This is a genomic window from Paenibacillus sp. SN-8-1, assembly GCF_050995535.1.
Taxonomy (GTDB): domain Bacteria; phylum Bacillota; class Bacilli; order Paenibacillales; family Paenibacillaceae; genus Fontibacillus.
Window position 1 is genome coordinate 2334950 of record NZ_CP194782.1, and the last position, 230686, is coordinate 2565635.

The 230686-nt window shown below is 45.8% G+C and carries 228 protein-coding genes, 2 pseudogenes and 1 riboswitch (2 of these 231 cut by a window edge); of the genes and pseudogenes, 70 read left to right on the forward strand and 160 right to left on the reverse strand.

Annotation, left to right across the window (positions count from 1 at the left end; translation table 11 throughout):
* The 5 genes from abc-f to ACRRNK_RS11155 form a co-directional block, all read right to left on the reverse strand.
* Positions 1–569 carry the 5' end (the start) of a ribosomal protection-like ABC-F family protein gene (abc-f, locus tag ACRRNK_RS11135; RefSeq protein WP_433942824.1) on the reverse strand. Its footprint begins 910 nt before the window's first position, so 569 of the gene's 1479 nt are visible here — the first part of the coding sequence; the start codon lies at positions 567–569; its stop codon lies off the left edge, out of view.
* A 342-nt stretch (positions 570–911) separates the two neighbouring features.
* Positions 912–3509, reverse strand: coding sequence for a phosphoenolpyruvate synthase (gene ppsA / locus ACRRNK_RS11140; protein WP_433942825.1), 2598 nt, complete (start codon positions 3507–3509; stop codon positions 912–914).
* A gap of 417 nt (positions 3510–3926) precedes the next feature.
* On the reverse strand, positions 3927–5429 hold the full coding sequence (locus ACRRNK_RS11145; protein ID WP_433942826.1) for a malate:quinone oxidoreductase: 1503 nt from the start codon (positions 5427–5429) through the stop codon (positions 3927–3929).
* 264 nt (positions 5430–5693) lie between these two features.
* Positions 5694–6362 (reverse strand): response regulator transcription factor, encoded by a 669-nt coding sequence (locus tag ACRRNK_RS11150; protein ID WP_433946869.1) that lies wholly within the window; start codon positions 6360–6362, stop codon positions 5694–5696.
* Positions 6363–6400: 38 nt separating this feature from the next.
* Positions 6401–7570: a sensor histidine kinase gene (locus tag ACRRNK_RS11155; protein WP_433942827.1), complete on the reverse strand. Its 1170-nt coding sequence runs from the start codon at positions 7568–7570 to the stop codon at positions 6401–6403.
* Between the two features lie 202 nt (positions 7571–7772).
* Here ACRRNK_RS11155 and ACRRNK_RS11160 point away from each other — a divergent pair, with 202 nt between their 5' ends.
* The 4 genes from ACRRNK_RS11160 to ACRRNK_RS11175 are packed head-to-tail and all read left to right on the forward strand — an operon-like array spanning position 7773 to position 10871.
* Positions 7773–8705, forward strand: a complete 933-nt coding sequence (locus ACRRNK_RS11160; RefSeq protein WP_433942828.1) for an ABC transporter ATP-binding protein — start codon at positions 7773–7775, stop codon at positions 8703–8705.
* A gap of 14 nt (positions 8706–8719) precedes the next feature.
* On the forward strand, positions 8720–9553 hold the full coding sequence (locus ACRRNK_RS11165) for an ABC transporter permease (protein ID WP_433942829.1): 834 nt from the start codon (positions 8720–8722) through the stop codon (positions 9551–9553).
* A 5-nt stretch (positions 9554–9558) separates the two neighbouring features.
* Positions 9559–10665: an ABC transporter permease gene (locus ACRRNK_RS11170; RefSeq protein ID WP_433942830.1), complete on the forward strand. Its 1107-nt coding sequence runs from the start codon at positions 9559–9561 to the stop codon at positions 10663–10665.
* Positions 10666–10694: 29 nt separating this feature from the next.
* Positions 10695–10871 (forward strand): hypothetical protein, encoded by a 177-nt coding sequence (locus ACRRNK_RS11175; protein ID WP_433942831.1) that lies wholly within the window; start codon positions 10695–10697, stop codon positions 10869–10871.
* A 141-nt stretch (positions 10872–11012) separates the two neighbouring features.
* On the opposite strand, the gene ACRRNK_RS11180 is transcribed toward ACRRNK_RS11175, so the two are convergent.
* The 5 genes from ACRRNK_RS11180 to ACRRNK_RS11200 all read right to left on the reverse strand — a co-directional run bounded on the left by ACRRNK_RS11180 (position 11013) and on the right by ACRRNK_RS11200 (position 15925).
* Positions 11013–12044 carry a serine hydrolase domain-containing protein gene (locus ACRRNK_RS11180; RefSeq protein WP_433942832.1) on the reverse strand — a complete coding sequence of 344 codons (1032 nt, stop codon included), beginning with the start codon at positions 12042–12044 and terminating at the stop codon, positions 11013–11015.
* A 30-nt stretch (positions 12045–12074) separates the two neighbouring features.
* The gene (locus ACRRNK_RS11185) at positions 12075–12899 is read right to left on the reverse strand and encodes a MerR family transcriptional regulator (RefSeq protein WP_433942833.1); all 825 of its coding nucleotides are present in this window, start codon (positions 12897–12899) and stop codon (positions 12075–12077) included.
* 88 nt (positions 12900–12987) lie between these two features.
* Positions 12988–13746, reverse strand: a complete 759-nt coding sequence (locus tag ACRRNK_RS11190; protein WP_433942834.1) for a polysaccharide deacetylase family protein — start codon at positions 13744–13746, stop codon at positions 12988–12990.
* 282 nt (positions 13747–14028) lie between these two features.
* Positions 14029–14355, reverse strand: coding sequence for a hypothetical protein (locus tag ACRRNK_RS11195; protein ID WP_433942835.1), 327 nt, complete (start codon positions 14353–14355; stop codon positions 14029–14031).
* A 127-nt stretch (positions 14356–14482) separates the two neighbouring features.
* Positions 14483–15925 (reverse strand): glycoside hydrolase family 1 protein, encoded by a 1443-nt coding sequence (locus ACRRNK_RS11200; protein ID WP_433942836.1) that lies wholly within the window; start codon positions 15923–15925, stop codon positions 14483–14485.
* 210 nt (positions 15926–16135) lie between these two features.
* On the opposite strand from ACRRNK_RS11200, the gene ACRRNK_RS11205 reads away from it, so the two are divergent.
* On the forward strand, positions 16136–17344 hold the full coding sequence (locus ACRRNK_RS11205) for a COG4705 family protein (RefSeq protein WP_433942837.1): 1209 nt from the start codon (positions 16136–16138) through the stop codon (positions 17342–17344).
* Positions 17345–17415: 71 nt separating this feature from the next.
* Here the strand turns inward: ACRRNK_RS11205 and ACRRNK_RS11210 are convergent, their stop codons facing one another.
* The 3 genes from ACRRNK_RS11210 to ACRRNK_RS11220 all read right to left on the reverse strand — a co-directional run bounded on the left by ACRRNK_RS11210 (position 17416) and on the right by ACRRNK_RS11220 (position 20527).
* Complete coding sequence (locus tag ACRRNK_RS11210) at positions 17416–18318, reverse strand: SDR family oxidoreductase (protein ID WP_433942838.1); 903 nt, start codon at positions 18316–18318, stop codon at positions 17416–17418.
* 89 nt (positions 18319–18407) lie between these two features.
* Positions 18408–19181, reverse strand: a complete 774-nt coding sequence (locus ACRRNK_RS11215; protein WP_433942839.1) for a hypothetical protein — start codon at positions 19179–19181, stop codon at positions 18408–18410.
* A 140-nt stretch (positions 19182–19321) separates the two neighbouring features.
* Positions 19322–20527, reverse strand: coding sequence for an MFS transporter (locus ACRRNK_RS11220; protein WP_433942840.1), 1206 nt, complete (start codon positions 20525–20527; stop codon positions 19322–19324).
* A 165-nt stretch (positions 20528–20692) separates the two neighbouring features.
* On the opposite strand from ACRRNK_RS11220, the gene ACRRNK_RS11225 reads away from it, so the two are divergent.
* Positions 20693–22105, forward strand: a complete 1413-nt coding sequence (locus ACRRNK_RS11225; protein ID WP_433942841.1) for an amino acid permease — start codon at positions 20693–20695, stop codon at positions 22103–22105.
* 90 nt (positions 22106–22195) lie between these two features.
* Here ACRRNK_RS11225 and ACRRNK_RS11230 read toward each other — a convergent pair whose 3' ends face one another.
* From ACRRNK_RS11230 to ACRRNK_RS11270, 9 genes are all read right to left on the reverse strand, one after another.
* Complete coding sequence (locus ACRRNK_RS11230) at positions 22196–22300, reverse strand: YjcZ family sporulation protein (RefSeq protein WP_433942842.1); 105 nt, start codon at positions 22298–22300, stop codon at positions 22196–22198.
* 110 nt (positions 22301–22410) lie between these two features.
* A complete protein-coding gene (locus ACRRNK_RS11235; RefSeq protein ID WP_433942843.1) occupies positions 22411–23559 on the reverse strand; it encodes an NAD(P)/FAD-dependent oxidoreductase in 1149 nt (382 codons plus the stop codon).
* Positions 23560–23584: 25 nt separating this feature from the next.
* Positions 23585–24313, reverse strand: coding sequence for a methyltransferase domain-containing protein (locus ACRRNK_RS11240; protein ID WP_433942844.1), 729 nt, complete (start codon positions 24311–24313; stop codon positions 23585–23587).
* Positions 24300–25457 carry a type III polyketide synthase gene (locus ACRRNK_RS11245; protein WP_433942845.1) on the reverse strand — a complete coding sequence of 386 codons (1158 nt, stop codon included), beginning with the start codon at positions 25455–25457 and terminating at the stop codon, positions 24300–24302. Before ACRRNK_RS11245 ends, ACRRNK_RS11240 begins: the two co-directional genes overlap by 14 nt.
* 160 nt (positions 25458–25617) lie before the next feature.
* On the reverse strand, positions 25618–25746 hold the full coding sequence (locus tag ACRRNK_RS11250) for a DUF6254 family protein (protein WP_433942846.1): 129 nt from the start codon (positions 25744–25746) through the stop codon (positions 25618–25620).
* Between the two features lie 76 nt (positions 25747–25822).
* Positions 25823–26557 carry an amino acid ABC transporter ATP-binding protein gene (locus tag ACRRNK_RS11255; protein WP_433942847.1) on the reverse strand — a complete coding sequence of 245 codons (735 nt, stop codon included), beginning with the start codon at positions 26555–26557 and terminating at the stop codon, positions 25823–25825.
* Positions 26550–27989, reverse strand: a complete 1440-nt coding sequence (locus ACRRNK_RS11260) for an amino acid ABC transporter substrate-binding protein/permease (RefSeq protein WP_433946870.1) — start codon at positions 27987–27989, stop codon at positions 26550–26552. The genes ACRRNK_RS11255 and ACRRNK_RS11260 overlap by 8 nt, the downstream gene beginning before the upstream one ends.
* A gap of 274 nt (positions 27990–28263) precedes the next feature.
* Positions 28264–29511, reverse strand: a complete 1248-nt coding sequence (locus ACRRNK_RS11265; protein WP_433942848.1) for an MFS transporter — start codon at positions 29509–29511, stop codon at positions 28264–28266.
* Positions 29512–29546: 35 nt separating this feature from the next.
* The gene (locus tag ACRRNK_RS11270) at positions 29547–30566 is read right to left on the reverse strand and encodes an ROK family protein (protein ID WP_433942849.1); all 1020 of its coding nucleotides are present in this window, start codon (positions 30564–30566) and stop codon (positions 29547–29549) included.
* Between the two features lie 169 nt (positions 30567–30735).
* Here ACRRNK_RS11270 and ACRRNK_RS11275 point away from each other — a divergent pair, with 169 nt between their 5' ends.
* Positions 30736–31137 (forward strand): DinB family protein, encoded by a 402-nt coding sequence (locus ACRRNK_RS11275; protein ID WP_433942850.1) that lies wholly within the window; start codon positions 30736–30738, stop codon positions 31135–31137.
* 265 nt (positions 31138–31402) lie between these two features.
* Here ACRRNK_RS11275 and ACRRNK_RS11280 read toward each other — a convergent pair whose 3' ends face one another.
* The 4 genes from ACRRNK_RS11280 to ACRRNK_RS11295 all read right to left on the reverse strand — a co-directional run bounded on the left by ACRRNK_RS11280 (position 31403) and on the right by ACRRNK_RS11295 (position 32799).
* The gene (locus tag ACRRNK_RS11280) at positions 31403–31834 is read right to left on the reverse strand and encodes a VOC family protein (protein ID WP_433942851.1); all 432 of its coding nucleotides are present in this window, start codon (positions 31832–31834) and stop codon (positions 31403–31405) included.
* Between the two features lie 107 nt (positions 31835–31941).
* Entirely contained in the window at positions 31942–32283 is a 342-nt protein-coding gene (locus ACRRNK_RS11285; RefSeq protein WP_433942852.1) for a cupin domain-containing protein, read from the reverse strand.
* Between the two features lie 12 nt (positions 32284–32295).
* A complete protein-coding gene (locus ACRRNK_RS11290; RefSeq protein ID WP_433942853.1) occupies positions 32296–32562 on the reverse strand; it encodes an amino acid decarboxylase in 267 nt (88 codons plus the stop codon).
* 27 nt (positions 32563–32589) lie between these two features.
* Positions 32590–32799, reverse strand: a complete 210-nt coding sequence (locus tag ACRRNK_RS11295; RefSeq protein ID WP_433942854.1) for a 4-vinyl reductase — start codon at positions 32797–32799, stop codon at positions 32590–32592.
* A gap of 181 nt (positions 32800–32980) precedes the next feature.
* Between ACRRNK_RS11295 and ACRRNK_RS11300 the strand changes: the two genes are divergently transcribed.
* Positions 32981–33679 (forward strand): Crp/Fnr family transcriptional regulator, encoded by a 699-nt coding sequence (locus tag ACRRNK_RS11300; RefSeq protein ID WP_433942855.1) that lies wholly within the window; start codon positions 32981–32983, stop codon positions 33677–33679.
* Between the two features lie 113 nt (positions 33680–33792).
* Here the strand turns inward: ACRRNK_RS11300 and ACRRNK_RS11305 are convergent, their stop codons facing one another.
* Positions 33793–34428 (reverse strand): hypothetical protein, encoded by a 636-nt coding sequence (locus tag ACRRNK_RS11305; RefSeq protein ID WP_433942856.1) that lies wholly within the window; start codon positions 34426–34428, stop codon positions 33793–33795.
* 501 nt (positions 34429–34929) lie between these two features.
* On the opposite strand from ACRRNK_RS11305, the gene ACRRNK_RS11310 reads away from it, so the two are divergent.
* The 4 genes from ACRRNK_RS11310 to ACRRNK_RS11325 all read left to right on the forward strand — a co-directional run bounded on the left by ACRRNK_RS11310 (position 34930) and on the right by ACRRNK_RS11325 (position 39334).
* On the forward strand, positions 34930–36138 hold the full coding sequence (locus tag ACRRNK_RS11310; protein ID WP_433942857.1) for an MFS transporter: 1209 nt from the start codon (positions 34930–34932) through the stop codon (positions 36136–36138).
* Between the two features lie 111 nt (positions 36139–36249).
* A complete protein-coding gene (locus ACRRNK_RS11315) occupies positions 36250–37488 on the forward strand; it encodes an aspartate aminotransferase family protein (protein ID WP_433942858.1) in 1239 nt (412 codons plus the stop codon).
* Positions 37489–37509: 21 nt separating this feature from the next.
* Entirely contained in the window at positions 37510–38547 is a 1038-nt protein-coding gene (locus tag ACRRNK_RS11320; RefSeq protein WP_433942859.1) for a zinc-dependent alcohol dehydrogenase, read from the forward strand.
* Positions 38548–38575: 28 nt separating this feature from the next.
* On the forward strand, positions 38576–39334 hold the full coding sequence (locus tag ACRRNK_RS11325) for an HAD family hydrolase (RefSeq protein WP_433942860.1): 759 nt from the start codon (positions 38576–38578) through the stop codon (positions 39332–39334).
* Between the two features lie 150 nt (positions 39335–39484).
* Here ACRRNK_RS11325 and ACRRNK_RS11330 read toward each other — a convergent pair whose 3' ends face one another.
* Together ACRRNK_RS11330 and ACRRNK_RS11335 are read right to left on the reverse strand one after the other, a co-directional pair.
* Positions 39485–40492: an NAD(P)-dependent alcohol dehydrogenase gene (locus ACRRNK_RS11330; protein ID WP_433942861.1), complete on the reverse strand. Its 1008-nt coding sequence runs from the start codon at positions 40490–40492 to the stop codon at positions 39485–39487.
* Positions 40493–40548: 56 nt separating this feature from the next.
* Complete coding sequence (locus tag ACRRNK_RS11335; RefSeq protein WP_433942862.1) at positions 40549–41730, reverse strand: MFS transporter; 1182 nt, start codon at positions 41728–41730, stop codon at positions 40549–40551.
* Positions 41731–41901: 171 nt separating this feature from the next.
* Here ACRRNK_RS11335 and ACRRNK_RS11340 point away from each other — a divergent pair, with 171 nt between their 5' ends.
* A complete protein-coding gene (locus ACRRNK_RS11340; protein WP_433946871.1) occupies positions 41902–42354 on the forward strand; it encodes an ASCH domain-containing protein in 453 nt (150 codons plus the stop codon).
* Positions 42355–42435: 81 nt separating this feature from the next.
* Here ACRRNK_RS11340 and ACRRNK_RS11345 read toward each other — a convergent pair whose 3' ends face one another.
* From ACRRNK_RS11345 to ACRRNK_RS11455, 23 genes are all read right to left on the reverse strand, one after another.
* Entirely contained in the window at positions 42436–43029 is a 594-nt protein-coding gene (locus ACRRNK_RS11345) for a DUF421 domain-containing protein (RefSeq protein ID WP_433942863.1), read from the reverse strand.
* A 91-nt stretch (positions 43030–43120) separates the two neighbouring features.
* Positions 43121–44260 (reverse strand): toxic anion resistance protein, encoded by a 1140-nt coding sequence (locus ACRRNK_RS11350; RefSeq protein ID WP_433942864.1) that lies wholly within the window; start codon positions 44258–44260, stop codon positions 43121–43123.
* Positions 44261–44281: 21 nt separating this feature from the next.
* Positions 44282–45970: a VWA domain-containing protein gene (locus ACRRNK_RS11355; RefSeq protein ID WP_433942865.1), complete on the reverse strand. Its 1689-nt coding sequence runs from the start codon at positions 45968–45970 to the stop codon at positions 44282–44284.
* A gap of 10 nt (positions 45971–45980) precedes the next feature.
* Positions 45981–46712 (reverse strand): hypothetical protein, encoded by a 732-nt coding sequence (locus tag ACRRNK_RS11360; protein ID WP_433946872.1) that lies wholly within the window; start codon positions 46710–46712, stop codon positions 45981–45983.
* 226 nt (positions 46713–46938) lie between these two features.
* A complete protein-coding gene (locus ACRRNK_RS11365) occupies positions 46939–48360 on the reverse strand; it encodes an ATP-grasp domain-containing protein (protein WP_433942866.1) in 1422 nt (473 codons plus the stop codon).
* A 53-nt stretch (positions 48361–48413) separates the two neighbouring features.
* Positions 48414–49673, reverse strand: coding sequence for an ATP-grasp domain-containing protein (locus tag ACRRNK_RS11370; RefSeq protein WP_433942867.1), 1260 nt, complete (start codon positions 49671–49673; stop codon positions 48414–48416).
* Positions 49674–49695: 22 nt separating this feature from the next.
* Entirely contained in the window at positions 49696–50631 is a 936-nt protein-coding gene (locus tag ACRRNK_RS11375; RefSeq protein WP_433942868.1) for a DMT family transporter, read from the reverse strand.
* 65 nt (positions 50632–50696) lie between these two features.
* Positions 50697–51965 (reverse strand): MDR family MFS transporter, encoded by a 1269-nt coding sequence (locus ACRRNK_RS11380; protein WP_433942869.1) that lies wholly within the window; start codon positions 51963–51965, stop codon positions 50697–50699.
* Positions 51966–51979: 14 nt separating this feature from the next.
* Positions 51980–52669, reverse strand: a complete 690-nt coding sequence (locus tag ACRRNK_RS11385) for a B3/B4 domain-containing protein (protein WP_433942870.1) — start codon at positions 52667–52669, stop codon at positions 51980–51982.
* 33 nt (positions 52670–52702) lie between these two features.
* Positions 52703–53110 carry a DUF6917 domain-containing protein gene (locus tag ACRRNK_RS11390; protein ID WP_433942871.1) on the reverse strand — a complete coding sequence of 136 codons (408 nt, stop codon included), beginning with the start codon at positions 53108–53110 and terminating at the stop codon, positions 52703–52705.
* Positions 53107–54027 carry a Gfo/Idh/MocA family protein gene (locus tag ACRRNK_RS11395; protein ID WP_433942872.1) on the reverse strand — a complete coding sequence of 307 codons (921 nt, stop codon included), beginning with the start codon at positions 54025–54027 and terminating at the stop codon, positions 53107–53109. Before ACRRNK_RS11395 ends, ACRRNK_RS11390 begins: the two co-directional genes overlap by 4 nt.
* Before the next feature lie 28 nt (positions 54028–54055).
* Positions 54056–55171, reverse strand: a complete 1116-nt coding sequence (locus ACRRNK_RS11400) for an Ldh family oxidoreductase (RefSeq protein ID WP_433942873.1) — start codon at positions 55169–55171, stop codon at positions 54056–54058.
* Entirely contained in the window at positions 55164–56483 is a 1320-nt protein-coding gene (locus ACRRNK_RS11405) for a M20/M25/M40 family metallo-hydrolase (RefSeq protein WP_433942874.1), read from the reverse strand. Before ACRRNK_RS11405 ends, ACRRNK_RS11400 begins: the two co-directional genes overlap by 8 nt.
* A complete protein-coding gene (locus tag ACRRNK_RS11410) occupies positions 56480–57358 on the reverse strand; it encodes a sugar phosphate isomerase/epimerase family protein (protein WP_433942875.1) in 879 nt (292 codons plus the stop codon). The genes ACRRNK_RS11405 and ACRRNK_RS11410 overlap by 4 nt, the downstream gene beginning before the upstream one ends.
* Complete coding sequence (locus ACRRNK_RS11415) at positions 57351–58481, reverse strand: DegT/DnrJ/EryC1/StrS family aminotransferase (RefSeq protein WP_433942876.1); 1131 nt, start codon at positions 58479–58481, stop codon at positions 57351–57353. Before ACRRNK_RS11415 ends, ACRRNK_RS11410 begins: the two co-directional genes overlap by 8 nt.
* Positions 58481–59611 carry a DegT/DnrJ/EryC1/StrS family aminotransferase gene (locus ACRRNK_RS11420; RefSeq protein ID WP_433942877.1) on the reverse strand — a complete coding sequence of 377 codons (1131 nt, stop codon included), beginning with the start codon at positions 59609–59611 and terminating at the stop codon, positions 58481–58483. Before ACRRNK_RS11420 ends, ACRRNK_RS11415 begins: the two co-directional genes overlap by 1 nt.
* A 4-nt stretch (positions 59612–59615) precedes the next feature.
* Positions 59616–60671 carry a Gfo/Idh/MocA family oxidoreductase gene (locus ACRRNK_RS11425; RefSeq protein ID WP_433942878.1) on the reverse strand — a complete coding sequence of 352 codons (1056 nt, stop codon included), beginning with the start codon at positions 60669–60671 and terminating at the stop codon, positions 59616–59618.
* Positions 60672–60694: 23 nt separating this feature from the next.
* Positions 60695–61336, reverse strand: coding sequence for a phosphoribosylanthranilate isomerase (locus ACRRNK_RS11430; protein ID WP_433942879.1), 642 nt, complete (start codon positions 61334–61336; stop codon positions 60695–60697).
* A gap of 17 nt (positions 61337–61353) precedes the next feature.
* Complete coding sequence (trpA, locus tag ACRRNK_RS11435) at positions 61354–62166, reverse strand: tryptophan synthase subunit alpha (protein WP_433942880.1); 813 nt, start codon at positions 62164–62166, stop codon at positions 61354–61356.
* Positions 62163–63356, reverse strand: coding sequence for a tryptophan synthase subunit beta (trpB, locus tag ACRRNK_RS11440; RefSeq protein WP_433942881.1), 1194 nt, complete (start codon positions 63354–63356; stop codon positions 62163–62165). The genes trpA (ACRRNK_RS11435) and trpB (ACRRNK_RS11440) overlap by 4 nt, the downstream gene beginning before the upstream one ends.
* A gap of 18 nt (positions 63357–63374) precedes the next feature.
* Positions 63375–64187, reverse strand: a complete 813-nt coding sequence (gene trpC, locus ACRRNK_RS11445; RefSeq protein ID WP_433942882.1) for an indole-3-glycerol phosphate synthase TrpC — start codon at positions 64185–64187, stop codon at positions 63375–63377.
* Complete coding sequence (trpD, locus tag ACRRNK_RS11450) at positions 64171–65220, reverse strand: anthranilate phosphoribosyltransferase (protein WP_433942883.1); 1050 nt, start codon at positions 65218–65220, stop codon at positions 64171–64173. Before trpD ends, trpC begins: the two co-directional genes overlap by 17 nt.
* Positions 65221–65286: 66 nt before the next feature.
* The gene (locus ACRRNK_RS11455) at positions 65287–66789 is read right to left on the reverse strand and encodes a PLP-dependent aminotransferase family protein (protein WP_433942884.1); all 1503 of its coding nucleotides are present in this window, start codon (positions 66787–66789) and stop codon (positions 65287–65289) included.
* A 550-nt stretch (positions 66790–67339) separates the two neighbouring features.
* On the opposite strand from ACRRNK_RS11455, the gene ACRRNK_RS11460 reads away from it, so the two are divergent.
* Positions 67340–68659, forward strand: a complete 1320-nt coding sequence (locus ACRRNK_RS11460) for an IS4 family transposase (protein WP_433942885.1) — start codon at positions 67340–67342, stop codon at positions 68657–68659.
* A 199-nt stretch (positions 68660–68858) separates the two neighbouring features.
* On the opposite strand, the gene ACRRNK_RS11465 is transcribed toward ACRRNK_RS11460, so the two are convergent.
* The 5 genes from ACRRNK_RS11465 to hemG form a co-directional block, all read right to left on the reverse strand.
* Positions 68859–70322: a methyl-accepting chemotaxis protein gene (locus ACRRNK_RS11465; RefSeq protein ID WP_433942886.1), complete on the reverse strand. Its 1464-nt coding sequence runs from the start codon at positions 70320–70322 to the stop codon at positions 68859–68861.
* A 163-nt stretch (positions 70323–70485) separates the two neighbouring features.
* The gene (locus ACRRNK_RS11470) at positions 70486–71991 is read right to left on the reverse strand and encodes an alpha-glucosidase/alpha-galactosidase (protein ID WP_433942887.1); all 1506 of its coding nucleotides are present in this window, start codon (positions 71989–71991) and stop codon (positions 70486–70488) included.
* Positions 71992–72134: 143 nt separating this feature from the next.
* Positions 72135–72992, reverse strand: coding sequence for an AraC family transcriptional regulator (locus ACRRNK_RS11475; protein ID WP_433942888.1), 858 nt, complete (start codon positions 72990–72992; stop codon positions 72135–72137).
* A 233-nt stretch (positions 72993–73225) separates the two neighbouring features.
* Positions 73226–73582, reverse strand: a complete 357-nt coding sequence (locus ACRRNK_RS11480; RefSeq protein WP_433942889.1) for a group I truncated hemoglobin — start codon at positions 73580–73582, stop codon at positions 73226–73228.
* Positions 73583–73724: 142 nt separating this feature from the next.
* Positions 73725–75182, reverse strand: coding sequence for a protoporphyrinogen oxidase (gene hemG, locus ACRRNK_RS11485; RefSeq protein WP_433942890.1), 1458 nt, complete (start codon positions 75180–75182; stop codon positions 73725–73727).
* A 167-nt stretch (positions 75183–75349) separates the two neighbouring features.
* Here hemG and ACRRNK_RS11490 point away from each other — a divergent pair, with 167 nt between their 5' ends.
* Genes ACRRNK_RS11490 through ACRRNK_RS11500 form a run of 3 tightly spaced genes read left to right on the forward strand, consistent with a single transcriptional unit; the run spans position 75350 to position 76956 of the window.
* Positions 75350–75583 (forward strand): DUF2249 domain-containing protein, encoded by a 234-nt coding sequence (locus ACRRNK_RS11490; RefSeq protein ID WP_433942891.1) that lies wholly within the window; start codon positions 75350–75352, stop codon positions 75581–75583.
* Positions 75584–75598: 15 nt separating this feature from the next.
* Positions 75599–75934: a hypothetical protein gene (locus tag ACRRNK_RS11495; RefSeq protein ID WP_433942892.1), complete on the forward strand. Its 336-nt coding sequence runs from the start codon at positions 75599–75601 to the stop codon at positions 75932–75934.
* A gap of 35 nt (positions 75935–75969) precedes the next feature.
* Entirely contained in the window at positions 75970–76956 is a 987-nt protein-coding gene (locus ACRRNK_RS11500; RefSeq protein WP_433942893.1) for a multicopper oxidase domain-containing protein, read from the forward strand.
* A gap of 160 nt (positions 76957–77116) precedes the next feature.
* On the opposite strand, the gene ACRRNK_RS11505 is transcribed toward ACRRNK_RS11500, so the two are convergent.
* Complete coding sequence (locus ACRRNK_RS11505; protein WP_433942894.1) at positions 77117–78301, reverse strand: TIGR04053 family radical SAM/SPASM domain-containing protein; 1185 nt, start codon at positions 78299–78301, stop codon at positions 77117–77119.
* Between the two features lie 306 nt (positions 78302–78607).
* Here ACRRNK_RS11505 and ACRRNK_RS11510 point away from each other — a divergent pair, with 306 nt between their 5' ends.
* The 3 genes from ACRRNK_RS11510 to ACRRNK_RS11520 are packed head-to-tail and all read left to right on the forward strand — an operon-like array spanning position 78608 to position 83187.
* Complete coding sequence (locus ACRRNK_RS11510; protein ID WP_433942895.1) at positions 78608–79021, forward strand: hypothetical protein; 414 nt, start codon at positions 78608–78610, stop codon at positions 79019–79021.
* Positions 79022–79041: 20 nt separating this feature from the next.
* Positions 79042–81459: a molybdopterin-dependent oxidoreductase gene (locus ACRRNK_RS11515; protein WP_433942896.1), complete on the forward strand. Its 2418-nt coding sequence runs from the start codon at positions 79042–79044 to the stop codon at positions 81457–81459.
* Positions 81460–81501: 42 nt separating this feature from the next.
* Positions 81502–83187 (forward strand): glycoside hydrolase family 13 protein, encoded by a 1686-nt coding sequence (locus ACRRNK_RS11520; protein ID WP_433942897.1) that lies wholly within the window; start codon positions 81502–81504, stop codon positions 83185–83187.
* Between the two features lie 54 nt (positions 83188–83241).
* Here ACRRNK_RS11520 and ACRRNK_RS11525 read toward each other — a convergent pair whose 3' ends face one another.
* Genes ACRRNK_RS11525 through nirB (ACRRNK_RS11535) form a run of 3 tightly spaced genes read right to left on the reverse strand, consistent with a single transcriptional unit; the run spans position 83242 to position 86879 of the window.
* Positions 83242–84063, reverse strand: coding sequence for a formate/nitrite transporter family protein (locus ACRRNK_RS11525; protein ID WP_433942898.1), 822 nt, complete (start codon positions 84061–84063; stop codon positions 83242–83244).
* A 26-nt stretch (positions 84064–84089) separates the two neighbouring features.
* Positions 84090–84428 (reverse strand): nitrite reductase small subunit NirD, encoded by a 339-nt coding sequence (nirD, locus tag ACRRNK_RS11530; RefSeq protein ID WP_433942899.1) that lies wholly within the window; start codon positions 84426–84428, stop codon positions 84090–84092.
* A gap of 30 nt (positions 84429–84458) precedes the next feature.
* Entirely contained in the window at positions 84459–86879 is a 2421-nt protein-coding gene (gene nirB, locus ACRRNK_RS11535; RefSeq protein ID WP_433942900.1) for a nitrite reductase large subunit NirB, read from the reverse strand.
* Between the two features lie 224 nt (positions 86880–87103).
* Here nirB (ACRRNK_RS11535) and cobA point away from each other — a divergent pair, with 224 nt between their 5' ends.
* On the forward strand, positions 87104–87877 hold the full coding sequence (gene cobA, locus ACRRNK_RS11540) for a uroporphyrinogen-III C-methyltransferase (protein WP_433942901.1): 774 nt from the start codon (positions 87104–87106) through the stop codon (positions 87875–87877).
* Between the two features lie 114 nt (positions 87878–87991).
* Here cobA and ACRRNK_RS11545 read toward each other — a convergent pair whose 3' ends face one another.
* A complete protein-coding gene (locus tag ACRRNK_RS11545; RefSeq protein ID WP_433946873.1) occupies positions 87992–88975 on the reverse strand; it encodes a glycoside hydrolase family 5 protein in 984 nt (327 codons plus the stop codon).
* Positions 88976–89276: 301 nt separating this feature from the next.
* On the opposite strand from ACRRNK_RS11545, the gene ACRRNK_RS11550 reads away from it, so the two are divergent.
* From ACRRNK_RS11550 to ACRRNK_RS11565, 4 genes are all read left to right on the forward strand, one after another.
* Complete coding sequence (locus tag ACRRNK_RS11550) at positions 89277–89519, forward strand: glycine zipper domain-containing protein (protein WP_433942902.1); 243 nt, start codon at positions 89277–89279, stop codon at positions 89517–89519.
* A 221-nt stretch (positions 89520–89740) separates the two neighbouring features.
* On the forward strand, positions 89741–91360 hold the full coding sequence (locus ACRRNK_RS11555; protein ID WP_433942903.1) for a spore germination protein: 1620 nt from the start codon (positions 89741–89743) through the stop codon (positions 91358–91360).
* An 11-nt stretch (positions 91361–91371) separates the two neighbouring features.
* Positions 91372–92601 (forward strand): Ger(x)C family spore germination protein, encoded by a 1230-nt coding sequence (locus ACRRNK_RS11560; RefSeq protein WP_433942904.1) that lies wholly within the window; start codon positions 91372–91374, stop codon positions 92599–92601.
* 34 nt (positions 92602–92635) lie between these two features.
* Positions 92636–93730 carry a GerAB/ArcD/ProY family transporter gene (locus tag ACRRNK_RS11565; RefSeq protein WP_433942905.1) on the forward strand — a complete coding sequence of 365 codons (1095 nt, stop codon included), beginning with the start codon at positions 92636–92638 and terminating at the stop codon, positions 93728–93730.
* Positions 93731–93748: 18 nt separating this feature from the next.
* Here the strand turns inward: ACRRNK_RS11565 and ACRRNK_RS11570 are convergent, their stop codons facing one another.
* The 4 genes from ACRRNK_RS11570 to ACRRNK_RS11585 are packed head-to-tail and all read right to left on the reverse strand — an operon-like array spanning position 93749 to position 95840.
* Positions 93749–94147 (reverse strand): NUDIX hydrolase, encoded by a 399-nt coding sequence (locus ACRRNK_RS11570; protein ID WP_433942906.1) that lies wholly within the window; start codon positions 94145–94147, stop codon positions 93749–93751.
* Between the two features lie 12 nt (positions 94148–94159).
* Positions 94160–94648 carry a DMT family transporter gene (locus tag ACRRNK_RS11575; protein ID WP_433942907.1) on the reverse strand — a complete coding sequence of 163 codons (489 nt, stop codon included), beginning with the start codon at positions 94646–94648 and terminating at the stop codon, positions 94160–94162.
* A 15-nt stretch (positions 94649–94663) separates the two neighbouring features.
* The gene (locus tag ACRRNK_RS11580; protein WP_433942908.1) at positions 94664–95362 is read right to left on the reverse strand and encodes a Crp/Fnr family transcriptional regulator; all 699 of its coding nucleotides are present in this window, start codon (positions 95360–95362) and stop codon (positions 94664–94666) included.
* 52 nt (positions 95363–95414) lie between these two features.
* Positions 95415–95840: a DMT family transporter gene (locus tag ACRRNK_RS11585; RefSeq protein WP_433942909.1), complete on the reverse strand. Its 426-nt coding sequence runs from the start codon at positions 95838–95840 to the stop codon at positions 95415–95417.
* Between the two features lie 225 nt (positions 95841–96065).
* On the opposite strand from ACRRNK_RS11585, the gene ACRRNK_RS11590 reads away from it, so the two are divergent.
* Positions 96066–96854 carry a protein-glutamine gamma-glutamyltransferase gene (locus ACRRNK_RS11590; RefSeq protein WP_433942910.1) on the forward strand — a complete coding sequence of 263 codons (789 nt, stop codon included), beginning with the start codon at positions 96066–96068 and terminating at the stop codon, positions 96852–96854.
* A gap of 13 nt (positions 96855–96867) precedes the next feature.
* Here the strand turns inward: ACRRNK_RS11590 and trpA (ACRRNK_RS11595) are convergent, their stop codons facing one another.
* From trpA (ACRRNK_RS11595) to ACRRNK_RS11630, 8 genes are all read right to left on the reverse strand, one after another.
* Positions 96868–97683: a tryptophan synthase subunit alpha gene (gene trpA, locus ACRRNK_RS11595; protein ID WP_433942911.1), complete on the reverse strand. Its 816-nt coding sequence runs from the start codon at positions 97681–97683 to the stop codon at positions 96868–96870.
* A complete protein-coding gene (gene trpB / locus ACRRNK_RS11600; protein WP_433942912.1) occupies positions 97634–98914 on the reverse strand; it encodes a tryptophan synthase subunit beta in 1281 nt (426 codons plus the stop codon). Before trpB (ACRRNK_RS11600) ends, trpA (ACRRNK_RS11595) begins: the two co-directional genes overlap by 50 nt.
* 16 nt (positions 98915–98930) lie before the next feature.
* Complete coding sequence (locus ACRRNK_RS11605; protein ID WP_433942913.1) at positions 98931–99905, reverse strand: sugar-binding transcriptional regulator; 975 nt, start codon at positions 99903–99905, stop codon at positions 98931–98933.
* Between the two features lie 262 nt (positions 99906–100167).
* Positions 100168–100641 carry an IS200/IS605 family transposase gene (tnpA, locus tag ACRRNK_RS11610; protein ID WP_433942914.1) on the reverse strand — a complete coding sequence of 158 codons (474 nt, stop codon included), beginning with the start codon at positions 100639–100641 and terminating at the stop codon, positions 100168–100170.
* 192 nt (positions 100642–100833) lie between these two features.
* Complete coding sequence (locus ACRRNK_RS11615) at positions 100834–101394, reverse strand: YdhK family protein (protein WP_433942915.1); 561 nt, start codon at positions 101392–101394, stop codon at positions 100834–100836.
* Between the two features lie 231 nt (positions 101395–101625).
* The gene (locus tag ACRRNK_RS11620; RefSeq protein WP_433942916.1) at positions 101626–102906 is read right to left on the reverse strand and encodes an ArnT family glycosyltransferase; all 1281 of its coding nucleotides are present in this window, start codon (positions 102904–102906) and stop codon (positions 101626–101628) included.
* 77 nt (positions 102907–102983) lie between these two features.
* A complete protein-coding gene (locus ACRRNK_RS11625) occupies positions 102984–103493 on the reverse strand; it encodes an SRPBCC domain-containing protein (RefSeq protein ID WP_433942917.1) in 510 nt (169 codons plus the stop codon).
* Positions 103494–103512: 19 nt separating this feature from the next.
* Entirely contained in the window at positions 103513–103842 is a 330-nt protein-coding gene (locus ACRRNK_RS11630; protein WP_433942918.1) for an ArsR/SmtB family transcription factor, read from the reverse strand.
* A 356-nt stretch (positions 103843–104198) separates the two neighbouring features.
* Between ACRRNK_RS11630 and ACRRNK_RS11635 the strand changes: the two genes are divergently transcribed.
* Positions 104199–105209: a CapA family protein gene (locus tag ACRRNK_RS11635; protein ID WP_433942919.1), complete on the forward strand. Its 1011-nt coding sequence runs from the start codon at positions 104199–104201 to the stop codon at positions 105207–105209.
* A 124-nt stretch (positions 105210–105333) separates the two neighbouring features.
* Here ACRRNK_RS11635 and ACRRNK_RS11640 read toward each other — a convergent pair whose 3' ends face one another.
* Entirely contained in the window at positions 105334–106104 is a 771-nt protein-coding gene (locus ACRRNK_RS11640; RefSeq protein WP_433942920.1) for a methyltransferase domain-containing protein, read from the reverse strand.
* Positions 106105–106216: 112 nt separating this feature from the next.
* Entirely contained in the window at positions 106217–106318 is a 102-nt protein-coding gene (locus ACRRNK_RS11645) for a dihydroorotate dehydrogenase (RefSeq protein ID WP_127197361.1), read from the reverse strand.
* Between the two features lie 101 nt (positions 106319–106419).
* Here ACRRNK_RS11645 and ACRRNK_RS11650 point away from each other — a divergent pair, with 101 nt between their 5' ends.
* Entirely contained in the window at positions 106420–107118 is a 699-nt protein-coding gene (locus ACRRNK_RS11650; protein WP_433942921.1) for a nucleotidyltransferase domain-containing protein, read from the forward strand.
* A gap of 54 nt (positions 107119–107172) precedes the next feature.
* Here ACRRNK_RS11650 and ACRRNK_RS11655 read toward each other — a convergent pair whose 3' ends face one another.
* Both ACRRNK_RS11655 and ACRRNK_RS11660 read right to left on the reverse strand, forming a co-directional pair.
* The gene (locus ACRRNK_RS11655) at positions 107173–108180 is read right to left on the reverse strand and encodes an LLM class flavin-dependent oxidoreductase (protein ID WP_433942922.1); all 1008 of its coding nucleotides are present in this window, start codon (positions 108178–108180) and stop codon (positions 107173–107175) included.
* A 307-nt stretch (positions 108181–108487) separates the two neighbouring features.
* Positions 108488–108766, reverse strand: a complete 279-nt coding sequence (locus tag ACRRNK_RS11660) for a GNAT family N-acetyltransferase (RefSeq protein WP_433942923.1) — start codon at positions 108764–108766, stop codon at positions 108488–108490.
* A 243-nt stretch (positions 108767–109009) separates the two neighbouring features.
* Here ACRRNK_RS11660 and ACRRNK_RS11665 point away from each other — a divergent pair, with 243 nt between their 5' ends.
* Positions 109010–109231 (forward strand): hypothetical protein, encoded by a 222-nt coding sequence (locus ACRRNK_RS11665; RefSeq protein WP_433942924.1) that lies wholly within the window; start codon positions 109010–109012, stop codon positions 109229–109231.
* A gap of 61 nt (positions 109232–109292) precedes the next feature.
* On the opposite strand, the gene ACRRNK_RS11670 is transcribed toward ACRRNK_RS11665, so the two are convergent.
* Entirely contained in the window at positions 109293–110339 is a 1047-nt protein-coding gene (locus tag ACRRNK_RS11670; RefSeq protein WP_433942925.1) for an alpha/beta fold hydrolase, read from the reverse strand.
* Positions 110340–110492: 153 nt separating this feature from the next.
* Between ACRRNK_RS11670 and ACRRNK_RS11675 the strand changes: the two genes are divergently transcribed.
* Positions 110493–111131 carry a cupin domain-containing protein gene (locus tag ACRRNK_RS11675; protein ID WP_433942926.1) on the forward strand — a complete coding sequence of 213 codons (639 nt, stop codon included), beginning with the start codon at positions 110493–110495 and terminating at the stop codon, positions 111129–111131.
* Positions 111132–111314: 183 nt separating this feature from the next.
* On the opposite strand, the gene ACRRNK_RS11680 is transcribed toward ACRRNK_RS11675, so the two are convergent.
* The 10 genes from ACRRNK_RS11680 to ACRRNK_RS11725 all read right to left on the reverse strand — a co-directional run bounded on the left by ACRRNK_RS11680 (position 111315) and on the right by ACRRNK_RS11725 (position 121998).
* Positions 111315–112250, reverse strand: a complete 936-nt coding sequence (locus ACRRNK_RS11680) for an ADP-ribosylglycohydrolase family protein (protein ID WP_433942927.1) — start codon at positions 112248–112250, stop codon at positions 111315–111317.
* Between the two features lie 618 nt (positions 112251–112868).
* Complete coding sequence (locus ACRRNK_RS11685) at positions 112869–113234, reverse strand: DUF4180 domain-containing protein (RefSeq protein ID WP_433942928.1); 366 nt, start codon at positions 113232–113234, stop codon at positions 112869–112871.
* A 360-nt stretch (positions 113235–113594) separates the two neighbouring features.
* Positions 113595–114581 (reverse strand): aldo/keto reductase, encoded by a 987-nt coding sequence (locus tag ACRRNK_RS11690; RefSeq protein ID WP_433942929.1) that lies wholly within the window; start codon positions 114579–114581, stop codon positions 113595–113597.
* Positions 114582–114784: 203 nt separating this feature from the next.
* Positions 114785–115036, reverse strand: coding sequence for a YolD-like family protein (locus ACRRNK_RS11695; RefSeq protein WP_433942930.1), 252 nt, complete (start codon positions 115034–115036; stop codon positions 114785–114787).
* 193 nt (positions 115037–115229) lie between these two features.
* Positions 115230–116951: an assimilatory sulfite reductase (NADPH) hemoprotein subunit gene (gene cysI, locus ACRRNK_RS11700; protein ID WP_433942931.1), complete on the reverse strand. Its 1722-nt coding sequence runs from the start codon at positions 116949–116951 to the stop codon at positions 115230–115232.
* Between the two features lie 37 nt (positions 116952–116988).
* Positions 116989–118818, reverse strand: a complete 1830-nt coding sequence (locus ACRRNK_RS11705) for an assimilatory sulfite reductase (NADPH) flavoprotein subunit (protein ID WP_433942932.1) — start codon at positions 118816–118818, stop codon at positions 116989–116991.
* Positions 118819–119052: 234 nt separating this feature from the next.
* Positions 119053–120477, reverse strand: a complete 1425-nt coding sequence (locus tag ACRRNK_RS11710; RefSeq protein WP_433942933.1) for a stalk domain-containing protein — start codon at positions 120475–120477, stop codon at positions 119053–119055.
* An 89-nt stretch (positions 120478–120566) separates the two neighbouring features.
* Positions 120567–120818: a DUF2164 domain-containing protein gene (locus ACRRNK_RS11715; RefSeq protein ID WP_433942934.1), complete on the reverse strand. Its 252-nt coding sequence runs from the start codon at positions 120816–120818 to the stop codon at positions 120567–120569.
* Between the two features lie 105 nt (positions 120819–120923).
* Positions 120924–121331, reverse strand: a complete 408-nt coding sequence (locus ACRRNK_RS11720; protein ID WP_433942935.1) for a VOC family protein — start codon at positions 121329–121331, stop codon at positions 120924–120926.
* Positions 121315–121998, reverse strand: coding sequence for a DNA-3-methyladenine glycosylase family protein (locus ACRRNK_RS11725; protein ID WP_433942936.1), 684 nt, complete (start codon positions 121996–121998; stop codon positions 121315–121317). The genes ACRRNK_RS11720 and ACRRNK_RS11725 overlap by 17 nt, the downstream gene beginning before the upstream one ends.
* Positions 121999–122362: 364 nt before the next feature.
* Between ACRRNK_RS11725 and ACRRNK_RS11730 the strand changes: the two genes are divergently transcribed.
* On the forward strand, positions 122363–123700 hold the full coding sequence (locus ACRRNK_RS11730; RefSeq protein WP_433942937.1) for an amino acid permease: 1338 nt from the start codon (positions 122363–122365) through the stop codon (positions 123698–123700).
* Positions 123701–123802: 102 nt separating this feature from the next.
* Here ACRRNK_RS11730 and ACRRNK_RS11735 read toward each other — a convergent pair whose 3' ends face one another.
* The 4 genes from ACRRNK_RS11735 to ACRRNK_RS11750 form a co-directional block, all read right to left on the reverse strand.
* Positions 123803–124075 carry a hypothetical protein gene (locus tag ACRRNK_RS11735; protein WP_433942938.1) on the reverse strand — a complete coding sequence of 91 codons (273 nt, stop codon included), beginning with the start codon at positions 124073–124075 and terminating at the stop codon, positions 123803–123805.
* 236 nt (positions 124076–124311) lie between these two features.
* Complete coding sequence (locus ACRRNK_RS11740; RefSeq protein ID WP_433946874.1) at positions 124312–125145, reverse strand: ABC transporter ATP-binding protein; 834 nt, start codon at positions 125143–125145, stop codon at positions 124312–124314.
* Between the two features lie 9 nt (positions 125146–125154).
* Positions 125155–126201, reverse strand: coding sequence for a FecCD family ABC transporter permease (locus tag ACRRNK_RS11745; protein ID WP_433942939.1), 1047 nt, complete (start codon positions 126199–126201; stop codon positions 125155–125157).
* Entirely contained in the window at positions 126201–127181 is a 981-nt protein-coding gene (locus ACRRNK_RS11750; RefSeq protein WP_433942940.1) for a FecCD family ABC transporter permease, read from the reverse strand. Before ACRRNK_RS11750 ends, ACRRNK_RS11745 begins: the two co-directional genes overlap by 1 nt.
* A gap of 264 nt (positions 127182–127445) precedes the next feature.
* Between ACRRNK_RS11750 and ACRRNK_RS11755 the strand changes: the two genes are divergently transcribed.
* Entirely contained in the window at positions 127446–128468 is a 1023-nt protein-coding gene (locus ACRRNK_RS11755) for an ABC transporter substrate-binding protein (protein WP_433942941.1), read from the forward strand.
* 181 nt (positions 128469–128649) lie between these two features.
* Positions 128650–129387 carry a spermidine synthase gene (locus ACRRNK_RS11760; protein WP_433942942.1) on the forward strand — a complete coding sequence of 246 codons (738 nt, stop codon included), beginning with the start codon at positions 128650–128652 and terminating at the stop codon, positions 129385–129387.
* Here ACRRNK_RS11760 and ACRRNK_RS11765 read toward each other — a convergent pair.
* Positions 129384–130643, reverse strand: coding sequence for an erythromycin esterase family protein (locus ACRRNK_RS11765; protein ID WP_433946875.1), 1260 nt, complete (start codon positions 130641–130643; stop codon positions 129384–129386). The two genes, ACRRNK_RS11760 and ACRRNK_RS11765, sit on opposite strands and share 4 nt — an antisense overlap.
* A 181-nt stretch (positions 130644–130824) precedes the next feature.
* Here ACRRNK_RS11765 and ACRRNK_RS11770 point away from each other — a divergent pair, with 181 nt between their 5' ends.
* Positions 130825–131208 (forward strand): SET domain-containing protein, encoded by a 384-nt coding sequence (locus ACRRNK_RS11770; protein WP_433942943.1) that lies wholly within the window; start codon positions 130825–130827, stop codon positions 131206–131208.
* Between the two features lie 79 nt (positions 131209–131287).
* Here ACRRNK_RS11770 and ACRRNK_RS11775 read toward each other — a convergent pair whose 3' ends face one another.
* From ACRRNK_RS11775 to ACRRNK_RS11790, 4 genes are all read right to left on the reverse strand, one after another.
* The gene (locus ACRRNK_RS11775) at positions 131288–131707 is read right to left on the reverse strand and encodes an organic hydroperoxide resistance protein (protein WP_433942944.1); all 420 of its coding nucleotides are present in this window, start codon (positions 131705–131707) and stop codon (positions 131288–131290) included.
* Between the two features lie 2 nt (positions 131708–131709).
* Complete coding sequence (locus tag ACRRNK_RS11780; RefSeq protein ID WP_433942945.1) at positions 131710–132147, reverse strand: MarR family winged helix-turn-helix transcriptional regulator; 438 nt, start codon at positions 132145–132147, stop codon at positions 131710–131712.
* 129 nt (positions 132148–132276) lie between these two features.
* On the reverse strand, positions 132277–132780 hold the full coding sequence (locus ACRRNK_RS11785; protein WP_433942946.1) for a GNAT family N-acetyltransferase: 504 nt from the start codon (positions 132778–132780) through the stop codon (positions 132277–132279).
* A 75-nt stretch (positions 132781–132855) separates the two neighbouring features.
* The gene (locus ACRRNK_RS11790; protein ID WP_433942947.1) at positions 132856–133269 is read right to left on the reverse strand and encodes a MerR family transcriptional regulator; all 414 of its coding nucleotides are present in this window, start codon (positions 133267–133269) and stop codon (positions 132856–132858) included.
* A 95-nt stretch (positions 133270–133364) separates the two neighbouring features.
* Here ACRRNK_RS11790 and ACRRNK_RS11795 point away from each other — a divergent pair, with 95 nt between their 5' ends.
* Positions 133365–134210, forward strand: a complete 846-nt coding sequence (locus tag ACRRNK_RS11795; protein ID WP_433942948.1) for an SDR family oxidoreductase — start codon at positions 133365–133367, stop codon at positions 134208–134210.
* A 384-nt stretch (positions 134211–134594) separates the two neighbouring features.
* Here ACRRNK_RS11795 and ACRRNK_RS11800 read toward each other — a convergent pair whose 3' ends face one another.
* Both ACRRNK_RS11800 and ACRRNK_RS11805 read right to left on the reverse strand, forming a co-directional pair.
* Positions 134595–135902, reverse strand: coding sequence for an MFS transporter (locus ACRRNK_RS11800; protein WP_433942949.1), 1308 nt, complete (start codon positions 135900–135902; stop codon positions 134595–134597).
* Positions 135903–136265: 363 nt separating this feature from the next.
* A complete protein-coding gene (locus ACRRNK_RS11805) occupies positions 136266–137459 on the reverse strand; it encodes an MFS transporter (RefSeq protein ID WP_433942950.1) in 1194 nt (397 codons plus the stop codon).
* A 125-nt stretch (positions 137460–137584) separates the two neighbouring features.
* Between ACRRNK_RS11805 and ACRRNK_RS11810 the strand changes: the two genes are divergently transcribed.
* A complete protein-coding gene (locus ACRRNK_RS11810; RefSeq protein WP_433942951.1) occupies positions 137585–138619 on the forward strand; it encodes a SepM family pheromone-processing serine protease in 1035 nt (344 codons plus the stop codon).
* A 54-nt stretch (positions 138620–138673) separates the two neighbouring features.
* Here ACRRNK_RS11810 and ACRRNK_RS11815 read toward each other — a convergent pair whose 3' ends face one another.
* Both ACRRNK_RS11815 and ACRRNK_RS11820 read right to left on the reverse strand, forming a co-directional pair.
* Positions 138674–138844: a hypothetical protein gene (locus ACRRNK_RS11815; protein WP_433942952.1), complete on the reverse strand. Its 171-nt coding sequence runs from the start codon at positions 138842–138844 to the stop codon at positions 138674–138676.
* 125 nt (positions 138845–138969) lie between these two features.
* Positions 138970–139869, reverse strand: a complete 900-nt coding sequence (locus ACRRNK_RS11820) for a TetR/AcrR family transcriptional regulator (RefSeq protein WP_433942953.1) — start codon at positions 139867–139869, stop codon at positions 138970–138972.
* A 151-nt stretch (positions 139870–140020) separates the two neighbouring features.
* Here ACRRNK_RS11820 and ACRRNK_RS11825 point away from each other — a divergent pair, with 151 nt between their 5' ends.
* Entirely contained in the window at positions 140021–140713 is a 693-nt protein-coding gene (locus ACRRNK_RS11825) for an MBL fold metallo-hydrolase (RefSeq protein WP_433942954.1), read from the forward strand.
* Between the two features lie 42 nt (positions 140714–140755).
* Positions 140756–141883 carry an AbrB family transcriptional regulator gene (locus ACRRNK_RS11830; protein WP_433942955.1) on the forward strand — a complete coding sequence of 376 codons (1128 nt, stop codon included), beginning with the start codon at positions 140756–140758 and terminating at the stop codon, positions 141881–141883.
* 92 nt (positions 141884–141975) lie between these two features.
* On the opposite strand, the gene ACRRNK_RS11835 is transcribed toward ACRRNK_RS11830, so the two are convergent.
* The 6 genes from ACRRNK_RS11835 to ACRRNK_RS11860 form a co-directional block, all read right to left on the reverse strand.
* The gene (locus ACRRNK_RS11835; protein ID WP_433942956.1) at positions 141976–143172 is read right to left on the reverse strand and encodes a nitrate/nitrite transporter; all 1197 of its coding nucleotides are present in this window, start codon (positions 143170–143172) and stop codon (positions 141976–141978) included.
* A 31-nt stretch (positions 143173–143203) separates the two neighbouring features.
* On the reverse strand, positions 143204–145315 hold the full coding sequence (gene nasC / locus ACRRNK_RS11840) for an assimilatory nitrate reductase catalytic subunit NasC (protein ID WP_433942957.1): 2112 nt from the start codon (positions 145313–145315) through the stop codon (positions 143204–143206).
* 37 nt (positions 145316–145352) lie between these two features.
* A complete protein-coding gene (gene nirB / locus ACRRNK_RS11845) occupies positions 145353–147716 on the reverse strand; it encodes a nitrite reductase large subunit NirB (RefSeq protein ID WP_433942958.1) in 2364 nt (787 codons plus the stop codon).
* 420 nt (positions 147717–148136) lie between these two features.
* A complete protein-coding gene (gene ypfJ, locus ACRRNK_RS11850; protein WP_433942959.1) occupies positions 148137–148979 on the reverse strand; it encodes a KPN_02809 family neutral zinc metallopeptidase in 843 nt (280 codons plus the stop codon).
* 170 nt (positions 148980–149149) lie between these two features.
* Positions 149150–149746 (reverse strand): TetR/AcrR family transcriptional regulator, encoded by a 597-nt coding sequence (locus ACRRNK_RS11855; protein WP_433942960.1) that lies wholly within the window; start codon positions 149744–149746, stop codon positions 149150–149152.
* Positions 149747–149815: 69 nt separating this feature from the next.
* Positions 149816–151018: an MFS transporter gene (locus ACRRNK_RS11860; RefSeq protein WP_433942961.1), complete on the reverse strand. Its 1203-nt coding sequence runs from the start codon at positions 151016–151018 to the stop codon at positions 149816–149818.
* Between the two features lie 253 nt (positions 151019–151271).
* Here ACRRNK_RS11860 and ACRRNK_RS11865 point away from each other — a divergent pair, with 253 nt between their 5' ends.
* From ACRRNK_RS11865 to ACRRNK_RS11875, 3 genes are all read left to right on the forward strand, one after another.
* The gene (locus tag ACRRNK_RS11865; RefSeq protein WP_433942962.1) at positions 151272–152036 is read left to right on the forward strand and encodes a hypothetical protein; all 765 of its coding nucleotides are present in this window, start codon (positions 151272–151274) and stop codon (positions 152034–152036) included.
* A gap of 153 nt (positions 152037–152189) precedes the next feature.
* A complete protein-coding gene (locus ACRRNK_RS11870; protein WP_433942963.1) occupies positions 152190–153047 on the forward strand; it encodes a GRP family sugar transporter in 858 nt (285 codons plus the stop codon).
* Between the two features lie 17 nt (positions 153048–153064).
* The gene (locus ACRRNK_RS11875) at positions 153065–153850 is read left to right on the forward strand and encodes a glucose-1-dehydrogenase (RefSeq protein WP_433942964.1); all 786 of its coding nucleotides are present in this window, start codon (positions 153065–153067) and stop codon (positions 153848–153850) included.
* Between the two features lie 93 nt (positions 153851–153943).
* Here the strand turns inward: ACRRNK_RS11875 and ACRRNK_RS11880 are convergent, their stop codons facing one another.
* Complete coding sequence (locus ACRRNK_RS11880) at positions 153944–154846, reverse strand: DMT family transporter (protein WP_433942965.1); 903 nt, start codon at positions 154844–154846, stop codon at positions 153944–153946.
* 219 nt (positions 154847–155065) lie between these two features.
* Positions 155066–155197: riboswitch (cyclic di-AMP (ydaO/yuaA leader) on the forward strand.
* Positions 155198–155203: 6 nt separating this feature from the next.
* Here ACRRNK_RS11880 and ACRRNK_RS11885 point away from each other — a divergent pair.
* Positions 155204–155905: a CAP domain-containing protein gene (locus ACRRNK_RS11885; protein ID WP_433942966.1), complete on the forward strand. Its 702-nt coding sequence runs from the start codon at positions 155204–155206 to the stop codon at positions 155903–155905.
* An 80-nt stretch (positions 155906–155985) separates the two neighbouring features.
* Here ACRRNK_RS11885 and ACRRNK_RS11890 read toward each other — a convergent pair whose 3' ends face one another.
* Complete coding sequence (locus ACRRNK_RS11890) at positions 155986–156273, reverse strand: hypothetical protein (protein ID WP_433942967.1); 288 nt, start codon at positions 156271–156273, stop codon at positions 155986–155988.
* A gap of 270 nt (positions 156274–156543) precedes the next feature.
* Complete coding sequence (gene aspA, locus ACRRNK_RS11895) at positions 156544–157980, reverse strand: aspartate ammonia-lyase (RefSeq protein ID WP_433942968.1); 1437 nt, start codon at positions 157978–157980, stop codon at positions 156544–156546.
* A 233-nt stretch (positions 157981–158213) separates the two neighbouring features.
* On the opposite strand from aspA, the gene ACRRNK_RS11900 reads away from it, so the two are divergent.
* Together ACRRNK_RS11900 and ACRRNK_RS11905 are read left to right on the forward strand one after the other, a co-directional pair.
* Positions 158214–158849 carry a GGDEF domain-containing protein gene (locus ACRRNK_RS11900; protein ID WP_433942969.1) on the forward strand — a complete coding sequence of 212 codons (636 nt, stop codon included), beginning with the start codon at positions 158214–158216 and terminating at the stop codon, positions 158847–158849.
* Between the two features lie 84 nt (positions 158850–158933).
* Complete coding sequence (locus tag ACRRNK_RS11905; protein ID WP_433942970.1) at positions 158934–160991, forward strand: S-layer homology domain-containing protein; 2058 nt, start codon at positions 158934–158936, stop codon at positions 160989–160991.
* Between the two features lie 59 nt (positions 160992–161050).
* Here the strand turns inward: ACRRNK_RS11905 and ACRRNK_RS11910 are convergent, their stop codons facing one another.
* On the reverse strand, positions 161051–161617 hold the full coding sequence (locus ACRRNK_RS11910) for a CBO0543 family protein (protein WP_433942971.1): 567 nt from the start codon (positions 161615–161617) through the stop codon (positions 161051–161053).
* Between the two features lie 133 nt (positions 161618–161750).
* Here ACRRNK_RS11910 and ACRRNK_RS11915 point away from each other — a divergent pair, with 133 nt between their 5' ends.
* Together ACRRNK_RS11915 and ACRRNK_RS11920 are read left to right on the forward strand one after the other, a co-directional pair.
* The gene (locus ACRRNK_RS11915) at positions 161751–162566 is read left to right on the forward strand and encodes a hypothetical protein (RefSeq protein ID WP_433942972.1); all 816 of its coding nucleotides are present in this window, start codon (positions 161751–161753) and stop codon (positions 162564–162566) included.
* Positions 162538–163008, forward strand: coding sequence for a hypothetical protein (locus tag ACRRNK_RS11920; protein ID WP_433942973.1), 471 nt, complete (start codon positions 162538–162540; stop codon positions 163006–163008). Before ACRRNK_RS11915 ends, ACRRNK_RS11920 begins: the two co-directional genes overlap by 29 nt.
* A gap of 140 nt (positions 163009–163148) precedes the next feature.
* On the opposite strand, the gene ACRRNK_RS11925 is transcribed toward ACRRNK_RS11920, so the two are convergent.
* The 8 genes and pseudogenes from ACRRNK_RS11925 to ACRRNK_RS11960 all read right to left on the reverse strand — a co-directional run bounded on the left by ACRRNK_RS11925 (position 163149) and on the right by ACRRNK_RS11960 (position 172488).
* Positions 163149–164246, reverse strand: coding sequence for a GerAB/ArcD/ProY family transporter (locus ACRRNK_RS11925; protein WP_433942974.1), 1098 nt, complete (start codon positions 164244–164246; stop codon positions 163149–163151).
* Positions 164247–164253: 7 nt separating this feature from the next.
* Positions 164254–165435, reverse strand: coding sequence for a Ger(x)C family spore germination protein (locus tag ACRRNK_RS11930; RefSeq protein ID WP_433942975.1), 1182 nt, complete (start codon positions 165433–165435; stop codon positions 164254–164256).
* Positions 165436–165468: 33 nt separating this feature from the next.
* Complete coding sequence (locus tag ACRRNK_RS11935) at positions 165469–167001, reverse strand: spore germination protein (protein ID WP_433942976.1); 1533 nt, start codon at positions 166999–167001, stop codon at positions 165469–165471.
* Positions 167002–167131: 130 nt separating this feature from the next.
* Positions 167132–168046 carry a polysaccharide deacetylase family protein gene (locus ACRRNK_RS11940; RefSeq protein ID WP_433942977.1) on the reverse strand — a complete coding sequence of 305 codons (915 nt, stop codon included), beginning with the start codon at positions 168044–168046 and terminating at the stop codon, positions 167132–167134.
* A complete protein-coding gene (locus ACRRNK_RS11945; protein ID WP_433942978.1) occupies positions 168046–169335 on the reverse strand; it encodes an MFS transporter in 1290 nt (429 codons plus the stop codon). The genes ACRRNK_RS11940 and ACRRNK_RS11945 overlap by 1 nt, the downstream gene beginning before the upstream one ends.
* 128 nt (positions 169336–169463) lie before the next feature.
* Entirely contained in the window at positions 169464–170357 is an 894-nt protein-coding gene (locus ACRRNK_RS11950; protein WP_433942979.1) for a hypothetical protein, read from the reverse strand.
* A gap of 209 nt (positions 170358–170566) precedes the next feature.
* A pseudogene (locus tag ACRRNK_RS11955) lies at positions 170567–171559 on the reverse strand (aldo/keto reductase).
* A gap of 98 nt (positions 171560–171657) precedes the next feature.
* The gene (locus ACRRNK_RS11960) at positions 171658–172488 is read right to left on the reverse strand and encodes an AraC family transcriptional regulator (protein WP_433942980.1); all 831 of its coding nucleotides are present in this window, start codon (positions 172486–172488) and stop codon (positions 171658–171660) included.
* A gap of 254 nt (positions 172489–172742) precedes the next feature.
* On the opposite strand from ACRRNK_RS11960, the gene ACRRNK_RS11965 reads away from it, so the two are divergent.
* Both ACRRNK_RS11965 and ACRRNK_RS11970 read left to right on the forward strand, forming a co-directional pair.
* Positions 172743–173210, forward strand: a complete 468-nt coding sequence (locus ACRRNK_RS11965) for a DUF2975 domain-containing protein (RefSeq protein WP_433946876.1) — start codon at positions 172743–172745, stop codon at positions 173208–173210.
* 9 nt (positions 173211–173219) lie between these two features.
* Positions 173220–173432, forward strand: coding sequence for a helix-turn-helix domain-containing protein (locus ACRRNK_RS11970; protein WP_433942981.1), 213 nt, complete (start codon positions 173220–173222; stop codon positions 173430–173432).
* A gap of 99 nt (positions 173433–173531) precedes the next feature.
* Here the strand turns inward: ACRRNK_RS11970 and ACRRNK_RS11975 are convergent, their stop codons facing one another.
* Together ACRRNK_RS11975 and ACRRNK_RS11980 are read right to left on the reverse strand one after the other, a co-directional pair.
* On the reverse strand, positions 173532–173660 hold the full coding sequence (locus ACRRNK_RS11975) for a hypothetical protein (protein WP_433942982.1): 129 nt from the start codon (positions 173658–173660) through the stop codon (positions 173532–173534).
* Positions 173657–176128, reverse strand: coding sequence for a glycosyl hydrolase (locus ACRRNK_RS11980; RefSeq protein ID WP_433942983.1), 2472 nt, complete (start codon positions 176126–176128; stop codon positions 173657–173659). The genes ACRRNK_RS11975 and ACRRNK_RS11980 overlap by 4 nt, the downstream gene beginning before the upstream one ends.
* A 494-nt stretch (positions 176129–176622) precedes the next feature.
* On the opposite strand from ACRRNK_RS11980, the gene ACRRNK_RS11985 reads away from it, so the two are divergent.
* From ACRRNK_RS11985 to ACRRNK_RS12005, 5 genes are all read left to right on the forward strand, one after another.
* Positions 176623–177927, forward strand: a complete 1305-nt coding sequence (locus tag ACRRNK_RS11985; protein ID WP_433942984.1) for an ABC transporter substrate-binding protein — start codon at positions 176623–176625, stop codon at positions 177925–177927.
* An 87-nt stretch (positions 177928–178014) separates the two neighbouring features.
* Entirely contained in the window at positions 178015–178908 is an 894-nt protein-coding gene (locus tag ACRRNK_RS11990; protein ID WP_433942985.1) for a carbohydrate ABC transporter permease, read from the forward strand.
* A gap of 2 nt (positions 178909–178910) precedes the next feature.
* The gene (locus ACRRNK_RS11995; RefSeq protein WP_433942986.1) at positions 178911–179744 is read left to right on the forward strand and encodes a carbohydrate ABC transporter permease; all 834 of its coding nucleotides are present in this window, start codon (positions 178911–178913) and stop codon (positions 179742–179744) included.
* Between the two features lie 33 nt (positions 179745–179777).
* On the forward strand, positions 179778–181595 hold the full coding sequence (locus tag ACRRNK_RS12000) for a cache domain-containing sensor histidine kinase (protein WP_433942987.1): 1818 nt from the start codon (positions 179778–179780) through the stop codon (positions 181593–181595).
* A gap of 11 nt (positions 181596–181606) precedes the next feature.
* Positions 181607–183106 (forward strand): response regulator, encoded by a 1500-nt coding sequence (locus ACRRNK_RS12005; RefSeq protein ID WP_433942988.1) that lies wholly within the window; start codon positions 181607–181609, stop codon positions 183104–183106.
* Between the two features lie 143 nt (positions 183107–183249).
* Here ACRRNK_RS12005 and ACRRNK_RS12010 read toward each other — a convergent pair whose 3' ends face one another.
* The 6 genes from ACRRNK_RS12010 to ACRRNK_RS12035 form a co-directional block, all read right to left on the reverse strand.
* A complete protein-coding gene (locus ACRRNK_RS12010) occupies positions 183250–183936 on the reverse strand; it encodes a response regulator transcription factor (RefSeq protein WP_433942989.1) in 687 nt (228 codons plus the stop codon).
* A complete protein-coding gene (locus ACRRNK_RS12015; RefSeq protein ID WP_433942990.1) occupies positions 183933–185411 on the reverse strand; it encodes a sensor histidine kinase in 1479 nt (492 codons plus the stop codon). The genes ACRRNK_RS12010 and ACRRNK_RS12015 overlap by 4 nt, the downstream gene beginning before the upstream one ends.
* Before the next feature lie 17 nt (positions 185412–185428).
* On the reverse strand, positions 185429–186175 hold the full coding sequence (locus tag ACRRNK_RS12020; protein ID WP_433942991.1) for an ABC transporter permease: 747 nt from the start codon (positions 186173–186175) through the stop codon (positions 185429–185431).
* A complete protein-coding gene (locus tag ACRRNK_RS12025; RefSeq protein ID WP_433942992.1) occupies positions 186168–186905 on the reverse strand; it encodes an ABC transporter ATP-binding protein in 738 nt (245 codons plus the stop codon). Before ACRRNK_RS12025 ends, ACRRNK_RS12020 begins: the two co-directional genes overlap by 8 nt.
* Positions 186906–186981: 76 nt before the next feature.
* Entirely contained in the window at positions 186982–187914 is a 933-nt protein-coding gene (locus ACRRNK_RS12030) for a hypothetical protein (RefSeq protein ID WP_433942993.1), read from the reverse strand.
* 171 nt (positions 187915–188085) lie between these two features.
* Positions 188086–188226 carry a hypothetical protein gene (locus ACRRNK_RS12035; RefSeq protein WP_433942994.1) on the reverse strand — a complete coding sequence of 47 codons (141 nt, stop codon included), beginning with the start codon at positions 188224–188226 and terminating at the stop codon, positions 188086–188088.
* A gap of 153 nt (positions 188227–188379) precedes the next feature.
* Here ACRRNK_RS12035 and ACRRNK_RS12040 point away from each other — a divergent pair, with 153 nt between their 5' ends.
* Together ACRRNK_RS12040 and ACRRNK_RS12045 are read left to right on the forward strand one after the other, a co-directional pair.
* A complete protein-coding gene (locus ACRRNK_RS12040) occupies positions 188380–188781 on the forward strand; it encodes an SRPBCC family protein (protein WP_433942995.1) in 402 nt (133 codons plus the stop codon).
* Between the two features lies 1 nt (position 188782).
* Entirely contained in the window at positions 188783–189109 is a 327-nt protein-coding gene (locus tag ACRRNK_RS12045) for an ArsR/SmtB family transcription factor (protein WP_433942996.1), read from the forward strand.
* Positions 189110–189272: 163 nt separating this feature from the next.
* Here ACRRNK_RS12045 and ACRRNK_RS12050 read toward each other — a convergent pair whose 3' ends face one another.
* From ACRRNK_RS12050 to ACRRNK_RS12070, 5 genes are all read right to left on the reverse strand, one after another.
* Entirely contained in the window at positions 189273–189947 is a 675-nt protein-coding gene (locus ACRRNK_RS12050; protein WP_433942997.1) for a formylglycine-generating enzyme family protein, read from the reverse strand.
* A gap of 32 nt (positions 189948–189979) precedes the next feature.
* Complete coding sequence (locus ACRRNK_RS12055) at positions 189980–190363, reverse strand: nuclear transport factor 2 family protein (RefSeq protein ID WP_433942998.1); 384 nt, start codon at positions 190361–190363, stop codon at positions 189980–189982.
* A 151-nt stretch (positions 190364–190514) separates the two neighbouring features.
* Positions 190515–194549 (reverse strand): S-layer homology domain-containing protein, encoded by a 4035-nt coding sequence (locus ACRRNK_RS12060; protein ID WP_433942999.1) that lies wholly within the window; start codon positions 194547–194549, stop codon positions 190515–190517.
* Positions 194550–194898: 349 nt separating this feature from the next.
* Entirely contained in the window at positions 194899–196185 is a 1287-nt protein-coding gene (locus ACRRNK_RS12065; protein ID WP_433943000.1) for an ammonium transporter, read from the reverse strand.
* Positions 196175–196591, reverse strand: coding sequence for a hypothetical protein (locus ACRRNK_RS12070; protein ID WP_433943001.1), 417 nt, complete (start codon positions 196589–196591; stop codon positions 196175–196177). The genes ACRRNK_RS12065 and ACRRNK_RS12070 overlap by 11 nt, the downstream gene beginning before the upstream one ends.
* A gap of 295 nt (positions 196592–196886) precedes the next feature.
* On the opposite strand from ACRRNK_RS12070, the gene ACRRNK_RS12075 reads away from it, so the two are divergent.
* Positions 196887–197117: a hypothetical protein gene (locus ACRRNK_RS12075; protein WP_433943002.1), complete on the forward strand. Its 231-nt coding sequence runs from the start codon at positions 196887–196889 to the stop codon at positions 197115–197117.
* A gap of 42 nt (positions 197118–197159) precedes the next feature.
* Here the strand turns inward: ACRRNK_RS12075 and ACRRNK_RS12080 are convergent, their stop codons facing one another.
* From ACRRNK_RS12080 to ACRRNK_RS12095, 4 genes and pseudogenes are all read right to left on the reverse strand, one after another.
* On the reverse strand, positions 197160–198779 hold the full coding sequence (locus ACRRNK_RS12080) for a stalk domain-containing protein (protein WP_433943003.1): 1620 nt from the start codon (positions 198777–198779) through the stop codon (positions 197160–197162).
* 209 nt (positions 198780–198988) lie between these two features.
* Positions 198989–199129, reverse strand: a pseudogene (locus ACRRNK_RS12085) (D-ribose ABC transporter substrate-binding protein); the annotation flags it as partial.
* Positions 199130–199150: 21 nt separating this feature from the next.
* A complete protein-coding gene (rbsK, locus tag ACRRNK_RS12090; protein ID WP_433943004.1) occupies positions 199151–200035 on the reverse strand; it encodes a ribokinase in 885 nt (294 codons plus the stop codon).
* An 80-nt stretch (positions 200036–200115) separates the two neighbouring features.
* The gene (locus ACRRNK_RS12095) at positions 200116–200316 is read right to left on the reverse strand and encodes a DUF4177 domain-containing protein (RefSeq protein WP_433943005.1); all 201 of its coding nucleotides are present in this window, start codon (positions 200314–200316) and stop codon (positions 200116–200118) included.
* A gap of 152 nt (positions 200317–200468) precedes the next feature.
* Between ACRRNK_RS12095 and ACRRNK_RS12100 the strand changes: the two genes are divergently transcribed.
* Positions 200469–201521: a hypothetical protein gene (locus ACRRNK_RS12100; RefSeq protein ID WP_433943006.1), complete on the forward strand. Its 1053-nt coding sequence runs from the start codon at positions 200469–200471 to the stop codon at positions 201519–201521.
* Positions 201522–201634: 113 nt separating this feature from the next.
* Here ACRRNK_RS12100 and ACRRNK_RS12105 read toward each other — a convergent pair whose 3' ends face one another.
* The gene (locus ACRRNK_RS12105; protein ID WP_433943007.1) at positions 201635–202141 is read right to left on the reverse strand and encodes a GNAT family N-acetyltransferase; all 507 of its coding nucleotides are present in this window, start codon (positions 202139–202141) and stop codon (positions 201635–201637) included.
* Between the two features lie 121 nt (positions 202142–202262).
* Between ACRRNK_RS12105 and ACRRNK_RS12110 the strand changes: the two genes are divergently transcribed.
* On the forward strand, positions 202263–202838 hold the full coding sequence (locus ACRRNK_RS12110) for a hypothetical protein (protein WP_433943008.1): 576 nt from the start codon (positions 202263–202265) through the stop codon (positions 202836–202838).
* 78 nt (positions 202839–202916) lie between these two features.
* On the opposite strand, the gene ACRRNK_RS12115 is transcribed toward ACRRNK_RS12110, so the two are convergent.
* On the reverse strand, positions 202917–203465 hold the full coding sequence (locus ACRRNK_RS12115) for a GNAT family N-acetyltransferase (RefSeq protein ID WP_433943009.1): 549 nt from the start codon (positions 203463–203465) through the stop codon (positions 202917–202919).
* A 59-nt stretch (positions 203466–203524) separates the two neighbouring features.
* Positions 203525–205207 carry a M20/M25/M40 family metallo-hydrolase gene (locus ACRRNK_RS12120; RefSeq protein ID WP_433943010.1) on the reverse strand — a complete coding sequence of 561 codons (1683 nt, stop codon included), beginning with the start codon at positions 205205–205207 and terminating at the stop codon, positions 203525–203527.
* 248 nt (positions 205208–205455) lie between these two features.
* Between ACRRNK_RS12120 and ybaK the strand changes: the two genes are divergently transcribed.
* The gene (gene ybaK, locus ACRRNK_RS12125; RefSeq protein WP_433943011.1) at positions 205456–205923 is read left to right on the forward strand and encodes a Cys-tRNA(Pro) deacylase; all 468 of its coding nucleotides are present in this window, start codon (positions 205456–205458) and stop codon (positions 205921–205923) included.
* 8 nt (positions 205924–205931) lie between these two features.
* Here ybaK and ACRRNK_RS12130 read toward each other — a convergent pair whose 3' ends face one another.
* Positions 205932–206390: a hypothetical protein gene (locus tag ACRRNK_RS12130; protein WP_433943012.1), complete on the reverse strand. Its 459-nt coding sequence runs from the start codon at positions 206388–206390 to the stop codon at positions 205932–205934.
* Positions 206391–206692: 302 nt separating this feature from the next.
* On the opposite strand from ACRRNK_RS12130, the gene katA reads away from it, so the two are divergent.
* A complete protein-coding gene (katA, locus tag ACRRNK_RS12135) occupies positions 206693–208147 on the forward strand; it encodes a catalase KatA (protein WP_433943013.1) in 1455 nt (484 codons plus the stop codon).
* An 89-nt stretch (positions 208148–208236) separates the two neighbouring features.
* On the opposite strand, the gene ACRRNK_RS12140 is transcribed toward katA, so the two are convergent.
* From ACRRNK_RS12140 to ACRRNK_RS12155, 4 genes are all read right to left on the reverse strand, one after another.
* Positions 208237–209445, reverse strand: coding sequence for an MFS transporter (locus tag ACRRNK_RS12140; RefSeq protein ID WP_433946877.1), 1209 nt, complete (start codon positions 209443–209445; stop codon positions 208237–208239).
* A gap of 232 nt (positions 209446–209677) precedes the next feature.
* Positions 209678–210910 (reverse strand): aminopeptidase, encoded by a 1233-nt coding sequence (locus tag ACRRNK_RS12145; protein ID WP_433943014.1) that lies wholly within the window; start codon positions 210908–210910, stop codon positions 209678–209680.
* 209 nt (positions 210911–211119) lie between these two features.
* A complete protein-coding gene (locus tag ACRRNK_RS12150; protein ID WP_433943015.1) occupies positions 211120–211674 on the reverse strand; it encodes a methylated-DNA--[protein]-cysteine S-methyltransferase in 555 nt (184 codons plus the stop codon).
* Positions 211625–212233 (reverse strand): bifunctional transcriptional activator/DNA repair enzyme AdaA, encoded by a 609-nt coding sequence (locus ACRRNK_RS12155; RefSeq protein ID WP_433943016.1) that lies wholly within the window; start codon positions 212231–212233, stop codon positions 211625–211627. Before ACRRNK_RS12155 ends, ACRRNK_RS12150 begins: the two co-directional genes overlap by 50 nt.
* A gap of 181 nt (positions 212234–212414) precedes the next feature.
* On the opposite strand from ACRRNK_RS12155, the gene ACRRNK_RS12160 reads away from it, so the two are divergent.
* Entirely contained in the window at positions 212415–212546 is a 132-nt protein-coding gene (locus ACRRNK_RS12160) for a DUF4023 family protein (protein WP_433943017.1), read from the forward strand.
* Positions 212547–212655: 109 nt separating this feature from the next.
* Here ACRRNK_RS12160 and ACRRNK_RS12165 read toward each other — a convergent pair whose 3' ends face one another.
* Positions 212656–213216 (reverse strand): NADPH-dependent FMN reductase, encoded by a 561-nt coding sequence (locus tag ACRRNK_RS12165; RefSeq protein ID WP_433943018.1) that lies wholly within the window; start codon positions 213214–213216, stop codon positions 212656–212658.
* Positions 213217–213383: 167 nt separating this feature from the next.
* Here ACRRNK_RS12165 and clpP point away from each other — a divergent pair, with 167 nt between their 5' ends.
* From clpP to ACRRNK_RS12180, 3 genes are all read left to right on the forward strand, one after another.
* On the forward strand, positions 213384–213968 hold the full coding sequence (gene clpP, locus ACRRNK_RS12170; RefSeq protein WP_433943019.1) for an ATP-dependent Clp endopeptidase proteolytic subunit ClpP: 585 nt from the start codon (positions 213384–213386) through the stop codon (positions 213966–213968).
* A gap of 12 nt (positions 213969–213980) precedes the next feature.
* Positions 213981–214190 carry a hypothetical protein gene (locus ACRRNK_RS12175; RefSeq protein WP_433943020.1) on the forward strand — a complete coding sequence of 70 codons (210 nt, stop codon included), beginning with the start codon at positions 213981–213983 and terminating at the stop codon, positions 214188–214190.
* Positions 214191–214383: 193 nt separating this feature from the next.
* Positions 214384–214815 (forward strand): MarR family winged helix-turn-helix transcriptional regulator, encoded by a 432-nt coding sequence (locus ACRRNK_RS12180; RefSeq protein WP_433943021.1) that lies wholly within the window; start codon positions 214384–214386, stop codon positions 214813–214815.
* A 51-nt stretch (positions 214816–214866) separates the two neighbouring features.
* Here the strand turns inward: ACRRNK_RS12180 and ACRRNK_RS12185 are convergent, their stop codons facing one another.
* The 6 genes from ACRRNK_RS12185 to ACRRNK_RS12210 form a co-directional block, all read right to left on the reverse strand.
* Positions 214867–215538: a GNAT family N-acetyltransferase gene (locus ACRRNK_RS12185; protein ID WP_433946878.1), complete on the reverse strand. Its 672-nt coding sequence runs from the start codon at positions 215536–215538 to the stop codon at positions 214867–214869.
* Between the two features lie 12 nt (positions 215539–215550).
* A complete protein-coding gene (locus ACRRNK_RS12190; protein ID WP_433943022.1) occupies positions 215551–216237 on the reverse strand; it encodes a GNAT family N-acetyltransferase in 687 nt (228 codons plus the stop codon).
* Between the two features lie 46 nt (positions 216238–216283).
* On the reverse strand, positions 216284–217141 hold the full coding sequence (locus ACRRNK_RS12195) for a carbon-nitrogen hydrolase family protein (RefSeq protein WP_433943023.1): 858 nt from the start codon (positions 217139–217141) through the stop codon (positions 216284–216286).
* Positions 217142–217282: 141 nt separating this feature from the next.
* Entirely contained in the window at positions 217283–217594 is a 312-nt protein-coding gene (locus tag ACRRNK_RS12200; RefSeq protein ID WP_433946879.1) for an AzlD domain-containing protein, read from the reverse strand.
* A gap of 13 nt (positions 217595–217607) precedes the next feature.
* Positions 217608–218333 (reverse strand): AzlC family ABC transporter permease, encoded by a 726-nt coding sequence (locus ACRRNK_RS12205; protein ID WP_433943024.1) that lies wholly within the window; start codon positions 218331–218333, stop codon positions 217608–217610.
* Positions 218334–218437: 104 nt separating this feature from the next.
* Positions 218438–218989 (reverse strand): glutathione peroxidase, encoded by a 552-nt coding sequence (locus tag ACRRNK_RS12210; RefSeq protein ID WP_433943025.1) that lies wholly within the window; start codon positions 218987–218989, stop codon positions 218438–218440.
* Positions 218990–219194: 205 nt separating this feature from the next.
* Between ACRRNK_RS12210 and ACRRNK_RS12215 the strand changes: the two genes are divergently transcribed.
* The gene (locus tag ACRRNK_RS12215) at positions 219195–219554 is read left to right on the forward strand and encodes a YmaF family protein (RefSeq protein ID WP_433943026.1); all 360 of its coding nucleotides are present in this window, start codon (positions 219195–219197) and stop codon (positions 219552–219554) included.
* A gap of 115 nt (positions 219555–219669) precedes the next feature.
* Here the strand turns inward: ACRRNK_RS12215 and ACRRNK_RS12220 are convergent, their stop codons facing one another.
* Genes ACRRNK_RS12220 through ACRRNK_RS12235 form a run of 4 tightly spaced genes read right to left on the reverse strand, consistent with a single transcriptional unit; the run spans position 219670 to position 222859 of the window.
* Positions 219670–220560: a carbohydrate ABC transporter permease gene (locus ACRRNK_RS12220; protein ID WP_433943027.1), complete on the reverse strand. Its 891-nt coding sequence runs from the start codon at positions 220558–220560 to the stop codon at positions 219670–219672.
* Positions 220560–221489, reverse strand: a complete 930-nt coding sequence (locus ACRRNK_RS12225; RefSeq protein ID WP_433943028.1) for a carbohydrate ABC transporter permease — start codon at positions 221487–221489, stop codon at positions 220560–220562. Before ACRRNK_RS12225 ends, ACRRNK_RS12220 begins: the two co-directional genes overlap by 1 nt.
* Positions 221490–221531: 42 nt before the next feature.
* Positions 221532–222605: an ABC transporter substrate-binding protein gene (locus ACRRNK_RS12230; RefSeq protein WP_433943029.1), complete on the reverse strand. Its 1074-nt coding sequence runs from the start codon at positions 222603–222605 to the stop codon at positions 221532–221534.
* On the reverse strand, positions 222602–222859 hold the full coding sequence (locus ACRRNK_RS12235) for a hypothetical protein (protein ID WP_433943030.1): 258 nt from the start codon (positions 222857–222859) through the stop codon (positions 222602–222604). Before ACRRNK_RS12235 ends, ACRRNK_RS12230 begins: the two co-directional genes overlap by 4 nt.
* 180 nt (positions 222860–223039) lie before the next feature.
* Between ACRRNK_RS12235 and ACRRNK_RS12240 the strand changes: the two genes are divergently transcribed.
* The 3 genes from ACRRNK_RS12240 (at position 223040) to ACRRNK_RS12250 (ending at position 225916) form a co-directional block, all read left to right on the forward strand.
* Positions 223040–223753, forward strand: a complete 714-nt coding sequence (locus tag ACRRNK_RS12240; RefSeq protein ID WP_433943031.1) for a hypothetical protein — start codon at positions 223040–223042, stop codon at positions 223751–223753.
* Between the two features lie 6 nt (positions 223754–223759).
* The gene (locus tag ACRRNK_RS12245) at positions 223760–224230 is read left to right on the forward strand and encodes an MFS transporter (protein ID WP_433943032.1); all 471 of its coding nucleotides are present in this window, start codon (positions 223760–223762) and stop codon (positions 224228–224230) included.
* Between the two features lie 231 nt (positions 224231–224461).
* A complete protein-coding gene (locus tag ACRRNK_RS12250) occupies positions 224462–225916 on the forward strand; it encodes a methyl-accepting chemotaxis protein (protein ID WP_433943033.1) in 1455 nt (484 codons plus the stop codon).
* A gap of 314 nt (positions 225917–226230) precedes the next feature.
* On the opposite strand, the gene ACRRNK_RS12255 is transcribed toward ACRRNK_RS12250, so the two are convergent.
* A complete protein-coding gene (locus ACRRNK_RS12255) occupies positions 226231–227112 on the reverse strand; it encodes a LysR family transcriptional regulator (protein WP_433943034.1) in 882 nt (293 codons plus the stop codon).
* 121 nt (positions 227113–227233) lie between these two features.
* Between ACRRNK_RS12255 and ACRRNK_RS12260 the strand changes: the two genes are divergently transcribed.
* Positions 227234–228151: a DMT family transporter gene (locus ACRRNK_RS12260; protein WP_433943035.1), complete on the forward strand. Its 918-nt coding sequence runs from the start codon at positions 227234–227236 to the stop codon at positions 228149–228151.
* 17 nt (positions 228152–228168) lie between these two features.
* On the opposite strand, the gene ACRRNK_RS12265 is transcribed toward ACRRNK_RS12260, so the two are convergent.
* The 3 genes from ACRRNK_RS12265 to ACRRNK_RS12275 are packed head-to-tail and all read right to left on the reverse strand — an operon-like array spanning position 228169 to position 230394.
* On the reverse strand, positions 228169–228888 hold the full coding sequence (locus tag ACRRNK_RS12265) for an ABC transporter permease (protein ID WP_433943036.1): 720 nt from the start codon (positions 228886–228888) through the stop codon (positions 228169–228171).
* Entirely contained in the window at positions 228888–229676 is a 789-nt protein-coding gene (locus ACRRNK_RS12270) for an ABC transporter permease (protein ID WP_433943037.1), read from the reverse strand. The genes ACRRNK_RS12265 and ACRRNK_RS12270 overlap by 1 nt, the downstream gene beginning before the upstream one ends.
* A gap of 1 nt (position 229677) precedes the next feature.
* Complete coding sequence (locus ACRRNK_RS12275; protein ID WP_433943038.1) at positions 229678–230394, reverse strand: ABC transporter ATP-binding protein; 717 nt, start codon at positions 230392–230394, stop codon at positions 229678–229680.
* Positions 230395–230601: 207 nt separating this feature from the next.
* Here ACRRNK_RS12275 and ACRRNK_RS12280 point away from each other — a divergent pair, with 207 nt between their 5' ends.
* On the forward strand, positions 230602–230686 hold the beginning of the coding sequence (locus ACRRNK_RS12280; protein WP_433943039.1) for a LytR/AlgR family response regulator transcription factor. The gene runs 629 nt beyond the window's last position; only the first 85 of its 714 coding nucleotides appear in the window; its start codon is at positions 230602–230604; its stop codon lies off the right edge, out of view.

Consider the following 230686-nt stretch of genomic DNA (forward strand, 5'->3'; position numbering starts at 1 on the left):
TCCGTCTTGTTAATGGACAGAATATGGTCCACGCAATTGTCCAGGAACGCCCGGTCGTGTGATACCAGAATAAAGCCGCTCTTCGTATTTAAATACTGGCTCACCAGTTCCCTTGCTTCCATATCCAGGTGGTTGGTCGGCTCGTCTATTAACAAGAACTGGTTTTCCTTCAGGAACAGCGCAGCCAGCATGATCTTCGTCTGCTCTCCTTGAGATAACGAGTCGAACGGGCGGTATAAGACATCGTCGGAGACCTGGAGCAAAGAGAGCTCTCTCATTAGCTCCCAGTGAACATAGTCCGGATAAATCTCCTCAACCACATCCAATGTGTTCTGCTCCATGTTCTGGACGCCGAAAGGAAAGTATTCAAACTGCACCTGGGCGGAGATCGTTCCCTGATACTCATATTTGCCCATCAATAAATTGAGCAGTGTCGTCTTCCCCCGGCCGTTCCTCCCCGTGAATCCCAGCTTCCAGACCGTATCTATGTTAAAGCTCGCATCTTCAAAAATATTATCGTAACTGCCGTCATAAGCGAATGTTAAATGTTTGACCTGGATTAATGACATAGAGTGGTCCTCCTTTGCAAATAAAAAAGCTACAAGAAAAGTTACTTTTCTCGCAGCTCAAATAAATATATGGCAAATTCAGGCTCCTTCGGAGCTGGACCAGTGCCTATCCGTTTGAGTGAAAAGAATAAGTAACTTTAATCCTGCTAATCCATGATAAAACAAAGCGATGGCCGCTAAGGCATACCGCAAATTTAGGTTTTATCATGTTCATGATCAGCGAGAGAAAATTACATTATCCTCTTCAACTCCTTTTGTTAATCTAAGAGCATCGTATCATAACCAAACCTTGCGTTTCAACACACACGAGTGGAAAGTTTACTTTTAACTCGTTTTGTACCACTACAATATTTCCACATACCCTTCCGTTCCATGCACCCGAATCCGCTGTCCATCTTTTATAAGTTTGGTGGCATTATCCACGCCAACAACTGCGGGTATACCGTATTCACGCGCGATCACAGCACCATGGGTCATCAGTCCACCGACTTCAGTAATTAAGCCTTTGATGGATACAAATAAGGGTGTCCAGCCAGGGTCAGTAAAGGAAGTGACTAATATATCTCCATCCTCCAGATCGGCATTTTCCATGTTTAAAATAACTCGCGCTCTCCCTTCAATTACACCAGAAGAAACAGGTATCCCTACAAGCGCATTAGCAGGCAAGTTTTCTCGTTTGTATGCCCCGGTAATGATTTCGCCATCAGACGTGATCACACGCGGTGGAGTTAGTTTCTCAAATCGTTTGTACTCGTCTTTTCGTTGGCTGATGATGGAATAGTCCAGTTCATTCGTGCGTACAACATCGTGAAGCTCTTCAAAATTAAGATAGTAGGCATCTGCTTCATCATGAATAACGCCCGCTTTTACGAGCTGTTCAGCTTCTTTCAGTAAAGCCTGCTTATACACAAAGTAGCGACTAATATATCCGTATTTGGGATATTCCCGATAACCAATGAAGTTCCGGACAAGATCGATCATTCGTTTTGTTTCTATTGCTTTTTGCTCGCCATCCGGTAATTGCTTCAATCGGTCCAATAATTCCTGTTCTTTCTCTAAAGCTTCCTGCCGCCCCTGCTCAAATTTTCGTTGGCTTTCATTAGCCTCAAAGATTTTTAGGTTACCCAGAATCAACGGGACAAGAGTAGTTGGTTTCTCGCTCCAACGTGTTCGAGTGATATCGATTTCTCCGGCACATCGCATTCCGTACTTATCCAGAAAAGAAGTGATCGCGTCCTTTGTCTCCTGTCCACCATCTAACTTAAGCAGTTCATCCAAAAAGCAATCATCATCATTTACATGTCGTAAATAATTAATGACTTCGGGATAAGGGCGAATCACATCGGCGACATCCATGAGCGCCAGACCCATTTCCGACGTAATATTATTGGGAACGGATTGAGAAAGCGTATCCGCTGCGTTTTTTTCACCTAACCACTCCATCATTTTCTCATTGATCCATGCTGAAGCGTTCATGGCAGCCATGAACACAGCCGTACTTCGCGGGTCAAATAAGATTTTCTTTAACTCCTGAATGTCTTCCCGAATAAAATCAAACAAATCGGAGCCGGACTTCGTTCGGATGTTTTGTTTTAACTCTTCAATCGAAGTCTGACTGCGTTTTATCAAATCGGTAACAATTCTTGGATCATTTTCGATTTGATCTTGACCACCTGCAGCCGGCCTGCTCGGTCCTTTGTTATCATCCGGGATCGGTTTGATAAAATCTCCTCGCTCAATTATGGTCATGAACGCGTCTTTAATGAGCGGGTCGGATTGCCCCAAAGTATTTAAGAACGTTTCTCTCCTAACCGGCGAAGCCAGCATTGGTGTAACATCAACAAATAACCTTCCACCGGCTGTGCGCATAGGCGCAGGCGTTATTAACAAATAAAAAGACAATCCAAGCGGTTTGATCGGATCGGTCATCATTTGCTGATGCCCGACAGATACATAGACATGATTGTCTTGATCATTCGCTTCAGGAATCGGATATAAAGTCGTAATTGGCCGGCTCTGGACAATATAGAAGATATCGTCAGCCAAGCACCATTCGATATCTTGCGGGCAGTCAAAATAAGCTTCGATCTTTCTTCCGATGCGTGCCAGCTCTAATATTTGTTGGTCAGTAAGGGTTTGTGTATTTTGGTGGTCAGGATGAATCTGCCGGGTCTCCGTTCCACCTTCTTTCCGTCCATAAATAGCCACCTTTTTGGCGGCTATCCTCTTATCGACGACTTCCCCGCCCTGTACTTTATAGCAATCTGCAGTTACGAGGCCTGAGACCAACGCTTCTCCAAGTCCGTAACTGGCATCGATGGACAGCAGCTTCCGGCTTCCACTAATGGGGTCAGCGGTAAATAATATTCCTGAAGCCTCCGGGTCGATCATTCTTTGAACGATAACGGATACATACACCTGTCTGTGGTCAAATCCATTTTGCATACGGTAAATGACCGCACGATCCGTAAATAAGGAAGCCCAGCATTTACTGATATGCTGCAAGATGGCATCGACGCCGATGATATTTAAATAGGTGTCTTGCTGCCCGGCAAAAGAGGCGTTGGGCAAATCTTCAGCAGTCGCACTTGAACGTACCGCATAAGCGTGTTCCTCGCCATATTGGGCGAGATAGTGAGTTACTGCTGTCACAACCTCGGAAGGAATTTCAATCTCCATAAGAATTTGCCGAATTTCCTTGCTGATTTCGCCGATCTGATTACGGTCTTCTGCTTTTAGTTTGGTTAGTTGATCCACTAAGGCAAGATACGTTTCATTATGTTCGATGGCCTTTTGATATCCCTCGGTTGTAACACAGAAACCTTCTGGAACTTGTATTCCGTCAATTTTGGATAACTCACCTAAATTGAAACCTTTTCCGCCAACAAGCATAAAATGTGTTGTACCCATCTCCTGAAATCCAAGAACCAAAGAACTCATTTAAACCTCTCCCCTAACCATTTAATTAAGAAAAAAAAACATTTGACACGAGATTGCCGGCATGGTAAGATTAAAATGTAAGATAAGATATTTATGTCTATTTATGATTTGTGACACGATCTAATCATAACATTACGCCTATTTACATGCAACATGCAATATATGAGAACCTGATATCATTATTCAGGTTCTTTTTTTGATGTCTTCTTACCTCAAAGTTAGATTACACAAAAGGCTTAGTTCTAGTTGAACTCTGCCATGTTACCCAGATTAGTGTTACATACACTAGACATTTTGCCTATCGGCCCCCCCTTCTCTGCCTTCTGCATCCCCATGTCCCTTCACCTGCAACAAAAAAGCCGCCATATTGGCGACTATTTGTACACTGGTGGATAGGTTTATATTCTGGATTTAATCCTAACTGAACACTGGCTCTTTTTTGGTCAGGCCAAGTGACTCTGCTGTTGTCGTATGAATTTCGTGCAGCAGCTCCGGGTTATTCATAAGTGATTGGCCATAAGACGGAATCATCTCTTTGATCTTGGCTTCCCAATCTTTCATTTGTTCCGTGAAGCATTTATTAATGACCTCAAGCATAACGTGAACAGCTGTAGAAGCGCCCGGTGAAGCACCTAGCAACGCAGCGATCGAACCGTCTGCGGCAGTAATAACCTCTGTACCGAATTGAAGCGTTCCTTTACCGCCTGCTTCTGTATCTTTGATAACCTGAACACGCTGGCCAGCTACTACCAAATCCCAATCCTCGCTCTTAGCAGTCGGAATAAACTCACGAAGTTCCTCCATACGCTGTTCCTTCGACAACATCACTTGCTGAATCAGGTATTTGGTTAATGACATTTCTTTGACCCCTGCCGCTAACATCGTCAAGACATTATTCGGTTTCACGGAAGTGATTAGATCAAATAATGAGCCCGTCTTGAGGAACCTTGGTGAGAAGCCGGCAAATGGCCCAAATAACAACGATTTTTTGTTATCAATATACCTTGTGTCAAGATGCGGAACAGACATAGGCGGTGCTCCAACCTTTGCTTTGCCGTATACCTTGGCATGATGCTGCTGAATAACTTCAGGATTGTTGCACACCATGAAAATTCCGCTGACAGGGAATCCGCCGATATGCTTCCCTTCAGGAATCCCGGTTTTTTGCAATAAATGCAGGCTACCGCCACCGCCACCAATAAAGACAAACTTTGCCGAATGGCGTTCAGCAGTACCGCTATTCAAATTACGCACCTTGAGCTCCCACGAGCCATCACTGGTGCGCTTGATATTATCAACACTGTGTTTGTATTTTATATCCACATTCTTAGTCTTTAAGTGGTCAAATAGCATGCGCGTTAAAGCACCAAAGTTAACATCCGTTCCCGTGTCAATTTTGGTTGCTGCTATGACGTCATTTGTTGGACGGTTCTCCATAATAAGCGGGATCCATTCCTTAAGCTTAGCTGGATCCTCAGAGAACTCCATTCCTTGGAATAACGGATTTTGTGACAGCGCTTCAAATCTTTTCTTCAAAAAAGCCACATCATCCTGGCCTTGAACCATACTCATATGCGGCAGTGGCATAATAAAGTCAAGCGGATTATCGATCAGTTTGTGATTAACAAGATAGGACCAAAATTGCATCGAAACCTGGAACTGTTCATTAATGTTAATCGCTTTGCTGATATCAATCGATCCGTCCGGCTTCTGGACAGTGTAGTTAAGCTCGCATAGTGCAGCATGTCCTGTACCTGCGTTATTCCACTCGTTCGAGCTTTCTTCGCCAGCTTTTTCGAGCTTCTCAAACACTTTAATATTCCAGTCCGGCATTAATTCCTTCAAAAGTGTACCAAGAGTAGCACTCATGATTCCGGCACCAATCAAGATGACGTCTGTTTTAGTTTCGCTGTGGCTCATTTTAACCATCCTTATAGGCTAATAGTATAATATATTTATTTTTAAGATTAACATATCTACGATTATCTGATAATTATAAACTATTTATATCCGGTAAAAAAGTGAGAAGTTCGTCAAAAGATACTAGAATTAGACAAATTTCAAAACTTATTTCAAATTGTTCAGGTATGGATTCATTCCATTAGCATAATATATGTGCCCAGATGTAAATTCGTGAATGTCCGTGAATATTACGCTCGCGGCGGAAGATACGAAACTCATCTTCTAAAATGGCCCTAGACGTCCTAAGCGTATAACGAGTTCCGTTCTGTTCTTGCAGTCCAGCTTTTCTAGAATTCGGGACACATAATTTTTAATAGTTCCTTCGGTCACAAATAACGAATCTGCTATGCCTTTATTGCTGCTGCCAGAAAGGATGTGCCTTGCAACATCCAGTTCACGGGGAGTAAGATGAGCTAATTGGGCCTTATTAAGCTTGGATGGATATCCATCTTCAGTGGAGTTCCCATCTAATGTAGATGAGGGTATGGATTCCATCATGGTCTCTGTTACTCGTGAGGTCAGAAGCACGTTGCCCGTCATAACCGCTTTGATGGCGCTCAGGATCTCTAATGAACCGGAATCTTTTAATAGATAGCCATCCACACCACTCCTTAATCCCCTGACAATATACTCATAATCATTGAAAGTAGTTAAAATAATAACTTTGGTATCCGGGCACTGCTTCTTAACCAGCTCCGCGGCTGTAATTCCATCCATGACAGGCATCCGGATATCCATCAGGATCACCTCTGGACTCAAATCGACCAGGCAGTTTAGTAACTCTTGACCGTTTGACGCCTCACCGATAATTTGAATTTCCTTGTGCAGACTTAGAATCATCTTCAAACCTTCTCTGACAATTTCCTGGTCATCCACAATAACGACCTTAATCATAATACCCCGCCCCCCTTTTTACTTATTCTCAGACTTCAATCTATCCGGATTTGATTAATAGAGGGCAGTTGTACAACAATAGTGAACCCTTCCTCTGAATATAATTCGAAATGGCCCCCGAGGGACGTAATTCTGCTCTCCATCCCCAATAAACCATGTGATTTCACCACAGGGCTGCCGCTTCTCCCGTTATTATGGATATCCATTCTAACCCCGTCCACACACTTTTGTACCTTAATCGTGAACAGAGTTGCCCCGCCATGCCTGATTCCATTAGTTACTGCCTCCCGAGCAGTTTTGAGAAGACATTCTTTCAAGCTGGGGTGCTCCCCTTCAATCGAATTATCAAGTTCCAGATGAAATTGAACCCTTGTGGTTTGCTCAAAATTGGAGAATAATTCCCTAAACGAATCTCTCAAATTTCCTACTGTTAGAGTTTGATTTAATGTATCTACGGCTTGCCTTAGCTGGTCCATCCCTTCCTTTGAGAGGGCCAGTGCTTTGCCAAGCACTTCCTTGGTTTTATCAGGATACAAATCAATGGTCTGATGAGCGAATTCAAGGTTCATGCTCAAAGCAACAAAGGAATGACCGATGGAGTCATGTAGTTCCTGCGCTATTCTTGTTCGTTCCTTGGCGATCGTCAGCTCTTCGTGTGTAGCCGAGTATAACTTCAACTTGTTGTTGGCATTTTGAATATCCTTATATAGACTTTCTGTTTTATTCTTTTCCAGAATGATCGTTCTAAACAACATTCCTACAGCCAAGAAGCCTGTAATATTAATGAAATCATTAACCATTCGAACGTAGGAGAAACCCATAGACATATTCGAAAGTATATAAGCCGCCAGGCTTAGACCAACCAGTAGATAGGACAGACGTTCACTGAAAATCAAAAGCTCGATTAATGTAAGCTGACTCATGGTAAGCAGGCTTCCAAAAGGAACACTAAAATGAAGGACAGCCAATAGTAGGATGCTGATAGCCAGGGAATAAAAAAATTGGCGGTGTCGATTCGGGGATATCAACCAGCAGCTGGCACGTACCAAGTCGTTCAAGCCAAACAGGATAAGAAGGAGCCATGCTTGCCCGGAAATGGCATGCTTCTGGTTCATCATATCGCTCAGTACATCCAAATACAGTAACCCTTTAAAAGTTAAAAAAACGTACACCCGATTCTTAACAGATGCAAATAACCTTAGCATAGAATCTCCTTGTCCTTCAGTTATATAGACAGTTGTATTATTTTACCATGTTTTGCACAGCCGACATAGATAACGAAAGTCACCCTGTAACATATCCCGAAGTCATATATCTGATTTGAGTACTTTCGTGAATTGGCGCGAATGAGCTCACTTCATACAATAAGTGTGTAATCCACAACGATTAGATACGGAGGATTAAACTATGCTAGAGCTTATAGATTTAACCAAAAAGTACAGCGACAAGATCGTAGTTGATGGCCTCTCTTTAAAGGCGCGGCAGGGAGAAATCGTAGGTCTTCTCGGTCCCAATGGAGCCGGAAAGTCCACCACAGTCTCTATAATATCGACGATATTGGCACCCGACAGCGGCGAGATATGGGTGGATCAGCAGTTACTAAAGCCTTCCTCATGCGAAGTCCGGAGAATCATGGGCATTGTGCCGCAAGAGCTGGCTTTATATGAAGCACTAAGTGCCATGGATAATCTGGAATTCTTCGGTACTCTGTACGGTATGTCCGGAAATGTGTTAAAAGACAGGGCTCGGGAGGTTCTTGAACTCATGGGTCTGTATGACAAGCGCCATCAAAGCATTCAGGAGTTCTCTGGAGGGATGAAGAGAAGAATAAATATGGGTATTGCCTTGATGCATAATCCAAAGCTGCTAATCCTGGATGAGCCTACAGTCGGCATTGATCCCCAATCCAGAAATCATATTCTAGAGACCGTCAAGGGTCTGAAGCGAGAATTCGGAACAACTGTAATTTATACAACCCACTACATGGAAGAAGTCGAATACTTATGTGACCGGGTAGCCATAATGGATCATGGCAAGCTCATTGCCTATGGGACTAAGGAAGAGCTGCAGAAAAGTTCTGAAGCCTTGGACACTCTCACGCTTGCTTTTCAGCCAACTGGTCAGGAGTATACGGAAGATGCAGCCCAGATACCCGGAATCGCAAAAATAACGATGGACAAGAATGAGATGAGCCTGCTGGTTGATCCCAAAGAAGGTAACGTAATAGAAATTTTGGACCAGCTTCGATATCTGGGAATCCAACTGACCTCTTTTCAGTATGAAAAAGTCAATCTTGAGCAAGTGTTCCTTCAGTTGACCGGCAAATCACTCAGGGATTAGAGGAGGAACTTTCTATGAACCTATGGATTCGCTTTATGATACTCGATATCAGACTTTTAGCCCGATCTAAAGTGTTCTATTATAAGCTGATTTTACTTCCAATAGCTTTGATTTTTATTTTGGGTACGATCTTCGGGCCATCATCGTCATCTCCCTCCTCTAACTCTGGAGAGAGCACTTACCACGCGGACCTCGGGATGGATAACGGCTTGGATATTCCTATTAAATGGGTTGCGTCTGAGAAGCAATCCGTCAGTCCCATGCAATATGAAGCTGCGGCCATGACAGTCCTCTTCTCTTTCTTAACCTCTTTCGAGCTTGCTCATAGTCTGGTGCGGGACAAACTTAATAACACCATGAATAGAATTCGATCGGCACCTACAGCAATACGGCAATATGTGATCGGCAAGCTTCTCGGAATTACGTTGGCCATTGTTGTTCAGATGATCATTGTTATCCTGTGCAGCTGGCTTGTGTTTAGAGTGAACTGGGGTTCTATTTCAGAAGCACTCGGGGTTACATTTATATATGGCCTTTCCATTGGCTCCCTTGTACTGTGCTGCGGTTTCTGGGCCAAAGATCATGCAGCAATTTCGAGCCTTACCTCACCTGTGTTATACGGACTTGGCTTCTTGGGAGGAAGCTTCTTTAACACGGCTGGGTTCCCCCTCGTATTAAAGAAAATTCAGGAATGGACACCGAACGGGAAAGCTATTAACGCTTACCTGCATATTTTTCAAGGGGGGAGCTTGTCTAGCTTCGTTTGGGACATGCTGAGCCTCACGGTTGTAGCCGTGCTGTTTTTTGTCTTAGCACTCAGGTCAGCAAGTAAGAGAAAGGAGGGATGAGAGATATGCAGTTATTTTCCATCATATCCAAGCAGTTAAAGTTGATGCTTAACAACAGACTCGCCCTGCTGGCCATTATTGCCTCCCCTTTACTGCTCACCTATTTTTTTACGTTCTTCCAGGATACAAGGACAACCGTCTATATTGTCGATAAAGAGAAGAGCGCCTATTCCAGACAGTTGACACAATATTTCCAGAAAGATCAAAGTATGTATGTCTTATTGCTTTCGGAGACAGAGATGACCCAACAAATTGAGGAACAAGGCGCTTCTGTAGGCATTGTTATTGATTCTGGATTTGGAGCAAACACAGGAAATCCGAAGCATCCTCATCATATCAAAATGGTTCTGAACCGAAATGATGCTAATCATGAGTCTAATCATGCTGCTGTATATAAGAAGCTTAGCGCATTTTTCTCCCTCAATACAGATAACCCTCTTAGTCAAGTAAGAACAAAACAACCGAGCCCTGCCGAACAAAATGCAAATGCAAGCGGGCTTGCTGGTAGACGTCTGAACGGATTTATGCTGATGTTCCTATGGTTTGTTGTCATTCAAGGCTTCCGCACCCTGATTGATGAACAGGAGAATGGCCTAGAGCGGAGACTTCTTGCGATGCCATTACCTTTTATTAGATATCTCTGGTCCAAAATCATTGCAGCCTATTTGTTCGGACTAACGATAATCGCGATTGTTCTAATTGCTGGAAATTGGATGTTGAATATTCCTTTGCTTGAGGGCTTGGGACTTAAAGCCACGATCTGGGCCGCTTATTTATTCGCTCTGACAGGTCTTGTTATGCTGCTAGTTCCCTGGGTCAAATCCCAACAAAATTTTACGGTCAGCGGATCCGTCATTATGGCTGTAGCAGGTATATTTGGTGGGTCATTCTTCACCATTGAAGATCATTTTCCAGAATGGTTTCTTATACTCACCAAAGCCGTTCCCGGTACGTGGGCCGCAAAAGGTTTGAACGTTGCATATCAGTACGGCAATCCTGCTTTAGAAATTATGGAAATTTCTGGTAGACTATGTATTGTCGGAATTTTGAGTATAAGTCTTTCTTTCCTGCTCTTCAAATACAAGTTACGAAAACAACTACAAATTGGATAAATGTTAATTGATCTGAGGGAAGGGTTCTTATGAATACAAAGATTTTAGTAGGCAGTATTGAAGTAATTGCCGGATTACTTATCAATATCTACATTAGTCGTCTGGCCAAAATTCTTTTTAAGAAGGATGGTGTCGGCCCGCGTACTCCACTCCGTGTTGCAGGTATTTATTTAATCATCAATGGATTCTCAAGACTAACAGGCTAACTGAATCCTGACTCTTAAGGAACTGACTTGGCAGTAGCTCTTAATTACACCGTGCTAGTAAAAATAAAACTAAAGTATAGTTAGCCGCATCTTCCCCAAAAAGGAAAGTGCGGCTTTCGTTACAAACACACAGTAATAAAATTATACCTTGAACTCTTCTACAGCCGGAATAATGCATTCCTTAATCAATGTCCACCTATCACGAGCGTTCATCGCGAATTCGGATGCAATAGCTACCACCAGGTTCAGGGACGGAATACAGCAGATCACATTTCCCCCATCCCCTACTGCGGAATAGGCAAAAACCCCATCCTCTTCACGTAACCACCATAGATAACCGTATGTATTAGCGTTCATTGCGGTGGATTTCTGAGTCCAATTCTCGGAAATAATCTGCTGCTCATCCCATTTGCCGTGATTCAGATAAAGAAGACCAAATCGTGCCATATCACGCGGAGTTAACGTTACTCCCCATCCTCCTGTAGAAATTCCGTTCGGGTCATGGACCCATCCCCTTACATTTTGTCCAAACAGATCATCGAACCCAAATGATGTCATTACATAATCCGGAATCTCTCTCATCCCGATCGGCTTGAACAGATGCTCGTTTGCAAATTCACGGGCACTTGTACCCGTGCTGCGGGTGAGAATGGCCGATAACAGGTGCGCGCCTGCAGTGGAATACTTGAATGTTCCAATATTCCCCCTCTGGCCCAAAATATCCAGCGTATATTTTACCCAGTCCGGCTGCATACACAGCTTATCCAACGGTTCTTGCCAATCCTCAAATGAATAGGGGGCCGTCATGGTAAGGAGATGTCTTAAGGTAACCTCTTGCCGCTGCGATTCCGAAGATTCCGGTACATATTCCGGGAAGAAATCCAGCACCTTCTGATCCTCACTGGATATATATCCCTTATCTATAGCAATACCAATAAGAGCCGAGATGAGACTCTTCGTTACCGAAGCTACATGATGTGTATCCTCAGGACCATAACCATTATAGTATCTCTCATATGCAATACATCCGTTTCTAGCAATCACAATTCCATTGATATTGCTGTACTCGGATTTGATCATAGGTTCAAGTGCGGATAGTTTGTCAGAGTCGATTCCAAGGCTGGAAGGTTCAGCAGTCTGCCATTCTGAAGTGGGCCAAGCGTTTTTTTGCATGATTAAATATCCCCCTATAATCGTATTTGGTTATCTTTTCTTCACTGGAAAATATACTTCCGTTACTAGCTCGTCAGGCGCGGTGACCTGATTGGGATCCATCAGATACACCTCATAAGGTGATCTCACCAGCTCGTATCCCTCCTGCTCCACCCATTCTCTCAACCTCGCAAATACCGAAGTTAATTCTGAATACGAGCCTTTTAAGACCGACTTTGCGCAAAGACCCCCAGGCAAATCTCTAGTCCCCTTAACGAACTCCCGAATAGGTATCGCAAATTCTGTATCATTGCCGGATGGGCTGTACTCAGGGCTGTGATAGATCGTCATAGGGGTACCCAGCATGGTGAGTTTGTCGGTGGCAATCCGTTCATATAACTTGCCTAGAAAGGCTCCGTAACCCGCAGCGTAGTCATCGCTGCTCATCATTTGGCGTATAGACAGGATATTCATTGCCTGGGTTTCAACAAGCTGCACATCTATATTGTCAAGGTATGACATTAGGGATACACCCTTTTCAAGGGTCAAAATATCATCATTCATTTGTCTGACAGTATATTGATAGGCTTTCAGCTTGTCTTGGATCTCCATTCTCTTTCGATGAAGGGCAGCACGAAGCGCCTCGTCGAACTGGTCCTCTTCCAGATCCAGGATGGCCTTCATCTCTTCCATTGAAAAATGATAAGATTTCAAGCGATTAATGAAGAGCATGCTTTTTAGCTGCCTTACGGAATAATACCTGTAACCGTTCTCGGGGTTAGTCTCTTCCGGTTTGATTAATCCGATTTCATCGTAATAGCGAAGCGTCTTGGTCGACACGCCGCACATCTTAGAGAATTCTCCAATCGATAACAATAGTTCACCTCCAGTCACGCACTTGGTACACTTCTACTTAACACCTTACCCTAAGGGCAATGTCAACCGCAAAAATACAAACTCCAAATTATAGCTCGGTTAACTTGCGTTTGAATTGATCAAGCAATAAATCTCCAGTGATGAGAATACGATGCAGCTTGAATCTTCCCTGCTTCACATTCGCCGCGCCCGGCTCGGTGATGACAGCGAGCTGATACCCCGCCTTTTGTACCGCGTCAATAGAACGCCTATCATAGAAGCCGTACGGATATGCGAGCACGTCCGCTGAATGACCTAATTTATGTAGTATTTCGTTCCTGGAATTGACTAGTTCCTTCATCTTCTCCTTATCGCTAAGCTTGGTTAAGTTAGAATGCGTTACGGTGTGTGATTGGATATCTATTAAGCCGGAAGACTCCATCGTGTGCAGCTGGTTCCACGTAAGCCGGCCTGGCGAGCCCATGCTTCCCGTTACCGCAAATATGGTTGCTTTCATACCTGTTCTTAGCAAAATGGGATATGCCGCACTGTAATTATCCTCATATCCATCATCCAAAGTAATGATTATCGGCTTCGGGGGTAAAGCCCGTCCGTTGTACCATCCTTCCTGCAGCTCCTTGAAAGTAATGGAGTGATATCCCTCTTTCTTCAAATAGTTCATCTGCTCTTCGAATCGGGTTGGTTCGATCATGAGCGGATTGTCCTTATCGGTGGATACCGAGTGATACAGCAGAATCGGAACAGGAGAAAGGGCAGCTGCCCTATTCTGAACGAATAATCCCCCCTGCAGATTGCCACTAACTAAGCAAAGTATTATTAGAGAAAGCCCAACAAGGGATGTCTTCATCGAATCACCTTTCCATAAGTGGTATTGCCAATAGGAAAATGTCCCTATCACTAAAACAGGATACCCTCCACGTTTGTTTCGAGGGAGGATATCCTGTTCTGATGATAAGCTTAATGGTTCTTTCAATTCGGAGTCCTAATTTATAAATTAATTGTTTGCAAAACCTAGGGATTCCATCCGTAAAAAAATCCACAGCACAAATTTCTCCTGAGTCTTTTAGTTGAATTCGAATTGTTCCTGTTTATCATTCAATCAGTTTCGTTATCTTAACTAAGTTTGAAGTCATACCTTGGCAAGCTTCTTCGTTCTTTGGCGATATAAAGTCAGAGTAACTCCATTTAAAATCACGGTTACAATGAACAAAACCGATGCTGCGAAAACTACAACACCATTGGTATCAATTAAACCAGTAAAATCACCGTTTCTTACTAAAAAATAATAATGGTAAATCTGGGTGAGTAACGAAATAGCGCATGAGCTGGTGCTGATCATGAAATAGACGATCCAATTTCTAGTATCCAATTCTTTTAATCGGATTAGGTTAATAATAGGTAGTATCCTAGCAATTAGGCCAAATGCCAGACTTACGAGATTAATCCATCCAATCATAATTTCCCCACTCCCATTTTTTTACTTTACACAAAAATACCCTACCAAGAGACATTTTTGAAGTCTACTTTGGTAGGGCATGTTTAGATTTCCGAAGATCACCTCTAATTCCTTGCCTAAAGAACTTTTAAGTGAGCAGCCGTCCTCCGTTGGTTTCAATGACCTCCTGATACCAGTGGAAGCTGTCCTTTTTGATTCGGCGAAGGGATCTTTCATCGGTCTCATCCCGGTCAATATATACAAAGCCGTACCGCTTCTGGTACCCGTTCAACCAGCTGAGTACATCAGTGAACGACCAGCTGCAGTATCCGATTAAATCCACCCCGTCGCTTATCGCCTGCTGGCATTGCAGCAAGTGGGACTTGAGATAATCGATCCGATAATCGTCATGAATCGTATCATCCTGCTCCAGCTTATCAAATTCACCAAGTCCATTCTCAGTAATGAACACGGGTAGGCCATAACGGCTTGTAATCCTTCGCAGCCCAATCCGCAGTCCGATCGGATCGATCGCCCAGTCCCAGTTCGATGTCTCCAGGTTTGGATTGACTGCTGTCTTGTACAATCCAGGCAGTCCCGTTGACTGATTGCTTCCTTTTTGACCGGTTGTGTTCATCTTCCCTTCAGCCACCCCACCGAGCGGGTTGTACTCATAAGTGATGGTCTGATAGTAGTTGACCCCGACGAAATCGGGTCTACCCTTGCGAAGCAGCTCAGCGTCTCCTTCCTCAAAGACAGGCGCAAGCCCCGTCTCTTCCAGATACCGCAGAGGTATCTGCGGATAGTGTCCCAGGCAGTACACATCCAACCACCAGAAGTTGGTGAACTCCTCAGCATTCTCAAATGCCAGCATATCCTCCGGCTTACTTGAAGCCGGGTAGGCTGGGGAGTATGCGAAGCTTGGCCCGATTTTGCCATCTGGCACATATTGGCGGAATGAATCAATAACCTTGGCATTAGCCAAAAAGGCATGGTGATTCGCCTGATAGAATCGTTTGCGATCCTTGACACCCGGAGGGTGCATGGCGGTAATGAAGCCGTGGTTGGTATTATAATTCTGCTCGTTGAGCGACACCCAGTATTTCACTCTGTCTCCGTAGCGTTTGAACAAGGTAACACAGTATCGGTCGAAATCGTCAATTATCCGCCTTGATTCCCAGGCTCCATACTCGTCCATAAGTGCCTGCGGGACATCCCAATGGTACAAGGTTAGTATTGGCTCGATATGATGGGCAATCAACTTATTGATCACATTATCATAGAACTGCAGGCCAGCTTCGTTCACTTCTCCATAGCCATTTGGATAAATCCGCGGCCAGCTTACCGAGAAGCGGTAAGCTTTCAGGCCCATCTCAGCCATGAGAGCAATATCTTCCTTATACCTGTGATAATGGTCCATGGCTACATCGCCGTTGCTCCCCTGATAGGTCTTCCCTTCAATCTTCGTAAAAACATCCCACACGGACAAGCCCTTCCCGTCTTCTTTCCATGCTCCTTCGATTTGATACGCGGCGGATGCTGAACCCCACAGAAAGTCCTTCGGGAATGGGCGCAAATGATTGTGGATCAACAATAACCCTCCTTGTTGCCTAAATTTACTTTTCTTATAGTCCTCTAAGTTCTTTATCTTTAACCAATTTGTTAAAGATCAAACGAACAAGCGGTCCCAAAATACTATTTCTAATGATTCTTTCATGAGATTTTAATTTGAGTGTTGTAATTATATAGACAGAGGGACAATGAAGTCTGTTGTTGAAATCCAGTAAAGAAGGGACAAAATATGAACATAAACCAAAACAAAATTGTACTTAGCAAGGTTCCGGAAGTAACTATTTTCTTCTGGATCATCAAGGTCCTCTGTACTACAGTTGGTGAAACATTTGCGGATTTCCTTAATTTCAGCCTTGGCTTTGGGTTGACGAATACGACCTTAATCATGGGAGCCGCCTTTTTCATTTTATTGTATTTTCAATTCGGAGCAGCTAAATATGTACCAAGTATATACTGGCTAACGGTTGTGCTTATTAGCGTGTTCGGAACGTTGGTAACCGATAACTTAACGGACGTAATGGGAGTGCCTCTCGAGCTTAGTACTATAGTTTTCAGCATATTATTAGGATTAACTTTTCTTTTTTGGTATCTTAGCGAAAAAACACTTTCGATCCACTCGGTTCATACGAGAAAGAGAGAAACTTTTTACTGGCTTACCATATTGTTCACCTTTGCACTTGGAACAGCCGTAGGTGACTTATATTCCGAGCAGCTCGGTCTTGGCTATCTGTACACAGGAATTTCTGTCGTTATTATAATAGCTTGCATATTCCTGGCATGGAAATTGTTGAAGCTTGATGGAATCTTGGCGTTTTGGATTGCATATATTCTTACTCGTCCACTTGGAGCCTCGTTAGGGGATTACTTATCTCAATCCAAAGTCAATGGCGGGTTAGGATTGGGGACAACCGTAACCAGTGTAATTTTCCTTATCGCAATTCTCGCAATCGTCATCTTTCTTGCTATTACAAAACTTGATACAAGCGCAAAAAGTGATATCGGAGAAACGAACCGAGCAGCGGAAAATAAGAAAAATGTGTTGATTCAGACCATTGGGGTTCTTGTTATTTCTCTAGCAATTGGTATAGGAGGTTATGCAAAGTTAAACAATAATATTGCATCCCAAACCGCCCAAACCGCTTCTACACAAGCTACATTAGCGGGACAGTTATCGGATTTTGTTAGTATTGAAAATGATATGTTAAAGAATGTGGGAACCAGTGATTTTGCTTCAGCATCAAAAGGGGCCGATGACTTAGAGCATCAATGGGACACCGCTGAGCCCAAGCTTAGAAAGATAGATGGGACAACATGGACCAAAATTGACGGAACGATTGATGTTGTGTTGGCAGCCGTGCGGTCAGGAAATCCGGATGCGAACCAATGCAAATCTGCACTGAACAATTCGCTTGGCGTTTTAAAAGGGGCAAATAAATAACAAAAAACGGTCGTCTGACAACAGGCGACCGTTTCTCATTAATTGTGAATCTAACAATGTATTTTAAGCGGTTAAGGGGTTGGTGTACCCCCGTTGGCATTCAAAGTCTCTCCTGTAATATAGCTTGATTCCTGACTTGCCAAGAACACGAAGGCGGGAGCCATTTCAGCAGGCTGTCCCGGGCGGCCGAGTGGTGTATTCGAGCCGAATTCTGCTAACTTCGAGGTTGGTTGGCCTCCGGCGACTTGAAGCGGCGTCCATACAGGTCCTGGAGCCACTACGTTTACCCGAATGCCTTTGCTCGCGACCTGCTGGGCCAGAGCTTTACTAAAGGTATTAATTGCCGACTTCGTAGTAGCATAATCCAGAAGAATAGGCGAAGGCTTATACGCCTGTATTGAAGAGGTATTAATTATTGCGCTGCCCGGCTTCATATGTTTCACCGCTGCCTTGCACAGCCAGAACAGGGAATACACATTCGTCTTAAAAGTGGCATCGAACTGCTCTGTCGTCAGATCCGCGATATCCTCCACGTATTGCTGTTTGCCTGCAACGTTGGCAAGTATATCAATTCCGCCAAGCTTTTGGGCCGCAGTTGCAATGAGCTGCTCGCAGTATTGCTCATCCTTCAGATCTCCCGGTAAGGCAATCGCCTTCCGGCCGGCATCTTCAATCAGCTTCACGACCTCTTTAGCATCCGCCTCTTCCTCCGGCAAATAAGAGAGCACCACATCTGCCCCCTCACGGGCAAAGGCAATCGCCGCCGCGCGGCCAATGCCACTGTCAGCCCCTGTCACTACGGCTTTGCGTCCGGTCAATCGACCCGTTCCCCGGTAACTGGTCTCCCCTGCGTCGGGTTGTGGGGTCATCTTCTCTTGAAGACCCGGCTCTGGTTGTGTCTGCTTCCATTCCGCCGCTGCTTTTGGATATTGTGTTGCTGGATCTTGCACGCTGTATTGGTCTTGATCTCGCATGATCAATTCCTCCTCTTGGCTACGTGAATAGGATTTAGTCATCAATGTAAGACACTAACTCTACTCTTTGTAACCAGGACTCAGGAGGTTTAAACTTGCTGGGCTAACTTTCGGATTTCCTCGCTAAGTCTGCCATTCACAGGATATACACTTTCCAGATAGTTAAGTATACGAATGGCCGATTCAGGAGTCTTATTGTACCCTGGCATCATGTCTCCAAGAACACTCCCAAACTTAGGGAACCGCTTCTCAAGGCGTCTTTCATTTCCGAAGGGGTCGGGATAATAGTCTTCTTCCTCCTCAAGCAGGTGCAGCACAGATAGAATAGAATCAATGGCGTAGCCTTGAACGAACCTCATCGCTGAAAGCTTCTCTCCACGCGCGTACCGGCCAAGCCCAACGTACAGATTGGTTAAAGCTTCGTTCAATGGATAATCAAGTTGATCCTTTCTAATGCTCTGGATTAGTCCAGAATTGTTATTATCGATTAATAAATTACCTGCTTTAGGGCTTCTCCAGACGATACGCCCGGCCTTGTAAGGAATATTTTTTAGCTCATCCACTTCAAACACCGCGAATTCCCCGTAAATACCGTCTTGGAACAAGATTTTGTAGCCATCATCCGTATTCTTGAAATAATAATCTAAAGGCAACACGTCCTCAAGCCAGTCAAGGCGGTCAATAAATCTCTGTTTGCTGCCGGGCTCTACAATAACGAAGAAGTCAAGATCCGAGTACTCATCCATACGATCCAACTCCTGACCTACTGAGCCCACCCCAAGCAGAACGAGCGCACCTTCCTTTTGTCCAAGTGAATCACCAATATGATCTAGACGTTGCAGCAGCAATTCCGGTTGTGGCATACGAATCTTCTCCTTATTTTGAATGCAGAAAAAGGGCCAACCTCATTATGGATCACGAGGTTGAACCCTTTGGTTGCATTGCCTTTATTTGTATATATAAATATCATAATTTTAATGGCTGAGTCAACAACATATACATTTCAATCCCTCCTGCATTGGACATTCAGCAGCTGACGCATACATAACCACCCTAATATCGGAGCGCTTCCAAGAGCAAGCAGTACCCAGGTCAGTGTGGACGGGGTTCTGCTGATTGATACGACCCAAATGAAAACAAGCGTCCCTGCTATGCGACCGGCCATGATGCTTAGCTCTCGTAATACGACCAGTTCGACTCTCTTCTCAACATTAGCGCCACTTGAACCCATTAGATCAAAGCCCGCGGATACCATGGGCAGGATATAGAGCGGCATGAACAAGGAGGTCCCAATGCCCCAGATTAACAGCGTACTATAGTTGACATGCCATAGCATGGGGAGAATAACGATCACGAGCAGCACCGATCCAACCAGCATGCCTATATAACGATACCTTGGTTTGAACCATTTGCCGGCAAGCCAGAAGCTGCCGAGTGCCACTGCGGATGTAATAAAAGAAAACTGTCCCAGCTTCGATTCCTGAGTTGTGGCGACATAGACAAGCAGATTTATTAAGAAAGAGAACACGCCTTCCCGCAGCCCTTGGGCAAATAAGCCAGGAACGGCAAGTCGCCACGGGTCACCTTTAATTGTTAATCTCCGGAATGGCTCCAACCACTCGTAGGTTCCCGCCACCTTGCGTTTTTTCAAGAAAAAACTAAGTAAGACACTGATGGCGTATATAACCAGTGAAATGGTGAAAATGATCCGGTACCCTTGATCGTCCTCTAATCTCGATATAATCCAGCCAGATAACAAAGGACCTACAATGCCTGTGACAGAGCCGAGCAATCCTACCCAGCCGTTAAATAAATCACGATTCTCAGCATCCGTCACTTCAAAGTAGACCACATTGAAAGCAAGCCAAAAAAGTCCGAGTGCTGTTCCCAGCAGAATACCGAGCGGCCAGATATAGTTAACGGCTTCCTTTCCCGCCCATAAAACCAGCAGATAGAATAATCCAGTTATTGCTGTTCCCAATCGTAATGCATTCATTTTGTTATGCTCTTTCACCCATTTCCCGGCCACCCAAAAAGTCAGCCCGAGTGCAAGCTGCTGACTGATTGTGAACCAGCCGATCATGCTATAATCCTGTCTGCTCTTCCATAAGTATATATTCAGGAACGTTCCCGATAGCGCTCCAGCAAGCACAAATAGTCCATTCACGCTAAGCAGCAGAATGGACTGTTTGTTAAGCGATATCCTCATGGTAACCCCCCTTTTTACTTAGACCTCGATCCTTCTTCGGAATAATATGCCCCATCTCCTGAAATTTACGCTGGTGCTTTAGCAGAAGAAAGTGTATTATGATTACCTGTGTGTTTAATTCTATATCCACGTTCTTAATTTTTTTGTAAAAGGGGTTTATTCAACATGACCAGACATAAATTAGGCTTCTGGATCCTTACCGCCTTGGTGGTAGGGAACATGGTCGGTTCTGGAATTTTTATGCTGCCTCGATCATTGTCAGAAGCGGCAAGTCCTGCCGGGGTCATTCTGGCCTGGGCAGCTACTGGACTTGGTGTGCTTACGCTCGCACTGGTCTTCGGTAGTCTCGCGGTCCGCAAGCCTGAGTTAAGCGGGGGACCACAAATCTATGCCAGGGAGCTTTTCCGAGAGGGATCGCACGGTTCGATATTAGCCGGATTTATGTCCACCTGGGGATACTGGGTCGGCAACATCGCTGGTTTTGTGGCAGTCATCACGACCTTTGCCAGCTACCTGTCCACCTTCTTCCCTGTTCTTACCAGTGACAAAGTATGGCTGGACTTCGGAGGCTTCACGTTAAAAGCTGGGAATACCTTAACCTTCCTCGTATGCTCGGTACTGCTGTGGGGAACAAATGCCATCTGCCTTAAGGGAATGAATAGCGCCGGACGGCTGAATTTTATCGCAACGGCAACTAAGGTCATTGGCTTCGCATTATTTATAGTCATTGCTCTGTTTGCTTTCCAGCAAAGCAATATCGGGCCTTTCCTGGCACCGCGGACGAATGAGGGAGGGGAGACGATTGGCCTTCTCTCTCAGGTTAATTCTGCGGCAATTGCAACCCTATGGGCTTTCATCGGTGTTGAATCCGCTATGGTATTCGCCGCCCGGGCTCGCCGCAAGCAGGATATCCGCCGGGCAACAATTGCAGGGCTTCTCATCTCCATCGTGCTGTATGTCGGGATCAGTATTCTGACCATGGGCCTGCTGACACAGGACCAATTGATGGCTTCCCAGAATCCGCTCGTGGACGGCATTAGCGCGGTGCTCGGACCTATTGGCGGCAAGCTGCTGGCTGGACTTGGACTCATCAGTCTGCTGGGCTCCACGATCGGCTGGGTGCTGCTAAGTGCTGAAGTGCCATTTCAAGCGGCGAAGCTGGGTGTCTTCCTCCCGTCTTTCTCCAGGGAGAACAGCAAGGGGATGCCAAAGGTATCGCTATGGATCTCCAACCTGCTGGGGCAGATTTTGCTGCTGTCTACAATCTCGGGTTCCATCTCAGCTGCTTTTGACTTTATCATTCATATTGCTACGCTCGCCTATTTGGTCCCATATTTGATCGCCTCCATTTATCACCTCAAACTGACCTGGACTGGTGAGACCTATTTACTGCGCAAGGAGCGTGTAACGGAGGGCATGATCGCAGCATTGGCAGCCATCTACTCTCTATGGGTTATCGTAGCAGGTACGGCGGATCTGATGACGTTCGTGCTTGGGCTTGCCTTGATTATCAGCGGTATCCTGTTCTATCCTATCCTGCTGAAGTATAGGCGGAAATTGACTAACAAGACTATGTAAGACAAGCATCTCCAAGCAGGTTTTCTAAAATCATGAAGCAGATCCCCCTCTCTGAATACAGCTCAGAATAGGGGGATTTTTGTCAATACGTTATACGAATGTCCGAGTAATAATCACGAGCAAAATAAAAAGAACCAAGATTGTGCCCACGGAAGTAAACATTCCACCACCGTAACCTCCAGCTACTTCTCCCATGCTAACACCTCCCCCTTTTCCATCTTCAGTAGCATCATATGTATTACGGCTGTCAGTTCGACAGTGTCATATTCATCAATTTAAAAAAACCGCGATTACGCGGCTTGAGCTTAACGGATCAGACGAGTCTCCGATAAGCGTGTAGCTTTGGCTAGATAAGTTGCTAAGCCTGGCATGAGCCGGACAAGTCCTGGGTACAGTCGATTGACCTTGGCAAAAGCCAGCTTTTGGATGGTCCTTGCTCTCCTGAGAAGCTGTGTGAATTCACGTCTTGCTTCCTCTGTGTATTGGCTCTTCCACTCGCTGCAGCTTATTCTCCCTTTCAAATACTCATCTGTTGAACGAGCGCATAACAGCGAGGAGCGTAGTGCAACAGACATTCCATCTCCGCAAAGTGGCGGTATGACAAGCATGGCGTCACCAATGTGCGGGAATTCGGACCAGGGCTCAGGCCTGTCAGACAAGCGAACTGGTGCAACCGAAACCTCAGTTCCGGAAATGACTGTTCCTTGAGCAAGCCTTTCCGCTAATTTCGTATTGGTCCGGGAGGCTCCTTCCAGAATTTCCGGTACTGACTTGCCAAGGCGCTGAACAGCATTCAAGCTCAGAAAAGCGGCAGCATTCGCGAGTCCGTTCTCAATTGTCGAAATACCAACATACCCTCCGTTACAAAAATACAACTCGACCTGAGAAGAGACATTAATGCCGCTGTAATGTGATTTGACACCAACATAGACGGGTTCATCCTCACGTGAGTTAGAAGAAGACATCCCCCTCGGCCTCTTGGTTCCATAAGCACCGATGACAGCTTTGGCTTGATACCGTATCGGCTTCCCCCCTTGTCTTGTGACCACTTCATATAAATCATTGTCAAGCTTGTGAATGTCTGTCACTACCGTATCTGTAACTATTTCAGCCCCCGCCTTAGATGCGCTCTCATGAAGGAGCTGATCAAGTGTATAACGGCTAATTCCAGCAGCATGTCCCGGTAAAGGCACTTCAATCTCTCCGCCATAAGGAAGGATAATGCGGGCCTTATCCATGGCTGTTGGCATAATCCCTTGACTATGTGGCTTCACACCCAGATAATCAAGCATTTCCCTCGTCTCCGGGGACATGAATTCGCCGCATGTCTTATGGCGGGGAAAGGTCTGCCGATCCAGCAGCACCGTCTTGTGCCCCTGCCTGGCAAGCTCTAGCGCACAGCTGCTGCCAGCAATCCCCGCACCTATTACAATCGCATCCAACTGGTTCAGCATATGTGTTCACCTGCCTATAAGATTGCTATAGTTCCTTGCTCCCGGTACTGGGAATCACAACGCAATACCGGAACATGGGCATCCAGGTATATGACATTGTATCCTGGTTCAACTTGGTCTTTAATTCCCGCCATTCTCTAGCTTTGAACCCTTTGGCAACAGACAGCGGCCCATCATGACGGATATAGCGATTGCGCGAAATCATCCGCGTCATCAACCACACCGCGGTATAAGATATCCGGTGCCTATGTATATCGTTAATAACAACCCCATATTGGGATGCTCTAATCATATGGGAGACCATCTCAATCAGATCATCACCGTCAAAATGATGAAGGAACTGCGAACCTGTTACGATATCAGCGGTTCCCTCTGCCAGTTCTTTGACATTGCCCTGCTGTACTTGTACCCTTGGCTCATTCTGGAACAGAAGCCTGGCTTCATTACAGGCCTCTTGGGTCATGTCAACAAGTGTGATTTGAATTGAAACACCTTGTTGATCCGCCCATCTCAGCAGCTTCATATTAATGTCACCCGAACCTGCGCCCACATCAAGAATACGAAGTGCCGAGGGGCTTCCTTTCATTCTCCAAAGCTTGTCTACTCCGTATAGAATAGGCCCTGCCGCAGGGAAAATCGCATTGAGCCGTCTCAAATGCTGCAGGGCTTCACTTAGCTCTTCCCCTCCCATGGAGAAGTCATCCATAAGCTCACCTTCCCGGGCCCGCTGCGTCAGCGCTCTAAAGAAGGACATGATCCTGCTCCTTACCTGCGGCCGAATAAGCTGGCATGTAAGCGAAGCGCATAAGCTCAGCGGTGAGGCCTGGTCCGAACGCCATGGCGATCCCTTCTGCTCGGTCCTGATCCAGCGACCTCAGCTCTTCACGCATGGCGTCCAGCACAAACATGATCGTTACGGAGGACACATTGCCCACAGTTCTGAGTATTTCCCTGCTATATTTAGTGTGATCCTCAGTAAGGTTCATGACCTCCTGAACCGAATCAACAATACCCCGGCCACCGGGATGGATCGCCCAAAGCTCTGGAAGCTTGTCTCCTTCAAGAAGTACAGCGAGCTCAGATTCGAGGTGCGTACCCAGCAGCTTCGGAATTCGCGGCGACAAATACAGATCGAATCCGGTATTCCCCACTTCCCATGTCATATCTTCTGTGGAATCCGGCAGCAATACGGAATAACCTCTGCCAAGGTCAAGGTAATGCTTATGTTGGGGCTCGGGTCTTCCTATGACACAAGCTGCAGCAGCATCACCAAAGAACGACGCCGCAAATAGAGCTTCTCTTTCCTTGGCGGGCTGAAAGTGCAGACTGCACAGCTCCACGCAGACAACCAAAACTTGTGACCCGAGGGCTCCCAGAACGACATCTCTTGCCATTTGAATAGCCTTGAGACCTGCAGCACATCCTTGGAAGATAAGCGGTAGCCGGTTAATTCGAAGCGACAATCCCAAATGCCGAATCAGCATTACATCTAGTCCCGGCAAATATTGACCAGTGCAGCTTACTGTAATCAGGTGCGTAAGACTCTCCGGTGAAACCCGGGCATCCTTCAGAGCCTTCTCAGCCGCTTCAATCCCAAGCGGAAGCGCTTCTCGCTTATATGTATCCATGCGTTCCTTGGTAGTAGGGATATTGGACTTGTCACCAGCAGGTAAATAGCGGCACTCCTCAGGGGAGCCAAGGTAGGCGGGTTCACAGGTATAACGCGTCTCCACTCCGCACGATCTGAAGACTCTTCTTGCAAAACGCGCTAAGTCTGGACTGTCCTGAAGTGAATAAGCAATGAATTCAGCGATATCTGGCTGTGCAATTGAATGAACCGGCAGGGCCGTTCCAATCCCTAGAATAACAGCCTGGGAAGAAGTGATCTTTGGCGTCATGTACTAACCTCCTGATATAGATGGAAACTCCAAGGAAATTATTGTATCCCTATAATTAAGATAACCCGTTCACACCAAGCTATATCCAAATGGAATGGATTTAACAAAAAACAAAGCGGCTGCCGAGTGAAATCGGCAGCCGCTTTGCATTGCAGCGATATTAATGTGTAGTATGTTCCGCATCATACTCGCTGGATAATTCCTTCAGCGATTTGATTTTACCATGGGGATGGACTTGCTGCTTACGTGACTTCCAGGCAGCTTCTTGTCTTCGCTTCTGATCAGCCATTACAGGGATCCTCCTTTGGGCTTGCGCTTAATATACTACACGGTTAGCTTTCTACATTGGGGTAGAAATCATTCCATTACGCCTTCAGCACTTTCTCCAAAAAGCTGATGGTACGCTCATGCTTCGGACTGCCAAATACTTGCTCTGGCGGACCTTCCTCAACAATATAGCCACCATCCATAAAGATGACGCGATCGGCTACCTCACGCGCGAAGCCCATTTCATGCGTAACGATCATCATGGTCATACCTTCGCGGGCCAAATCGTTCATCACGCCGAGTACCTCCCCGACCATTTCAGGGTCTAGGGCTGATGTCGGCTCATCGAACAGCATGATGTCCGGATTCATCGCCAGGGCTCTCGCAATCGCCACGCGCTGTTTCTGACCGCCGGACAGCTGGCTTGGATAAGCATCCGCTTTATCCGATAAGCCTACACGGTCTAGCAGCTTGAGTGCCGTGGCACGAGCTTCCTCTTTGGTCTGCTTGCCCAGCTCGAGCGGGGCGAACATGATGTTGCGAAGGACGCTGAAATGCGGGAACAGGTTGAAATGCTGGAACACCATGCCGATATTCTCGCGAACCTTATTAATGTCCGTCTTGGGATCGTTAATATTCTGGTTGTCAACGATTACTGTCCCGCCCGTAATGTCTTCCAATCGGTTCATACATCTAAGGAAGGTACTCTTGCCTGAACCCGAGGGACCGATGACGCAGACTACCTCACCCTCCCGTACCTCCATGTCAATTCCTTTCAGAACCTGATTGGCTCCATAGCTCTTCTTAAGACCTTCTACCTTAATTTTACCCATGGCGCACCTTTCCTTCCAGACGGCTCGAAATTTTGGTCAGAATTGTAATGACAACAAGATACATTACGGCAACAACGAGCCAGATATCAAATGAGGCAAAGGTTCTTGCGATGACGATTTTACCCGATTGTGTCAACTCCACTAGACCAATTACCGACAGAATGGATGTATCCTTCAGCGTGATCACCAGCTGGTTGATGAATGCAGGGATCATGACGCGGATGGCCTGTGGAATAATAATTTTGAACATGGCCTTCCGATAAGGCAGACCCAGAGATCTTGCCGCCTCCATCTGCCCACGGTCAATGGACTGGATTCCCCCGCGAATAATTTCCGTCACATATGCCCCGGCGTTTAAACTAAGCGTTAGAATCGCAGCCAGGAACAGCGGCATGGTGAAGCCAAAAGCCTGCGGGATACCGAAGTAGATAAAGAAAGCGAGTACAATCAGCGGGATACCCCGGAACAAATCCACAAATACGGTAGCGATGCCTCTTAACCATTTGTTCCGTCCAACCTTCATGAAGCCAAAAATTAATCCTAGAATAAATGCAAAGAATAGAGAAACTATGGTATACAACAGCGTATTACCCAGTCCCTTCAACAGAGAAGGCAAGGAATCCTGGATGAGTCCCCAGCGGCTTTGATTCGCTGGACTTGCCGCATTTTTGCCGAGGTACTTATCCAATATCTTCTGGTATTCCCCGCTTGCGCGCAGATTAGTTAAACCGGCATTGAACTTCTCAAGCAGTTCCTTGTTCATGCCTTTACTTACAGCGAACCCGTAGGAAGCACCTTTCTCCTTATCGGTAACCGTCTTCAATCCGTTCTTTTGGTTCACACCATAAGCAAGAACCGGATAGTCGTCAAAGCACGCAACAGAGTTACCTGTTTTTACGTCATCATACATTTGAGCGGAATCATCAAATGGTACGATCGTAAATCCATACTTGGAAGCGACGGATTCAGCGAAAGTATAACCCTCTGTGCCCGTCTTCACGGCAACCTTCTTCCCTTTCAGATCTTCATACTTAGTGACGTCATTATTGTCTTCGCGTACTGCCATAATGACACCTGAATCAAAGTAAGGGTCTGAGAAGTCAAATTTCTGTTTGCGTTCCTCCGTAATACTCATACCGGCGATTACACCATCAACCTGATGAGATTCCAAAGCCTGGACAGCCGCGTTAAAGCCCAGGGATTTGATCTCGAACTTGAAATTCTGATCCTTGGCAATCTCTTCCATTAATTCCATGTCAATTCCTACGAACTTGCCATTTACATCCTGGAATTCAAATGGGGCAAACGTGGTATCCGTACCAATTTGATAAGTTTTGCCCGAGGCCGGTGCTGCCTCAGCAGTTACTGTCGCATATGGTAGTCCAGCGATACATATGAACAGCAAAGACATAAAGATTAAGAACGTGCGCATTGTTTTCATTTAAGTCCTCCTCTTGTTCATCCACATCTTATGAATGTTACCCAATAATCATTCTTTGCTAAACAGGTACTGACAAATTCAGTATCATTCCTGCTTTGTCAGGAATGATTAACGATATAAAATGCTGCCTTATCGAAAATTTATATCATATATCAGATCAATTTACTATTTCCAAAATCTTGCGTTTAACATTAGTCGAATCCAATTCTTCAACGAAAAAAAGGTTCCTTTGACAGGGAACCTTGATAATCTTACCCTAAGTAGTTCATTTAGAAAGTTTGGATATATTGTTCAGACCCACCTTCCGAGTAGAGGACTTACTCAGAACAGTGTTTAATTTCTCGGAGAACATGAGCATAGCTGCCGCACAGATAAAGATATAATAAGGAAAGACGCTAATGCTCCAGCCCGAAGCAAGAAGACCCAGGAGTGGGGGCATGAACGTACTGCCTGTATAGGCAACCGCCATCTGATAGCCCATGATCGTCTGGGAATGCTTGGTCCCAAATCGTACGGGCGTTTCATGCAGCATACACGGATAGATGGGAGCTAGTCCCAGTCCCACAATCATAAATGCTGCTAATGAGAATGAAGCCGGCAAGGGCAGGACTAGAATGATCCCTCCTAAGAGCGTCGTAACTTGACCCATGCGGATGAGGTTACGGTTGCTAACCTTAAAGGTGATGAAGCCTGTAATGAGCCGGCCAACAGTAATGCCTCCGTAATAGAAGGAGACCCAGCTTGCCGCCTCAGCCGCCGGCAAATTCTTGAGACCCACTAGAAAGCTGCTCCCCCACAAGCCAAATGTAGCTTCAACACCACAGTACAGCAGGAACGAAACCATGGCCAGCTTGACTCCTTTTATCTGAAGCGGTTTCGTAGAATTCGTAACTGCCTCGTCAACGTCCTCCTTGTCATCGATTCGTCCCGCTTCCTGTTCCAAGGAGTCCGCCCGGCTCTTACTGGCCACACGGTCCCATAGTGGAATCGAGACAAACAGGATAATAACCAGAATTCCTTGAATCCCGGCAACTGTCAGGTAACCCTGCCTCCACAAACTCTGTCCTGATATGAACTGGGCCATAATAACAGGACCTAGTGTAGCCCCAACTCCCCAGAAGCAATGCAGCCAGCTCATATGGTGGGCTTTGTAATGAGCCGCAACATAATTGTTCAGACCCGCATCCACGGCCCCGGCGCCTAATCCAAGTGGAATGGCGCACAAAGTTAACCAGATCAGCGAGGGAGACAGAGCAAAACCCGTTAATGCCGCAGCTGTCATCACACAGCTGACTAGGGTCACCTTTCCCGTACCAAATCGCCGAAGAATAGCTCCACTCACCAGGCTGGACACAATTGTCCCAGCCGCTACAATCATAAATAACAGTCCCGCAGTTTCAAGTGGTGCGTTAAGATCGAGCCGCATGACTGGCCAGGCCGAACCCAACAGGGAATCGGGCAGACCCAAACTGATGAAGGCCAAATAGATGATAATTAAGAAGAAAGTAGCCAATGTATTCCACACCTCTAACCGTTATAATTAAGTATTTACTGTGATACCATATTCCTTATTCCCAGTGTCTGCAGACCAAATAAGTAATCCTGTGTCCAGTCACTTGCCGTAAGTTCGGGCAGATTCTCCACTGGAATGTAAGTTGCGGTGCGAGCAGCAATCTGACTGAGCATGTCTCCGCTCACCTCATCCTGACAGAAAATGATGGTATGAGGATTGACGATGGCTGTATAGGCAGCGACCAATCGGCTGATCGCGTCCACCTTTTGACTTTGAATCAGCTCCTGACTCAGTTCTCCACCCAGACTCATGGCTTGCTGAAAGTTGCGATCGTCATACAATGGAATGAAGGACACTTCCCCGGAAAAAAAGGTACTCCCCCTCACCAGTTCACCGTTAATAAGTATGCCTGATCCAGGGCCATTCTGACCAAAATACAGATAAATTAATGATGATTGCTCCTGACGCCGCTTGGTATATTGATATCCAAGAACCGCAGCATTCATGTCGTTCTCAACAACGACTGATACCGGCAGCTTCTCTTCCAAATAACTCTTAACATCCACATTCTGAAATTGTTCATAGCCCGGTATGTAGAGAATGCGGCCATGATCAACCACCCCTGGTACTCCAATCGAGGCAGAACGAATCTTTGGATACCTTGAGATGATATCTCCAACTTGATTCGTCAGGCCGTCCAGGTCTTCTGTCAGAACACTCGATGTTATTCCCTGCTCCTTAATCTCACCCTTGCAATTAAAGATCGTATAGTGTGTCTCCATCTTCTCCAGAAAGATGGCTAGACCGAGCTTATACTCGGGATTGTATGTATATCGCTTCGCTCTTCTCCCCCCGCTTGATTCATCCATACCGGCAAGAATGATCTCCTCATCCTTCTCCATTTGTGACATAAATTTACTTATTGTCGGGAAGCTGACTCCCAACTTTTCCATAAGCTCCGCCTTGGTCGCACTTTCAACCTCGAGAAGTCTTAAACGAATATCACGAAGGATGGCCTTTTGAATCTCCTTAGGATGGGTAGTCAGATCACTCAAATTTATACCACCTTTAGGCTGGATTAACTTAATTAACACTTTAAATAAGTTACCGTGATAGTAGCAAAAATTAATTTTATGCGCAAGCTTCCTTTTTTAATTTAAGTGAGGTGGACTATGTTAAAATATGGACTTTCTTATAGCCCATTTTCCAAAGGAGAGGATTACAATGAGCCATTACTTGTTCAATCAATTGAGATTTGTACGAGACTGTACGTTAAAACAGGTTAAAGCGATGAGCGAGGAAGCAACGCGCGAAGTGCCACGGGGATTCAACAACAATATTCTATGGAACCTTGGGCACATTCTTCTTGTTCATGAGAAGTTCTCTTTTGCACTTACGAATAACAAAATGGAGCTACCAGAGCATTTCGCAGAATTATTTGCCCCTGGCACTAAGCCGGAAAACTGGGGAACGCAAGTACCAGGCTTGGATGAAATATTGCTACTGCTATCTAAGCAAATCGAACGGATCGAGCAAACCTTGGGGCAATGTCTGGAAGATGAACTCGTGAAACCGATTGTTACTTCATCTGGTCTTGAAATATCAAAAGTTAAGGAAACGCCTTAGTTTTTGTTTGTATCATGAAGGCATGCATTTTGCAGCGATTAAAGCCATTAAACAGCTGTTATAGTACCTCGCGACTTGTGCAAAGTATTAGAACAAGCTCAACCCAACATGGAGCAGTCTCCACCCGCGGTAGCTGCTCTATTCTCATTAAGCTATCTGGAAATGATAGCATAAAGAACCGCCCTCTTCTGGGGCGGCTATATTTTGTCTGAACATCAACATTAAGAAATAAAAAAGCTGCCTAGGCAGCTTAGTACTTCAATATTTATTGGCTATCGGAACCTAATGTGGATACCTGCCAAGTTACACCGAACTTATCGGTTAATTGCCCATACAACGGACTCCAGAATGTTTCTTGCAGCGCCATAATAACCTGGCCACCGTCCTGTAGCTTGTTGAAGACTTCTTCGGCCTTCTTGGCATCGTTAAGAGTTAATGCGATCGTAACTTGTGAACCAAGCTGATATGGTTGTCCCGGGAAGTTATCAGACAGCATGAGATCCGTATTGCCTACCTTCAGATGTGCGTTCAGCACAAGGTTCTTAGCTTCCGGCGGTGTAGGATGCTCTGGATTGTCAGGCATATCCCCAAAAGTCTGTACTGACAGCACTTGGGCGTCTAGAGCAGCTTCATAAAATTTCACAGCTTCTTGTCCATTACCATTCGTTACTAGATAAGGATACATTCCTACGATCATACCGCACCTCTTCTGAATTATTTGGAATACAGAACAGACATTCCTATATCATTTTACTGTATTTTCCATAGAGGTGCAAGCACCCAGCTACCATTACAACTTACTGGTTATACATCCTTAGCATACCGTTCATCTGGGATTTTGGTCAGAACTACATATAGACTTGAAGGCTCGCTTCCTGTATTGGAATAAGCGAATAGCTCCCCGCCGTCAACGCGGATTACATCCGTTTTAGCTACTTGAACCACTTTGTCATCCATTGTCATCGCCCCACTGCCCTCCACAACGAGAATATAAACATCGGCTCCGGGATGCTTGTGGGCAGGCAGAGACTGACCTGGCATGAAGTGAAGCATGAACACTACATTTTCACCTTGTTTGAACAGGATTTTCTTGGTGAACGACTCGCTGCGGTACTCCGTATAATCAGCTAAAGTTTTCTTTTCCATTTCTGATTCCTCCTATAGTTCAACTGTATTCTTGTTCAAGATCACGCACATCATTCGGAAATGTTCCGGTCCTAGTTGATGAATCACCGAGGGATAGCCGATTTCCTCCAGGGCGTTAGCCAGCGGCTTCGCGGGATGGGGGATATGCAGCTCCAGAATTGTACCTACAGCCGCCTTCATGGCGAATTCTATAACTTCGTGTCTGGGGTGCTCTCCCCTCAGAATGTTATTCCTGAGATCGATCACAGCAATTTGTCCATTGTACTTTATGTCCAGCATACGTAATTCCCTCCTGCTCTTCAACGATCATTTGTAACGAATTTCGTACTCACAATGGGAGTGGCCGTGTACATTACACTTGGTTTCCTTCACACTCACCCTTTTGTTCCACATCCGCGTTAAGGCCCCTTCCATGATGGCGCCCTCCAGATCACAGACCAATAACTCGAGTGGTACTTGATTCCCCAGATACTCTCTTTGAATCGATCCCATATCTTCAAATGTGAATGAATCCATGTTGCTCTCTCCCTCCTTGCCAACCTGTTCTCTACAAGTCTTATATTGCCATGTACTGTAGATAGATTCCTTGATCCAGATCAAGTTTCTGTGAAAGCATGTGACCTCTGTCACGTGGAGCAAATTGATTTAGGAGTACGCTGAGATTATAACAATCCGAATTGCTAGGAGGTGCTTGATTATGTGTCAAGTGGCTGTATGCTGTGAAGACTCTGTATCTTGCATTCATCATGTCCACGTATTCCAGAAGTTAAGTCTGGATCAGAAGAAGCTCTTAACCTCAATCGCCCAATCCGCCCCTTTGACTAAAGGAAGCTATGTGTTCCGTGAGGGAGATCGGTCGGAATGTCTGTACGTTCTGAGCCAAGGGCTCGTGAAGCTTACCAAAATCGCGGACAACGGGAGAGAGCATATTCTACGCTTCCTCTTTCCGGGTGATTTCTTCGGTCAATTCGCGCTGCTTCAGGATAAACAGCACTATGCTTCCGCTGAGGTGCTTGAATCTTCAGTAATATGCCGCCTTCACAAGGATGATTTCAGGCCTTTGCTCGAGAGTCATCCTCAGCTTACTTATAGCTTCTTAATTTCGGTGAGTGAGCAGCTGCAGCAAGCGGATGAATGGGCAGGCGCGATGCACATGATGGATGTGGAGCAGCGGCTTGCGATGATGATCGTCTACTATTGGAGAAAACAAGATCCGAAGGGACACCAGGTGATCCTTCCGGCGGCAAAAAAAGAGCTGTCCGCGATGATCGGCACCTCTCCCGAGACACTCAGCCGAAAACTGACTCAGTGGGTAAGTGACGGCATAATTGCTATGAATCAGCGTACTATTCAAATTCTTGATCCAGACCGTTTGATAGAGCTTTCCACGCAATAGTGGGAAGAAAAAAGGCTGTCGAGACTTTCTCGACAGCCTGAATCACTCATTAGAGTAAATCCATCTAAATGAAGATCCGTGATGTAACAAGGTTCATGATTAATAGAGGTTCGTTACTTTTCCAGCGGAGGAGCGCCACCAAGTAAGGAAATTCGCCACGGGCCATTTTCTTTATACTTGACAACATGGATAGCAAATCTATTAAGGCCATTGCGAAATGCATTCTGCTCCTCGGTCAATTTACCACGCAATTTCAAATTAACCTCTAAATAGATAATCTTATATTCAATAGCTCCGTTATCCTCAGTTTCTTTGAATGCAATATCAGTAAAATCCGTCCATCGCACAAAGCTTGAACCAATGACTTCTATCAAGTAGGGATCATTCAGTTTTGAACCAAATTCCGCCCAAATTTTCATGTTATCCTTTGTATCAGACCCATCAAGAAGTAATAAGGCCTCATCATATTTTTGCTCACCCAGTAATCTAATATAGTCCCAAGCTACTTTTGCCGGGCCCTCAGTAGGTGGGGTCGTGAATATTTGAAGTCCCTCTTTACTCATATAATTTGAGCGACTGTTCATGATATCCCCCTTTGGCACTGATGGAGTGACGGGTTGTGATGCAGTGACCGTTGAGGCCGGGATGTTCACTTTACTTGCAATGTCATGATTTGACTGCTTTTCACCTGTACCGCATCCTGACAGCATTACACACGTCAAGAGTGTCAATACCGTTAATTTTCTCATAATTTTCCTCGTTCTATATCTATATTAGCTACCTTCTGGAATTTGAACCGTCTGTGCGTATACCTCCATGCCTTTATGCTTGTACCATTTTGCCGTGGTATCAGCATGGGACATACTAACCTTTACATCAAACAAACAAACTTTAACATATATACAAAATTCCAACAATTACTATTTTTCCAAATAATTATATTTCATAGTTTAGTGGATATCAGGAGACGTAGGATTAACGAAAAAATCCGTTTGTTCATGTAATACGCAAATCCGTGGCTGCCACCCCCTTAGGGTTTGCAGCTTTTTTAATGCTTACATATAGAAATATGACACACCATCCTATTGAAAATAATGTAAATCAAAATTTTTAATTACATTTTTTACTATAAAAAGGTAAAAAATTTACATAAAACTATATACTTTTCGGTAAAACTGGTATAAATTGTTATCGTGTACAAAATCAATTCTACAGAAAACGTTTAAGTATAGCCAAGGAGGAGCGAATCATTGAAACGGATTTTTGCGCTTAGCTGTGGTTTTTACTTGTTAATTGGAATTACCAGTGTTGTTATGGGCTCACTGTTACCTGAGTTGTTATCCCACTATGGCCGGGGATACAGTGATGGCGGGACCTTGTTGTTCCTGCAATTTCTCGGTTTTCTGGTAGGCGTAATCGCCTCACCAGTGATGTCATCCCGCATTGGAAGGAAGATTATGCTGTTGATTGCGCTCTGCAGTATTGTTGCCGCCTGTCTTGTCATGGGATTTCTGCCATCCTGGTTGTGGATCATCATGATGACCCTACTCGTCGGGTTCGGCTCAGGTATTATTGAATCTTCCATTGGCGCATTTACGATTGAATATGCTGAAGAAGGTAAAGCCGTGGCAATGTCAAAATTGGATGTGTTTTTCGGGATAGGCGCTCTACTCATTCCTGCTGTTGTAAGTTTGTGCATCACATACGGGGTATGGCAGTACACTTTCTTCACGATCTCCGCTATAACTTTAATCTTAGTCCTCATGTGGCTTACAATGCCTGCTGCCAGCTCAAAGAGCCTCCACACACAGAACCAAACGGATTCCGTCATGCCGGTAACCAAAACTCGCTATACAGGCAGACAAGTCCGGCTGTTATCTATATTTGTAGTTTTCTTCTTCGTGTATATGGGTCTTGAGCTTGGGTTCATGAACTTCCTGCCGTCCATATTAATCGAGACGATACATATTCCTACGTCTTTTGCCTCTTTAAGCGTGACTTTCTTATGGATCGCTATGGTCATTGGCCGCCTATTCGTAGGCAGAGTTGCAGAGTCGGTCAGATACCTTCCATTTTTGTTCTGGAGTACTCTAGGCTCACTCTTGTTAATCATTGCTATGGCACTAAACTCAAGTGAATGGGCTACCTACCTGCTGATTTTCGGGATTGGAATCTTCATGTCCGGGCTGTTCGCTATCGCTCTGGTCTACGCCAACTCACTTATCCCAGGAATGACCGAGAACACAACCAGTATACTGATTGCTTCGGGCGGCATTGGGGGAGCGATTCTACAATATGTTATCGGATGGAGTATGACGGAATTGCCGGTTACCTATTCCCTTTGGATTTTGGCCGGATTCACCCTGATTATGCTTGTGGCAATCGGGTTCTCTCATCAATGGAGTCTGGGGAACAGTCGTATGGGCAATCAAGTTATGCAGCAAAGAAACGAAATATAAGGTCAGCGTAAAACTCAGTCATTTAGGGAGGTGATGCCGAAGTTAGCCGAAGTGAGCTAATCTCAGCCCTTAGCCGGGCAGTTTATCAAACTGAATTTTGGAGGGATGATTATGCAGACATTAACTAAAGACCGGTTCAGATTTGGCAAAGGAATCCGGTTAATCGACGATTCAGGTGTAGAATATTTGGACGGAGTATCCGGAACTTTCAATCTTTCGTTAGGCTATAATCACCCCCATGTTGTCCAGAAGGTACAGGAACAAGTTGAGAATCTAACACATATGTCATCTACATTTACCGAGCCTTATGTGTACGAAGTTCTGGCACACCTTGTAGAATACGCACCCAATTGGATCGACGCTGGCTGGATGAGAGATATTACCGGGTCTACTGCGAATGAATGTGCGACCAAGATTGCCCAGAAGTATACCGGAGCTACGGATATTATAAGCTTATTCCTCTCTCATCATGGCCAAACCCAGTTCGCAACCGGAATCTCGGGTAATGCCTTCCGGCGCCGGAAATTCCCAAATTCCGCAGTTCCCAATTCACTGCATGTACCTGCTCCCTACTGCTATCGATGCCCTTTTAACTCTTCACAACCCAATTGCGGGTTTCAATGTATAGAAGCTATATCCGATCAAATTGAATACGCAAGCTCCGGCTCCATCGCTTGTATGATTATTGAACCTATTCTCGGAAATGGAGGCAATATTATTCCTCCTGATGGTTATTTCCAGCGTCTTCGCAAGCTGTGTGATGAACATAACATGATTCTCATCGCCGATGAGGTTCAGACCGGCATTGGCCGGACAGGCTATATGTTCGCCAGTGAATTGTTCGATATCAAGCCAGATATCATTACCCTTGCTAAGGGTTTGGGGGGAATTGGAGTGCCGGTGGCTGCGGTTCTTATGCAATCCCGTCTAAATGTTCTTGAGAAGCATGAGCACTCCTTCACCTCAGGCAGCAATCTCATTTCAGTTACCGCAGCCAAGTCCACTATGGAGGTCGTATCCGAGCCGGGCTTTCTGGATGAAGTCAAATTGAAGGGCGAAATTCTAGGAGACATGCTGGCTGAACTCACAACAAAATATCCAACCATCGGTGAAGCCCGTGGCGTTGGACTTATGTGGGGTCTTGAAATTGTGGATCGGGATGGAGCCCCTGATGTGGCAAAGGCGAATGCTATTATTGATCGGGCTTTCTCTGATCAGCATCTTATACTTAGAGGATCTAGATATGGTTTTGGAAATGTAGTGAAAGTAAGACCTTCACTTACCGTTACTGAAGATGAAATCGCTCAAATTGTGAATCGACTGGATGCTGTTCTACAAAGCGTAGGTTAACTGAACGAGGAGGTTATAATCATGCTTGCACTAGTGTATAAATCTGCCTGGGACGTTGCTCTTGAGGAGAGACCCGTACCAGAAATCACAAGAGATAATCAGGTATTGGTACGTATTCATGCCACTGGGGTATGCGGCACAGATCTCGGCATTGTTAGCGGAAGATACCACGCATCATCTTCAATTATCCTGGGCCACGAGTCTGCGGGAGAAGTAGTAAGTATCGGCAGCGCTGTAAGTACCCTTAAGCCAGGTGACCGGGTCGTCATTGATCCTACCTACTACTGCGGTCACTGCGAGATGTGCAGAACCGGCCGGCAAAACCACTGCTTGCACAAGGCAGTTACTGAAACTGGTGTTAGCGCGGATGGTACCTTTACCGATTATTATATTACTGAAGATCGGTTTCTATATAAATTAGCGGACCATGTCACCTATGAGGAAGCTACGTTAACCGAGCCGCTGAGCTGTATTCTGACTGGAATTAACCAAATTCAGCTTCTCCCTAATTTCAGAACAATTGTGCTGGGTGCAGGACCGATCGGTATGCTGTACAGTTATGCCCTTGCTTCCAAAGGCGTTACTGGGAGCATTGTTGATATTTCAAGAGATCGCCTGAAAATGGCAAGTTCTATTACCCCTGAACGCTGGCAGACCCATGAATCCTTCGAGTCAGCTATTGAGGCTCTGGCTCCTTCCAATCATCAGGTTGACCTTATCGTTGACACGACAGGTGTTGTCGGCACCCAGGTCCTAGCCAATCTTGCACATGGTGGTTATCTAATGCTTGTAGGCTTAAGAGACGGGATAAGTAGCTTTAATCCAAAAGAGATTGTGGACCGGAGTCTTAAAATTATCGGTTCCATAGATTCACTTGGCACCTTCTCTACCGCGCATTACATGATTGAGCAGCATATTGTTCCTGCCCAAAAAATTATTACTCATACTTACCCGTTAGATCAATATATTGAAGCCTTCTCCGCCTTAGGCTGTGATTTGAACGAAAAAACCCTCAACCCATCTTCCCAGGCAATTAAAGTTATTTTACAATCCAGCTAAGGTAATCTATTTCACTGTTAAGGGAGAGATGAGTTTGAAGTCAACAGATGAACACAATTGGACCCAGGATTCAATAGAGGCTGTCATATTTGATATGGACGGTGTACTCGTTGATAGCGAACCCATATATTTTGATATCGAGCGTGCCTCCTTCGCTCATTTTGGCGCCTACCCAGACGAACAAGAACATCATAGCTATGTAGGTGTTACGTTGGAGACCATGTGGCAGCGTGTTCTGGACAAGCATCAGCTGAATCACACCTTGGAACAAGTCCTAACTTACCATAAAGCCAACGTCATGAAGACCATGGAAAACCACACCAACCTCAGACCTATGCCTCATCTCGAAGCCTGGTTGGATTGGCTTGCCGAAAAGCAGGTTCCTATAGCCGTCGCCTCCTCTTCACCCAAAATATTGATTGATCTGATTATGAACACGACTGGCCTTGGCCGCTATTTCAGCGTCAGGGTATCAGGTGAGGAAGTCGCTAATGGGAAGCCAGCACCTGATATCTTTCTTCATGCTGCCAAACTGCTTGGCGTTGAGCCCTCAGACTGCCTTGTCATTGAGGATTCACGTAATGGTGTGAAAGCAGCCAAAAGTGCAGGAATGCGCTGCATCGGATACAACAATCCGGGCTCAGGTAGTCAGGATTTATCCTTAGCCGATCTGCAAATTTCAGGGTATGAACAGCTATTGGCTCTAAGAAATACGCTCCCGGTTCGTTCACATTCTATTGGCACGGCAGAATCTAACACTCTTGTGACTGCACCTTCAAATCTCTAGGCTCATAAGACAGGAAAGGAACTGCCCTCTCAGATCGAGAAGGGCAGTTCCTTTCTAGTAGAGCTGATTTCAATTAATTTAATCAATCTAACGCCCCAAGCAAAAAGGCACACCATTTTTGGCGTGCCTTTTATATATCTAGATAACTCGTTATTCATTCTCCATCGTGCTGATGTTGATGACAAACCGATACCGTACATCTAAAGCCAATACGCGCTCCCATGCTTCGTCAATCTGGTTAGCGGAAACAAGCATTTCCTGAGTCTCGCGAATTCCTCCGATCATCGAACCAGCGAACGACCGGCGATGACCAATCAGTGAGAATACGTTAACTGACAAAGGCTCAGCTGGCGCTCCGACATTGACCATAGTACCATCCAGAGCGAGCAGCGAAAGGTATGCACTTATATCAATTTTTGCGCTGACTGTATTTAAAATGAGATCGAATGAGCCAGCCAGTGTGCGGAAAGTCTCTGGGTCGCTCGTGGCGTAATAATGGTCTGCGCCCAGTTTCAAACCGTCTTCTTTCTTCTTCAGGGATTGAGATAGAACAGTAACCTCCGCCCCCATGGCATGGGCAATCTTCACAGCCATATGTCCAAGCCCGCCTAGTCCAACAACTGCAATCTTCTTGCCCGGCGCAGCTCCCCAATGACTCAGCGGCGAATACGTTGTAATCCCGGCACAAAGCAGAGGAGCGGCGGCATCAAGTTCAATGCCGTCAGGAATTCTGACCACAAAATCTTCAGTTACAACAATATGGGTAGAATAACCCCCTTGTGTATAGTGGCCATATCTGTCAATAGCTCCGTAAGTACCCGTATTACCTTCAAGGCAGTACTGCTCTTCCCCGTTATGGCAATTCACGCACTTCCCGCAGGAATCAACCATACAGCCTACCCCTACCCGGTCTCCTACTGCGTACTTTGTGACTGAGGAACCAACCTGCGTGACAATGCCTGCGATCTCATGTCCAGGTACGAGAGGATAGTTCACCGGTCCCCACTCACCGCGGGCGGTATGGATATCAGAGTGGCAAATCCCTGCGTATTTAATCTCAATGAGTACATCATGGGCTTCTAAATCTCTGCGCTCTATTGTGGTTAGTTTGAACGGTCCTTCCTGGCTAAATACAGCACGTGCGTTTGCAATAATCATATATTTACCTCCTAGAATTAATTTATGGTTGATTTGTGTTAACAAGAGTTTAAATTTCACATAATTCTATAACTTGAAAGTAGCTGGGAACGAGTAAGCATGACGTTTCTTAGTAAAATAGTTGCAAAACTTATTACTAGCGATAGCAATCCCACTAATACAACATATGGCGTCCCCATTATGGATATAAACAACCCGCCTACTGCCGCACCAAGGGTTGTCCCAATATTACAGGATGATAAAAATAATCCATTTGCGAAATCAGGCGCTTCAGGAGCCGCTGACATCATCAAATATTGATTCATGTTCGCCCCTATGCCAGCTAGAATACCCCAGATTAATGTAATGATGGCCATCGGTATACTAAACTGCCCGAAAAAGAATAATAGGATGTACACAGCTCCCGTAACCAAAGGAAACGTAACGATGGATTTCATGGCATTATTAGTAAGTAATCTCCCCGAGACTACGTTACCAATTATATTAGCTCCACCATATAAAAATAACATTATAGTAATCGCATTAGCTGATATATTCGTAACCTTTGTCAGATACTCAGCTAAGTAACTATAGACGCCAAATATAGCTGAATTGAGCAATATGATTGCCGAAATGGAAATCCATGTGACTGGCTTTGCTAGTATTGCTAATTGTACTCCGTAAGATTGCCTTTCCTTAACAGGCATTGAAGGCACAAACAGGAATGTAGCCAAGAAAACTACCAAGTTTACAGCCGCAAAGCAGACCATCGCCATTTGTAAAGACAACGTACTTTCAATAAAGCTTGCGATAGGTACACCGATGACCATACCAGCAGATACGCCAATAAATACTTTCGAAATCGCTTTTGGTGCTTCTTCTTGACTTACCGAGCCAGCAGCAACGGTAAAAGCTAACGAACAATAAACCGGATGAAATAGGGCCGGGATCACACGAGCCACTAGAGCAAGCGTGAAGTTATTAATGAAAATGGAGACCAAGTTCCCCAGAACGAATACCCCTAGTACAAGTAACATAACCTTCTTACGGTTAATACCTGATAACAATAAGGGCAAGATGGGTCCGGACACAGCAACGGCCAGGGCAAAAAAGCTTACCAACCATCCAGCTTTCGATATACTAACACCAAAGTGTTCTGCAATCGAAGGCAATATCCCGATAACTCCCATTTCGGTGCTTAAAATACCAAAGACTCCAAGCGTTACGATTAAAATTATCAAATGATTACGTTTAGCCAACCAAACACTCCTATCTACTCCCTAAATCCCTACAAACATAATTTGTTTAATCAACTTCCGTCTATTATTATAGGGGAATGATTACAACGTTCAATGGTTAAAAGAACGCGATTTGTTGATATATCAACAAATGAAGTACAAATGTTAATTATCTTAGAAGGGGAGTACAAAATGAACACAGCTTCGAAAAACTATTGGAATGAATTTTGGAGAGCTCAAGGTCAGGAGCAACCCAAAAAAGTAAGTGCGTGGCAATTCGGAGCTGAACCAGATTATTTGGCCCAATTGGTCATAAGCGGTATCAAATCAGCCACTTGTTCAGGACTCATTTTTTATGAAATTGAGAACGAGCCATTGCCGTCCGTTGAAGATTACAGCATTATTCTGAACAGTAAAGATGAACCTGTAGCGATCATCAAAACAACTGATGTGACCATCATGCCCATGAATGAGGTCCCTGAGGATTTTGCTATTGCGGAGGGTGAGAGAGATCGAACTTATCAATATTGGAAAGATGCTCACGAACGATTCTTTACTAAAGAGTTAAGTAATATAGGACTTGAATATTCGGAAGATATGATGCTGGTATGTGAGCGTTTTGAATTAGTAGATGTAAAAAAATAAATAAAACGCTTGGAATTTCTCCAAGCGTTTCCACGTGTTACATTTCTAGCTGCAATGTTGACATCAATTGCGTTCTGCTGCTTACTGCAAATATCTAGGATTAGCTGGGTCGCCGGATTCCTTGAATACTTCGCTAAAAATAGTCTCTTTCTCTTCGCTGATCTCAGATGGAATAATGATATTAGGGAAATTGGCCTTTAATATTCGTTCCAGATCCCCAACCGTTACGGGCCTGGCATGCTGAAATAATTCATACCCAAACTGCCCGCTATCTTCAATTGTTCCTGTCTTGACATCCTCGATCCGGGAGATTCCTAACAAGCGCAGGCGCTTCTCAAGATCATCCACCGATATTCTAAGCTTCTTCATGTTCTCAGTTAGCATTGTCCCTTCAGCTATGACAGGTGTCCCAAAGCCCTTAAGCAGCTTTTCTGTACGATTAGAGTGCAGCGACAACCATTCAGACCCGATCAGAAAGGCAATTAGAATTAAAGTTCCAAATACAGAAGCTCCCAGCCCTTTGCCTCCGATCTCTGAGCCAAGGACAGTTCCGACCATCAGTAAAATGGTTACCTGAGGAGTCGTCATTTCAGAGATAGATTTTCTCCCCGCTACTCTAAGAAATAAAGTGCCTGCTAACGCAAGTACTACCGCATTCCAAAACACAGTCCACATAGAATACCTCCAACATTATGATCATTGTTAGTATTCTCATTGGCGGGATTTCCCATCCATGTGAACGATGTCTATTTATCGGATGATCTATCTACAGCCCTAGCTTGTGACCTTTCTCAAGTCGCTGTATCTGAGACTCTCCGCTATCAGCCAGTTCCCGGAACTGATTGATTGTATCGCGCATTTTGGGCAGAGCTTCCTGCTTATAATTGCTGATCGAATCCAGAGCTGATAGTACATCTGTGAAGGCTTGCTTCAATGTATCTACAGAAATACTAGTCTCTAAAGATTGCTTGTGGATCTCTGCACCCTGATTCTTCAGCATTCGTGAAGTGCCCGCGATTAGCTCATTCGTGGTTTGGTTAAGGAGTTCGATCTTCTTCAGGACAATCTTCTGATTATAGAGTGCACTGGCAACCGTTACAGAGATCTTCAGTGCCGATATCGTTACATTCTTCGCTCGATCTACCCCGCGTATAAGCTCTTTGTTGTTCCGAATAATCACTTCGATGGCCATAATCCCTTGTTGGTTAACTACTAGCATCTGCTGTAAATCCATCACCCTCTGGCGGAGAGGGAACAGTACTTCTTCCGTGATGAAACGGATCTTGTCAGGGTCTTCATTCCGCGCTTTGGCTGCTTCAATTTGAGCTTCTATGGCTTCGTCCATCAGGCTGCCCAGTTCAATTTCTTTTTGCAGCTTCTTGGTTAGGTCACGCAGCGTCTGCTGTTCGATCTCAAGCGTAGTGTTGTCATTTCTTAGTGTTGCTTTCCCCTTATCTAGAGAGGTAACGATGTCCGCAATTACGATATCCGCTTTTTGGAACTTCAGAAAGTAAGCTCGTATCGGATTAAAGAACATGCCCAGAATCCCTTGTTTGGCAAAATCAATTACGCTTGGATCCAAATCCTTAAGCTGCATATGCAGTTCAGCTAGACCTTTGGCCACTTGGCCGCCTTCGTCACCCGTTTTTGACAACTTCCCTACGGATACCTGCAGCAGGTTGTTTTTATCTGATGACATTTTCATAGTATTTAAACCGAATGCATCAATGGACTGCAGGATTTCTTTGCGCTTCTCCAGTGATCCAAGATCAAGCTCCATAATAGCGGCCACATTGGAATCCGCAAGCTCTTTAAGCTTCGCTACCTCTTCAGGTACAGGTTTAACTTCCTCTTCTATTGCTGCCTTAATTTCTTCCGGACTTGCTACTTCCAGTGAAAACGACATGTTCATCCCCCTCTATTTGTATTACATTTGTACATTGAACAAGTTGCCAATCTTGTAGACAACATCATCGGTATCTGCATTTATGCTAGCCGCTTCGTTAATGCTTGAAATACTTTGAAGTGCTTTAATATTAGCGTTGTAGCCAATGGTATAGATAGGAATCTTATACGTTTCAACAATTCCTTTGATGTCATTCAGCGAATAGCCCTGATTGGTCTCCCCATCACTAAGCACGAAGATGATAGGTTTAACATCCGGATGCGCTGCCACCTCATCCTGCAGCATCTTAAGGGCTACCACGATTCCATCAAAAGTGGCTGTACCCCCGCTTGCCTGGAGACTGTTCACCGCACCGACGAACAGAGACTGTTGGTTCGTAGTATATCGCCCGATAGGCAGGTTAATGGTTACGTCGTTTGAATAGGAGACAAGTCCAATGCTGTTGTCTTTTCCTAAATATTTCTGGCCCTTTAACAAGGATTCTTTCAGCCTGTTGAGCGGCTCTCCTCCCATACTCCCAGACACATCTGTTACAAAAACAGCAGCGATTGGCTTATTCCCGTTCTTCTTCTCTTTCCAGAGCTGTTGCGCTTGCGACAGAAGATTACCATCGACAGCTCCCAGCTCCGACTTGTAGTCCTCAAGATTATTGAATCCCTTCTCTTTCGCAGCTTTCTGATACTTCTCTTCTGAAACAAATTCCGCAAATTTCTTAAGAATATCCTGCTTGCTCTTGGACAGATCACCCAGAGCATAAAGCGGACTGTCGTGCCTCACTCCGAAAGGAGTGAATACATAGCCATTCTTCAAGTCTTCTGCATTGACATAGGTCTGGTATTCCAGCACGAACCCGTCAAGCCTTCCCGATTTGGCCGCCTCACGCATCTGAATTGTGGTAGAAGCTGTAAACGGCACATTTGCCTGGAATTTCTCAAATCCTTTAACCGCTTTATCTCCAAGTAGGTTAGTGCTGTCGAAAGTATTCAGAGCGGTAACTAAGAAGTTCAAGCCGGTAGAACTAGCGAAAGGATCTGTATAGCCCATAGAGAAATCATTGCCGGCTATGGCTTCGGTAAGGGTTTTGACATTGACAGAACCATATTTATTCACCAGGCTGTCATATTTAGACTTGGCTATCACAATGCCTGGGACATTCCCAACAAGGCGCTTCGTAACCAGTTGAGTCTTAACACCGCTTGACTTTACCATTTCCCCCCAAAGCTCATTTGAAGGTGTGAAGGCATCGGGAATATATTTACCGGACTTAATATAATCTGTGGCTGTCCCGGAGGCAATGTTCCGAATCTTAACCGAAGCGGGCTTCCCATCTATAGTGATGTTGGCTTTGTTGAAATCAGAAGCTACTTCACTCAACCAGCCATCGATGCCTGTTCCTGATTTCTCCGTTGACGAGAAGATCTCCACAAAGTTATCTGTGGTATGGTCCACCGTTATCGGGAATTTCGAGATATCCGGAAGTGATTCGCCGATATCAGCCGGATTGAGGTCAATCTGGCCCTTAACTGGCTCAGCCTTCGTAACGGTGAGGCTCGAATACAGCTTGGTTAAGTCCTTGGATGCATCTTCGGAAGCCACTTGTGTATCGGTCTTACCTATATTGGAGGTTAATTTAATACCGAAATAGACCAGGGCGAATACAACGATTAAGATCAACGCTGAGATCATAAAGAACTTGCTCTTTTTTGCCATACTACACCTCTCACTGTTTATAATATTTGGTCTGCTTAATTAGTGAATCGATCTCCTGCATACACGGCATATTCTCGATTTCCCCAAAATCAATACTATCCAGCCGCGATATTTCCAGTAGAAGCTTATCTAGCTTTAGGAGAATCTCTTCATTCGTCTCCAGGGAATCCTGCATGAATATCAGGAAGTCATTGTAGACGTGTGTCTTCTCCTGAAGAAGCTCGGGTGAGAGTTTGGTCACTTTCTGGCTCATCACACGCTCGAACTCGGACTCATCAAATACACGAAGTCTGTTCAGAACACTTCTAACATTCAGGTAAAATAACTTCTCTACCTCATTCGTCACGGAAGCGAACTTCTTGTAGCTAAGCTCCTCCTGATCGAACCTTTGGTCAAGAACACTAAACAACGTATCCTTCTTCTTCCTGATTCGTTCCATCTGCTCCAAGACCAGATTTATATCAGCTTGAAGGGGTTTGACACGGCGGAAATGACTTAAAGCTTCTACGTAATCTTCGTGTGTCCTGATCTGTAATGCAGGTAACGGAGCAGACTGTCTGAATAGTAAATTATAACTCCCATATAGTAGGACAAGGGCACTTCCGACCAGTAAAGTTATCCCAAGTGCAGTAGACAACGCGCTTCCACCGATCTCAAGCCCTATGAATCCGGGAGACAGCACAATGATATTCAGACCTATTACTCCCAGTACTATTCCTAATAGCTTTATGTACTTAGTCATACTCAATAACTATAACCTCCTCTGCCACCACCAGGAATTCAGTGAATAAATACCTTAGCCCACAGGAAAATTGTACCACATGTTAACCGTTTAGTGAGGAACTCTGGCTGAGATCGAAATAAAATAAGAAAGAGTCCTCGAATTACCGAGGACACACAAAACCGGATGCGTTTTGTAAATCGTAACCTAGCATCCGGTTCTACTATTTTATTTTATTAAATAAGTTCTATACTTTGACCTCGACCTTCTGTCCTTCAATCTCTGTGACTTTTAACTGAACCCCATTTCGTATGTTCGATACCGACTGAGCCAAGTCCCGTGAATGTGAGCCCTCCATATCCAAAGTGGATACAAAGCTCATAGCATTCAGGTGGGGATTGCTGCTGACCAGCGCTCCGCGCGGAATTTCAGTCTCCGTATGGATAAAGGTACCATCTTCTAATAGATGATCCAGCTTCTCATAACCAGAATATCGGTATTTAAGCGCGGGATCCAAGGGGTTGTCCTCTAAATAAATCCGCATATTACAGCGAGCTTTATGCGAGGATTGCAGTAAATGGTCCGGCAGTTCCTGTGAGCTCCCACCCAGCAGCACTTCAGCCCATACTCTGGTCATATCAAGTCCATACACATCATTAATCTGCGGAATGATATTCCATCCGCCGAAGCGTGCTGCCGTTTCGATAATCCCTACCTGCCTGTTCTTCATCAGCTTGACTTCTGTATGTGTGGGGCAATTCTCAAGCCCAAGGCTTTCATTTGCCTTACGGCAAGCCTCCACTATGATGTTCTGTGCTTCGTTATCCAGTACACTCGGGACTAGATGCGAAGTCTCTGTAAATGAGGAAAGCATAGGTGTCTTATCCGTGATGGCTACCGGACGATATACTCCATTCACCATCATTCCTTCTACAGAGACATAGTCCGCATACAGATCATCCGCATACCAATCGGCATTGCAGCCTTCCATATATTGCTCTACCAGAAATAAGCACTCTTCACTGAACAGCAGCGAATCACCCGTGTTCTCCTGAATATCCCGCTGGACTTCACGGAACACTTCTACCGGGCTTCTAGACCCATCCAGCAGGGTCACCCCAATGGAGCAAGCCAAATAAGTCGGCTTGAGAACTAATGGATAACCTAGTTCATTTACAGCGGCTAACATGTCCCCTTCTGAATAGATCGCACGAAAATCTGGCGAGGGAACGTCTGCACTTCGAAATTTCTCCCTCATCGAATATTTATTTCGGGCCCGGCGTGCGGCATGTACACCTGCTGAACGAAGCCCGAGAGCTTCAGCAGCCTTCGCCACGGACAGAACCATGTTCTCTGCCCCGCCGAACATTATGGCATCCGCCTCAAACATACGGGCATACCGAATGATTTGGTCCACGACTTCATCCTCCGAAAGCGTATAGGCGTCAGCTCCGGTAAAAGTCACCCATTCGGGATGCTCATACCCGCCGGCCACATGTGCAGAGAGTTCTTTCACAATTCCCGTTGCATACCGGTTAATGGTGGACATATACCGGCTGGTCACGGCGCTGGGACGCGGAATATATACATACACATTGGCGATTTCAGCTAGTGATTGCAGAGATGGCGGGAATCCACCCAGATCACTGACAAGCAGTATATTTTTCATAAGAGGGTCTCTCCTCCATTTAGGTATATGATCCTGAACGAATGATCAAAGAATTACACGGCTGAAGGCTCTAGAGGCTTGGCCTCGATATGAAATAATTCAATCGCTTTATGAATAGCTGCCTCAACCTCAGCTTCGCTATTTCCCCGGAACATGTATCTGCCGCTGATATGATAATAGGAGCCTTGTCCGTCCATAATTTCACCAGGCTCTGGAATTTGCTCATGGAAGATCTCCGGGATCAAGTCTCTAATACTCGTCACATGAACGACCTCTGCAGGAACGCAAGGTGGTTCAGGGAACTGCAGCAGGCCGCCATGAACCCCCGTCTCAGGAATCGTTAATTTCTCGAAAGTCCCCAGCTCAATTCGGATCCATTCTTCGCACAGATTAACCCCGAATAATTCCAGCGTAAGGAACGGCGTCTCTGCTCCTCCCATCCGCGCACCGATTTCAAGGAACACCGCTTCCTCTCCGTTCCGGTCAATAACCTCCAGATGAAAGCACCCGCTCCGGAGTTCCAAGGACCCTAGAACCTGTTCTGTAAAGCTTGTCAGACGATTCTTCAAATCATGCCTGTCCGTCACAATAAATGAACCATTGGGCATACCTTGAGAAAAGGCAAGGCAACCATTCACATATTGGGAAATAGCTATAAATTGCAGTTCACCGTTCTGAATTAATCCATCGATATGGAAGATAGGACCCGTGACGAACTCTTCACATTGGAAGCTCTCCGATTCATCTGCTGCTTCGATAGCAGCGAGAATTTCCTCAAGCTCCGCACGGTTATTAGCTTTACTCACACCCTGACTCGCAGCGCCGAGCCTAGGCTTAAGGATAACTGGATAGCCGGTTTCTTCCGCAAAGGATATGGCATCGGCCGATGTCTGGTAGTCCAAAAACTTGGGAATCCGCAGTCCGTCGCTCTGAATCCGCTTCTTCATCACGATTTTATCGCGATACAAGGAGATCTTCTCTTCGGAAGTGCCAGGAATGTTGAACCTCGATCTCAGCTTGGCCGCGTTAATCTGGTCAAATTCAGACATTGCGAATAGATGATCTACCTGACCATACTCATCCACTATACTCTTCATCGCGGCTTCCAGTGCCGGATAATCTTCAATATCAGACAGCTCATGAACGCCTGCCGCCTGCTCCCTATAAGCACTTATATCCTGATGTCCTCTGGCATTGACCAGATACACGACCCGATTCAAGCTGTGATCAATGACATTTGCGTAATTAACAAAACCTCCAAAGATATAGTCCCCGAAGCGGTGAATGACAACGATTACTTTGCCTTCCTTCATGTAGAAACCTCCGTTTATCTGATTAGTTAGTCTTCCATTTCTCATAGGGTTGATAAGCGAGTGTCGGTTGTCTCTCTGACCGGGCAGACAAGATAATCGCACCCACTACGATCGTCATGCCGATCAGATGATTCCAGCCCATCGGTTCATGCAGCAGCATGCTTGATAGAATAAGCGAAGACACAGCAATAATTCCTGTAAAAGAAGCGGAAGTGCTTGTGGATACCGCCGAAACGCCGTAATACCAAAGCGCAAAGCCGATTACGGTTACGACGACAGCCAAATAGACAAGACAAAGCCAATCCCCTATGGAAGGGATGCTGAAATCAAACGATGCCGCCTGATAGAGACCAACCGGCAGAAACAGAATAAATCCCCAAATGGTTACGTAGGTTGTTATTGCTAACGGGGACAGTCTGCCTGACAGTCTTTTCCCAATGAGCGTAAAAAGGGCTTCACTGACTACCGCTATACCTAGCAGTGCATAGCCTTGCGAGGAGAAGCCTCCTGACTCAGTCGATGACGCAGGAACCTCCAGCAGTCGAATGACCGCTATGCCGATGACAGCAAGAAGCACACCTGACCACGCTCTAACCGGAATTTTGTCTTTGAACAGGATTACCGACAGCACGGAGATCACAAGCGGTGTGGTGCTGGTAATAATCCCACCCTCAACAGCCGGAGTCCATCTAAGGCCAATCAAGAGACAAATATTGAATAAGAAGATCCCGGTTAACGATTGCAATAATAAGAGAAGAAGCTCTCGGCCCGTAATCTTGGGCATGCCCTCGAAAGTTAGCAGAAGTAAGATCAGAAGCACGGATGCCAGTCCAAATCTTAATAGAGAAGCGAGAAACACAGGAAAAGTCAGCGTCACCCATTTGCCCACTACGATGGAACTACCGACAGTGAACATGGCGAAGGTCATCGCCATGTAAGCTTTGAAGCTGCCTCTCATCCTGGTTCCCACCCCTCAATTGACGTACTGCTCTGTAACTTCTAACCTCTCCCTTGTATATGGGGTTAAGTTGAGAAACTTTCCTCATTTCTAAGATTCAGGTGAGATATATCTTGCTTCGAGACCGCCTGCTTCTGTTTTCTCAGCCACCTGAGCAGGATAACCTGGGCTGCTCCCGTAAGCATAAATAAGATTCCAAGAAGCATGAACATAATAGTCCCATTCCAAGCCGAGTAGACCATTCCTCCAAGAACAGGACCAAGGGCTAGCGGCAATTGCAGATGTAGTCCGAAGATCGCGAAGTAGAATCCTCTCTTCCCTTCAGGAGCCATGCCCGATATCTCATTCTGCAGCTGCGGACCAATCAACATTTCACCAACAGAAAAGATAAATTCAATCACAAACAAAAGCGCGACATAGCGGGACCAGCCGTATCCGAATGCTACTAACGCATACAAGGCGTAGGAGAGTCCGATCACACGATAAGCCAGCATAAGCTGAGTCTTCTTGGTTACCCACAGCTGAAGTGCGATGACCATAACCCCGTTAAACGTCATAAGAGACGCCAGAATATCTGCTGAATGTTCAAAGTGATCAGATAAATGAAACGGCAGAATAGAAATAACCAACGCATAAATCATACCGATTGGCATCGCCAGTAAAGTAATCCCATATAAAACTTTATGATCTAGCCAATGTCCCGAGGTCCGTATTACAGGCTCCGTGTGTGCCCCAACATGAATCCGGTTAACGGACTCAGGCACTTTCCATAATACGAGCAGCAGATAAGCCAGAAGAATCACAGCATTCGTAATGAACACTAATGTGCTGTTCCATTGGAACAAGAGAAGCCCTATCACCGGCCCGAAAGCTGCCCCGACATTGGACGCTGTGTGCAGCAGCGCGAACACCTCGGTCTGCTGCTTGGCATCAACCACATCAGAGATCATGGCGTTCGCAGCCGGGTTAAACAGAGCTGAACCCACCCCCATTACGGCCGTTATCAACGCAAATGCCCATACATTATCTGCGAGAGTATATGCCCCCAAGCCTAAAATTTGAATGAGCAGCGCGATCACCATCACGGGTTTGCGTCCGAATCGGTCACTGAGTCCGCCGCCGAATATGCCGGTAAGCATACCTGCAAAGGGCTGTAGGCCAATGACAAGCATGGCGCTGACGAGAGAACCGCCCAGCTTGTCATACAAGTAGATGGCTAAGAATGGCCGGATGATGAAGGTAGTCATCGCATTTAGCGCATTGCCGAATATCCGAATCCAGATCGCCAGGTCGTACCGTTTTAAAATGGAAGGCTGCTTGTTACTGGCGCTCATTCAGGCCTCTCCTTTCAGCGTGCATGGATTTGCCTTGTCTCACACTGGTAAGCTCGGCTAATATATTCAAGACCCGCTGATAATGCTTCTGTAACCGTTCCTTCATCTATACCTGGAACTTGACAGCCGAGCAGCCAGACCTGCTGAGTCGCATCCGTCACTTTCTGCACCTCGCTGTCACGATAGCAGAATCTGGACAGGGTCTTCTCGTCATCTGCAAGCACAAGCAGTCCTTCAGGCAGGGACTCCGGTTCGCTCTCGCCTAATCCCTGAAACTCCTCACCACCCTGGGTGAAGGTCAGATGAATATCTCCACTTACACATTCAGCATCAAAGACACCAAGTGGAATCAAGTGCTGAAGCGCGGCTACATTCACAGCATCCACAATGGGATGGATAAGAGGGAGTCGGTCCAGCTCATCCTTAATGAAGAAGCGCTGGATTAGATTCTGTACAGAAGGCGGGTACTTCTTGGGATTCAGGCCAATCTGCTGATAAAAGTTCTGATAGGCCGCCATGGCTGGAACCGCCGCTACTTCAGCTTTGCTTTTCCCGCGCCAAGCCGCATGGATCTGCTCCCATTCACTCTTATAGTCAGCCTTAACTCCGGTATCCTTGGGAGTGAGCTGAAGATGCAGTCCATATACCTTAACCCCTTCCAGGTTTTGTGCTACCTCGGGGCTCATTTTGATTTGAGTGTACATTGCCTTCCTCCTGTGTAAGTAACCGATTTGTGTTCATTCCTTGTTTATCAATGATCCAAATGTGATGGAGCTTTCTACTTCCAGATTCAGATCCTCCGCTGTCAAGGTCTCCTTCGTTGAGATCAGGATATTATAGTGGTTCGGGAAATGACAATCGTCGAAGCCGAGAACGTGACCTATCACCTGGTTATGAACGACCACGGGATCTCCGCGGCCGATAACCCCGCCACATTTCATCTCGGCAAAACCGAGGAAGCCAACCCGATTAATCAGGTCCCCAGCCACACTGTCCGAATGAGTGGTCGTTACAATCTCATGGATTTCTCCTTGCTGAACACAGCGTGTCTCGAACTCGATCAGACGCATGCCGCGCTCTTCCTGCTTATGGAACAGCAAGGCAGCGAACGCGCCTTGAACGACCCGTTTAGCAGGCAGACTCATATTTTCAAGGTCTCCACTTGATAAGTGTCACGAACCAGTCTTACCGCGTCTCTGCCGTCTTCTCCATGGCATGTCCCCGAAGCTGCTTTGGCGGCGAAATCCAGCAGGATCTCCTCATACTCGTGATATAGGGAGGATTTGAATTCTGTGAACCCTGCCAGCATATCTGCCTCAATAACCCGGCCGCTCTTCAGATAAATGATGACATCTTTCTGCTCTCCGTGTGGATACGCCCAGTCCAAATGAACAGATACGGGAACACCCGAAGCCGTTACGAGCTCAACCCGGGCTTCGATATCCACTCCATGCTCATTACGCGAAATATCTGCAGAGACTACTTCTAGATGTCCCAGAAAAAAGGCCAACGTATCATAAACATTCGGTCCGTTATCGGCGATACATCCACCACCGCAGCGATCAGGCTGCAAATACCATTTGTCATCCCCAGCATGCTCTTCAATCTTTTCCAAATAACTGGCCGTAACTTTAACGATCTCATCATCTGGTTCGAGCTGCTTCAGTGCATTGACAAAGTGAATGTTATACCTGCGGTGAAAAGCCGTGAACATCGTGCGCCCCGATTCGCCAGATACACGAACTAACTCATCCGCCTCTTCCATATTCATGGTCATCGGCTTCTCACAGCAGACATGCTTGCCCATGAGCAGGGCATCGCGACAGATCTCGAAATGCTTGTCATTAGGCACATTAATGATGACTGCATCAATATCGTCACGCTTCAGCATCTCCTTATAATCCTGGTAACAAGGAATTCCGTCATTCATGAACGGCTTCAATCGTTCTTCACTCAAATCACATACGGCAGTAAGCGTTGGGTTGCTCAGCTTGTGCCGCAAGGCGTGGACATAAAACTTGGAAATAACGCCCATTCCGATTATTCCTACTCGAAGATTCATGAATTGATCCCTCCCGATTTGGTATCTTTCACCCTGAGTGAACCTCTGCCCCAGAAGACAGTGAACCAACATTCATCTTTACTCCCAATCGTTCAAGCCGCTCAAATACACTTTGATCAATCGCTACCTCGTCCGTAGCCTGCCGGCCGGTAGCTTCCAGGTATCCAGGGTATACGACCTTTCTATCCGAGGACACCGGTGGGCAGTCCAGCAGAGTCTGAAGCATCTGATCCATATGGGAAGTGAAGTCTTCCTTTGGACGGAAGGCATCGACCTGGATGGCGAGGAAGAAGTGTCCGATGTTCTGGTCTTCCTGACCAGCTCCACTCTGATCTGGTTCAAGAAGTCTTGGATCAGGACCGACATCCGCTCCGGATAGTACCCCGCACAGAATATCCACCATCAAGGCAAGTCCGTAGCCCTTGGCACCACCCGTAGCCAGCGAACCTCCGAGCATTTGCAAGTGTCCTGTGCCCTGATCATAGGCGCTTGGATCTGTTACCGGCTCGCCGTTATCATTTACAAGCCAGCCCTCCGGGATCGATTCGCCTCTGCGCTCGGCAGCCCGGATCTTGCCAGTAGCCACTACGGTTGTACTCATGTCCAGGACAAAAGGAGGCAGATTCTCCGCTGGTGCACTGACTGCAATCGGATTGGTACCCAGCATGTTAACCTTTCCGTTCAGCGGTCTTGCAATGGTCTGGGTTCCAAGATTGGTCATAGCCATGCCAATCATTCCCGCTTGCAAGGCTTGTCCGGTATAATATCCAGCACTACCGAAGTGGGAAGAATTGCGTACTACCACGCAACCGATCCCCGTCTTCTTCGCTTTCTCAATGGCCAGTTCCATGGCTCTGACTCCAGCAGACAAGCCCAGTCCATGATTGGCATCAATCACAGCAGTGCCGAGGGATTCAGCGATCACCTTCTGCTCCGCGGACGGATTCACCCGGCCATCCAGCAGCCGAGATACATAGATCCTTTCCAGGTTGGTGACCCCGTGCGTGTCGAAGCCATTCTCATCGGCATAACACAGCACATCCGCGGACATTCGGCTGCTATCCGCGTCAACTCCACAGGCTTTGAATATATTTGTAACGAACTCATGCAGACGGTCTTTCTTCACTTTTATTTGGTTAACCATGTCTACTGACCACTTCCAATCGATTCATTTTTCTTCGCGCGGCATAGAAAGCTGCCATCAGATCACGAATATCTGCCGCATAGCGCTCCAGCTCTTCGAGTGTGATATATTCACCTTCCGCATGAGCATTGTGGCTGCCCAGACCTCCAGGTCCATATACAATGGTGTAGGTTCCTGGACGCTGAGCCCACATGGCATCACAGGTGAAGGCCTGATGGAGCTGATCTTCCGGATTGCGAACCCACCCGATCTCTGTCAGACTTTTCTCCCACTGCGTGTGCCGATTATTCAGAACGGGAAGCCCCTGCTTCACCCAAGTTAGCTTGCATATCTCAGCTGCGGATCCGGCTGTATAACGAGCCAGGGGCAAATCATGATAGAGCAGTGAGAACTCGCTCAGCAGATTCTCCATTTCTTCTTCTAAGAGAAGACATATTTGCTGTCCGCCTTCAGCCGAATGATAGGCGAAATTCAACAGCAGCCGTCCTGAACCATAAACCTTGTTATGCATGGACCCGGTATGAATACCGGCAAGGCACATCTTGCCCCCTATAGATTCAACTGGGACAGACAACCTGGCTAGCAATTGTGAGGCAAGATAACCTAGAAGCAGGGTGGCATTATGCCCGGACTCTGGAGCATCGTCGGTAGAGTCCTGACCCAGCACCTCAATCCGCGCGGTCATTGAAGTTGTGGACCGGTCGAAGAAGACGCCTCCCGAGGGCTCGGCAAATATATTCAAGCTGCCCAGATAGCCTTTATCTGCCAGAAGCTTCGTGCCATATACCCCCATGGCTCCGCCCTCTTCCCCGGACACACATTGGAGCAGCAGCGTACATTCATCCGTCCATTCGGGGTTATCCCTTAGCGCAGCCTCAATACCCGCAAGCAAGGCAACGCCAGGCCCCTTCATGTCTACTGCTCCCCGGCCTGTGAATCGGCCCCCTTCATAAGAGACCGGAACATTCCCATCCACAGTATCCATATGGAAATTGAACATCAAGGTATCACTGGCCGCTCTCTTAGCTCCCCACCTAAGTACAAGATTAGGCTGTGAAATCCAGAATTCAGAGCCCATATCGGCAGCACGTTCCCGCACGCTAAGGGGTACATCTTCGCTCTCCAAAACTTTGCAATCGGGCGATTGATTGTACAGCATCTCTGAACCTAGCTGTTCATAAGCGAATATGGCATATTCCGACTGGGCCTGCCCTAGACAAGAAGGAAGCCCTGTCTCCATAGGTGAGATCGTATTGATCTGAAGCAGCCTCAACAGCAAATCGGAATACTTATCTGTAAAAAGAGAAGTCATGCCTGTGTCTTCACCTTCTCTCCGCTCACTCCGATTTCTTCAAGAAGCTTCTCCAGCCTTTGCCCGTACGCAATATAGGAGTCTTTATAGCTACCCGAATTCTGGTTTAGCCGTAAATGTGGGATCAGATGAAGATGAGGTTCAATGGATAAGATTCCATTGTAATTGTGCTCCAGAAGCCAGATCAGGCTCTCTTTCACTCTGGAATCGCCTTCACCCGGAAGGGTATAGACTTCCTTGCCTTCCCGCATAATTCCGTCCTTGATATGGACATGCTCCACATAAGGCCAGACCCGTATCAAGTAATCGAAGGCATTATAACGATAGGCAATACCATTGCCTGTGTCGAACAGCAGGCGCAGGTGTGGACTGTTGACTTCTTCTATAAGCTCCACTGCGCGTTCCGGAAGAGTCCCGGCCCATCCTGAGCAGTTCTCGTGCAGTAGAACGATATCCGCTTCGCGGGCTATTTCCGTAAGTCTATGGATACGATCGAATACACGCTCCCGCCACTCTGCTTCAGGTAATCCATCATTAGGGTAAGACATGATTCTCACGTATTTAGCCCCAAGAAGCCGCATACGTTCTGATATCCTCCTCAGCTCTTCCAAATCCTGCTCAAAATCACTTGTAATAGGTCTCTCCCAGTTCGCGATTCGAGAAGCTACCGCAGTGACTTTCAGAGCAGCGTCCGAGATTCCGCTGCGGACCTGATTGAACAGCTCGGAATCCCAGTCCCCCAAGGCCTGCCCTTTCACGGTACGAAGTTCGATCTCACTCCAGCCGAGTTCCTTATGGGCTTCAATCTGATCCGCAAGCTCTGGCCCAGCTTCATCACTTAGTCCCGACAGCTTGATCCCCCACGGATTAGACATGAATCTTAACCTCAGCGTAAAATTCGGTTACAGCCCTTATGACGTCCTGCACCTGATCATCCGGCATTTCAGCATAGAGCGGCAGAGCCAGAGATCTGCCGGTAATAGCTTCCGCATTCGGGAAATCTCCAGGCTTATGTCCCAAATGGGCAAAGGCAGGCTGAAGAGGCAGAGCCAATGGATAATAGATCTGTGTCTCGATTCCGCGTGACTGAAGATGCGAGCGAAGCTCGTCTCTTTTCTCAGCTTGCAGCACATAAGTGTAGTAAACCCTCTCCTCATGTGCATCTGTAGCCACTTGGATCATCGGGGCTAGACCACCAAAGGCTTCATTATATGCTGAGGCAATCTCACGACGGCGGTTCAGCAAATGGTCGTATCGCTCAAGCTTGTGTGTCAGATAACTTGCGACTGTCTCATCCATCCGATTGTTGTAACCGAGCATATGATGATAGAATCGCGTAATCCCGTCCTGTCCATGGTTACGCAGCATCCGGCTGATTCGGCCAAAATCATCATGATCCGTTACAATCACCGCACCATCGCCAATCCCACCCAGTGGCTTCGCCGGGAAGAAAGAATACAGACCGGCATCACCTAGCAGGCCAGCCATGGCACCGTTTTGCCGTGCCCCCAGTGCTACGGCACTATCCTCAAGGACGATCAGATTATGCTCTCTGGCAATATCATTAATGGCTTTCATATCCGCCATAACAGAGAATAGATGCGTTGGAATTACAACCTTGCTTGCCGGGGTAATTCGTCTCTTCAGATCGTGCGGGTCCATCATTCCTGTAGCCGGATCCACGTCTACAAATACGGGAGTACCTCCGAGCAGAGCAATGGAACTAGCCGTGGAGATGAATGAGAAAGCTGGGGTAAGGACCTCTACCCCTGGCCCCACACCCATGGCTTTGAGCAGAATGGTAAGGGCGGTTGTACCATTTGCAACTGCAATTACATGCTTGGCCCCTGTGTAACTGCCTATCGCTTCCTCGAACTCGATCACCCGCTCTTTTAGAATGAAATTATCCGAGGTTCCTACGTTATAGACGATTTCCTTAATCTTCTCCCGGTCTTCCTCATACCGGTCAGCATAGTTGAAGAAAGGAATCTTCATCATTACACCCCCCTCTCAAAAAAATGACGAATTTGTCCGCATACCTCACTGACTTGCTCTTCAGTCAAATCCGGATAAAGCGGAAGTCCAACCGCTCTTTGAGCAGCTCGTTCAGCCGCTGGCATGTCCCCTTGCTGATAATTTAGATGGGAGAAGCAAGGTTGAAGATGCAGGGGATGAGGGTAATACACCTCGGTTCCAATTCCTTGGGAATTCAGATGGGCTACCAGTCCGTCCCGCTCTTCGGTTTCAATCAGGTACACATAATACACAGCGTTCTCGGCTTGATTAGAGCGTCTCTCAATTATTGGTGTACTTACCTGTGGAATGTCGGCCAACATCGAGTTATAGCAGGTCGCCAAATGGGCTCGCCGGGCGATCTCCCGCTGTAAGAATTGAAGTCTGACGAGCAGAACCGCAGCCTGAATATCATCCATGCGGCTGTTATAGCCGACTGATTGATGAATATATGGAACTCCTTCGTCCTGTCCGTGAATTCTCAGCCGCTTTGCCTCAAGAGCTATCGAATCATCGTTCGTCAGAATCAATCCGGCATCACCGATGGCCCCCAAAGTTTTGGTAGGGAAGAATGAAATAACACCCGCATCGCCGATCAGACCGGCGTGTCTTCCTTCATGAAACATACTGATCGCCTCTGCGCTATCCTCCAGCACTAGCAGATTGTGCTTCCGTGCAATCTGATTGATCCGTTTCATATCTGCCATATGCGTGAATAAATGAACGGGCATAATAGCCTTAGTGCGGGATGTAATTAACTGCTCAATCTGCTCCGCATCGATCATGTAAGTTGCAGGATTAATATCACAGAAGACCGGTGTAGCGCCTACATGGGCGATACTGGAAGCGGAAGCGAAGAACGAATAACAAGGCACGATGACTTCATCCCCTGTGCCGATTCCCGCAGCACGCAGCATAATAATCAAGGCATCGGTCGCATTTCCGACAGCAACACAGTGCTTAGCCCCGGTAAAAACCTCAAGTGTCCGCTCCAGCTCTTGAACCGCCGGACCATTGGTGAACCTCCCTTCATCCAGGATTTCATCCAATTTATCTGAGATCAGGGGCCACTGCTGCTTGAAAGATTCAGCCCCCGAGAAAAAAGCTACACTCATTCGCTCACCCCATATTGACCATATTGTAAGTCTGTCTTGTATTTGAAGGCTCCATTTCCTCCGTCAAAAGGCCGCATAATTTCTTAGCCTCGCATATTAACGTAACCACCTTGGCATTGAAATCCAGATCACTTACCGGCTTCTCTCCGATACCTGCAAAGTACTGATAATACTCGATAAATACCGCCGACAGAGGATCGTCATGCAGAATCTGTTCATCCAGCAGACGTCCATTCCCATCACAGATTTCCAGCCAGGCATGGCTGTCATCCTGAGCCGAAGGGTAGTAGCCAAAGATCACATGGCTGTCAAAATTAAGTTGAATTCTACGCTTGCGTACTGGCGTAGCCAAGTTAGAGCTAAGGCGTGAGATTACACCTTGTTCCTGATGCAGGGTCAGCTTGGCCATGCCCATATTCGGAATGACATGGTCCCCGAAGAGCATATCCTTGACCTCGGACTCCTTAATGCTCGCTTTCGTTCCACCAAGCAGCAATGCCAAAGCGACCAGATGCGGGATCTCAACGTCAAAGGCATTATGGTGGCTGGGATTAGCCAAAGTACGGGATAAGCGGGATTTATTCTGTTCCGCCGTCAGATAGCGCAGCGGGCCAAATATATTGGATTTAATCAATGCATGGATGTTCCTGGTTAAGGAACTCGACAACCAATTAGCGACCACCAGCACTTCACATCCATATTTATCCTGAATACCGCGAATGACGTGCAGCTCTTTCTCGGTTGTCGTCAATGGCTTTTCCATTATAATTTTGCGGTAACCCTGCTTAACCACTTCAAGAAGAGAATCAGTATGAAGTTCTGGTGGTGTACAGATATGCACGACGGTACTCTCCGGTTCAAATCCCTCCACCTCTGCCAGACTTGAGAATCCCGTCAACTTGGAATGGCTCATGCCGAGGTGATCGAAATTGGGATCTACGACTCCTATTTGAGGGTTGAAAAGGCTCGTATGACTTCCCGTTTGATAAGCTTTACGGAGACAGTGGTAATGGAGACCTTTTCCCGCTCTTCCAAATCCGATAATCAAAGATTGCAGCATGGACGAACCTCCTTTTATACGTATTAGTGCGGGTCCCCTATGGCCAATTGACAGCTCCGGACGGCCTGAACGAATTCTTGCATTTTGGCCGGGTCCTTCAGTCCATTCGTCTCCACCCCACTGCTTACATCTACAGAAAATGGCTGAGTGAGACGAATTGCCTCCGCTACATTTCCGGCGTGAAGTCCTCCAGCGAGAATGATGGGTGTTCTAATACGCATCTTCTGTACATATTCCCATGGGAATGTCTTCCCTGTTCCACCAGTTGATCCAGCTACATATGTGTCCAGTAATAATCCCCGAACCACTTCCTCGTACTTATTCAGGGCGTCTTCATGATCATCAACTCCGGCACCCATATGAATCGTCTTGACAACAGGACGGGCGGCATCCCTGCAATAATCAGGTGATTCGTCACCATGCAGCTGGAGAAGATCCAACCGGCAAAATTCCGCAATATGATTGACCTGATTCAGCTCTTCATTTACGAAAACACCTGTAGTCGTGATATATGGGGGAAGTGAACGAATAATCTCTCTTGCGAGCTCTGGATTGATCTTGCGTCTTCCTTCTGCAAATACAAATCCTACCGCATCAGCTCCCGCCTGGACCGCAGCCCAGGCCGACTCCTTGCTGGTCAAACCGCATATTTTGACTCGAATCATTGGATTCTCCTTCTTCATTAAATAGGAGTTGCTGCTTTTCTTGTGGCTTGCTTCAATGCTCGGATGAACTCCCCTACCTTGGCCTCGACCTCATGAGATTCCGAGTGCTTGATGACATTAATTAAGGCACTTCCAACGATTGCTCCATCCGCATACTCACTGACCTCACGAACATGATCCTCATTGGAAATTCCGAAACCAACCGCAAGCGGCAGCTCAGTGACCTGTCTGGCTTGATGAATGAAGTTCCGCAGCTCTGCAGGCAGAGACTTTCTCTCTCCCGTTACCCCCGTAACAGATATGCAGTATAAGAAGCCTTGTCCTTGCTCCACAACCGCGGCCTCTCTCGCTTCACTCGTTGTCGGAGCCAGGAAGAAGATGTTTTGAAGCCCTCTCGCTTCGAAAATTTCCACATAAGGCTTCGCCATGGTGGATGGCAAGTCCGGAATGATGAATCCGTCTATACCGGCTTCCTTGGCATCATCAGCCAGCTTGTCCAGTCCGTAAGCGAGAAAAGAATTACAGTACCCCATTAGAACAATAGGAGTCTCAAGACCCTTGTCCCGAAGTGTACGCACCATAGAAATACATGACTTAAGATTGATTCCATTGGATACAGCGGCTAAGCTAGCCTCCTGGATGGTTGGGCCATCGGCCAATGGATCAGCGTAAGGCACACCAAGCTCAATAAGGTCTGCCCCGGATTCAGCAATAGTGCGGATGAGAGATTCCGATCCTTCCGCAGTCGGGTATCCAACAGGAATATAAGGGATTAATGCACATTCCCCTTGCTCCCGCAGGCGGGCGAACATCTGATCAATACGGCTCATACCAGCACCTCCGAGTTCTTGAGTTGATCCAGCGCGGCAATCGCCTGACTCAGGTCCTTGTCACCCCGGCCGGATAGATTAACGAGCACAATAGCATCTTTGGGTAATTGGCTTACCAGCTTAAGTGCATAGGCCACGGCATGGGAGGACTCTAATGCAGGGAGAATGCCTTCCTTCCGGCACAATTCCTCAAAGGCCAACAAGGCTTCACGGTCATTCACCGAGGTATACTCCACTCTTCCAGTATCCTTAAGATAGCTGTGCTGTGGACCAGCTCCCGGATAATCCAGCCCCGGTGCAATACTATGTGTTTCGAGAATTTGTCCGTCTTCATCCTGGAGCATATAGGTCAGACTGCCTTGGATAATACCGTGGGTTCCTTTTAGCAGCGGGGAAGCGTGCTTGCCTGAATCAAGACCTTCACCGGCAGCTTGTACTCCGACAAGCTTGACCTCGGCATCATTCAGGAATGCACCAAACATCCCGATCGAGTTGCTTCCACCGCCAACACAGGCAATTACATAATCCGGCAATCTACCTTCTGTCTCGAGAATTTGTTCTCTGGCTTCTTCCCCGATCACAGACTGGAAATCACGGACCATATTCGGGAAAGGATGCGGCCCTACGGCTGAACCGAGCAAGTAATGTGTATCTTCAACATTGGTGATCCAGTCACGTATTGCTTCACTGATAGCATCCTTTAATGTCTTTTGCCCGCTATGGACCAGATGAAGTTCTGCACCAAGCAGCTTCATCCGCTGGACATTAGGTGCCTGGCGCTCGGCATCCACAGCTCCCATATACACGACACAGGTAAGTCCAAGCAGACTGCAGGCTGTTGCCACAGCTACTCCGTGCTGTCCCGCTCCTGTCTCGGCCACGATACGCGTTTTGCCCATTCGCTTGGCGAGAATCGCTTGAGCCAGCGCATTGTTAATCTTGTGGGCTCCGGTATGCGTTAAATCTTCACGTTTGAGATAGATCTTGGCTCCGCCAAGCTCAGCGGTAATGCGGTGAAGCGGGGAGATCGGCGTAGGCCTGCCTACAAAGTTTTTTAGAAGCTCGGATATTTCTTCCCGGAAGTCTTCCTCATCCTTAATTCTCTCGTATTCCCTGTATAGTTCTTCAAGATTACGAATCAATGTCTCCGCCACGTACGCCCCGCCATATTGTCCAAAAAATCCATCCATATTGATCAGCTGCCTCTCTTATCGATTAGATTGGTGTTCGGCGACTTCCAGACCGGCAAAGCCCCGGATGCTCTTCGTTAGGTCTTCCGATTTAAGTAAAGCCTCTCCTACCAAGATGGCATCGAACCCCCGCTGCTCAGCCTCAAGCGCATCGGCAGGAGTCTTAAGGCCGCTCTCACTAACCGTTAGAACCCCTTCAGGAATTACGGATCTGATCTCCTCGGAACGCTTCAGATCGACTTCAAATGTCTGCAAATCCCGATTGTTCACCCCAATAATCCGTGCCCCGGCTTCTACTGCCACAGCTGCGTCCTCTGCAGTGAAGCACTCCACTAAAGCTTGCATACCAAGGTTATGAACAGTGCCTATCATCTCTGATAGCTGCCCCTTGTCTCCAATACTGCGAACAATAAGTAGAACAGCATCGGCCCCTATCGAACGCGCTTCATAGATCTGATAGGGATCAATAATAAATTCCTTATACATCACAGGCAGATCTACCCCGGGATCATTCGCGACTCGCTCAACCACATGCGCCCCTCCGCCAAAAAACTTCTCATCCGCCAGTACGGAGATAGCTCTGGCACCATTCCGGCAGTATAGATGAGCTAGCTCAGCAGCAGGAATTTGGATCGGAAATTCACCCTTGGACGGTGATTTCTTCTTGATCTCAGCAATCAACGATATTCCAGGCAGACTTAAAGCATGATAGAAGTCTCTAACTGGTCTGGCTTCGCGAAGCTTAGCTTGAAGATCCTCGAGGGGACTTGTACGCTTCTTGGTAGCAACCTCGAGCCGTTTGTTTGCAATAATTTCATTTAGCATGAACATAATTTTGAGCCTCCTCACCTATTTGGGTACTGCTGTTCACAAGTTCCTGAAGCTTTGCGCCAGCTTGTCCTGAAGAGATCGTCTCTTCAGCGATCCAGTAACCTTCCCGGAGAGTATCTGCAAGCCCTGAGATCATCAGTGCAGCTCCTGCATTCACGCAGGTCACCTGACGTATTGCAGAGACTTGCCGACTTCCTTCAAACAGCATGTGTAAAATATTCACATTATCTTGTACCGTCCCTCCCTTCAATTCCCCGATCTCTACATATTGAAGTCCAATCGATTGCGGCTCCCATAAAGTCCGGCTGACCGTCTGCCCCTTAATTTCATAGAGCACCGTTGGTGCCGAAAGACTGATCTCATCCATCCCGTCCATTCCAAGCGCGACAAGAGCATGCTCAGTTCCAATCGAGGAGAGTATATCGGCATACATAGGAGCAAGTGAAGGACTGGACACCCCCATTAACCGCCTGGTTGGCTGAATAGGATTCCCCAGTGGTCCCATGAGATTAAAGATCGTCCGGAACCCAAGACTGCGCCTAAGGTTAGACCAGGAACTGATCGCAGGATGGAACTTAGGCGTGAACAGGAATGCAAATCCATTCTCCCGCAGCCAGTCATCAGCCTCCGTGCCAGATAATTCTATACGAACGCCGGCTGCTTCAAGAAGATCCGCGCTTCCGCAAGAACTGCTCGAGGAACGGTTACCGCATTTCGCCACCTTCGCCCCTGCTGCACTAACCGTCAGGGCGGCTGCGGTCGATATGTTGAAAGACCCTAGATTATCTCCCCCTGTTCCGCAAATATCCACTACATTCCCGGTTCGCTCGACAGGAAGCATTTGAGACCACATCGCCTTCAAATATCCCAGCAGCTCCTCTTTCTCAGTTCCTTTGCCCTCGGCAATGCTAAGGAATGCCGCAACCTGCAGAGGCTCCGCTGCCCCGGATAGAATATGCTGCATGCAGTATTCTGCCTCTGCCTCAGAGAGGGATTGTCTGCCCAGCAGCTTCTTCAAGGCTACCTTCAACAAATACATACACCTCCTATGGAATGTGTAAGCCATATGCATGAACCAAGTTGTCCCTTCAATCAACAGTCAGGCAGTAACTACTTCCCTGCTGGTACAATCGATTTCAGCCTGAGCAAAACACCGGATCCCCACGTCGATTTGTTCCTCACATAAGTTGGAATAGCCCAGCACAAAGGTAGGGTTGTCCGGCTTGAACCTGCTAAAATAACCCCCGGCAGGATACACTCTCACCCCATAATTCATTGCACGGGCAGCAATTGATTCTTCGCTAGCACTAGAATCGATCTCGATCAGGAGATGAAGTCCTGCCTGATCACCAAAATAGCGGACTCTCTGACCGAATTCTCGTTCCAAAGCAAGAACTAGAGCCGACCTCTTGGTGGCATATAATTTGCCCATCTGATTCACATGCTTCGCATATTGCCCATTCCGTATGAAGTCGGCTAGTGCTTCCTGCTCGATAATAGGAGTCATCCGATCCGTAATCTGTTTAATACGGAGAAACGGCTGTATGAGCGCATGCGGCAAGACGGCATAGCCGATGCGCAGCGCTGGAAAAAGAATTTTACTAAAGCTGCCCACATACACGATTCGGCTGGACACGTCTAGCCCGGCAAGCGCCGACACTTTCTTCCCGACATAACGGTATTCACTGTCATAATCATCTTCAATAATGTAAGCCCCTTCCCTCTCCGCCCAGTCAAGCAGCTCAAGTCTGCGTTCCAGTGAGAGAGTTACTCCAGTAGGAAATTGGTGAGAAGGTGTAACATAGACCAGCTTGGCTGGCCCCGCACCTTGTCCCTGCGGGATAACGAGCTTGTCCATCTGGTCCACACACAGACCCTGCTGATCTACAGGGACCGGGACGATCTTGGCGCCTGACAAATGAAAGATATCACGCAGGAAGCTGTGTGCCGGATCTTCAGCAATGACCTGATCACCAGGCTTGATGAACAACCTGGCCAAGATATCAAGAGCTTGAGTTGCTCCGGTGGTTATTACAATCTGTTCAGGCTCTACGGGGATGGACCTGCTGGATCTGAGAAGCCGGGCAATCTCCTTGCGAAGTGCAAGTGAGCCTTCAGCCGGACCATAACCCAGTAATTCTGGAGTTGCCTTGCGGCAGGTTCTAATCAGAGATTTTTGCCACTGATCCATAGGAACGACGTCCCAAGCGGGTACACCGTGTCTGAAATCATACATAACGGAAAATTGGTCTTTTTTTGCGGTTTCATTAGAGGAGCAATCGAACAAGTTAAGATTTGAATCTACTTTCTTTCGATTCAGTTCATTCTTGGATTGACTTAAGTGGAGTACGGCATTGTCGGCGACGAAGGTGCCTGATCCTTTTTTCATAATCAGATAACCTTCTGCCTGGAGCTGTTCATAGGCTTGAATAATGACTGATCGTGATACCTCGAGCTGTTCAGCCAGCTGCCTGGTTGGTGGTATAGTGTCACCTTTATGCAGTGTGCCCGACAGAATCGCTTTTCGAATTTGAACGTAAATTTGTCGATTTAACGGAATGTTCATTGTCTTATCAATGTCGATTAAGAGCTCTTGCACCATGATGGCCTCCCTAGCTTTTTGGAATTCTGAGAAGTACTGGGGTCTATCAGATACAATCTGTGCGAGAATTTCTTTACTGCGTAAATACGCTAACGTTCCAATACGTTAAAGCACCGATACAAGAAATGGCCATAGAAATCAGCTGAGTTCCTATCTTTCATGCTGATTTGACCTCTTTCTTGTTCTTGTGGAAAATTATAACTTCAATGATTGGAAATTGGAACGACCAATTTCACTTCGGTAGACCGTACCAATTATTAAGTTCGTTCACTATAGTGCATTAAATATGCTGTATCATCACTCCTTTCCATTTTCCATTATATTACATAATTTACAAGGAGTAAAATTTTCACTTTTAGTATAATCACACAAAAAAAGAGCCACTTGGGCAATGTCATTAAGTTAAAGCGTGTGCCCAATATTCAAAAGCAAGAGCAGGTTATCGAATAGATAGCCCGCTCTTTTTTGTGCCCAAAAAGACAAATAAGCCTTGACAAGCAGTTGAAAATGTGTGGCGAAGCCCCTTGAAAAAAATGAGGGGGTTTCGCCCATGCATGCTTACGCGAGTTCACTAAAAGAAACGCTGACAACCCTCATTCGAGAGATGTCAGCGGCACCAGCGCCTTATGTCAAAAACCCCGAAAAGGACTTTACCCGGAAGAAAAAGCTGCCCTTCGAAACGATGATGCAACTTCTGATCTCTATGGGTGGAAACAGCATATACAAGGAGCTCTTGGAATCGCAAGGTTATGACGTAAACACGGCAACGACTTCCGCTTTTGTCCAACAACGCAATAAAATTTTGCCGTCTGCTGTAGAATGCTTATTTCACAAATTCACTCAAACGTACAAGGATATCAAAGATTACCGCGGATATCGATTACTTGCCATTGACGGTTCGGATTTACATATCGCAACGGATCCGGCTGACAAGAACAGCTTCTTTCAAAGTCAACCCAACACGAAGGGCTATAACCTCCTGCATTTGAACGCAGCGTACGACTTATGTAACAGACTTTACGTGGATGCTCTTGTCCAGCCAAGAAGGCTAAGTAACGAGGGAAGGGCGCTGGCAACCATGGTTGATCGTTCGCCCATCAAGAGCAAAACCATTGTGATTGCGGACAGAGGCTATGAAAGCTATAACAATTTCGCGCATATTGAACGTAAAGGGTGGAACTACGTTATTCGGGTAAAGGATTTGGATTCCAGTGGTATTCTGTCTAGCTTACGTTTGCCCGCTAGCGAAGAGTTTGATCGGGACATTTATCTGACACTTACCAGAAAACAAACCAAAGCGTTCAAGTCTTATCCTGGGTACAAATTCCTTCCGTCCAATTCTACATTTGATTTTTTGGATTCGCATGAGAACATGATTTACCCGCTATCTTTTCGGGTTGTTCGTTTCGTCCTGCCTGACGGCGCTTATGAAACCGTCATTACGAATCTTTCTGCCGCGGACTTCCCGCCCGATGAACTCAGGTCCCTTTATCGCATGCGATGGGGCATTGAAACCTCGTTTAGGGCATTAAAATACACGGTCGGTCTGACGAGCTTTCACGCAAAGAAGCAAGCGTTCATCGCCCAAGAGATTTATGCAAGAATGATTCTCTACAACTTCACTGAAATGATGACCTCGCACGTCGTCATTTCGCAAATGGATAAACGGCATCAATATCAAGTCAATTTCACGGTTGCCGTTTACGTTTGTAGACAATTCTTGCGCTCTCGAGGCGATGAACCCCCGCTCGATGTTGAAGCACTGATTCGCAAAAACATTTTGCCGATTCGACCCTTTAGCCCGGGACAAAAGAATACGCGCAAAATCCGCTATAGATCAGCTGTCAGCTTCGTCTACAGAGTAGCATAATTCGATTCATATGAACATTTTTTTAAGCGGATCGTCCATCCGTTTGTTTGCTGTACCCATTTTTCAGTCTTGCAAACAAAAAACAAACGGCACAGGGTATTTCCCATGCCGCTTCAGATTCATTTTCTATTCGCGATCTTGTCTTCGGAGACTAACTTAATGACATTGGCCACTTGGGTGGCTCTTCTAATAGATTGGTTCATGCTTGCTCCGTCATTTGGTTCAGATCAACTATAAGCTTCTCCAGTTCTTTGAAGCTGGTTACAATTTGCTCGGTCATCACATACTGCTCTTCAATACCTGCAAGTATTTGTTCCGCCGATGCGGTTGACTGCTCGGTTACGCCGGATATCGAGGTCACTTCCATCACAACCTCGCCTGAGGAAATGCTCAGCTGTGTAGTTTTTGCCCCTACTTCTTCTGCCTGGGTGAGAACCTGCTTCGTATTCATACGAATTTGTCTGAGTGATTCCTCGGAGCTTCTGGCCGAGACTATACTTTGATTCAGCGCCTGCTTGCCCTCAGAGACTTGGAGTGTCAATCGCTCGGTCTTCGCTTTTATATTATTCAAGATACTAGAAATTTCAACCGCAGAATTAGAAGAGTTCTCCGCTAGCTTTCTAACCTCAGAAGAGACAACAGCGAAACCGCGTCCATGCTCGCCGGCACGGGCCGATTCAATCGCGGCGTTAAGAGCCAGAAGATTGGTCTGATTCGCGATCTCCTGAATGGAGGTGAGGATCGTACTGATTTGATCGTTCTGCTGATTGAGCTCCATCATTTCCTCGCTAATGGCTCCTACAATCGTATTGGCATGCCCAATTTTGTTCGTCAAATCGGTAATCTGATCATTCCCTACCTTAGTCGCTTCCTCTGTAAGAGAAGTCAATTCCAGCATCTGCTGGGTATTTCGAGATACATTCACGATATCCTCGTTCGACTTATGCATCAATTCGTTAATATCCGCTACACTGATTGCTTGCGATTCAATTCCTTTCACGACCTCATTGAAACTCTGGCTTACTTCTCTCGCATTGCGCTGGGTCACTGCGACCTTGGTCTGAAGCTCAGCGTGAAATTCCTTGAGGGATTGCAGAGCGTTCTTCACCTGGTTCATCATTTCGTCCGACTTTTGTTTGGCGGCAGCGGTCTCTTGGCTGCGAACAGCCACCTCATGGGTAATCTTCTCAGCTATCCGTACTACGGTAATACATAGTGCCGATACCATAATAAAAGCGAAGGTCCCCTTCTCGAGAAAATAATGGGGAGACAGTGCCAGTCCACCACTGCTGATCACAAGTTCTACAAAAATTGCACCCGCCGCAATCGTAACGGGTCGATACGAAGGGTATAAAGCAGGAATTACTGCCAATATAATGGGCAGGGTTACATCCTGAAGATGAACTACGAAGGACAACATTCCGTAGAAAACTACAAAAATACCAACGTAGATATAGGGCAGGATTAATGACCATTTCCTAAACCTGGACATAATTGTAAGAATAATTGCAACTACACCCATTGGAATGGAAGCTGTGAGGAAAATTTCTGTATTGCCATCCAAAAGGGAATATGTACCCGGGACTAACGAGAGCAGCCAAAAGAAAATGACCACGAGCTTATTTCTTTCAAAATAGAGATCTCTTCTGTGTTGCAAATTCATGTCTATGACCCCTTCATATGCTAAACTATAAAGTTCAAGATTGACTTTACTTACTTTTTATCGGCAAAAATGTACCTGGTTGTTAATTAGATCTCGCTTTCCTACCAGCAGCATAAAAGGTCCGCCAATGGCGGACCTCTCTCTTCTTCTATAATATTGAATTCTAGTTCACCGCGGCAGGACGTTCCTTAGCTTTATCGGATTCACCTGCATTCCGGCTCGCTTCTTCCCGGTTCTCCATCATCTCTTCGACCGTCTTGACCTTTAATCTGGCAGCACCTTCATATTCCCTTGTAGGAAGCAGATTACCCTCTGACTGCCGGTCTTTGGCCTTGGCTATAGCTTCCGAATACTGAGGCAGCCACTGCTCCTGAGCAACCAGCATCTCATCCACCAGCTGCCAAATCTCTTTCGGATTACATACCGCTCCAACCAGCGGATCCATCATCATCGCCTGGCGAAGCAGCAGATCGTCCCCATTAATAGCGGCTTCAACAGCGAGCCGCTGCACCGAGATGCTTACATTGCAGACGGCTGCGCAGCCAAGCGGCAGATCACCAACATGCGGCATGCAAATGCCGTTACGATCCACATATCCGGGAGCCTCAATAATCGCGTCATCCGGAAGGTTCGTAATGATTCCATTATTGACAACATTAAAGTGACCCCGGTAGACTCGGCCGGTCTCCAGCCCCTCAATGATATAGGATCCATGCTCCTGACCGCGATTCTCCGCCGCGTATTTCATTGCAGGTTCTTTCATCCAGTTCGGGAAGTCTGTCTCGAACCAGTTGCGTCCTTCAGTACATACCCTCAAATAGCCACCTGTCTCCCCGTTGATCCAAGTGCCAAGATCGATCCACTCTCTGATCTCCTCCGGACGCTTGCGGTACCAAGGCACATACTCGCTCAGGTGTCCATTCGACTCTGTGCTGTAGTAGCCGAAGCGTCTAAGCATATCGATGCGGACTTTCTCTGTTATCTTGAATTCGGGATGATTCTCAAAGGCCTCTAAGAGCTTACCTGTCATATCGACTCCGCCGTGATTGACCTGAATATACCACGTCTGATGGTTAATACCTGCACAGATGATATCTACTTCCTGCTGCTCCAGGCCCAGAGCTTCAGCAATCTGCCAATGTCCACCCTGGACACCGTGACATAATCCGATAGTGCGAACACCGCCGTACTTATTGCATGCCCAGGTCAGCATCGCCATAGGATTGGCATAATTCAGGAGCAGACAGTCCGGACGAGCTACCTTGCGAATATCTTTGCAGATATTCATCATTTCAGCGATACCGCGTTGTCCATACATAATCCCGCCAGCACACAAGGTATCTCCAACACACTGGTCGATCCCATATTTCAGTGGAATATCCACATCCATCTGGAAAGCTTCGAGTCCCCCGATCCGGACAACGGTAAAGATATACTTGGCATCCCTGAGCGCTTCCCGGCGGTCAAGCGAAGCCTGAATCTGAATATTAAGACCATTCTCATCAATATCCCTCTGGCATAGTTCGGTGACCATATCCAGATTATGCTGATTAATATCGGTAAAGGCGACCTCGATATCCTTAAATTCAGGGACAGACAACAGATCTCGCAGCAGCCCTCTTGTGAATCCAATACTTCCCGCTCCAATAAAAGCAATCTTGAATGACATGATATTGCCTCCCTTATGACTTCGTCCAACGTATTAACCTGACTGAAATGTTCATGACCATTCCTATAAATTGGATTGTAACAATTTCATAAGGAAAGCGTTATCAAAATCCTATCCAGATATGACTTATATGTTCAATATTCTCACCTTGGGTTTCGGAATTCCTGAGGCGTCTTGCCCGTGATCTTCTTGAACAGTGTACTGAAATACTGAGAGCTGTTAATTCCGACATAGTCGGAGATCTCCACAACAAGAATGTCCGTATGGGTGAGCAGCATCTGTGCCTTCTCTATGCGATATGATGTTAAAAACTCAGTAACCGTACGGCCAGTATAGGCTTTGAATATACGGTGTACATAACCGGGGTGAAGGTTCACGGCTCCTGCCATATCCTTGACCCGGATATCCCGGTCATAATTCTGGTGAATATACCGGATCAGCTTACTTACATATTCGTTAGGCTCATGGGCCTCATTAGCGGCTACTTCTACCGCAAGCGAGGCTATACGAATAATCAGCTGGGAGAGCAGCAGACTTATCATCAGCTGATTATCTGAAGTCTTGGCATCCATCTCATGAATTAAGTTCTTTAACGTGGAATAGATATCCCCATTCTCTCTTAACAGAACATAAGGAACCCGGAGCGCGAGAAGCTGGGCAACAGCCAGGTTCCCTTCTGCCATACCCTTTATGCTGGGAGCAGCCGAGTCCTCCTCGGCAAAATGAAATTCCACATTAAGCATTCTGCATGGACTTCCACGATCGACATGTAATTTGTGGGAGACATCCGCGTCGATTAGAATAAAGTCACCCTTTTTCATATGAAAAGACTGGGATTCTGTATCCACCCTGCATGTGCCGGAAATTACGTACATGACCTCTACCCGGTTATGCTTATGAAATTTCATTTCAAAGCCGTCCCATTGTTTATAGTAATAAGCCGCGATTTGCGGAATATAAGCGCCTTCCAGCAGCTTGGGCTCATACAAGCTATAGCTCAAGTTATGTATATCCTCACCCCCTGATTTACTTTGTCGTAACCATAACCAAACAACTGTAACTTAATTATAGTAGGATAGCTTAACCAATTCATCTGATTGTTGGAACCCTTCGAAATCCCATGACAAAACAACCCCTTACGATCAACGACTAAACCATCTGGTCAGAGGCCAAATTAAGTCGTTGTCCGTAAGGGGTTGAGTTCTTACTTCAGTCTGTCATTCCCTACTCTAGTCTATTTATAGATAATATCTCCGCGCAGAGATTCTACCTTATCCAGGGCAGCTGCAATATCTTCTGAGCCAACACCGAAATGAGCTAGCGCATCATGAAGATGCTTGACGATCGCATTGAAATGCTCAGGCTGAAGATTCATACCGGTATGAACCTTTGTCATAGCTCCGCCCGAGTATTGGTTGGGTCCACCCAAAGCATAACTAATAAATTTGGTTTGGTGCGCACGCTGTTTGGCCATATCGGTATGCTCAAAGAAATGATTCACTTCATTATCGGCAAGGACCAGATCATAGAAATAATCCACGACCTTGGCTATCGTACCTTCTCCGCCTAATTTCTCGTACAAAGTGCTCATACTGTCACCTCCTCTTCATTTGGTTATGGTTAACATGCCCAAATCCTGCAACATAATACATTAAACCAATTAACTTCAACCTACACTTAGTGCTTCGCAGTGCTATTGTTCTTGTCTTGCTTGAATTCTTGCAAATGCAATTTTACTGAGCAAGGAGTCTGCTTGCCAATGCCTCTGCCGCTCGTTCGCCTTGAGTAATACAATCTGGTATTCCCACACCGTCATATCCTGAGCCGCAGATCCACACACCCGGATACTGTTTATCCATCGCAGTCCGCAGACTAGCGATTCTGTCCTTATGCCCTACCCTATACTGAGGCATGGATTTGGACATATACGATACAACACAAAGCTCAGGTTCTGCAGTAATTCCCATAATTTCACGCAATTCTTCTCTCACCATTCCAACTAATTCTTTATCGTCCATGTTCGTATTAGCTTCAGCGCCAGCCCGGCCTATATAAGCCCTAAGTAGGATCTTGTCTGTAGGTGAAGTATGCAGCCACTTGGAGGATGTCCAGGTGCACGCGGTCATTAACCTTCCTTCCGATCTTGGAATGACGAATCCTGATCCTGTAAGTTTTGTATGGATTTCACTCGCCTTGAAACCGAGTGCCACATTGGCAACAGATACATAGGGCACGGTATCGAAGGTATCCGAATCTGCAAAGCCCTCCAGCAGCTTACCGCATGCAAATGCAGGAATCGCCAAGATGACCCCATCTACTACATATCGTTCGCCTGTATCCAGCTCAAGCTGATAAATGTCGCCTTGGCGTCGGATGGAATCAACTCCACATCCCTTCAAAATACTTGCCGAGGACAGTTCGCTCTCCAGCTTCTCTATGAGCGTGGACAGCCCCTTCTTGAATGTGAGAAACATACTCGTCCTGGCAGTCTCAGGCAGCTCACTTGCCCGGTCCTGAAGTTCTGGAGCATGACTCGGTGCAGATGGTGCGGTTCTTCCGGCAATCATTCCGAGAATTAGACTGCGGTATTTGCGTTCGATCTCATGAAATTGAGGAAAGGTGGACAGTAGGCTGAGCATTCCGGTATCACCAGCGTAAATGCCTGCAAGCAGCGGTTCAACCAGGTGTTCAAGCACCTCCTTGCCAATTCTACGCTCGATGAAGCCGCCGAGGGATTCATCCTCCTCCGACTTTCTTTTTGGAAGAATCAGATCCATCGCCGCCCTGGCCTTGCCCTTGATTGAGATTAAGTCGGTTTTGATAAAAGGGCCTACTTTCGTTGGAATTCCAAGTGCCAGACCAGCCGGCATCTGACGCAGCCTTCCTTTATGCAGTATGTAATTGGTTCTCGCAGCAGGATTCGTGCCTGTTAATTCGCTCTCCAGCCCAAGCGACTGAGCCAGGCGCAAGGCGGATGCCTTTCGCCCGATGAATGAATCAGGACCCCTCTCGATTATGTAGCCATCTTGGCGTAATGTATGAATTTTGCCTCCTAATTCATGACTTTTCTCAATAAGTGTAAGCTCCAAAGGCTTTCCAGCCTTCTGAAAATTATTCTTCAAATAGTAAGCGGCACTGAGTCCGCTGATTCCTCCGCCGATTACAGCGATTCTTTGAGCAAGTTCACTCATCTTATATCTCCTGCCTTACATTTTTGTGTTAACGTATCATAACTAAACTTGAGTATTTGTGACAGAAATCACAAGGATAATCTCATGTTTAAATATAATCTAATTATGAGTAGCGGCAGTAGATCGGTTCTCAGTCTACTACCAACCATTCCAAGGAGGAATACAAAATGAACAAATATACATCTACCGTGAACGCCACCGAGTATCCGCCGCAGTTAAAGCACAAGGTGATTTTTGAGACCTTTGACGAATTAGAGCCCGAACAATCCATGCTGCTCATCAACGACCATGATCCACAGCCGCTGTATTATCAATTCTCAGCAACCCGTAGCGATCAGTTCAGCTGGGAATATGTTGAACAAGGCCCAGAGTGGTTCCGTGTAAAAATTACCAAACAGTAAAACGAGGGTTCAATTATGGCTGATATTCACATCGTCGACGAACGCACCATCAAGATCACAGCCGGTATCCCTGATGCGCTTCATATGATTCATGAAGCCGGATCCAATGTTCATAAGTACGCCCGGGATATTGTAACTATATTTGAGAAAATGTCGGAATTCGACTATATCTACTACTGCTTCTACGCTTATAACAGTGCTTTATTATTCGAGCACATGCTGGATATCGACCCTAAGAAATATACTTCCTTCAGCATGGATGTCTCGGACGCCTTCTTCCATACCCTGTATGGAGGCATGGCTGCACTTTACGACGAAGCAAATCTTTGCCTAAAGTCTGTTGACAAGTAGATTGTCTAACTGAACTCCAGCTCTAAGAAAGGACGTTGATCGAAATCCCAGCAAGATATAAGACTGTACGAGCTGTCCTGCTTGTGCTTGCGGCTTTGGCTTTGTTAATTACAAGCGGCTGTGATTGGAGTAACGACGATCCAGGCGATACCAAGTTGCCCTCCGGCAAACCCGAGGTGCAGCGGCTGAATCAGCCCCCAATTCCACCTGTAATCACTCGCAAGGGCAATGAGGTATTTATTGAAATGACCGCCCAGGTCACTCAAGTTGAAATTTCCAAAGGTGTGCCTTATGAAGCATGGACGTTTGACGGCACTGTACCAGGACCCGTGATTAGAGTTAAGCAAGGTGATCAGCTTCATTTCACACTGAACAACATAGATCCCCAGATGCCTCACTCCATGGATTTTCATGCTGTGCATGCAGCTCCGAATCATAAATTCATTGGTGTGATGCCAGGTCAGGAAGGCACATTCACCTATACGGCGAACTCGCCAGGAGTATTCATGTATCATTGCGGGACCAAGCCGGTCCTCTTGCATTTGGGCAACGGAATGTATGGCATGATTATTGTTGAGCCGAAGGACGGATATCCCACCGATCAACAGATAGACCAGGAATACACGATAGTACAAAGTGAATGGTATAAGGAGAATGACTACCAGGCATTTCAGAACGCCAAGCCACGTTATGTCGTCTTTAACGGTAACAACTATACCCTGACAGAGCATCCTCTGAAAGCCAACGTCGGAGACCGGGTTAGACTGTATGTTCTGAACGCCGGACCTAATGAAGTATCCTCCTTCCATGTGGTTGGAACGTTGATGGATACAGTCTACCTCGATGGTAATCCTGATAATGTTCTGCATGGCATGCAGACCGTGCTTCTCCCCGCAAGCGGCGGTGCTGTGGTGGAGTTCCAGCTGACCGAAGCTGGCGATTACACCATGGTGAGCCATCAGTTCAATCAAGCCTCTAAGGGAGCGGCCGGTCTAATTAGAGTCACTCCAGATGGCAAATAATTGTTGATTCGTGTGTGAAAGAAAAATGCTCCGCTCTGCTATCCACTGCAGCTGTGTGAAAAGTAATACACAACCCAAAAACCGCTCAGGTGTTGACTTTACTGAATCAACTTCAGAGCGGTTTATTTCGTTGTGTATTCGCTCTCTAATCAGGTATGTGTTAGCCCTGTTCATCAGCCACTGCCAAGGCACGTGGAATGTAGGCGCAGTAAGGGTCACTTTGCAGATAATCGCCGGTCATCGCGTATGCTCTTGCCCTTGATCCCCCGCAGAGTTCTTTGAACTCGCAGACTCCGCATTTACCTTTCAACAGACTTTTGTCGCGCAGCTCCTTCATCACCACAGAATTACGATAGATCTCTCCAAGCTGCTGCTCTCGCACATTCCCACTAACAATCGGCAGGAACCCGCTGGGATATACGTCACCAATGTGGCTAATGAACACGAACCCGTCCCCATCATTCACACCTTTCGGAGCCCGTCCGAGCACATCTTTCCGCTTCATAACTGAGCTTGGTACAGGATTTGAATGGGAAGCGGCCAATGGATTATGGGCGCTCAAATGATCTGCTCTTGAAGCCGGGCCTGATGAGGAATTCCCGTGGCGCTGGCGGTTCATTTCCTGAACATAGACCCGCCGATAGTGCGGTGCCTCCGTAGCCTTGATGCCATAAGGAACCTTGCCGGATAGCTCTGCAAGCCATTTCATCACCTCTTCATGCTGCCCAGGAGAAATGATATCCTTGACCATTCCCCGGCCGGTTGGCACCAGGAAGAATACACTCCATAGCACGGTGCCCATCTCCTGCACTTTATGTGAGATCGCTTCAAGGTCATGAAGATTATAATTCGAGACCGTTGTGTTAATCTGAATCGGCAGTTCAAGCTCCTTCAACCACTCAATCCCCCGCATGGTCTGGTCAAATGAACCCTGGGTTCCCCTAAAATGATCGTGAATTTCAGCACATGACCCATCAAGACTGAAGGCCCATCTGGACAGTCCCGACTCTTTCGCTTTCTCAATTGCCTGCCTGGTGACTCTTGGTGTAGCGCTCGGTGTCATAGAGACTGAAAGCTGCTTCTCGTTCACCGCATACTTAATCAGCTCGTACAGGTCAGGACGCATCAAGGGATCTCCTCCGGTAAAAACGAACAAGGGATTGTCCAGTTCCGCGATCTGGTCGATCAGCCTCTTCCCCTCCTCAAACGATAACTGCCGCGGATCTGCGGTATATTGAGCCTCTGCCCGGCAGTGAAGACATTTAAGCGCACAAGCACGTGTAACTTCCCAAATGACAATAAAAGGCGAGCGCGAATAATCCCTTTCCTTCTTCATCTTATTCATGCTGTTTCCTCCTATTCAAACATCTCTGCTAATTGAAACTAACACAGTTGTTTGAGCGGCATAGTGATACCTGTCACATTGCCAGATTAAGCCTTGTCTGATCAGTTGCCCGATTACCGCGGTTGCACAGAATCCATCCTCTCAATTACGGATTCATGTCATTATGGCAACTCATATCCCATGCCAAGCTTCTGTAATTTACCGACATATAGCTGCCGATCAGTGAATGCAATTGGTTATGTTCGATCTGCAATGGGTAATTTCAGACATATGTCTACTCATTAGAGATTTGGGAGGAGGAGTAACATGAGGAAGCTGCTTGAATTGCTTACGGATGTGGCGGATCAAGTTAATCTGACCCTAGTTGAGACAGAAAAAATGGAACACCCCCTTGTAAAGTTATTCCACGCTTCACTTATAGATGAGAAATTGGCGCTGGAACGGCTGCTGCCTAGATTACAGTATTCCGAACCCCCATTAGATGAAATCAAGAATGATCTTTCCATTGTATATCTGAATGACGAGATCGTTGAACCCACCATTCGGGCATGGCTTCGTGCCGTAAAATGGATGGACCACAAGGATTCTGAGGAAGCGAAAAAGCTGGAGAAACGATTTCCTGGTATCAAGTCCCTTCTTAAGGACGCAGGAGCAGAACTTAAGGAAGTCTATGGGGCTGCCGCCATTAAATTTGTCGTACCCGTCTTTTATCAATCTTGAGTAGAGAATGGAGGTTCGTTATGAGTTGGGACAATGAACGTATCGATATGAATGTCTACAGTCAGGGTGAGGTGGACCGCTGGGTCTACAGCACCTGTAATTTATGCTCTGTAGGATGCGGCTGTCATATCGCGATTAAGGATGATCACATTGTCGGTATCAAAGGAAATGGAGCTCATTCTATTAACCGCGGCCGGCTGGGCCCTAAGGGTGAAAACCAGTGGTATGCGAACAACAGCACGGACCGGGTGCTCACACCTTTGATCCGCAACCCGCAGGGAGAGCTCGTTCCGGCAACATGGGATGAAGCTATGGAGCTTATCGTATCTAAAGTGAAGGCTTCTCAGAAGGAAAAAGGAAATAACAGTATTTCTATCTATTCCACTGGCCAAGGTTTTCTCGAGGACTATTACACTATTGCCAAAATAGGCCGTGCCGGGCTAAAGACGCATTTGCTGGATGCGAACACAAGGCTGTGCACAGCCACCACTGAATTCTGTCTGCTTCAATCCTTCGGTGCAGATGGTACTCCTGCCTCCTTCGATGATGTTGACGAGGCAGAGACCTTGATGCTGTTCGGACATAATGTTGCTGAGACAGGCACCGTGCTGTATGAACGGATCATGCAGCGCAAAAAGCGCAACGGCAAGCCATATATCATTACGGTTGATCCCCGGAAGACCCAGACGGCCCGGAGCTCAGACCTTCATTTACAGCTCATTCCAGGAACGAATGTTCCTTTGCTGAACGGATTAATTAACCTGATCTTGCAAAACGGGGCTGCAAGCAAGGGCTTCATTGAGCAATATACCATTGGTTATGAGGAGATGGCCGCAAGTGTTATCGAATGGACACCGGAACGCACAGCCCAGGAGACTGGAATCCCCAAGGAACAGTTAATAGAAGCGGCTAGAATATTATCGGATACACCTTCTCTGGTCACCACAACTCTGCAGGGTGCCTTTCAGAGTGCTGATGCTACAACCACTTGCGTTGCCATCAATAACCTTCACCTGATCCGCGGTCTCATTGGAAAGCCGGGCTGCGGTCCTCTCCACATGGCTGGACAGCCAAGCTCGTCTGCGAATCGGACTGCTGGCGGTGTAGGGACCTATCCAGCGCATCGAAATCCAATGAACCCGGATCATATTGAAGAAATGGGACGCCTGTGGAATGTGGATCCGATGCAGCTTCCCGTTGGCCCCGAGAAAGGAATCGAGGATCAGCTGGAGATGATGGAACGCGGACAGATTGGGGTGTTCTGGAATATTGGAACGAATCCACTTGTCTCTCTGCCGAACCGCCGACGGGCCAAAGCCGCGCTGGATCAAGTTTTTGTTATCGTACAGGATCATTTCCTGACTGAAACATCCCGAGTAGCTGATGTGGTACTGCCTGCTGCCATGTGGGGCGAAAAAGAAGGTACGATGGAAAATGCGGACCGGACTATCAACCTGCTTCGTAAAGCAATAGATCCTCCCGGTCAAGTGCGCACCGATCTTCAAATTTTGCTCGATTTCGCTGACCGTATGGACTTCCGGGATCAAGACGGACAGCCTTTAATCTCGTATTCTACCCCCGAGGAAGCCTTCGAGGAATGGAAGACGGTATCCAAAGGACGTCCCTGTGATATGACCGGTATCACTTATGACAAGCTGGAACAAGCCAACGGACTGCGTTGGCCGGTTAATGAGGCGCATCCAGAAGGCACGCCCCGCCTCTATTCTGATCTACAATTTCACACGTCACCGGAGTATACCCAGAGCTACACTAAAGTTCAATTTACGGGACGTTCTCTGACTCAAGAAGAATTCATAGCCAAAAATGCAAATGGGCGTGCCATCCTTCATCCGACTCGCTACACTCCGGCTTCCGAGAGACCGGACGGAGACTACCCGATGTGGTTAACAACGGGACGTTTGGTCTGGCATTGGCATACCCGTACGAAGACCGGGCGCTCTCCTTATCTGCAGATGGCTGCGCCGCAAGGTTACGTTGAATTGCATCATGAGGATGCAGACAAGCACGGAATTATCGAAGGTGAATTGGTGCGGATATCTTCTCCACGGGGATGGATTGAGGTTCCAGCCAGAATCAGTGATGTGGTTCAGAAGGGATTAATTTTTGTTCCTTTTCACTACGGAAGCTGGGAAGGCAATCAGGCAGCGAACGAGTTAACAGTCGATTTTGTAGATCCATTATCCAAGCAGCCCACTTTCAAGCATTGCGCCTGCCGAATTGATAAATTACGCCGGGAGCATGTTGTTGGCGGTGAAGAGACTGCCGCGGACATCGCAGAGCGATACGGTCTGAGCCTGAGCAACCTGCTGCGGGCTAACCAGCTAGAGACCACCTACGATATTCAGACTGGTCACATTCTGGAAGTTCCTGTATCCATCATAAATGTTCCACTTCCTCCCTATCTACCTTCGCGTTGATCTGCTGTACCGTGTATATTTTTACGTGAGGAGGAGTCTTAAATGAATTCAACCTGGTGGAAAGAAGCCGCAGTCTACGAGATCTATCCAACTAGCTTCAAGGATTCAAATGGTGATGGAAAAGGCGACCTCAGAGGAATTATTTCCAAGCTCGATTATCTAAAGGATCTGGGCATCGATGTGATATGGATCTGTCCAATCTATCAGTCACCTGGAGAAGATAACGGTTATGATATCAGTGATTACTATGCGATTAATCCCGAGTTTGGCACGATGGAGGATTTCGATGACCTACTGAAGGAAGCTCATTCCCGGGGACTTAAGATCATGATGGATCTTGTGCTTAATCATACCTCGGACAAGCATCCCTGGTTCATCGAATCCCGTTCATCGAAAGATAATCCCAAGCGCAGCTATTATATTTGGCGTCAAGGTGTGAATGGTCTGTATCCGAACAATTGGGAATCTTACTTCAGCGGTTCAGTTTGGGAACATGACGATAGGACTGATGAATACTACATGCACTTATATTCCAAGCATCAGCCGGACCTCAATTGGAATAACGATGAGGTGGTTCACGGCCTATATCAAATGATCCGGTGGTGGCTTGAAAAAGGAGTTGACGGCTTCCGGTTCGATGCTATAGCCCATATTGTAAAAGCCAAAGGCCTTCCGAACGCAGATAACCCGCAGCACCTTCCGGTTGGCCAGGCTTATCAGCTCTTCTCTAATCTGGAGAAGGTCCACTTCATGCTTCGTAAATTAAATGAGGAAGTACTCATGGATTACGACATTGTGACGGTTGGTGAAACTTCAGGGCTTGGCCCCGAACAGGCGTTAGAGTATGTTGGCGACAAGCGTCATGAACTCAATATGGTATTCCAATTCGAGCATATGACACTGGATTCAGCTTCGAACGGGACGGGAAAATGGGAAATGCGCTCCTGGACTTTGCTGGAGCTGAAGAAAATTATGAGCAGATGGCAGACCACCCTGCATAATCAGGGTTGGAATGCCAATTATCTTGGTAATCACGATCAGCCAAGGCCTGTATCCCGATTCGGGAATGACCGTGAATATCGCGTTCAATCGGCCAAGATGCTCGCCACCTGGATGCTAACCCTGGAAGGTACACCGTATATCTATCAAGGTGAAGAAATTGGGATGACGAATGTATCGTTTGATACAATCAGTGATTACCGTGATGTGGAGACATTGAATTTCTACGAACATGCTAACCTTCAAGGAAAACCGGGCGATCAGACCATGGCTGCAATCAGGGCGAAGAGCCGGGATAATGCCCGAACGCCAATGCAGTGGGATGATTCAGCCCAGGCAGGTTTTACTGCTGGCGAACCTTGGATTAAGGTGAATGAGAACTATAAAGAAGTGAATGTTGCTTCGGCTGTCCAGGATCCGGACTCTATATATCATCATTACCGTAAGCTCCTTGCCCTTCGCAAGAAGCATAAAGTATTCGTCTATGGTGAGTATAAGCTGCTGCTCCCCTTAGATCCGGAATTGTATGTGTACACCCGAACACTGAATGATGAGAGACTTCTGGTTATTCTTAACTTTTTCGAGGGTACCCCTGTATTTAAGTGGCCTGATGAACTTAAAAGCGCCTCCAGAGAGCTGCTTATTGCCAATTATGAACAGCCTACAGAGGAGGACAAGAATAAGTTCACGCTTCGTCCTTATGAGGCCAGGGTATATAAATTAACATGAACATCCCAAGAACCCGTCTAATCAGACGGGTTCTTGTTATAAGGTATATTCGATTCACGCTGCCTTCGTGGTTGGTTTGCCCTCGGAGGTCCCTTTGGACCTGTGCGTAATATAGAGCATAATTCCTGTAAACAATACTCCACCTGCCAAGTTACCCAAGAGAACCGGTATTTGATTCCACAGCCACCAATCTCCAAGACTGACCTTGGCTCCGTACATGATGCCTGCCGGAATGACAAACATGTTCACTACCGCATGTTCAAAACCTTGGGCGAAGAAGGTGAGGATCGGCAGCCACATCGCCAGAATCTTCCCGGTGGTCGAGCTGGAGGTCATAGCCATAACCGCTCCAAGCGTAACCATCCAGTTGCACAGAACCGCTTTTACAAATACAGTAACCATTCCATCACTTCCGAGAGCAGAATATCCATTCGTCTTGGTCTCTGCCAATTTCATGATGTACTTGATTACAGGCTGATCATGAATATGCCCAAAATTAGTTACTGCCACGTAATACAAGCCTGCATAAAAGATGGAACCCAGTATATGTCCAAGAATTACCCAGAAGAAGTTTTCGAACATACCTCCAAGAGTAGCTCGCCTGGCCATAACCGCGATGGGCGCAAGAGCGAAGGTACCTGTCACAAGTTCAAGTCCAAGCAGAATGATCATGACGAATCCAACCGGGAAGACCAATGCTCCTACAAGCCCAAGACCTGTCTGGATTGTTGCCGTGAAAGCAAGTGTAGTTGCAAAAGATAGAATAGCTCCGGCAAGGAACCCCCGAATAAGAAGGTCCTTGACAGAAAGACTAGCTTTAACGGCGCCAGCTTGGATCATTTGATTCAATACTTCCTGTGGCTTTATATAATTCACAGCAGCTCCTCCCCCCTCTTGATCCTCTAGGAAGCCCTTGTAGGTTCCTTGCTCTCTACATTAAGAATGATATTGCCTGTACTCTCTTCAACTTCCACATGATAGGACTTGACGCAACCTTCATCTGGAGCTTGAACCAAACCATCATTTAAATTGATCTTCCAATCATGAAGTGGGCAGTATACATGATGATCGCATACAATGCCTTCTGACAGCTTGCCGTTCTTGTGCGGACACAAATTCTCAATCGCCCGCAGCTCTCCACCCGTTAATTTGAATATGGCGATCTCCGTGTCCAGGATTTGGACTACACGAGCCCTCTTCTCTTCAATTTCACTGGCTTGGCCGATGACGAATCGCTTCATATCACAGCTCTCCTTTACTATTAAATTTGATTACACTTTAAGCGGCTGAAGTGGTTCGTAGTTCTTGTTAAGGCGTTCCTGCTCTATGATTTCTTTCCAAGGATCCTCTATAAGACCTGCACTAAATTCATAACGCTGCTGCAGTGCCTTGCGCTCTTTCCTAGAAGCCAGTGCATTCTTAACTGACTCCAAACCTACGCGTTCAATCCATTTGGATGTGCGCTCATTATAATTGGCATTCTCTCTGTACAATTGGAAATATGCCAGCGTCCATTCAATAACTTCATCTTCCTTCCTCAGTTTGACCAGTAACTCAGCCGGCCGTACATCGGTACCTCCGTTACCGCCAACATAAATCTCCCAGCCCCCATCGATCGCTACCACGCCCAGATCTTTAATTGTCGCTTCGGCACAATTTCGAGGACAACCGGAAACGGCAACCTTCGTCTTCGCAGGTGTACTAATTCGTTCAAGACGTTTCTCTAGTTCAATCCCCATGCTCATTGAATCTTGGGTTCCGAATCTGCACCAAGTGGAGCCTACGCACGTTTTGACCGCACGAAGGGATTTCCCATAAGCAAAGCCCGATGTCATATCTAGCTCTTCCCATACCTTAGGCAAATCTTCCTTCTTGATTCCATAAAGACCGATCCGCTGAGCACCTGTAATTTTCACAGTTTCAACATCATATTTGACCGCGACATCGGCTATCTTCTTCAAATCTTCCGCCGTTGTTACCCCCCCATGTATCCGTGGGATGACCGAGTACGTACCATCCTTCTGGATGTTGCCGTGATTGCGCTCATTTACAAAACGGGATTCCTTCTCATCTTCATGCTCCACAGGCCAGATCATGCCCAGGTAGTAGTTAATCGCAGGTCTGCACTTGGAACATCCCTCCGGGTTATTCCATTCCAGAACATTCATAACTTCTCTGGAAGAAGTCAATTTCATGGTACGGATTGCCTCTACCACCTCTTCACGTCCCAGCGTTGTACAGCCGCAGATGCCTTCCTTAACCGCAGTAACTCCATCGGCTCCGAGTGCATAGGTCAGTAAATCGGCAACCAATGGCTTACACCCGCCGCAGCTGCCAGTTGCTTTGGTGCAGTACTTAACATCATTAACACTGGTGCAGTTTTTCTCCTGAATAGCACTGAGAATAGTTCCTTTGGACACGCCGTTACATCCACATACAATCTCGTCATCAGACATATCTGCCACGAAATCAATGCCTGACTTGGGCTTGCTTGATCCCTGTGCACCGAGCACCAGTTCCTTCTCTTGGCCGCTGATATCCTGACCAGCGCGAATCATTGAGAAGAGCTTGGGACCGTCACTGGTATCACCGAAGAGCACGGCACCAATCAGCTTACCGTCTTGAACTACAATCTTCTTATATACATGTTCGAAATCATCCTGGATTCGGAAAGAACGCGTCTCTGCACTATCTACGAATTGACCGGCCGAAAATACATTCACACCAGACACCTTTAATTTGGTGGAGACAACAGAGCCTTTATATCCGGAAGATGGGATTCCAGCGAGCCTCTTAGCCAGCTCAGCTCCTTGGTCGAATAGAGGTGCAACCAAGCCGTACACTACACCACTGTGCTCTGCACATTCTCCAACCGCATAGACATGTGGCGTACCCGTTTCAAGATAGTCGTTCACCACAATCCCTCTATTGGTCTCGATCCCGCTGTTTTTAGCCAAGGCCACATTCGGGCGAATTCCTACAGCCATGACCACCAAATCGGCTTTCACTTCACTGCCATCCTTGAACCGGACTCCCGTTACCCGTTCTTCACCTAATATAGAATCGGTGTTCTGCTCCAATAGGAACTTCATTCCTTGGCTCTCCAGCTCGGAACGCAGCATATCAGAGGCTGTCTCATCAAGCTGTCGTTCCATTAGGTGCTTGTAAATGTGAACCACGGACACATCCATATTTAGATTAAGCAGGCCCCGCGCAGCCTCTAGACCCAGCAATCCTCCACCGATTACAACGGCATGCTTGTATTGCTTGGCGGCATTAATCATGGACTCACAATCCTGTATGTCGCGGAAAGCGATAACCCCTTCCTTATCTACACCTGGAAGCGGCAGCATGAACGGTAGAGAACCTGTTGCGATAATCAGGTCATCATAACTTGCAGTTAATCCTTTATCTGTAGTTATGATTTTCATTCCTGTATCTATATGGGTTACCGTCTGGCTGGTGTGAAGCGTTATTCCATTGTCCTTGTACCAATCCATATCATTAATCACGATATCCTGAATTGTTGCATCGCCAGCAAGGACCGAAGATAAAAGAATGCGATTATAGTTCGGATGAGGTTCACTGCCGAATACAGTGATTTCATACTTCTCCGGCGCCAGCTTTAATAATTGCTCAATCGCGTTGACACCTGCCATACCATTACCAATAAGTACTAGCTTCTTTTTCATATGCTCGCTCCTCCATGTTAGGTTTGTGTTAAGTTGCGGTAAAATTTCCTCATTTTCTTACATGTGTAATGATACATCACATATTTAGTGACTTAAAATTACAACTTTTTAAATGAAAAATCAACCATTTATTTAAAACCGCTTGAAAATAGGGTGATTTCCCTATATATTGAGATGAATATTATGTTATGTATTCTAACATTAACTTTTGAGGAGAGGATACAATGAAGCCACCCGGGATTGTTTTCTTTGTAGGAGCAGGTCCAGGAGATCCGGAATTGATTACCGTTAAGGGACTAAAGTGCATTCAAAGGTCAGATGTCATCATATATGACAGGTTAGCTAACCCGGTACTTCTTGATTATGCAGGAGCAAATACGGAGCTGATCTACTGTGGCAAACAACCTAATCATCACCATTTAGAGCAGACTCAAATAAACGGGATCCTAATCGAGAAAGCCTTAGAAGGCAAAACGGTAACTCGGTTAAAAGGTGGTGATCCTTGCATTTTTGGCCGGATTCAAGAAGAGCTTGAGGGTCTCAAAGAACTGGGGATCCGTTACGAAATAGTTCCTGGCATTACAGCTGGCATTGCAGCACCTGCATATGCGGGAATCTCGGTAACACAGCGTAAGGTCGCAGCCTCATTCGCTATGGTAGCTGGTCACTTATGTCATGGAAACTCCATCTCTGAAGAGAAATGGAAGGCCTATGCTTTGGGAATTGATACTCTAGCCTTCTATATGGGGATCAGCAATATTACTTATATCCGGGATCGACTAATTGATCATGGCAGAGATCCTAACACTCCTGCGGCTGTTATCTCCTGGGGAACCACAGCAGACCAGCGTACACTTAGTGGAACACTTCAGCATATTCCTGAGCTCGTACGAGACCATGGAGTTCAGAATCCGGCAATCATATTGGTTGGGGAAGTCGTGAGCATGCATGACCAGTTTGCCTGGATTAAAGAACAACCCGATGTGATTTACAGTTAGCGTTGGGTCATTCGCTCCTTCCCTCTGATTAACAACAAAATAAGCTCCTGGAAAGAGATCTCTTCCCAGGAGCTTACCAAAAGCTTTAATCTAACTATTCGGTATAAGTCAAGATTAATATATGCCTGCCTTTACCGAAGTTGATTTGATTCCATTCGTGCCGTTAACCACGGTGTTGCCCCAGCTTGTCAGACTGCCTGCGGGCCCTGTTGCTAGGTCTAGATAGGATAAATCTGAGCTGTTCCCATACCATGACCAAGCGAGCCAGCCCACCCCTTTCTCTTGGCCGTATTTCATAATTGCGGTTTCATCAACATCCGCCCCTTGATGGTAACCTCCAAATTCACCAATAATGAGCGCGAGTCCTTTATTTAGCACATTCTCCATATTGGATTTAACGGTGGCAGCATCTTTCCCAGCGTACTGGTACATATGGATCGAGAATACCGTATTCTTGAGTGAATCCGCGGCAAATACAGACGCACCATAATCTACAATGGATTGCGGATATTGTCCCCACCCTGCACAATCTACAATTAACGTATTCTTTATTCCTGCATTTCTAAGCTTAGGAATGGCCTGCTTGTACCCATTTGCCCAGCCGTTTCCGTCCCATGAGCCATACCATTCGTTAGCAATATTGACAATCACCCGGTCTTCTTTTCCAATGAGTGCATCCTTAATACTGATCCAGTAATTTACCGCAGCATCGAGAGATGCCCTGTCGTCTTTGCCTGTAGCATCATGAACTTCAAGTACCGCAACCATTTTGTTCTGTGACACTAAAGAAATGATATTCTTGACAGAATTCAGATCATCCTTGGTATATTGGCTGCCGTTCGACAACACGATCCGCACCGTATTGGCTCCAGTCTTAGCAATAGCCGGAATCGCGGTATTCAGATCATTCTTATACCAATTATGTGCATGATTTACCCCCCTCATCATAAAAGGTTTTCCAGTTGAATCATATAGCTTGGTACCGCTTACATAAAATCCGGAAGCAGCGGACGCTTTGGGAAGCGTACTCCCCATTCCGATAAGGACCAGTAGAGCAACCAATGAAGTCAGAAAACCCTTGCGTAAGTACATTTTGATAAATTCCTCCTCATCTTTCGTCAAATTACGATCCTTAAAGCTGTAGACCTTTATTGTTCTCGCGAGATAAGAATTGTAAGATATCACCAACCAGCTGGCCTAACGACATTCTATCATCCAAATTTCGACATAACATTGGTTTCGCTTGTGTTGTTCATTGGTCTATTTTCTTATTCCTATAATTATTTTGTGCTAGATTTCCGCTTCAGGAATTGATTCGTTACTCAGGGGTACACTATCCCTCAGGACTGCGCTGGTCTAGCAGCAGCCCTGCTTATCAAGTAGCGAGGGAGTGATATGAATGGCTGACAAGAACAATAATCGTAATCATGGAAGCAAAGATGGAATTGACGCAGGTGAAGCTGTGGGAACCGTTGGCGGTGCAGCGGTAGGTGCTGCCGTTGGTTCAATCCTCGGTCCATTAGGAACCGTTGTTGGTGGAGTTGCAGGAGCAGCTCTCGGTAACAAAGCCGGTGAAGGTGCCGGAGATGACCATAACCAATCGGAACATGGTAACAGAGACAGATCGTCTTCCGATCGGTGATAATGCGTAACCCCGCAAGAAGAAGGAGAACAGCAATCTGCTGTTCTCCTTCTTTGTATTCTAACAACGCATGGATCTATAACTTCATCTGTACGAATGTTAGTTTACGCTCTGAGCCAGGATGAGATTACCACCTGCGAGTATTGTTCTAATCATCTCGGCGAATAAAAACAACCAATTGGGAGCAAATTACATGGAAATTAAGTGAAGAAGGAGAACTTATGTTGTTTGAACTTCTAAAGCTGCTCCTGTTCCACAATCGCCGGAAAGAGCCGCATAACAAGGCTACCACTCAAATAAATTCAGCCTCACCAAATAGTAATATAAGTGCTTTGCTTAGCGATAAATTGGCTATGATCAAGGAGCGGATGGGGAACAGCTCTGACTTCATTATCCGGGAGATCAGTGATTCCTCTGGTGCCCCTTATCCTTTTGCTATTAGTTACATTGATGGTTTGATTGACCAGACCCTTCTCGCAGATCTGATGGAGTCCTTAACTTCAGTTTTAGGTAAATCCTATCCTAGGGATGGAAATGTTGATCCTGCAGTATGGTTCAAGGACAAAGTCCCTGCCGGTAATCTTAACGTCGTCTACACTGAAGAAGAGATGCTGCGTGCCATTCTGGAAGGACAAGTTCTTGTTATTATTAACGGTGTCCACGAAGCCTTCTCAGTTTCAATTCTAGGCGGGGCCAGGCGGTCTGTGGAAGAACCAACCTCCCAGACGGTTGTCCGCGGACCCAAGGAAGGTTTTACGGAGGATATTTCAACAAATATTGCCCTGCTGAGACGCATAATTAGGTCGGCGGATCTACGATTCGAGTCCCGTGTTGTTGGTAAGTATACCCAAACCAAAATATCTGTTGCGTATATTAAAGGAATTGCCAATCCCGAAGTAGTGGATGAAGTCTTATCCCGAATCGATAAGATCCATACCGATAGCATCCTTGAAAGCGGCTATATTGAAGAGTTCATTCAAGATGGGGTCAGGTCTACCTTCCCAACAATCTATAACACCGAACGGCCAGATACTGTTGCTGGCGGGCTATTGGAAGGACTGGTTGCCATATTGGTTGATGGTACGCCTTTCACCTTGATTGCTCCCGTTACCTTCTTCCGGTTTATTGTTTCGAGTGAAGACTACTACCAAAGATACGATCTTGCTACCTTTCTTCGGATAATCAGATTCGTATCATTTTTTGTTGCTCTGCTTCTCCCATCTATCTATATCGCTACGACAACGTTTCATCAGGAAATGCTCCCAACGACCTTGCTCATTGCTCTGGCCGCTCAACGTGAAAGCACGCCTCTGCCAGCTTTACTGGAGGCGCTAGTCATGGAGATTACCTTCGAGGTTATCCGTGAAGCAGGCGTGCGGATGCCTAGAGCAATTGGACCCGCAATCTCTATAGTAGGTGCGCTTGTTCTGGGGCAAGCGGCGGTTCAGGCAGGGATTGTGTCGGCAGCGATGGTCATCGTGGTTTCATTTACTGCGATCTCCAACTTCGTTCTTCCTGCCATTAATATGGCAGGTGCAGTAAGACTGCTGCGGTTCGTACTGATGTTTCTTGCGGGTACTTTGGGATTGTTCGGCATTCTTGCTGGTCTGGTGCCTATCCTGGCTCATTTGTCCTCACTTCAAAGCTTTGGAGTTCCATACCTGACACCACTCGCTCCATTTAACAAGACAAATCTGAAGGATTTTATCCTCCGTGCCCCCTGGTGGAAAATGAAAAAACGTCCCGTCATGTTTGGAGATAACAACGAGGTGAGGCAATCTGTTGACCATAAGTCCTTTGCTGAGCAGGCCACTGATCATAACAAAGATCCGATGCGGTAAGGAGGAGCTTCATGCGCAGTATATGCTTAAGTATTGTCTCTCTTATGATTATGCTGATCCTGTCAGGCTGCTGGAATCGGACTGAGCTGAATGAGCTGGGAATTGTCGTGGCAACGGGGGTGGACTTTAAGGACGGGCAATGGACGATCTCCTACCAGGTTATTGTCCCCTCCAATATGGCATCGGGAAATGGGGGCAGCTCTGCAGGAACGTCACAACCGGCAGTTCACGTTTTCTCCGTGAATTCCACCGCCATTCATCAAGCTTTGAATCTTAGTAACCTGGAACACCCACGTCGTGTCTATGTTGCTCATAATAAGGTTTTAGTAATTGGAAAAAGCGCGGCAGAACAAGGTGTTGGCGAATTAATGGATTTCTATTTCCGCAATACAGAACCTAGAGAGACCGTCCTCATGGCCCTGACTGAAGGTCAAGCCATTGATATATTAAATAAGCTTAGCCCACCGGAGAAACTACCAGGATCTAGTTTGTCTGATATGTTAACTAAGGAAAGTGACCAGGTCTCTGCGTATCCCGTCATCTCCGTATTTAATTTCGCATTAAAAATGAACTCAGATGCCAAAGGAATTAGCGTTCCTGTTATTGATTTAGCCGGAGATAAATCAGATAACCGTGAGGAAGAATTGGAAACAGAAGATGTCCTGAAACAGACCCAGCAGCCGCTAAAAATGAAAATTACCAAGCTTGGGATCTTTCATAAGGACCGTTTAGTAGGTGAGCTCAATTATAATGAAAGTTTTGGCCTTTCCTGGCTGACGGGAGATATACATAGGACCGAATTGTCATTCCCCTGTTCCAAGGGAGATCAGACTCAGGAACGCGCAGGATTTACTGTGAACTCATCCAAGACCAAAATCACTCCTAGAAAGTCCGGATCTCATTATGTGATGCAGATTAAGGTCAAGCTTAAAGGTGTGCTAACGGAATCTACCTGCCGGCAGGATTTAAGTAATCCGAAAGTGATCAGGGAAATTGAAGCTCAAATTGATCAGCAAATTGAAGATTTCATCCACACAGGTTGGTCTGCCATGAAGAGACTTAAGACGGATACAGCTGGTTTTGCGGATAAGATTCACAGAAAGTTCCCGTCCGATTGGAGACAAATCAAGGATGATTGGCAGGATGAACTGGCTCGAATGGAACTGGATATACAGGTACAATCCACCATTAGACGTACAGGGCTCATACAGAAATCATTTGAGCAATCTGAGCAGGATTAAATTAGTGATGACCTAAAAAAGGAGTTCACCTGGAATGAACAAATACCCCGTACGAGTATCCGGACTAGCCATTACATTGTCTTTGTTCCAGATAGGGAGTACCACACTCTTTTTACTGGGTGGGAAAGCCAAACAAGATGCATGGATAGCCATGTCTATTGGGGCAATTTGCGGCCTTATCTTGCTGCTCCTCTATCTTGTGATCTATAACCTCGATGCAAAACTTGATTTATTCGAATTGTACCGGAAGTATTTCGGGAAGTTCCTGGGGAGTGTGCTTGCCCTCGTATTTGTTGCGTATTTCACGTATGAAGCTTCCCGGAATTTGCGTGACCTCGGCGAATTAACCGTGATGACCCTTTTGAATAAAACTCCGGTCTTCTTTATCTTGCTGATTGCGATTGCTGTTATTGGCAACACCGTACGGTACGGTCCCATGGTCTTATTTATCATGAGCACCGTCTTGTTGCCTGTGTTAGTTCTTGGTTACGGACTGCTCGTCCTTTTTATTTCTATCACAGGAATTGTACATTTAGAATATTTTTCACCTGTAATGGAGAACGGGATAGGCCCTGTTTGGTCTGCTGCTGTACCCGAGCTTATCTCGTTTCCTTTCGGGCAGACGGTGCTGTTTCTGGTATTTTTCAGTTTTGTTCCCAAGAGTAAGCACATGAACAAGACCATATTCGTCTCCTACTGCATCACTGCTGTTATTCTGATTATTTTGAATGAACTGGAGATTCTGGTGCTGGGACCTGATTTAGCCGCGATTAGTACATACCCTCTGCTGCAAGTCGTTCAAATTATCCAAGTAACTAAAGTGCTTGAGAGAACCGATGCGCTATTTACGCTAATTCTCTTCCTTGGACTAGGGACAAAAATAGCGTGTTTTTATCTTGGTGCGGTGATTGGTCTATACAGGATTACGTCGTTAAAAATAAAAATTTGGGTGATTCCGCTCGGGATCACCATCTTGCTGCTCTCCCTTCTCTCCAAAAGCTACACTGAATTCATCTGGGTTGGACTTCATTTCACCGTCACAAGGATTTTTCCTATCTTTCAAATCGCTTTGCCTATCCTGCTGCTCTGTGTGATGCTACTTCGTAAGAAAAAAAGAAAAGAAGGCTGAATAACAGCCTTCTTCAGATTATTCGAGCCACTTCAACGCATATAGCTGCTCGAAGATAAGCTGACTTACCTGCGATACAAGATGCAGGTCTTTGTAATTCAACCAGGCCAATTCCTCAATCTCTGAAGCAGGTCTAAGAATGCCTGAGAAATCTGCGGTATAGCAGGTCATTTTCACGGTTATATCTTCTGACTTCCCATGAGCCCTTGCTTCAAATGTTCCAAAGAAGTGGATGGTATCTTGCTCAATTTGAACAGATAGCTCCTCCTCGATCTCCCGTATGAGCGTATCCTGATCACTTTCTCCAGGATCTCTTTTTCCCCCAGGCAGATAATAGCTTTCTTGGCCTTTGGAACGCGCGCATAAGATTTGACCGTTATTCACGTGGATCCATGCGATTTTGTCAATCGTTGTCATACCCTGAACCTCCTAATTTGTAAGCTCATACGAAGAATGCTCTTCGACTCTTTGTTTCGTAGCAGATTTCCCTCCAAATTTGAACACAAGCAGGCCTCCAACGATAACCAGCGCACCGATCAATTGATTCCAGGTGAAAGGCACTTTCTCTAGACCCAGCCAGCCGAGTGAATCCCACAATAAAGCAAACCCGAGCTGAGAGGTCATCACAATGGAGATGGCAAAGGTTGGTCCAAGCAGCCTGACTCCTTGAACCAAGCAAATGACTACACCTACCCCAATCATCCCGCTGATCCAATACCAGGGCTGCATGCTCTGTAAAGCAAAGGTCCTTTTTCCCTCAAGAATTAAACTGATTATGAGGGAAGCTGCAAATCCCATTCCTAACACCAAAGTAGTCGTAGCCCAAGAGCCTGCACGTTCATTCACCTTGCTGTTAAATATATTTTGCAAGCTGACCAGGGAACCGGCAAATAGAGCCAATATAAGTCCAAGTAACATTACTCTCCCTCCTTCTTATTCATAAATGTTACGGCTTACCAGTTCACTAAGTCCTATCCGATTCTTAACCTTTAAGCTTCCTTTAGTACGTTCAATAAGCCCCTCGGCACAAAATTTCTGGATAACCCGGTTGAGATGCCTGTAGCTTGTTCCAATTAAGTTCGCCGCATCCTTCAGACTTAAAGCTGTAAGCTCCCCTTGAAACTTAGAATCCGACTCATCGTATGAGACGGATAACAGATAACTTGCTAATCTGACTTCAACCGGATGCATCAAATTAAAGCTTAAAAAGTTGGATTTAAGGTAAAATTTCTGGGAAATAATCTTCAGCATAAATTGTAGGAAAGGCGGGTGATCCTGGGCATATTTGACAAGCCATCTATGGTGAATACCAATCATTACAACTGGCGAGACAGCTTCGACAGTATTAATAATCTCAATCCCCTGTACAAACTCAATATCACCAATTAGATCCAGTGGAGTCTTGAAGGATAAGATTAGTGTCTTCCCTTCAACTGAAGTGGTATAAATCTTCACTTTACCCTTAACAAGGACATACAGATTATGAGCAGGCTCACCCTGTGAACAGATCAGCTCCCCATGCTCGAAGCTGTACAATGACAAATGTGGGAGCATCCTTTCATCAAATGCAGATCCCAATTGATTGATTTCCAAATATGAGTTCAGCCTTGCCAAGTCCTGAATTTCTTTCATTCCACTTCACACCTTCGCCTTTCAAACAAAGTATTCCCAAAATCTCATTCTATCAAAACTTCATGATAATCACACCCGCGATCATCAGGCCGATCCCCATGAACTGCGGAATCTTCATCTTCTGCTTCGCCACACCGAACCAGCCATTAGTATCGATCAGGAAGGTTAGGCACAGCTGAGCGATTAGTAGCGCAGAGATCGTAAATGTCACCCCGATCTGCTGAATCGCCGTCACTTCACTGAATATAATGAGGGCTCCAAATCCCCCGCCGAGCAAATACAGCGGCTTTACCCGCTTGAACCGCACCAAAGCTCCGTCACGAACAAACATCAATATACACAATGCCAGAATGAATCCCGTTAATTGGGTGATTGCCGCAGCCTGCCAGGTTCCAATATCCTGACTGATCCGTGCATTCGCCACACCTTGTAGGGTAATGCAGGCACCGCCTATAAAAGCAAATATACTCCCTTTCATCACTTCTCTCCCCCCAATATAGATCTGTTCCATAATTAAAAGATATATCCGCCTAATCGGGAAGGACATATGTCTTCAAATGTAAAAAAAGGCTGCCCGAATCTTCGGCAGCCTGTCTTATCGTTATTTTTAAAGATTGGAAAGTCCCGCTTGTACAAAGAAGTCACCAATTTCTGGTCATCTGCCTACTATAGTAGAGAGCCCTACAGATTGGAGGAACAAATCATGATTGTCATCGAAGATCATACGCCCAATGAGCAGATCAGTAAGTTGAAGCTATCTGAGCTTGAGCGAGCCATTGTCCTGCAGAAAGAGAAGAGCTCATCCAACTATCGTTATCCCTCTCTGGATGCCTTGAAATTTGAATTACAGATGAGACAAGAAATCACATCAGCAGCAAGAAAATTAAACTCCAGCGGCGCCAAGTTCGCCAAATTCAAAAACTCTCGCTGCAATGAAGCCTTTTGGATACGGGAGAGCAATGGAGGCTTTCGGCTAAAAGACGGGGTCAAGCCATCAGATGCCATTAACGATATTTACAGGAACGGGCCGATGTACGCTTTTGAATGCGGAACCGCAATAGTTATCGTATGGTATAAGGCTGTGATTGAACCGATCTCCGCGGATTCCTTTGACGCTTATTTCAAAAATTTGCTCTTGTATGATGGAGAGCATGATCCAAATCTTGTCCTTCAAACGACCGATATTGGCGAAGAGGCCTACCCAGGCGATGTCCAGTATTTCGAGAACCCGGATTTCGACCCCTTTAAGCCAGAGTGGCAAGGAGAAAATGTGGTACTGCTGAGGCCTAATCTTTATTATGGACACGGAATTGGCATTGAAAGCTCTGAGCAAATTATCGCTGCGCTGAATAGAAAGCGTAAGCCAGGCAGCCAGACCTCGGCATTTCTGACCAATTACGTAATTCACCCGGATTTTGAATTCTTAAGGAAATTTCAGGCTAACCCTGTAACGGCTCGAATTGGAGAGCTTTCGCTACAGGTATGGGCCTAATGATGTTAAGGGATTATTTTAGAGTAGGCAATGATTTCAAAACACGCTCAACTCCTGATAATCCCTCTTGCTCCAGTACATTAAGCAGCTGAGTTCCGATAATAGCAATATCGCATTTCCCTTGAAGGAAGTTAACATCCTCACTACTCTGTATTCCAAACCCTACTGCAACAGGGATCTTCGCAACCTCACGGACTCTACCCAGAAACTCATCTGTGGACTGGTCGAAGGCAGTTCTTGAACCTGTCACTCCCTTGCGCGCCGCGCAGTAAAGGAATCCCCCCGTCTGCTCGGATAAATAATCCAGGCGTTTCTTTGTCGTGTAAGGAGTCGCGAGAAGAATTGGATCGACCCCATATTTGGCACATGCCTCCATGAACTCCCGGCTTTCCTCAGGATAGGCATCAGGGATAATTAATCCCTGTATCTGGTTCTCCGCGCAGGTAGAGATGAAGCGGTCAATTCCATATTGGACCACGACATTGTAATAAGTCATGAACACAAAATTTAATTCGGGAAATTCCTTTGTAACTTGTTTGGCGAAATCCATACATTGCTGGGTCGTTGTTCCGTTCTCAAGCGAGACTTGATTGGCTCGCAAAAATACAGGGCCATCGGCAATCGGTTCCGAGAACGGCAGCTGAAGCTCTACCAAATCAACGCCGCTCTCCGCGAACAAACGAATCATCTCATAGTTGGTCTTGAAATCAGGATATCCAAGGATCTGATGGGTCATAATCTGAATCGGCTTGGCTGAACGTTTGTCTATAATCCGGCGACTAAGTAAGCTGGTTGTATTTGCGATTGATAAAGGCTTTCCATTCATCATCCTTCAATCCCTCCGCTATATTAAAAATATCTTTGTCACCACGACCCGACATATTGATAATGATAAGATCAGACTTCGTAGAACCCTCAATATCCTTGAAGGCTCCTGCAAAAGCATGCGCAGACTCTAGTGCAGGAATCAAACCTTCATTCGTCATTACGATCTCAAGCGCTTGTATCACTTCCTCATCAGTTGCGGCTGAGAACTGTACTCTGCCTTTCTGAGCTAGATCTGCCAGGATTGGCGAGACGCCAACATAATCAAGACCGGCAGCCAGGCTGAACGTATCGTTCATTTGCCCATCCTTATTCTGAAGAAATATAGTCTTGTAACCTTGAGCAATACCTGGCGTTCCTTCCCCATAGGCAATTCTTGCAGCATGGTTCCCAGTTCTCGCGCCTTGCCCACCAGCCTCAACCCCATAAAGCTTCACGCCTTCATCTGCAAAGAACCCCTGAAATATGCCTAGTGCGTTGGAGCCTCCCCCGACACAAGCATAGACACGATCCGGCAGTCTGCCCATCGCCTGTTGAATCTGTTCCTTGGCTTCAATACCGACAATAGATTGGAAGAAAGCGACAATGGCGGGAAAAGGATGCGCTCCCGAAGCTGTACCGAGCACATAGTGTGTGCTCTCAAAGCTGGATACCCAATCCCTTAGCGCCTCGTTGATCGCGTCCTTAAGCGTCTTCGAACCATAATCGACGCCAATTACTTCTGCTCCTAATCTCTTCATCCAGAACACGTTCGAATACTGACGCTCCATATCCTCACGACCCATGTATATTGTTGCGGATAGACCAAGCTTAGCTGCTGCAGTAGCAGTAGCCACGCCGTGCTGCCCGGCTCCCGTTTCGGCGATGACTCTGGTTTTCCCCATTTTCTTGGCCAGCATGGCTTGACCGAGGGCATTATTCAGCTTGTGTGCTCCGGTATGGTTCAAATCCTCACGCTTGATATAAATCTGAGCCCTGCCGAAATGCTCAGTTAACCTGTCAGCATAGGTCAGAGGAGTTGGCCGGCCTGAATAATTGGACAGAAATGAGCAATATTGCTGCCAGAACCGCTCATCATATCGAATCGCTTCGAAATGCTCCTTGATCTCCTCGAAAGCAGGAACCAGAATTTCGGGTATGAATGAACCCCCGAATTCTCCGTAGTAGCCCTCAGCAGAAGCGAAGTATTCTGAAGCTGAATCTGCATAATGGAGTGAATTTTCCCTTGTGGACATGATCAACCTTCCTCCTTCAACATTCTTCGGAATAAGTAGATGAGATAATTTTGCGCGCCGCGGCTGTGTCTGTTACCAGGATGTCAATCCACTGCCCCTTCAAAGCCGCTTCAATAGCATCCGCTTTCTGATCTCCGCCAGCGATTGCAATAACGGTGGGAATTGCTCGAAGTTCAGATGCAGTAAGTCCAATTAGACGGTTATTCCAATTCGTATCCATCTCCAGTTCATGTCCGTCCCGATCCAGAAATGAAGCACACAGATTCGCAACCGCTCCCTTCTGTGTCAATTCAGCAATATCTTCAGCACGGAAGGTTCCCGTCTTCACCATCGTCGCTTGTTCGCTTAAATTGCCGATGCTCACAACTGCCACCCGGCTGTTCTGGGCCAACTCGAGTACCTTGGCAATTTCAGGCTCCCCCTTAAGGAGCAGGCCAGTCTCCTCGTTTACGACCACGGCGGGCGCGTGAAGAATCGAGAATTTGGATTTCAGCTTATTCGCGAATGCCATCGCATTCGAGTTCGCATGCCACGAATCGCCATCTGATCCCCATCCCCCTACCATAGGGACGAATTGCAGCCCCTCCCTTCTGAATGGGTCCATTTCTGCAGCTGCGCTGGCTACGGTTCTCCCTGCCATAACTCCAACAACGTCCCCATCTCTAAATATTGATTCCAGTAACGGGGCGCTGGCCCGACCAAGTTCTACAGCCAGCTGATCCTGATGAATGGAGGATGAATCTATAATAAGAGCATCTTTAATTCCAAACTGATCTATAATTAACTTCTCCAGTTCCTGCTCAGCTGAGAAGGGATTATTAATGGAGATCCTTACAATACCCGAGCTCTTCGCTGCTGCAAGCATTCGGCTGACATGTGGCCTTGAAATTCCAAGACGCTTTGCGATATCCTGTTGGTTCAGTCCATCCTCATAGTAGAGTTGACAGATCTTCACTAACAATCGGTTACGGTCCTGATTTCTTTCTGACATCAGATGCGTAATCCCCCTTTCAACTATGTACATATGTACACGATTCAAACAAATGTACATTCATGTGTCAAAGTATACTCCTATAGTCCATAATTTGTAAATCCTAATTTGCTGAAAAATAATCATGACCACCCGTCCAACGGGTGGTTTGCTCTTGGGGTATAACCCCCTGTTGCCAAACTGCGCCTAAAGACGCTAGCCTGACCACAAATCTGTTCAGGCTCAGTGTTAATTGTCACTTTCACTTACCAGTTAAACTGGTTTATTTCTTTTTGCCCCTGTTGCTGCTGAATGGATCTTCGTACTCTTTTACGCTCAGCTTATCTACAGCTTGGTCATGTGCCTCTTGTTCACGAATGTACTTCGCTACGGTTGCTTCATTCAAACCTACCGTACTCACATAATATCCTTCTGCCCAGAATTTTCGATTCCCGTATTTATACTTTAGTTGTGCGTGCTTCTCGAAGATCATTAACGAACTTTTTCCCTTTAGATATCCCATGAATGATGAGACTGAAATTTTCGGTGGGATAGCGACCAACATATGGACATGATCAGGCATCATGTGACCTTCTATAATTTCTACTCCCTTGTACTTACATAAGCGTTTGAAAATTTCTATTAAATCTCTTCTTACTTGATTATAGATCTCTTTCCGTCTATACTTCGGGGTGAAGACAATGTGGTATTTGCACATCCACTTTGTGTGAGCTAGACTATAGCTCTTGTTTGCCATTTAAGACCATTCCTTTCTTTGAGCCTGAACATCTCAATTTTATCGGAATGGTCTTAGTGGTCAAACCGCTGATCCCTCCACCCGCATAGCGGGTGGTTTTTTGTTTCGCGCGTTTCACGCACTCAACCGGCTAAAGCCATAATAAAAACCTTGAAGGTCTATGCCTTCAAGGTTTCACTCAGCCCCTGCAGTTTATTTCGCTGTAAGCTCACTTTCGGTTACCCATTTATGATTAGTCACCTTGGCCCCGCCTGTTGTTGGCGTGTAATCAACCATGTAGACGGTTGTATGCTCGGCAGAATCGATTACAGCCTTGGCCCCCATCATGCCTTTCATATGATCCGCTTCAAGAACAACTTCATCTCCAGGCTTATAGGCCTCGGCTTGTGGATCTTTGAGTTCCTCATGAATAACCCATTTGTGATTGTGAACTTTGTCTCCGCCTGTTGTCGGGGTGTAGGTAACCGCATAAGCTATTGTGTCGTAAGCCCCTACAATCGTTGCAGTTGCTCCTTTCATTCCTGGCATATGATCAGCTTGAATCACAGCTTGACTTCCTACTTTGAAAGATGGGCTCTGAGCTTCTTTCAAATCTGTTGGAACTTCACTCGAACTCGAATGGTTCATCTCCGCCATATCCGTATGACTGCTTGCAGTTTTTCTGGAGGAAGAGTCTTCCTGATGTGAATTGCTTTCACATCCACTTAGCGTGAGAATGAGGGCAGTACCAAAAAATATCAATTGTTTTTTCATATTTAATACACTCCTTAATATTTTTAACTTTCATTTATTTATATACTATACCCCACTAAGGTATAATGCAAACATCATTTCACAAATATGACAAAAGACCCTGAAGGCGGCATTCCACCTACAAGGTCTTTGCTTCTTACTTTCATCATTCCCGATTAAATAGCCGTTAAGCATCACTGCATGCAATTTTGGGGCAGCCATCCACGCATTAAATGCCATAAAAAACTTCAGTTACACACTTACATTCACAGGTGTCTCTTGAACGGTAGACGCACGTACCCTGCGCCGATTCATCGGAAGAACTCTCCACTGCTCTATAAAATAAGCTAATGGAATCATCATTAGCAGCATTGTAGGATAGAAGTACCGTTCCATTGTAATAAACGGTAGATAAATCACCACAAAATAAGCAACGACACTCAAGAAGCCATAATGAACGGACGTTCTATGACTCATCATCTTCCACAGGCCCGCAATGCTAAATATCAAATACAAGACATGCTGGAGAGCAGCAAGCCAGTATGGAATTCCAAAGATCGGCGACCAATAGAATGGGACGATGATCAACCGGATCAATTTGCCAAAGACCAGCCAGGCTCCGAAAATGAACGGATGATGGGTAATCTGATATTTGAAAATCATCATCGCTAATTCTTTCTGCTGCTCTTCACTTCCATGACGATAAGTCTGGTAGATTTGTTCATGCTCTTGAATGAAATCCTGCGGCTCCTGCCCATTGATCAACATTCCCAGCAGCAGCGGGTTAGCAGAAGAATTGGTTAAAGGTATAAATTGATGGAACACTTGATAATTGCGAATCCACCATGGACTTAAGAAAATGATCAAGGTTAAGCCCAGAATAATTGTATTTCTAATAATAAGCTTAAGCTTCTCTCTTCGGAACAACCAGATCAAACCGATCACCAGAGGCAGCATGGCCGCGGTAGGTCTGAAATAAATGGCACCCGCAATGGCCAAGCCCAGAAATATATAATCACGCTTCCGGTTCTTACCTAGTGCAATTAAGAGCAGATAAGTCAGCAATAGGGAGAAAAAAGTAAAACAGGTTTCAGTCAGGATCAAATTACCCGCATAATAAATAGGAACATAAGCCGCCGCAAGAATTACACCGAATCTGGCTGTCCGTTTACCGAAGAGTCGATCAGTTATTAAATAGATGAGCCCTACAGATGCTGAGGTCAAGAGTGCCTGGAATATCCGAAAGGCGTAGATTCCCGCATCCCCTGTTCCGAACACCTTCATAATGCAGGCTATCAGTACAGGCAGCCCAGGCATTATAAAAGCGGACGGAGTAGTTACCGGATTGTAGTATATTAATCTCCCATGTTCCAATAAATACTGTCCGCTGCGCAAATACCTGACGTCATCATTATCGAGCTTACCCAAACTCCCGAGGAGCAAGGAATTCTGATGAATCAACATCGTTAGAACACAAACTGCAAATACCCCGCAACAAGCCCACAGCACAAACCAGTTTCTCTTCTTCTCCATCCGTCTCTCTCTTTCAAAATAAGTCGATACAATAAATATCATAATCTTTCTTTAGAAGATTCTCTACCTCATTGTATTTACTGAATCGATTGAAGATGTTCTTCCAGGCGGTTCCAAGTCTCCGTAATTCCCTGCTCCATACCCATATCCAATACAGCTTGAAGAGCTTCAGCGGACTCATATTGTGATCGGCTTGTGAGCTTGGTACGTCCTTCGTGCTCTTCAAAAGTCAATGTGTTCGCTGCGGATGGCATTCCCTCTGCTTCATTACCTTCAGCATCGGAGAAGTAATCTACGTAGACAATCTTCTCCCCGTCCACGATCTCCTTATAAACAGCTTTCCCCCAAGATTCCATTCCAAAGAAATCTCCCTGGTTCTCATCGATACACTTCATGCAGTAATGCCAGATTCCTCCTGGGCGAAAATCAACATTGCAAACCGTAAGAATCCAGCCACGCGGCCCCCACCAATGCTTCAGATGCTCGGCCTCAGTGAAAGCTTTGAATACCAAATCGCGCGGCGCCTCAAAGACCCGCTCCAGAACAAATTCCAAGCCCTCTACCTTGCAAACCATTGAACTTGACATAAATATTTCCTCCTCATTTTCATTCTGATTTGTTGTCTTCAGATTGCAGCTTCTTCAGATAATTCTCGAGATTGTCAAACCGCTCGTTCCAGATTCTTCGATAGGTACCAAGCCAATGATCCAGATCTTGAAGCGGCTCCATTCTCAGTTGATAGTTCCGCCGATTGGCGTCGGCCTTGACTTCCACCAGTCCCGCCTCATAAAGAACTCGCAGATGCTTGGAGGCTTGTGGCTGGCGAAGCTTAAGACGTTCCGCGATCTCCCCGACGGTAAGCGGACCGCTTGCTAGGAGCTCAACCATTTTTAAACGGTTGGGTTCAGCAAGGGCACTAAATGTAGTTATATCCATAGTTGTCATGTCCTTTAAATGGCTAATTACGATCTACAATGACAATATAGCACTTAAGGAATATTCTCGTCAAGGAATATTCTTTTCTAAGAATGTATCTTTGCTCTACATCCATCATATTCTTTGTTATTGTGCTGCATTTACTTTATCAAGGGGGTGTCTATCTGAGAATAAGATCCTTCTTAAACGCAGCTGTAATTTTCTTAATGTTATGCTGCTGTACAGGGGGTACAATCGTATCTGATTCACATCTCACCCAGCCGTCTCAGACACACTCCTGTTGTCTGAGAGAACGAATTTCCATCGCTCCCCTGCCTGGCTTGTTAGCCAGGGCGCTACCATCAAATCATGTACCCGTGATTACAAGAGCCACTCTTGCTGCGGTTGGAGATGTGTTGATACACAGTCCTGTATACAAAGATGCTTCTATTTCAAAAGGGAAGTATGACTTCAATCCCATGTTCAATGAAGTACGCAAGCTGACCCAGGAGCCGGATATTCTGGTAGCGAACCAGGAATCTATGATAGGCGGAACGGGACTAGGGCTTTCGAGCTACCCATCTTTCAACAGCCCTCAGGAAATCGGAGACGCTCTTAAAGCGGCGGGAGTAGATGTTGTGACCTTGGCTAATAATCATACCCTTGATAGGGGAGAGAAAGCGATTCACAGTGCTTTAGCTTATTGGGATAAATTGCAGATGCCGTATACCGGTGCTTTTCGATCTGAAGAGGACGCCAGCACCATTCGCACCTTAACCAGGAACAATATTACGTTTGCTTTTCTCGCATACACCTATGGTACCAATGGCATCCCTATACCTAAAGGAAAGGCTTATTTAGTCAATCTGATAAATGTAGATAAGATAAGAGCCGATGTGGAAAAAGCCAAAAAAATCTCTGATGTGATCGTTGTCTCGATGCACTGGGGAACTGAGTATGAGCCAAAGCCTAACCAGGAGCAACTGCAGCTAGCACAGAAGCTAGCCGATATGGGAGTTCATATTGTAATCGGGAATCATCCACATGTACTGCAGCCCCCTGCGTGGGTTCGTGGCAAGGATGGGAACAACACATTTGTGATGTATTCCCTCGGTAACTTCTTATCTGCTCAGGAGAGGACGGAACGATTAATCGGCGGGATTGGGTCAGTCGAGGTGACAAAGACCGTAACCGGAAGCAACAAGACGATAACACTGAAGAATCCCACATTTATACCTACTTACAATTACTATAGAAATCATCGAAATTTTAAAATCATACCTATGAGCACAATCAAATCTAATGACACACTTAAGAATGCGCTTCAACAATTGGAGAAGACAAAAAAACATATGGCTTTATTCATTCCTGATTTAGCCTTCCGGTGATACCGTTGACGCTGATGTTATTGAACAATCGTTACCCGTAGACTGCAAGAAGTAAAAAGCAAAAAGCCTCCTATTCAAAGGAGGCTCTCTGGGTGCCACAAGTTGAATTGAGGCAGCTTGCGTACTACCCCAATATATTATTGTTTTCTTGCGTATCCATATGGTCTTCTGTGTTTTTAACCGCTCTTATAGTCCCGTATTCCAGGTATTCCTTATGATCCATAATCATGTTGGAAGATTGCATTCCACACTCCAGCACACTGGCGTCTAACAAGGATCCTTCGTCAATATATTGATAGTTATCCGGGCATTCATATTGTTGCTTCAACTTATCATCTTGAACTTCGTTCATTTCGAGAAGTTGAATTTGCGAAAAGCCGCAATCTTCCAACAAGCTGCTCCATTCTTCTTTTTTCATCAGAGCAGGCATTTGGAAAAATGTTTTCAATTCAACCAAACGTTCTGCAGGTGCTGAAGATCGAATGAACATCTCTCGATCATATAGTACCCCGTCTTGTTTCAGTACACGAAAATACTCGGAGACGGAGGTCTTGGCTTGTGTGAAGTTGGTTACGGATTCAACCAGAATCGTTTGAAACGTATTGTCTTGAAAAGGCAGCGCATGAGCATCAGCCTGAACAAAATCCACATGAACCCCCATTGCCGCCGCCCTTTTCCTCGCTTTGAGCAAAACATGAGGATCTAAATCGGTGGCAATCACCTGATAACCCTGTTCAGCTAAATAACATGCCGTCCTGCCAGTACCACAGCCTATTTCTAACACAGTCCCGTTAACAGCTGGCTTATACTTTTCAAGCTGCTCAATCGTTGCCACAAATCCACCAGGATGTGCGCTCCCAATACCCAATCGTGACACCATTTTCAAATAATCCATTGTTATCCCCCTTATGATTCTATAAGAACATATGTACACAAGTCCCATATACTCGGTTATAAGGGATTAATGCCCCCCTGAAAGTTCAAGGAGGCACTAATTCAGGTTCATCCTAGACCCATACACCAGCGCTCAGGATAATTACCAGCAAAATGTAAAGAACAAGAATCGCACCAGTAGAAGTGAAACCACCATAACCTTTAACGTGACTCATAGTTTTCACCACCTTTTGAATTAGTTAATCTACATTATTCAATGGGATCGTGTTCCGCTTGGGCCATAGTATAAAAGTTTATCACCTATCGGAGGAAACACATGCGAATTCCAGGAAGAGAAGCGGCGGAGCTGTACATTCTCAATAACTTCCCAAATTGCTCTCTTGCAGTTTTGGGCGGTAGCGGCAGCAGGAAAGAAGATAACATCCACTCCGATCTGGACATTGTAATCTTAGACGACACAACTGAGATTGCTTACCATAAAACGATCAAAGCTTACGATTGGATCATTGAATGCTTTGTCGTTACTTGTTCCAGTTACAGGGACATTTTTAATGAAGGTATCTATGCTGCGAACCCTTCTTTACAGCGAATGCTTGTTGAAGGGCACGTCATTAAATGTGAAGAGGAAGGAATACGTGTCATTGAAGAAGCTCGAACCGATTTAGCGTATGGGCCCATGCCCTGGTCATTGAATGAGATTAACTATCAGCGATACGTCATTACGGACTTATTAGAGGATATTAGAGTGGGGGAACCTACAGCCGAACTATGGTTCTCCGTGAATAGACTGGTTGTGGCTTTGTGTGAATTTCATTTGCGAGTGAATCAGCAATGGATTGGGGAAGGGAAGCATCTGTTTAGAGCATTAAAGTCATTTGATCCGAATATGGCTGAAACTTTAGAAACAGCACTCCAAGCTTTATATTTGAGGAAGAACTGTGATCCTTTCGAAGCATTAATCTTAAGAACATTAGGGCCATATGGCGGAACAATTCTTGATGGCTTCGAGCAATAAGCGAAAAGGCCATGTTCTTCAACAAGAGAACATGGCTTTCTATATGGATTGAATTTACTTCATTCCGAATGCCTCAGCAATCAACCGATAGGAATGAATTCTTGCTTGTTCATCATAGATTGGGCTGTTTATGAGAATCTCTCCGGCGCCATAATCATGGCCCATTTGAATTAACTTCGCTTTTACCTGGTCTGGTGTGCCGATAATCCGCCGTTTGCGAATCTGCTGAATATGCTGCAGGTCCGCTTCCGTGTATGGATAATTCTCAGCTGTGTGCACGGAAGGCAAATGAGGAACCATCAGGCCTGTTCTGATTCCGAGGAATAACAAGTCACTGCTGAATGCCAGCCGATTGGCTTCCTCTTCTGTCTCCGCACAGATGGCCAGCGTCGCAATCATCGAACGCGGATGGTCCGGAAGTACATCATTGGGCTCAAAATGTTCGTTGTAATACTTCGACGCTTCCTCTCCACCTGGAGTTCCGAAGAACTCAGCGAAGGCATATGAGGTTCCCAGCATCGCGGCTAGTCTAGCACTCTCCCCACTTGATCCGAGCAGCCAAATCTCAGGTGCAGTTGAAATAGCTGGAGAAGCAAGCAGCTTCTCGAACTGATGTCCACTTGGCAGTGAATCGTACAAATAGCCGATAATATCAAGTACCTGTTGTGGGTACTTGTTCACATCCACGAATTTATCCTGCTGGAGTGCTCGTGTTGCGAGCGGCATTCCACCGGGTGCCCGGCCGAGTCCAAGGTCGATCCGGCCGGGATGAAGGGCTTCGAGAAGCCGGAAATTCTCTGCGACTTTATATGCACTGTAGTGCGGAAGCATAATCCCTCCTGAACCCACTCGAATTCGGGAGGTCGCAGCTGCCAGATGGGCAATCAAGACCTCTGGACTTGAGAAGGCCAGTGCTGGCATGGAATGATGTTCGGATACCCAGAACCGGGAGTAACCCAGTTCTTCTGTCGCCTGGGCTAGACGCGTAGATTGCTGCAGTCCCTCTGTGGCTCCATGTCCTTCAGAGATATATACCTGGTCAAGCACTCCTAAAGTAATCATACCTGAGTCTCCCCCGCTTTCTTCTGTTTCATAATAAGTTGAACTAATGATTTTACATGCTAGTCAGCCGTATGAAATGTTCCTACGATCGCTGTTGTTCTCAGACTTCTTAATTGAATTTTTAGAGGTAGAAGTCTAATCACAAAGGCGAACGCTCCGCTTCTCCAGAATCATTTCACACTCTTGCCTATACGTAATTCTTAAATTCAACTTATATAGTCTAAAAAAATAAGCCCTTCCTGAAGAGGGCCCTTAAATTCCATTCGGAATCTTAATTATAACATTTCACATTATGAATGAATATCTGTTACGATTTCTGCCATACATCCTCGTATTCCTTGCGGCGCCGGAACTGAGCATCGGCATAAGAACATGCCGGTATAATTTTTTGGTTGGTCTCGCGGGCGTGCTCCACAACTCGCCGAACCAGATCCTCGGCCAGCTTCTGACCTCGCATTTCTTCAGCGACATAGGTATGATCAATGACAATGGTACCTTCACCAGCCGGCTTAAAAGTTACTTCAGCGATAACACTTCCATCCTCTTTAATAACAAAAGCATTGCCTTCCTGAATCATGTCCCTCATCTGTTACTGCTCCTCTCTTGTTTGGAAAATCCTACTTGTTATATACCCGTCCTCAATTGCTTTCATACACACGAAGATTTCATCACCTGATTGCTAATTCTTCGACCGCTTGTTTAAATGACCCCGGAACGGGTAAATTCCTATACATATATGAAATGAACTAAAGAAGGAATTCATCATACAGTCTTTAGTTCAATCCATATACTTACTTAGGCAAATCTCAGAAAAAAGGAGTGTACGACCATGAACAAGAAATTGATGTTTACTGCAGCAGCGATGGGCGCCGCTTATTTGATGAGAAGTCCGGAATCAAGGCAGAAGCTGATGAGTCAGGTGCAGAATTTCACAAAATCCGGTACAGGGGCATCTATAGGTAAATACCTGAATCAATTTGGCCTTGGAAAAAGTACAGATTCCACATCGGTAACCAGCACCTCCTCACCGAACCAAATTAACCACAATTAAGGACTAAATCAGCACTTTTGTTCAGCAACCGTTTCTCGGTATTTTAGCCGGGGAACGGCTGTTAATTTTTCTTGAAATGACCGAAATGCTGATTCATCCATTTGGCGAATTGTTCTTTTTCCTCAAATTGCGGATAGTGTGCGGACTTTTCAAACAGAACAAAATGCTTTTCTGGTGCTTTTAGAGCATCAAAATATAATTTAGCCGCATTCACTGAGGTCATATAATCATATTTCCCCATAACAAAGTAAATAGGAATATCCAAGCGATCTACAATGCGGGAAATTGTATTCTCTCGCTCTTCTTTCAACAAGACGTCCTGTGAAACCGCAATCCCTCTGAAATATCGAATTACATCCAGTCCGTTGTATTCAGGATTGAAGAGGAATCCTGTGTAGTAGTCCCTATTCTCGTCTATAAGTCTAGCTGCGCCACCGTACATTCGAACAAGACTTCTAGGTGTAGCGTCCTCTCCTCGTTCAATCGACCCTCGAAGAAGCTCTAATCTTTCCACGTCATCCAAATTCCCGGCTTGCTTGGCCTGTACGGCGGTATAATTCAAACTATCCATTTCGCTCTGGACCGTATTTGCCACTTGTCCGATCCCAACGTAAGCAATATATTTCTCGGGTGCCTTAGCTGCGGCTTTCATCCCTATATACGTTCCGAACGAATGGCCAATCAACAGGACCTTATCTTGGCCCAGTTTCTTCCTAACGTAATCTGTTAATTCCAATAAATCATCAACAAGCAAATCAGATGTTAAGTTTGAATAATCCTCGAAAAAATGATAAGATTTCCCGCTACCGCGTTGATCGTAATGAACAATTGTAAAATTCCGTTCCAGCTCTTCCTGGTATTTTCTCACGTATGGAATCTCGGAGCAGCCAGGTCCGCCGTGAACAAAGATAATGATCGGATTATTTCGATCCACTCCCCTAATCATGACCTCGTGTCCTGTTCCATTGATCTCCACCTGCCCTAGCTCACTGATGCTATTCTTGCCTTCGATCCGGGGTGTCCATGTGGGAAAAATCATTTTGACAGCAACAATCACAATAATGATCAACAAACTGCGTCTACATATTTTCATTATTCTTCTTCTCATATTAACTCCCCTGCGTCCCATTACCTGTTTCGCAACTAATGTACATTTCCGCCATTTAGCGGAAGGGTACCGCCCAAAAACGATTGGGCCCATATCAGAGTCCTTAGCATATACTGCACTAACTTAGAATACTTAAGGAGTGTGCCGCCGAGCATGAATAGTTACATGGACTTCACATCACCTGATGTACAGTTTACTTATGATCTAAGCAACAATCCTTTTTTTAAAAAAGACCAGAACAATTACATTAATTCTCTATCTATTAATCAGCTGAATACCTTAGGGAATGTCTCCCTGATGGATATTTATCTGAGCAAGTCCAATGTCATCGAGCCGCATTATCATCAAAATGCTACTGAATTGGTCATCTGTATTACCGGTGCTGCCGTTGTCTCTTTGATTAACCCGTTTACCAAACAACTCATTCATCTACCTATTAAGCCAGGCCAGGTCGCGAACGTTCCTCAAGGCTGGTGGCATTATGAAGTAGCAACTGAGGATAAAACCCACTTAATCGCTATCTTCGACGCACCCGTTCCTGAATTTATTGGTGGCTCAGACCTTCTCAGACTGACGCCTGCCAGCATATTAGCCCATACTTATTGCCTGGACGAAGCCGAGTTACAAGATGTACTTGCCCCAATCACAGACACCGTTGTAATCGGTCCCCCTAACAATTGCTCTCCCGCAAAAAAAGAGACTCGTACCGAGCAGACATACAACACTGCTCAGGTGAGACCCGGGTCTGTAAAACAGCAAACGATTGGGAACGGGTGGAATTATCGCGTCTAGCGGATTAATTTTTGCATGAGCAAAGAACAGAAGGGTATCTTCTCTACCGCTCAAATATACTCGAGGATGCTCTTCATTTTTTCCTGCATCTATTCTTCTCGCCTCTTGAACTAGTTATTATTCCCTTTCCGGCAAAATATACCGTGTCCAAGGCAAATCTTCCCTTCTTTCAAAGTTAGCAGGCTAAATTTTTCTCAAAACAGCTTCAAATCTCTCGCACAGCGATTCGATGTCCTTGACTTTTGACAACATCTGTATCCATTGCTGGGGTATCTTCTCTAGTCCATAATGGATCCCGGCCAATCCCCCTGCCACAGCGCCCGTAGTATCAGTATCTTCACCAAGGTTAATTGCTTTCAGAACAGCTTCCTGGTAAGAGTTCGTTGTTAGTACGCTCCATAGACTTGCTTCAAGAGTATGTACTACATAACCGGATGACTGTATATCCCGCTCATCCAGTTGTCCAATCTGTCCTGACATAAGGCGTTCATAGCGAGAAAAAAAAGGATTAGCTGCGAAGTTCTCATTCATATATGTAATTGTCTCTAGATAACTTTCCTGCAAGTTATAACCTCTGATTAAGTACGTAGCGTATTTAACATAAAAGACACAAGCCATTATTGAGATGGGATGACGATGGGTTAGTGACGACACCTGGGATATTGCAGTGATGAAATCTACCTGTTCATTTGCATTCAAATAATAGGCTATAGGCAATATTCTCATTAAGCCTCCATTGCCATTACTGAATTCACCCTCGCCACCTGCCATTTCGGGCTTTACGGAATCATGGGCTATTCGATCCAAGGCTTCCCTGGTCGCAATTCCAATATCAAACACCATGCCGTGTGGAGTCCAACGGTTACCTCTGAACCAGTCTACGCATTTGTCTGCCAGATCCGTAAGATTAATGCTGCCGCACTCTGCTATACTTTCTAGCAAGCATAAGGTTAGCGAAGCGTCATCCGACCATGTGCCAGGTGGCTGATGATGAGTGCCATAACCGATCATATCCGTTACCGGATTCCTTCTCAGTTCATTCCTGTCTAGAAACTCTACCGGGACTCCGAGCGCATCCCCAATGCAAAGCCCAAGGATCCCGTTTCTTACTTTATTCATGTAGGTACACCCCTGATTCAGTTAAATTAGCTAGATAAGTATTGGCATTTGTCTATTTTACGCCTCTAAGTACTTTTTGGCTTTCGAATGGTTCTCTTCAGTATACTTTCAATTACATAAAATCCGATTGAGCTGGTTATTGCGATTAAATAATAGAAGCTCATTTCTATTTCAAATAGTCTATTCAAAGACTCCCTCTCACTAATGATATAGAAAATGACATTTGCAGCAATTCCACCTATACCATAGAGAATCACGGAGATCGTAAATTCGTTAGCTTTAGTCTTAGTTGATATCTTATGACTCAACAAGTCGATTAGTAATGAAAGAGGAATACCTATAAATCCATAAATGATCAACATAATAACTGTGCCGAATAACACTAACAGAAGCCAATCATTATGATTGAAAGAGGTAAGGGCAACCATTGTGGTTACGCAAATGCTCGTAATCAAGGCAGAGAGAAATTTGATTATTAATCGCTTTTTCATATTCTAATATTATCCTGCAAGCCTCCTTTAAAATGAGTTCGTTCCTCATGATTGGAACTATACTAGCCCTTATTGTTCATACAACCCACGAACATCGAGCGTTCCCAGAAGACCATTCATCTTCTTATTAGATAGAACTCAGTTTATGTATTGCCTCATCTTCACTCTGTACGAAGAATATATCTGTTCCTTGATTGCATTCATATATGAAATCGCGAAGACTGTTGCTTGAGTAGGCTGTGACATCGCCAACGATCGCAATTTTGGTGTGATAATTAATGAATTTCTGTAGTATTTCACCGGCAAGCCGTGTTTTTAGGTCGAAGAAATCTTCACAGATGGTCTCCTTGTCTAAAATAATTCGATTGCTATCAGCTTCATATCCGACCGTTGCTATTAAATCAAGGGCAGACTGAACATCTGTAATCAACATGTCTTTACTCTTTACCATAGCTATGATATTGCCATTCTCAGTACGTGTATTTATCTCCATCGCGTATCTTCCTCCTTAATTAGACTATATGCATTCTCTCTTCTATACTCTTCTCGCACGCCAAAGATAGTTAATTAACAGAACAAGCAATACTTGCACTAGTCCAAAAAACAATGCTTCTATAATTACTAACACCTCTAATTTTTGACCAAAGGGTATAAAATAGGTTCCCGTATCTTGTAAATAACTCTTTGCTAGCAAACTAGATCCTATACAAGACATAAAAAAAAGTAACAGCAAGTGTTCTAATAACCACATTGTAGCATAACAGCTGCCTCTTTATGTTCTGTACTTCTATATAATGAAAAAGCCCACGCCGGGCGCGGACTCTGTACGACCTATGTTCTCATTCGCTCATACTTATCTATCAAGACTCTTCATCGATGCCTCTGGATAACGCTGACCGGCTGCTGCTCCCTGAGGGGCAGCTTCTTCAATACGGGCCTTATCTTCTTCTGTTAACGTAATTTGCAGAGCGCCGATATTTTCCTCCAAGTATGTTCTTCGTTTAGTGCCTGGAATTGGGACAATATCGTCTCCTTGCGAGAGCAGCCAGGCTAGTGCCAGTTGGGAGGGCTCGCAGCTTTTCTCCCTCGCAATCTCGCGGATCCGGTCAACGAGTTCCAGATTCTTGGCGAAATTCTCTCCTTGAAACCGCGGGGAATAGCGGCGATAATCATCCTCCGCCAAATCCTCAAAGCGCCTAATCTGACCTGTAAGAAAACCTCTACCAAGCGGACTATACGGAACAAATCCAATCCCGAGTTCGCGGCAGAGTGGAAGAATTTCATCCTCAACATCGCGGCTCCACAGCGAATACTCGGTCTGCAGCGCTGTGATGGGATGAACCGCCACAGCTTTACGAATAGTATTCGCCGAGGCCTCGGATAATCCTAAGTAGCGTACCTTTCCTTCCTTCACCAGATCAGCCATTGCACCCACAGTTTCTTCAATCGGTGTATTCGGATCGACGCGGTGTTGGTAATATAAATCGATATGGTCAACGCCAAGCCGCAGCAAGCTGGCATCACAGGCTTGTTTGACATACTCAGGGCGACCATTGATGCCAAGCATCGCACCATCAGCTGCCCGAACGTTGCCAAATTTGGTAGCCAGAATAACGTCATTACGTCTTCCTTTAATCGCTCGTCCAACCAATTCCTCATTGCGGCCTACACCATACATATCTGCTGTATCCAGGAAGGTGACCCCTAGTTCAAAGGCACGGTGAATCGTGTGAATCGACTCGTCATCATTGCGCCCACCGTAGAAGTCGGACATGCCCATACAACCCAAACCCAAAGCGGAAACCTGCAAACCTGTTTTACCTAACGTTCTTGTCTGCAACCGGATCATCCTCCCACATATACTTATTGGTTTTGAAGGTCAAATCTGTGCACCTCAATTTCACATAAAGATTATAGCACTTGTATACAGATCTTCCAAAAGTATCCGACCAAAGTCCAACCTCATTACTGGTCAAGGTTTCGTATGCCTTACTATGTAAAAAGAAACCCGCGGCTGCAGCGGGTTTCTTACGGGGTTCCTAATTAATCTCTGGGATATTCTACATTCATGATATCCATGAACGGGACCTTGGTCAGCACTTCATTCAGCATGACATGTACCTTCCCCGTACGGGAATCCATCAGAACAATCTGTCCCCTTACGGTCTCTTCCCAACCCCAGACGGTTAAGACAATTTCCGATTTCTCTTGAAATGCCTCAGTTAACTGATTACCTAATTCCTCTAGCACGAACTCATCACGGGTTGGCCTCTTGGCAACCTTTGCTTTAGCCATTATATCCTCCAAATGTAAAATTAATTAAAAAACGAATGCCCATTATTCTATTATACTTCTCTCCTTATAAAAAAAGGAACCTTGCTTCTATTTCCTTCAATAAAGATTCTAATCTCCAGCTCACTTAGATATAAAAAGGCTGATTCCCAAGTTCATCACTCGGAGATCAGCCTCTACTAAACATCAATTTATATTAGGCGTGGAACTGCTGCCCATCTAGAACTTCAGGGACATAGCCGGTACGGATCGTAAAGTCACCAAAGTGCTCTCCGATTTTCCGTTCTTTGGCATAATGAGCAAACAGCTGCTTCAGATTTTCCAGAATCTCAGCTTCACCAATATTCTCTTTATAGAGCTTGTTCAATCTTTGACCCGCAAAGCCGCCACCCAAATACATATTATATTTACCTGGGGCTTTACCGATAAATGAGAGTTCTGCCAGCGCAGGTCTTGCGCATCCGTTCGGACATCCGGTCATCCGGATGATGATCTCCTCGTCCTGTAAACCGTTCTCAGCGAGGATTGGATCAATCTTGTCCATTAGGGATGGAAGATAGCGTTCCGATTCAGCCATTGCCAGCCCGCAAGTTGGAAGCGCTACGCAAGCCATGGAGTTTCTCCGCAGTGCACTGTAATGGTTCCCGTCGGTTAAGTTGTATTCCTTAATCAAAGCTTCAATCTTCTTCTTATGCTGCTTCGCTACATTCGCAATAATCAAGCTCTGGTTCGGTGTGAGGCGGAAATCCCCTGTGTGGACCTTGGCAATTTCGCGAAGCCCGGTCATGAGTGGGTATCCTTCCTCATCCTTGACACGTCCATTCTGAATGAATAGTGTGAAATGCCACTTGCCATTATTGCCTTTCACCCATCCATAACGATCGCCATTATGGTCAAAGTGATAAGGACGTGCTTCTGCAAGCTCCCAGCCCAAACGAGCTGTCAACTCCTTCTTGAACCAGTCTAGTCCACGGTCGTCAATTGTATATTTGAACCGGGCATGCTTACGAACAGAGCGATCGCCGTAATCCCTTTGAATGGTTACTGTTTTCTCTGCAACGTCAATCATCTGCTCTGGAGTACAGAAGCCAATAACCTTGGATACCTGCGGATAGGTCTTCGGATCTCCGTGTGTCATCCCCATTCCGCCGCCTACCGAGACATTGAAGCCTTTTAACTGTCCATCTTCAACAATCGCAATAAGTCCCAAGTCCTGAGAGAATACATCCACATCATTGTTGGGAGGAACGGCGATGCCAATCTTGAACTTCCGCGGGAGGTAGACATGACCGTAGATCGGCTCCTGTTCTTCTCCATCACGGCTGTCTATAACCTTCTCTCCATCAAGCCAAATTTCATGATAGGCGCGTGAACGAGGGTCCAGGTGATCACTCACTTTACTGGCCCAATTATAGACCTCGGAATGAATCTCAGACTGATGAGGATTCGGGTTGCACATCACGTTACGGTTCACGTCACCACAGGCGGCGAGTGTACTGAGCAAGGACTCGTTAACTTCGCGAATCGTATTCTTCAAATTCCATTTCAAGACACCATGAAGCTGGAAAGATTGACGTGTAGTCAGACGAATCGTGCCGCTGGAGTATTTCTTGGCAACACGGTCCATCATCAGCCACTGCTCAGGTGTAACTACGCCGCCAGCAGCGCGTACACGGAGCATGAATTGGTAAGCTGGCTCAAGCTTTTGCTTCGCGCGTTCATTACGAAGATCACGGTCGTCCTGCATGTAGCTTCCATGGTGCTTCATCAATCGGTTATCATCTTCGGGGATCGACCCCGTCAATGGATCTTTAAGTGTCTCTTCCAGACTTCCGCGCAAGTAGTTACTTCTACGCTTGATCTCTTCCACATCACTGTGCGGAGCACTGTTTGGAGACAACAAATTATTCTCGGACATAGCTTAATTCTCCTCTCGCAATCTTCGGATTGCCCAATTAATAGACATCCCGCTGATAACGTTTCTGCTGTTGCATTTGTGTCAAATAGTCTGCTGCTTCCTCAGGGCTAAGGCCACCTTCTTGTTCGAGAATAGTAGCGAGTGCCGCATGCACGTCATGAGCCATCTTCTTCTCATCCCCGCAAATATAGATTGCAGCGCCTTCCTGCAGCCACTGATAAATCTCCTTGCTCTTCTCAAGCATCCGATGCTGGACGTATACTTTCTGATCGGTATCCCGAGAGAAAGCGACATCCATACGAGTCAACACGCCCTCCTTGAGCCAGCGCTGCCACTCAACTTGATAGAGGAAGTCTGTTGAGAAATGCTGGTCACCATAGAACAACCAGGTCTTGCCTTCGGCTCCTGTCTCTTCCCTTTCACCAAGGAAAGCACGGAATGGGGCTACTCCCGTACCCGGCCCGATCATAATAATAGGTGTGTCACCGCTCTCCGGCAGCTTAAAGTTTGGATTATTCTGTATAAATACAGGCAGGGTATCACCAGCCTCTACCCGCTCGGCGAGCTGCACTGAGCATACGCCATAACGCTCTCTACCTTGATTCTCATATCGTACAGTTCGTACTGTGAGATGTACTTCATCCGGGTTCGCTTTCAAGCTGCTGGCAATCGAATACAAGCGAGCAGGAATTTTGCGTAGAAGTGCTGTGAATGAGCGTGCGGACACGCCTTTTAGATTGAAATCCTGTACCAAGTCAAGCAGATCATGTTCTGCAAGATACGTTCTTAACTCAGCTTCATGTCCTGCACTTAACAGGCTCGTCAATTCCGGATTTGAAGTAAGCTCGGCAACTTGGGTAAGAAGGGGTTTGGTCAATACGGTAATTTCGTAATAAGTAAGTAAAGCTTCTCTGAGCGCCCGTTCTTCACCATTCTTGCCTACAGGGACAAGTTCATCTGCATTCCATCCAAATGCTTCGATTAGTTCATCTACAAGGCGAGGGTGATTCTCAGGATATATTCCCAGGCTGTCACCTGGTTCATATTGAAGGCCCGAGCCTTCAAGAGAAAGCTCAATATGACGAGTCTCCCGGTCAGATCCACGGCCGTTCAAATTCAAATTCTCAAGAACCTCAGCACGGAAAGGATTCGTTCTGGAATATTCAGATTCAACCTCAGCTGTTACAGCAGACTGGCTTGCAGTCCCAGTAGTCTGAGCAGATGAACCCTCACTTAATGCCCCAAGAACTTGATTCATCCACTCTGCTGCTGGCTCATCAAAGTCCACATCGCAATCTACACGAGGAGTGAGCTGCTTGCCTCCGAGCTCTTCAAGACGCTTATCAAAGTCCTTACCTGTCTGGCAGAAGAATTCATATGAGGTATCTCCCAGAGCAAGAACGGAATAACGAAGACTATCCAGCTTAGGTGCTCTCTTACTGTGAAGGAATTCATAGAATGGAATCGCATTATCCGGCGGCTCACCTTCACCTTGGGTGCTCACCACGATCAGAAGATTTTCAACCTTCTTCAGGTTGTTAGACTTATAACTGCCCATAGCGGAGACCGTCACTTGGAAGCCATTCTCCTCCAGCTTCTTGGTCAGCTTCTTCGCCAGCCGGTCACTGTTACCGGTCTGAGAGCCGAAGAGAACCGTGACCTCTTTGGAGATTGCGGGTGCATTCTCGGTCAGCACCGCAAGCGGAGCACTAACAGGAGCATTAGATGCAGCTACTGCCGTTCCAAGCGAAGCTGCGATATAACCACCAAGCCAAATCCGCTGCGTATCCGTTAGTGTAGGCAGAAGACGATTGAGCAGTTCAGCCTGCTCTTGATTAAAAGGACTATTTGTTACTTGGAGTTCCAACAAAATCCACCTCACGTAGCATACTTAGATTTAATTCCTACAATTATTATCAACTTAATAAATCTACTTACTAGAACCTAACACACTAGGCATTCCGGGTCAATTTGAATGATTTTATAGGACTCATTAGTTAATCTGATAAAGTGAAATTAAATGAACATTCTGACGATAAAAAAGTAGAAGCAAGCGGTCCTACACCGCTTGCTTCTACTCCTTAATCTATGTGACTTCTAGTTAATTAGAGGGGTCTTTCTGAGAAGGATCATGTAGAACTTCTTCTTCAAGCTGCACAGAACCATCCAGAGCAATACGCCAGGTTCCGTCTGGGAGCTTAATAACCTTGTGGAGTGTGTAGTTTCTTGTCTCCAATCCATAGTCAGTATATCGATTCTTCTGAATCAAATAAATAGTGGCAGAATTATTAGCATAAGAAACGATGGACATACTCTCTATTTTGATTTCCAAATCACTGAGTGCAAAAATTCTGAAAAGACCATTCTTGACTTCTTTGATATTAGACGAGTCCGTATTCATTGTACCTATCACCGCTTCAACGTTTCTATCGTTAAGAGCTTTAATAAAAGCATCCAACACAGCACGAATCGCAGTTTTATCTGCTTCTGGCACTTCGGCTTCCTTTTTTAATACTTCTTTATAATTGACATATTCCGTATCCTCTGTTTCGACATAATCAATAGCCCATTTGTAATTCTTATCGAGTTCCATATAGATACCGAGATGCTCAACCCGGTCAAGAAGCTCGCCGGGTCCCTTAGGGATATTAATGTTTGCGTTAATCTTTTTAACGGTAGTAGTGCCGTCTGCAGACATATAACCAGGGACAAGGGTAAGATTGTCTAATGAAGTATATCCTGCGTATTTAGAAAGATTAGTTGGCTCACTCATTAACTCTTCATAGAATTCATAATCTGAATCTTTATTTATGAGTGATAAATATCCTTTGGAATCCCCGTCTTTAATGGATTTGAACATTTTTTTGATTACAGCATTCATTTCTCTTATATCTGCTTTCAGCGGCTCACCATCACGTGACTTATGCACCTTAACCGTTCTACTTGCCTTATCCCAGTCTGTCTCAAGGCCTGTGGCATAATCCAGAAATTCCAGGTCTACGAATGTACTGGCTCCCCCAGTAATAACAAAGGGGTCTTTGGGATTATTAGGGAAAGCTTCCCCGCTCAAGTTGGACTTGCCTGACTTTAGATCGATTTTGATCGTCTTATCCTCAGAGACAGCTGAGAACATCTTCTTCTTGTCATCATAACTCAGCGTGTAGCCTAATGTCTTAAGAACACTGCGAAGTTCCACGTACACTCGGCCATACCTTTCAATAGGCGCTGAACTCGGGTGTATTTCCTTGTTGTTCACATAGACACGGATGGTTTTCTTTGCTGGGGAAGATGCGGCTTCCGCAGTATTCCAGTTTAGTAAGGGGGTTGTGACCATTCCCAAACTTAAAAAAGTAATTAATATGTATTTCATCATTTTTGACTTCATTTCATCGCCCCTAATATAATTTGGTTGTCCTAATGCTCGCTCGATCCTTTCTGAAAATATCATACGGGAAAAATTACCCATACCATTCATGATACTTTGAGCAAACTTAGGAGGGCAATGATTATTTTTGTCGAAATACAATCTTTTCCTCCTTCCAATCTAACTGATCTCATTCAACAGCAAAGCCCCCGTCCATTGATAACAAGAGGGGGCTTATCCATGTTTAATTTCTATCTTCTACCCATCGGCTTCTCAAGCGAATAGAGCTCATCATCAATTTGATTGATCTTATCCTGAATCAATCCCCGCGCATCCGTGATAGCTTTGTTATAAATATAGGGTCCGAGCTCTTTTATCATAAAGTCTATGAATTGTTCCGCGCCTATCGCCCCAATTGTCTCCGATCGTTCTTCTTCAAAAAAAGCTTGTACACTCTGAATGAGTTCTTCCTTGTCTTCCTTTGGAAGCTTAATAGCTAACATCAGACATAACCTCCTCTAGCTTCAATTTACATACCATACTCCTGTTTTAGCACATCCACCCTAAATGAGAAATAGACCGCAATCCAAGCTGCGGCCTGATGTTACTTATTCTTTGCAGATCATTAACAGATTCCCGTCAGGGTCTTGAATAACAAACCAGTGGTCGTCCTGTACGGATGTAATCAAAGTTATGTTATTATCCTTCATAAATTTGTAGGAAGAATGTATATCTCCGGTTAGGAACATGAATGCGGGGGTGTTTATTGAAGGGGCGCCTCCGGGTTCCTTTCCTCCCCACATCGGCATGGTATCAAGAATAACTCCAGGCCCTTCCATCGGTAGCGCGCACAAATGACCACCAATGATCTCACAATCAGCCGAGAGTCCAAGCAAATTACAATACCAGTCTCTGGCTTTCTCAATGTCTCTTACAGGAATAAATACGCTTCCAATTCTATTCCTCAGATGATTCTTGGACCCAGTAGCCTGTTCTTGATCATAATTTGTACTCATTGTATCCCTCCGTATCAAGTTTTGGCGGCAAATCCTCCATAGGTAAATATGGTTCGGATGCGATCTCCCAGAGATAAATCGAAGCCACTGAACCTAGCGGTGAATAGGAAGTCCGGTAGGCATCGAATTGTTGTTTGCTGAGAGATGGAAGGTTGTATAATCTCATCATCCCACGGCGAATAGCCAAGTCTCCCCAGCTAACCACATCCGGCCGCTCCATGGAATGAATCAGCAGCATTTCGGCCGTCCATCTGCCAACCCCCGGTAAGGTAGATAGCTTATGAATGACTTGTTGATCCGTTAAATGATGAAGCTCATCAAGATCAAATTCCCCTTGACCTATCCTATGTGCAATTTGATGGATGCAGACTGCTTTCTTCATCGTCATACCACACCTTTGAATCTCATCGGCACTCCCCAATACGAGTGACTGAGGAGAGATATCCCCAAAGTGCTGCAGCATGCGCCCCCATATCGTTGCAGCCGCTTTGACGGAGACAAGCTGACCCACAATTGCATGGATGAGTGCAGTGAATAGATCCGGGATGATAAGCCGGTCGATCCTGCCGAATCGATCTATTGCAGCTCCCAGCTTCTCGTCTGCTCGTCTTAGCTCATCCATTTCCTTTTGTCCATAATCAAAAAACCTGATCTGTACCGTCCCCATTCATCTCTCCCTTATATTGCCGGTGCATCCAGCTAAGTGGTAATCCTCATTCTAATTATAGCCTATTTCTATTTGGAAAAAGGTTCATTTTCTTGCTCATTTTTTCATCATTTTTTATCGCTGCATAGCTAATGCAAGCTCCAACCTTCAAAAATGAAGTACCCACCCCCAGCGCCCTAGTAAATAGCCAAGCGCCTTAATCACCAATATTAACCATAGTTAATGAATTTTTAATTAATTTTTAGGGCAAGCTCAAAATGGTTTGATGATTAAATTTATTTCATGACATTAAGTTTTATTATATGATGTACAAGTTAGTTAATTGCTAAGACATAAGCTTGCATACATCTAGGAGGACTGAACTTTGACATCTAATGAGGATTCACTGCAAAAAAAGCTGCTTCCCCGCCATATCACTTTCATGGCCATGGGTGGCGTCATTGGTACGGGTATTTTTAAAGGGAGCGCCGAAACGATAAGTCTCGCGGGTCCAGGAGTAATCTTCTCCTATATCTTTGCGGGACTGCTACTGCTGGTCGTTATGGGAGCTATTGCAGAATTGGCGACGGTATATCCAAATCGAAATATGAAAGATTTCATACGAGAAGCTTTTGGTGAACGTGTGTCCTTCATCGTAGGTTGGCTGTACTGTTTCATGTGGCTATCTGTATGTGTTATAGAAGTAATTGCTGCGGGCAGCTTCATTCAATATTGGCTTCCTGGTGTTCCATTATGGATTTTGAGCCTTGCAAGCGCGGCTTTGATTATCCTCATTAATATGATGAATGTCCGAGGTTATGGTGAGATGGAATTTTGGCTTGCCGGGATCAAGATCTTTATGATCATTGTATTTATCGTATTAGGTGCTTGCATCCTGTTCGGCATTCTTCCTGGGCCAAACTCTGCCGGATTAAGAAATTACTCAGATCACGGGGGCTTTTTCCCGAGTGGCTGGACCGCAATCTTCTCTGCTCTGCTGATCGTTATGTTCTCTTATGGTGGATCTGAATTGATTGGACTTACCTTAACGGAGACCGAGAATGCTGAGAAAATCCTTCCTAAAGTGATTAAAAACTTTATCCTGCGAGTTATACTTTTCTACACCCTTCCGATTCTCATCATTTGCGGATTGATTCCCTGGAATCAGCTAAATGAGACGACAAGTCCTTTTGTCCAGGTGCTGAGTTCTACCGGATTACAGGGCGCAGCGAATCTGATGAATTTCATTCTGGTTACAGCTGTCCTCTCGGCGGCCAATTCAGGAATCTACGGTGCGACCCGTATGCTGCATTCCATGGCTAAGGATGGAGAGGCACCCAGATGGCTTGGGCGGCTCTCTCCACAGGGAGTTCCTGTAGGAAGCCTGTATTTCTGTGCCATTATTCTGCTAATTGGTTCATTGCTGGCTTATATTACGCAGGAGGGTTTATTCCGTGTATTGATGGCCGTGCCGGGGTTTGTAGTTATGCTGGTCTGGATATGTATTTGTCTCTCCCAGCTCAAGCTACGTAAAATGTATCCTAAAAAGCCTACCTTTCAGGTATGGGGCTTCCCATATATTACTGGACTTACTGCCTTAGCCCTTGGAGTAATCGCCATATTATTTGTGCTTGATGCCCAGAATCGGGTTAGCATTAGCGTATGCTTAGGTTTAGTGATTCTTCTTGCTTTTTGGTCCATATTCAAATTCAAGAAAACATAAATACAAGTAAAAGTAAACCAAACAACCCTTCTACATAGCGTAGAGGGGCTGTTCTCATTTCTCCTATCCACGGATCCCGATCTGGCATGACCCCGGAACTCTTTATCTTTCCTCAGCCTTAATATATGACTTGATTTTATTTATTATAGTATTCCCGTTTGTAGTGAACAAAATATATGGTTTTGTATTGGTACTTATAACTACCCTATCCGTAGTGCCATATGGGGTACCGATTCTCACTGCATCTCTCCCCTCACCTGCATAGGTGTCATCATAAAAAACATCTTTAATTTCTGAAAGAGGTATTTCTGTAGAAGACATCTGCCATTGAATTAATAGATGATCCTCTAATTTCTTGACATTAATGCCAACCATGTTACTCGTACCTCCTATATAAGCATTTAATAACTCCAAATTCAATTGTATGGGTGTAATGGATATTTTCCTTTTAACCATTAACCTGTAATTGATCTTCCTGAACCTATGACCGCACTTCCTGTTGTTGAATTCGACATTCGGTAAGCACTCTGATCCAACACATTTATTCGGTCACAATGACCGATTGGAAGACAATTCACTAACAAAAAACACAGTATCGACTATTGAACTAGTCAACACTGTGCTTCCTTCTGCCTTCGCGGCACTCCCTTTACAGCTTTCAAGCTGCTGTTCGTATACGGAATACAAAGCGGAGTTCCGTACAAGGGATCAGGTATAATCTCACACTTCAGACGGAAGACCTGTTCGATCAGCTTCTCGTCTACGACTTTACCAGGCTCCCCTTGCGCCTCAATCCGGCCTGCACGAATGGCTACAAGATGATCGGCGTATCGGCATGCCAGATTGATGTCATGCAGCACCATCACGATCGTGCGCCCATCCCGTCTATTCATTTCATATAGAAGATCCAGAACTTCAATCTGGTGTGTCATGTCTAGATAGGTCGTAGGCTCATCCAGCAAAATAATAGGCGTCTCCTGAGCGAGTGTCATGGCTATCCATGCGCGCTGCCGCTGACCACCAGACAGAGAATCAACCGCTCGCTCCGACAGTTCGCTCATCCCCGTTGCTTCGAGTGCCTCACTCACAATTCGTTCGTCTTCTCTTGACCACTGACGCAGCCAGCTCTGATACGGATACCGACCCTGCTTAACGAGCTGAAGCACGGTTAGGCCTTCCGGAGCGACAGGACCTTGCGGCAGTATGGCAAGCTTGCGGGCAACTTCCTTAGTCGCCATCCGTGAAATATCGCCCCCATCCAGCATGACCGTTCCATGCTGAGGCTTAAGGAGCCTCGCCATCGACCTTAGAAGTGTCGATTTACCGCAGCCATTGCTCCCAATGAACACTGTGATTTTCCCTTTCGGAATCGATAAGTTCAAACTCTTGAAAATATAGTTATCCCCATAGGATAATCCCAGTCCCTCAGCTTCGAGCATATTAATTCCTCCAGTTTAATAACGATTACGATTCCGGTATAGCAAATACATGAAGAACGGTGCCCCGATCGCGGCGGTCAGTACGCCGGCCGGTACATCTTTTGGCAGGAAAAGGGTTCGCGCAGCCAAATCAGACACGAGCAGGATAATCGCACCAAGGAGGGCGCTAACCGGAAGCACACTTCCGAATGATGAGCCTACAAGCTTCCGCGCCATATGCGGTGCCATCAGGCCAATAAATGCGATTGCGCCGCCGATGGCAACTGCCGCTCCGGCCAGTGCAACGCTCAGCATAATCAAGATAAGACGCTGTCTCTGAACATGCGCTCCAGCACTGCTGGCGGTATCGTCCCCGAGTGCCTGAATATTAACACTACGGGCTTGAAGCCAGGTTAGGGGAAGCAGAATAGCTACCCAGGGCAGCAGGATGATTACATCTTTATCCCATGAAACCCCATAGATATTTCCTGTCATGAAGGTCAATGAACGCTCCGCGAGCTGCATAGGCCCCGATATGATGAACATATACGATATCGACTTAATGGCTGCAGATAGTCCGATTCCGATAAGTACAAGCCTTAGAGGATCGACTCCCCTTTTCCACGATAAAATGTATAACAGTCCTGTTACAATAAGAGCCCCCAGTATGGATGCAATCGGCATCCATTGCAGCGGCACGGTTCCTCCGAGCAGAAATATGAACAGTACAGCACCTAGTGATGCGCCTTCTGTAATACCAGCCACATCGGGAGAAGCCAAGGGATTGCGAATGACTCCCTGTAATACGGCACCTGCAACAGCCAGCGAGGACCCAACCAGTGTCGCAATCACAATGCGCGGAAGCCGGAGCTTCTCAACGACGACCTGATGTGTGGGTTCCCCTATTCCCAAGAGGACCTTAATCACACTTATTGGGGATATGTATAGACTGCCCATGCCTGTGCTGACAATCATAATACCTATAGTAAGGACTAGCAGAACTACGGAGATCCAGATCGTTCTTTTCTCAATAAAAATCGAGAATCCGGAGCCCGCAGATCGAATCGATTTGTATTTACTCATTACGTTCGTCTGCCTTTCCTAGCGATGTAGACAAAGAAGGGTACTCCTAAAATCGCGGTCATGACACCGACCGGCACCTCTTTCGGCATGGCTATATATCTTGAGCCTAAATCGGCAGCTACCAGTAATATCGCGCCGAGCACTCCGCTGAAAGGCAGGATCCACCGATGATCGGTACCAACCAGATAACGAACAATATGCGGAATGATAATGCCTACAAAAGCAATCGGTCCCGCAACAGCAACAGAACCACCGGCTAGTAATATAACTGAAGCTGCGCCAATCAATTTAATCCGGGCCGGGCTCTGCCCGAGTCCCTGTGCCAGATCGTCCCCCATGGCAAGCACGTTCAGATGCCTGCTCAGCAAGAGGGCTATGAGCATACCTGATGCCATATATGGCCACACGGCTTCCAGCTGACTCATTTCCCTGCCAGCCACCGAACCGACCAGCCAGGCCAGGATTTGATCGAACATTTTACCGTCTGTCAGCATTAATCCTTGTGTAAGTGAGGAGAAAAAGGCGGTCATTGAGGCCCCGGCCAGCGTAATTTTGACAGGAGTCATTCCATCTCTGCCGATGCTCCCCAGTAAAAACACGATTCCCCCGCTTAGTCCAGCCCCAATCAGAGCTACCCAGGTAAATGCATGCTGACCGGATATGCCAAGAAATGTCCCGGCCAGCATAATGAAGAAGGCCGCTCCGGCGTTCACACCGAGTGTACTTGGCGAAGCAATCGGATTGCGGGTCAACACCTGCATGACTGCCCCCGCAACCGCAAGGCACGCACCGACAGCGGCAGCTATAAGCGCTCTTGGAACACGGGTTGTACGAATAACGAGATGCTCATTGCTGCCATTGTAATGGGTTATAGATTCCCACACAGTTCTAACCGGAATGTCCGTCACTCCAAAAGCAATGCTGCACACCATTACTCCTGCCAATACAAGCAAGGATAAAATTAGATAAACAACTCTCATATAAGATCACATTCTTCTATTAAATTTCTAAAATTATAGATTATGAAAACGGACAGAGCTCTTCTCTCAATTAGCGATTAGCTCAGCAATCCGCTGTATCCTGTATGAATTTTAGAGTAAAGGCTATGTCCTTGTCAATGAGTATGATAATCATTCTCAAATTGTTGTTGACAGCAAGCCTAGACTCCCGTTATAGTTTGACATGTCAGTGATAATCATTCTCACTCATAGACAATACATAATTTTAGGGGGAAATCGATTCATATGTTATCCAAAAAATCATCCAATCGGCTGAGCCGATCTGCCAAATTAGGCACACTTGCCTTGGTTCTTCTCGTACTTCTGTCCGCATGCGGGAATAAGAATGCGTCAGAATCAAGTAAGTCCGATAAATCTTCGACTACTAATAGTGCTGCTTCAGCCAACTCTGACAGTCAGGTGCGTAAGATTAAGCATGCTATGGGAGAGACCGACATCAAAGGTACTCCGCAAAAGGTTGTGGTACTTACGAACGAAGGAACTGAGGCTCTCCTTGCCTTGGGCGTTAAACCTGTTGGCGCCGTGAAATCCTGGACGGGAAATCCTTGGTATGATCATATTAAAGCTGACATGGAAGGTGTGACAGAGGTTGGTGAAGAAAGTCAGCCAAACCTGGAGCTTATTGCCGGCCTGCAGCCAGATCTTATTATCGGGAACAAAATGCGCCAGGAAAAGGTCTACGAACAGCTGAAAGCAATCGCTCCTACGGTTATGGCCGAAGATCTGCGCGGAGAATGGAAAACAAACTTCAAGCTGTATGCTGAGGCCCTTGGCAAAACAACCGAAGGGGATGCCTTAATGGCTGCCTATGACAAACGGATCGAAGATTTCAAAGCCAAAGCTGGCGATAAACTGAAACAGACTGTATCCGTTGTTCGGTTCATGGCCGGCAAGACCCGTGTTTATCACACAAATACTTTTTCCGGAGTCATTTTTGACCAGCTGGGTATTGCCCGAAATGAGATGACTAAGAAAGCCAAAGACAGCTTTGTTGACGAGATTACCAAAGAAAGACTCCCGGAAGCGGATGCGGATCTTCTCTTCTATTTCACCTATGACACAGGTGATGGCAAGGCAAGTCAGACCGAGCAAGAGTGGACGAACGATCCTCTTTGGAAGAACCTGAGTGCCGTGAAGAACGGACACGCGTACAAAGTTAACGATGCGATCTGGAATACGGCCGGAGGCTATAAAGCAGCGAATCTGATGCTCGATGACCTGTATAAAATTTACGAGATTCAGCAGTAAAACATTTAAAATGTAGTTCAAGAAGGGGCTGTCCTATAAGTCATCCAAGATGACGATGGGATAGCCCCTAATTTTTAATCCAGATTAACGATATACAGCGTCCACCCGCCTAGGTAGCCTTCAACTTGAAGAAGTACCGGTGTTATACTGTTCTATAGTACACACAAAGGGGTAAGTTATCTTGCGAATTCTATTTCAAGAAGTACAAGAGAATCAGACGATAACCGTCTATGACACGAATGAATTGTACGGAGAGAAAGGCAGCTTTCGAGTACTGGAATTCGCGAATGAGGCGATTCAAGGCGCGATGGATCTGAATGATCCTGAACGGATTGTTTTTGAATACCCCAGAGCTATTATCCACTTAATGCAATGTATCGACCGGGCATTTGAAGATGTATTTGTTATTGGCCAAGGGATCGGCGCTATACCTGGACATTTTTCGGGCAAACGGTTTAAGGTGGCGGAGATTAACGAAACCGTTGTCCAATTAAGCAGAAGGTATTTCGGTTATAACCTGGACAATATTGAGATTGGCGATGGCCGACAAATTCTCTTGCAGGAAGCGCAGCAAGCCTACGATTACATTATTCTTGATGCTTTCACCGAACAAGGAACCCCTCCTCAACTGATCTCAAGAGAATTTTTTGAGCTATCCAGAGATAAGCTCGATTCTGACGGATCATTAATCATGAATCTATTCGGTAAAGGAGAGAACGACAAGCTGATCCAAGCCATTCACACTACACTTAGTCAGGTGTATGCTTATACCCACACGTTCCTTCTTCCCTCCGGGAAATCAAGTGATATCAAGAATATGATCATGATAGGCAGCAGCCTTCCCATTCAGTTCCAAGGCCGCCATATGGCTGGCTTTAAGGAAGTTGAACTGAGCTCGGGTTATATCATCACTGATTAGGTAAAAGAACCAGCCGTGATCGGAGTTAATGCGCGGATCTGATCCAAGTAGATGAAGGCGTCATAACGCTTAGCGATCCGGGTTGGAACATAGTTCCCCCGCTCCCATTCGGAGTGGTATACAACACCAATTGCCCGATGCCCAACTACGGAGTCCTCCAGTATAGGATCTGCAGATTTGAAAATGAGCAGCTTGTCTTCAGCCCCCGTCCTATGCAGCAGTTCCTCCCAGCTGTTCTTAATTGCACACGGAACGCGCATCTCCTCTTGCGGAGCTCCCCAAGCCTTACCCGCAATCACAGTTCCCTCATAAGTACCGAAGCCAAGCGCGAATACCTCCTTCCCGTGCTTCTCCCTGAGCAGCTGTCCTACGTTGACCATCCCCTCATCCGCCATATTCGTAGCCCTGGCGTCTCCGATATGAGTATTGTGTTCCCATATGACCGCGCGTGCATCTGAACCGTGGTATTCGATCAGCTTTTCCAAAGCGCTCACCATGTGGCGATCCCGAACGTTCCATGACTCCGCGTCATGCCTGATCATAGTTCTGTAATAGGTTTCCGCCCCCTTTACAGCTAGAGCATTCATCTCAGCACTTAGTGCCTTCTCCCGATCCTTCGGATGCGCTTCCTTCCATTTATCCTGAAGCCTGCGAAGAAGCGCTACGATCTCATCTTCACATCCTTCCCCGTATATGGAAGCTGCAATCCCGTAGGATTGTTCATTCCGATCATGCGGCTCAAAGCATTCGAATGCCTGCCTTGCGGCATCGAGATCGCCTGCGTCCTTGGTGCTCAGATACTTCAGAATCTCATCCATCGATTCCCATAAGCTGTAGACATCAATCCCATAAAATCCGACCTTCTCATCGTCAGACTTGTCCTCGTTATAACTTCGAAGCCATTCAGCCAGTTCGATCATTTCATAATTGGCCCACATCCATGTTGGCCAGCGTGTGAAATCCCGCATCGCTTCAGCTGCATTGTCCCCACACCCCTCATAGCCTTTCACATAGCGATTCAGGGTATAGCAGGATGGCCAATCCCCTTCAACCGCGATGAAACGAATGCCTTTCTCCATAATGAGCTGCTTGGTCAGCTCTGCACGAATTTTATAATATTCTGAGGTACCATGAGAAGCTTCTCCCAAGAGCACATACCTGGTATCTCCTATATGTTCAACCAGATGACTTAACCTGTTCTGGTTAAAAGGCACGGCTACTCTGGTAATCGAATCTAATATCGACTGGAATAGCATTTGATCCTTCAAGCAGTCTCTCCACCTTCCGCTTAAGATTAGGTGTTCCTTCAGAAAGTGTGCACGTAAAACCGTGCAAACATGCACCGTCACAAGAATCCCTAGTTGCTCTATTTGAAAGGTTAGGTTAGAATTAATCTTTCTATTAAGGAATGAACACATGAGATCGTGAGGTAGACCAATGATTGAGATAAAAATATCCACACTTAGCACGGGAGAGTTCAACAGAGGCGTATTCGCTACAAGAAACATAGCCAAAGGGGAGCTTATCCATGAAGCGCCTGTCATTCCCTATCCGAATGAACAGCATGAATTTATTGAGAAGACTATACTTTCAGATTATGTATTCGAGTATGGGGTTAATCATACTGCGGTTCTGTTGGGTTATGGCAGCCTATTTAATCACTCTTATGAGCCAAATGCTATCTATGACATTAACTTTGATCAGCACACATTCGATTTCTATGCCCATACCGATATCAAGGCTGGGGAAGAGATTCTAATTAACTATAATGGAGAAGCCGACTGCGATGACCCCTTATGGTTCTATGAAGAACAGGAATAACATCCGTTATGTCATGTCCTAGACACGAAGAGTCTGCCCTCAGATCAGAAGGCAGACTCTTCGCATGTTCAAGCCGAATTTAGATAACCTCGATAGCCACATCCACATTTCCACTTATCGCCTTGGAATAGGGGCAGTACGCGTGGGCAAGCTCCACGTATTTCTTGGCCGTATCGATGTCAAGACCTTCGATATGTACCTCTAGCTGTATACCGAGCTTGACTCCCTGATCCTTCGCATCCGCTAACAATTGAACCGTTGCCGTTACAGAGCTTTTTTCAATACTCACGCTGTGCTTCTTCAACTGAAACTCCAACGCACTGTTGAAGCATGAGCTATATCCGGCGGCGAACAGCTGCTCGGGATTTGTTGCTGTCGTGTACTCTCCGCCTAGCTCTTTTGGAGCAGCTACATCCAGGTAGAACACGTTATCAGGTGAATGTACATTTCCGTTTCTTCCTCCGGTATTGACGATCGTTGTTTCGTATAGTGTTTTCATTTTCATTTCGCTCCTTTGCTTCTAATTTGCTGGGTAAGCTCGTGCAGTTTATTCATAAGGGCAATATCCTTCTCAAAGATACTGCACAGACTGAGCTGGTGCTGTATGGACTCTAATATCCCCTGCTGCAGCTCCCACGCTTTGTCTTCCAGGTGGATATACACCTTACGTTCGTCTTCCGTCGACCTTTCTTTTCTGAGCCAACCCTGATTCTCCATTCTTTTGAGCATCGGAGTAAGCGTGCCATTTCCAAGCGAGAGCTGCTCGCCGAGCTCTTTCACGGTCACCCCATTATGCTCCCATAGGGACAGCAGCACCAAATACTGCGGATAGGTTAGAGCATAAGAACTCAATGCTTTGGTATACAACTTCTGGAGTTCATTACCCGCTTCATATATGGCAAAACAAAGTTGGTTGTTCAAGGTTTGTGGCGAGTTCAAAGCGATTCTCCTTCCAAAAATAAATTCATAAATATCGTTAGTGATTATATCGTAAACGATGTAGTTGAAATACGCAAGGCTTTCTTAATTTTTGATTCTGTTTCGTTGAACCAACGTTTCTTTGTCTATTTAGCGACAGTGCATACTTTCTCTTAGTTTAAGCAAGTTATACCAGCTTACCCCGCCATGCTGTGATTCCGATATACCATGGTTAACAAACCCGAATCTTTCGTAAAAGGAGATCAATTCATGTTTACAAGTAAGCGTGATACCTTCTCTACCGTTCTTAACCGCAAGCTCTTCCATTTTCTCAATTAAAAGCTTAGCAATCCCTTGACCTCTAGCCTCTCTCGACACGGCCAGTCCTAGAATACTCTGATAACCTCCACGCTTCGGATTCTCACTGATCTCCTTAAATAGATCATCCGTTATATAGGGCTGAGCAATTATTGGGCCATTAATATACCCAAAAATAGAACCTCCCTGTTCTGCCACAATAAACGTATCCGGGATTAACTTAATTCTCTGTATAAATGCTTCTTTCGTAGCAGCTTCATCTTTCGAGAAGCCTGTGTTCTCAATTATTAACAGCTGTTCTAAATCTGCAGCTAGAACATTTCGTAAAGATATCATGTTGTCCTCTCTCCCTTCCATACAAAGAGTAATGATCTTCAACTAAATAATATACTGCTGCCTGCTTATTGAACCTCAATCTGATGAACTGGCTTGCCAGCTCATTAGCATCTCTTGAGCTTTTTGCGGATCATCGATGAGCAGAGTCCGATACTCCAGCATCTTGTTAAGGGTATCCAGCATTTGATCATATTCTTCCTTCTTGCTTTCGATCTCCTTCTTCTTGCCGCGAATCCAATCTATAATCTGCAGGTTAGTGCGAGCGTTGGTGTCGTGATGCTGAAGAACTTCCTTTAGTTCAGCCAGGGAACAGCCGATGGACTGGAACTTCTTGATGAGCTTAAGCCGCTCGATTGCCTCTTCCGAATAGTTACGGTAATTGTTGCTTTCCCGCCGAACATGCCGATCATCCAGCAAGCCTTCCTTTTCATAAAAGCGGATCGTATGGATCGTTAATCCCATCTTGTCCGCCAGTTCCTGAATTTTCATATATATTTTCTCCTTTGGACCGCTTGCCCTAGAGTTCACTTCATAGTTTATGCTTAACATGATCATACAGTCAACTCATGAAGGAGGATATCATTATGAATGTATTTGTTACAGGTGCAACAGGGTATGTCGGTTCCGCGGTCGTCCGGGAACTGATCGGCGCTGGACATACCGTGACGGGTCTTTGCCGCTCTGAAGAGAAAGCCGCGGGATTAAAGGCGGCGGGAGCCGAAGTGCTGTACGGCACGTTGGAAGATCTCGAGACTCTAGGCAAGGCAGCCGCGGCTGCGGACGGCGTGATTCATCTGGCTTTCACCAATGATTTCTCAGACTTCGAAGGTGCACTAGCTCTGGATTTAGGAGCTGTGGAAGCTATGGGTTCTGCGCTCGAAGGCTCCGGGAAGCCGTTCATTACGACGGCTCACGCAAATGGACATACCGTGGATCATGCAGTGCTTGCAATGGCAGAGCGGAGTATTCGGACATCGATCGTCTCGCTTGCACCATCCGTGCACGGCGAAGGTGACAAGGGCTTCGTGCCGATGATGATCAACATCGCCCGGGCGAAGGGATTCTCCGCCTACATTGGCGACGGAATGAACCTGTGGCCTGCGGTTCACCGCCTGGATGCGGCCGTACTGTACCGTCTAGCGCTGGAAGCCGCACCTGCGGGTTCACGCCTGCTCGGAGCCGGTGATGAAGGCATTACGCTCCAGGAGATCGCTACTGTCATCGGGCGGAAATTGAATGTACCGGTGGTCAGCATATCATCTGAAGAAGCAGCCACCCATTTCGGCTTTCTTGGAACTATTGCTGCATTTGACATCACAAGCTTATACAACACGAAGCAAGCGAGTCTGGCAACACGTGAGCTTCTGGGCTGGACACCGGTGCAGCCTGGACTGATCGCCGATCTCGAAGAAGGGCATTATTTTTCATAAAAAAGCAGGGTATCCCAAAAAGCTTAAATGGCTGCTTGGGACACCCCTCAACTCAATTATATATATTCAATTAAACGAGTTTCTGTAATCCAATGGCGATTGATTTGTTTTGCTCTTAAACAGCTTACTGAAAGATTGAGGGGTGTTCAAACCCGTTAAGTTTCCCATCTTGGTTTGTGATTTTGTCGGATTTCCACCCACGGTTATCCATCTTATCTCCTCCTGATTTGTTGTGCGACTTACATTAGTATATTGGAATTTTTCTAAGTGAGAGGATAACCGAATCCCTGATAATTGTAGTTAGAATGAGGATATGTAAAATGGTTGCCGACTGGGAGTCGGCAACCATTTTTCGTTGAGCTATCGCGTCTCAAGCACCACAAGTCATCCCTTCCTTCTAGACCACAGGACAACCGGGATCAGCAGCAAGGACAAGAATCCTCCAATCAGGGAGAGTGCTTGAAAGCTGGAATGAGCCACCACCATGCCGGATAAAGCACCTCCGGATGCCCCGGCGAGAGCGATTAGAACATCTACCGTTCCTTGAGTCTTGGCGCGTGTCTCTGGCGTAGTGGCATCGACGATCGTTGCCGTTCCGCTAATTAGGCCGAAATTCCACCCTAGCCCAAGCAGTGCTAGCGCAAGAACCATAAGTATCATGGAGTCACCCGGCGCGAATGCGGCGAGTAATCCAGCCAAGAGCAGCGTCACACCCGAGGCATAGGACATCGGCTTCCGGCCATACTTATCGACGAGAATGCCTGTAAGCAGGGAAGGAAGAAACATAGCAGCAACATGAATTCCGATTACCATACCAACTTCTCCGAGCCCATGGCCGTGATTCTTCATATGAACGGGTGTCATGGTCATAATGCCTATCATCACAATCTGGGTCAACACCATCACCGACGCCCCAACGATGATCCCCCGTCTATTCACCTCTACTGCGGGAGTATGCGATTGCGGTGTGCAGCTAAGTTTATTTTGTGCCTGCTGCGCGTCTGCAATAGCTTTGGCCACAAGTAATGGATCTGGCCGCAGGAAGATGAGCAATATGAATCCAGCCAATAAAAAAGCTGCCGCTGCAAGCATGAAAGGGCCGGATAACGCAGGAGCTCCCAATGAAGTTGCAATCCGGCCCGTAACATTTACGAGATTCGGTCCGGCAACCGCGCCAAATGTTGTGAAGACCATGGCCGTACTAATAGATTTGGCCCGTTGTGTTGGGAGTGCCAAATCCGTACCGGCATATCTAACCAGCAAGTTGGTAGCCGTCCCTGCTCCATAGACCAGCAGCGATACGAATAGAAGTGCAATACTATTGAAAATAGCTGCCAGGACGACACCTATAGAACCAATTCCCCCAGCTAAGAAACCCGCGGCGAGCCCCACACGACGTCCTGACCGTTGAGACAGACGACCGACGATGAGCGCGGCGGCGGCGGAACCTAAGGTGAACAGTGCGGTCGGAATACCAGCATAGCTGTCCGTTCCGAGCATATCCCGTGCCAGCAGCGCCCCCACTGTGATCCCGGCAGCAAGTCCCGCACCGCCGAATATCTGAGAGGCAATGACGATAATCATCGTTCTTTTGTATAGCTGGCGCTGTTTCTCGGGGGAATCTACGTATGGCGTTAGTGACACCCCTCCGCCATATATTGGTTCTTTAACTAAAGAAATCTCGTTCGACATGTATCTCTCCCCCTATTCTAACTATCAATTGCTATCACAAATATGGTCTACGACTTAACCCGAATGGAAGCCGCCATCATATTATGATGAACATCAGTCAGCTTTAATAAAACGGCATGCTTCATTATAACCTCTTGACCTTTTTGGCCGTAACCCTTCTTACAAATTATTTTTACTTACGTTCTCATTACACATTTAAAACCAATTATTGCTTCTCCGCTTCTTCAAAACAATTTTCAGCGGCAGCGTACTTTATAGAGGTTCCATCACAAAAATTAAAAAACCTCGCTTCTTCAAACGAGGTTTGCATTCTATACATATATGGCGAAGCAGATGTATGATGCTTTTTATTCCGCATATGAATTAGAGAGCTTTTTGATAGCTTGCTTTGTGCAACTGGAAGGCAACTGCACTAATAATCACGAGTCCTGCGGCAAATCCGGCGAACATCCACTGGGTCTGGCTCACAGCCAGGTGATCAAGACTCCAACCCGTCAAGAGTGGAATCACGGCTCCGCCCACTCCCCCAGAAGCAATTAGAATGCTTGGGGTAGCTTCCTCTGTTCCGGGAAGAAGCTTGCTGGCAAAGACCAAAGTAATTGAAAATATTCCTGACATCGCAAGCCCAAGCAGGAGTACGATTGCAAATGATGACCCTACTTGTTCAGTAAATGGGAGTAGTATTAAAAGCAGAACACTGGCCAGGCAGCTGAAGAGAACATAGACCCTGTACTCAAATTTCTCGGCAATATAGCCGGCAAATATACGTCCAATTGACATCGCAATCCAGAAGCAGGTAACACTGAGCGCCGCTCCTGCCTCCTTCATCCTCATTTTCTCAATCAGCATAGCAGGCATAAAATTAGCCAGGCTCATTTCTGTACCGACATATAGAAAGAAGAAGATAATAAAGAGAATTAATACAAACAGGTTCTTCCCTTGGTAAGCGCGCATCCCTGGTGAGGATGGTCTCGCAATCTTCTCTGAAGCAGCACGCCGATCCAGTACTTGATCCATCTCTCCAAAGGATCCCTTCGCCCATAAAACTATTGCACCAATTGCAAACAACGCAACTACCGCAAATGATGTCCGCCAATATCCTGCTTCAATCAAGCCGCTAGCAATTAACGGCATCACCATGGCTCCAATACCGAACAAGACTTCAAGCCGGCTCATGGCAACGGCGGTATTCCTTTTAATGGCTGATATAATGATAGTTCCAATGACCGCTTCAATCATTCCGAACCCAAAACCAGCAGCCAAAGCGATTATATACATCCAGCCCCAAGGCGGAAGCATCATGTACAGCAGTTCTGCACAGCACAATAAACTAGTGGCGATCAAGAGTCCCCCTCTCTTGCCAAAACGCCGATTGAACCAAGGGGACACCAGCACACCAACCAGGAATCCCGCGAACTGGGCAAAAATCAAAGTTCCTCCCTGACTATAGTCCCTATGATAATGTTCCAGAACAACAGGTAATACCGAGCCTAGAACGACATGGGCCAGTCCAATCAAAAAGTAAGATAAACAGCCAATCCAAATTAGTTTTTTCATGATAGTCTCCTCTAAATGAAGTGAAATGGTACTTTCTCGTTTAGGTATTCTATTCTGACCTTCCCTAGGCATGAATCGTCCCTGATATAGTATACTAGAGAAAAAAACGAAAGGAATACTATCAAGTGAAGCTATTACATAACAGAATCCGCAAATCTTCACTAGTTCTTCTCGCATGTATAATTTTACTAGTGGCTATGTACCTTATCCCTCTTCCTTACTATTTGAAGGAGCCAGGAGATCTGGAAGCACTTGCCCCAAGAATTACAGTCGAGAACGGACACAAGAATGAGAAGGGAAGCTTCTACCTGACTACAGTTCTCTCGACGAAAATGAACGTCTATAACTGGATCTCTTCTCTATTCAGAGACGATGTGCAAATTGAGAAGGCCAAGGATGTTAATGGCGGATTATCGGATGAAGAATACAGCTTTCTGCTTAGGCATATGATGAGCACCTCCCAGCAGAATGCAATCATTGCGGGGCTTAAAGAAGCTGGAGTCACTGTCCCAGCTCAGCATAAGGGCGTCTTCGTAACCAGTATCATACCGGAGTCCAAACTAGCGGGTAAGCTTGCCGTAGGAGATGTTATTACTGCTGTTGATGGACAGCCTATTCAGAAAGCTGCGGAAATGATTGATTATATCAGTCACAAGAAAGCCGGAGAGTCTGTCAATCTTTCTTTCCGTCACCATGAATCCGATCGTACTGAAGCAGTGGAGCTTATTCAGCTTCCAAGCGGCAAACCCGGCCTGGGTATCATGCCTGAGGACGAATATGCCATCGACTCTCCGCGTAAAGTGACGATTGCCGCCTCTGATATTGGCGGCCCGTCTGCCGGTCTAATGTTCTCCCTGGAAGTATACAGTCAGACACTGGCTAATTATGACCTGACGAAGGGATATCATATTGCTGGTACGGGTGCATTGGATGTTCAGGGTAATGTGCAGCAGATCGGAGGCATCCGGGACAAAATTGTCGCGGCACACGCAGCGGGAGTGGATATCTTCTTCTCCCCGGCTGACATGAAACCCGGTGATACCAATACGAAGGATGTCCTTGATGAAGCGAAGAAACGAGGATACACGATAACCATTGTTCCGGTAAAAACAACACATGAAGCGGTGGAGTACTTGCAGAAACTCCCGCCCAAACCTTGATACACGAACTCATAACACAGACAGCCAACCCCGCGAGAGGTTGGCTGTCTGTAATTATCCAAGCCAATTCCTGGCAGATTCATAATAATCTCCGCGCAGAGCCTGCAGCTTCCCAAAGCCCTGCTTCTTTAATATCCTTGCCGCCTTCCTGCTCTTGCGCATACTATCTGCAAGAATAAGGACGGAATCCTCGGCTGTAATATCCTTCCTCCATACGAAAGGCAATCTACCAATTGAAATAGTGACCTATTGCTCTGAGTGAGGCAGTCGTATACTAACCGTTGTTCCAATTAATAGCTGCTATACGGGCATAGACAAATAAGAGTTCAGCTAATTACTTGCGTGGGCTACTACTTAGATTGCTCAGATCTTATCATTAACTTTAGCTGCCTTACATAAGTGCGAAGTTCCGAAGCGGTCTCAAGAAAGGTCAGATAGACCCGAATCAATGTCGGGTTAGCCGAAGGCTGATTATATTCCGTGCCCAGAAGTGTAACCACTTCAAGCAATTCCTGGCGATGAGCTTGCGATTTATCTGATTCCTGAACCTCCTTGGTCATGGCACCGAGCAGTTTCTGTATAGCCGCCCTCCTCATCTCGGGAAGCTGGGGATGATCGGGATTACTCAGAATATCGAATTCTTGTAGAATGGGGTTCGCGTTCTGAAGACTCAGATCGGTGACAACCGCATTCATCCGGCTGGCGATAAAGCTGGCTATTTCCACAATCGGATGTTCTATGATTTGCTGATGCAGCAGTGACAAATATTCCTTCATGATCCCCCGAAAGATCATCACGATATCCCATATGCATGCCTCAGCTTGTTCTCCATACATGTTAAGAATGAAGTCCCGGTGCCACCTAAGCATAAAGTCTTTCTTCTTATTTCTTGTCGTAATGAACTGTTCATTCGTCTTAATAGGCAGTTCTTTGAATTCCATCATAAGAAAATAATGATCAGTTATATATTCCAGCTGGAACGAAATATGCCTTAGAAATAGTTGTTCTCTGGACCATCCTTCTCGTTCCGCCTTGCGCTGCAGCTCTTCGGCTTGTTCGAACATTTGGAAGTGGCAGTCTTCGAACACGGCGATGAATAATTCTTCTTTGGAAGAAAAAAGCTTATAAATACTCCCCTTCGCCATACCGCATTTCTCTGCTATATCTTGCATGGAAGCATTCACATATCCTTTGTCTTTGAACACTTCCATCGCCTTATTCATAATTTGTCTTCTCTTTAATTGTTCCATGGATAGCCCCCCTCATAAATAGTGACAGGTTCAGTTGGAAGCGTCAACTGACTTGATGATTGACGACCGAAACTCAAAAGTCATATAATGAACTCATGGGTTTTCAAATTACAAGGAGGTGACTCCAAAGCTTACCTTGGCTTTGGTCTACATGAAAATTGCAAATGGAATTGAAATGTTAAGTTTGTCCTACCAAGTGGGTAGTCATACCATGGTCATCCATCCGGTTGTCATCTATGATGATGCACAAATGGTTCTTATCGATACAGGCATACCCGGCAGCAGAGAGCTTATCTTGAAGCAGTTTAACGAGGCTGATCTTTCTCCTGAGAAGCTTAACACAATTATACTTACTCACCAGGACATTGATCATATCGGCAGTCTTCCCGAGTTCCTCGGTAAAAGCAGCAACCGTCCAAAGGTCTATGCCCATAAAGGGGATCAACCTTATATTGAAGGCGAGCTGCCGCTGATCAAGATGTCTCCAGAAAGACGTGAAGTGCTGCTTGGTTCACTCAGTGAACAAGATCGAGCTCAATTTGAGCGAGTCTTCTCTCCTGATTCTGAAGCGAACATCGATGTGCTGGTGCAAGAAGGTCAGACTTTATCATTTGGCGGAGGATTAACCGTTATTGAGACTCCCGGACATACCCCCGGGCATTTTAGCCTCTACCATAGACCTAGTCAGACTTTAATCGCCGGAGATGCGATGACAATTAGTGAAGATAAGCTAAATGGACCAAATCCTAAAAATACTCCGGATATGGACACGGCGATGAAATCCATTAGTAAATTCTTGGAGTTTCCTATTCAGAACGTAATCTGTAGCATGGCGGCTTTCTGAATACTGATGTGCAGGAGCAGATTACAAAGCTGGCTCGCCAACATGAATCCTAAAAAGCTAACTGAATCTAACCTAATTCGTTTTATTTATACCTTGCTCATTGCGATGATTGGAGGATATTTATTTCAAAAGCTTCATCTGCCTGTACCTTGGCTGCTGGGCCCCATGCTATTCGTATTTACCTTCTCACGCATGCTGAAGCCAATCCGGCCTCATTGGCCGGGCTACGTCCGAAATACCGGGATGATTATTGTAGGTTATGTACTCGGATTGTCGTTCACCTATTCGACCTTCATTCAAATCAGCAAGCAGCTCTCCACCATGATATTGATGACTGTGCTTCTCATAATCTTCTGCATTTTCATCGCATGGATCATGTCCAGAATTACCGGCATTCCATTTCAGACCCTGCTTCTAGGCAGTATTCCTGGCGGGCTTACCCAGATGATTATCCTCGCAGAAGAGACGAAAGGTATTGATATCACGCTTGTTACGTTTCTTCAGGTCTCCCGGTTAATGATGATCATCACATTGGTTCCTATGCTTATCTTCAGTCCAGTATTCGGGGCACGGCATGCGCAGATTCCAATCAGCACGCACACCGCTGTACCAAGCTGGAATGGATTATTCCCAAATATATTGCTGTACGCGGCCGTGTGCACTTTGGCTGCGCTGCTGGGCAAAAAAATCCGGTTCCCGACCGCATTTCTGCTCGGCCCAATGCTTGCTGCAATAGTGCTGCACCTATCCGGTGTTTTCGGTCCAGCGCTCCCACCATCCCTTACCAGTGCCTCTCAGCTGATGGTTGGAAGCTATGTGGGACTTCTCTTAAAGCCCGAGAACCTGGTAAGCAAGTCGAGAACCGTACTCATGGCCGTTGTCAGTGGTATCATTCTTATCACAGGCGCGTTCTTCTTAAGCCTTCTGCTCACCACGCTGCATCCGGTCTCTGCGGCGACCGCCTTTTTGAGCCTGTCCCCTGGAGGGATGGATCAAATGAGCCTAATCGCACAAGAAATTCACGCAGACCTTACCATCGTGGCTTGTTATCAGCTGTTCCGTACACTGTTCATCTTCATCGCAGTACCGCCTTTAATCAAGTGGATATTCCAATTAATAAACGTCAGGGAGTCCAACCAGATGAAGCGGCGCGAGCATGCACATCACTGATGCTGCCTATCCATACAAATAAGAGCTCCAGTTACCGCGAAGCGGATGCTGGAGCTCTTCCCTTCTATTTATATACAAATGATGCTCTATAATTACCTTGGCTGAAAAGCCACCACAGCTCCGCTGCCTTCTCTTGCAGGCTTTCTGAAATATTTAACGTAGAGTAGGGCAATAACCAGACAAATCCATGCATAACCGCTCATCATTACAAACCCAAGCATATAATTCCCTGTAAATCCTTTGATCAAATTCAGACACAGTGGCGGGAAGAATCCCCCTAATCCACCAATTGCGGAAATAATGCCGTTCGCTACCCCTGCCTCTCGTACAAAATATAGAGGAACCAACTTGAATACAGCCCCATTGCCAATCCCAGCAAATAAGGCAATACACATGGTGGCGGCGGTGTACACACCAAAGCCAGGTGAAAGACTGAGAACAAGCGATGACATTCCGATACCGGCAAATACGATGGTTAACAGCAAATATGGATTCATTTTATCGGCAATGAGACCCCCAACCGGACGAATCAGAGTAGCCAGGCCAATGAAGCAAGCCGTATAGATACCTGCCTCCGGCTTGGTTAACGCAAACGATTCTACAAGGAAATTGGGAAGAAAAACGGTAAACGCAACAAACGAGCCAAAGGTAATGAAGTAGTACAAACTGAGTACCCATAACTTCGATTGCTTGGATAGCTCTTTGATCTGCTTCATGAGCGGCTGGTTCATCCTGGATTCCTCCCGGTCTCCTGCCTTAAATACGATTAAGGCCATAAGCAGCATTACACCCATGTAGATCCAAGGAGCATTGCGCCAGCCAAGCGATGCAGCAAGCAGCGGCAATCCAAAGGTTGTCAGTGCTGAGCCCAGATTACCCAGCCCATAGATTCCGTTGACAAACCCCATTCGTTCTTTCAGATAATATTTCGGAAGCGAAGTTACCCCTACGGAGAACATAGATCCGCCTACACCCAAGAGCAGACCAATCACGAGCAGTTCTTCAAATTTACTAGCAGCAGTCAGCCATAGCATTGGAATAATAAGAATGAGAAATCCAGTCGTAAATATGATTCTTGCACCGAATCGGTTCGTTAAATAGCCGGCTGGGATGCGGAGAAGTGAACCCGAAAGTACCGGTATAGCTGTAATCCAGGCAATTTGGCTCGGCACAAGATGGAGTTCAACTTTGATGGTAGAGATCATGGAGGACAATAATACCCATGCGGCAAAGCCCAATATCAGACTCAACGTCTGAAGAGGAAGTTGATATACTCGCTTTTGATTCATCGATCCCACTCCTATCCCTTTATCTCTTTATCTACACATAAGATTGAATTCGTACAGCGCACACCTTGAAGCCAGGCATCCGGCAAAAAGGATCCAAAGCCTGGTTCGTCAGGCGGTTCACATTCTGTGTATCTCCCCAGTGCATAGGAACGAATAATGTGTCCTCCCTGATCTGATCGGTGACCTGGCACCGCACCACGGTAGTACCTCGGCGAGATTCCAAAGTAACCCAATCCCCATCCCGAACCTTATAGCGTCTTGCCGCGTTTGGGTGAATTTCAACGAAAGATTCCACATTTCGAGCCGCTAAAGAAGCGCTTCTACGGGTCTGCGCACCGGATAAATAATGCGCGAGCACCCGCCCCGTAGTCATGTAGAGTGGATATTCGGCATCAATCTTCTCAGGTAGATCATGTTCTGGAACACAGACAAATTCAGCTCTTCCATCCGGATGTGCAAAAGCCTCTTCGAATAACCGGGCTTTACCCGGCTGACCTACTTGCGGACAAGGCCAGTATACGCCCTCCTCCTCACGCAACCGGTCATAACTAATCCCATAATAATCAGCTGCTCCACCTTTACTGGCTACCCTGAGCTCATTGAATATTTGCTCTGCAGATTCGTAAGGGAAGTATTCCGGCTTGCCCATCCTACGAGCAATCAGCGAGAGAATTTGCCAATCATGAAGCACTTCTCCCGGGAGCGGGCGAGCTGCCTCCCGAAGCAGAACCCGGCCTTCCAGATTTGTCAGTGTCCCCTCGTTCTCTAGATAAGAGGACACCGGAATGACCAGATCAGCCATTCGCGCCGTTTCGGACAGGAACATATCCGCTACAACCAGGAAATCCAGCTTTCTTAACCCATCCTCTACAAAATCGGCGTTGGGGTTTGAGACAATCGGATTGGAGCCCATAACGAACAAGGAGCGGATTTCTTGCATATGGACCTTCTCCATCATTTCGTAAGCCGATACTCCCTTCCCAGGAAGATGAGCCGAATCAAGTCCCCACACTCCGGCAATATACTCCCGGTCACGCTCGTTCTCGATCAATCGGTATCCGGGGAGCTGATCAGCCTTCTGTCCATGCTCTCTGCCACCTTGGCCGTTCCCTTGGCCTGTTATCGCTCCGTAACCGCAGGAAGCACGGCCGATTTTGCCGGTTGCAAGCACCAAGTTCAAGTAATTACGGACTGCAAGATGTCCGTCGGTATGCTGTTCAACCCCTCTTGCCGTGAATAACATACCGGTCTTGGAAGTTCCATATTTCACAGCCGCTTTCCGTATATCCTGGGTTGAAATCCCTGTCAAGTTAGCAATTTGCTCAAGACTGGACTTCTCCAAATGAGTCTGCAGCTCTTCAAAACCCTTCGTTCTGCTTTCAATAAAATTCCGGTCTGTGAGCCCCTCCTCCAGAATCACCTTCAACATTCCATTGGCAAGTGCCGCATCCATACCTGGCTTGACCTTCAAGTGCAGATCAGCCATTTTTGCCGTAGCGGTATTTCTGGGATCAATGACAATAAGGTAAGCACCGTTCTTCTGAGCTTCTGTGAAATAGGGCATCAATGTAGGCTGACACTCGGCGATATTCGTTCCCGCCAAAATGATACAGCGGGTATGCGGGATATCCGAGAGCGGATTGGTAAGTCCCCGATCGATCCCAAATGTCCTAATCCCGGCTGAGGCTGCGGATGACATACAGAATCTTCCGTTATAATCGATATAACGTGTTCCCAGAGCTACCCGAGCGAACTTGCCGAGCAAATAGGCTGACTCATTAGTTAATGAGCCTCCTCCGTATACACCTAATGCATCCTTGCCGTACTTGGCTTGAATGGATGTGAATTGCTCGCAGATAAGCTCAATAGCCTCTTTCCAAGTGATCCTGATGAAGCTTCCGTTATGCTTCTTAAGTGGATGCAGAAGCCGGTCACGGTGCACCGCGTGCTGGTGGGCATTCATTCCTTTGATGCATAACCGCCCCTGTGAAGCTTGATTGGGAGTGGGTTCCACAGAATAGGTGAAGCGTCCTTCAGCCGTTTTCTCTTGGGTGACCTGCATTTTGCACTGGACACTGCAAAAGGGGCACTGCGTATTCATGACGAATCGCTCGGTAGATAAAGTTCGCTCTGTAACACTCATTAACAACACCTCCCATTACGTGGACCGAAATTCAGATTTATTTATGAAGAACCAAGGTAGAATGACCAGAATGTTCAGCATTTAGCTGCTTGCCCCAACGCTTGGCAAGATCATCACAGAACTGCTCATCAAACAACTGTTCACGCAGCTTGATGATGCCGCCCATACGCTGGACCCATTTCCAGCTTGGCTCCATGAACCACGCCGACTCCCGGTACCATTGCAAAAAGGCCGTCGCGAGCTCCACTGCCTCTTCATCCCCAGCTTCCACAGATAGTAGCTGCCCTTGTACAAGAGGCGGTTGACCACTTCCGCCCACATAGACCTCCCATCCAGCGGGCACAGCGGCAAACCCCAAATCTTTGGTTAAGGTTCCAGCTAAATGCCGGGGACTACCAGAAACTGCGATGGAGAGTGGACTCGGCATTTGCATGGTCCCGAAGCTCATCTCAAGTTTGGCCGCCAAACCGACTGCTTCATGATAGGCATCTATTCCGCAGCCTGGTTCTGTACAGGTCGTAACTGGCGGCAGAGGATAACCAAAGTGATACTCCATCACTTCTAATCCAAGAAGATGGATTAGAGAATCGATATCGGAATCTAAGATCCCTGACAGCTCGATGCCTCCATTCGTCAGGCGAGTATGCGGAATTTCGTATTTTCTCACTGCATCGGTTATCAACGTCAGCTCCTTTCCACTCAGGCTTCCGCCTGGAATTCGCGGAATCACAGTATAGGTTCCATCCTCCCTTCTCAAAGCCCCGGACTTCTTACGCGAATCCTCTGCACTAAATGGAGATGGATTCTGTGTTTCTAGGTAATATTTAAGAGCAGGAAGACACGTCTCGCAGCCTACAGGCTGATTCCAACCCAGTGAGGTCATGAGCTGAAATTCATCTGCATAAGATTTCGCTCGAATAGCCTCCTTAACCATTTCATGAGAGTAGGTCGTACAACCACATATGGCTTCCACTTTCTGAATACCTGAATCCTTACTCGAAAGAGCGTAATTCAGCAGTGCATGGACCAGTGGTTTACAACCTCCGCAGGTTCCGGTTGCCCTAGTACAGTCGCGAATTTGTTCAACCGTCTCCAGCCCTTCCTCACGTATTGAAGTCATGATTGCCAACTTACTAACTCCGTTACAGGAGCAGACGGTATCATGATCTGACATTTCAGCGATCAATGATTCTCCCGAAGGAGATGCTTCTCCTTGGTTATCCGTCTTGTACAGTATGGACACGTCCGCTTGACGCCGAATATGCTCAAGCAGATTAGTCCCCTCACTCACATCTCCGAACAGTACCGCTCCAGCTATGCTGCCAGTTGAGGATATAACGACTTTCTTATAGGTTCCTCGCTGACCATCATAAGCAATAATGGACTGATCAGCCGTTTCTTCATGAATTTGGCCAGCTGAGAATACTTCAATACCCGCAACCTTCAATTGAGAGAATAATATGGAGCCTTCGTAAGGAGATGTCTGTACTCCACACACTGTGCGGGCGAGCACCTTCCCCTGCTCATAGAGTGGAGCAACAAGTCCATAAGAAATGCCCCGATGCTCAGCACATTCACCTACAGCATAGATATTTGGAATATTGGTCTCCATAAGATCGTTCACTACAATTCCGCGATTCACCTGGATGTTACTTCTAAGAGCCAGCTCAGCATTTGGACGGATTCCGACCGCCATAATGACAAGATCTGCCGAAATGCTCGATCCATCTGTAAAATGCAGCCCTCCAGCCCGCTTGCGTCCTGAGATTCGTAGGGTGTTCTTATCCAGAAGAAAGTTCATCCCCTGATCCTCAAGCTTCTCTTGAAGCATGCGGGCAGCAGTCCTGTCCAGCTGGCGGTTCATCAGGTAGGGAGAATTATGGACAACATCAACTTCCATACCTTGGTTCAGCAGTCCCCTGGCTGCTTCAAGACCTAACAGCCCGCCCCCAATCACAGCTGCTTTCCTGTAAGTCTGGGCAGCTTCAATAATTTGAAGGCAATCTGTAATACTGCGGAAGGCCATTACGCCCGGTTTGTCTGCACCCGGCAGGGGAAGCATGAAAGGCAGGGACCCCGTAGCAAGGATCAGAACATCATAACCGCGGATACGCCCGGAATCCGACAAGACGGTCTGCTTCTCCCTGTCGATATACATGACCTTCTCTCCCGTGTACAGCTGAATACCTTGTTTGGCGTACCAGTCCCTGTCATTAAGAACAATATCCTGAATACCTGAATCTCCCTGAAGCACTTTTGATAGCAAGATACGGTTGTAATTGGGATGAGGCTCGCTGCCGAATATGGTGATTTCAAATGCATCCGGTGCAAGCTGTAAGATCTCTTCAATACACCTTACTCCAGCCATTCCGTTACCTACCATTACGAGTCTTCTTCTCATTCATGCTCACTCCAATGCAAGAGAAACCTAAAAATCAATTTTAACGCTTCGTAAATGTCAGTATTATTAACATTATTTCTTTTTTTGTAATCAGAATTATCTAACTTTTAACAAATATAGCCGGAATTTTAAGAGATGGTCAATATTTATGTTAGTTTATGTGACATAAATGATTTCGATCACAATCATTTTGTAATTTTATTAACGGTATAGTTAACTAGTCATGACATATATGTGGCATGGATATCCACAGTAAAAAGGCTCCTTCGACAGAGCCGCCGAAAGAGCCTAAGTAACTTCACATATTTGGGTGTAACTTTCATAACAAGAAGGATTAAACTAGAGACTGCAACCTCTCTCATTATGGATTCCAAGGATATTCAACCATTACATTAATCTCTTGGTTCAATCCATACAAGGCTACAAATTCTTGGCAGAGAAGGTATCTCCGCCTTCTATCGTGCCAGTCTGGAAGCCTTTATAGAACCATCTTTTCCTCTGCTCGGATGTACCGTGAGTGAAGCTCTCGGGTACTACATAACCCCTTGCCTGCTTTTGCAGAGTATCATCACCAACTGCGCTGGCAGCGGTAAGGGCCTCATCCAGATCGCCTTCCTCCAGCACGCCCTTCCCTTGAACATGGCTGGCCCATACACCAGCCAGATAATCCGCCTGAAGCTCAAACCGCACAAGATATTTGTTGAATTCGGTTTCGCTCAGCTTCTGGCGCAGCGGCATGACTTTGTCACTTGTCCCAAGCAAAGTTTGCACATGGTGCCCTACCTCATGGGCGATTACATAAGCCATTGCGAAATCACCGGGAGCATTGAACTTCTGCTTAAGCTCGTCATAAAAACTCAGATCAATATAAAGCTTACGATCCCCAGGACAGTAGAATGGGCCTACTGATGAACCTGCTGTACCACAGGCCGATTCCACGCTGTTCGTATACAGCACCAGAGTTGGATTCTGATAGGTAAGTCCCTTCTCCCTGAACACTTCTGCCCATACATCCTCTGTGTCCGCAAGGACTACTGATACGAAATCCTTCATCTCCTGCTCTTGTTGTGTTGGGGCGTAAGATGAAGTAGTATCCGTCCCAGACCCCGTAATATTGTTCAGGAGATCACCGCCATTCCCGCCAAGCAAAGTGACGAGCAGCATAATTATAATTCCGCCGATTCCTCCACCCACAAGGGTTTTACCACCTACACCCCTTCGGTCCTCGACGTTGGTGCTTTCTCTTCTACCCTTCCACTGCATACGGTAACCTCCCTTATCGCATCCATTAAGCCAAATAAAGATGTTATAAGTGTTTTTACCCGGGATTGGCTGAGATTCACACTCCATTTACTGGAATAAACATGAATTTATTAATTTGCTGATAAATGCATACCGACGCTACGCAGATGATCTCATGAACACTGCTATATTCACTTATACTCCTCGGTGCCATGAAGGAAAATATCAACGGCTTGCTTGTAAAGTACAAGTGCCTCCTGCATCTCCAGCTTTTTGGACATATGGTTAAGACCGATAAATAAGCTTTCAAAAATGACAGCCAGCCCATTCATTTGTGCGGATGACAAGTTATTGCTATCTACCAACTCTTGAATCAGACGTTTATTGAATTCGATATGTGAATTCATCAGCTTGCTGATGCGGTCCTCAATATCGTTCTCCATCTCATTATTGTTGAAGAACTCCTGAGCTGCCTTGGTAAGTGGATGGTTCAAATCCTCGATAACCATATGTTCCGCGAAACCATACATCTTCTCTTTGATCGTCTTGAACTGGGACTCCTTCGACCGCCATTTCTGGTCCCAATCCCGTTCCCATTCATCGATAAGATAGAGAAATAATCCCTCTTTACTCTTGAAGTGATAATATATATTCCCCTTGCTGCTCCCCGTCTCGGCCACGATGTCCTCAATCGATGTCCTGGCATAACCTTTTTGCACAAACAGGGTACGTGCGGAGTCAGCCACCTTTTTCTTGGTCTGCTCACTTTGCAGCTGCTTTTTGTTCAATGACTTCATCTCCGATTAATTGTAATGAATTCATATTGATTTAATCATAAATGTACCGGAAACAAAATATTAAAATTCTGAAATCTTGACTTTCAGTTTTGCTCTCTGGCCAAGTGACAATACAAAACATACTGCTAGGACAACAGCTGCTGAGATATAGGGCCAGTTGATATCTAGATCAAACAACAACCCCGCGATAACAGGTCCAATGATATTGCCAAGGCTGGTGTAAGCTGAATTTAGCCCGGCCACAAATCCCTGCTGCTCTTCAGCAAGCTTCGACATCTGTGTACTGATGGCAGGACGCAGAATATCAATTGATAGGAATACGATAAAGGTAACCACCACAATCATCCAGTACGTATTCACCCAGAGGGTTAGCAGTACAAACAAGCTGCATACGAGAAGGCATATGGAGATAACCTTCTTCTCTCCAAACCGATTTAAAATCCACCCAAATACGGTAGCCTGTACCACCGCTCCAGATATGGAACCAAACGTAATAATAAATGCGATATCGTTAGGTGTGAAGCTGAACTTCTTATCTACGAATAGGCCAAATACCGTCTCATAATTTGCCAGACCGAAGGACATAACGAACACAATGATTAAGCTTAAGAAATAAGGCTCCCTGTAAGAATGCAGCAGCTGAGAGACCAGACTCTGCTTCGGTGTATTAATTAATCTTTGATCCTTTCGCTGCTTCGCCTGGAAAGATTCAGGCAGAACAATGATCGTAATGATAGCTGCTAATCCTCCTGCCAACGCGGCTGCATAGAATGGAATTCTAACGCCATAACTGGCAATAAACCCTCCGATTCCCGGACCGATGATGAATCCAGTAGTTATAGCTGCATTAATGAATCCCATACCCTTTGCTCTTTCCTCGTTGCTGGTCATGTCCGCCGTATAAGCCATAACAGCAGGCATGATGAAAGCCGCACCGATCCCTCCGAGCATTCTTGATGTGAATAACAACACTGGTGAGCTCACTGCACCAAATAAAAGCTCTGACATTGCAAAAATAACCATCCCGGATACAATCATTTTCTTCCTGCCGAAGGAATCAGACCATTTGCCTGCTAGAGGTGAGAATAGCAGTTGTGTAAGTGAGAAAGCAGCCACGAGCAGTCCAACTATACTGCCGCTTATATGCAGGTCTCTCATATAAGTTGGCATAATGGGAATAACAAGCCCTATCCCCGTGAAGACAAGGAATATGTTGAGCATTAAGAGCAGCAAGGCACCTCGGTTTTTAGTAAATAAATTCATTCGAACAGATCCTCCAACTTCTTCAAAATCTAAGATAAAGAACAAAAATAATACTGACTGAACGTTCGGTTTGTATTATACCATGTAACGAAAAATGTATACATGTTCGCTCAGAACATTTTTCTATTTACTAGTTTTAAAGCCAACTAATTTTTCTACGTTTACAATATATTCACAATTAAATGTTTTTTACTGGAAAATTTAGTGATATATTTACAATGAAACATATAAAAATATTAGGAGATGGTAGAAAATGTTAAGAAGAATGAGGATGTATCTGTCTGGTTTGGCTTTTTTTGCGATTTTTGCGCTAACGTTTGCACCATCAGCTTTTGCAAGTGACCAGCCGGTTCAATTGATTTCGGCTAACATCTATACTTATAAGTATGGATATGTGGCATTTAGTGGCAGCGTTGAAGTAAGCAACCTCAGCTATCAAAAAAACGTAACCATTCATTATAATCCCGGAGACGGCCACTGGTATGATACGAGTGCCTCCTATCAAGGCCCCACAGACTCCTCGCATGAAAAGTGGAATTTCGAGGTTTCCACGAGCAGCGTGAACAACACGAACCCTCAGCTCGCAAATGCACAATACATTCAATTCGCAATCAAGTATGAAGTTGGCGGTCAAACCTATTGGGATAACAATAACGGGCAGAACTATTCCGTCAGCCGTAATAATATGAGCTCGACCATTCTTGGCAAACCAAATGTCCTCCGCGCTTCCGATTATTTATATCAGAACACCTTTTCAGGGGATGTATTCGTCAAGAACCTAGACTACACCAAGACGGTTAAAATCGTGTATACCACAGATAATTGGAATACAACCAAAGAAGGTTATGCCAGTTACTATCAATCTGTTAACGCCGATGACAGCGTACAAGATTGGCATTTTAGCTTCAACAATATTGACTCCAGTATCTCCCAGATTAAATACGCCATCTCTTACACTGTAAAAGGACAAACCTACTGGGATAACAACTATGGCAATAACTACACGGTAAGCAGATAATCCATAAATGAACTGACCTATAATCGCCCTCCGGCTGCCCTCTTGGCATAACGGAGGGCGATTTCTATGTTCCTTCAAGAACGCGAATAAGTTACGCATTTATGAACCACATTATTCTGTAAGAATGCAGTCAAGGAAGAAGGGATTTTCTCCATGTATTTATTATTGGCGCTTCTTCCGGCTGTTTGCTGGGGCAGCATTGTTTTCTTCAATACTAAATTAGGCGGAGATGCATATAGTCAGGTACTTGGAACAGCCATAGGCGCTTTGATCTTCTCGGTCTTTCTATATGTGATCAGTGTCCCGCCATTGTCCCCGCTGATTTGGATTGTGGGCACCATCTCAGGGCTATTCTGGTCTGTTGGTCAGAGCAATCAGCTCAGGGCCGTTCAATATATGGGCGTCTCCCGCACTGTACCTCTATCTACGGGAATGCAGCTTGTCGCAACAACTCTTGTGGGTGTAATCGTATTTCGTGAATGGACGAATCTGGTAACGATTCTACTCGGCACAGCTGCCATTCTCTGCATCATTTTGGGTGCGTTCTTCACGGTTATAGGTGATAAGGATTCTCCCACAAAGGGTACAAAGTCAAAGATGAACCGCGGGACTGTCATTCTTCTTATATCCACCTTCGGATACCTTATCTATGTCAGTCTCCTGCGCTATTTCAATATCAACGGCTGGGCCGCAGTTCTTCCCCAAGGAATAGGGATAACTGCTGGAACTTTACTGTTAACCTTCAAGCATGATCCGTTTAATAAATATATGACAAGGAATATCCTCACAGGTATATGGTGGGGAATTGGCAATTTGGGGCTGCTTTTGTCTCTCCCCCATATCGGTCAAGCCACCAGCTTCTCTCTCTCCCAGACCGGGATTATTATCTCTACCCTAGGCGGAATATTTTTTCTGGGTGAGAAGAAATCCGGGCGGCAGATGGTCTTTGTTATTTTAGGCTGCTGCTTGATCATTGTCGGCGGCGTTATGATGGGATTCACCAAAAGATAACTTTAGGAGATGCTTACATGTATAAAGACCTTGAAGGAAAGACGGTAATTATTACAGGTGCTTCAAGCGGAATCGGCAAGGCCATGGCACTGCGTTTCGGGCAGGAGAAAGCCAATGTGATCGTTAATTACCGTTCTCCGGGCGAAGAACTGGATCAATTGATCCAGGACATTCAAAAAAACGGCGGAAAGACGCTGGCCGTACAAGGTGACGTGACGAAAGAGGAAGATGTGAAGAAGCTCATAAGTTCGGCCGATGAATCATTCGGAGCTGTCCACGTCTTCATTAATAACGCAGGTGTGGAGAACGAGGTTCATTCCGAGGATTTATCATTGGAGGACTGGAACAAGGTTATTAATGTGAATTTAACCGGTGCTTTTCTCGGCAGCCGGGAAGCCATCCATTATATGCTGGAAAAGAAAATCAAAGGCTCCGTGATCAACATGTCCAGTGTACATGAGAAGATTCCTTGGCCTCATTTCGTACATTATGCAGCCAGCAAGGGCGGGATCAAAATGTTAACCGAGACACTTGCTCTTGAATTTGCACCCCAGGGTATTCGGGTGAACAGTATAGGCCCCGGAGCTATTAATACTCCAATCAATGCCAAGAAATTTGCCGATCCAAAGGTCAAAGAGGACGTCATTTCCATGATTCCGATTGGATATATTGGAGAGCCTGAGGAGATTGCCGCCGTTGCCGCCTGGCTTGCCTCTTCCGAAGCCAGCTACGTAACCGGAATTACACTTTTTGCGGATGGCGGGATGACCAAGTATCCAAGCTTCCAGGGCGGGCGAGGCTAAGAGAGCCCAGTTATAAATAAGAGGATGCCCTTTTTAGTCTATACATGAACTTAAGTGGCATCCTCTTTTTAATTGCACAACCCTTCCATTATTCTACTTGGCCCCCGTCCTGTTCCTTATCGGCTGCCTTCCACTTCGGCTTGCAATGAACACACCGCCAAGTATGAGAATCAGACCTGCTACCAGGCTCCATCCGATGGGCTCATGCAGCAGGGTATAGCCCCATATCATGGCTGTCGCCGGCACCAGATAGGTGACCGAGGTCGCAAACTCAGGGCTTCCTTTAAGCACCATGTAATTGAACAATATATAAGCCACACCCGACCCCAGAACACCTAATCCCAGGACCCCGAACAGGTTGGCCGGAACGGCAATCTTAGTCAAGTTCACACCTTCAATCGTAGCAGCAAGAATACCGCTTCCGATCATCGCTCCAAGCAAGGTTCCGAACGTTAATTGATACATATTGAGTCCCCCTAACAGCTTTTTGGATAATTGGGAACCTACAGCATAACAAAGTGTAGCGGCAATCATCGAGCCGAATCCGAGCATGTCTACCTGGAGAAAAGAACCGGGGCGAATTCCGAGCAGTACAATCAACCCCAAGAGAGCAACCCCCATTCCAAGCCACTGAATACGCCGGAATTTCGAGCCGAAGAACAGCAGCCCCACCACCATGGTACAAATAGGTGTTGTTGCATTCAGCACGGAGGCCATGCTGCTGGCTAACCTCGTTTCACTGAAACCAATTAGCGTCCATGGTAATGCCATGTTAATCATAGCTACGACTACGGTGGGAACCCACCTTATCTGCCGCACGGCAAATGGAATGCGCATAATCAGCATGTATCCTGTTATAAACAAAAATCCGAAGGTTGAGCGCATAAATGCATTTCCCCAAGGGCCAAAATCATAAAGCAAATTTTTGATGAAAAAGAACGAACCTCCCCAGATCAAACTCAGGAGGACAAGCGAAACATATAGTGATCGTGCCAATTGATTACCTTCCTTCAATATGTTCACAACTTCTCGTAGAGATGTTCCTATATGTTAACCGATTTTTTTATAAGAATGACAGCAAACCAGCGGAATCTACTATGCCAGATCTTTTGGCATGGAAAGTTTTGACCAATGAACTCTCGGGATAGGCGTGCTACAATTTGTAGCGAACTTGAATCATCTATGGCCAAGGCCATTACGAACACAAAAGATTCAAGTAAATAAAGGCCGAAGCTTATCACAAGCACGGGGGACCCATACACTGGGGTGAAGCCATAACCGTGGCGGGGTGATTACTCTTTGACCCTAATCCGACAGCTAACCTCGCAGGCTAATAAAAGGAGAAATGCTCAAATGAGATTCAAAAAAAGTCTAATTACCGGCGCGCTTGCGCTTAGCATGGTCGTAGGTACGGGAGCAGCATCCGCTGCCGACAATACCACAACAGTGAATTACAAGGTCTGGACTTACAGCACGAATCAAAGTTTTACGACTCAAGGTTTTTCTTGGGATAGTTTTCTACAGCAGTTTAGAAATCTAAATAACCAAGGGACTACAAAAGTTCAAACAGGAACTGGAAATCAGACTGGGTCGAATACGAAGACGAACACAACTAACACAACCACTAATCAAGCTCAAACGAACAGTCAGACTAAAACGAATACAACACAGGCAAGCAATTCCCAATCTGCATATGCTGATCAGGTCGTAACACTGGTTAATCAGGAACGCGCCAAAGCGGGTGTAAAACCCCTTGCCGCCGACAAAGCCTTGGCTGCTATGGCCCTCGATAAAGCTAAAGACATGTACTCTAAAGGGTATTTCGACCACACTTCACCTACCTATGGTTCCCCATTTGACATGATGAATTCGTACGGAATTCATTACACTTATGCGGGAGAAAATATCGCCAAGGGTCAGAAGGACCCTGCCGAAGTCATGAAAGCATGGATGAACAGCCCGGGACACAAACAAAACATTTTAAGTCCTAACTATACTAAAATCGGTGTCGCTTATTATAACGGGGAATGGGTTCAGGAATTTATTGCGAACTAATTTTAGTTAGAGAGAGTCACAGCAAAGAGACTATCCTGCCGGATAGTCTCTTGTTCTTTTTTATAGCAGAATCGTTAAATTTATCTGTAATTATAACCTAGACGCTGGGTAAGGTTGGAATGATAACTATGGTCCTTCATAGCACGAATAACCTTTATGGAAATTACAGGGGACTCGGCCGGATTAGTCGGTCTGAACTTCATCTCTATGAAATCTTTGATCTCCATAAGATGCCCTTCTTTCTTAAAAGATTCCAGGTAATCAGATATCACAGGCAGCTTCCCTACCTCACTGAATACCTCAAGCTCTTTCCTTACCTTGTTTATGCGATCCTGAATTTCTACTGTTACATAGTACCGGTCTTTCATGCATACACCCTCCTGTCGATAGCTAGCCGGCGGTAAATAAAAAATAGTATCAGAGTTCCTATAGTTTGCGTCACTGACTCTTATCAGAATCGCCTGTTTTTTGTAGAAAAGACCAATAATTAGTATAAATAATACACCATTCGACATATAATTACAATAATATATTTAAAGTATATAACGTCCTGACCCTCAGTTAACTTAAACAAAAAAGGCCGTTCAGTTCTATCACTGACCAGCCTTTAAATCTAAATATGGCATATCTTTCAAAAGTTAACTTTTCTTCTCATCTCTATAGAATACTTCTGCTCCCGCAATGCCTGGATGCGTCATCTCATAAGGATCCAGAATCAGATTCAGTTCCTCTTCGGTAAGTACATTATATTTCAGACATAGTGCCCTTACGGACGCTCCTGTAAGAATTGCCTCCCTGGCGATTCTGGATACGACCTCATAGCCTAGATGTGGATTCACTGCGGTTATTATGCCTACACTTCTCTCCACATCCTCTTTCATTTTGTCTATATTTGCTTCGATTCCCGATAAGCAATAATCCGTGAATACACGGAACGAATTATTCATCATGCTGATGGACTGTATAAGATTGAACACGAGTACAGGCTCCATCACATTGAGCTCAAGCTGCCCTGCTGATGAAGCCAGGCATATCGTGTGATCATTGCCAATCACCTGGAACGCTACCTGGTTGATAACCTCGGCCATAACCGGGTTAACCTTGCCTGGCATAATCGAAGAGCCCGGCTGCCTTGCAGGCAGAGATATCTCGTTAAAGCCGACACGAGGACCTGAAGCCATAAGTCTCAGATCGTTAGCGATCTTGGACATATTCATCATACATACCTTTAGGGCCGCCGATACCTCAGTATACGCATCCGTATTTTGGGTAGCATCCACAAGATGAACTGCTGTCTCGAGTGGGAAGCCGCTGATCTTCGCCAAATATTCAACTACGAGTTCTATATATTTCGGGTCCGCATTAAGCCCGGTCCCAACAGCTGTTGCGCCCATATTAACTTCATACAGATGCTGTCTTGAGCTCTCAATTCGGAGAATATCTCTCTCCAGCACTCGGTAATAGGCCTCAAATTCCTGTCCCAGACGGATCGGTACAGCATCCTGAAGATGAGTTCTACCCATCTTGATCACATGGTCGAATTCTTTCGACTTGGCAACGAACACCTGATGCATTTCACGCATTGTGACCAGAAGCTGCTCCATCAAAGACAATACTGCAATATGTATAGCTGTTGGAAAAGCGTCATTAGTCGATTGCGCCATATTCACATGAGAGTTCGGACTGAGGAACGAGTAATCGCCTTTCTCCTTCCCAAGCAGCTCGAGAGCCCGGTTCGCGATCACCTCATTCGTGTTCATGTTGAGAGAAGTCCCCGCTCCCCCTTGAATCGGATCAACTATAAATTGGTCATGCCATCTTCCTTCGATGATCTCTTCGGCTGCTTGTACAATGACTTCGCCATGACCCGCATAGAGTCGGCCAATCTTCATGTTGGCCATGGCTGCCGCTTTCTTCACGATCGCCATAGATTTAATTAACTCTTTGTGAACCGTATAGCCGGTAATCGGAAAGTTCTCGACCGCACGCAGCGTCTGAATTCCATAGTAGGCGTCGGCCTCTACTTCTTTGGTACCCAGGAAATCTTTTTCTATACGAAATAATGGTTCTGTCACGTTGCATTCCTCCGGATTTCAAGGTTTTGGAATTACTCGGTTAGGCAGATGTCTGTCTATACGATTTCTTATAACATACTTCCAGTAAGAAAGATACCGCTCCGTCGATGAATAACATTAGCCTTTTTATTAATTGTTCATCCTTGTATATTTCACTAAAACAGAAGAATGCAGTACAATAGATCCAAGACAAAAGACACATTGTACATACATATTAAGGGAGTAACCTCATCATGAAGTATTATGGCAGAATCTATACCGTGCTCATTGTAGTTGGCTTTCAAATTGTTGATTTTCTGAATCGATATTTCAATCATCTCGGCTTCAATTTTGTTGACTTGCTGTCATATATACTCACCATTACTGCCGGATTTCTGATTGGACTCAAATATGACCAAGCTGTCTTCTATTCTCAAAGGGATGAACTAACCACTTTATATAATCGCCGTTTCCTGAGTAAATTCTTCAACAGATTATCTCCATCCGCGCGGATAAAGTATTTCATCCTGGTCATTGATTGTGATAATTTCAAGATGATTAATGATTCCCATGGGCACCACATGGGAGACTTGGTTCTTCAGAGTGCTGGAGCTATTCTTAAATCATCCACCCGCAAGAAGGATATTGTGGCCCGGTGGGGAGGCGATGAGTTTGTCATTATCGGACATTATGAAGGCAAAGACGCCATGAAGAACTTCATGCAGCGCCTTAATGAGCAATTTCAAGCCCTATCCTCCACCTTTGGGTTCCCGGTGTCCATCTCGCTTGGTTATTCCCTGTATCCTAATCATAGTGAGGAGCTTCAGGAGCTGCTGAGGTTGGCTGACCGAAATATGTACGTATCCAAAGAAGGGAAGAAAAGCGGCTAACGAATAACAAAATCTACCCTTTCTTCCTTCTATCTTGTATAATATTTTGGAAAACAATAAAATAATCTCAGGAAGGTTGATTGAATGAAGAAGATTATATATTCAGCAGCCGCTGCACTTTTACTTACGTTATCCGTACCCACCACACAAGCAGCAGCGAAAACTTCAGCGGACTTCTCAGATCTCAAGGATCTGGACGCGGCAACCAAAGCAAAATTTGACGCTATGATTAGTAGCGGCATATTTGACGGAGTTCAGGAAGGAAAATTTGATCTTAAAGAAGAGATGAACAGAGCTCAATTTGCGAAAGTCGCGGCTCTAATTTTGAAATTGGAGGTCAATTCAGATCTCAAAACCTCCAGCTTTAAAGACGTAAAGGCTGATGATCCCGCTAATGGATATGCGCTTCCTTATATCGAAGCCCTTAAGCGAAGCGGTATTACACAAGGCGATGGAAGTTCCAATGTCTACAATCCTGCGGGCAATGTGACCAAAGAAGAACTGGCAACCTTTCTTGTAAGGTCGCTTAACCTCCCTATCTCTGCCAGTAATCCTCGCGCTGATATGGGTAGAGTCAGTGAGTGGGCTACCCAATATGTTGCAATGGCTCTTAAGTATAAGATACTAGAAACTGAACAAAATAATCCCAGCTGGCAGACAAGCGCCAGTAGAAAAGATCTTGTGCTAGGCAGTTATGAGACCAAGACACAGCTAGATCCCTTGAAAGTGGTTAATGCCTCTGTGACAGAACAGCATGAGCTAACCCTGTTGTTCAGTGCTTCGCTGCAGGAGACCCAAGTGGACCTGTCCAAGATTCTTGTAAGCGGACAGCCTTTAGACAAGAAGAAAGCACATTTCAAGCTGTCTGAAGACGGAAAGACATTAACGATTATTTTCGATGAACCACTTAGCCCAGCACTACTGAATCAGCCCACAATCTCCATTAATGGACTAGAATCTATTACCGGGAAGCAATTAAAGACCGATACTCCTGTTCCAATTGAAAAAGCAAATCTGCTTCCTTCCTCACCGCCTGTAACACCACCAAGCAGCTATACACCTCCAAGTAGTAACGGCGGTGGATATGTCCCGCCCGCTGATACAACAGCGCCACAGCTGATCTCTGCCACACGGCAAGGGAGAGAAAGCTCTGTTGTACTAACCTTCTCAGAAGCGCTGAATGAGACATCCGCAGGCAATAGCAAGTCCTATAAGCTTGAAGTCAAAGGCGATTCTGCTTCTACTTTTGAAGAATTACCCGATGGCACTGTGATTCAGGTGTCTGCAGACAAGAAGAAGGTCACGATTACTTTTCCTGATTCTTTTACGATTAACGATTCCACATATACCGTACCAGGCTACTTCACTGGCACTGTAGGGATACAGGTATCTGGACTCCAAGACTTAGCCGGGAATCCAATGACAAAGATCAATAAACCGGTGGAAGTTCTGAATCCAGGTCTGATCGGTTCGGTGAGCTTCGTGAAACCGGATAACACAAATGACAATTACAATAAAACCAAGTCTGTAATAATTGGACCCTCTAATCCGAATGATTCCTTACTTCATAAGTATAAATATGTAGTTGCACCATCCCCTACACCGGTAATTGTTGGCCTCCCTTATAATTCGGGAATCAATGGGGACCTTTGGGAAGGTTCCAACTCACTAGATTCGGGAACCCCGATATCCATCGAGGGTAACAATCGAACCATTACGGTCATTGATTATTATGTTGATGAACAAAATGAACAGGTTAACAATATGGTCTATGGATATCGGAGTTTTGTTATTTCCGAGGACCAAGTCTTGCGTGAATCGCATTCGCTATCACAGCCAATTAATTTTACGGAAGTCACAGAAGGTTCATGGAAAGCAAATTTCGGGTCCCTGCTTAATGAACATCAATACTATTATCAAGCAGGTCAAACCCCTGTTCAAGTTAACTTGGGGCAGGAATATCTTGAGCACAGTCAAAGCTGGATAAGCTTGCCCAATGATTGGACGATCCAAGCAATGACAAATTCATATGTAACCGTTGTTGAGGTAGTACCGGAAGAAGAGGGAACTTCTCATAAAATCATTGCCTATCAATCCTTCAAGCTTACTTCTGAAGGTCAGCCGGAATCGACAACCGACTAACAGCTCCAGCCCACCAGCATATGTCTGGTGGGCTGTTCTAGTAATTAAAAATTACTGGATTAGGTTTCTTTAACACGCTTCTTGGCCATATTTTGAATGAATTCCAAGACTCCTTTTACAGCCATAGCTTTGATTACATATAGAGGCACTGAATAGATGTAGCGCCATGTATACATTTTATAAATCTTGATCCAGACAAAGAATGGTTCTGCAATAAATGCAGCCCCCAGACCAAAGATAAGATTAGCCCAAAAGAATGACTTCCAGCTGCGGAAGTACTGAAAAATCAACATGTGACAAACAGGGAGAACCGAATAATCAATCGGACTCAGTCTAGCAAGAAAACGGAATAACTGATAGGAATATGCCCAGAAATGCAGCTCTCCCCCGAGATCATCTAATATAACAATAATGATGGAGATACTAGCGCCATACAGCATGATCTCCTTAGCTCTAGACTTATCCAGCAGCTTCCACCAGATAAACCAGGGAACTATAAGCAAGCATAATAGAAACCACCACTGTAGCGAGAATAGATCATGGTGGATGTAATACTGTGTTCTCATTTCGGAAAGCTTGCGGTCCACTTCAGCAATCTCCTGAAAAGACGGATATTCCCGATTCACGTTGCCATCACCTCAATGAGTCAAGCATTACCCATCCCCCGTTAAAATATTCAGATCTGTATTTTGCGTTTATCTTTAGAACGAATGACCATACTGATGATGTAACTACAAATTTACTGAGGTATATCATCCTATGGGAACTAAAAATGATTTAAGATCAAAACGCCGGATTTCACCTTTTATCAGCAACTTAGGAATTATTCCGCTTCAAATAAGAAAGCCCCTCGTTGTGGCTATGTGGTCCGTAGCTGCACCTGGTATGGGGCATTTTCTACTTAATAAATATTTGAAAGGCATCTCCCTTGTGTTGTGGGAGCTATTTATCAACCAAATAACCAATCTGAACACCGCTATTGTGTATTCCTTCAGTGGAGATATCGAAGCAGCAAAATCTGTTCTTAATGAGAAGTATGTCCTTCTCTATATTCCTGTCTATTTATTTGCCATATGGGATAGTTATCGATCCACTATAATGGATAACAAAGTAACCCTGCTGTCTCAACGTGAAGTTCTGACCTTCGATTCATCGTATAACATCAACGCTTTCGGTTCGAGTTATTTAGTTAGAAAAAAACCTTGGCATGCGATTTGCTGGTCTCTTACGGTTCCTAGCCTAGGGCAGCTCTATACCAACAGGTTCATGCTTGGTATTTTCACCTTGATAATCACCATTTTTATCGTCGTCAACTCGAATTTAATAGAAGCGATCCACTACATCATTATCGGCGACACTTTACAATCGAAAACTGTTTTAGTACCACAATGGTTTTTATACTTTCCCTCTGTCTACTTTTTTGCGATATATGATTCCTATACATACACCATACAAACTAACAAACTGTATATTCTAGAACAAAGAAATTACCTGATTACAAACTATCAACCGCTAACATTTGCTATCAACAAAGGAGAATACATACATGCAGGTTCAGATCTTAGCGACTTATGAGCATTCTCAGTTCATCGAACTAGTCATTGACAAGCTTCAAGAGGAAGACATACATGATATTTTTGCCATTCCGTTACAAAGTCGAACCCAGGAGAAAAACTTGCAAGAGCTAATGCATGGTTCAGGTGAAGGGACAGTATTAGACCTAGGAATGATTCTTGCGTTCATGGGAGGAACCACAGGGGCAGCTAGAGGATATATCATGGAATGGGGACCCGTGTATTGCGGGTTAATTGGCGCATTCGCTGGCTTCGCTCTGGGATTCATTATTCAAATATTAATAACCAAATTTAAGCGAAAGAGATTCAAACGACATACTAACAAAATGTCTGAAGTTATACTGATTCTGAAGTGTCCCAGTCAAAAAATGATGCATGTGGAACAAATTCTGTGGGAATATCACGCATTAGGTGTAGCAAAAACGAAGATTTCAGCAAATTAGCGAGGAAATTACCCCTGCTTACTTTTTCCGTTTGACCCACGTGATTACAGAGCACATAAGTGCAGCCACAAGGAATGTAAGCTGAAGTTTCCAAGGTGAAATAATGATATTATGGGATTCCCAGGGAAAAAATTCTTGTATCATACTGCTGTTCCTCTTCTCCATTTTTTTATTAAGACGCCCACAAATGCGGCTCCAGGAAGCACTACAAATAGAGGAACCCATAATTGAGAAGGGAGAACATTTTTTGCAACTTGGAGATGTTCTGTAAAACTAACTACCATAGATAATGACATTAAGAATGCAACTAGCGTAACGATCACGATAACTCCTCCTTGCTTTTTAACTACAGCCAATTGACGTATACATATCGTAGCGGCGAATAAGTGCAAGGACATCTTAATAAATGCGGTCACCATTAAATACATAACACCCAGCGCATCCAGATTCTCCAGGAAATTAGATAAACTAGATAGTTTTAGCAGGGCGAACGCTGGATACATCATTCGTTGAAATACCCCTTCACCCATACCTGCCACCGCAATAAAATCCATAATTGTTATGCAAATACCAGCCAGCATCGTTCCGCCAAGTGTTGATCCAAGCAGCTTGTCCTTCTTAGATACATAAGCCCAAAACAGTGCAAATTCAATACTCTCACCATAAGTCTGCATCAATCCAAGCGGCCATACAGCATCCCACACTCTCCCCCAGCCTTCACCCACAATGGGCACCGAGTTCGTTATATCCAGGCTGCCTGAACCCCACAGTAAAATAATTTCCAAAATCAGAAATACCAGAATAACAGGAGGAAGAAAACCCGCCAGTCTAGAGACAACCTCAATTCCGCTGAACAATCCATAGAGAACTACCAGCAAAAAAGTAACGGCAATGACCCAATCGGGTGTACCGTGAAGTATAGTTACCGGAAAGAGGAAGCGAATGTCGCTTATAATCCGGGCAGCATTATAGACAAATAGAAGCGGATAGAGCCAGGAAAGCGGAGTCCCAAGCCATTTCCCGAATACGTACGGGAACCATTCCACCAGCATTAATCCGCCGGTCATCCTATATATGAGCAGGTAGAAGAGAACCACCAATGCGCCCAAACAGGTACAAATTATAGAGACCAGCCAAGCATCCCGCCCAGCTTCTGCTGCGAATCCGAAAATAATGGTTGTTCCTAATTGGAATAGAACCAGTAAGGCAAACATTTGATATCTTGATATTTGTTGCATTACGCGTTCACTCCTCAACCCGAATTGTTTTATTGGTAAGCCCCGTCCGAAGAACACGTACTTTTGTGATGATCTTTGTTTCGAGTCTTGGAAATTTATCATCCCATTGTATGTGATAATTCTGTTTCCAAGCCTTCGGATTCTTCCGGTATACAGATTGCCCATAGCCAAAGATATCACTCTTATATTCTTGTTGAACCTTCTCTCCTGCCTGCTTAATTCGGTCTTCGATATCTTTTTTTAAAATCTGAATAACATACTGAGAATTCTCTGGTTTATCCAAATCAAGCTCCGCCGTGTTTTCGTAAATATTTGCAGTCGCCCGTATATTAAGTGTAATTTCGATCTTGCCGCCCTGGAGGTTAACACTCCGTTTCACATGCACTTTTTCTAGCTCAGCACTGATTCTCCCTTTCCTTTTGCTTTTATTTATGTCAATAGTAACTACTCCCTCATTGACTAAATCACGAATCCACATCACTGCCCGTGACTCTTTATCATTCAACTGACCAACCATCCGATCACCTCGAAATACCGCAATACCCGAGACCGCCAAATTGTATAACTCGGTCTGAGATGGTTCAGAGGGAACAATCTCTATCATCGGGGCATAGGGCTCGATCCCTTGATTGTTCATATCATTCAAAAACTCAACGAGCCGTCTCTTGGGGATCAAATTCTGCTTCATTTCTTCTCTCATAACTTCGGAAGGAAGCTTCTCAAATACGGATTGAAAATTCAAAATCTCAGACGCTGTAATTTTTGAAATCGCTATATAACTTTTCATTTGCGATTGCCTGTATCTCTCAAAGAAATCCAGTACTTCCAGCAGCCCTTTCCTGGCCAAACGCTCTCCAATAACAATTATTCTGCTGTGAGAAAAAAACAGCTGGCGCGGAAGTTTCTCCTGAATGAATCTGAAGGTCTCCATCACTGTATCTCCTTCTCCGGACACGACCCAACCCGCCGAGGTCCGGAGCTTATTTTCTGATCCACCACCTTGTGCGGACCCACTACCGATAAGACGAGGAACAGCCAGAAGTAGAGAAAGCCTAATCTTGCCCTCTTCCGTTAAATCCAGACCCGTAGCCGTAACTATTGCTAAATCGTTAACTTCCTTACTACTCCAACATGAGGTGAGTATACATGACACCATCACCAGTAGTATTGAGCTCGCAAATATACGCATTGAAATGTCCTCTCAGGAAGAGTATTGAGTACTTCAATTCTTTGGCGGCCTAGGACGTAAATGTGGACTCATGCGCGAACGATTAGCCTTCCCCGTTTGGAGCGGCCTGCTTACCCTATCCCACCAAGGAAGCCGCACAAAGATATCCTGTAGACCCGACATACTTAGTGGAGCGATTGGGGACATATAAGGCACTCCAAAGGATCGAAGCTTGGCCAAATGAATAGCAATAACCAGAAGACCGAGGAAAACGCCATACAATCCAAGCATTCCTGCTAAGAACATCATCGGGAAACGTAGTACGCGAAATGCTAATCCTTGACTATATATAGGGAAAATGAATGAAGCGATACCTGTAAAAGAAACGACGATGACAAGAATCGCAGATACAATACCGGCCTGCACCGCAGCCTGCCCGATTACTAAGGCCCCAACAATACTTACCGCTTGACCAACAGGCTTGGGCAATCGTATTCCTGCTTCCCGCAGTCCCTCAAAGGCTGCCTCCATTAAGAAGGCCTCGACGATTCCAGGAAAAGGAACCGCTTCTCTTGACGAGGCGATACTAAGCAGCAAGCTTGTCGGAACCATCTCTTGGTGAAAAGTGGTGACTGCGATATATACAGAAGGAAATACAAGTGCGCTAAATGCCAGCCATAAGCGAAGCAACCGGGTTAAAGTTGAAGCGATATAATTCTGGTAATAGTCCTCACTTGCCTGAAGAGAGTCAGCAAATGTCCCTGGAGCAATCAGGCTAAAGGGAGTATTGTCAATTATGATCGCGGCTTTCCCCTCCAATAATCCACTAACAACCCGGTCGGGCCTCTCTGTGCTTATAAGCTGAGGAAATACACTGAATGTATTGTCCGTAATCAGCTCCTCGATATATCCGCTCTCTAATATGGCTTCAATTTTGATTCTGTTCAGTCTTTCTTTGATCTCTTCAACGAGACCCTTCATTACGATTGAATCCAGATATACAAGCGCAATATCTGTTCGCGACAATTCACCGACTTGAAATGCTTCCACTTTCAAATCGGGTGTTGCAAGTCTCCTGCGAATTAATGTTGTGTTGACCCGCAGATTCTCAGTGAAGCCATCTCTTGGTCCTCTAATAACCGGTTCGGCTGCAGGTTCTTCAATCGACCGCTGCTCCCATTTCCTGTTGCTTATTAAATAAAAATCTCGAAATCCATCCAGAATTAAAGCGGTATCCCCTTTACAAATGGCCTTTACAGCTTGATCTAGGCTGTCTCCTTTTTCCAACTGATCAGCAAATACAGTGTCTAAGGCAGTAGATAAGTTATCTGAAATGCTAAGATCGTTGTTTCCTGACAAAACTTGTAATAATGGTTCGATTACCGTTGATTCATTTCGCGCGTCATCAACCATTCCATCAATAAATATTAGAGTTCCTTTTGTGTCCGCGTGCAATGTAATCATCCGATATACAACGTCTGAACAGCGCTCAAGAGCGCTCTTGAACAAGTCAAGATCATGCTGCAGGATACCATTTAAGACGATGGGCGACTTCTTCAGCTCATTAAGCTCATTAAGCTCATTCAAATTATCATCTCCAAGCGAAAGGTCATTCATCTATAAATGAATTAAAGTATGTTTATTTTTCCTTTATTGTCTAGATCTATACATCAAAACAAAGGAGCCAATCTATGAAAGAGAGGCTCCGAATGGATTATTATGAATGATACCGACCCGAGAACAGAAGCCTTCGAGCAGCGCCCCACCTCGGTCTCCTTAAATTCTGCTTAACATAGTGATAGTTCACGAGCTGCACCCCTGCATCCTTCAATGCGTAGGCGAAATCGTCCTCCAGCATCAACTGATATTCCCATACCCGCTTGGCCCATGATGGAATCAGCCGCTGCATGTGCCCATCATCCATGGCTGGATGAATATACGTCTCGGATACACCTTCGGGAAGATCATATATCTTGTCGAGCAGGGACTTCTTGAAGACCTCGTAGGTCTCATCTTCCTGAATGTGATAAGGATGGGAGAGTAGGTAGTCTGGAATAGGAACCTCCAGCAGATCAGCGACAGAGACGATCCGGGCAAGCGTCTCTTCTGCGTTCGGAATACTGGTTAAGAAGGAATCCTTCGCATAGATCTGACGGAACAACCTGAAAGGTAGCCCACGGCGAGAACACTGCCATAAGACAAAGGGTAGATAACTTCGGCCAGTCTCAAGACCGTACAGACTTCCCATATGATTATCCACATGCGAAATCTCAATTCCAGCTTCCTTAACTGCCTTGAATTGGGCCAGAATCTCTCCTCTTACCGCCTTTGGATGAGCATTCGTCTCAAATTCGAGCACTGTTCTATACAGATGTCCGCTTTCATCGCGATGCTTAGAATTCCTCGTAAGACTTCTCCATCGGAAGCCGTCAAATTCACTGGTCAAAGTAAGATGCAGACCGACCAGGCCCTTCCCCTTACTCCTGCTCCAGGCAGCGGCCTGTTCAAATGCGGGAGCCGGGGGCATGATTGTCGCAGAGGATACCTTGCGCTCCTCGAGAAGATGAATGATCGCCTGGTTAGCCGCTTCGCTCTGGCCGAAGTCATCACAGTTCAGGATCAAATACCTCATCAGAGATCACCTTCCGTTTCTTCATTTGCCGGGATTCTTAAGAACAAGGAGATGAGGAATGACACCAGCAGCAGGCCAAACGGGACCGCGCTGATTAAGACTTTGAACGTCATTTCGGGGTTGGGTCCCGGCTGGTCACCGCTTACATAACCAAACATCATGCCGACAACCCAGAATGCCAACGCCGAGATCAGACCACTCGAACGTGTGATAAATCCGGCTACAGCCGTATACATTCCCTCTCTTCTTCGTCCGGTTGTCCGCGCGTCTCGGTCAATAATCTGACCGCTAATGACGGCTGGTGTAACAAGGAACCCTGCAAGCCCACATCCGGCTACCACTCCCGATACAATCCCCGTACCAAGATCCCGAGCGAACCAGAGCGGGATAACGGACAAGGCATAGAAGGCCAGCGCGAGCTGCCATCCCTTCACTCCCCCTAGCTTGCGGATAACCCAGTACCATACCGCTACGAGCGGAATGACGGAGACGAAGATAGATGCAAGCAGAAGGGACACTTCGGACTCCGGGATATGCAGAACATACTTCGCATAGAAAGGGATGATCGAGCTCAGCAGCCCATTCACGGTCTGGGCAAACGAATTGGCCAGATTGAATATCCAGAATGCCTTATTTCGCAGCGTTTCACGGAACGCTTCCCTGAATTTGAGCGGTGCTTGAACGGACTCTTCTTTTTCCCTCACATAGAACATACAAAGTGCCATAAATAGGACAAAGGTTAGCGCGAGCAGAATTGACATATTTCGAAATCCATAAATCGAGATGAGTATAGGGGTTAAGGCTGAGGCCGTTAATAGAGCGATGATTTGCATACCCTGCTGAATTGCTGAGGCTTTTGCGCGAAGTCTGTCCCCTCTGTATAATTCGGGAAATAGAGCCCCGTAGTTCACCCAAAGAATAGTGGAGACCGTCTCATACAGCATTAACGCGGTAAGAAACCAGGCGAATAGTTCCATTCCAGCCAGTCCCTCGGGTACGGCGAATACCATGACAAAGCTAACTACAAATAAGGGAATAGCTGCCACGATCCAGGGCTTACGCCTGCCATAGCGCGTTCTCGTAAGGTCCGATAAATACCCGAAGATAGGCTGGTCCACCGCATCCCAGATCAGAAAGATGGTTCGGGCCAAAGTAGCCAGACCCACGGCCAGACCCAGCTTCTCAACATAATAATAACTATAAAAGCTGCTAAACGCCTGAACCGGAATCATCATCGCAAGCATACCCAGCGCATAGGTAACGGGGGAATTCAGATGCTTGGATCTCATAGAACCCTTCCTCTCCTCGGGATTTCTATCAATGTATGTGCTCTACGCTATTTATATGAGAGGGGCAATAAATACAAAGAATGGCTCTATCGCAGACACACTGCAACAGAGCCACCACTCTTTAAGTACTAAGAAATTAACTTTTGCTGCAGCATGGCAGCAAGCTCTTCTTCCAACTCATAAATCATCGGCCGAATATGATTGGACGGCACCGCGATAGGATTATTCTCCGAATGTTTGACCGTCCATATGACCGGAATATTTAGACCTTCAGCTATTCCTGCCGCAAAATAAACCGCTGGCGAGTGGGAAGTTATATCCGCAATAACCAGCTTGCTGTCTGAGACAATTTCACCTGGAGGCGTGTCCCTTTTCTCGGACCAGGATTCATGAATAAATCTCGGCAGATAGCCGCACTGCTCAAGCCGGGGCAGGATCTTCTCTGACCATGAGACCCGCAAGGCGTCTTGATCTGGAAGCAGCACATAACAGGACTTCAGCTTGCGGCCTCCACTTCTGGCCGAGGCTTCGCTCCATCCTTTGTCCGTAAGCTTAAAGGTGCCTCCCTCTCTGGCAATGAGCTCCTCTTCTCTTAATTTATCAATAATATATACAAGTTCTTGTAAATTGGGAGAGTACGTCAGATTATAACAGCTGGATAAGGGACGTATCGTTACCGGGTGACCAGCTCCTTCGGAATGACGATACAAGTACAAGAGAAGCCGGGTCCCTTTATCTTCGATCGTTACAGGAATTTCGGGTGAATTCACGATGGATTCAAGACCCTCCAGCGTCAAGTTCACCTTCTGATCAAGGTCCGTCTTCTCGCGAATATATGCAGAGATGACCGGGAATATTTGTCTTTTTTGCACATGGGAAAAAGCCTGAATGGGGTTGTAGCTGCTTCTCATTAGTGAATAATAGCCGTCCGGAGAGCAATGACAACCTATGAACCTATCGAAATCCCCATGGGATTCAATAGGGACAATCTCATCACAGAACAAGCATAATTTCCTAGCCATAGCAGTTCATCACCTCTAGTTGTTAATCAATGTGTCCTTTATACCTTAACAAGTATTACCCAGAAAGTAGATAAGAAAATATTTCCTACACGTACCTCCAAGATTACATTTAACCCATAACTAGACATAGACAAAGAGGGCAGCCTTGGTCATATGACCTACAAGGATGCCCTTATTTCTTTACAGCCCTATATCCTCTGAATTAATTATTAAGAACTAAGAATGTCGTCAATTACCTTCAGTTCATCCGTTGTAAATTCTGAATTGCTCAGTGCTCCTACGGCATCCTCGATCTGGCTTAGTTTACTTGCCCCGATTAATGCCGAAGTAACTCTGCCTCCGCGAAGAACCCAGGCGAGTGCCATCTGGGACAGCTTCTGTCCCCGCTCAGCCGCAAGGTCATTTAGCCTTGCCGCCTTCCCCATGACCTCATCTGTAATATCCTCTGTGCGAAGGAATACACTCGGACCTGCTGCGCGTGAGTCAGGAGTGACTCCATGAAGATAACGGTCTGTCAATATTCCCTTCTGAAGCGGTGAGAACACGATTGAACCGATACCTTCTTCATCTAGAACATGCTGAAGCCCTTCTTCAATCCATCTATTCAGCATCGAATAGCTAGGTTGATGGATTACACAAGGCGTGCCGAGTTCCTTCAGAATCTTTGAAGCCCTGCGGGTCTCCTCAGGTCCATAGTTAGATAATCCGACGTACAGCGCTTTTCCTTGACGAACGACCAAATCTAGCGCGGACATCGTTTCTTCAAGCGGCGTATCGGGATCAGGACGGTGATGATAGAATATGTCCACGTAATCGAGCCCCATACGCTTTTAGCTTTGATCGAGACTTGAGACCAGATATTTCTTCGAACCCCAATCTCCATAAGGCCCTGGCCACATGTAATATCCGGCCTTCGTCGAGATAATCAGCTCATCCCGATAAGATGCGAAGTCATCCTGCAGCATTCTCCCAAAGGAGACTTCCGCCGATCCGGCAGGTGGTCCATAGTTGTTGGCCAGATCGAAATGCGTAATGCCAAGGTCAAAGGCTCTTCTTACCATGGCCCGTCCGTTCTCGTATGTATCAATTCCGCCAAAATTGTGCCATAAACCAAGTGAGATTGCAGGAATCTTAAGCCCGCTTGTACCGCTGCGGTTATATGTCATAGATTCATAACGTTCCTGACTTGCTTGATAAGACATGTTCTCGCCTCCACCTAGAGTATATGAGACATACTATAGCTTAGTATGAACGGGATTCCCATGTCAGGAAGGCTGTTAAATATGGAATGAAGTCTTATTTATTGAGAAGACGATTTGTAATGTTTGGGGGAGACCCCGAACATTTTTTTGAACATTTTGGAGAACAGCAGCGCATCTGGATATCCAACAGAAGCAGCCACTTCGCTAATGGTGTACTTCCCCTTCCTCAGAAGCCCACAGGCGCGATCCATCCGATATCGGAGGAGATACTGACTTGGCGGCACACCGGTAGCCTGCTTGAAGATGGTCGATAAATACTTTCGGTTAAGACCGAGATTTGAAGCTAACATAGCCATTGAGACGTTCTCACTGTAATGGCTGTGAAGAAATTCGAGACATCGATGAATATATTCATCTTTGTTACTTGGATAGGATTGTATGCTTGAGAAAGCAGGCGCAGCCTCGATCAGAACGGACAAGAAATCGGCCATGACAGATAACAATCTCAGGTCCTGACTAGTGGGGTGATCAGCCGCCTCGTTGAGCAGATTATACAGATCGGGCATCAGTCGTGTGTCCATAGGAAATACAGGCTCATCTGGAGTTAGATGAGTGCGTGACAGGTACTCCTCAATCCTTCGGCCATGAAAGGCAACCCAAGAATATGTCCATGGCTGATTCTCATCCGCCTGGTAGTAGATAACTGAGCCGGGAAAGCTAAGAAAGGCCTGACCCGCAGTCAGCTTGTAAGTCATACGCCCCACTCTGACCATCCCAACACCTGAATGGATAAAATGAATTTTGTAGACCTCTCTAACCCCAGGGCCGAAAGAATGACCCGGCGTACAATTCTCCTTTCCCCAATAAGAAAGGTATATTTCTTTATCCTCATTTGGAGATCGATCCGGATTATAGTGGAAAATAGCCATCTTTCTCGTTATTCCCTTCTGTAGCCAGCATTCTACGGTCATAGTAACACAATACAGGTCTGGTTTCACCCAGTACTGCTATATAGGACTCAGCTACAATGTTCGCATTTTGGGGCACATTCGTATCTACGTGGAATGTTTGGACTTTCGTAGAAATTTAATAAAAAACAATATTTATTTATTGTAAAACGATATATTTTGTAATAAAGTTACTGTATCATTAAATCAAGTGAGGTGCTACTTTGAATAAAGTAATGCCGTTCTTTTTAAAGTTAGCTGTTATCCTTATCGGAATCCCTGTTCTTGCATTTTGTATATTTTTGGCTCCTAAAATCGGGGATTTTGCTGGAGAATTGTATCCAGGCATTGTTTATTTAAAATCTCTCGTTTTAATTTTGTTGTATGGAGCGGCTGTGCCTTTTTACTTTGCTCTCTATCAGGCTTTTAACCTTTTGCGATATATTGACGAGAACACAGCGTTCTCAGACTTATCTGTCCAGGCATTAAGAAACATAAAGTATTGTGCAATAACAATAAGTGGTTGGTACGTATTAGGTATGCCACTCTTTCATTTTATAGGGAAAAAAGTTGACCCACCTATCGGATTTGTGGGACTCATCATCATTTTTGGTTCGATGGTTATCGCCGTTTTTGCAGCTGTTCTTAAAAGACTCTTACAAGAAGCGATTAATATAAAAGCAGAAAATGATTTGACGGTCTGAGGTGGAAATATGGCAATCATTATTAATATTGATGTGATGTTGGCAAAACGAAAAATGAGTGTAACGGAGCTTTCAGAAAAGGTTGGAATTACTATGGCGAACCTTTCCATTCTGAAAAATGGAAAAGCAAAAGCGGTTCGCTTTTCAACTTTAGAAGCAATATGTAGGACTTTGGATTGTCAGCCAGGCGATATTTTGGAGTACAAAAGCGACAAGGACTAATCCTTTCTTTTTGTCCTTGAACAAAAAGGAAAGAATGCCCTCAAGCAGTATTGGAGCCAACTGCTGAGAACATTCCTTACCCATTCATATCAGATCTATTTATTTGGATGATCTGGCTTCGATTCCATCCACATATATTGTGCTTTTGAAAGGATTATCTTTGGTATAGGCTTCTTCAGCTGGTGCATTCACATAGATTGAGAACGCTTGTACTTTGGCTGCATTCACTGCATCCAGCTTCTTCCCTGCGTTATTGGTGTCCCAAGAAGCCACCACGAAATCCTCGAAAGGAATCTCCACCCAGCGCGGCGCTGTATCTGCCATGCAGGATAATACTCAAATGAGACATCATTAGCCTTAACCTGGATTACGAGCTTCTTGTTCTTCCCATCAGGCTCTAACCAGAATTTCAGCTTGTCTTTAGATGACCAGTTACGGCTTCCCAAATTGAGCGTTACTCCTGTATAGCCTTGTCCAGCCAAGGTATAATCGAACTTCAATCCATAATCCCCGGCAGCTTTGTGATCAGCAGCAAGTGAGATCGTGTTGGCATCTCCGTTCGGACTATATGCGGCGCGGAGCAGATCATCACTACCCTTGTAGCCTTCATAGTTATCTACCAGATAAGGGTCGGTGGACTCTCCCGTGTAAGCATTGATTAAGCGAATATTATCTACATAGACAGGTCCTGAATAATCAAGACCGCTGCCGATTAGCGCAATGGAAAGCCCCGTTGCAGCTTGTCTCAGCTTCTCATCGGTAAGATCAATCTCCGCCGTATATTTGCCATAGACTGTTCCATTCACGGTTACGGTATTCAGATCCTTTAGCTTAACTGGAGCTTTGGTCTCGAACTTTGAACTGCTCGGGGGCAGTTCGGCCGCTCCATGCAGATTCGCATCTGGATTCTTCGACCCTGCGGACAATGGAATCCATGCGTCAAAAGAGACGCGGTTCACATTCCCAAGATCACCTGCTGTGAGCTTAGGCAGCCCGATCTTCAGTTCCTGCCACGAGTCTGTCCCCACCATATTCTTCACATCAATCCGAAGCTTCCCATCATCTCCAAGCTTAGTGTAGGAGAACCCGGATTCCATAGTAGTTGGCCATGTTCCATTGTTCTGTACCTCATCGATCCCTTTGTCAAAAGATATCGTCTTAAGCGTGATTTCCGGAATACCCACATATACCGTGATTGTCTGCTTAAGCACAGTCTTATTCTTTGCGTAGGACTTCACGGTAAGCTCAGTCCCTTTACCATTAAGCTCCGGGGACGGTCGCCATTCGGCTTGATACATGCCGTTTGTGGCAAGTGTCATGGGATATTCGGCCGATGAATTTCCGATCGAATAGACCACCTTGGACACCTTCTCATTCAGAACTCTGGCCCGGATTGTGGTGGTATTTGTTTTTATGGTCTCTTGTCCTGTTGGAGAGACGATGAGCATGAAGGGATTCTCTTTAGTTGTAGTTGCTTTGTTCGTATATACATTCTTCAGATCGCGGCTGAAGTAGGTATAAGGATCTTTATAGAAATTAACGAAGTCAGGGAGCAGCTCATGATTCCCGTACTTAGAAGAATTCCGGTAGGGCACAAAAATAGAATCGTAGTTAAAATTCGCCCAGGTTAGCATATATGCCATACGAATCGCACCCGGATCAGACTGCATAGCACGAATCAACTTGGTATAAAAGTTCTTGTCCGCGGTTCCTGTCGGCTTCACACCGGAGTATCCAAACTCAGTAAATGCGGCCACCTTCCCTTTGGCATCCGCCAGCTTCGAGATGAGCTTCGCATCATCCACAACAGTATCGAACCAGCCTTGATTGCTGCCGTCATAATACGTATCGAATCCTAGAACATCCACATAGTCATCTCCAGGATAAGTCTTCAGATAGGCAGCATCCATGTTGTTAAATGGACTGCCCGGGGAGAAAGCGTAGAGGAAGTTATGTACCCCCTTAATGTCCCGTAAGTATTCAACTGTATAACGATAGATTTCGATATACTGTTCCTTCGTCGCATAAGGTGCTCCCCACCAGAACCAACCCCCATTCTGTTCGTGGAAAGGTCGGAAGATGACCGGGATGTTATTTCCCTTTGCATCCTTCAGATGATTAGCGAAATCTGCGATTTTATCCAGAAAAGCATTATACTCCGCGTGCTTGTCACCACCAGGCAGAATGTGACTTACTACATTTCCACTGGTATCATAGAAATCTTTGCCTGTCACAAAGTTAGGCATATGAGAGCTGAGTGTTAGCACACCGCCCATATCATAGGCCTGTCTCATGCTCTTCACGAGATTATCCCGGTTCTGTGCAGGGGTGTTCGATGTTGATCCGGGTTTCTCGAGGCCTTCCAGACTAAGTGTATCCCAGCCGAACATGGCGGGATAATCGCCCGCCGCGCTCTTGGTATCGGAAGCAGGACCTGTTCCTGTCTTCGCTGACAATACCTCATCGGTCGCATGCTGCTGACCGAACAGGGTGTGCTTTCCCCTTATACTTTGCAGGTATACAAATAGGGAGCGAGTACTAGCTGTAGCTTGTGAATCCGCAAGATTTATTTTCTTAGGGGATTCAGCCACATTCCCAGCCCGCTTCGTCCCACTTGCAGCCAGCGCCGGTGACATAACCGACATGATAAGGATAACGGTGAGCAGTGTGATCCATGCTTTCTGAAATTTCTTCATAACTACCTCCTCATTGATGTAGAAGTTTAATAATGAAATCTTCTAACGTTCAATCCACATCTTCGCCTCTCTCTTCCCTCCTTTGTCCAACAGTTAAATAAGGAAAATCGCCCCATCATTGAATTGTAAGCGGTTTAATAGAGATTTTAGCAAGCCCATTTTGATAAAAACAGGGATTGTATTGGCTTTTATATAACTGTCTTATCTTCATTAATAGATTAAGTTGGTCCTCCGCTAATGATTTAAGACAAGGTCATAGATTTCTAATTACTGTTGTCTTAGATTGGCATCCTGGTACTCAACCGTCCGCTATTTATTGCACTGAGTTGTGATTCGTTGTATTTTGTTATAGCCATGTAACACGGCATTCCTGAATGCATACAAACAGGATAATTCAGAACAATAAATCGCAATTGAGTACCTATAAATCATTTTCAAGTCAGCTATATAATGACAATGTAAACGCTAACAAACAACGAAAAGGGGCGAATTAATTGAAGAAAAAGCTACTCTCATCCGGGATATCTATGGTAATGGTTATGTCCTTACTGCTGTCGGGCTGCGGCTCCGATAGTTCAGGTGGCAATACTGCCACTAAGACGGACCCTGGCACTTCAACGACAACGAAAAGTGAAGGCGCCGACATTAGCGGCAAGATCACATTTCTAACCAATCGTACAGATATGATCGGTAAGGAATACGACGATTATCTCAAACGCTTCAATGAGAAATATCCGAATATCGAAGTCGAGTTTGAAGGTTCTCAAACCGACTACAACCAACAAGCTAAAGTAAGAATGGCCAGTCAAGAGTTGCCTGACGTCATGTTCATCCCGAGCATTCCAAATTCAGATCTGCCTAAATACTTTGCTCCTCTAGATGATTTAGGACTCAATGACAAGATTACCTTTAAAGACTTCAGAGCCTTTGACGGTAAAGTGTACGGACTTACAACAGGTAACGCTACTTCAGGAATCGTGTATAACAAAAAAGCATTTGCTGACGCAGGCATTACATCGGTTCCCAAAACTTGGGATGAATTCCTGGCAGCGTGTGAGAAGCTGAAGCAAAAGGGCATCGTTCCACTGGCTTCGAACTTCAAAGATAAATGGCCGCTCAACAGCTGGGTATATGATCTTCCTCGTGTTATCGAGAATAACCCTAACTTCCCGAATGAGAAGCTGAACACCGATACACCTTTCACAATGGACAACGGTTACGGCAAGGCAATGAGCCTGCTGCGTGAGCTGAACGAGAAAGGCTATTTGGAGAAGGATATCAACTCTACGAACTGGGAACAGTCCAAGAAAGATATCGCTGCTGGCAAATTCGGAATGTACTTCTTGGGCAACTGGGTAATCAATCAGGTCATCGGAGCCGGAACAACCTCGGATAACGTTGGATTCTTCCCACTGCCTTATGATAACTCAGGCAAACCTTCAGCGTCTTTGAGCGCTGATAACTTCTATGCCGTTGCCAAAGATAGCGAGAATGTTGATGCCGCGAAGGCTTTTGTAAAATGGATGATTGAAGACTCCGGTTATGAGGACTTTGCAGGATTTATCCCTCCTCTCAAGGACAAGGAATCCAAGCTTTCTCAATTGAAAGAGTTCCAATCCGGGGGCGTGAAGCTTCAGGAAGGTACACCTGATGATGCGGTAGTTACTGACATTACCAATAAAGCACAGCTCGATATCCCAGCGGTTGCTCAGGAATTCGTACTCGCTTCCGATCCTCAAAAAGTATTCGACAAATGGAATGCTGCGTGGGCCAAAGCAAGAAAAGAAGTGAAGAAATAAATTAGTCACACATATGAAAATGGATTATCTCCTCCAGATAATCCATTTTCATTTAAAACCTGAAGATGCGAGAAAGAAGGTCTGATCATGTTTGGAACTATGTCCTACAATAAGCAAAAAACCATAATTATCGTCTCTTTCCTGACCATCCCTCTACTCCTACTGGCTATGTTCACCTATTATCCGGCAATCAAGCTCATCTACTATAGCTTCACCAACTGGGACGGATACAGTCCTGAGAAGCCATGGGTCGGATTGGCTAACTATCGGGAGGTATTCAGCAATCCGGACATATTCAAGGTGTTTGAGCATAACTTTGCTTATTTCGTTATGGGTGTCGTCCAGAACATTATCGCGATTTATTTCTCTGTTGTTCTAAGCAATCGACTTCGCGGGAAGAATTTCTTCCGTATTCTGTTATTCCTTCCTTATATCATGAACGGAGTTGCGGTTGCCTTCATGTTCGGTTATGTATTTGACACAACGAATGGCTCCCTCAACCTGCTGCTCGGCAATCTTGGCCTGTCTGGTCTCGCTGATACAAGCTGGCTCGGAAAAGAAGGTCTAGTCAACTATTCCCTGGCTTCTACAGGATTATGGCGCTTTATGGGATACAATATGGTTATCTATATTGCTTCGCTACAAGCAATTCCTAGGGATATTTTCGAAGCTGCGAAGATTGATGGCGCTAACTCTATGCAGACTTTATGGAGAATCACACTTCCTAATATGAAGCCTGTTATTCAATTGAACCTGTTCCTAACCGTTACCGGTGCTCTTGAAGTATTTGATCTTCCTTTCGTACTGACCAAGGGCGGTCCTGCCGGAGCCAGTCAGACTTATGTACAGCGGGTTGTCGAGACGGCCTTTGCATTTAACAATTATGGGCTTGCCTCAGCCATGAGTATTATTCTGCTGTTCTTCGTCGTCTTTGTCCTCTTGATCCAGCAGCTTGTACTTAACAGAGGAGGTAACAAATAGCTATGGAACATTCCAAATTTCGCCCGATAGATCTTATTAAATATGTGACTCTGCTCATTGGTGTATTCGTGGTCTTATTCCCTCCTTACGTGGTCATCGTGAATGCATTCAAGTCTACGGATGAATTTAACGGCAGTAATTCGATGGCTTTGCCCAAGAGCTTTTTCAATTTCGATAATTTTATGATCGTGTTCAAACGGGGTCATTTATTTAGTGGGTTCGGTAACATTCTGATTATCATTGTGATTACCCTGGCCCTCAATATTCTGTTCGGAACGATGGTGGCCTATGTTCTCGGACGATTCAGTTTCAAGCTGAAGCCGATTGTTTTTGGCGCATATCTCGTAGCTACCATTATTCCAAGTATTACTACTCAGGTTGCTACCTTTGGTATTATCAAAAGCATGGGGTTGTACAATACTCTTGGAGCGCCTATCATTCTATATATAGGTGCCGATGTAATCCAGATCATCTTGTATCTGCAGTTCATTCGGAACATTCCCGTAGATTTAGATGAGGCTGCCATGGTCGAAGGAGCTTCTTTATTTAAAATCTACCGGTCAGTTATATTCCCTTTGCTTACGCCAGCGACCGCTACTCTGGTCATTCTGAAGACGATCAGTATCTACAACGACATGTATATTCCATACTTATACATGCCAAAACAAAGTCTTGGCGTAGTGACCACCGTCCTTATGCGTTTCCAAGGTGTCAATTCGGCCGATTGGAATTTGATTTGCGCTGCGATCCTGGTCATTTTACTGCCAACTGTGATTCTGTACATCTTCCTTCAGCGATATATTTTCGAGGGAGTTACCAGCGGCGCGGTGAAGTAACAGTCATACAGGGATGGAAAGGAAGGCTTCGAAGTGAAATTCTCTATAATACGTGCTGCCCTGCACCGAGGATGGTTGTTTCTTGCCAACCTTTCCATGCAAAAAAAGCTGATCGTCATTTTTATCTTTTTGATTTCTCTGCCGATCACTTATGTAAGTTATCTTTCTGCCCAGTCTATGCTTGAATCAGTTCTTCAAAATGCAACGAATAATGCCGCCCAAATGACAACCAATGTCTCTAATACCATTAACGGTTATGTTGCCGATCTGAAGAGATATACCGTCCTACCTTTATATAACAAGGATGTTCAGTATTACCTGGAACAAAAAGGAACAAATTGGGATAAGAACGTAAGTATCTCTATGTTTCTTAGTTATCTTAGTCATACCAAGGAAGAGATTACCGCCGTCTATCTTGTCGATAAATTCGGTTCCGCATTCTACGACAAGAATACGACAATCAACGAACTCTACCCCTTTGAGCAGGTTCGGCAATGGAATAATTTAATACGGACTAATGGATCTTCAGCGATACTTACAGGTAAGCATACGATCCGAGTCAATCTGAATGAAAGCAGGGAAGTATTCACTGTTGTTCGCACTGTAAAGTCTGCCAGCACACTCAAAGATATCGGAATTATCGTGTTTGATACGGATACCCGGATGTTCAAGAAGATATTGGACCCTGTGAACCAAGTTACACGCGGCAGTTCCATTATTGTTGATGACAAGGGAGCACTCTTGTTTGCCAGCGAGAACAGCAGCTTTGACCCCTCGAAGCAGTTAGGGAGTCTGATGAAGCAAATCAAGTCTTCCAAAGGCTCATTTCAATCGGAAATCGGTGGTCGGACCTATTTGACGGTGTATACCGTCTCTCCTGTGACTGGTTGGACTACCATTGTTAACATTCCGCTAAGTCACATTCTGTCATCCTTTGAACAGAACCGGTCGGCTTTAATTGTTACAACCTTAATTATCATTGGCTTCGCTTTATGCGTAGCTACTGTAATTTCTTACGCGCTTACCAAGCCTTTGAAAACCATGGTACGCTTAATGAAGCAAGTTCAGCGGGGGAATCTCGGGGTCTCCCTTAACCCTAAATATAATGATGAAATCGGGCTGCTGGGCGGTCAGTTCAACCGGATGATTACCCGGATTAAAGATCTGCTGGAAGAGGTCTCTCTTACCGAGAAGCGCAAACAAAAAGCAGATATGCGTGCCCTTCAAAGCCAGATTAATCCACACTTCATATATAACACGCTCGAATCCATCCGGATGCTTGCGGAGAGTAATGAAGACCCCCGCGTTGCGGAGCTTACCTACTTGCTTGGTCTGCAGATGAGATACAGTATTGTCCGCAGTGAAGCGACGGTTACGATCGCTGAGGAGCTTGAACATGTGCGGAATTACTTTCAACTCCTACAGATTCGTTTTCCGGGGAAATTTGAGCTAATCATTGACGTGCCTGACGTTTTTCTTGATCTTCCTGTACTTAAGCTGGTATTCCAGCCTATTGTTGAGAATGCGGTATTTCACGGTTTGGAGAAAAAGGTAGGGCCCGGTCTTCTCACCATCTCGGCCTGGAATGAGGAAGATACAGCCGTCTTCTCGGTGGCTGACAATGGAGTTGGGATGGATCCGGACACCCTTCTCGCTCTCAATCGTAGTCTTCGAACCTCTGACACGGGAGAGCGATTCGGAATTGGCCTTCGTAATGTGAATGAACGGATCTCTCTCCATTATGGATATTCATATGGTCTTCAAGTAGATAGTACTCCCGGAGCTGGCACCGTCGTTACACTTCGGATTGAAGGATTGTCCAAGACAGCACAGATGAACGATACAGATTAGGGGGAATCACTTTGCTGCGTATTGTGATTGTAGATGATGAGGTCTTAATTCGCGAAGGGCTTGCCCGTATGATCCAAAAAGAAAATACTGAATTCCTCATTACTGCCTGCTGCTCGGATGGCCAGCAGGTGTTTGATGAACTTAATCTCGAAGAAATTGATGTCGTCATTACAGACATTCGGATGCCCCAAATTGGCGGTCTTGAATTAATTCGGGAACTCAAAGAAAGTCACCCTCAAATTCGTTCCATTCTGATGAGCGGCTTTACGGATTTCAATTACGCTAGAGAAGCGATCAAATATTCAGCTGTTGAATATTTATTAAAGCCTATAAATAAGGATCAATTGTTCGAACTGCTGTACCGGCTCAATCAGGAGAAAGCCTCAGCTAGGTTCAAAGAAGATCGGCAGCGACGGGGAATGCTGTTATCTATTCTGCTCAGCAGAACCACTTCCCCTCACCTTCTGCCTGAGCTTGTTATGCCTCGTTCCTTATTCACCCTTATTGCCATAAAGATGAGCAGAACTGATAATCTGAGTATCCTGCATGAGAATCTTCCAATTCTTGTCGATCAATTGGAACTACAGGATCGAATGCAGGTTCTCATCTGCTATTCTGATCAAGAGCTTACCGATCACGAGCTTAGGTCGTTCTGTAATTCGATAATTTCTTCCGTTCCAACCAGGCCCACTCTTCATATTGGAATAAGCCGCTCCTATACCGATCTGTCTAATCTGTACCCGGCCTACCTGGAAGCCAAGAAAGCTTGTGATCGGGGGGTGTATAGTGATTCCTACTTGTATATCGCCAACATTCAAGACCTGGAGACTACCCCCTCCAATATCCTTGAATGGTTAGCCAGCAACAGATCAGACCTGATTCATGAGCTGCAAATTCTTAATCTCGAAAACGTCATGAAATGGATTAAGGAAGGGCTCCTCATCTTAAAGTCCGAGCAAGCCACACCTGAGTCCTACCTCCTTTATGCTCAATTGATTCGTGAGACCTCTGCCAATGAGCTGCAAGAGTTTGACTTCATTTATCGTTCGTATGACGAGCTTGAGCGAATCCTCCTTAAATGCATGACTTATACCGAATTGGAGCATCAGTTCATGAATGCGTTCCTCTCCATGTTCTCAGAGATTCGGACTAAACGGATGGGCATGGGGGCTAACGCTGTGGAGACCGTAAAACAGTGGATATCCGCCAACTATAATCAGCAGGCCGATCTTAATGAACTTGCTCAAATGGTCTTCTTAACCCCAAGCTATTTAAGTAAGTTGTTTAAACAAGAAACGGGCATGACCTTAACGGATTATATGATTGAAGTCCGTGTTAAGAGGGCAAAGCATCTTCTTAAAACAGAACCCGGTATGAAAATTCACAGTATTGGCGCAGAGGTTGGCTATGCAGATCCTGCCTATTTCAATAAGCTTTTCAAGCGTATTGTAGGTGTAACACCCAATACGTACAAGCAGATTTCCAGACAGTCAGGCTTAATTTCCCGCTGAACGCCGTCAGAGCTGCTGGAAATAGAGTCTGTCAAGTAAATGAGGACTTGTGGTAGTTCGCTATCCATGTCCTCTTTTCTTTTAGTTCAGGACGTCGAGACCCGAATTTGTCCAAAATAAAAGCCTGAATTCTCAGGCTCTTCTCAGTTCCGGAAACGGTATCCCGCACCCCAGACGGTCTCAATATAATCGGTTCTGGACGGTCCAGTCTCGATCTTCTCTCTCAGCTTGCGGATATGAACGGTCACGGTTTGGGCATCGCCTAAGGAATCGAATCCCCACACGCTGTCAAACAGATGATTCTTGCTGAAGACCCGGTTAGGGTTCTGTGCAAGAAAATGCAGCAGATCAAACTCTTTCGTCGTCAGCGAAACTTCATTCTCCTGAAGAAACACTCTTCTTGAATCTGCATCAATCCTTAGATCACGGATGCGAATTTCGTTCGGTACGGCCTTATCTCCGATTAACCGCTCATATCTGGCAAGATGAGCCTTGACTCTTGCAACCAGCTCCCCTGGCTTGAAGGGCTTCGTAATATAATCATCAGCCCCAAGGCCAAGGCCTCTGATTACGTCGATATCTTCCTTCTTGGCCGTAACCATGAGTATGGGTACATTCAGCTTGTCGCGAATCTGCTTGCAGACCTCGAACCCATTCAGGACAGGCAGCATCAAATCCAGAATGATCAGATCATACTGTCCGCTAAGCCCCAGCTCAAGCCCCTTCTGACCGTCCGAGGCAAGATCAACCCGATAACCGCTCACTTCCAGATAATCTCTTTCGAGCTCTGCAATAAGCTGTTCATCTTCTACAATAAGAATATTTTTCAAGCCTGATCACCCTCTTCATTTGAAATAAGCGGGAGTGTGATTTTGATACTGGTTCCTACGCCCTTCACACTTTCTGCCTGGATACTTCCTTTATGACCTTCAATCATCTGTCTTGCAATGGCAAGGCCAAGACCGCTCCCCCCCGTAACGCTGCTTCGTGAGGGGTCCTCTCTGTAAAACCGTTCAAAAACAAAAGGAAGAGCCTCTTCATCAATTCCTAGACCGTTATCTGAAATGAAGAGAATCAGATTATCTGCTGCTTCATAAGCTTTTAGCTCGATTTCCTTCTGCGATTTATTCATATATTTCAAGCTGTTGCTGATAATATTCGAGAACACCCGCCGGATCTTATCACGGTCAATCGAGATCTTGGTCTCCTCAGCAACCTGGATATCAGACACGAACTCGACTCCCTGCTTATTAAGCTCAAACAGCAATTCCTCCGACCAATCCAGAAGGAATGACTTCAGGTTGATCTGTTCGAAATGAAACGGAAGACGGTTAAGATCCAGCTTGGAGTATAGGAACAGCTCATCTATCAAATGATCCATCTCCTCTGCCTTGAGCGAGATAATATCAATATATTTCCGCACTTTATCCGGGGTATCCGCGATTCCATCTCCAATTCCTTCTATATAACCACGGATCGCCGTAAGCGGCGTCCTCAGGTCATGCGAGATATTCGAGACCAGCTCTTTGCGGTTCTCTTCATATTGTAGCTGGGTTTCAATGGAATCCTTAAGCCGTACACGCATTTGTTCAAATGCCAGACTTAGCTCCCCAATCTCATCTTTGTTCGCAATTTGAAGCTCAAAGTCCAAATCTCCCGACTTTATTCGCTTTGTGGCGTCTTTTAATTTGTGCAAGGGCCGGATGATACTTCGGGATACGAAATAAGTAAGCAGACTGTGAGTTAGAATCAGGATGAGAATTAGACTAAAGAATAAGATAACAGCGAACTTTTGCACGAAATGAACCACAGAATTCACGCTGGTAATCACAAATACGGTTCCCGGCAGATGATCTTCATAAGTGAAATTGAATTGCGTCATACTGAGCGACTCTTTGCCATACTTGAACGATTCATTCTTCCTATCCGTACTTTTGTCTTCATACTTAGATAACAACTCTAAGACATCCTTATTTTTAAAAGAAGGCGGCACATATACGAATTGACCATTCTTTCGTACAATCAGATTGGAATTACTGATCTCGAGCTCACTTTCAACCTCTCCTAAATATTCGTGATCAGACAATGTGGAAGGATTGTTCTTCACCGTCCTGCCCAGTTCCTTCACCAAGCGTTCCAGATTGTGATCCTCATAGTAATCCTTCGAATAACCATATTTTTCATGAAGAGCCTGAAGATCACCTCTAAACACAAACGTTAGCAATAAGGCAGTAATCACCATCAATACTAGAGGAACCACCAGCATGGCCGCATAGGACAAGATTAGTTTTAACCGGATTGACATCCACATCTTCCTTTTTCTTAGACCTGAGTACGATCGAATTTGTAATAGCCCAGTGAGTAGAATAGCACACAGCTGGCCAGAAGGAACAGGGTGCCTGTTAACAGTGTACCTGACCGCACATAGGAACTCAGCCATAACATGTGCCAGTCTGTATAGTTCAAGGGCGAGAATGCCGAGAAGGAGCTTAACAGAAAGGGTGCAATTTTAAAAGCCGCATACAGCACAATCGCAACAATAACGAACCCGCTAACGCTTTTGAAGAATTGGGCTATGAACACAAATACAGCGGATACCGCAAGCATAGCGATAAAAGCTGCGGCGTAGGCTGTCAAGTTACTTAGAACTTCGCCGAGGCCGTTCATAGTTCCTTCAAAGAGATTGCATAGCAATGTAGTAATGAACAGAATGACCAGTATTCCGCCAACCGCCGTAGCCAATGAGGCAACTTTACTCATGAACACTTGAAACCTTGTAACCGGTCTTAGAAATGCAAGCTTAAGGGTTCTGGACGCAACTTCATGTGGGAACAGATCCGCTGTGAGCGTCAGGATCACTAGTGGAATCCAGAGGCCTGTGTACAGGCTAAGCATCTCAATAGGAAATGATGGACCTACAGCAAGAAGAGCAAGCAGCGGCTCAAGACCTTTAAGGGCGAAGGCGATTAACACCGGGAGAATTGCCGAGAATATGGCGATCAAGATGACTTTTTTGCGATAAAATAACAACATAAGCTCGTTAAAGTAAGATACTTTCCATTTATGCATACTGAGCCTTCTCCTTCGAGCCTTGAAGCTGCTCAATATAGAACGCCTCAAGAGATTGATTAAGTGTAAGCAGGTCTGTCACGTAGCCTTCCTTGATCAGGCGCCCCTGCACAACAATGCCCACCCGGTTGCATAGCTGCTCAAGTTCATGAATCATATGGCTTGAAATAAGGAAGGTGGTCTTCTTCTCCTCCGACATCTTCTGTATAAGCTTACGGAACATAACAACGCCTTCAATGTCCAGCCCATTCGTAGGCTCGTCAAGAATCACGAACTTCGGCTCCGGCAGGACGGCTGCTGCAAGCGCAAGCTTCTGCTTCATCCCGGTTGAGAAGCCTTTGATCTTCTCATTCCGCACATAGCCAAGCCCGACGTATTCAAGGAGCTCATCAATCCTTTGGGCCTTAATATGCGGATGGAACCTGGCTACGCTCCTAAGGTACTGTCTCGCATTCAGGAATTCATAGAAGTCCGCAGATTCAATCATACACCCGACCCGTTCGAGACCCTTGTCAAGACTCACCACGCCCTGTTCACCAAATAAGGATACCGTCCCCTGGTCATATCGGATTAATCCGGTAATCGCCTTCAGAAAAGTGGTCTTGCCAGCCCCATTGGGACCCAGCAATCCGTATACATCCCCTGCATGAAGCTCAAGATCAATCTCATGTATGCCTCTGTTATGTCCATATCGTTTGCCTAGGTTAACCGCCTTCAGTATGGAATCCAATTATATCCCTCCAAATAAGAAAATAAGGACAGACAGGTTGTTGAAGGTACCTATCTGTCCCCTCGGTGAATGATCGTTATTTGTTATTTTCTCTGCCCTTAAACGCGCCTTCATGGCTCGATTTCAAGGTTTCAACTTTCTTCCCCTTCAAATCAAGGGTATCCGGTGTTGTGCTGTCAATGCCGGAGAAGTCAGCCTGCAGATGAATGATCAGCTGATGAGCTGCACCGCTGCTGTCTTTACCTGATACCGTAAGGTCAGCTTCCTGGTGCTGAATGTAATTAGACGCATTTACAGTCGCTTTTACAGAGATATGATCAATCTTGATATCTTGGGTAAGCTGTGGAACTTCATTCTTCAAGACATCGTTATGGAATGGGATGGCCTGAGGCTTGCTGTCTTTAGACTGAAGCTCATCTCTATGTTTGGTTGCTTCTTTAATAGCAAGAGGTGCAATCGCGTTGACAACGGCAGGAAGCTGCGCATTATCTAGCTGCAGGGAGATCTGTTTGGAACCGTCCGCCGCCGAATCCATGTTCACATAATCTTTCAGATTGCCGACCAGCGCATCAATAACCGTTTCTACCTGGCGGGAGGTTTCAGGGTCCATGGCTTTAGAATGATCCATCTTATGGAACCTTGCCTCATCCTTCTCCTGCTTCACATAGTAAGTATCGCTGCTATCCGGCTTCAGAATAATCTGATCATCCTGGTTGTAAATACTAAGCTTCTGATGTTCTCCGCCTGCCGTGACATCTGTATTCCCGCTTGCTTTCCCGCTCTTCACATTCAGCTTAAACTGCGCATTAGCCGTTCCCAAAACTTTGCCATTATCCTGAATGTTAGCGGCTGCCTGCAAGGTAACACTCTGAACTGTTTTGGTGTTCTTCAAGGCAGACTTGTAAGCTTCATAACCCGATGTGCTCGCCATCGCGCTGAGGCCTGTAGTTACCATAAGCGCCGCACTCAGCCCCACTGTACTTCCTAACACTAACCATTTCTTTTTCATATACATCCTCCTGTGTTTTGTAATTAACTACAATTGCTATGATAGAAATAAAAAATAAATTGCCAGTGAACCATTTATTAAAATTTTCTTAAATAAACAAGAGAATAAGACCTTTAAACAAAAAGCAGCAAGTCTCAAATGCTCGGAGACTTGCTGCTTCTAACCTCTTCCCTACTTCTCTTCTCGTCTTGATGTATTGCCCTTAACGACTTTGGTTACCATATCTTCCGCAAGCTCCTGCCCGAATTGATCAAGCCGGCTGGGGCTGGCTGCCGGGCCTGTATTCTTGGGCTTATTGTTTCTTCCTGTCAAATCGATCACCTCCTGTCTTAACATGATCGACTGGGGTAAGTTTCATACATTGACACGAAACCATTTGGTGTCATATAATCACAAATGGAAACCTTTTGGTTTCGCATTAATCATACAACCAGATTGCAATTAAATCATCGGAGGTCAAATCACATGAGCAATTCCAATTCAAATTCACTGCCGGACATTCGGCACACCTTTACTTTTAATGCCCCTATCCACAAAGTGTGGGATGCTGTAGCCACATCTGAAGGCATGGCCGCCTGGTTCATGCCCAACGACTTTAAGGCAGAGCTCGGACACGAATTCTATCTTGACGCTGGCCCATATGGCAAGAATCCCTGTAAGGTAACCGAGCTTGATCCCCCTGCCAAGCTTTCGTTCAGTTGGGCCAAGAACTGGACCATTACTTTTGAATTGAAGGAAATGAACGGGCAGACGGAGTTCACTCTGATCCATGCCGGCTGGGATGCCGCGGATCAAGTACCTTACAACAATATGAATCATGGCTGGGCGGAGATTGGGCAGCGTCTCGGCAAATATGTCGGGGCCTAGCATGGATACAGCGGCCGCGAAGCATGATGTCTTTCATGCCATTGCGGACCCGACCCGCCGCAGTCTACTTAAGATGCTTGCCTCGCAGGAGATGCCCGTTACCGCAATAAGCGGACACTTTCCAATCAGCCGAACGGCTGTATCCAAGCATCTGAGAATACTCGCGGATGCAGGGCTAGTCCAAGAGAGAAAGGTTGGCCGGGAGACCCGCTACCGTCTCGATCCAGAGCCGCTCACTGAATTGAAGCGGTGGCTTAGCTTCTATGAACGATTTTGGGACAATAAAATGGCCCTGCTTAAAAACTACGTTGAGTCTGAGGATACCTAAGTAAAAGCTAGCTGACTCGGAACAACAAGCAACAAAAAAAGACCGCTTCAGCGGTCTTCAGGCTGCCGGGACAATCCCGGCAGCTTTTTCTTATATCTATGTCTCCGGATCCATCGCTGCTTTGGGATAAATCAAGAAATCCGATAACTTACAAAAGAGCTGCTTACATAGACCTGGCAAGCCGGAAACCGAGATCATCGATACGAAATGTCGGATGACTGCGGCGGCGGCACGTTGCTCCGCAGCCTCTGGCTTCCTCCGCCCAGCTGCCCCCTCGGAAAACCCTGTATGAACCGTACACGTTCGGATCATAAATATCCCAGCACCACTCCCAGACATTGCCCAGCATATCGTAGAGCTTCCACGCATTCGGTTCTTTTCCCCCCGCCTTGCGGACTCTGCCTTCCGAATTGCCTCTATACCAGGCAATGTTGTCCAGATCACTGTACCGATATCCAACTGTTCCCGCCTGGCAGGCGTATTGCCATTCCGCTTCCGTAGGAAGCCTATAGCCACTGGCCTGCCTTTTCCATGCTACATCCGTACCGTCTTTGCTCACTGTATAACATTCCTCCAAGCCCGACTGCCGGGAGAACCGATTACAGAAAGCAATTGCATCATTCCAAGATACTTCCGTAACCGGTACGTTATCTTCAAGATCCTCATCTGTCTGATGCATAATCAAGCCATATAAAGCTTTCGTTACAGGAATTGGCGCAAGCCGAAAAGCATCGATTTGAGCCGTCCACGATGTTTTGATACGGTCATCCCTTAGATGAACTTCTCCTGAGGAAATGTTAATGAGCGGATAGTCGGCAGGATCCCTTATGATTGACACTATCTTCCTCCGTTCGATTGTTCTACAATCAATCAACTGTAATCTTCAATTAATACCAGCTTATCATCTTTGATCTGGAATACAGACTTCCCTTGTAGTCTGATCTTATCGCCAGCCTTCATTCCGTTAGGCAAATCAGCAGCTAAAACCCCTTCATAATCAATCTGCACTTCTGCTTTGTCATCTATAGCTATGTAACTCGTAATTGTCTGACATCGGCTTGAGAACATTTGTGCCGACTTTTCCGACAGCTCTCTAAACTCTTCTATTCCATTGGTCTCTGTGTTAACCTCTCCATTGGAGAAATTTCTGAACACGATATCTTTATGTAAAAATCTAGCCATACCCTCAGTATCAAAGGCGTTGTAGGCCTCAATGTATTTATTAATAATTTCTTTGGTTAGATCACTGCTCATTGTCTTTCTCCTCTCTAATTATCATATGTATATTTGTATATTTGCTTTTTATATTATTGTGTATTGTAATATTTTTCAAGTTAACTTGTTGATAGAACCAATATATTAAAAACACCCCGATCTATTCACGAATAGAATCGGGGCGGTGTCGTTACGGAGTATGATGTGAAAAATATTGAAGTGTATTTACAGGAAACGTATTCCATTCCCCAGCTTGACTAAAGGAAGACGAACCTGATCTAATTCCTGATTTGCGAATAATCGTACCGCCCTTGGGCATGAACTGGGTAGTCCCGTATGGGTTGCCCAGCACGTCAATGATCTGACCGTTCTTTTTCAGAATATAACCGGTGGTGACATTGGTATTGGACTGAAATAACGCCAACTCATCGTTGTAATACGAAGCATTAATCAGATCGAAATAATCGTAGAACGTCGAGTCAATGAATATATAAGGATTTCCCTTATAGAATTGAAAGAGATCCTGACTCCATACTTTCGGTGTATTTGTTGTCGGATTATATTGATGAATTTCCAAAGAATATGCATCAGTTACCGGCTTAGACGTATCTCCAACCGGATTGAAAAAGAGCTCAATCGCATTACGAGTATTATCTATCGATAAATACTGTGAGAAATACAGATCTTCAGGACCTTGTGGAGCCGCAGTAACATGAATAACAACTGCTGAACCGTTGGCACCAATGACCCAGTACGATAGGAACTGATCTCCGTTCCATACCCAGGTTGTCCCATTCAGCGTGGTTGGGCCAGTAAATGTAGAGTCTGGAGTCCCTGAATACACCTTAAAGGACGTTTCATTTGGAAAATAAGCCGATAAATCAATAGTAATCGGATCAACCACCGACTGTTTTGTGCGTATTTCAAGATTCCCATTAGCCACAAGCGGCGCATTTCGAACGTCTAGATTATAAGTTCCCTTGCCCCCCTGTCCATCATCCGCTGTAATGGTGATCTTGGTGCTTCCCGTTGAATTACCAGGAGTAAGGGTCAACATACTTCCATTAATCACTGGATTCACAATATCAGCTTGCTGTGCCACGGCCGTAAATGTTAAAGAGTCACCGTCCTGATCATCGAACAATTGACTCAGATCGTAGGATCTGGGATTGGTTACGCTCATGGTCAACACTTGCTCGTAAATCGTGCTTACAGCAACAGGTGTGTGGTTCGAACCGCTCGGATTCGGGTCAGGATTCGGGTCTGGAGCCGGTGTTGAAGCGGTGTTAACCTCAACCTGGAAGGACGTGCTCACCACGCCTCCATATCCGTCATTAGCTTTAACCTGAATCGTGGTCGTTCCTGATTTCAAAGCGTGAATTTGTAATCCTGTCCCATTAATGACTGCAGTAGCTATATCACTATCGGAAGATACCGCTTCGAAAGTCAATGGGTCACTATCGGGATCGGCAAAAACAGATCCAAGCTCAAGTGAATAATCAGCCTCACCTAGGGTAAGCGACTGATTGGCCGGGGTATTCGTAACGATCGGCTTCTGATTCTGCGGCGTCGCTGCCGTGACAATGACGTGGAAGCTCCGAGTGATTTCGCCTCCTCGGCTGTCGGATGCTTTTACAGAAATATCTGTTTCTCCCGTCTTCAGAAGAGTAAGAGTAAGAACATCACCATTTATGCTGGCAGTCGCAATGGTTGAATCATCAACCTGAGCAGTATAGGTTAAGGTATCATGATCTGGATCATCAAACATGCTGTTTAAGGTCAGATGGATATCGCCTGTGCTGATCTCTTTGGTTTGATCCGGTATTCCCACTGAGGTAGGTGGTTGGTTAATTACAGCATCAAAGGAAGTATTGACTGTCCCCCCATGACTGTCATTAGCTGTAAGAAGAATATGCGCTATACCTGACGATACCGCATGGATATTAACCTGGGTTCCGTTCACGGTAACCGTTGCAACAGACGTATCAGAAGACTCCGCTTCATAGGTGAGTGAATCGTGATCTGGATCACTAAACACTGAAGACAGGTCTACTGTATCATCGTTATCCCCTACGGTAAGCATAACGTTCCCTAGCGTCTGATTCACTATCGGATCTTGATTCGGCGCCGCGGTAACCGTCAGTTCAAAGGTCTTGCTTAGGCTGCCACCTCGGCCATCAGATGCTTTAACTGTAACATTCGACTTCCCAGCTTTGGCTGGGGTGAGCACAAGCTGATCCCCTGTCAGTGTATACGTCGCGATGGTCGGATCGGTAATTGAAACCTCGTATGACAATGGGTCATTGTCTGGGTCACTGAACAGGGTGTTCAGAGCTAACGTTACATCCCCACTCCCCATCTCCTTATTCTGATCCGGAATGCCGATCGAAACCGGAGGTGCGTTAACCTTGACCTTAAAGGTAGTTCCGGATTTCTTGCCAGCTTGGTCATCCGCAGCAACTGTAATTGTCGCAGTGCCTTTGCCAACAGCCTTCAGGATTAAATGGGTATCTTGAACTTTTACAGTACATATCGCTGAACTTGAAGATGCGGCTGTATACTTTAGAACCGATTGCTCGGCATCGGTAAAATGACCAAGCAAATCAACCTCCAAATCAGCATCTCCCACTGTGATCGCTTGATCGCTGTATTTTGTCCCGAGCACAGGTGCTGTGTTGGTAACAACAGGAGCAGGCGCTCCAACTGAAGGAGTCCCTGTTCCGGCCGCGCTCCCAGAAACAGTTGAAGATGATACTCCTGGTGCTAGGGAAGTATTTGTAATATTTGCAGTTGGACTGACACTAACATTGGCAGATGGATTATTCACTTGTAAATTTGAGATTGTTCCTGATACCGAAAGATTCACTGACGCGGAATTATTCACAACGACGGTTGCAATAGCCGCGCCACCTGTCAGGGTCGTTGGCTGGTCACTGTTGACTGTTAATTGCAGAATGGTCCCCTGTAATTCTACCTGCTGTGCACCTGATTGAACGGTCACTTGCTTAAGCGTGGAGGACGCATCATTTTCAATTGACGCATTGGAATTAAGTGTCATTTGCTCAACTGAGGAATCACCTTGGGTAACAACGTGCACATTTTGCTTGGATATGTCAACATTCTGCAGCTGTGATGCATCGAATAATACGGTATTCTCATCGCCACCTTGAATCTTCGACACTCCCGCTACCTTCAAATGGGATGCGTAGAAGTCATGTTCTAGATTCGAAGTAATCGTAAAGTTGTTAGTAACGTTCAGATTCGTGACAGATACATAGTCTCCTGCAATAGACAAGTCCCCATTGATTGTGGAGCCATGACCATCCAGAACGAGGTTACCGCTAAATTCTGGAGCGGATTGGGATGCGGCTTGGCCACTTGAATGAATCTCTAGCTTGGAAATAGACTGAATTGTACGCTGATCCGCGGTGAATTCAATTCCCGCTTCTTTCAGCACCTCACGGTTACCCGGATTTAGCACGCCTTTTACCGAGTCGGCGACTTTGTATTCTATACCGTTAATCCATACCTTCCCGTCTTCAAGGCGCTGTAGATAAGCTAGATGATCCTTGGGAAAGAAGGTGGAAAGCATGAACCCGGCTATATCCTGACGTTTAACCTCTGACCGGGGTTCAAAATTGTTATTCATCAAAGGCATAGATTCCGACTGAAGTGTTGCCGCAACGGATGGCTTAGCCCACTCACTAACGCGGTTCCAATCCGCCACCTTAGTTTCTGCTGAGTCTGCTGCCACGGAAAGCTGTGCAGCCCGCATAAGCAGAACTGCCGTCTCCTCCTTGGTAACTTTGCCTTTAGGCCTGAACTTCCCGTTGCCATCCCCATTCATAATCCCCGCATGATGCACGGCTTCAATATAAGGGCTCGACCAGCTGCTGCCTTCTACATCGGTGAAACTGCTTGCTTTGTGCTGGGTAGGCAGCTTCAAGACTTGAGTTAATAACACCGCCATCTCTTGACGAGTCAGAAGGTCCGATGGACGAAACGATCCTGAGGGGTCACCATGCAGGAGGCCTGCTTGAACGGCTTGAAGAATGTTTGTCTTTTGCTCAGAAGTTAATTTGCCAATATCTTTAAAAGGAAGCCGCTCTGAAGTACTTGCTAAAGCGATATCATTGGCTGCCAACGCGACACTCTGAAAAGGTGCTGGAGCTGCGAGAACAGTGAGTGTTAATACGATGAGCCATTTTCTGGGTGTAGGTCTCATAAGCTCTCCCCTTTCATATTTTAGAATTGGTATATTAGGTCCTCAAATTCTTGGCCCAGTTAACAGCTGAATCCATAACAGTAATGAGATACCACAAGAATATATCGGCATCTACAGTATTAAACTAAAGACAATATTGCGAATTTTGTCGTAAAAAGTCGAATAAACTTCAACCTGTTTATCCATACTCCTCGAGGAGATGAAAAAGCTATTTAAAAACATGGCTAACGCGCAAAAGAAGACAAGCCTCGGGCTTGCCTTCTTCGCTGCGGATTATTTAACTGCCTAATTTCCAATACCATTTACTTTTCGAGACAGACTTTAGCATGCTGTCCCAAGGCCACTATTCTTAGTGTTCTTCTTGTTCACGCATAATTTCGTTAAACAAGCGTTCCTCATCATCAATGAAATCATGCGCCCTATGAGCAGCCATCACACCGTGATAGCTAATATCGAGTCCAATCTCTTCCTCTTCTTCAGTCGAACGTACGGGAATCCACCGGTTGATGAGCTTGAGACCCAGCCAGGTAAGAGCGAAGCCCCAGACGCAAAGGACCGCTAAGCCAAGAACCTGAACACCCAACAGGTGCCATCCCCCACCATACAACAGTCCGCCTTCCCGTGCGAACAGGCCTGTAGCCAGCGTTCCCCACACTCCGGAGACAGCGTGAACGGGGAAAGCCCCGACCGGATCATCGATCCTTCTCGCTTCCAGCCAATTCGTCGCAGCCATCATCAGAAGTCCTGACACAGCCCCAATAAAAATAGCAGCTCCGTCACTGACAAAAGCACAACCGGCAGTTATTCCGACAAGTCCGGCGAGAGATCCGTTAATAACCGAAGGAGCATCGGACCGGTTATACCTTATGAGCGTATACACAAGAGTGCTCGCCCCCCCAGCCGCCGCAGATAGCATCGTAACTACGGCGATATGTCCGATTCGGACATCGGAGGCCGTCAGCGTACTACCCGCATTGAATCCGAACCAGCCGAACCACAGCAGGAATGCCCCAACCGAAGCGAGCGGCAGGTTACTTGGAAGCGAAATCGTACTGGCTCCTTTAGAGGTGAATTTACCTTTTCGGGGACCGATTACAATTGCGGCAGCGAGTGCTGAGAATCCTCCAAGTGCATGAATAACTGCTGAACCGGCAAAGTCCCGCATCCCCAGAGCTCCAAGCCATCCACTTCCCCACACCCAGTGACCCGCGATAGGGTAGATCAGTGCTGTCATAAGTACAATGTAGAGCAGGTAGACTCGAAAGTTAATCCGCTCTGCCACGGCTCCGGATACGATCGAGATGACCGCAATCGCGAAGGCCGCTTGAAAGAGCCAATACGTATCAACTGAAATGGAGAAGTTCAGATGAGACAAGTCCCCATGAAGCATAAAACCACTTGTGCCAATTGCCCCCCACATATCTTTACCATACATTAAGGCAAATCCAACGACATAATAGCATAACGTTCCGATCGTAATATCGGCAAAAACCTTCATAATAATGTTCACATTATTTTTGTACCGGACAAATCCGGCCTCAACTAACGCGAACCCGCCTTCCATGAGAAGGATCATAGCCGCTGTAAGGACAACCCATACGGTATCCAGACCTGAGTGCAAGGACTCAACGTTCATTTAACAGATCCTCTCTTTCCTGCTGGGTAAGCTGATTAATGATTTGATTCGGCAGTATAATTTCATCTGCGTCAGGATTATCCTGAATTCGTTTTAGAACTCGTTCCAACTCTCTGATTTCCCTTTTGATGACCTCAATCTTCTTGAAAGGTTCCTTAACATATACCATGTATTCCACAGCTGTATGATGACTCGGTGGCCGCCCGGTAAAAAGCTTGCGGAGCGGAGAGAGCGATTGGTACATCGCTTCCTCCTTCCTCCTTTTTTGCTCATAGTGTGCAATTTTATTCTTAATGTAATCAATATCGTCTTGTTTTTTCCGGACCAATGATTGTATGATAAGAATGAATTCACTTGTTGAAATTTGAAAGGCAACACGCTGATATAATTCATCTATTACATCCATGTCAGGTCTCCTCACACGTTAGGTTACTTATCTGATTGTATTTTCATTTTTCTTCTATGTCAACATTTATTACATATGTTTTTAATACAGTTAGCAGAAGAAGCTGCTCATCTCCAACTTCAAGTTAGACATGAGCAGCCTTTTCTGCTAATTTTTACCCAATTGTCGCTCAATTATAAACTGATGCATTAAGAATAGTATCTATAAGTAGGCAAATAACTTATAGTTAGTGTATAATTAGATTCTCACATCTAGATTGTGAAATGTGCTATACATAGATTCAGGAGGTGATACTATGGAACAAGAGACGCTTCGTTATACCTTTGCTTACCAAGTCATTTCAACAGGCAAAGAAGAACAAATCAGCGTTCTGGCAGAAAGTAAAGAGAAAGCCCTTCAGCTTGCTTTGGAGACAGCTTATGACTATGAATTCACTACCGAAGATGACATTAAGATGGGTGATCTTCTAAGTATTAGCAAAGCCGTTGGTGACAACTATATAGAATGTGCTGGTTGTGCATCATAATAGATAAGCAGGATACCTCGGGGTATCCTGCTTTTTTTGAGACTAGCGGGTTTGTATCCATTTAGTTATGTCGTCAATGACATATTCGGGAACATTGCCCGGCTTCCAATATTCCGAAGGTGTACTGAGTGCGCCATCGCCTTCAGAATAAAAATGATTCAGCTTCGGATACAGTTTGTATACCACATCGGAACGATTCTTAAGTGCATTCTTCCAGATATCCAGCTGCGCAGCAGGAACTTGATAATCCCGTTGCCCCTGTAGAACGAGCATGCGCCCGCTTTGAGTCTTCGCCATTTCCGCAGGCTCATATCCTCGCAGATCAACCCACCATTTCGGAAGAATGAAATCTTTAGGCGGGTGTGCCGGATCGAAGTCTTTGCTATTCAGCAAAGCGAACTGGGTCTTATAGAGATCCAGGGTTGCCTGAGGCATTTGGTGCAGACCTGCCAAATAGTTGAATTGTTCAATTAACAGATCGAAAAAGTTACCGCCCGGACCAGACATGATAACTGAACCTGCAATTCGGTGACTTGTATCCGCCTGAAGTAGTCTTGGCATCATAAACCCACCCTGACTATGCCCCAGTATATAGATGGACTTCGAGTCAATTCCCTCCGTCCCCGACATCAGATCCACGGCTGCCAAAGCGTCATCCAAAGCTTCCTCTTTGATCGTTGCTGATGGATTTGCCGCATATTGATGCGGGTATTCGCGGGTTCTTTTCTCATAACGAAGAACTGCAATTCCCTTTGAAGCCAGGCCTACGGCTAGATCTCGGAATGGCTTCAGCGCGCCCAGTGATTCATCCCGGTCATTCGGACCTGATCCCTGAACAAGTATCAGAACCGGGAAGGGACCTTTGCTTGATCCTGCCGGAAGAGTCAATGTACCCGGAAGAGCCCACGTCCCCTGACCAATTACTACATCTTTCTCCGTATAGGTCTCAGGTTTATCATAGCCAGGTTTGCTATAAGGAGCTTCAGCTCCGGTTGTATTAAAGAAAATATCATCAATCTCCCCTTCTGACTTGAATCTAATCGTTACAGGAAGGGAAGTTCGTTCAAATGTAACATTTAATGTCACATTTTGGTGAACAGAATTAGAATCGGTTGCCGCGCTCTCGATTCCTTTATAGGCCCCAAGCTGCCCTGTTAGAGCAGTGATCTCTTTGCTGAGTACATCAGCAGAAAGTGCGGATTTCAGATTGTCGCTAAGCGCAAGATTCGGAAGTGCGGATGGGTTACCAAATGCCTGCTGAGTAAATATAATTGCTTTATCGGTAATATCCTCCTTGTCCAGAATGACTCCGTTCTGCGAGTTCCAACCCGCGGTTGTTCCTAGAGCATCCTGCAAGAATTGAAGTGATACATATGTAGTTCCGTCCTCACTAATCGGTGCAATAATGCTTCGTACTGTACCATCGACCACCGCCTGATCCTTCCCAATGGTGACCGAATACGAGTGTCCAAGTCGATAAATGGTCGCTGTCCGGGTCCCGTGGTCCCACTTTACCTTACCGCCCAGTTGCTCAGCATAGGCCCGAAGAGGCACCAAGTTCTTCGGATTTGCCTCTCTCTCCGCAAAAGCCGCACCTGCGGTTACACTCAGCGAGAGAACTAAACTTACTAGTCCTGCTCTAGTTAACAGTTTTCCCTTCATCTAAATCCACCTTTCAAGGAGACTTTACTTTTTGAATGACTAAGCCTGTTACATCATATATGGTTTGTCTTTCAACCTCCTTTCCCCAATCTTAATTTTACCTGAAATATACATTTGGATAAAAGAGGAAATGTTAAAAGGACTATTAAATTGCACACCAAAAAGCCATTTCAGATGAAACAATCTGAAATGGCTTCTGTAGAACTTAGTTATTTGGTTACCAGCTTAAGTGGTGCGGGTATCGATTTCTCCACCTTTTTGCCCTGCAGGACGTCCTTTGCTGCCTTCACAGCCAATTAACCACTCAACTCCGTCTGTTGGGCTATAGTAGCTGTCAGCTTGCCTGCCTTGGAATCGGAAGTCATGTTTCTCTATGACTGGAGACTTGCCTCTACTTCTTCTCGTGTAGGCATACCACCTTGTGCTCCAAATTTCGTCACTGATAATGATGCCGCACGGTTAGCGAACATTACACTCTCATAGATGGGTTGACCTTCAGCTAAGGCTACGGCAAATGCAGCATTGAAAGTATCGCCAGCCCCCGTCGTATCAACGGCTTCAACCTTAAAAGCCGGGACAAGCACTTCCCGCCTGCCATCATAATACCGGACTCCCTGAGCCCCTTCCGTAATGAACAGCTTGTTCGGATATTGCCGAAGCGCCTGCGCTGGACTCAGTCCGCCAAATAACAAAGCTGCCTCGTGCTCATTCGGCGTAAGATAAGCTGCATTCTCTATAACTGAAGGGTCTACTTCCCGGGCAGGTGCCGGATTCAGCAGGAGTGAAATGCCCGCCTGTGCACAGATTTGGCTGACAAGGACAACGGTTTCCTCTGGAATCTCTTGCTGGATCAAGATTATGTCCATGTCCTGAATTACATTAAGCTTCTGCTTAATATATTCCGGGGTTACTAGATCATTGGCACCTTTAACGACCACTATACTGTTATCGCCTTCAGCCAGAACGATATGGGCTGTTCCGCTTTCTATATCTGCAACCGGCTCCACATGGCTAATAGAGACACCATTTGATTTGAAATTGTTCAAAATGACTTCACCAAAATTATCCTCACCTACCCGGCCGATCATGGTTACCTCAGCCCCTAGCCGGGCAGCCGCAACCGCCTGGTTGGCCCCTTTTCCTCCCGGAACGGTCCTGAAGCTCTCACCTAGTACGGTCTCGCCCGCGCCAGGACGCTTATCCGAAGTTACAACCAGATCCACCGCACAGCTGCCAATCACACCGATCTTTACCATGTCCAGCCACCTTCCTTGCCGCTTCCACTTCATTAGTGCTAAATTTGCAGAAGACATTATGATTATTTAATAATGCTGGATCAGAACATTTTCTTTCTTTTAAAAACAACAATAATATCCCGGGATGCACCCTCATATTGACTTGTATCAAAACAAGAGACCAGCTCCCAGCCCTCTTGACCATATCCATTCAGTTCTTCCTGAAACTTCTGCTCGTCAATCTTGCCGCCCAGAAATCCACCAGTTTTGAACTTTATCGTTCTGTATTCCCACGGTTCCATCTCTTTCATCCTTTCAGATTAACTTAATAGAATAGCATCATATACGCTAATTATATCCAGTAAGGTCTGATAGAACCACCTGAGTTGCTCTTTGCATAGCTTCAAAATTTTGTAATAATGTTATTAATTACATGAATGAAGGGAGCGCCTTAATGAAAGTCATCTTATTGATTGTGACGATCTTTGTCATCATTCTATTTGCATTATCTATGATCCGCAGTATACGCAGCAGACAAAGCGCACATCGGTTGAATCCGTTAGCCAGGCGATTCCGTAAGGCGCCTGCGGCTCCCTCCTTATCGGAGCCAGGAGGCCCAGCCTATGAACTGGCCATCAAGCTAGAGAATTCCATTTCATCGGATTGGTCCCATGCCTTAAAGCAGCGTGTTCTGTCAGAGCATCCGAATATAACAGAACTTGAATACGAATGGCGATGGGTAGAATTGAAGCGGTTCTTTATCATGTGTTCGATTCTAAAGCAGGTTCCTATGTTCAGCAGGGCTGTTGACGAGATCTGGCATGAGATGCTCATGTACACCCATGAGTATCAACAATTCTCCAACCGGTTCCTGGGACAGATGCTCCACCATGCTCCTAATGGAGAACCTTCGATTCCCATGCCCTATGAACGTGCCTGGTTCGACCTTATATATGTAGAACTGTTCGGCTGGAATTATCACAGTGCGCAGATCTGGGGAGCATTCTTCAGGAATCCTCTTCCCAAGGAGGAACTCGAACTGTATAGGTATCCCATCGGAGGGCTGGAACCCCAGAGCCGCTTTAACGCTTGGGCTTATGAGAATTCACCTGAAGCACGCAAAGCGATTGACAAAATACTCGATAATCTCCAGTTCCGTATCGGGATTGCTGAAGAACAGCTCACTCCAGACCACAAAATGGATTTTCGGAACACGGAGTTACTGTTAACCTCGGCGGTATTCTTCTCGTTTAATGACCCCGATAACTTTGTGAATCATATGGTACCTGAGCAGCAGCCTGATCGAAAAGACACTTCTAGCTGTACTTCATCTTCGGCTTGCGGCTCAGGGGGAGCGGATTCCTGCAACCCAGACTGTTCTTCGGGCAGCTGCAGTGGTTCATCTTGCAGCAGCAACTCTTCCTGCAATAACTCATCTTGCAACAGTTCTTCTTGCAGCAGTGGTTCATCCTGCGGCAGTAGTTGCGGAGGCGGAGGCGGGGACTAAACTTGCAATTTTGTGGAGCGGGAACAATAGTTGACCTATTAAGCCTGCTCCACATCTACACCATTACTCCAATTAATCAGGGCTCTATGTAAATTGATCGCACCCTATTTTTGCTATCTCAAGGCTTTCTCGTACAAATTAATACCCCAGCTTTCCTTGCATCTTATAAATTTAAAGTTCAGCTCCTTATAGTAACTATTTAGTCTCTTATTCTTCTCCATACAGTCTAATCGGATAGCATTCCTACCTCTGTCCGCTATGTATTCCCCTGCAAGTTCAAGCAATTCCTTCCCGATGCCCTGCGCTGCATATGCTCTATTAATCACAAGCTTATGGATATATCCCGCTTGTCCATCATCCAAGTCTGACCATACTGCTGGATCTGACCAAAGAACAACCAGGGAACCGGCAATGTCCCCTTCATATCTCGCAATAAATATTTCAGACTGATCATTATGATAGTAATCGAGTACATCTTCCAACCTTAATGCCTCCACATCCCACTGTGAAATTCCTTTCCCGTTCAGCCATTGTCCAGCTTCTTTCCATAAGTTTAGTACGAGAGGTAGCTCGTGAAGCGCTGCTGGACTAAGCTCTACAAGTGAACGATTCATACTCATCAGAAGAACCCCATCCTTTCAAATTTTCAAGAGTATAGATATTAAGTTAGTTCTTGTCTAACAGAAATAAACTAAATAGTCGATTCTATAAGTATACATAATTATAAGGAGAGATTACTTCATGAAGAAAGTTTTTGCGTTTGTCCTTATCCTAACTCTACTGCTGCCCGCAGGATTAGCCGGGGCTAAAGCCACGAAATATACGGCTAAGCTGTATCCTGAGCTCAATCTGGCCCTGAACGCCAAGAAATTCCCAATGAAGCTGAGCAGCTGCATGGTGATTGATAAAGAGTCAGGTGATGGACTGTTTCCCGTCATTAAATTTAATGGTAAGAAGATATGGAGTGCGAAGAATGATTTTGAAGGCAGCGGCTACGTTCAATTCTCGGTATCTGCAAACGGAGACACATTTCTGTATTCCAGCTACTATATAGGTGCCAGCGGCGGCATCGGCATTGATCTTCTAGGGGTTCACGCGAACGGACGTGTATTCGTTAAGAAGAAGTTCAGCGGAACCGAAGTAATGGCTAAATTTCTCAAGGTCGATTCCTTCGAAGTTGCCGTGGAACGCCTCAATCCGAACTGGGATCCCGCCAAAGATTCTAACGCGGAACGTTCAACCGGAACCTACGATGTTAGCGTATATCAGCTGACCACTAAAGGTATTGTGAAGCAGAAGCAATTTGTGAGGAAATAATAAGGATACATTCCTATCTTAGGCAAGCTATAATATAGAGCAGCTAAACAAAAAGAGGGCGATTTGCCCTCTTTTTGTTTAGCTGCGCATATTTTCATAATCCATTCTAGTCATTCCGTAATAGACCAAATCCTCAAATTTGTCTCCTTTTAAAATGTGTTGCTTAAATTCACCTTCAAATTTCATACCCACTTTAGTCATAACATTGGAGGAAGCAGGATTAGCAGCCATTGCCGCCGCCCATATTTTGTTTAACTTCAGATCTTCAAATCCGTAATGAATTAATGCTTTTGCCGCTTCAGTAGCATAACCCTTACCCCAAAATGCTCTGCCTAACCAATAACCAAGTTCCCCTCTTTGATGAGGTGAGGCTATATTTATACTCATACAACCTATTAGGACATTACTTTCTTTACTAACTAGAGCAAAAGGAAATCCATTCCCAGCATCTGAATTATGATTACAGGCACTAATCCAGGATTCAGCCGCTCCATCAGGATACGGATAGGGAATTGACAAGGTTGTTCTAGCTACTTCTATATCCCCCGCGAGTTCTTGAACTCTGCTTGCATCTGGTAATTTAAATGGTCTTAGAAATAATCTCTCTGTTTCAATGATGGGCTGCATTCTGATCTCCCCTAAGTAATAGATTCTTCAATAAATAAAACTCCGTTACCTTCAAATTATTAATATCCCCCGGTAGGAACTCCCTTAGAATGGCGGTCTTTAGCAAGAATTATAGGAATCTTATTTGACGGCCTGCTCATTGATGGAAATAGTAATGTCACAGCCAAGGCTGGCAGAACTATAACAGCCGGTGCCACTTGCAGTGTGATCAAAATGTAAACAATATAACAAATCGGGGTCATTAACAGGAATCCAGGTAATGAGAAGCATAATGATAACCATCTCCATCTTCCCTCTGTCATAACAAGGGACACAACCAACCCGATTACACTGAATATCATGGGCCATACGAACAGATAGCTTCCACCCGGGAGATACAAGGCAGTCAATACGGAGAGGATTGCCCATAATAGAAGCGTGCCTGCCCAAAGATTATTAGTTCTTAGATAGCCCGATAGCCGGCGAATTAGAAGTATCACAATAAGAAGCATGAACACAAGCAGGCCTATATAGTAGTACAGACTTACCTCCGGTGTTATCAATGTCGTTATGCTACGACCATGGTTCATTCCGAAGACTAATACACCCCAAATCAAGGTAACCAAGCCAAATACAACAAGCACACTTAGCAGCGATACAAAAAAACCACCTAATGTCCCTTTCAAGCTTAATTTTCCGCGGCTTATCCCATACCCTATAGCTGCAAGAAATAATAACGAACCAACGCCAGCTAACCAAATCGCCCACGATTCCGGATAACTGACCATTTTCCATCCAATAAGATTGAAATATATTCGATTCTCTTCGGTAATATCTCTTAAATCAAGCTGTCCGAAATGACGTGTCAAACTCAGCATATACTCTCCTTGGTGCTGTAGACTGGATGGATCCAGATTGTCTACCGTATCTATTGGCTGATGATAGGCATTAACCCCCATGCCAAAAGCAAAATTCATGCCACTTAATCCACCCATGCGAAATACGGTCAAATCGGTATCATTGGGCATTAACTTATAGACGTTGTAGACCAGCGAATAAGCGATGGGCTGAGGAGCCGCTTCAATAAACTCCTTGATCAGCCAGCCATTCTGATCACTTGTCTCGAACATGAAAGATGGCCCTTTATTGCCTCGCGCTTCAAAATTAAGTACAAGCTCCACGTCCTTAGCCCACGGATGTTGCCTCATAAATGCCTCCGCGCCTAGTAATCCCTTCTCCTCCCCATCTGTCATCAGGATAATGAGATCGTTCTTAAGCGGAGCGGAATTCTTCAGCGCACGTATCGTCTCCAGCATAGCTGCAATGCCAGATCCATCATCTGCTGCGCCAGGGCCTCTCGCCACTGAATCGTAATGTGCCGTGATCATGATGGCTTTACTGTTCGCAGTTCCAGAAATTTTTGTAATGATATTCTCGATGCCTACTGTAGCATTATTACTGTTATCATCCTCGTCCATTTGGACATCCGCTTTCTGAATTTCTGGATTGAGACCAAGCCCCTTTAGCTCAGATACCAAATAATCACGGACTTCATTATGTACTGCACTTCCCGCAGGATGCGGCTCCTGTGCTATTGATCTCAGCTTCGTTAACGCTCGCGCTGAGGAGAATTTATCGGGGGGAGCATCAGACGGTACTGGACTGGGTGCTTGAATGGACAGCAGACCCACAAATATGGTTCCAACAAGAAGTAAGAGCAGGATTGCCCTTCTCCCCCACCTGACAAGTACATTTCGTGGCATATCACTTACCTCCTTTTTTAAAGCTTCCTGGATACAATCCCTTTGATTCTACTTAATTATGTTAAAAAAATCCATTCCATTATTGTAAAATTCTGCAGTACCAAGTTGAGTTGGATTTGGTAATATATTTAAATGAACAGAATTGGATCCAATCAAGATCACCGTATTTAGAGGAGCCATTTGAGTTATGGGTTAGTTAACCGGTATAAGGGTTCCTTGAAGTTACCTACTTCCCGAAAGAAGGCTGTATGATGCAGAAGACCAATGCCATGCGAATACTGGACAATCACAAAATTCATTACACCGTGCATATCTACGATAACGAAGACGGGCTTATTCACGGGACGGCGGTAGCCCAGAAGATCGGACTCCCGCCCGATACCGTGTTCAAAACCCTCGTGGCCCATAGCAAGAACGATCTATTTGTATTTGTTATTCCTGTAGAGTCTGAACTTAATTTGAAGAAAGCAGCCAAAGCAGCAGGGCAGAAAAAAATCGAAATGCTTCCTCTGAAAGACCTGACCTCACGGACCGGGTATATTCGGGGAGGCTGCTCCCCTGTGGGGATGAAGAAGCTATATCCTACCTATATCCATAGTTCAGCCTCTCACTTGGATACGATAGCGGTTAGTGCGGGGAGAATAGGCATGCAAATGGAGCTGAAGCCGGCTGATCTTGCAGCGTGCATCATCGCAGAATTTGCAGATTTAATTTAACTACAGATCTAGTAACCTCTTATTACGGCCCACAGAATAAAGGCTTCCAACAATCGATCCACCTGATAATTACTTTCATGCAGATCTGAGTGAATCAATCCCCAGTTCGCTTCTGACATTGGAAAAGCTTCTATCTCCTGCTTCATCATCTTCACAGTCTCCTGGTACACCAAATAGACTTTCTCATCAATGATCCCTTGTGTGACCAATAGCTCCATTGCCACCAGATCAGTATCTTCCTTGATTGCTGTCAGCCACATTAGCTCGGATTCAATGCTATCACGCGTCTGAGCTTGATTATGTATTTTGAGAAGATAGTCCCGTGAGTCCGCCTTGAGCTTGAACGTGACCGTATCACTTTTTTGAAGAAAATACACGGTACTCCCTCTCATGTTGTAGTAAGGCAGAGCTTCATTAACAAGCTCATTATAAAATTCCACTTCATGATCTCCCAGCTTCACACTCATCGTATGCTTCTGCTCCTCTTTCGTATTTGGAACAATTATCCCATAGACTTTCCATTCCCTAAATAGAAAAAAAGACTATACTCAGACTTCTATCTCTAACTACATCAATTCCATTGGTATTTCATCCAGATCAACAACATAAATATGAGGGGTGATGACCGACCAAGAAGAAGTTCCACACTATTCATCAAAAACTCATCTAAACCTCATGATGAAGAGAATAAGCGCATGCTATAATCAATCCATGAATTAGATTAAGTCTAAAAACAAATATAATTACGAACGGAAGGATGATCCCTTACATGGATAACCAAAAGCCTCTTACAACCAGCACTGGAGCACCGGTTGGTGACAATCAGAACTCAATGACAGCAGGACACCGCGGTCCAACCTTGATTCAGGACTATCACCTGATCGAGAAATTAGCGCATTTCAACAGAGAACGGGTTCCTGAGCGCGTGGTTCATGCCAAGGGAGCTGGAGCTCACGGTTATTTTGAAGTCACCAATGATGTATCACAGTATACGAAGGCGGCCTTTCTGTCTGAAGTTGGGAAGCGCACTCCACTGTTCATCCGCTTCTCTACTGTAGCCGGTGAACTCGGTTCCGCCGATACAGTCCGTGATCCACGAGGATTTGCGGTGAAATTCTACACCGAAGAAGGGAACTATGATCTGGTTGGTAACAACACGCCCGTATTCTTCATCCGTGATGCAATTAAATTCCCGGACTTTATTCATACACAAAAGCGTCATCCGCAAACGCATTTAAAGAATCCAAACGCCGTATGGGATTTCTGGTCCTTGTCTCCGGAATCCTTGCATCAGGTTACGATTCTCATGTCTGACCGCGGTATTCCGGCCTCCCTTCGCCATATGCATGGCTTTGGAAGTCATACATTCAAATGGGTGAACGCTGAAGGTGAGGCTGTATGGATCAAGTACCACTTCAAGACTGAGCAAGGTGTGAAGAACATGGATGTAGCCGTAGCGGCGAAGCTGGCCGGCGAACATCCAGATTATCATACGGAAGACCTGTTCAATGCGATCGACAAGGGAGACTTCCCAGCATGGAAGCTGTATGTTCAAATCATGCCGGTTCAAGATGCCGATACTTACCGTTTCGATCCGTTTGATGTCACAAAAGTATGGTCCCAAAAGGACTATCCTCTTATTGAAGTAGGTCGTATGGTTCTCGATCGGAACCCGGAGAACTATTTTGCCGAGGTGGAACAGGTTACTCTATCTCCGGGTAATTTCGTACCTGGCATTGAAGCTTCACCGGACAAAATGCTCCAAGGGCGCATTTTCGCCTACGCCGACGCCCACCGCTACCGTGTAGGTGCGAACCATAACACACTTCCAATCAACCGGCCGGTCGCCGAAGTGAACAATAATCAGCGTGACGGAGCCATGCGAGCCGATGGCAATGGAGGCTCATCGGTCTACTACGAACCTAATAGCTATGGCGGCGCAGTCGAGTCTCCTAACCACAAGCCTGCACCTTTCGCCGTATCCGGCTTTGCTGACAGCGTTCCTTATGATCACAATGATCATTACACCCAAGCGGGTGACCTGTACCGCCTCTTAAGTGAAGAAGAGCGTCTGCGTCTAGTTGCCAACATTGTGGCAGCCATGACACCAGTAGATAAGGACGAGATCAAAATCCGCCAAATTGGGCATTTCTATAAGGCAGATCCGGAATACGGAACCCGCGTCGCTGAAGGCCTGGGCCTGCCTGTCCCACAAGGCGTTTAAATAAATGATTTGAATGCAGCAACAAAGAAGCCTTCCATCAAGGGAGGCTTCTTTGTCTTGGTATCATAGAGGAGTATTCACGGCTTAACTCATTTCACGCCAGCTTCCATACTAACTTCCCGTTTATTGTTCCATAGAGGAATGAGTATCAGAGAGCCTAGAATTAACAGAATACCACTAGTCATATAGACAGTAAGCAGTGAAGTTGTCTCCTTAAAATACCCGGACACCATCATGCCGACAACCATCATCCCCATAAATACGGGAGTGATCGCGCCTCCTACCCGTCCTATAAAAGAAGCTTCTGTATTCTTTATGATCATCGTCTGAATGCCAATTTGAATACAAGGATAGAATAATCCGTTAATCACCATAAGCACCATGGTAAAGAAAATAATAGTCGAAGACCCGATCAAGGCCGAAGTAATTGCACTTACAACCAATCCGGATGCAAGCAGCGTATGCGGCCTGATTTTTTTGGCGAGAGTCATAATAAGACCTCCTCCTACTAGCATCGCAGCTCCATTGGCCATCAAGGGCCACTGCAAGAAATCTTTATGCTGCCCCAATTTCTCAGTAACGATAAACAGTCCAAGAGGCTGTGTCAAGCCTGCGGCAAGACCCACCACAGCGAAAGTCCAGCTCAATATCCGCAAAGACCGATTGGACCACATATATCGTAAGCCAGCCTTCAACTCCTCGTTAAAGTTACTTGCAGCCCCTTGGCTGCTGTGTTCAAGATCTCGTGGAAGTAAGGACAGTACAATTGAAGATCCACCGAATAAGATCCCCGTAAGTACAAGCGAAGTGACAATCCCATATCGTTGATAGATAAACGTGCCCACAATCGGTCCTAATACCATGAATACCGCAACTAAGGATTGAGACATGGCCATTACGCTTTGCAGCATCTCGCCGGGCACATGATTCTTGTACAGCTTCATAGCCGAAGGCTGTGAGAATTGAGATAACGAAGCCGAGACGAAGGTACCTGCCAATAGGACATACCAGGAACTTTGGGATAGAGCTGTTATCACTAGGCCAACAGAAATGGCGGACAGGAAGTCACACCATACCATGGTAAGCTTCGGACGCCATCTATCTGCGAACGTTCCACCAATAATGGAAAATACAAGTATGGGTGCGTACTCAACTACAGAAATGAGGGACACATATCTGGAGTCATTATGTGTCAAATCGGTTACGTAGAGCAAAATCGCGAAATTGCGTATCCAGATCCCCAGCTGTAGAAGGACACGGGATAACATGACAGTACGGACATAACGATTACGGAGCAACTGAATCATTCCTTTGCATTATTTTTGTTGATTTAATGACTTTAATCACATTCGTTTATTATACTATAGACAAATAAATAAAAAGTCTATATTAATTTTAAAACACGTTGATTAAAACCAACAAAAAAAGCTGTCCTATAAATCATCAATGATGACAAATAGGACAGCTCTTCGATCTAGTCTAGATAAACGACACAGTGCATTTTTAATGTAGTCTATTAAATTTTAACACCTAAGCCCAGTTGCCTTTACGGAAGACAGGTTCAATAGTCCCATCAGGCAGCTCACCGTCAATCTCAAGATCCGTTGATCCGATCATAAAATCCACATGGGTCAAGCTTACATTGGCCCCGCTGGCCAGAAGCTCCTCCTTGCTCAGCTTAGTGCCCCCTTCCAAATTCACCGGGTAAGAACTACCAAGCGCAAAGTGACATGAGGCATTCTCGTCGATGCCTGTATTATAGAAAATCCTTCCCATTCTAGAGATGGGGGAATCCTGGGGAACCAAAGCCATTTCTCCTAAGTAAGAGGCACCTTCATCGGTCTCCAGCAGAGAAGCCAGGTCCTCCCTCCCAGTGTCTGCATCGAATTCTACAACTTTCCCGTCTTTAAAGGTCAGCTTAATTCCGTTAATCAAACGGCCATTAAGATTGAGCGGCAGCGTACTGCTTACTGTACCATTTACCCCTGTACGCAGCGGCATGGTATAGATTTCTTCAGTTGGCATATTGGCAACAAAGTACACTCCCGAAGTGTTCTCATCCCCGCCGCCAAGCCACAGGTGCTTCTCAGGCATCTCCACACGCAGGTCCGTTCCGGGTGCTCTGTAGTGAAGGCTCTTGTAGCGCTTGTTGTTCATGCGTTCCTGACTTTGCTTCAGGTGCCTAATATGTTCTTGCCAAGCCTGAACCGGATCCTTATCTAGATCTACCCGGTTCATTTGAAATACCGCTTCCCACATGGCCTCTATTCGCCGCTCTTCTGGCAGATCAGCAAACACTTTGTCAGCCCAGGCGCGGGTAGGCGCTTTGATTAACGACCAGCTCATCCTATTATTGCGTACATAAGAAGAGTATTTCTCACGGGCGACGGCCGCAGCTCTGACCGACCTTGATACTTTGGAGGACTCGATACCCTTGAATAACTCAGGATCAGGGACCTTAATATGCAGGATGGCTCCCCCTCCTTCGGCGAGTTGTTCCATCATGTCAGCCTGCCATTTAGGGTAATAATCGAAAGATTCATCACTAGCTTTCTCATACCGAATGCGGGTAACCTGCTCATCCTCCCACTCGACCTGTACATATTTGGCCCCCGCCTCATACGCTTTAGCTACAATTAAACGGGTAAATTCCGCCGTCTCTATTGGAGCTTGTACAATAAGAACCTGACCTTGCTGTATGTTAACCCCGACCTTGACGACCAGCTCAGCATATTTCGATAACAACAATCCGAACTCTTTCATAGTAACGATACCCTCCTAAGTCATAAGCTTGTTGTCTTATGTTACCATGGCTTTAAGCCAACTACCAATTAAGAGCGCCAAGCCGACAACGCACACCAGATTAGCAGCGGAGGAGTTCATTAATTGCAAAACAATCGGCAGTTCATTGTGCGCACGAGTATCGTTCGGAGCATGTTTGGATGGCTGTAGACATAGGGTCGCCTATTTAGTTATGGTGTATTACTCTTGCTGGGATTCTTTGTTGTAACACATGACTGTTCAAGATCCAGCAGTTTGGTCTTCATTTCAAGTCCCCCGCGATAACCTGTAAGTGAGCCGTTCTTGCCAATGACACGATGACATGGGATAGAGATTAACACAGGATTTGCCCCGATGGCTGTACCGACGGCACGAACAGAAGCTGGTCTTTGAATAAGAAGTGCGATGTCTGAATAAGAACGCGTCTCACCATACGGGATTTCACAAAGTGCGTTCCATACAGCAACCTGAAAAGGAGTTCCCTTGCAATCACATGGGGCGTCAAATTGCTTTCGTTCCCCTTGCAAATATTCTCTCAGCTCTGTTACATAAGGCTGCATTGTGGCATCATCCCGGATTAATGTACTGCCGGGAAATCGGCGGCTAACCCAATCGGCCATCTCTTCATAAGGTTTATGGTCTGAACCTATATAGCAGAGGCCATTAGAGGTTGCTGCCATATATACATTCCAGTTATCATGTTCGAACCGTGCCCAGTAAATGTTCGGCTGTGCCGATGCGCTCATCAAGTTCCACCTCCAGGGGTCTTTTTTGACTCTGCCTATACTCGGCAGGGGTAGATCCGGTTATTTTCTTGAACAGTGTAATAAAATAAGGGGAACTGGGGATCCCAACCAACCCTCCAATTTCTTTGGCGGTATGCTCCGTCCCACTCAGCAGCTCCTGTGCTTTCTTAACCCGAACCCTCTGAATAAATTCAACCGGCGTTATGCCAGTTATTCGCTTGAACGTACGATGAAGATGATAAGGACTTCCGTGACACATATCCGCCAAGGTATGAAGGGAGAGTCTTTCATTGTAATGGCGACCAATGTAATCTGTGATTTGGTCTACCCAGTCTTCATCCGGCAGTGACTCACCAGTAGGCTTGCATCTTTTGCAGGGACGAAATTCAGCCCGAAGTGCCTGCTCGGCAGACCTGAAGATGCGGACATTCTTGCGATTTGGTTCTCTGGACTTGCAGGATGGCCGGCAAAAAATCCCCGTAGTCTTGACCGCATACAGGAATTGATCATCGTAAGCGCCATTATTTGTGATAATAGCCTCCCAGAATTCGTCTTTCATTGGACTCGCCCCCTCTTGCCTTACTGCTGTTGATCACTTGACCTTAGTATACTCCCAAATCAGGTTATTTGGATCTATTCATGAATAGAAAAGCAAGATTACGAAACGTCGCAGTCCTCATCATCAAATTCCCCACTTTGGTTATAGTAACAAGGAACCCTAATTAAAGGAGGAATTCAGCATGACCGAGGACCTGCATGAATTTGTAGAGAAAGTTCATGATAATCAAAAGAAGGCCGAGAAGAACAAACACCGGGCCAAAGGAAATCCCGGCTCGCAGCTTCCGAATAAGCAGCACAGCACGAACAAATAACAGGCTCACTTGAGCTACGCACACCGAATAGGGATGTCCCGCACCGTTCTAACGGCTGCCCGGACACCCCTACTTTTTAACAGCAATAATGGACTACGAGGATACTTAATTACAGTTGGCCAAGTTCAATATGCAGTGCATTCAGGATACCCAGCAATGTTAATCTCAATTCTGAATCAATCACTTCACCATCCGGACCAAGCTTGTTCCTATTCATCAAAGGAATACTGACAACCCCTCCGCTGAACATTCTTACGTCAATCATCCTTAAGGTTAGTACTAGTGACTCCAGCGCTTTCGCTCCGCCCTCCATGGAAGGTGAAGCACTTATTGCGGCAACAGGCTTATTCATCAGTTCACCGGAGGATACGATCCAGTCCAGCGCATTCTTCAGAGTCCCGGGAACGCCTGCCGCATACTCCGGCGTACATATGATAACCGCATCGGAACTGCGCAGCTGTTCTCTGAAGTGGTCCACCGCCTCGAAGGCATGCTCTGTATCCAGTTCAGGATTGAAATGGGGAAGTTCACTCAGACCGTTATAGAACCGGAACTCCATATTCATCTCCTTACCCGGTAGCAAGGTTAGTCCCTTTAGGATAGCTGTATTAATTGATCCCATCTTCAAGCTTCCCGAAATCATCAAGATTTGATAGTTATGTTGGCTCACCGAACCACTCCTCACTATTCTTTCGCTTTTCCAGTATATTCTAACATAGAGCCAACACTCAAAGCCTGGATTCACCTAACCTCAATCTTACCTTCACGTATCCTTCATCATTCTCTCTTCGTTAATTAGATGTAACACCAATACTAATTTGACGGAGGTATACAGGTATGAGTCATTATGTTCCCTATGTAGTTGAACAGACGAGCCGGGGTGAGCGGTCTTACGATATATATTCACGGCTCCTAAAGGACCGCATTGTATTCGTGGGATCTGCGATCGATGACCAGCTTGCCAATAGTATTACAGCTCAGCTGCTATTCTTGTCAGCGGAAGATCCGGACAAAGATATTTTCATGTATATTAACAGTCCAGGCGGCTCGACTACGGCTGGATTTGGCATCTATGATACGATGCAGTATATTAAGCCGGATATCCATACGATCTGTACCGGCTTTGCTGCCTCCTTCGGATCCCTGCTGCTTCTTGCCGGAACCAAGGGTAAAAGGTTCGCTCTCCCAAACAGCGAAATTATGATCCATCAGCCCCACGGGGGGGCACAAGGGCAGGCTAGTGATATTGCGATTAGCGCCAAACGAATTCTACAAATTCGCGAGAAAGTAATTCGGATTACCGCGGATCGAACCGGACAACCAGTAGATAAGGTTGAGCGGGATATGGATCGAGACTATTTCATGTCTGCCCAGGAAGCTGCTGAGTATGGCATAATTGACAAAGTTATTACTTCGATCTAAGGAGGGGTCAGAATGATGTTCAAGAGCTTGGAAGGGAAGGAAGTCACGATTCATTTCATTGATGGTTCCAGTGTCACTAACGGCAAGATTGAAGAGGTGGACGATCAGAGTGTTAGATACCGCGACGAGTTTCAGATTCTGTACATCCCCATTTCATCTATCAAGTCGGTTGCCGTAAATACAAAGGAACGGCAGCGGCCTAGGGTAGGATTCTCCCAGTAACATTGCAGGAACCCCTACAGCCCCGTCGGCCTGAGCACTTGCTTCGGCTGCCGGGGTTATTCCTATCATCGCCCTATCCGGCTTTATCTCATCCTTGAGTCCTATATATCTTAGTGATATTATGAGAAGGAATTATTTGGACAAACCCATGGAACCATAATGGGCAGATAATCACTTCAGAGGAGGATTGGAAGTGAACCGGACAGAGCTACTTAAGCATTTATCCCGGCTGTATGAAAGCCATTATCAAATGTGGCAAAAGGAATGGAACAAGCGAAATACGAACGGTTTATCGAGGAACCACGAACTCATTCTGCATCTGCTAAATGAGGAAAGCCCTCAGAATCCGTCTAAGCTTGCCGCAAGTCTGAAGATCACGACCGGAGGGGTGACCGGACTTGCAGACACCCTGGTGAAAGCTGGACTCATCCACAGAACCCGGGGAGAACAAGACCGAAGATCTGTCCATCTTGAGATAACCGATGCGGGACGAGCCATCGTCGCTGACACACGTCAACAGGGGAATACCCAGTTTTCCAGCTTTTTTGAAATGCTATCGGATGAAGAATTACTGCAGCTAACTAACTTGTACAAGAAGCTTGTTGGCGAACCATCGAATCATTAAAAGGCCCCTGATAGATTCAGGGGCCAGCGTATTGTCTACATATTATCTGTCCTATAATGGGAGCAGGCTCACCTTATCCTTCTCTCTCAACTGGTTGATCATATCAATCCAGGCCTTGGGCTTGTTCGGGATAACCGTATAGTAACGGGTCAGGAAGTCGACAACAAGCGAAGCTGGTACCTCGTCCAGGTTATCGTCAGCCGGCATGAATCCAAGATCCAGACCTTCAACCGCCTCCCCATCATTGTTCCATGACGGGTGTACATAATTAAGATCAAGCTTCTTATAACCCAAATGGGACAGTACCTCTCTACGGACATAGGGATCCATTGTCTTCACTCCACCAAATGCGTGGTCCTTCACTCGGTAAGGATCATAGATCTCAGCGAACATACCATGCAGCTCTTTGCCGTTCTCCTGACTTAATCGTGTAAGATCTTCCTGTCTCTTCTTCCATAGGAAACGTCCAATCCCCAGTCCAGGCTTCCCAACAATGGTAAAGTCCGTCATGGCAACGTTGAAATCCTTGTAATAACGATATTCTGTAGTCCCTACTACCTCTCCATCATGTATAGCGACGAATACCCGGATGTCCGGGTCCTCCAAAGGCTCTTTCCAAAGTTCATACTCCAGCACCTCTTCGTCCGGGAATACTTCCTGCATTAATTGATGCATCTTAGGAAACTGCGGGCTTGAAATAGATGTTATACGCTCATACTGCAGCTTACTCACGCTTCATTCTCCTTCCAATTCATTAGCTGTCAGGAACGGATTCTTCCATTCCATCAGTAGCCCATAATTACGGGATTGTTCGTCTTCCAGATAATCCGGAACCACTTGCACAGGCGTTCGGCCGCATCTTAGCAGGAATGAGATTACCGGATCTTGAAGTTCTCCAGCCACAACCGCTTCAGCATATTGCTCAGCGGTCATCTCGTCCTTCTTCAGGTGGTAACCGGGCATTCGCCCTCCACCGAGCAAGCGCACCAAGCGTTGGTGAACAACGGTCTCATACATGGAGAACATAAGCCATTTCCCGAGTCCGAGCTTACGGTATCTGGGACTAACACTAATGTCCACGACATAAAGTGTGTTCCCTTTCGGATTATGACTTCGGATATAACCATGATCTGTGATCTCTTCCCAGGTATGCTTGGCATGCCGGGGATCGAAATCCACGACCAGGCCGGTCATAGAGCCTGCAAGTTCTCCATTCAGCTCCACACACAGAGCCCCTTCAGGATACAAAGTAATATGGTTCCGCAGCTGCTCCTCATTCCACCAGAGTTCAGAAGGAAACGGAGGAGGAAAGCATTCTTGCTGGACCCGGATGAGACCGGCAAAATCCTCTTCCCTATAACTGCGAATGAGTGCTTTGACTGGCCGGCCCTGGTCATAGACAAAAAACTTTTTTAGGTACAACCTTTTTCCCCCTTTACCTGATTCCTTACTAAGATTTGGGATGATATTACGCCCAGTCTGGATATAAGTCCGTGCGGCGATCCTGCCAAGTCGTCACAGAGCCGCGTTCCCGAACTTCATATAGAAGCTCCAGATCAAGATCAGCAGTGACGATCATATCGTCATTAATCTCCCCCTGAACGAGAATTCCCTGTGGAGGGAAAGGTACGTCATTCGGTGTAATCACTGCTGCTTGTCCAAAGTTCCCTCTCATGAAGTCAACGGTAGGAAGAGACCCGACTGTCCCTGTGGTTACTACATACACCTGATTCTCAATGGCTCTGGCGTGACTTGTGTAACGGACTCTATGGAAGCCGTGACGGTCATCCGTGCAGGATGGACAGAAGATAACATCTGCTCCTTTAGCTTTGACCATACGAACGATTTCAGGGAATTCAATATCATAACAAGTCAGCATGGCAATGGTGCCCTTCTCAGTCTCGAATACCTGGACACCATCCCCTGCAGACATGTTCCATTCATGAACCTCGGTGGGGGTAATATGAAGCTTGGGCTGCTCCGCAATTCGCCCATCCGGATAGAACATGTGCGCTGTATTATATAATTTGCCGCCCTTTTCCGTCACATGTGTTCCGGCAATGATGTGCATTTTCGCTGCGGTCGCTAGCTTGGTGAACAGCTCGCGGTATGCTTTCGTAAAGCCAGGCAGGTCTTGGATAGGCAGCGCCTCCCCCTGCTCATTACCAATAGACAACAGCTGGGTGGTGAAGAATTCAGGGAACAGCAGAAATTCTGTGCCGAACTCTTCTGCAGTCTTCACATAGTGTTCAGCCTGCTTGGCGAATTCCTCAAAGGAATGGATTCTATGCAAATGGTATTGAACCGCGGATACTCTAAGTTTCATGGTTCCTCCTCTGAATATCGTGATCGTGATAACTCTAATTATGATTGGCGAAGGTATTCTTAACAAGTAGTGACAATCAAGTAACTAAGTGTGGTAAAGGATACTACCAGCGATTCTTCAATCAATCCAGGTACACTGGATTCATCCGTTAACAAGCAGCCTCAACACCATCGCAAATATGCATCCAATGACAACGGTCCACAGCAAATTCCGGGTCTTGACCGCTACGAGAAACGTGAGGATACCGGCAGCGAGATCCATGTGCTCACTGAGCTTGAAGCCCCCCTCGACATGGATCAGCTCTTGTCCCACCAATGCGGCCATTACCGCGATCGGAATATGGCTTAGCCACCGCAGCAGCGGCTCCGGCAGGGCAATTCGGCTTAAGAGGACCAGCGGCACAACTCTTGGGAGAAAAGTGACCACAGAGCACCCTACAATAAGTAAGAATATATTCCATCTTACCTCATCTTTCGATCACCGTCCCTACCGTTGCAGCCACAATGGTTGCTGCAATTACACCAACACTCGCCGAGATGAAGAATCCGCAGACCACTCCTACCAGAATTGCGCTAAGTCCGACGACAGCGTCGAGAACATACCGCTTTCGCTGCATGATTTGCAGCACCAATAATCCAATGAACATAGCCGGCAGCGCAAAATCGAGTCCGAATTTCTCAGGATCGGTAATCCATACCCCCAGATAGGCTCCTGCCAAATTAGCTGCGATCCAGTTCAAGTAAGCCGTCAGATTAAGCCCTTGCATCCAACTGTTATTCAGTTGATTCGATCTTGCCACCTCACTTGTAGCTACCCCAAACGTCTCATCGGTAAGCAGCACACCAATCATGGCATTCTTTACCGAGGACAGCTGCCGGAAGTAGGGAGACAGTGCGGCACTTAAGAGCAGATGGCGGAGATTGACGAAGAATACTGTCGTTATTATCCCTACTACCGAGCTCCCCGTGCTCACCATTCCGGCAAAAATAAACTGGGCGGACCCCGCGTATACAAGGACACTAAGCAAACCAATCTCCATGATGCTGAGTCCGGCCGTCTTCTCTATAATTCCCGCGGCGAATCCAATACTTAGATACCCAAGTAAAGTAGGTACACAATCTTTAACCCCTCTGATAAATTCCTCTTTATGCACGATTCTTTCTGCCCTTTCCTCTCGTGGTGTCCAAAACATTTGAATTTATATTATAACATCCGGTCCGGAATAGGACATGTCATATACATTTACAGTAAAAAAAGCTCTTGCAGCGCAAGAGCCTTATCGGCATTCACATCATATTAAGCTTGAATGACAGCCTCAATATCCTGTTCCATGTCTAGCGGATCGGTCGTAGCTTCAAATCTCTTGACGACTTCCCCTTCTTTGTTAATCAGGAACTTCGTGAAGTTCCATTTGATAGAGTCCCCAATCATATATTCAGGGTGCTTGTCGTTGATGACATCCATCAGAATTTTGGAGACAGGGTGCGAATGGTTGAAGCCCTCAAATGGCTTGCTGGAAGCCAGATAACTGAACAAAGGATGAGCGTTGTCTCCTCGGACCTCCACCTTCTGGAACATAGGGAAAGACACTCCATAATTCAGCGTGCAGAAGGTGTTAATCTGATCATTCGTTCCCGGCTCCTGGTCTGCGAACTGGTTCGACGGGAATCCCAAGATCACAAAGTCCTTCTCCTTATACCGGTCATACAAACGCTGCAGGTCCTCATACTGAAATGTAAACCCGCATTCACTGGCGGTATTCACAACCAATACAGTCTTGCCTTTATACTGTTCTAAAGAAAGTTCCTTGCCATTCATGGCTTTAGCAGAAAAGTTATATATGCTCATTAATTGTTATCTCCTTACAAAAAGTTAATCACACAGATACATACTAACTAATTGTTAGCAAAATAACCAGTAAAATTATTGAAGTTCGGGAATTAATGCTGCTCTTTGGCTCAAGAAGAGGCTTTTGGTCTTCTGCCCAGAACATACTTGGGCTGACCTCAATAGGATGTTCTGAAGTGACAATACTTAAGGAGGCCAATTACGAATGCCGAAGAAGAAACCCATTTTAAAAAGAACATTATCTTCAAGACAGACGCAAAGACACGTCCATGAATTTGAGGGCAGCACGAAACTTGCTGAAACAGGCGCGGATCGACATAACCATCGATTCGCAGGGATTACAGGTCAGGCAATCCGTTCAGGGAACAGTCATGTCCATGAAATTGACTTCACCAAAACAGATTTCCTCAATCATTTCCATAATCTTAGAAAGATTAGAACCGGTCCCGCAATTCCCGTCGGAAACGGCAAACACATTCATTTTGTCACAGGGCAGACTACATTAAATGATGGGCATGTGCACCAGTTTAATTTCGCAACATTAATTGATGCACCTCTTGTATAATAAAATGTAACTTGTTCCAGACAGCATAAATGTCTGTAATCTATCATATTCGCAGATAACAAAAGAACACCGAGTGGGCGTATGCCCACTCGGTGTTCTTTGTTGTCCTCTCCGCTCAGCCCTTTGTTCCAGCCGTGATGTTCATCCCTTCAATAAAGTACTTCTGGAAGAAGAAGAACAACAACACTACAGGCAGCAGCACGATGACCGAACCCGCCATCAGATAATGCCACTGCGTTGACTCTGTGCCTTTGAAGGATTGAAGTCCGATCTGCAGATTGAATAAAGATTCTGAATTAATATAAATCAGAGGTCCGGTAAAGTCATTCCAGGCGCCCTGGAAAGTCATGATCGCTATCGTTGCAATGACCGGCATGGATAGTGGAAGCATGAGCTGCCACCAGATTCGATAATGGCTGGCGCCATCTACCTTCCCGGCCTCAATTAACTCATTAGGAATAGTCAGGAAGAATTGACGAATCAGGAAAATCTGAAAGGCACTACCGAAGAAGCCAGGCACGGTCAGCGGATAGTACGTATTGATCCATGATAATTTTGAGAACAGAATATATTGCGGAATCAAGGTGACGAAGCTTGGTATCATCATCGTCCCGAGCATCACCGAGAAGAGCAGTTTTTTGCCGGGAAATCTGATCTTGGCGAAGCCATAAGCTACGAACGTATTCGAGAGCACATGCGAGAACACGCCAACTCCCGCCAGCAGCAGAGTATTCAGGGTGTATCTGGCGAAGTTCCCCTTCTCCCACGCATGCTGATAGTTCTCGAAGTGGATCACCTTGGGGAACAAGGTTGGCGGGTACGACATGATCTCCTGCATGGACTTCAAAGATGTGGAGAGCATCCAGAACAGTGGGGTCAGCAGAAGCAGGCCCAGACCGATCATGACAGTATACAATAGCACAGCCGCCCATTTGCTTCTCACCCTTCTATGCGTGACACTTAGCTTCTTCCGGCGGGATTGCTCTCCAGCAGCCAATAGACTCATCAGCGCTCTCCCCCTTCATAATGCACCCAGAATCTGGACAGAGTCAGATTGATGAGGGTAAGGACAAGTACAATCAGGAACAGGAACCAGGCCATGGCCATGGCATAACCCATATCGAACACTTTAAATGCTTTAAGGAACATATGCAGATTATAGAAGAGCAGTGAATTCATAGGTGCCCCCGGGTCGTTGTTATACCCCATCAAATACCCTTCCTGGAAGATCTGGAATCCTCCTATCATTCCCGTCACAATCTCGAAGAAAATGACCGGAGTAATCATGGGAAGTGTAACGTGCCAGAACCTGCGAAGCTTTCCTGCCCCGTCCAGCTCAGCTGCCTCATATAATTGCCGGGGTACGGACTGCAGGCTTGCCAGATACATAAGCATCATCCCCCCGGCTCCCCAGATCTTCATCAGGATTACGGCGTTCTTGGTCCAAGCAGGATCTGTTAACCAGGCCGGACCGTCGATGCCCACCCAGCTCAGTATGAGATTAACCAGCCCCGCACTTGGCGAGAGAAGCATCATCCACAGTACGTACACTCCCACCCCGGAGAGAATCGAGGGCAGGTAGAAGACCGTACGGAATAATCGGATGCCCGGGGCTCTCCGGTTCAGAATAACAGCCAGCAATAATCCCCCTGCCGTCTGAAGCGGGACACTAACCGCCACGAAATAGAGCGTATTCCTAAGCGACTTCCAGAAGAGAGGATCGTGATTGAACATCGTGTCATAGTTCCGTATGCCGATCCAGTCCATTCTGGAGGTAATATCATAGTTTGTGAAGCTTGCGTACAGCGAGAACAACAGGGGACCCGCCGTGAATAGCAGAAATCCAACAATCCAGGGGCTAGCAAAAATATAACCCTGCAATGACTCCCTGCGGCTGAGAGAGCTTCCATGAGAACCTGCAGCTGTGCGTGCCATGATTCCTACCTTCTTTCTTAACACTCAGGCTTATTCATTATTCTAAACTAACTTCTCCACATCAGCCTGGGCCTGGTTCAGACCCTCATGAACAGATTTCTCTCCAAGCATAATTGCGTCCCGCTGAGGATTAATTAGATTCATATAGTCTGGCGCATTCAACGGGTTCGGCGTGATCTTGGTGACCGCCAGATTATCAACCGAGGCTTTGTAGACAGGATTTTTTTGTAGTTCCGGATTATTAGAAGCTTCCTGGTTGGCTACATTATCAAAGTTCTTCTGTGCCCAGTAAGTCTGGGCCTGAACATCTGTCATGTACTTCAAAAATTCCCACGCTTCGTCCGGATGCTTCGATCCGTAAGGAATCTCAATGACGAAGCCACCACCAACGCTGTAATGGCCAGCGCCAGCCTTCGACTCTGGAAGCGGTGCGACACCAAAGTTAATATTCTGTCCGTAATCCCGAATTTGGGTGTAGAAGTTTGTTACATCTGTCCAGATCGATACTTTACCTGCAATGAACGGATTAGCCTGCTTGCTGCCAAAGTCTGCTTTGAAGGCATCAATATTGCTTTGACCTAGTCGCTTGGCGTTATTCAGAATGTACTGCATGGCTTCTGCTTTAGCAGGCGCGTTCACGACAGGCTTACCGTTCTCATCGAAGAAATTACGTCCATGATCAAAATTAAGCTGGAGCAAATTCCAGTCCGAGTTGAACTGCGGCGAATACCCGATATGCGTGTATTTGTTCCCATCCTTCTTGTCCAGTTTAGCTGCTGCCTTGTCCAGCTCCTCCCAAGTTGTAGGGAATTTCTCCGGATCAAGTCCGGCTGCCTTAAAGTCATCTTTGTTATAGAACATCATCCGGGTATCGGTATTGAACGGCAGCGCGTAAGGCTCATCCTGATACAATACTGTGTTCCAAAGTTCCGGGAAGAATCGATCCTTAACCTGATCTTGTTCGACGTATTTGGAGAGATTGATTGCCTGCTTCTTGCTGGCACGCTGCTGTACCGTGTTGATGTCATTCATCATAATGTCTGGGGGATTACCCGCACTCACCGCGGCAAGTTCTTTGGTGAAAATATCAGAGAATGGATAATAGCTGTGCTTCACATAAATTTTTTATCCTGTGACTTATTGAAATCATCTACAAGCTTCTCAATTATAGGTCTGCGCGTCTCAGAGCCCCACCAGGTCCAATAGTTCAGTACCACTTTCCCTTCTGCTGATTTATCATTCGCCTCATTCGCTGAGGCTGCGTCGGCAGGGCCTCCTGAGTTTCCACCAGAACATGCAGTTAGCACGATGAAGGAAGATAGGATGGCTAGTACAGTCGTCAAAGTTTTGTAAGTTTTTCTGATTTTCATTATGTAGCCTCCTGTTTGTAATTAGCTGTACACTTTACTTAACCAAGCAAGCTCGAATTGCATCAATTTTTGTATTTACCAGAAAAATGAAGATCGCTTTTATTCATTTCAAGGCCACAAATTCCGATGTAAACAAAAGCGTTCCTTTTTCTAAGCGCAATACTTCTAGGAGATGACAGCTTGAAACCCGAAACACGGATTTATATTGATGCCGTCCTGCAAAATATGAAAAATATTTTGTTTTTTATGTTCCTTCCCATATTAATTGCAAGGCTTGGAGCTTCACCGCTTGAAATCACATTATCCACGTCGCTTCCGCCGCTGATGTCTGCTCTCTCGGTCGTGTTTGTTACCCGGCTGCTCCCATGCAACTTCAAAGTCTATTACTCCGCAGGAATCCTTCGCCAAATCGCTTTCCTGTGTATCGCGTTTGCAGTACTGCTTCCGCATTCAATTACCTGGATTCTAGTCTCCTGGTCCATTAACTGTATTGTGGTCATGATACTGAACGTGCAGCAGCACTCGCTGATCAAGCACAATGTCGCTGAGTCGAACATGTCCACCCTATTCGGAAATATTCGAATTATAGCTATTCTGGTAACGATCGTCTGCTCCTACAGCGCAAGTACCCTGCTCGACCGATATGATACGATTTTTCCATATAACTATTTCATCTGCATGCTGGTTGGGGCGGTGTGTACATTCACCGGGATGAATATCATGGCCCGTCTTGCTCCAAGAGAATCGAAGTCAATCAAGCTTCAGTGGAAGCCTCCGCTGCGCAGGTTAAGTCCGTTCCTGATCATGGTTGGCTTTATGTCACTTGGCAGCGCCCTTCCTGGTTCTCTCTGGGTGATCTACCATGTCAATGTGCTGCATTTCAGCAATATGTAAATCGCGATGTTCTCCATCTGCTCGGGTCTGGTATCTGCAATCACCATTCCGCTGGGGCGCTGCTGGATCAAACGGTTCGGTTACCGTAATACACTGCTTACCGGATATGCTCTGCTCATGTGCACCGTCAGTTTGTACGGTCTGTCCCATACTTACGCTGTTCTGCTTGGATTTCAAATCATTCGCGATCTGATTAGCAGCTTCACCGGGATCGCTCAGGAGACGCTCTCCATTGAAGAATCCAGGAAGCATGATGACGAGGCCGGCTTCTTCTCGGATGTGGCCCTGCTTACCAATGTTGGCGGCGCCCTTGGCCCTTTCGCAGGTATGCTCTTACTTCAAATCTTTAATATACAGACTTGCTTCGTTCTCCTTGGCGTGATCGCCTTAGTACCGGCGGCATGGTTCGTATTCCGGATGAACGAGAAGAGCCAGACGAATCCGGCTCAGATTGAGATTGTACACGTTGTAAAATAGTGACTTATTGATAGTAGAACTAGCAAAAAAAGGATTAGAAAGCTCAAAGCTTCTAATCCTTTTTTGCATCGTTTCATTTCTAACACACCTGCGTTCCCGCGAAAAATGTCGTATATTTAGTGAAAATCCTATGCTATTATGTACTCATATATACACTTATTTGATGGGGGAATTAAGAGAATGATAGGAGAGCAACAAAATTCCAGCTTAGCATCAATTAGAAAGGAGGATGTGCGAAAGAAAAACGACCTTATCTTTAAAGCACTGGCCGTGACTGTACTACTCGCCGAGGTTACCTACTTTACCATACACCAAAGTATGAATATCAAGATCCTGATGTCAGTACTCGATATATTTGTACTGTTTGTAATTGGTATTCTGCATTTCGGCAGAAGATGGGAAGAAGCAATTCCTTACGTAGCCATAGCCGGAATAATTTCTATTTTTACAGTATCTACGATCTACATACCCAGTATTTCCAACCTATTTCAGGTATTTTTCTTATTAGCTGTAGCATTAATTTATATGAATAATAAAGTATTAATCACTGGCGCAGTTGCCGGGGCTTATATTCTTTGGTTGAACATGTACATGAATGGCGACGCAATAGGGCTGAACAAAGATAATATCATCGGGCTGTGGTTCTACTATTTAATTGTGGTTGTCATTTTGTTTGCTTTCCAAAAAGTCGCTAACCGCATGGTTACCAATCTTGCTGATACTCAAATGAAAACAGAACAGCTGATTCATCAACTTAACGAACATGAGAAATCCCTTCGGGAGAATGTGACCACGATCTCTAATAACATGGAGCTAATATCGCGGGGAAGCAGTGAGAACGCGGTCTCCTTTAATGAGATGAACGACGCCTTTCATGAAATTACGAAAGGGGTTATCTCCGAATCCGAAGTTCTGGTAACGATTTCGGAATCAGTGAAGAACAGCAATTCCCAGCTTGAAGACATGTTCCAATCTTTAGGTCAGCTCCGTGCAGGCATCCAAGGTGCGGCGGACTCTTCCGAGCGGGGAGATGCCACCGTGGAAGAAATGTACCTTATGATTAAGGATTTCAGTGTTCAAATTCAGGCTGTAAGCGATCAGGTGAATGACCTGGCTGCACAGATCAAAGGCTCCTCTGATCTGATCACTACCCTGCAGGACATTGCTTCACAGACGAATTTATTGTCCCTAAATGCGAGTATCGAGGCTGCTAGGGCCGGTGAAAGCGGACAAGGCTTCGCCGTTGTGGCAACTGAAATTCGCAAGCTGGCCGATTCCTCCGCAAAAGCTGCGGACGAAATCTCGAGCAATCTACTGGCAGTCATTGATCAGTCTGGCCATACACAGGTTAATATGAATACCATCTCTGATCAAATGAAGGATTGTCTGGCAATGACGCTGGAGACCCGGGATGTTTTTGCTGAAATTAACAACTCCGTGAAAGAGATTAATGAGAGAACAGCTCATTATGACAAGACCATTACGACCATTCAATCCTCCTCCCGATCCATCGAGGAATCCTCAGAGCATTTGGCTTCAGTCAGCCAGCAGACTTCCGCGACCCTGGAAGAACTGTCGGCTACAATTGAATCCTTAGTTAATCAGAATAATATCGTGCTGGAGAACATTAAGCATAATGAGGCAGCACTGAGCAATCTGGCTCAGATTAAGGACGAAGTGAAGTGATCTAAGTAAAGTAAAATAAGTTATTAGCCTGACTCGAATAAAAAGCAGCGGCAGCCATGGACTGAAATTTCAGTCCTGAAGCTGCCGCTGTTTTATTTTTGCTATATAAGTTGAATTTAAGAATTACCTATAGGCAAGAGTGTGAAATGATTCTGGAGAAGCGGAGCGTTCGCCTACAAGCTTTCTGAAAGAAAGCTGCATCGGAAGCATAAGCTTTGAGATTGGACTTCAATCTTTAAAAAATTTTAATGAAAAAGTCTGAGAACAACAGCGATCGTAGGAACATTTCATACGGCTGACTAGCACGTAAATCATTAGTTCAACTTATAACCCGCATTTATCGTGCTTTCACCCAGCATTTGTATCAATTCTTGCAGCGAGCTAGGGATAAAGCTGTCTTTCCTGGTCACGAAAAATGTAGCCGAGTGGCTGTATTCCTCGGGAATAGGATGCAAATGGACGAGTCCTGCCTCAGCGGTACGGCTGATGACCGACTTGGGCAGGAGGGAAATACCTAGCCCGGCGGTTACCCCGCCGATAATAGCCTCCAGGGTGCCGAATTCCATTACATTAAAGGCGACAATCCCTCGCGATCTGAGCCATTCCTCGAGTATTTCCCGATAGGAACAGCCCGAGCTGAACACGAGAATAGGCTTGGTCAATGCCTCATCTAATGTCTGAATAGCTTGTTCGGAGACGATAAGCCTCTCCTCCTCAAATACGGGTATCGCTTGTATGTCCGTGGTTGGGGCATGCAGTGCAACGAAGGCACCGTCCAGCTCGTAGTGCTGGACCTTTTCAATTAGCTCATGAGACAGGCCCGTGGTCAAGGAAAGAGAGACGCCTGGAAACCTCTTGTGATACGCAGCCAAAAGGCCGGGCAGCCGTACCGCCGCGGTTGTCTGCAGCGAACCGAGCCGCAGTGGACCACTCGGTTCCGAGGACACAGTCATCGCCCTGGAGGCTTCTTCCAATAAGGTGACGACCCGCTCGGCATACACAAGCAGATTCTCGCCACTGGATGTCGTCTTCATGCCCCGGTTGTGGCGATAAAAGAGAACAGTCTGCAGCTCAGCCTCGAGCTGTTGTATTCGGGCCGTCACATTAGACTGCACATAGCCCAGCCGGGCGGCGGCCTTGGTGATCGAGCCTTCGCGGGCAACAGCTAGAAACACACGAAGATCCGTGCTTTCCATCTAGATACCTCCCCTTTCTGATATCGCTAAAATTGATTTCAAAGTTCATTTATACTCATTTTACATGAAACCAAAGCGAGATTACAATGGCTATATCACAATTTAGATGGAGGTTTTTGGCATGAATAATTATAAATATTACGCGCTGATCCTGTTCACTACCTTTCTCATGGGCGTGGCTTTTCCTGTAGGCAAAATTGGACTGCTCTATGCGGCGCCATTCCTGCTCATGGGGGTGAGATTTGTACTGGCAGGGAGCACCCTGGCCGTCTGGACCTTAATAAGGAAGCTGCCTCAGCCGCAGAACTTTTCAGGTTGGTTGAAGGCTGCTGTCATCGGTATCTTTCAGTCCGCAGGAGTTATGGGCTGCGCTTATTACAGCATGCATTGGATTACTACCGGGGAGTCAGCGATAATAACAAGCTCAAGCCCGCTGATTGTGGTTCTGTTCGGAACGCTTTTCACAGGCGCGCGTTATCGCCCGCTTCAATGGCTCGGGGTTATGCTGGGCTTCGCAGGCATTGTGGTCAGCTTCGGCTTTCATATCGGCCTGCAGCCGGGTACATGTATTGGGCTCATGGGAGCAGTCTGCTTCTCGGCGGCTACACTGCTGATCAAGCGCTGGGGCAGCCAATTTCACATGACAGCTCTTGCAGCATACCAGATGCTTTTCGGAGGAGGTCTTCTTCTCCTGTTGAGCCTGCTGACAGAGCATACGTATTTATATATCAACGTAACATCCACTGTAGTAATATTGTGGCTCGCCGTTCTGTGCTCCATTGTGCAATTCTCCGTCTGGTTTTACCTATTGGATAAAGGAGATCCCGGTAAAACAAGCTCTTTTCTGTTCCTAGCTCCAATATTCGGTGTCCTGAGCAGTTGGGCTCTCTTGGGAGAGAGTATTGCCTGGGAGGCGGTGGCTGGATGCGTGCTCGTGTGCCTCGGTATTTATTTGGTTAATCGGAGTGATTCCCCTAGAAAAGTGCGTAATAGACGGCATGGATTGGGTGACCGAAAATGTACAACACTCTCGTCATGAACCGAATATTGCTTTAATTAACGAACACTACGATTTGAAAACAACCAAGCAGAAATAGTTATTAATAATACTAACCAAGAAAATTGAACGGCTAGTCCCGACCATTTGTCCAAATAGATATTTACAGCAGGTATTGAAAAAAGATTCATTGTAGCAAGATCAGGTAGAAATTTAGCCATCTGAGAAACTGCAAACAACATTTGGCTAAGTCCCAAAATAAGCGGAAACATGATAGCGATAGGTGCTATAAGCGATTTAGTTATAATAGATAATGCAGAGGTGATCCAAGCTAATTGAATCCAACTCAGTAGGCCAAGAGAAGTACTTCCAAGTAACCGCATCATGAAAGAACCTGTCCATTCCATATCGTGTTGAGACAATAGAAAGATTAAACCGAGTGCACTTGAAACTATTCCTGTAAGCACTACCAATATAGTAATATTTATAAATTTCGCACATAATAACTTTACTCTTGAGGGTTGTGTGAGAAGTGTTGTTCTTAGAACAGAGTGTGAATATTCTTGTCCAAAATAAGCCGCACTGGCAACAACAATTCCCAGTTGACCCAAATAAAGTGATTGTAAGCTAAAAGAAAGTACCCCCTCCTCTCTCCCGATCCTAGGTGTATCGGATGTTAATAAGAAGAGTAATGGAACGATAATAGCTCCGATTACACCTGAAATGCACCAACCATAAGAAAAAAATTTGATTTTCTCACTGCGCAAAACAGAGTACATCAATTTTTGCCCCCCACGTCACTACGGACAAAAGAGTATAAAGATATGATCAAAGTTACGATAACCCACATCAACAGTACGGTACCGCCTCTTAATGGATCATGCTCAAAAGGATCCGTTGGTGTTGCAAAAAAAAGATTACCTGCTGCCACAGGGAGATACTTCCCCCACTCATACTTTTGCGCTAAAAAGTTTCCTAGATTGTAAAGCTGCGGAAGCAAAAAAGCTAAAGGTACGATAGCATTTCTAAAGAGCATTCCGATCCCAAAAGAAAGTATGGTTAGTAAAATCCAATCCAGCACTGAATAGCCTATAAACTGCCAAGCTATTGTACTTAAATAAAATGGATGTAAGCCTAGTTTCCCCAAACCAGAATGCGTAATAGAAATAGTAGCAAGAATTGCTATAAATGATATGAATGTACTGCATATTAAAAGTGAGAAGACTTTCGCACAGAAAACCTTAATACGACTACTTTGACATAGTAAAGTTGTACGTAATTGATGATGTTTATATTCACTTGCCCCTATAATTCCTCCAAAGACAATCATCGGTAATAACCCAAATGGCACTATCTCAAATCCGAAATAATCCAAAGGAGGCAAAGCTTGCGCTAATTCCGGGTGAGTTTCTGGTGTCGCATCTAAACCAATTTCAAGATAGCTTTTTGCTACGAGAAGTGCCATTAATGGTTGAAATACGATAACTAGAGCACAAATTACCCACCACCCTCTACTTGAACGAATCTTTATTAGTTCAAATCGTATGGTTCTACAAAAAGTCTTCATTTTATACCCCACCCTCTGTAAGGGAAAAGAACACATCTTCCAATGAATCTAGATTTTTCATAACATGCTGAAGTTCACCGGTTACTATTATTTTTCCATGATTAATAATAACTACATCATCCGCCACAGCTTCCACTTCAGAAAGAAGATGTGATGACAACAAAATAGTCTTTCCCCTGTCTGATTGCTGACGAATAAATGTTCTAAACCAGCGAATTCCTGTTGGATCAAGTCCATTGGTTGGTTCATCAAGAACAAGATATTGAGGGTCTCCCAAAAGAGCTGCTGCAAGTCCAAGACGTTGTCCTTCACCTAATGATAAAGTTCCTAATCTCGCTTTGCTTTTTTCTGATAAACCGACAATTTCCAATACTTCAGGCACACGACGGAAAGAGATGCTGTTGCTTTGTGCTATGATTTTCAGATGTGTTTTTACCCTTCTTGAAGGAGCACCTCCTATACCATCAAATGCTGCTCCTACCACTTTCAATGGAGTCTCAAATGCTGCATAGTTGATTCCGCCAAAAGTTGCCTTTCCTGATGCGCGATCGAGTCCCAACAATATACGAAGTGTGGAGCTTTTTCCCGCACCATTGGGTCCAAGAAAAGCTGTGATTCTCCCTTGTTTTGCTTCAAAGGATACATCTTTTAAAATATCTCTGGTCCCGTGTTGTTTACATAATTGGGATATAACAATATCGTTAGTAATATTCGTCAATATAAAAATCTCCTCCTAAAATTTCAGTTTATAAATTCAGTAATTTCAATAATATCCCATTTTCAAGCGGATAATATTTTGTGTAACAAACTACAAATTATATGTAACTATTAGCATCATTTCCGTTCTGATCTAATAAATGGATACGGAGAACAGGATCTCTTATACTGGTTAGAGAGGAATTCATTATTATGCGGGGGTGAAACGATGGCCATAAAAGTGGCTATTTGCGATGATGTTCCTGTTCTTGCGAAAGCGATCGAAGAATTATTGTTAGAATATGACTCCTCGT

Excerpts from the sequence above, each read along its gene's own strand:
- ppsA (WP_433942825.1), bottom strand. The coding sequence starts at position 3,509 with ATGAGTTCTTTGGTTCTTGGATTTCAGGAGATGGGTACAACACATTTT.
- ACRRNK_RS11145 (WP_433942826.1), bottom strand. The coding sequence starts at position 5,429 with ATGAGCCACAGCGAAACTAAAACAGACGTCATCTTGATTGGTGCCGGA.
- ACRRNK_RS11155 (WP_433942827.1), bottom strand. The coding sequence starts at position 7,570 with ATGCTAAGGTTATTTGCATCTGTTAAGAATCGGGTGTACGTTTTTTTA.
- ACRRNK_RS11160 (WP_433942828.1), top strand. The coding sequence starts at position 7,773 with ATGCTAGAGCTTATAGATTTAACCAAAAAGTACAGCGACAAGATCGTA.
- ACRRNK_RS11165 (WP_433942829.1), top strand. The coding sequence starts at position 8,720 with ATGAACCTATGGATTCGCTTTATGATACTCGATATCAGACTTTTAGCC.
- ACRRNK_RS11170 (WP_433942830.1), top strand. The coding sequence starts at position 9,559 with ATGCAGTTATTTTCCATCATATCCAAGCAGTTAAAGTTGATGCTTAAC.
- ACRRNK_RS11175 (WP_433942831.1), top strand. The coding sequence starts at position 10,695 with ATGAATACAAAGATTTTAGTAGGCAGTATTGAAGTAATTGCCGGATTA.
- ACRRNK_RS11180 (WP_433942832.1), bottom strand. The coding sequence starts at position 12,044 with ATGCAAAAAAACGCTTGGCCCACTTCAGAATGGCAGACTGCTGAACCT.
- ACRRNK_RS11190 (WP_433942834.1), bottom strand. The coding sequence starts at position 13,746 with ATGAAGACATCCCTTGTTGGGCTTTCTCTAATAATACTTTGCTTAGTT.
- ACRRNK_RS11195 (WP_433942835.1), bottom strand. The coding sequence starts at position 14,355 with ATGATTGGATGGATTAATCTCGTAAGTCTGGCATTTGGCCTAATTGCT.
- ACRRNK_RS11205 (WP_433942837.1), top strand. The coding sequence starts at position 16,136 with ATGAACATAAACCAAAACAAAATTGTACTTAGCAAGGTTCCGGAAGTA.
- ACRRNK_RS11210 (WP_433942838.1), bottom strand. The coding sequence starts at position 18,318 with ATGCGAGATCAAGACCAATACAGCGTGCAAGATCCAGCAACACAATAT.
- ACRRNK_RS11215 (WP_433942839.1), bottom strand. The coding sequence starts at position 19,181 with ATGCCACAACCGGAATTGCTGCTGCAACGTCTAGATCATATTGGTGAT.
- ACRRNK_RS11220 (WP_433942840.1), bottom strand. The coding sequence starts at position 20,527 with ATGAGGATATCGCTTAACAAACAGTCCATTCTGCTGCTTAGCGTGAAT.
- ACRRNK_RS11225 (WP_433942841.1), top strand. The coding sequence starts at position 20,693 with ATGACCAGACATAAATTAGGCTTCTGGATCCTTACCGCCTTGGTGGTA.
- ACRRNK_RS11230 (WP_433942842.1), bottom strand. The coding sequence starts at position 22,300 with ATGGGAGAAGTAGCTGGAGGTTACGGTGGTGGAATGTTTACTTCCGTG.
- ACRRNK_RS11235 (WP_433942843.1), bottom strand. The coding sequence starts at position 23,559 with ATGCTGAACCAGTTGGATGCGATTGTAATAGGTGCGGGGATTGCTGGC.
- ACRRNK_RS11240 (WP_433942844.1), bottom strand. The coding sequence starts at position 24,313 with ATGTCCTTCTTTAGAGCGCTGACGCAGCGGGCCCGGGAAGGTGAGCTT.
- ACRRNK_RS11245 (WP_433942845.1), bottom strand. The coding sequence starts at position 25,457 with ATGACGCCAAAGATCACTTCTTCCCAGGCTGTTATTCTAGGGATTGGA.
- ACRRNK_RS11250 (WP_433942846.1), bottom strand. The coding sequence starts at position 25,746 with ATGGCTGATCAGAAGCGAAGACAAGAAGCTGCCTGGAAGTCACGTAAG.
- ACRRNK_RS11255 (WP_433942847.1), bottom strand. The coding sequence starts at position 26,557 with ATGGGTAAAATTAAGGTAGAAGGTCTTAAGAAGAGCTATGGAGCCAAT.
- ACRRNK_RS11260 (WP_433946870.1), bottom strand. The coding sequence starts at position 27,989 with ATGCGCACGTTCTTAATCTTTATGTCTTTGCTGTTCATATGTATCGCT.
- ACRRNK_RS11275 (WP_433942850.1), top strand. The coding sequence starts at position 30,736 with ATGAGCCATTACTTGTTCAATCAATTGAGATTTGTACGAGACTGTACG.
- ACRRNK_RS11280 (WP_433942851.1), bottom strand. The coding sequence starts at position 31,834 with ATGATCGTAGGAATGTATCCTTATCTAGTAACGAATGGTAATGGACAA.
- ACRRNK_RS11285 (WP_433942852.1), bottom strand. The coding sequence starts at position 32,283 with ATGGAAAAGAAAACTTTAGCTGATTATACGGAGTACCGCAGCGAGTCG.
- ACRRNK_RS11290 (WP_433942853.1), bottom strand. The coding sequence starts at position 32,562 with ATGCTGGACATAAAGTACAATGGACAAATTGCTGTGATCGATCTCAGG.
- ACRRNK_RS11295 (WP_433942854.1), bottom strand. The coding sequence starts at position 32,799 with ATGGATTCATTCACATTTGAAGATATGGGATCGATTCAAAGAGAGTAT.
- ACRRNK_RS11300 (WP_433942855.1), top strand. The coding sequence starts at position 32,981 with ATGTGTCAAGTGGCTGTATGCTGTGAAGACTCTGTATCTTGCATTCAT.
- ACRRNK_RS11305 (WP_433942856.1), bottom strand. The coding sequence starts at position 34,428 with ATGAGAAAATTAACGGTATTGACACTCTTGACGTGTGTAATGCTGTCA.
- ACRRNK_RS11315 (WP_433942858.1), top strand. The coding sequence starts at position 36,250 with ATGCAGACATTAACTAAAGACCGGTTCAGATTTGGCAAAGGAATCCGG.
- ACRRNK_RS11320 (WP_433942859.1), top strand. The coding sequence starts at position 37,510 with ATGCTTGCACTAGTGTATAAATCTGCCTGGGACGTTGCTCTTGAGGAG.
- ACRRNK_RS11325 (WP_433942860.1), top strand. The coding sequence starts at position 38,576 with ATGAGTTTGAAGTCAACAGATGAACACAATTGGACCCAGGATTCAATA.
- ACRRNK_RS11330 (WP_433942861.1), bottom strand. The coding sequence starts at position 40,492 with ATGATTATTGCAAACGCACGTGCTGTATTTAGCCAGGAAGGACCGTTC.
- ACRRNK_RS11340 (WP_433946871.1), top strand. The coding sequence starts at position 41,902 with ATGAACACAGCTTCGAAAAACTATTGGAATGAATTTTGGAGAGCTCAA.
- ACRRNK_RS11345 (WP_433942863.1), bottom strand. The coding sequence starts at position 43,029 with ATGTGGACTGTGTTTTGGAATGCGGTAGTACTTGCGTTAGCAGGCACT.
- ACRRNK_RS11350 (WP_433942864.1), bottom strand. The coding sequence starts at position 44,260 with ATGTCGTTTTCACTGGAAGTAGCAAGTCCGGAAGAAATTAAGGCAGCA.
- ACRRNK_RS11355 (WP_433942865.1), bottom strand. The coding sequence starts at position 45,970 with ATGGCAAAAAAGAGCAAGTTCTTTATGATCTCAGCGTTGATCTTAATC.
- ACRRNK_RS11360 (WP_433946872.1), bottom strand. The coding sequence starts at position 46,712 with ATGACTAAGTACATAAAGCTATTAGGAATAGTACTGGGAGTAATAGGT.
- ACRRNK_RS11365 (WP_433942866.1), bottom strand. The coding sequence starts at position 48,360 with ATGAAAAATATACTGCTTGTCAGTGATCTGGGTGGATTCCCGCCATCT.
- ACRRNK_RS11370 (WP_433942867.1), bottom strand. The coding sequence starts at position 49,673 with ATGAAGGAAGGCAAAGTAATCGTTGTCATTCACCGCTTCGGGGACTAT.
- ACRRNK_RS11375 (WP_433942868.1), bottom strand. The coding sequence starts at position 50,631 with ATGAGAGGCAGCTTCAAAGCTTACATGGCGATGACCTTCGCCATGTTC.
- ACRRNK_RS11380 (WP_433942869.1), bottom strand. The coding sequence starts at position 51,965 with ATGAGCGCCAGTAACAAGCAGCCTTCCATTTTAAAACGGTACGACCTG.
- ACRRNK_RS11385 (WP_433942870.1), bottom strand. The coding sequence starts at position 52,669 with ATGTACACTCAAATCAAAATGAGCCCCGAGGTAGCACAAAACCTGGAA.
- ACRRNK_RS11390 (WP_433942871.1), bottom strand. The coding sequence starts at position 53,110 with ATGAGTCTGCCTGCTAAACGGGTCGTTCAAGGCGCGTTCGCTGCCTTG.
- ACRRNK_RS11395 (WP_433942872.1), bottom strand. The coding sequence starts at position 54,027 with ATGAATCTTCGAGTAGGAATAATCGGAATGGGCGTTATTTCCAAGTTT.
- ACRRNK_RS11400 (WP_433942873.1), bottom strand. The coding sequence starts at position 55,171 with ATGGTTAACCAAATAAAAGTGAAGAAAGACCGTCTGCATGAGTTCGTT.
- ACRRNK_RS11405 (WP_433942874.1), bottom strand. The coding sequence starts at position 56,483 with ATGACTTCTCTTTTTACAGATAAGTATTCCGATTTGCTGTTGAGGCTG.
- ACRRNK_RS11410 (WP_433942875.1), bottom strand. The coding sequence starts at position 57,358 with ATGTCTAATCCGTGGGGGATCAAGCTGTCGGGACTAAGTGATGAAGCT.
- ACRRNK_RS11415 (WP_433942876.1), bottom strand. The coding sequence starts at position 58,481 with ATGATGAAGATTCCTTTCTTCAACTATGCTGACCGGTATGAGGAAGAC.
- ACRRNK_RS11420 (WP_433942877.1), bottom strand. The coding sequence starts at position 59,611 with ATGAGTGTAGCTTTTTTCTCGGGGGCTGAATCTTTCAAGCAGCAGTGG.
- ACRRNK_RS11425 (WP_433942878.1), bottom strand. The coding sequence starts at position 60,671 with ATGCTGCAATCTTTGATTATCGGATTTGGAAGAGCGGGAAAAGGTCTC.
- ACRRNK_RS11430 (WP_433942879.1), bottom strand. The coding sequence starts at position 61,336 with ATGATTCGAGTCAAAATATGCGGTTTGACCAGCAAGGAGTCGGCCTGG.
- trpA (WP_433942880.1), bottom strand. The coding sequence starts at position 62,166 with ATGAGCCGTATTGATCAGATGTTCGCCCGCCTGCGGGAGCAAGGGGAA.
- trpB (WP_433942881.1), bottom strand. The coding sequence starts at position 63,356 with ATGGATGGATTTTTTGGACAATATGGCGGGGCGTACGTGGCGGAGACA.
- trpC (WP_433942882.1), bottom strand. The coding sequence starts at position 64,187 with ATGTTCATGCTAAATGAAATTATTGCAAACAAACGGCTCGAGGTTGCT.
- ACRRNK_RS11455 (WP_433942884.1), bottom strand. The coding sequence starts at position 66,789 with ATGGTGCAAGAGCTCTTAATCGACATTGATAAGACAATGAACATTCCG.
- ACRRNK_RS11460 (WP_433942885.1), top strand. The coding sequence starts at position 67,340 with ATGCATGCTTACGCGAGTTCACTAAAAGAAACGCTGACAACCCTCATT.
- ACRRNK_RS11465 (WP_433942886.1), bottom strand. The coding sequence starts at position 70,322 with ATGAATTTGCAACACAGAAGAGATCTCTATTTTGAAAGAAATAAGCTC.
- ACRRNK_RS11470 (WP_433942887.1), bottom strand. The coding sequence starts at position 71,991 with ATGTCATTCAAGATTGCTTTTATTGGAGCGGGAAGTATTGGATTCACA.
- ACRRNK_RS11480 (WP_433942889.1), bottom strand. The coding sequence starts at position 73,582 with ATGAGCACTTTGTACGAGAAATTAGGCGGAGAAGGTACGATAGCCAAG.
- hemG (WP_433942890.1), bottom strand. The coding sequence starts at position 75,182 with ATGAGTGAACTTGCTCAAAGAATCGCTGTAATCGGCGGAGGAATCAGC.
- ACRRNK_RS11490 (WP_433942891.1), top strand. The coding sequence starts at position 75,350 with ATGAACAAATATACATCTACCGTGAACGCCACCGAGTATCCGCCGCAG.
- ACRRNK_RS11495 (WP_433942892.1), top strand. The coding sequence starts at position 75,599 with ATGGCTGATATTCACATCGTCGACGAACGCACCATCAAGATCACAGCC.
- ACRRNK_RS11505 (WP_433942894.1), bottom strand. The coding sequence starts at position 78,301 with ATGAATAAGATGAAGAAGGAAAGGGATTATTCGCGCTCGCCTTTTATT.
- ACRRNK_RS11510 (WP_433942895.1), top strand. The coding sequence starts at position 78,608 with ATGAGGAAGCTGCTTGAATTGCTTACGGATGTGGCGGATCAAGTTAAT.
- ACRRNK_RS11515 (WP_433942896.1), top strand. The coding sequence starts at position 79,042 with ATGAGTTGGGACAATGAACGTATCGATATGAATGTCTACAGTCAGGGT.
- ACRRNK_RS11520 (WP_433942897.1), top strand. The coding sequence starts at position 81,502 with ATGAATTCAACCTGGTGGAAAGAAGCCGCAGTCTACGAGATCTATCCA.
- nirD (WP_433942899.1), bottom strand. The coding sequence starts at position 84,428 with ATGAAGCGATTCGTCATCGGCCAAGCCAGTGAAATTGAAGAGAAGAGG.
- nirB (WP_433942900.1), bottom strand. The coding sequence starts at position 86,879 with ATGAAAAAGAAGCTAGTACTTATTGGTAATGGTATGGCAGGTGTCAAC.
- cobA (WP_433942901.1), top strand. The coding sequence starts at position 87,104 with ATGAAGCCACCCGGGATTGTTTTCTTTGTAGGAGCAGGTCCAGGAGAT.
- ACRRNK_RS11550 (WP_433942902.1), top strand. The coding sequence starts at position 89,277 with ATGGCTGACAAGAACAATAATCGTAATCATGGAAGCAAAGATGGAATT.
- ACRRNK_RS11555 (WP_433942903.1), top strand. The coding sequence starts at position 89,741 with ATGTTGTTTGAACTTCTAAAGCTGCTCCTGTTCCACAATCGCCGGAAA.
- ACRRNK_RS11560 (WP_433942904.1), top strand. The coding sequence starts at position 91,372 with ATGCGCAGTATATGCTTAAGTATTGTCTCTCTTATGATTATGCTGATC.
- ACRRNK_RS11565 (WP_433942905.1), top strand. The coding sequence starts at position 92,636 with ATGAACAAATACCCCGTACGAGTATCCGGACTAGCCATTACATTGTCT.
- ACRRNK_RS11570 (WP_433942906.1), bottom strand. The coding sequence starts at position 94,147 with ATGACAACGATTGACAAAATCGCATGGATCCACGTGAATAACGGTCAA.
- ACRRNK_RS11575 (WP_433942907.1), bottom strand. The coding sequence starts at position 94,648 with ATGTTACTTGGACTTATATTGGCTCTATTTGCCGGTTCCCTGGTCAGC.
- ACRRNK_RS11580 (WP_433942908.1), bottom strand. The coding sequence starts at position 95,362 with ATGAAAGAAATTCAGGACTTGGCAAGGCTGAACTCATATTTGGAAATC.
- ACRRNK_RS11585 (WP_433942909.1), bottom strand. The coding sequence starts at position 95,840 with ATGAAAGGGAGTATATTTGCTTTTATAGGCGGTGCCTGCATTACCCTA.
- ACRRNK_RS11590 (WP_433942910.1), top strand. The coding sequence starts at position 96,066 with ATGATTGTCATCGAAGATCATACGCCCAATGAGCAGATCAGTAAGTTG.
- trpA (WP_433942911.1), bottom strand. The coding sequence starts at position 97,683 with ATGATGAATGGAAAGCCTTTATCAATCGCAAATACAACCAGCTTACTT.
- trpB (WP_433942912.1), bottom strand. The coding sequence starts at position 98,914 with ATGTCCACAAGGGAAAATTCACTCCATTATGCAGATTCAGCTTCAGAA.
- ACRRNK_RS11605 (WP_433942913.1), bottom strand. The coding sequence starts at position 99,905 with ATGTCAGAAAGAAATCAGGACCGTAACCGATTGTTAGTGAAGATCTGT.
- tnpA (WP_433942914.1), bottom strand. The coding sequence starts at position 100,641 with ATGGCAAACAAGAGCTATAGTCTAGCTCACACAAAGTGGATGTGCAAA.
- ACRRNK_RS11615 (WP_433942915.1), bottom strand. The coding sequence starts at position 101,394 with ATGAAAAAACAATTGATATTTTTTGGTACTGCCCTCATTCTCACGCTA.
- ACRRNK_RS11620 (WP_433942916.1), bottom strand. The coding sequence starts at position 102,906 with ATGGAGAAGAAGAGAAACTGGTTTGTGCTGTGGGCTTGTTGCGGGGTA.
- ACRRNK_RS11625 (WP_433942917.1), bottom strand. The coding sequence starts at position 103,493 with ATGTCAAGTTCAATGGTTTGCAAGGTAGAGGGCTTGGAATTTGTTCTG.
- ACRRNK_RS11630 (WP_433942918.1), bottom strand. The coding sequence starts at position 103,842 with ATGGATATAACTACATTTAGTGCCCTTGCTGAACCCAACCGTTTAAAA.
- ACRRNK_RS11640 (WP_433942920.1), bottom strand. The coding sequence starts at position 106,104 with ATGGATTATTTGAAAATGGTGTCACGATTGGGTATTGGGAGCGCACAT.
- ACRRNK_RS11645 (WP_127197361.1), bottom strand. The coding sequence starts at position 106,318 with ATGAGTCACGTTAAAGGTTATGGTGGTTTCACTTCTACTGGTGCGATT.
- ACRRNK_RS11650 (WP_433942921.1), top strand. The coding sequence starts at position 106,420 with ATGCGAATTCCAGGAAGAGAAGCGGCGGAGCTGTACATTCTCAATAAC.
- ACRRNK_RS11655 (WP_433942922.1), bottom strand. The coding sequence starts at position 108,180 with ATGATTACTTTAGGAGTGCTTGACCAGGTATATATCTCTGAAGGACAT.
- ACRRNK_RS11660 (WP_433942923.1), bottom strand. The coding sequence starts at position 108,766 with ATGAGGGACATGATTCAGGAAGGCAATGCTTTTGTTATTAAAGAGGAT.
- ACRRNK_RS11665 (WP_433942924.1), top strand. The coding sequence starts at position 109,010 with ATGAACAAGAAATTGATGTTTACTGCAGCAGCGATGGGCGCCGCTTAT.
- ACRRNK_RS11670 (WP_433942925.1), bottom strand. The coding sequence starts at position 110,339 with ATGAGAAGAAGAATAATGAAAATATGTAGACGCAGTTTGTTGATCATT.
- ACRRNK_RS11675 (WP_433942926.1), top strand. The coding sequence starts at position 110,493 with ATGAATAGTTACATGGACTTCACATCACCTGATGTACAGTTTACTTAT.
- ACRRNK_RS11680 (WP_433942927.1), bottom strand. The coding sequence starts at position 112,250 with ATGAATAAAGTAAGAAACGGGATCCTTGGGCTTTGCATTGGGGATGCG.
- ACRRNK_RS11685 (WP_433942928.1), bottom strand. The coding sequence starts at position 113,234 with ATGGAGATAAATACACGTACTGAGAATGGCAATATCATAGCTATGGTA.
- ACRRNK_RS11695 (WP_433942930.1), bottom strand. The coding sequence starts at position 115,036 with ATGGCTAAAGCAAAGGTTGCCAAGAGGCCAACCCGTGATGAGTTCGTG.
- cysI (WP_433942931.1), bottom strand. The coding sequence starts at position 116,951 with ATGTCCGAGAATAATTTGTTGTCTCCAAACAGTGCTCCGCACAGTGAT.
- ACRRNK_RS11715 (WP_433942934.1), bottom strand. The coding sequence starts at position 120,818 with ATGTTAGCTATTAAGCTTCCAAAGGAAGACAAGGAAGAACTCATTCAG.
- ACRRNK_RS11720 (WP_433942935.1), bottom strand. The coding sequence starts at position 121,331 with ATGAGTACAAATTATGATCAAGAACAGGCTACTGGGTCCAAGAATCAT.
- ACRRNK_RS11725 (WP_433942936.1), bottom strand. The coding sequence starts at position 121,998 with ATGGGGACGGTACAGATCAGGTTTTTTGATTATGGACAAAAGGAAATG.
- ACRRNK_RS11735 (WP_433942938.1), bottom strand. The coding sequence starts at position 124,075 with ATGGTTGGCATTAATGTCAAGAAATTAGAGGATCATCTATTAATTCAA.
- ACRRNK_RS11745 (WP_433942939.1), bottom strand. The coding sequence starts at position 126,201 with ATGAGTAAATACAAATCGATTCGATCTGCGGGCTCCGGATTCTCGATT.
- ACRRNK_RS11750 (WP_433942940.1), bottom strand. The coding sequence starts at position 127,181 with ATGAGAGTTGTTTATCTAATTTTATCCTTGCTTGTATTGGCAGGAGTA.
- ACRRNK_RS11755 (WP_433942941.1), top strand. The coding sequence starts at position 127,446 with ATGTTATCCAAAAAATCATCCAATCGGCTGAGCCGATCTGCCAAATTA.
- ACRRNK_RS11765 (WP_433946875.1), bottom strand. The coding sequence starts at position 130,643 with ATGCTATTCCAGTCGATATTAGATTCGATTACCAGAGTAGCCGTGCCT.
- ACRRNK_RS11770 (WP_433942943.1), top strand. The coding sequence starts at position 130,825 with ATGATTGAGATAAAAATATCCACACTTAGCACGGGAGAGTTCAACAGA.
- ACRRNK_RS11775 (WP_433942944.1), bottom strand. The coding sequence starts at position 131,707 with ATGAAAACACTATACGAAACAACGATCGTCAATACCGGAGGAAGAAAC.
- ACRRNK_RS11785 (WP_433942946.1), bottom strand. The coding sequence starts at position 132,780 with ATGATATCTTTACGAAATGTTCTAGCTGCAGATTTAGAACAGCTGTTA.
- ACRRNK_RS11790 (WP_433942947.1), bottom strand. The coding sequence starts at position 133,269 with ATGAAAATTCAGGAACTGGCGGACAAGATGGGATTAACGATCCATACG.
- ACRRNK_RS11795 (WP_433942948.1), top strand. The coding sequence starts at position 133,365 with ATGAATGTATTTGTTACAGGTGCAACAGGGTATGTCGGTTCCGCGGTC.
- ACRRNK_RS11800 (WP_433942949.1), bottom strand. The coding sequence starts at position 135,902 with ATGTCGAACGAGATTTCTTTAGTTAAAGAACCAATATATGGCGGAGGG.
- ACRRNK_RS11805 (WP_433942950.1), bottom strand. The coding sequence starts at position 137,459 with ATGAAAAAACTAATTTGGATTGGCTGTTTATCTTACTTTTTGATTGGA.
- ACRRNK_RS11820 (WP_433942953.1), bottom strand. The coding sequence starts at position 139,869 with ATGGAACAATTAAAGAGAAGACAAATTATGAATAAGGCGATGGAAGTG.
- ACRRNK_RS11825 (WP_433942954.1), top strand. The coding sequence starts at position 140,021 with ATGAAAATTGCAAATGGAATTGAAATGTTAAGTTTGTCCTACCAAGTG.
- ACRRNK_RS11830 (WP_433942955.1), top strand. The coding sequence starts at position 140,756 with ATGAATCCTAAAAAGCTAACTGAATCTAACCTAATTCGTTTTATTTAT.
- ACRRNK_RS11835 (WP_433942956.1), bottom strand. The coding sequence starts at position 143,172 with ATGAATCAAAAGCGAGTATATCAACTTCCTCTTCAGACGTTGAGTCTG.
- nasC (WP_433942957.1), bottom strand. The coding sequence starts at position 145,315 with ATGAGTGTTACAGAGCGAACTTTATCTACCGAGCGATTCGTCATGAAT.
- nirB (WP_433942958.1), bottom strand. The coding sequence starts at position 147,716 with ATGAGAAGAAGACTCGTAATGGTAGGTAACGGAATGGCTGGAGTAAGG.
- ypfJ (WP_433942959.1), bottom strand. The coding sequence starts at position 148,979 with ATGCAGTGGAAGGGTAGAAGAGAAAGCACCAACGTCGAGGACCGAAGG.
- ACRRNK_RS11860 (WP_433942961.1), bottom strand. The coding sequence starts at position 151,018 with ATGAATTTATTTACTAAAAACCGAGGTGCCTTGCTGCTCTTAATGCTC.
- ACRRNK_RS11865 (WP_433942962.1), top strand. The coding sequence starts at position 151,272 with ATGTTAAGAAGAATGAGGATGTATCTGTCTGGTTTGGCTTTTTTTGCG.
- ACRRNK_RS11870 (WP_433942963.1), top strand. The coding sequence starts at position 152,190 with ATGTATTTATTATTGGCGCTTCTTCCGGCTGTTTGCTGGGGCAGCATT.
- ACRRNK_RS11875 (WP_433942964.1), top strand. The coding sequence starts at position 153,065 with ATGTATAAAGACCTTGAAGGAAAGACGGTAATTATTACAGGTGCTTCA.
- ACRRNK_RS11885 (WP_433942966.1), top strand. The coding sequence starts at position 155,204 with ATGAGATTCAAAAAAAGTCTAATTACCGGCGCGCTTGCGCTTAGCATG.
- ACRRNK_RS11890 (WP_433942967.1), bottom strand. The coding sequence starts at position 156,273 with ATGAAAGACCGGTACTATGTAACAGTAGAAATTCAGGATCGCATAAAC.
- ACRRNK_RS11900 (WP_433942969.1), top strand. The coding sequence starts at position 158,214 with ATGAAGTATTATGGCAGAATCTATACCGTGCTCATTGTAGTTGGCTTT.
- ACRRNK_RS11905 (WP_433942970.1), top strand. The coding sequence starts at position 158,934 with ATGAAGAAGATTATATATTCAGCAGCCGCTGCACTTTTACTTACGTTA.
- ACRRNK_RS11915 (WP_433942972.1), top strand. The coding sequence starts at position 161,751 with ATGGGAACTAAAAATGATTTAAGATCAAAACGCCGGATTTCACCTTTT.
- ACRRNK_RS11920 (WP_433942973.1), top strand. The coding sequence starts at position 162,538 with ATGCAGGTTCAGATCTTAGCGACTTATGAGCATTCTCAGTTCATCGAA.
- ACRRNK_RS11925 (WP_433942974.1), bottom strand. The coding sequence starts at position 164,246 with ATGCAACAAATATCAAGATATCAAATGTTTGCCTTACTGGTTCTATTC.
- ACRRNK_RS11930 (WP_433942975.1), bottom strand. The coding sequence starts at position 165,435 with ATGCGTATATTTGCGAGCTCAATACTACTGGTGATGGTGTCATGTATA.
- ACRRNK_RS11940 (WP_433942977.1), bottom strand. The coding sequence starts at position 168,046 with ATGAGGTATTTGATCCTGAACTGTGATGACTTCGGCCAGAGCGAAGCG.
- ACRRNK_RS11945 (WP_433942978.1), bottom strand. The coding sequence starts at position 169,335 with ATGAGATCCAAGCATCTGAATTCCCCCGTTACCTATGCGCTGGGTATG.
- ACRRNK_RS11950 (WP_433942979.1), bottom strand. The coding sequence starts at position 170,357 with ATGGCTAGGAAATTATGCTTGTTCTGTGATGAGATTGTCCCTATTGAA.
- ACRRNK_RS11960 (WP_433942980.1), bottom strand. The coding sequence starts at position 172,488 with ATGGCTATTTTCCACTATAATCCGGATCGATCTCCAAATGAGGATAAA.
- ACRRNK_RS11965 (WP_433946876.1), top strand. The coding sequence starts at position 172,743 with ATGCCGTTCTTTTTAAAGTTAGCTGTTATCCTTATCGGAATCCCTGTT.
- ACRRNK_RS11970 (WP_433942981.1), top strand. The coding sequence starts at position 173,220 with ATGGCAATCATTATTAATATTGATGTGATGTTGGCAAAACGAAAAATG.
- ACRRNK_RS11980 (WP_433942983.1), bottom strand. The coding sequence starts at position 176,128 with ATGAAGAAATTTCAGAAAGCATGGATCACACTGCTCACCGTTATCCTT.
- ACRRNK_RS11990 (WP_433942985.1), top strand. The coding sequence starts at position 178,015 with ATGTTTGGAACTATGTCCTACAATAAGCAAAAAACCATAATTATCGTC.
- ACRRNK_RS11995 (WP_433942986.1), top strand. The coding sequence starts at position 178,911 with ATGGAACATTCCAAATTTCGCCCGATAGATCTTATTAAATATGTGACT.
- ACRRNK_RS12015 (WP_433942990.1), bottom strand. The coding sequence starts at position 185,411 with ATGTCAATCCGGTTAAAACTAATCTTGTCCTATGCGGCCATGCTGGTG.
- ACRRNK_RS12020 (WP_433942991.1), bottom strand. The coding sequence starts at position 186,175 with ATGCATAAATGGAAAGTATCTTACTTTAACGAGCTTATGTTGTTATTT.
- ACRRNK_RS12030 (WP_433942993.1), bottom strand. The coding sequence starts at position 187,914 with ATGAAAAAGAAATGGTTAGTGTTAGGAAGTACAGTGGGGCTGAGTGCG.
- ACRRNK_RS12040 (WP_433942995.1), top strand. The coding sequence starts at position 188,380 with ATGAGCAATTCCAATTCAAATTCACTGCCGGACATTCGGCACACCTTT.
- ACRRNK_RS12045 (WP_433942996.1), top strand. The coding sequence starts at position 188,783 with ATGGATACAGCGGCCGCGAAGCATGATGTCTTTCATGCCATTGCGGAC.
- ACRRNK_RS12055 (WP_433942998.1), bottom strand. The coding sequence starts at position 190,363 with ATGAGCAGTGATCTAACCAAAGAAATTATTAATAAATACATTGAGGCC.
- ACRRNK_RS12060 (WP_433942999.1), bottom strand. The coding sequence starts at position 194,549 with ATGAGACCTACACCCAGAAAATGGCTCATCGTATTAACACTCACTGTT.
- ACRRNK_RS12065 (WP_433943000.1), bottom strand. The coding sequence starts at position 196,185 with ATGAACGTTGAGTCCTTGCACTCAGGTCTGGATACCGTATGGGTTGTC.
- ACRRNK_RS12070 (WP_433943001.1), bottom strand. The coding sequence starts at position 196,591 with ATGGATGTAATAGATGAATTATATCAGCGTGTTGCCTTTCAAATTTCA.
- ACRRNK_RS12075 (WP_433943002.1), top strand. The coding sequence starts at position 196,887 with ATGGAACAAGAGACGCTTCGTTATACCTTTGCTTACCAAGTCATTTCA.
- ACRRNK_RS12080 (WP_433943003.1), bottom strand. The coding sequence starts at position 198,779 with ATGAAGGGAAAACTGTTAACTAGAGCAGGACTAGTAAGTTTAGTTCTC.
- rbsK (WP_433943004.1), bottom strand. The coding sequence starts at position 200,035 with ATGGTAAAGATCGGTGTGATTGGCAGCTGTGCGGTGGATCTGGTTGTA.
- ACRRNK_RS12095 (WP_433943005.1), bottom strand. The coding sequence starts at position 200,316 with ATGGAACCGTGGGAATACAGAACGATAAAGTTCAAAACTGGTGGATTT.
- ACRRNK_RS12100 (WP_433943006.1), top strand. The coding sequence starts at position 200,469 with ATGAAAGTCATCTTATTGATTGTGACGATCTTTGTCATCATTCTATTT.
- ACRRNK_RS12105 (WP_433943007.1), bottom strand. The coding sequence starts at position 202,141 with ATGAGTATGAATCGTTCACTTGTAGAGCTTAGTCCAGCAGCGCTTCAC.
- ACRRNK_RS12110 (WP_433943008.1), top strand. The coding sequence starts at position 202,263 with ATGAAGAAAGTTTTTGCGTTTGTCCTTATCCTAACTCTACTGCTGCCC.
- ACRRNK_RS12115 (WP_433943009.1), bottom strand. The coding sequence starts at position 203,465 with ATGCAGCCCATCATTGAAACAGAGAGATTATTTCTAAGACCATTTAAA.
- ACRRNK_RS12120 (WP_433943010.1), bottom strand. The coding sequence starts at position 205,207 with ATGCCACGAAATGTACTTGTCAGGTGGGGGAGAAGGGCAATCCTGCTC.
- ybaK (WP_433943011.1), top strand. The coding sequence starts at position 205,456 with ATGATGCAGAAGACCAATGCCATGCGAATACTGGACAATCACAAAATT.
- ACRRNK_RS12130 (WP_433943012.1), bottom strand. The coding sequence starts at position 206,390 with ATGAGTGTGAAGCTGGGAGATCATGAAGTGGAATTTTATAATGAGCTT.
- katA (WP_433943013.1), top strand. The coding sequence starts at position 206,693 with ATGGATAACCAAAAGCCTCTTACAACCAGCACTGGAGCACCGGTTGGT.
- ACRRNK_RS12145 (WP_433943014.1), bottom strand. The coding sequence starts at position 210,910 with ATGAAAGAGTTCGGATTGTTGTTATCGAAATATGCTGAGCTGGTCGTC.
- ACRRNK_RS12150 (WP_433943015.1), bottom strand. The coding sequence starts at position 211,674 with ATGAGCGCATCGGCACAGCCGAACATTTACTGGGCACGGTTCGAACAT.
- ACRRNK_RS12155 (WP_433943016.1), bottom strand. The coding sequence starts at position 212,233 with ATGAAAGACGAATTCTGGGAGGCTATTATCACAAATAATGGCGCTTAC.
- ACRRNK_RS12160 (WP_433943017.1), top strand. The coding sequence starts at position 212,415 with ATGACCGAGGACCTGCATGAATTTGTAGAGAAAGTTCATGATAATCAA.
- clpP (WP_433943019.1), top strand. The coding sequence starts at position 213,384 with ATGAGTCATTATGTTCCCTATGTAGTTGAACAGACGAGCCGGGGTGAG.
- ACRRNK_RS12175 (WP_433943020.1), top strand. The coding sequence starts at position 213,981 with ATGATGTTCAAGAGCTTGGAAGGGAAGGAAGTCACGATTCATTTCATT.
- ACRRNK_RS12195 (WP_433943023.1), bottom strand. The coding sequence starts at position 217,141 with ATGAAACTTAGAGTATCCGCGGTTCAATACCATTTGCATAGAATCCAT.
- ACRRNK_RS12205 (WP_433943024.1), bottom strand. The coding sequence starts at position 218,333 with ATGTTTTGGACACCACGAGAGGAAAGGGCAGAAAGAATCGTGCATAAA.
- ACRRNK_RS12210 (WP_433943025.1), bottom strand. The coding sequence starts at position 218,989 with ATGAGCATATATAACTTTTCTGCTAAAGCCATGAATGGCAAGGAACTT.
- ACRRNK_RS12215 (WP_433943026.1), top strand. The coding sequence starts at position 219,195 with ATGCCGAAGAAGAAACCCATTTTAAAAAGAACATTATCTTCAAGACAG.
- ACRRNK_RS12220 (WP_433943027.1), bottom strand. The coding sequence starts at position 220,560 with ATGAGTCTATTGGCTGCTGGAGAGCAATCCCGCCGGAAGAAGCTAAGT.
- ACRRNK_RS12225 (WP_433943028.1), bottom strand. The coding sequence starts at position 221,489 with ATGGCACGCACAGCTGCAGGTTCTCATGGAAGCTCTCTCAGCCGCAGG.
- ACRRNK_RS12235 (WP_433943030.1), bottom strand. The coding sequence starts at position 222,859 with ATGAAAATCAGAAAAACTTACAAAACTTTGACGACTGTACTAGCCATC.
- ACRRNK_RS12245 (WP_433943032.1), top strand. The coding sequence starts at position 223,760 with ATGTTCTCCATCTGCTCGGGTCTGGTATCTGCAATCACCATTCCGCTG.
- ACRRNK_RS12255 (WP_433943034.1), bottom strand. The coding sequence starts at position 227,112 with ATGGAAAGCACGGATCTTCGTGTGTTTCTAGCTGTTGCCCGCGAAGGC.
- ACRRNK_RS12260 (WP_433943035.1), top strand. The coding sequence starts at position 227,234 with ATGAATAATTATAAATATTACGCGCTGATCCTGTTCACTACCTTTCTC.
- ACRRNK_RS12265 (WP_433943036.1), bottom strand. The coding sequence starts at position 228,888 with ATGTACTCTGTTTTGCGCAGTGAGAAAATCAAATTTTTTTCTTATGGT.
- ACRRNK_RS12270 (WP_433943037.1), bottom strand. The coding sequence starts at position 229,676 with ATGAAGACTTTTTGTAGAACCATACGATTTGAACTAATAAAGATTCGT.